The organism is Pseudomonas marvdashtae (genome assembly GCF_014268655.2).
GTDB classification, from domain to species: Bacteria; Pseudomonadota; Gammaproteobacteria; order Pseudomonadales; family Pseudomonadaceae; genus Aquipseudomonas; species Aquipseudomonas marvdashtae.
Window position 1 is genome coordinate 3,904,927 of sequence record NZ_JABWQX020000001.1, and the last position, 226,792, is coordinate 4,131,718.

At 59.3% G+C, this 226,792-nt stretch carries 232 protein-coding genes and 2 pseudogenes (2 of these 234 running past the window's edge); 68 read left to right on the forward strand and 166 right to left on the reverse strand.

Annotation, left to right across the window (positions count from 1 at the left end):
• Positions 1-2,875, forward strand: the 3' portion of a protein-coding gene (locus HU742_RS17515; RefSeq protein ID WP_186643120.1) for an HD domain-containing phosphohydrolase. 74 nt of this gene lie to the left of the window's left edge; the window shows 2,875 of its 2,949 coding nt (coding positions 75-2,949); the start codon falls outside the window, past its left edge; it ends in the stop codon at positions 2,873-2,875.
• On the opposite strand, the gene HU742_RS17520 is transcribed toward HU742_RS17515, so the two are convergent.
• Both HU742_RS17520 and HU742_RS17525 read right to left on the reverse strand, forming a co-directional pair.
• On the reverse strand, positions 2,876-3,358 hold the full coding sequence (locus tag HU742_RS17520; RefSeq protein ID WP_186636816.1) for a GAF domain-containing protein: 483 nt from the start codon (positions 3,356-3,358) through the stop codon (positions 2,876-2,878). It lies immediately after the preceding gene.
• Positions 3,355-4,245 carry an ATP-binding protein gene (locus HU742_RS17525; protein ID WP_186643119.1) on the reverse strand — a complete coding sequence of 297 codons (891 nt, stop codon included), beginning with the start codon at positions 4,243-4,245 and terminating at the stop codon, positions 3,355-3,357. Before HU742_RS17525 ends, HU742_RS17520 begins: the two co-directional genes overlap by 4 nt.
• Positions 4,246-4,407: 162 nt before the next feature.
• Between HU742_RS17525 and HU742_RS17530 the strand changes: the two genes are divergently transcribed.
• Positions 4,408-6,729, forward strand: coding sequence for a hybrid sensor histidine kinase/response regulator (locus HU742_RS17530; RefSeq protein WP_186636822.1), 2,322 nt, complete (start codon positions 4,408-4,410; stop codon positions 6,727-6,729).
• Here the strand turns inward: HU742_RS17530 and HU742_RS17535 are convergent.
• The 3 genes from HU742_RS17535 to msrB all read right to left on the reverse strand — a co-directional run bounded on the left by HU742_RS17535 (position 6,713) and on the right by msrB (position 8,165).
• A complete protein-coding gene (locus HU742_RS17535) occupies positions 6,713-7,174 on the reverse strand; it encodes a MarR family winged helix-turn-helix transcriptional regulator (protein WP_186643118.1) in 462 nt (153 codons plus the stop codon). The two genes, HU742_RS17530 and HU742_RS17535, sit on opposite strands and share 17 nt — an antisense overlap.
• Positions 7,171-7,656 carry a glutathione peroxidase gene (locus tag HU742_RS17540; RefSeq protein WP_186609931.1) on the reverse strand — a complete coding sequence of 162 codons (486 nt, stop codon included), beginning with the start codon at positions 7,654-7,656 and terminating at the stop codon, positions 7,171-7,173. The genes HU742_RS17535 and HU742_RS17540 overlap by 4 nt, the downstream gene beginning before the upstream one ends.
• A gap of 113 nt (positions 7,657-7,769) precedes the next feature.
• The gene (msrB, locus tag HU742_RS17545; RefSeq protein WP_186643117.1) at positions 7,770-8,165 is read right to left on the reverse strand and encodes a peptide-methionine (R)-S-oxide reductase MsrB; all 396 of its coding nucleotides are present in this window, start codon (positions 8,163-8,165) and stop codon (positions 7,770-7,772) included.
• A gap of 220 nt (positions 8,166-8,385) precedes the next feature.
• Between msrB and HU742_RS17550 the strand changes: the two genes are divergently transcribed.
• Both HU742_RS17550 and htpX read left to right on the forward strand, forming a co-directional pair.
• Complete coding sequence (locus HU742_RS17550) at positions 8,386-9,597, forward strand: pyridoxal phosphate-dependent aminotransferase (protein WP_018603142.1); 1,212 nt, start codon at positions 8,386-8,388, stop codon at positions 9,595-9,597.
• Positions 9,598-9,898: 301 nt separating this feature from the next.
• A complete protein-coding gene (gene htpX / locus HU742_RS17555; protein WP_186636836.1) occupies positions 9,899-10,786 on the forward strand; it encodes a protease HtpX in 888 nt (295 codons plus the stop codon).
• A gap of 81 nt (positions 10,787-10,867) precedes the next feature.
• Here htpX and HU742_RS17560 read toward each other — a convergent pair whose 3' ends face one another.
• On the reverse strand, positions 10,868-11,521 hold the full coding sequence (locus tag HU742_RS17560; protein WP_186643116.1) for a thiopurine S-methyltransferase: 654 nt from the start codon (positions 11,519-11,521) through the stop codon (positions 10,868-10,870).
• 103 nt (positions 11,522-11,624) lie between these two features.
• Between HU742_RS17560 and HU742_RS17565 the strand changes: the two genes are divergently transcribed.
• Entirely contained in the window at positions 11,625-12,392 is a 768-nt protein-coding gene (locus HU742_RS17565) for a DODA-type extradiol aromatic ring-opening family dioxygenase (protein ID WP_186643115.1), read from the forward strand.
• Positions 12,393-12,484: 92 nt separating this feature from the next.
• On the opposite strand, the gene HU742_RS17570 is transcribed toward HU742_RS17565, so the two are convergent.
• Positions 12,485-14,158, reverse strand: a complete 1,674-nt coding sequence (locus tag HU742_RS17570) for a DEAD/DEAH box helicase (RefSeq protein WP_186636863.1) — start codon at positions 14,156-14,158, stop codon at positions 12,485-12,487.
• Positions 14,159-14,646: 488 nt separating this feature from the next.
• Positions 14,647-15,402, reverse strand: a complete 756-nt coding sequence (locus tag HU742_RS17575; RefSeq protein WP_186643114.1) for a spermidine synthase — start codon at positions 15,400-15,402, stop codon at positions 14,647-14,649.
• Between the two features lie 141 nt (positions 15,403-15,543).
• Between HU742_RS17575 and HU742_RS17580 the strand changes: the two genes are divergently transcribed.
• Positions 15,544-16,890, forward strand: coding sequence for a class II 3-deoxy-7-phosphoheptulonate synthase (locus HU742_RS17580; protein ID WP_186610547.1), 1,347 nt, complete (start codon positions 15,544-15,546; stop codon positions 16,888-16,890).
• Between the two features lie 54 nt (positions 16,891-16,944).
• Here the strand turns inward: HU742_RS17580 and HU742_RS17585 are convergent, their stop codons facing one another.
• Complete coding sequence (locus HU742_RS17585) at positions 16,945-18,174, reverse strand: winged helix-turn-helix domain-containing protein (RefSeq protein WP_186643113.1); 1,230 nt, start codon at positions 18,172-18,174, stop codon at positions 16,945-16,947.
• Positions 18,175-18,238: 64 nt separating this feature from the next.
• Positions 18,239-18,460, reverse strand: coding sequence for a DUF1127 domain-containing protein (locus HU742_RS17590; RefSeq protein WP_186643112.1), 222 nt, complete (start codon positions 18,458-18,460; stop codon positions 18,239-18,241).
• A gap of 97 nt (positions 18,461-18,557) precedes the next feature.
• On the opposite strand from HU742_RS17590, the gene HU742_RS17595 reads away from it, so the two are divergent.
• On the forward strand, positions 18,558-19,412 hold the full coding sequence (locus tag HU742_RS17595) for a LysR substrate-binding domain-containing protein (RefSeq protein ID WP_030141879.1): 855 nt from the start codon (positions 18,558-18,560) through the stop codon (positions 19,410-19,412).
• Here HU742_RS17595 and HU742_RS17600 read toward each other — a convergent pair.
• Positions 19,402-20,151 carry a TSUP family transporter gene (locus tag HU742_RS17600; protein ID WP_186636871.1) on the reverse strand — a complete coding sequence of 250 codons (750 nt, stop codon included), beginning with the start codon at positions 20,149-20,151 and terminating at the stop codon, positions 19,402-19,404. The two genes, HU742_RS17595 and HU742_RS17600, sit on opposite strands and share 11 nt — an antisense overlap.
• 148 nt (positions 20,152-20,299) lie before the next feature.
• Here HU742_RS17600 and HU742_RS17605 point away from each other — a divergent pair, with 148 nt between their 5' ends.
• The 3 genes and pseudogenes from HU742_RS17605 (at position 20,300) to HU742_RS17615 (ending at position 22,149) form a co-directional block, all read left to right on the forward strand.
• Positions 20,300-20,761 (forward strand): MarR family winged helix-turn-helix transcriptional regulator, encoded by a 462-nt coding sequence (locus HU742_RS17605; RefSeq protein WP_186636872.1) that lies wholly within the window; start codon positions 20,300-20,302, stop codon positions 20,759-20,761.
• Positions 20,762-21,020: 259 nt separating this feature from the next.
• A pseudogene (locus HU742_RS17610) lies at positions 21,021-21,101 on the forward strand (organic hydroperoxide resistance protein); the annotation flags it as partial.
• Between the two features lie 34 nt (positions 21,102-21,135).
• On the forward strand, positions 21,136-22,149 hold the full coding sequence (locus tag HU742_RS17615) for an alpha/beta hydrolase (RefSeq protein ID WP_186636874.1): 1,014 nt from the start codon (positions 21,136-21,138) through the stop codon (positions 22,147-22,149).
• Positions 22,150-22,222: 73 nt separating this feature from the next.
• On the opposite strand, the gene HU742_RS17620 is transcribed toward HU742_RS17615, so the two are convergent.
• Positions 22,223-22,792 (reverse strand): elongation factor P, encoded by a 570-nt coding sequence (locus HU742_RS17620; RefSeq protein ID WP_003199385.1) that lies wholly within the window; start codon positions 22,790-22,792, stop codon positions 22,223-22,225.
• A gap of 48 nt (positions 22,793-22,840) precedes the next feature.
• The gene (gene earP / locus HU742_RS17625) at positions 22,841-23,974 is read right to left on the reverse strand and encodes an elongation factor P maturation arginine rhamnosyltransferase EarP (RefSeq protein ID WP_186643111.1); all 1,134 of its coding nucleotides are present in this window, start codon (positions 23,972-23,974) and stop codon (positions 22,841-22,843) included.
• 121 nt (positions 23,975-24,095) lie between these two features.
• Between earP and HU742_RS17630 the strand changes: the two genes are divergently transcribed.
• Both HU742_RS17630 and HU742_RS17635 read left to right on the forward strand, forming a co-directional pair.
• Positions 24,096-24,479, forward strand: a complete 384-nt coding sequence (locus HU742_RS17630; protein WP_186636882.1) for a hypothetical protein — start codon at positions 24,096-24,098, stop codon at positions 24,477-24,479.
• Positions 24,480-24,481: 2 nt separating this feature from the next.
• Positions 24,482-24,964 (forward strand): GreA/GreB family elongation factor, encoded by a 483-nt coding sequence (locus HU742_RS17635; RefSeq protein WP_186636893.1) that lies wholly within the window; start codon positions 24,482-24,484, stop codon positions 24,962-24,964.
• Between the two features lie 7 nt (positions 24,965-24,971).
• Here HU742_RS17635 and cysB read toward each other — a convergent pair whose 3' ends face one another.
• The 4 genes from cysB to HU742_RS17655 all read right to left on the reverse strand — a co-directional run bounded on the left by cysB (position 24,972) and on the right by HU742_RS17655 (position 28,528).
• The gene (cysB, locus tag HU742_RS17640) at positions 24,972-25,946 is read right to left on the reverse strand and encodes an HTH-type transcriptional regulator CysB (protein WP_090284966.1); all 975 of its coding nucleotides are present in this window, start codon (positions 25,944-25,946) and stop codon (positions 24,972-24,974) included.
• A 110-nt stretch (positions 25,947-26,056) separates the two neighbouring features.
• Positions 26,057-26,557, reverse strand: coding sequence for a universal stress protein (locus tag HU742_RS17645; RefSeq protein WP_186636894.1), 501 nt, complete (start codon positions 26,555-26,557; stop codon positions 26,057-26,059).
• 95 nt (positions 26,558-26,652) lie between these two features.
• A complete protein-coding gene (locus HU742_RS17650) occupies positions 26,653-27,558 on the reverse strand; it encodes a 5'-nucleotidase (RefSeq protein ID WP_186636895.1) in 906 nt (301 codons plus the stop codon).
• On the reverse strand, positions 27,548-28,528 hold the full coding sequence (locus HU742_RS17655) for a putative 2-dehydropantoate 2-reductase (RefSeq protein WP_186643329.1): 981 nt from the start codon (positions 28,526-28,528) through the stop codon (positions 27,548-27,550). Before HU742_RS17655 ends, HU742_RS17650 begins: the two co-directional genes overlap by 11 nt.
• A gap of 218 nt (positions 28,529-28,746) precedes the next feature.
• Here HU742_RS17655 and HU742_RS17660 point away from each other — a divergent pair, with 218 nt between their 5' ends.
• Complete coding sequence (locus tag HU742_RS17660; protein WP_186636896.1) at positions 28,747-29,823, forward strand: 3-deoxy-7-phosphoheptulonate synthase; 1,077 nt, start codon at positions 28,747-28,749, stop codon at positions 29,821-29,823.
• 70 nt (positions 29,824-29,893) lie between these two features.
• Here the strand turns inward: HU742_RS17660 and HU742_RS17665 are convergent, their stop codons facing one another.
• The gene (locus HU742_RS17665; RefSeq protein WP_186610534.1) at positions 29,894-30,175 is read right to left on the reverse strand and encodes a GNAT family N-acetyltransferase; all 282 of its coding nucleotides are present in this window, start codon (positions 30,173-30,175) and stop codon (positions 29,894-29,896) included.
• A 636-nt stretch (positions 30,176-30,811) separates the two neighbouring features.
• Between HU742_RS17665 and oprI the strand changes: the two genes are divergently transcribed.
• Positions 30,812-31,063 (forward strand): outer membrane lipoprotei OprI, encoded by a 252-nt coding sequence (oprI, locus tag HU742_RS17670; protein ID WP_003183784.1) that lies wholly within the window; start codon positions 30,812-30,814, stop codon positions 31,061-31,063.
• Positions 31,064-31,186: 123 nt separating this feature from the next.
• On the opposite strand, the gene HU742_RS17675 is transcribed toward oprI, so the two are convergent.
• The 3 genes from HU742_RS17675 to HU742_RS17685 all read right to left on the reverse strand — a co-directional run bounded on the left by HU742_RS17675 (position 31,187) and on the right by HU742_RS17685 (position 33,258).
• Positions 31,187-32,158 (reverse strand): L,D-transpeptidase family protein, encoded by a 972-nt coding sequence (locus tag HU742_RS17675; protein ID WP_186636897.1) that lies wholly within the window; start codon positions 32,156-32,158, stop codon positions 31,187-31,189.
• 144 nt (positions 32,159-32,302) lie between these two features.
• On the reverse strand, positions 32,303-32,596 hold the full coding sequence (locus HU742_RS17680; RefSeq protein WP_047226351.1) for a hypothetical protein: 294 nt from the start codon (positions 32,594-32,596) through the stop codon (positions 32,303-32,305).
• A gap of 56 nt (positions 32,597-32,652) precedes the next feature.
• Complete coding sequence (locus tag HU742_RS17685) at positions 32,653-33,258, reverse strand: arylesterase (RefSeq protein ID WP_186610532.1); 606 nt, start codon at positions 33,256-33,258, stop codon at positions 32,653-32,655.
• A 10-nt stretch (positions 33,259-33,268) separates the two neighbouring features.
• Between HU742_RS17685 and HU742_RS17690 the strand changes: the two genes are divergently transcribed.
• From HU742_RS17690 to HU742_RS17705, 4 genes are all read left to right on the forward strand, one after another.
• Positions 33,269-33,952 carry an ABC transporter ATP-binding protein gene (locus HU742_RS17690; RefSeq protein WP_186643110.1) on the forward strand — a complete coding sequence of 228 codons (684 nt, stop codon included), beginning with the start codon at positions 33,269-33,271 and terminating at the stop codon, positions 33,950-33,952.
• Positions 33,952-36,456: an ABC transporter permease gene (locus tag HU742_RS17695; RefSeq protein WP_186643109.1), complete on the forward strand. Its 2,505-nt coding sequence runs from the start codon at positions 33,952-33,954 to the stop codon at positions 36,454-36,456. The genes HU742_RS17690 and HU742_RS17695 overlap by 1 nt, the downstream gene beginning before the upstream one ends.
• A 34-nt stretch (positions 36,457-36,490) precedes the next feature.
• Positions 36,491-36,988, forward strand: a complete 498-nt coding sequence (gene greB, locus HU742_RS17700; RefSeq protein WP_186643108.1) for a transcription elongation factor GreB — start codon at positions 36,491-36,493, stop codon at positions 36,986-36,988.
• 148 nt (positions 36,989-37,136) lie between these two features.
• On the forward strand, positions 37,137-37,982 hold the full coding sequence (locus HU742_RS17705; protein ID WP_186643107.1) for a PI-PLC domain-containing protein: 846 nt from the start codon (positions 37,137-37,139) through the stop codon (positions 37,980-37,982).
• A gap of 6 nt (positions 37,983-37,988) precedes the next feature.
• On the opposite strand, the gene HU742_RS17710 is transcribed toward HU742_RS17705, so the two are convergent.
• The 3 genes from HU742_RS17710 to HU742_RS17720 all read right to left on the reverse strand — a co-directional run bounded on the left by HU742_RS17710 (position 37,989) and on the right by HU742_RS17720 (position 40,502).
• Complete coding sequence (locus HU742_RS17710; protein ID WP_186636910.1) at positions 37,989-38,297, reverse strand: class I SAM-dependent methyltransferase; 309 nt, start codon at positions 38,295-38,297, stop codon at positions 37,989-37,991.
• Between the two features lie 251 nt (positions 38,298-38,548).
• On the reverse strand, positions 38,549-38,983 hold the full coding sequence (locus HU742_RS17715) for a DoxX family protein (protein ID WP_186610526.1): 435 nt from the start codon (positions 38,981-38,983) through the stop codon (positions 38,549-38,551).
• A gap of 97 nt (positions 38,984-39,080) precedes the next feature.
• On the reverse strand, positions 39,081-40,502 hold the full coding sequence (locus tag HU742_RS17720; protein ID WP_186636918.1) for an MltF family protein: 1,422 nt from the start codon (positions 40,500-40,502) through the stop codon (positions 39,081-39,083).
• Between the two features lie 234 nt (positions 40,503-40,736).
• Between HU742_RS17720 and HU742_RS17725 the strand changes: the two genes are divergently transcribed.
• From HU742_RS17725 to HU742_RS17735, 3 genes are all read left to right on the forward strand, one after another.
• Positions 40,737-41,546 (forward strand): TatD family hydrolase, encoded by an 810-nt coding sequence (locus HU742_RS17725; RefSeq protein ID WP_186643106.1) that lies wholly within the window; start codon positions 40,737-40,739, stop codon positions 41,544-41,546.
• Positions 41,547-41,651: 105 nt separating this feature from the next.
• Entirely contained in the window at positions 41,652-42,869 is a 1,218-nt protein-coding gene (locus tag HU742_RS17730) for a methyl-accepting chemotaxis protein (RefSeq protein WP_186643105.1), read from the forward strand.
• Positions 42,870-43,159: 290 nt separating this feature from the next.
• The gene (locus tag HU742_RS17735) at positions 43,160-43,522 is read left to right on the forward strand and encodes an Mpo1-like protein (RefSeq protein ID WP_186643104.1); all 363 of its coding nucleotides are present in this window, start codon (positions 43,160-43,162) and stop codon (positions 43,520-43,522) included.
• Between the two features lie 14 nt (positions 43,523-43,536).
• Here the strand turns inward: HU742_RS17735 and HU742_RS17740 are convergent, their stop codons facing one another.
• From HU742_RS17740 to HU742_RS17750, 3 genes are all read right to left on the reverse strand, one after another.
• The gene (locus HU742_RS17740) at positions 43,537-44,334 is read right to left on the reverse strand and encodes an acyl-CoA thioesterase (RefSeq protein ID WP_186610521.1); all 798 of its coding nucleotides are present in this window, start codon (positions 44,332-44,334) and stop codon (positions 43,537-43,539) included.
• A 161-nt stretch (positions 44,335-44,495) separates the two neighbouring features.
• The gene (locus HU742_RS17745; RefSeq protein ID WP_186636931.1) at positions 44,496-45,257 is read right to left on the reverse strand and encodes a CHAD domain-containing protein; all 762 of its coding nucleotides are present in this window, start codon (positions 45,255-45,257) and stop codon (positions 44,496-44,498) included.
• 39 nt (positions 45,258-45,296) lie between these two features.
• A complete protein-coding gene (locus tag HU742_RS17750; RefSeq protein ID WP_186636932.1) occupies positions 45,297-45,587 on the reverse strand; it encodes a hypothetical protein in 291 nt (96 codons plus the stop codon).
• 209 nt (positions 45,588-45,796) lie between these two features.
• Between HU742_RS17750 and HU742_RS17755 the strand changes: the two genes are divergently transcribed.
• Positions 45,797-46,834 carry a patatin-like phospholipase family protein gene (locus tag HU742_RS17755; RefSeq protein ID WP_186636938.1) on the forward strand — a complete coding sequence of 346 codons (1,038 nt, stop codon included), beginning with the start codon at positions 45,797-45,799 and terminating at the stop codon, positions 46,832-46,834.
• A gap of 39 nt (positions 46,835-46,873) precedes the next feature.
• On the opposite strand, the gene HU742_RS17760 is transcribed toward HU742_RS17755, so the two are convergent.
• The 6 genes from HU742_RS17760 to kdpF all read right to left on the reverse strand — a co-directional run bounded on the left by HU742_RS17760 (position 46,874) and on the right by kdpF (position 54,913).
• Positions 46,874-47,572, reverse strand: a complete 699-nt coding sequence (locus HU742_RS17760; protein WP_186636943.1) for a response regulator — start codon at positions 47,570-47,572, stop codon at positions 46,874-46,876.
• 48 nt (positions 47,573-47,620) lie between these two features.
• Positions 47,621-50,272: a DUF4118 domain-containing protein gene (locus tag HU742_RS17765; RefSeq protein WP_186636946.1), complete on the reverse strand. Its 2,652-nt coding sequence runs from the start codon at positions 50,270-50,272 to the stop codon at positions 47,621-47,623.
• Positions 50,273-50,317: 45 nt separating this feature from the next.
• Positions 50,318-50,863 carry a potassium-transporting ATPase subunit KdpC gene (kdpC, locus tag HU742_RS17770; RefSeq protein ID WP_186636949.1) on the reverse strand — a complete coding sequence of 182 codons (546 nt, stop codon included), beginning with the start codon at positions 50,861-50,863 and terminating at the stop codon, positions 50,318-50,320.
• A gap of 192 nt (positions 50,864-51,055) precedes the next feature.
• Complete coding sequence (gene kdpB / locus HU742_RS17775) at positions 51,056-53,110, reverse strand: potassium-transporting ATPase subunit KdpB (protein WP_186643103.1); 2,055 nt, start codon at positions 53,108-53,110, stop codon at positions 51,056-51,058.
• A 10-nt stretch (positions 53,111-53,120) separates the two neighbouring features.
• Positions 53,121-54,815, reverse strand: coding sequence for a potassium-transporting ATPase subunit KdpA (gene kdpA, locus HU742_RS17780; protein ID WP_186643102.1), 1,695 nt, complete (start codon positions 54,813-54,815; stop codon positions 53,121-53,123).
• Between the two features lie 8 nt (positions 54,816-54,823).
• Positions 54,824-54,913, reverse strand: a complete 90-nt coding sequence (kdpF, locus tag HU742_RS17785) for a K(+)-transporting ATPase subunit F (RefSeq protein ID WP_053155116.1) — start codon at positions 54,911-54,913, stop codon at positions 54,824-54,826.
• A 280-nt stretch (positions 54,914-55,193) separates the two neighbouring features.
• Here kdpF and rfbB point away from each other — a divergent pair, with 280 nt between their 5' ends.
• The 4 genes from rfbB to HU742_RS17805 all read left to right on the forward strand — a co-directional run bounded on the left by rfbB (position 55,194) and on the right by HU742_RS17805 (position 59,202).
• Positions 55,194-56,276 carry a dTDP-glucose 4,6-dehydratase gene (rfbB, locus tag HU742_RS17790; RefSeq protein ID WP_186643101.1) on the forward strand — a complete coding sequence of 361 codons (1,083 nt, stop codon included), beginning with the start codon at positions 55,194-55,196 and terminating at the stop codon, positions 56,274-56,276.
• The gene (rfbA, locus tag HU742_RS17795) at positions 56,273-57,145 is read left to right on the forward strand and encodes a glucose-1-phosphate thymidylyltransferase RfbA (protein ID WP_186643328.1); all 873 of its coding nucleotides are present in this window, start codon (positions 56,273-56,275) and stop codon (positions 57,143-57,145) included. The genes rfbB and rfbA overlap by 4 nt, the downstream gene beginning before the upstream one ends.
• A gap of 406 nt (positions 57,146-57,551) precedes the next feature.
• Positions 57,552-58,916: an ethanolamine permease gene (gene eat, locus HU742_RS17800; protein ID WP_186636958.1), complete on the forward strand. Its 1,365-nt coding sequence runs from the start codon at positions 57,552-57,554 to the stop codon at positions 58,914-58,916.
• 118 nt (positions 58,917-59,034) lie between these two features.
• Positions 59,035-59,202, forward strand: a complete 168-nt coding sequence (locus HU742_RS17805) for a DUF2897 family protein (protein WP_014337248.1) — start codon at positions 59,035-59,037, stop codon at positions 59,200-59,202.
• A 127-nt stretch (positions 59,203-59,329) separates the two neighbouring features.
• Here HU742_RS17805 and HU742_RS17810 read toward each other — a convergent pair whose 3' ends face one another.
• The 29 genes from HU742_RS17810 to mtnA form a co-directional block, all read right to left on the reverse strand.
• Positions 59,330-60,181: an urea carboxylase-associated family protein gene (locus HU742_RS17810; protein WP_186643100.1), complete on the reverse strand. Its 852-nt coding sequence runs from the start codon at positions 60,179-60,181 to the stop codon at positions 59,330-59,332.
• Positions 60,182-60,198: 17 nt separating this feature from the next.
• Positions 60,199-60,852: a GntR family transcriptional regulator gene (locus HU742_RS17815; RefSeq protein WP_186643099.1), complete on the reverse strand. Its 654-nt coding sequence runs from the start codon at positions 60,850-60,852 to the stop codon at positions 60,199-60,201.
• A gap of 150 nt (positions 60,853-61,002) precedes the next feature.
• Positions 61,003-61,338 carry a ComEA family DNA-binding protein gene (locus HU742_RS17820; protein ID WP_186643098.1) on the reverse strand — a complete coding sequence of 112 codons (336 nt, stop codon included), beginning with the start codon at positions 61,336-61,338 and terminating at the stop codon, positions 61,003-61,005.
• Between the two features lie 115 nt (positions 61,339-61,453).
• The gene (locus HU742_RS17825) at positions 61,454-63,448 is read right to left on the reverse strand and encodes a polysaccharide biosynthesis protein (RefSeq protein ID WP_186643327.1); all 1,995 of its coding nucleotides are present in this window, start codon (positions 63,446-63,448) and stop codon (positions 61,454-61,456) included.
• A 112-nt stretch (positions 63,449-63,560) separates the two neighbouring features.
• On the reverse strand, positions 63,561-64,538 hold the full coding sequence (locus HU742_RS17830; RefSeq protein ID WP_186643326.1) for an MraY family glycosyltransferase: 978 nt from the start codon (positions 64,536-64,538) through the stop codon (positions 63,561-63,563).
• A gap of 98 nt (positions 64,539-64,636) precedes the next feature.
• Positions 64,637-65,581: a UDP-glucose 4-epimerase family protein gene (locus tag HU742_RS17835; protein WP_186643097.1), complete on the reverse strand. Its 945-nt coding sequence runs from the start codon at positions 65,579-65,581 to the stop codon at positions 64,637-64,639.
• A gap of 2 nt (positions 65,582-65,583) precedes the next feature.
• The gene (locus HU742_RS17840) at positions 65,584-66,714 is read right to left on the reverse strand and encodes a glycosyltransferase family 4 protein (protein ID WP_186643096.1); all 1,131 of its coding nucleotides are present in this window, start codon (positions 66,712-66,714) and stop codon (positions 65,584-65,586) included.
• A gap of 114 nt (positions 66,715-66,828) precedes the next feature.
• The gene (locus HU742_RS17845; RefSeq protein ID WP_186643095.1) at positions 66,829-67,929 is read right to left on the reverse strand and encodes a glycosyltransferase; all 1,101 of its coding nucleotides are present in this window, start codon (positions 67,927-67,929) and stop codon (positions 66,829-66,831) included.
• Positions 67,926-69,116, reverse strand: coding sequence for a hypothetical protein (locus HU742_RS17850; protein WP_186643094.1), 1,191 nt, complete (start codon positions 69,114-69,116; stop codon positions 67,926-67,928). Before HU742_RS17850 ends, HU742_RS17845 begins: the two co-directional genes overlap by 4 nt.
• A complete protein-coding gene (locus HU742_RS17855; RefSeq protein ID WP_186643093.1) occupies positions 69,109-70,032 on the reverse strand; it encodes a glycosyltransferase family 2 protein in 924 nt (307 codons plus the stop codon). The genes HU742_RS17850 and HU742_RS17855 overlap by 8 nt, the downstream gene beginning before the upstream one ends.
• The gene (locus tag HU742_RS17860; RefSeq protein ID WP_367616101.1) at positions 70,029-70,649 is read right to left on the reverse strand and encodes an acyltransferase; all 621 of its coding nucleotides are present in this window, start codon (positions 70,647-70,649) and stop codon (positions 70,029-70,031) included. The genes HU742_RS17855 and HU742_RS17860 overlap by 4 nt, the downstream gene beginning before the upstream one ends.
• Positions 70,646-71,890: an O-antigen translocase gene (locus tag HU742_RS17865; protein ID WP_186643092.1), complete on the reverse strand. Its 1,245-nt coding sequence runs from the start codon at positions 71,888-71,890 to the stop codon at positions 70,646-70,648. The genes HU742_RS17860 and HU742_RS17865 overlap by 4 nt, the downstream gene beginning before the upstream one ends.
• Before the next feature lies 1 nt (position 71,891).
• On the reverse strand, positions 71,892-73,016 hold the full coding sequence (locus HU742_RS17870; protein WP_186643091.1) for a DegT/DnrJ/EryC1/StrS family aminotransferase: 1,125 nt from the start codon (positions 73,014-73,016) through the stop codon (positions 71,892-71,894).
• Positions 73,006-73,476: an acyltransferase gene (locus tag HU742_RS17875; protein WP_186643090.1), complete on the reverse strand. Its 471-nt coding sequence runs from the start codon at positions 73,474-73,476 to the stop codon at positions 73,006-73,008. The genes HU742_RS17870 and HU742_RS17875 overlap by 11 nt, the downstream gene beginning before the upstream one ends.
• A complete protein-coding gene (locus HU742_RS17880; RefSeq protein WP_186643089.1) occupies positions 73,469-73,873 on the reverse strand; it encodes a sugar 3,4-ketoisomerase in 405 nt (134 codons plus the stop codon). Before HU742_RS17880 ends, HU742_RS17875 begins: the two co-directional genes overlap by 8 nt.
• Positions 73,874-73,876: 3 nt before the next feature.
• Positions 73,877-74,908, reverse strand: coding sequence for an NAD-dependent epimerase/dehydratase family protein (locus HU742_RS17885; protein WP_186643088.1), 1,032 nt, complete (start codon positions 74,906-74,908; stop codon positions 73,877-73,879).
• 33 nt (positions 74,909-74,941) lie between these two features.
• Positions 74,942-76,237, reverse strand: coding sequence for a Vi polysaccharide biosynthesis UDP-N-acetylglucosamine C-6 dehydrogenase TviB (gene tviB, locus HU742_RS17890; RefSeq protein WP_186643324.1), 1,296 nt, complete (start codon positions 76,235-76,237; stop codon positions 74,942-74,944).
• Between the two features lie 717 nt (positions 76,238-76,954).
• Entirely contained in the window at positions 76,955-78,001 is a 1,047-nt protein-coding gene (locus HU742_RS17895; protein ID WP_186643087.1) for an LPS O-antigen chain length determinant protein WzzB, read from the reverse strand.
• A gap of 191 nt (positions 78,002-78,192) precedes the next feature.
• Positions 78,193-78,417, reverse strand: coding sequence for a LapA family protein (locus tag HU742_RS17900; protein WP_186643323.1), 225 nt, complete (start codon positions 78,415-78,417; stop codon positions 78,193-78,195).
• A 25-nt stretch (positions 78,418-78,442) separates the two neighbouring features.
• Entirely contained in the window at positions 78,443-78,739 is a 297-nt protein-coding gene (ihfB, locus tag HU742_RS17905) for an integration host factor subunit beta (protein WP_003199243.1), read from the reverse strand.
• A gap of 144 nt (positions 78,740-78,883) precedes the next feature.
• On the reverse strand, positions 78,884-79,162 hold the full coding sequence (locus tag HU742_RS17910; RefSeq protein WP_186637047.1) for a hypothetical protein: 279 nt from the start codon (positions 79,160-79,162) through the stop codon (positions 78,884-78,886).
• 195 nt (positions 79,163-79,357) lie between these two features.
• Positions 79,358-81,043, reverse strand: coding sequence for a 30S ribosomal protein S1 (gene rpsA / locus HU742_RS17915; protein ID WP_016770920.1), 1,686 nt, complete (start codon positions 81,041-81,043; stop codon positions 79,358-79,360).
• A gap of 119 nt (positions 81,044-81,162) precedes the next feature.
• The gene (cmk, locus tag HU742_RS17920) at positions 81,163-81,852 is read right to left on the reverse strand and encodes a (d)CMP kinase (RefSeq protein WP_030141014.1); all 690 of its coding nucleotides are present in this window, start codon (positions 81,850-81,852) and stop codon (positions 81,163-81,165) included.
• A complete protein-coding gene (locus HU742_RS17925) occupies positions 81,849-84,056 on the reverse strand; it encodes a bifunctional prephenate dehydrogenase/3-phosphoshikimate 1-carboxyvinyltransferase (protein ID WP_186643322.1) in 2,208 nt (735 codons plus the stop codon). Before HU742_RS17925 ends, cmk begins: the two co-directional genes overlap by 4 nt.
• Positions 84,057-84,084: 28 nt before the next feature.
• The gene (hisC, locus tag HU742_RS17930; RefSeq protein ID WP_186643086.1) at positions 84,085-85,197 is read right to left on the reverse strand and encodes a histidinol-phosphate transaminase; all 1,113 of its coding nucleotides are present in this window, start codon (positions 85,195-85,197) and stop codon (positions 84,085-84,087) included.
• Between the two features lie 13 nt (positions 85,198-85,210).
• Positions 85,211-86,305, reverse strand: coding sequence for a prephenate dehydratase (gene pheA / locus HU742_RS17935; RefSeq protein WP_003199233.1), 1,095 nt, complete (start codon positions 86,303-86,305; stop codon positions 85,211-85,213).
• Positions 86,305-87,390 carry a 3-phosphoserine/phosphohydroxythreonine transaminase gene (gene serC, locus HU742_RS17940; protein WP_186637055.1) on the reverse strand — a complete coding sequence of 362 codons (1,086 nt, stop codon included), beginning with the start codon at positions 87,388-87,390 and terminating at the stop codon, positions 86,305-86,307. The genes pheA and serC overlap by 1 nt, the downstream gene beginning before the upstream one ends.
• 229 nt (positions 87,391-87,619) lie before the next feature.
• Positions 87,620-90,274, reverse strand: a complete 2,655-nt coding sequence (gene gyrA, locus HU742_RS17945; RefSeq protein WP_186637058.1) for a DNA gyrase subunit A — start codon at positions 90,272-90,274, stop codon at positions 87,620-87,622.
• 375 nt (positions 90,275-90,649) lie between these two features.
• Positions 90,650-91,726: an S-methyl-5-thioribose-1-phosphate isomerase gene (mtnA, locus tag HU742_RS17950; protein ID WP_186637060.1), complete on the reverse strand. Its 1,077-nt coding sequence runs from the start codon at positions 91,724-91,726 to the stop codon at positions 90,650-90,652.
• Positions 91,727-91,832: 106 nt separating this feature from the next.
• Here mtnA and HU742_RS17955 point away from each other — a divergent pair, with 106 nt between their 5' ends.
• The 5 genes from HU742_RS17955 (at position 91,833) to HU742_RS17975 (ending at position 96,799) form a co-directional block, all read left to right on the forward strand.
• Positions 91,833-93,164 (forward strand): TRZ/ATZ family hydrolase, encoded by a 1,332-nt coding sequence (locus HU742_RS17955; RefSeq protein WP_186643085.1) that lies wholly within the window; start codon positions 91,833-91,835, stop codon positions 93,162-93,164.
• Between the two features lie 58 nt (positions 93,165-93,222).
• Positions 93,223-93,921: a bifunctional 2-polyprenyl-6-hydroxyphenol methylase/3-demethylubiquinol 3-O-methyltransferase UbiG gene (gene ubiG / locus HU742_RS17960; RefSeq protein WP_186610487.1), complete on the forward strand. Its 699-nt coding sequence runs from the start codon at positions 93,223-93,225 to the stop codon at positions 93,919-93,921.
• Between the two features lie 4 nt (positions 93,922-93,925).
• Entirely contained in the window at positions 93,926-94,597 is a 672-nt protein-coding gene (mupP, locus tag HU742_RS17965; RefSeq protein WP_186637064.1) for an N-acetylmuramic acid 6-phosphate phosphatase MupP, read from the forward strand.
• A 177-nt stretch (positions 94,598-94,774) separates the two neighbouring features.
• On the forward strand, positions 94,775-95,515 hold the full coding sequence (locus HU742_RS17970; protein ID WP_186643084.1) for a YciK family oxidoreductase: 741 nt from the start codon (positions 94,775-94,777) through the stop codon (positions 95,513-95,515).
• A gap of 357 nt (positions 95,516-95,872) precedes the next feature.
• A complete protein-coding gene (locus HU742_RS17975) occupies positions 95,873-96,799 on the forward strand; it encodes a GGDEF domain-containing protein (RefSeq protein ID WP_186637068.1) in 927 nt (308 codons plus the stop codon).
• An 82-nt stretch (positions 96,800-96,881) separates the two neighbouring features.
• Here HU742_RS17975 and HU742_RS17980 read toward each other — a convergent pair whose 3' ends face one another.
• Positions 96,882-97,685, reverse strand: a complete 804-nt coding sequence (locus HU742_RS17980; protein WP_186637070.1) for an iron-containing redox enzyme family protein — start codon at positions 97,683-97,685, stop codon at positions 96,882-96,884.
• Between the two features lie 46 nt (positions 97,686-97,731).
• Positions 97,732-100,191 carry an EAL domain-containing protein gene (locus HU742_RS17985; RefSeq protein WP_186637072.1) on the reverse strand — a complete coding sequence of 820 codons (2,460 nt, stop codon included), beginning with the start codon at positions 100,189-100,191 and terminating at the stop codon, positions 97,732-97,734.
• A 285-nt stretch (positions 100,192-100,476) separates the two neighbouring features.
• Here HU742_RS17985 and HU742_RS17990 point away from each other — a divergent pair, with 285 nt between their 5' ends.
• Both HU742_RS17990 and HU742_RS17995 read left to right on the forward strand, forming a co-directional pair.
• Complete coding sequence (locus HU742_RS17990; RefSeq protein WP_186643083.1) at positions 100,477-103,698, forward strand: hypothetical protein; 3,222 nt, start codon at positions 100,477-100,479, stop codon at positions 103,696-103,698.
• Entirely contained in the window at positions 103,689-105,026 is a 1,338-nt protein-coding gene (locus HU742_RS17995; RefSeq protein WP_186643082.1) for a deaminase domain-containing protein, read from the forward strand. The genes HU742_RS17990 and HU742_RS17995 overlap by 10 nt, the downstream gene beginning before the upstream one ends.
• Positions 105,027-105,067: 41 nt before the next feature.
• Here HU742_RS17995 and HU742_RS18000 read toward each other — a convergent pair whose 3' ends face one another.
• The 5 genes from HU742_RS18000 to HU742_RS18020 form a co-directional block, all read right to left on the reverse strand.
• Positions 105,068-106,888, reverse strand: coding sequence for an ABC transporter ATP-binding protein (locus tag HU742_RS18000; RefSeq protein ID WP_186643081.1), 1,821 nt, complete (start codon positions 106,886-106,888; stop codon positions 105,068-105,070).
• Positions 106,881-107,483, reverse strand: coding sequence for a DsbA family protein (locus HU742_RS18005; protein ID WP_186637399.1), 603 nt, complete (start codon positions 107,481-107,483; stop codon positions 106,881-106,883). Before HU742_RS18005 ends, HU742_RS18000 begins: the two co-directional genes overlap by 8 nt.
• 36 nt (positions 107,484-107,519) lie before the next feature.
• On the reverse strand, positions 107,520-108,461 hold the full coding sequence (gene trhO / locus HU742_RS18010) for an oxygen-dependent tRNA uridine(34) hydroxylase TrhO (RefSeq protein WP_186637082.1): 942 nt from the start codon (positions 108,459-108,461) through the stop codon (positions 107,520-107,522).
• A 271-nt stretch (positions 108,462-108,732) separates the two neighbouring features.
• Entirely contained in the window at positions 108,733-109,032 is a 300-nt protein-coding gene (locus HU742_RS18015; protein WP_186637084.1) for a BolA family protein, read from the reverse strand.
• Positions 109,033-109,045: 13 nt separating this feature from the next.
• Positions 109,046-109,567 carry a DUF2059 domain-containing protein gene (locus HU742_RS18020; protein WP_030141033.1) on the reverse strand — a complete coding sequence of 174 codons (522 nt, stop codon included), beginning with the start codon at positions 109,565-109,567 and terminating at the stop codon, positions 109,046-109,048.
• Positions 109,568-109,758: 191 nt separating this feature from the next.
• Between HU742_RS18020 and HU742_RS18025 the strand changes: the two genes are divergently transcribed.
• Entirely contained in the window at positions 109,759-111,153 is a 1,395-nt protein-coding gene (locus HU742_RS18025) for a class II fumarate hydratase (protein ID WP_186637086.1), read from the forward strand.
• Positions 111,154-111,211: 58 nt separating this feature from the next.
• On the opposite strand, the gene HU742_RS18030 is transcribed toward HU742_RS18025, so the two are convergent.
• On the reverse strand, positions 111,212-112,174 hold the full coding sequence (locus HU742_RS18030) for a DMT family transporter (RefSeq protein ID WP_186610474.1): 963 nt from the start codon (positions 112,172-112,174) through the stop codon (positions 111,212-111,214).
• A 187-nt stretch (positions 112,175-112,361) separates the two neighbouring features.
• On the opposite strand from HU742_RS18030, the pseudogene HU742_RS18035 reads away from it, so the two are divergent.
• Positions 112,362-112,553, forward strand: a pseudogene (locus HU742_RS18035) (DUF6316 family protein); the annotation flags it as partial.
• Positions 112,554-112,702: 149 nt separating this feature from the next.
• Here HU742_RS18035 and HU742_RS18040 read toward each other — a convergent pair.
• Positions 112,703-113,887, reverse strand: coding sequence for a thiolase family protein (locus tag HU742_RS18040; protein ID WP_186643080.1), 1,185 nt, complete (start codon positions 113,885-113,887; stop codon positions 112,703-112,705).
• 104 nt (positions 113,888-113,991) lie between these two features.
• Positions 113,992-115,503: a polyphosphate:AMP phosphotransferase gene (gene pap / locus HU742_RS18045; protein ID WP_186637090.1), complete on the reverse strand. Its 1,512-nt coding sequence runs from the start codon at positions 115,501-115,503 to the stop codon at positions 113,992-113,994.
• Between the two features lie 142 nt (positions 115,504-115,645).
• On the opposite strand from pap, the gene mnmC reads away from it, so the two are divergent.
• On the forward strand, positions 115,646-117,628 hold the full coding sequence (gene mnmC / locus HU742_RS18050) for a bifunctional tRNA (5-methylaminomethyl-2-thiouridine)(34)-methyltransferase MnmC2/FAD-dependent 5-carboxymethylaminomethyl-2-thiouridine(34) oxidoreductase MnmC1 (RefSeq protein ID WP_186643079.1): 1,983 nt from the start codon (positions 115,646-115,648) through the stop codon (positions 117,626-117,628).
• Positions 117,629-117,968: 340 nt separating this feature from the next.
• Here mnmC and HU742_RS18055 read toward each other — a convergent pair whose 3' ends face one another.
• The 35 genes from HU742_RS18055 to HU742_RS18225 form a co-directional block, all read right to left on the reverse strand.
• The gene (locus tag HU742_RS18055) at positions 117,969-118,922 is read right to left on the reverse strand and encodes a hypothetical protein (RefSeq protein WP_186643078.1); all 954 of its coding nucleotides are present in this window, start codon (positions 118,920-118,922) and stop codon (positions 117,969-117,971) included.
• Between the two features lie 193 nt (positions 118,923-119,115).
• Positions 119,116-119,280 carry a hypothetical protein gene (locus tag HU742_RS18060; protein WP_186643077.1) on the reverse strand — a complete coding sequence of 55 codons (165 nt, stop codon included), beginning with the start codon at positions 119,278-119,280 and terminating at the stop codon, positions 119,116-119,118.
• 2 nt (positions 119,281-119,282) lie between these two features.
• On the reverse strand, positions 119,283-120,692 hold the full coding sequence (locus HU742_RS18065; RefSeq protein ID WP_186643076.1) for a hyaluronate lyase N-terminal domain-containing protein: 1,410 nt from the start codon (positions 120,690-120,692) through the stop codon (positions 119,283-119,285).
• Positions 120,692-121,252, reverse strand: coding sequence for a phage tailspike protein (locus HU742_RS18070; RefSeq protein WP_186643075.1), 561 nt, complete (start codon positions 121,250-121,252; stop codon positions 120,692-120,694). The genes HU742_RS18065 and HU742_RS18070 overlap by 1 nt, the downstream gene beginning before the upstream one ends.
• A 63-nt stretch (positions 121,253-121,315) precedes the next feature.
• Positions 121,316-123,427, reverse strand: coding sequence for a P22-gp16 family phage DNA ejection protein (locus HU742_RS18075; protein ID WP_186643074.1), 2,112 nt, complete (start codon positions 123,425-123,427; stop codon positions 121,316-121,318).
• Positions 123,427-124,707 (reverse strand): hypothetical protein, encoded by a 1,281-nt coding sequence (locus tag HU742_RS18080; RefSeq protein ID WP_186643073.1) that lies wholly within the window; start codon positions 124,705-124,707, stop codon positions 123,427-123,429. The genes HU742_RS18075 and HU742_RS18080 overlap by 1 nt, the downstream gene beginning before the upstream one ends.
• 4 nt (positions 124,708-124,711) lie before the next feature.
• On the reverse strand, positions 124,712-125,395 hold the full coding sequence (locus tag HU742_RS18085) for a hypothetical protein (protein ID WP_186643072.1): 684 nt from the start codon (positions 125,393-125,395) through the stop codon (positions 124,712-124,714).
• Positions 125,385-126,167, reverse strand: a complete 783-nt coding sequence (locus tag HU742_RS18090) for a tail fiber domain-containing protein (protein ID WP_186643071.1) — start codon at positions 126,165-126,167, stop codon at positions 125,385-125,387. Before HU742_RS18090 ends, HU742_RS18085 begins: the two co-directional genes overlap by 11 nt.
• A complete protein-coding gene (locus HU742_RS18095) occupies positions 126,167-126,502 on the reverse strand; it encodes a hypothetical protein (protein ID WP_186643070.1) in 336 nt (111 codons plus the stop codon). Before HU742_RS18095 ends, HU742_RS18090 begins: the two co-directional genes overlap by 1 nt.
• The gene (locus HU742_RS18100) at positions 126,499-126,690 is read right to left on the reverse strand and encodes a hypothetical protein (protein ID WP_186643069.1); all 192 of its coding nucleotides are present in this window, start codon (positions 126,688-126,690) and stop codon (positions 126,499-126,501) included. The genes HU742_RS18095 and HU742_RS18100 overlap by 4 nt, the downstream gene beginning before the upstream one ends.
• A 43-nt stretch (positions 126,691-126,733) precedes the next feature.
• Positions 126,734-128,146, reverse strand: a complete 1,413-nt coding sequence (locus HU742_RS18105) for a packaged DNA stabilization protein (RefSeq protein ID WP_186643068.1) — start codon at positions 128,144-128,146, stop codon at positions 126,734-126,736.
• 9 nt (positions 128,147-128,155) lie between these two features.
• On the reverse strand, positions 128,156-128,899 hold the full coding sequence (locus tag HU742_RS18110) for a packaged DNA stabilization gp4 family protein (RefSeq protein ID WP_186643067.1): 744 nt from the start codon (positions 128,897-128,899) through the stop codon (positions 128,156-128,158).
• Positions 128,900-129,379 (reverse strand): hypothetical protein, encoded by a 480-nt coding sequence (locus tag HU742_RS18115; protein ID WP_186643066.1) that lies wholly within the window; start codon positions 129,377-129,379, stop codon positions 128,900-128,902.
• Between the two features lie 54 nt (positions 129,380-129,433).
• On the reverse strand, positions 129,434-130,714 hold the full coding sequence (locus HU742_RS18120; RefSeq protein WP_186643065.1) for a P22 phage major capsid protein family protein: 1,281 nt from the start codon (positions 130,712-130,714) through the stop codon (positions 129,434-129,436).
• Between the two features lie 11 nt (positions 130,715-130,725).
• Positions 130,726-131,742: a hypothetical protein gene (locus tag HU742_RS18125; protein WP_186643064.1), complete on the reverse strand. Its 1,017-nt coding sequence runs from the start codon at positions 131,740-131,742 to the stop codon at positions 130,726-130,728.
• Positions 131,743-131,907: 165 nt separating this feature from the next.
• Positions 131,908-134,094 (reverse strand): portal protein, encoded by a 2,187-nt coding sequence (locus HU742_RS18130; protein ID WP_225923587.1) that lies wholly within the window; start codon positions 134,092-134,094, stop codon positions 131,908-131,910.
• Positions 134,094-135,557, reverse strand: a complete 1,464-nt coding sequence (locus tag HU742_RS18135; protein WP_225923588.1) for a phage terminase large subunit family protein — start codon at positions 135,555-135,557, stop codon at positions 134,094-134,096. Before HU742_RS18135 ends, HU742_RS18130 begins: the two co-directional genes overlap by 1 nt.
• Positions 135,520-136,137 (reverse strand): hypothetical protein, encoded by a 618-nt coding sequence (locus HU742_RS18140; RefSeq protein WP_186643062.1) that lies wholly within the window; start codon positions 136,135-136,137, stop codon positions 135,520-135,522. Before HU742_RS18140 ends, HU742_RS18135 begins: the two co-directional genes overlap by 38 nt.
• A gap of 1 nt (position 136,138) precedes the next feature.
• Positions 136,139-136,609, reverse strand: coding sequence for a lysis system i-spanin subunit Rz (locus HU742_RS18145; RefSeq protein WP_186643061.1), 471 nt, complete (start codon positions 136,607-136,609; stop codon positions 136,139-136,141).
• A complete protein-coding gene (locus HU742_RS18150; RefSeq protein WP_186643060.1) occupies positions 136,606-137,118 on the reverse strand; it encodes a glycoside hydrolase family protein in 513 nt (170 codons plus the stop codon). Before HU742_RS18150 ends, HU742_RS18145 begins: the two co-directional genes overlap by 4 nt.
• The gene (locus tag HU742_RS18155; protein WP_186643059.1) at positions 137,115-137,366 is read right to left on the reverse strand and encodes a phage holin family protein; all 252 of its coding nucleotides are present in this window, start codon (positions 137,364-137,366) and stop codon (positions 137,115-137,117) included. Before HU742_RS18155 ends, HU742_RS18150 begins: the two co-directional genes overlap by 4 nt.
• A gap of 174 nt (positions 137,367-137,540) precedes the next feature.
• Entirely contained in the window at positions 137,541-138,212 is a 672-nt protein-coding gene (locus HU742_RS18160; protein WP_186643058.1) for a hypothetical protein, read from the reverse strand.
• Positions 138,209-138,844, reverse strand: a complete 636-nt coding sequence (locus HU742_RS18165) for a recombination protein NinG (protein WP_186643057.1) — start codon at positions 138,842-138,844, stop codon at positions 138,209-138,211. The genes HU742_RS18160 and HU742_RS18165 overlap by 4 nt, the downstream gene beginning before the upstream one ends.
• A complete protein-coding gene (locus HU742_RS18170) occupies positions 138,841-139,308 on the reverse strand; it encodes a recombination protein NinB (protein WP_186643056.1) in 468 nt (155 codons plus the stop codon). Before HU742_RS18170 ends, HU742_RS18165 begins: the two co-directional genes overlap by 4 nt.
• Positions 139,305-139,508 carry a hypothetical protein gene (locus HU742_RS18175; RefSeq protein ID WP_186643055.1) on the reverse strand — a complete coding sequence of 68 codons (204 nt, stop codon included), beginning with the start codon at positions 139,506-139,508 and terminating at the stop codon, positions 139,305-139,307. The genes HU742_RS18170 and HU742_RS18175 overlap by 4 nt, the downstream gene beginning before the upstream one ends.
• Positions 139,505-140,251, reverse strand: coding sequence for a hypothetical protein (locus HU742_RS26820; protein WP_225923589.1), 747 nt, complete (start codon positions 140,249-140,251; stop codon positions 139,505-139,507). The genes HU742_RS18175 and HU742_RS26820 overlap by 4 nt, the downstream gene beginning before the upstream one ends.
• Positions 140,248-140,553, reverse strand: coding sequence for a phiTE_015 family protein (locus tag HU742_RS18185; protein ID WP_186643054.1), 306 nt, complete (start codon positions 140,551-140,553; stop codon positions 140,248-140,250). Before HU742_RS18185 ends, HU742_RS26820 begins: the two co-directional genes overlap by 4 nt.
• Before the next feature lie 4 nt (positions 140,554-140,557).
• A complete protein-coding gene (locus HU742_RS18190; RefSeq protein WP_186643053.1) occupies positions 140,558-140,809 on the reverse strand; it encodes a hypothetical protein in 252 nt (83 codons plus the stop codon).
• Complete coding sequence (locus tag HU742_RS18195) at positions 140,806-140,994, reverse strand: DUF1382 family protein (RefSeq protein WP_186643052.1); 189 nt, start codon at positions 140,992-140,994, stop codon at positions 140,806-140,808. The genes HU742_RS18190 and HU742_RS18195 overlap by 4 nt, the downstream gene beginning before the upstream one ends.
• Positions 140,991-141,767 (reverse strand): hypothetical protein, encoded by a 777-nt coding sequence (locus HU742_RS18200; RefSeq protein ID WP_186643051.1) that lies wholly within the window; start codon positions 141,765-141,767, stop codon positions 140,991-140,993. Before HU742_RS18200 ends, HU742_RS18195 begins: the two co-directional genes overlap by 4 nt.
• Positions 141,742-142,683 carry a hypothetical protein gene (locus tag HU742_RS18205; protein ID WP_186643050.1) on the reverse strand — a complete coding sequence of 314 codons (942 nt, stop codon included), beginning with the start codon at positions 142,681-142,683 and terminating at the stop codon, positions 141,742-141,744. Before HU742_RS18205 ends, HU742_RS18200 begins: the two co-directional genes overlap by 26 nt.
• The gene (locus HU742_RS18210) at positions 142,680-143,441 is read right to left on the reverse strand and encodes a Rha family transcriptional regulator (protein WP_367616102.1); all 762 of its coding nucleotides are present in this window, start codon (positions 143,439-143,441) and stop codon (positions 142,680-142,682) included. The genes HU742_RS18205 and HU742_RS18210 overlap by 4 nt, the downstream gene beginning before the upstream one ends.
• A gap of 196 nt (positions 143,442-143,637) precedes the next feature.
• Positions 143,638-143,826 carry a hypothetical protein gene (locus HU742_RS18215; RefSeq protein WP_186643048.1) on the reverse strand — a complete coding sequence of 63 codons (189 nt, stop codon included), beginning with the start codon at positions 143,824-143,826 and terminating at the stop codon, positions 143,638-143,640.
• A gap of 18 nt (positions 143,827-143,844) precedes the next feature.
• Positions 143,845-144,033 (reverse strand): hypothetical protein, encoded by a 189-nt coding sequence (locus HU742_RS18220; RefSeq protein WP_010568074.1) that lies wholly within the window; start codon positions 144,031-144,033, stop codon positions 143,845-143,847.
• Positions 144,034-144,063: 30 nt separating this feature from the next.
• Positions 144,064-144,273, reverse strand: a complete 210-nt coding sequence (locus HU742_RS18225) for a transcriptional regulator (RefSeq protein WP_186643047.1) — start codon at positions 144,271-144,273, stop codon at positions 144,064-144,066.
• 106 nt (positions 144,274-144,379) lie between these two features.
• Between HU742_RS18225 and HU742_RS18230 the strand changes: the two genes are divergently transcribed.
• The 29 genes from HU742_RS18230 (at position 144,380) to HU742_RS18370 (ending at position 164,292) form a co-directional block, all read left to right on the forward strand.
• A complete protein-coding gene (locus HU742_RS18230) occupies positions 144,380-145,099 on the forward strand; it encodes an XRE family transcriptional regulator (RefSeq protein WP_186643046.1) in 720 nt (239 codons plus the stop codon).
• Between the two features lie 347 nt (positions 145,100-145,446).
• The gene (locus HU742_RS18235; protein WP_186643045.1) at positions 145,447-145,728 is read left to right on the forward strand and encodes a hypothetical protein; all 282 of its coding nucleotides are present in this window, start codon (positions 145,447-145,449) and stop codon (positions 145,726-145,728) included.
• A 111-nt stretch (positions 145,729-145,839) separates the two neighbouring features.
• On the forward strand, positions 145,840-146,019 hold the full coding sequence (locus tag HU742_RS18240) for a hypothetical protein (RefSeq protein ID WP_186643044.1): 180 nt from the start codon (positions 145,840-145,842) through the stop codon (positions 146,017-146,019).
• Positions 146,020-146,418: 399 nt separating this feature from the next.
• The gene (locus HU742_RS18245) at positions 146,419-146,748 is read left to right on the forward strand and encodes a hypothetical protein (RefSeq protein ID WP_186643043.1); all 330 of its coding nucleotides are present in this window, start codon (positions 146,419-146,421) and stop codon (positions 146,746-146,748) included.
• 25 nt (positions 146,749-146,773) lie between these two features.
• Positions 146,774-147,082 (forward strand): XkdD/Y8K6 family phage-associated protein, encoded by a 309-nt coding sequence (locus tag HU742_RS18250; protein ID WP_186643042.1) that lies wholly within the window; start codon positions 146,774-146,776, stop codon positions 147,080-147,082.
• Between the two features lie 21 nt (positions 147,083-147,103).
• Complete coding sequence (locus tag HU742_RS18255; protein WP_186639140.1) at positions 147,104-147,316, forward strand: hypothetical protein; 213 nt, start codon at positions 147,104-147,106, stop codon at positions 147,314-147,316.
• A gap of 21 nt (positions 147,317-147,337) precedes the next feature.
• Entirely contained in the window at positions 147,338-147,760 is a 423-nt protein-coding gene (locus tag HU742_RS18260; protein WP_186643041.1) for a hypothetical protein, read from the forward strand.
• Positions 147,761-147,762: 2 nt separating this feature from the next.
• Positions 147,763-147,969: a hypothetical protein gene (locus HU742_RS18265; RefSeq protein ID WP_186643040.1), complete on the forward strand. Its 207-nt coding sequence runs from the start codon at positions 147,763-147,765 to the stop codon at positions 147,967-147,969.
• Positions 147,951-148,160, forward strand: a complete 210-nt coding sequence (locus tag HU742_RS18270; protein ID WP_186643039.1) for a hypothetical protein — start codon at positions 147,951-147,953, stop codon at positions 148,158-148,160. Before HU742_RS18265 ends, HU742_RS18270 begins: the two co-directional genes overlap by 19 nt.
• Before the next feature lie 277 nt (positions 148,161-148,437).
• The gene (locus HU742_RS18275; RefSeq protein WP_186643038.1) at positions 148,438-149,541 is read left to right on the forward strand and encodes a hypothetical protein; all 1,104 of its coding nucleotides are present in this window, start codon (positions 148,438-148,440) and stop codon (positions 149,539-149,541) included.
• 7 nt (positions 149,542-149,548) lie between these two features.
• Positions 149,549-150,295 carry an ERF family protein gene (locus tag HU742_RS18280; RefSeq protein ID WP_202884260.1) on the forward strand — a complete coding sequence of 249 codons (747 nt, stop codon included), beginning with the start codon at positions 149,549-149,551 and terminating at the stop codon, positions 150,293-150,295.
• A 2-nt stretch (positions 150,296-150,297) separates the two neighbouring features.
• The gene (locus HU742_RS18285; protein WP_186643037.1) at positions 150,298-150,915 is read left to right on the forward strand and encodes a lambda exonuclease family protein; all 618 of its coding nucleotides are present in this window, start codon (positions 150,298-150,300) and stop codon (positions 150,913-150,915) included.
• The gene (locus HU742_RS18290; RefSeq protein ID WP_186643036.1) at positions 150,912-151,547 is read left to right on the forward strand and encodes a hypothetical protein; all 636 of its coding nucleotides are present in this window, start codon (positions 150,912-150,914) and stop codon (positions 151,545-151,547) included. The genes HU742_RS18285 and HU742_RS18290 overlap by 4 nt, the downstream gene beginning before the upstream one ends.
• A gap of 3 nt (positions 151,548-151,550) precedes the next feature.
• Entirely contained in the window at positions 151,551-151,913 is a 363-nt protein-coding gene (locus HU742_RS18295) for a hypothetical protein (RefSeq protein WP_186643035.1), read from the forward strand.
• 58 nt (positions 151,914-151,971) lie between these two features.
• On the forward strand, positions 151,972-153,186 hold the full coding sequence (locus HU742_RS18300; RefSeq protein WP_186643034.1) for a DNA-methyltransferase: 1,215 nt from the start codon (positions 151,972-151,974) through the stop codon (positions 153,184-153,186).
• Between the two features lie 69 nt (positions 153,187-153,255).
• Positions 153,256-154,179 (forward strand): DNA cytosine methyltransferase, encoded by a 924-nt coding sequence (locus tag HU742_RS18305; protein ID WP_186643033.1) that lies wholly within the window; start codon positions 153,256-153,258, stop codon positions 154,177-154,179.
• A 260-nt stretch (positions 154,180-154,439) separates the two neighbouring features.
• Positions 154,440-154,859, forward strand: coding sequence for a hypothetical protein (locus tag HU742_RS26825; protein ID WP_189664297.1), 420 nt, complete (start codon positions 154,440-154,442; stop codon positions 154,857-154,859).
• On the forward strand, positions 154,852-155,055 hold the full coding sequence (locus HU742_RS18315; RefSeq protein WP_186643032.1) for a hypothetical protein: 204 nt from the start codon (positions 154,852-154,854) through the stop codon (positions 155,053-155,055). Before HU742_RS26825 ends, HU742_RS18315 begins: the two co-directional genes overlap by 8 nt.
• Positions 155,045-155,719 carry a hypothetical protein gene (locus tag HU742_RS18320; protein WP_186643031.1) on the forward strand — a complete coding sequence of 225 codons (675 nt, stop codon included), beginning with the start codon at positions 155,045-155,047 and terminating at the stop codon, positions 155,717-155,719. The genes HU742_RS18315 and HU742_RS18320 overlap by 11 nt, the downstream gene beginning before the upstream one ends.
• Positions 155,720-155,771: 52 nt before the next feature.
• On the forward strand, positions 155,772-156,203 hold the full coding sequence (locus tag HU742_RS18325) for a hypothetical protein (protein ID WP_186643030.1): 432 nt from the start codon (positions 155,772-155,774) through the stop codon (positions 156,201-156,203).
• Positions 156,204-156,260: 57 nt separating this feature from the next.
• On the forward strand, positions 156,261-156,596 hold the full coding sequence (locus HU742_RS18330) for a hypothetical protein (protein WP_186643029.1): 336 nt from the start codon (positions 156,261-156,263) through the stop codon (positions 156,594-156,596).
• Positions 156,593-157,054, forward strand: a complete 462-nt coding sequence (locus HU742_RS18335; protein ID WP_186643028.1) for a hypothetical protein — start codon at positions 156,593-156,595, stop codon at positions 157,052-157,054. Before HU742_RS18330 ends, HU742_RS18335 begins: the two co-directional genes overlap by 4 nt.
• A 49-nt stretch (positions 157,055-157,103) precedes the next feature.
• Positions 157,104-157,460, forward strand: a complete 357-nt coding sequence (locus tag HU742_RS18340; protein ID WP_186643027.1) for a DUF5406 family protein — start codon at positions 157,104-157,106, stop codon at positions 157,458-157,460.
• Positions 157,461-157,497: 37 nt separating this feature from the next.
• A complete protein-coding gene (locus HU742_RS18345; RefSeq protein ID WP_186643026.1) occupies positions 157,498-157,683 on the forward strand; it encodes a hypothetical protein in 186 nt (61 codons plus the stop codon).
• 181 nt (positions 157,684-157,864) lie between these two features.
• Complete coding sequence (locus HU742_RS18350) at positions 157,865-159,046, forward strand: tyrosine-type recombinase/integrase (protein WP_186643025.1); 1,182 nt, start codon at positions 157,865-157,867, stop codon at positions 159,044-159,046.
• Between the two features lie 38 nt (positions 159,047-159,084).
• The gene (locus HU742_RS18355; protein ID WP_186643024.1) at positions 159,085-160,857 is read left to right on the forward strand and encodes an N-acetylglutaminylglutamine amidotransferase; all 1,773 of its coding nucleotides are present in this window, start codon (positions 159,085-159,087) and stop codon (positions 160,855-160,857) included.
• Positions 160,858-160,861: 4 nt separating this feature from the next.
• The gene (gene ngg / locus HU742_RS18360) at positions 160,862-162,607 is read left to right on the forward strand and encodes an N-acetylglutaminylglutamine synthetase (protein ID WP_186643023.1); all 1,746 of its coding nucleotides are present in this window, start codon (positions 160,862-160,864) and stop codon (positions 162,605-162,607) included.
• Between the two features lie 155 nt (positions 162,608-162,762).
• Positions 162,763-163,953 carry an osmoprotectant NAGGN system M42 family peptidase gene (locus HU742_RS18365; RefSeq protein ID WP_189664296.1) on the forward strand — a complete coding sequence of 397 codons (1,191 nt, stop codon included), beginning with the start codon at positions 162,763-162,765 and terminating at the stop codon, positions 163,951-163,953.
• 111 nt (positions 163,954-164,064) lie between these two features.
• The gene (locus tag HU742_RS18370; RefSeq protein WP_047226285.1) at positions 164,065-164,292 is read left to right on the forward strand and encodes a YheU family protein; all 228 of its coding nucleotides are present in this window, start codon (positions 164,065-164,067) and stop codon (positions 164,290-164,292) included.
• On the opposite strand, the gene csrA is transcribed toward HU742_RS18370, so the two are convergent.
• From csrA to HU742_RS18385, 3 genes are all read right to left on the reverse strand, one after another.
• Positions 164,281-164,481, reverse strand: coding sequence for a carbon storage regulator CsrA (gene csrA, locus HU742_RS18375; protein WP_186610467.1), 201 nt, complete (start codon positions 164,479-164,481; stop codon positions 164,281-164,283). The two genes, HU742_RS18370 and csrA, sit on opposite strands and share 12 nt — an antisense overlap.
• A gap of 151 nt (positions 164,482-164,632) precedes the next feature.
• Positions 164,633-164,965, reverse strand: coding sequence for a YnfA family protein (locus tag HU742_RS18380; protein ID WP_186637099.1), 333 nt, complete (start codon positions 164,963-164,965; stop codon positions 164,633-164,635).
• Between the two features lie 57 nt (positions 164,966-165,022).
• Entirely contained in the window at positions 165,023-165,838 is an 816-nt protein-coding gene (locus HU742_RS18385) for an SDR family oxidoreductase (RefSeq protein ID WP_186643022.1), read from the reverse strand.
• A gap of 288 nt (positions 165,839-166,126) precedes the next feature.
• Here HU742_RS18385 and HU742_RS18390 point away from each other — a divergent pair, with 288 nt between their 5' ends.
• Positions 166,127-166,279, forward strand: a complete 153-nt coding sequence (locus HU742_RS18390; protein ID WP_003183939.1) for a DUF3309 family protein — start codon at positions 166,127-166,129, stop codon at positions 166,277-166,279.
• Positions 166,280-166,336: 57 nt separating this feature from the next.
• Here the strand turns inward: HU742_RS18390 and HU742_RS18395 are convergent, their stop codons facing one another.
• From HU742_RS18395 to ccmA, 12 genes are all read right to left on the reverse strand, one after another.
• Positions 166,337-168,430, reverse strand: a complete 2,094-nt coding sequence (locus HU742_RS18395) for an LTA synthase family protein (protein WP_186643021.1) — start codon at positions 168,428-168,430, stop codon at positions 166,337-166,339.
• Positions 168,431-168,715: 285 nt separating this feature from the next.
• Entirely contained in the window at positions 168,716-169,591 is an 876-nt protein-coding gene (gene speE, locus HU742_RS18400) for a polyamine aminopropyltransferase (RefSeq protein ID WP_186610463.1), read from the reverse strand.
• A gap of 231 nt (positions 169,592-169,822) precedes the next feature.
• Positions 169,823-170,230: a hypothetical protein gene (locus HU742_RS18405; RefSeq protein ID WP_186610462.1), complete on the reverse strand. Its 408-nt coding sequence runs from the start codon at positions 170,228-170,230 to the stop codon at positions 169,823-169,825.
• A 14-nt stretch (positions 170,231-170,244) separates the two neighbouring features.
• On the reverse strand, positions 170,245-171,447 hold the full coding sequence (ccmI, locus tag HU742_RS18410) for a c-type cytochrome biogenesis protein CcmI (protein WP_186643020.1): 1,203 nt from the start codon (positions 171,445-171,447) through the stop codon (positions 170,245-170,247).
• A complete protein-coding gene (locus tag HU742_RS18415; RefSeq protein ID WP_186637118.1) occupies positions 171,440-171,913 on the reverse strand; it encodes a cytochrome c-type biogenesis protein in 474 nt (157 codons plus the stop codon). Before HU742_RS18415 ends, ccmI begins: the two co-directional genes overlap by 8 nt.
• Positions 171,910-172,446 carry a DsbE family thiol:disulfide interchange protein gene (locus HU742_RS18420; protein WP_186643019.1) on the reverse strand — a complete coding sequence of 179 codons (537 nt, stop codon included), beginning with the start codon at positions 172,444-172,446 and terminating at the stop codon, positions 171,910-171,912. The genes HU742_RS18415 and HU742_RS18420 overlap by 4 nt, the downstream gene beginning before the upstream one ends.
• Positions 172,443-174,428 (reverse strand): heme lyase CcmF/NrfE family subunit, encoded by a 1,986-nt coding sequence (locus tag HU742_RS18425; protein WP_186637122.1) that lies wholly within the window; start codon positions 174,426-174,428, stop codon positions 172,443-172,445. The genes HU742_RS18420 and HU742_RS18425 overlap by 4 nt, the downstream gene beginning before the upstream one ends.
• A 3-nt stretch (positions 174,429-174,431) precedes the next feature.
• Positions 174,432-174,887 (reverse strand): cytochrome c maturation protein CcmE, encoded by a 456-nt coding sequence (gene ccmE, locus HU742_RS18430; protein ID WP_186637124.1) that lies wholly within the window; start codon positions 174,885-174,887, stop codon positions 174,432-174,434.
• Positions 174,884-175,060, reverse strand: a complete 177-nt coding sequence (gene ccmD, locus HU742_RS18435) for a heme exporter protein CcmD (protein ID WP_007939192.1) — start codon at positions 175,058-175,060, stop codon at positions 174,884-174,886. The genes ccmE and ccmD overlap by 4 nt, the downstream gene beginning before the upstream one ends.
• Positions 175,057-175,812, reverse strand: a complete 756-nt coding sequence (locus HU742_RS18440; RefSeq protein WP_186637126.1) for a heme ABC transporter permease — start codon at positions 175,810-175,812, stop codon at positions 175,057-175,059. Before HU742_RS18440 ends, ccmD begins: the two co-directional genes overlap by 4 nt.
• Before the next feature lie 95 nt (positions 175,813-175,907).
• Entirely contained in the window at positions 175,908-176,576 is a 669-nt protein-coding gene (gene ccmB, locus HU742_RS18445; protein WP_186637128.1) for a heme exporter protein CcmB, read from the reverse strand.
• Positions 176,573-177,208 (reverse strand): cytochrome c biogenesis heme-transporting ATPase CcmA, encoded by a 636-nt coding sequence (gene ccmA, locus HU742_RS18450; protein WP_186643018.1) that lies wholly within the window; start codon positions 177,206-177,208, stop codon positions 176,573-176,575. The genes ccmB and ccmA overlap by 4 nt, the downstream gene beginning before the upstream one ends.
• A gap of 197 nt (positions 177,209-177,405) precedes the next feature.
• On the opposite strand from ccmA, the gene fliK reads away from it, so the two are divergent.
• Both fliK and HU742_RS18460 read left to right on the forward strand, forming a co-directional pair.
• Positions 177,406-178,977: a flagellar hook-length control protein FliK gene (fliK, locus tag HU742_RS18455; RefSeq protein WP_186643017.1), complete on the forward strand. Its 1,572-nt coding sequence runs from the start codon at positions 177,406-177,408 to the stop codon at positions 178,975-178,977.
• Positions 178,974-179,303, forward strand: coding sequence for an EscU/YscU/HrcU family type III secretion system export apparatus switch protein (locus HU742_RS18460; protein ID WP_186610451.1), 330 nt, complete (start codon positions 178,974-178,976; stop codon positions 179,301-179,303). The genes fliK and HU742_RS18460 overlap by 4 nt, the downstream gene beginning before the upstream one ends.
• A 259-nt stretch (positions 179,304-179,562) precedes the next feature.
• Here the strand turns inward: HU742_RS18460 and HU742_RS18465 are convergent, their stop codons facing one another.
• The 44 genes from HU742_RS18465 to HU742_RS18680 all read right to left on the reverse strand — a co-directional run.
• Positions 179,563-179,958, reverse strand: a complete 396-nt coding sequence (locus tag HU742_RS18465) for a DUF2802 domain-containing protein (protein ID WP_186610450.1) — start codon at positions 179,956-179,958, stop codon at positions 179,563-179,565.
• Position 179,959: 1 nt separating this feature from the next.
• The gene (locus tag HU742_RS18470) at positions 179,960-180,445 is read right to left on the reverse strand and encodes a chemotaxis protein CheW (RefSeq protein WP_186637136.1); all 486 of its coding nucleotides are present in this window, start codon (positions 180,443-180,445) and stop codon (positions 179,960-179,962) included.
• 72 nt (positions 180,446-180,517) lie between these two features.
• Positions 180,518-181,396 carry a CheW domain-containing protein gene (locus HU742_RS18475; RefSeq protein WP_186643016.1) on the reverse strand — a complete coding sequence of 293 codons (879 nt, stop codon included), beginning with the start codon at positions 181,394-181,396 and terminating at the stop codon, positions 180,518-180,520.
• A gap of 96 nt (positions 181,397-181,492) precedes the next feature.
• Entirely contained in the window at positions 181,493-182,284 is a 792-nt protein-coding gene (locus HU742_RS18480; RefSeq protein WP_186637141.1) for a ParA family protein, read from the reverse strand.
• 49 nt (positions 182,285-182,333) lie between these two features.
• The gene (motD, locus tag HU742_RS18485) at positions 182,334-183,218 is read right to left on the reverse strand and encodes a flagellar motor protein MotD (protein WP_186610447.1); all 885 of its coding nucleotides are present in this window, start codon (positions 183,216-183,218) and stop codon (positions 182,334-182,336) included.
• A 15-nt stretch (positions 183,219-183,233) separates the two neighbouring features.
• Positions 183,234-183,974: a flagellar motor protein gene (locus HU742_RS18490; RefSeq protein WP_186610446.1), complete on the reverse strand. Its 741-nt coding sequence runs from the start codon at positions 183,972-183,974 to the stop codon at positions 183,234-183,236.
• Positions 183,974-185,107 carry a protein-glutamate methylesterase/protein-glutamine glutaminase gene (locus tag HU742_RS18495; RefSeq protein ID WP_186643015.1) on the reverse strand — a complete coding sequence of 378 codons (1,134 nt, stop codon included), beginning with the start codon at positions 185,105-185,107 and terminating at the stop codon, positions 183,974-183,976. Before HU742_RS18495 ends, HU742_RS18490 begins: the two co-directional genes overlap by 1 nt.
• A gap of 48 nt (positions 185,108-185,155) precedes the next feature.
• Entirely contained in the window at positions 185,156-187,399 is a 2,244-nt protein-coding gene (locus HU742_RS18500) for a chemotaxis protein CheA (RefSeq protein ID WP_186637150.1), read from the reverse strand.
• Positions 187,400-187,429: 30 nt separating this feature from the next.
• Positions 187,430-188,215, reverse strand: a complete 786-nt coding sequence (locus HU742_RS18505; RefSeq protein ID WP_186637153.1) for a protein phosphatase CheZ — start codon at positions 188,213-188,215, stop codon at positions 187,430-187,432.
• A gap of 18 nt (positions 188,216-188,233) precedes the next feature.
• Positions 188,234-188,605 (reverse strand): chemotaxis response regulator CheY, encoded by a 372-nt coding sequence (locus HU742_RS18510; protein ID WP_008006721.1) that lies wholly within the window; start codon positions 188,603-188,605, stop codon positions 188,234-188,236.
• Positions 188,606-188,776: 171 nt separating this feature from the next.
• Positions 188,777-189,520 (reverse strand): RNA polymerase sigma factor FliA, encoded by a 744-nt coding sequence (fliA, locus tag HU742_RS18515; RefSeq protein ID WP_014337177.1) that lies wholly within the window; start codon positions 189,518-189,520, stop codon positions 188,777-188,779.
• On the reverse strand, positions 189,517-190,347 hold the full coding sequence (fleN, locus tag HU742_RS18520; RefSeq protein ID WP_003184001.1) for a flagellar synthesis regulator FleN: 831 nt from the start codon (positions 190,345-190,347) through the stop codon (positions 189,517-189,519). Before fleN ends, fliA begins: the two co-directional genes overlap by 4 nt.
• Before the next feature lie 114 nt (positions 190,348-190,461).
• Entirely contained in the window at positions 190,462-191,811 is a 1,350-nt protein-coding gene (flhF, locus tag HU742_RS18525; RefSeq protein WP_186610442.1) for a flagellar biosynthesis GTPase FlhF, read from the reverse strand.
• A gap of 11 nt (positions 191,812-191,822) precedes the next feature.
• Positions 191,823-193,952: a flagellar biosynthesis protein FlhA gene (gene flhA, locus HU742_RS18530; RefSeq protein ID WP_186637156.1), complete on the reverse strand. Its 2,130-nt coding sequence runs from the start codon at positions 193,950-193,952 to the stop codon at positions 191,823-191,825.
• A gap of 126 nt (positions 193,953-194,078) precedes the next feature.
• Positions 194,079-195,215: a flagellar biosynthesis protein FlhB gene (gene flhB / locus HU742_RS18535; protein WP_186643014.1), complete on the reverse strand. Its 1,137-nt coding sequence runs from the start codon at positions 195,213-195,215 to the stop codon at positions 194,079-194,081.
• 3 nt (positions 195,216-195,218) lie between these two features.
• The gene (gene fliR, locus HU742_RS18540) at positions 195,219-196,001 is read right to left on the reverse strand and encodes a flagellar biosynthetic protein FliR (protein ID WP_186637160.1); all 783 of its coding nucleotides are present in this window, start codon (positions 195,999-196,001) and stop codon (positions 195,219-195,221) included.
• A gap of 4 nt (positions 196,002-196,005) precedes the next feature.
• Positions 196,006-196,275 carry a flagellar biosynthesis protein FliQ gene (gene fliQ, locus HU742_RS18545; protein ID WP_024618176.1) on the reverse strand — a complete coding sequence of 90 codons (270 nt, stop codon included), beginning with the start codon at positions 196,273-196,275 and terminating at the stop codon, positions 196,006-196,008.
• A 23-nt stretch (positions 196,276-196,298) separates the two neighbouring features.
• Complete coding sequence (gene fliP / locus HU742_RS18550; protein ID WP_186637167.1) at positions 196,299-197,048, reverse strand: flagellar type III secretion system pore protein FliP; 750 nt, start codon at positions 197,046-197,048, stop codon at positions 196,299-196,301.
• Entirely contained in the window at positions 197,048-197,485 is a 438-nt protein-coding gene (fliO, locus tag HU742_RS18555) for a flagellar biosynthetic protein FliO (protein ID WP_186637169.1), read from the reverse strand. Before fliO ends, fliP begins: the two co-directional genes overlap by 1 nt.
• Positions 197,486-197,941, reverse strand: coding sequence for a flagellar motor switch protein FliN (gene fliN, locus HU742_RS18560; protein ID WP_186637171.1), 456 nt, complete (start codon positions 197,939-197,941; stop codon positions 197,486-197,488).
• A 73-nt stretch (positions 197,942-198,014) separates the two neighbouring features.
• Positions 198,015-198,983: a flagellar motor switch protein FliM gene (fliM, locus tag HU742_RS18565; protein WP_186637173.1), complete on the reverse strand. Its 969-nt coding sequence runs from the start codon at positions 198,981-198,983 to the stop codon at positions 198,015-198,017.
• A 9-nt stretch (positions 198,984-198,992) separates the two neighbouring features.
• Entirely contained in the window at positions 198,993-199,496 is a 504-nt protein-coding gene (fliL, locus tag HU742_RS18570) for a flagellar basal body-associated protein FliL (RefSeq protein ID WP_186637176.1), read from the reverse strand.
• Positions 199,497-199,708: 212 nt separating this feature from the next.
• Positions 199,709-201,082, reverse strand: coding sequence for a flagellar hook-length control protein FliK (locus HU742_RS18575; protein ID WP_186643013.1), 1,374 nt, complete (start codon positions 201,080-201,082; stop codon positions 199,709-199,711).
• An 86-nt stretch (positions 201,083-201,168) separates the two neighbouring features.
• A complete protein-coding gene (locus HU742_RS18580) occupies positions 201,169-201,513 on the reverse strand; it encodes an Hpt domain-containing protein (RefSeq protein ID WP_186610432.1) in 345 nt (114 codons plus the stop codon).
• A gap of 31 nt (positions 201,514-201,544) precedes the next feature.
• Complete coding sequence (locus HU742_RS18585; protein ID WP_186637180.1) at positions 201,545-203,251, reverse strand: ATP-binding SpoIIE family protein phosphatase; 1,707 nt, start codon at positions 203,249-203,251, stop codon at positions 201,545-201,547.
• Positions 203,252-203,256: 5 nt separating this feature from the next.
• Positions 203,257-203,562 carry an STAS domain-containing protein gene (locus HU742_RS18590; RefSeq protein WP_186637183.1) on the reverse strand — a complete coding sequence of 102 codons (306 nt, stop codon included), beginning with the start codon at positions 203,560-203,562 and terminating at the stop codon, positions 203,257-203,259.
• A gap of 99 nt (positions 203,563-203,661) precedes the next feature.
• Positions 203,662-204,111, reverse strand: a complete 450-nt coding sequence (fliJ, locus tag HU742_RS18595) for a flagellar export protein FliJ (protein WP_003184033.1) — start codon at positions 204,109-204,111, stop codon at positions 203,662-203,664.
• Positions 204,112-204,117: 6 nt separating this feature from the next.
• Positions 204,118-205,476, reverse strand: a complete 1,359-nt coding sequence (gene fliI, locus HU742_RS18600) for a flagellar protein export ATPase FliI (protein ID WP_186610429.1) — start codon at positions 205,474-205,476, stop codon at positions 204,118-204,120.
• Complete coding sequence (fliH, locus tag HU742_RS18605) at positions 205,466-206,296, reverse strand: flagellar assembly protein FliH (protein WP_186637185.1); 831 nt, start codon at positions 206,294-206,296, stop codon at positions 205,466-205,468. The genes fliI and fliH overlap by 11 nt, the downstream gene beginning before the upstream one ends.
• A gap of 7 nt (positions 206,297-206,303) precedes the next feature.
• A complete protein-coding gene (gene fliG, locus HU742_RS18610) occupies positions 206,304-207,323 on the reverse strand; it encodes a flagellar motor switch protein FliG (protein ID WP_007958288.1) in 1,020 nt (339 codons plus the stop codon).
• Positions 207,316-209,100: a flagellar basal-body MS-ring/collar protein FliF gene (fliF, locus tag HU742_RS18615; protein WP_186637187.1), complete on the reverse strand. Its 1,785-nt coding sequence runs from the start codon at positions 209,098-209,100 to the stop codon at positions 207,316-207,318. The genes fliG and fliF overlap by 8 nt, the downstream gene beginning before the upstream one ends.
• Positions 209,101-209,115: 15 nt before the next feature.
• Positions 209,116-209,442: a flagellar hook-basal body complex protein FliE gene (fliE, locus tag HU742_RS18620; RefSeq protein ID WP_186637189.1), complete on the reverse strand. Its 327-nt coding sequence runs from the start codon at positions 209,440-209,442 to the stop codon at positions 209,116-209,118.
• Between the two features lie 192 nt (positions 209,443-209,634).
• Positions 209,635-211,023 (reverse strand): sigma-54-dependent response regulator transcription factor FleR, encoded by a 1,389-nt coding sequence (gene fleR, locus HU742_RS18625; RefSeq protein WP_186637191.1) that lies wholly within the window; start codon positions 211,021-211,023, stop codon positions 209,635-209,637.
• 5 nt (positions 211,024-211,028) lie between these two features.
• A complete protein-coding gene (locus HU742_RS18630; RefSeq protein WP_186637193.1) occupies positions 211,029-212,237 on the reverse strand; it encodes a sensor histidine kinase in 1,209 nt (402 codons plus the stop codon).
• A gap of 110 nt (positions 212,238-212,347) precedes the next feature.
• Positions 212,348-213,823, reverse strand: coding sequence for a sigma-54 dependent transcriptional regulator (locus HU742_RS18635; RefSeq protein WP_030141088.1), 1,476 nt, complete (start codon positions 213,821-213,823; stop codon positions 212,348-212,350).
• 173 nt (positions 213,824-213,996) lie between these two features.
• Positions 213,997-214,293: a flagellar protein FliT gene (fliT, locus tag HU742_RS18640; protein ID WP_186643012.1), complete on the reverse strand. Its 297-nt coding sequence runs from the start codon at positions 214,291-214,293 to the stop codon at positions 213,997-213,999.
• Between the two features lie 12 nt (positions 214,294-214,305).
• Entirely contained in the window at positions 214,306-214,701 is a 396-nt protein-coding gene (fliS, locus tag HU742_RS18645) for a flagellar export chaperone FliS (RefSeq protein WP_186643011.1), read from the reverse strand.
• A 132-nt stretch (positions 214,702-214,833) separates the two neighbouring features.
• Positions 214,834-216,264, reverse strand: coding sequence for a flagellar filament capping protein FliD (fliD, locus tag HU742_RS18650; RefSeq protein WP_186643010.1), 1,431 nt, complete (start codon positions 216,262-216,264; stop codon positions 214,834-214,836).
• An 82-nt stretch (positions 216,265-216,346) separates the two neighbouring features.
• Positions 216,347-216,712, reverse strand: a complete 366-nt coding sequence (locus HU742_RS18655) for a flagellar protein FlaG (RefSeq protein ID WP_027912743.1) — start codon at positions 216,710-216,712, stop codon at positions 216,347-216,349.
• A gap of 73 nt (positions 216,713-216,785) precedes the next feature.
• Positions 216,786-217,634, reverse strand: a complete 849-nt coding sequence (locus HU742_RS18660) for a flagellin domain-containing protein (RefSeq protein WP_186643009.1) — start codon at positions 217,632-217,634, stop codon at positions 216,786-216,788.
• Positions 217,635-217,912: 278 nt separating this feature from the next.
• Positions 217,913-218,839, reverse strand: a complete 927-nt coding sequence (locus tag HU742_RS18665; protein WP_186643008.1) for a ketoacyl-ACP synthase III — start codon at positions 218,837-218,839, stop codon at positions 217,913-217,915.
• Positions 218,840-219,172: 333 nt separating this feature from the next.
• Positions 219,173-222,067 carry a TIGR00180 family glycosyltransferase gene (locus HU742_RS18670; RefSeq protein ID WP_186643007.1) on the reverse strand — a complete coding sequence of 965 codons (2,895 nt, stop codon included), beginning with the start codon at positions 222,065-222,067 and terminating at the stop codon, positions 219,173-219,175.
• Positions 222,068-222,130: 63 nt separating this feature from the next.
• On the reverse strand, positions 222,131-225,712 hold the full coding sequence (locus tag HU742_RS18675) for a glycosyltransferase (protein ID WP_186643006.1): 3,582 nt from the start codon (positions 225,710-225,712) through the stop codon (positions 222,131-222,133).
• 110 nt (positions 225,713-225,822) lie between these two features.
• Positions 225,823-226,792 carry the 3' portion of a flagellar hook-associated protein 3 gene (locus tag HU742_RS18680; RefSeq protein ID WP_186643005.1) on the reverse strand. The gene runs 596 nt beyond the window's last position, so only the last 970 of its 1,566 coding nucleotides appear in the window; the start codon falls outside the window, past its right edge — the gene reads right to left on this strand; it ends in the stop codon at positions 225,823-225,825.

A 226,792-nucleotide genomic window follows, 5' to 3' on the forward strand; every position in this document is an offset into this window, starting at 1 on the left:
CCTGCTGCTGACCGGCGTGGTATTGGGCGTCTTCAATTATCGACAGACCACCCAGATCATCCTGTCCAGCAGTGAAAAGCTGTTCAATCGAATCGAACAGACGGTGCGCCTGGACCTGTACGACACTTACGAGCCGATCCGCCATTTGCTCGGCCTGCTGGCCGATTATCCAGCAACACGCATGCCCCAGATGTCGCAACGACTGGCCCTGCTCGGCCCTTTCAGCCAGGCTCTGCGGGACAATCCGAACCTGGCATCGCTCTATCTGGGCGATCGCGATGGCAATTTCCTGATGGTTCGATCTTTACGCACCGAAGCCTCTAAAAACGCCCTGAAGGCTCCGGCCGACGCGCTCTACGAGGTGTGGACCGTCGAGCGCGCAGACGACGCAGGTTCGGTTCACTCCCAGTCGGCGTTCTATGATCAGGCATTGACATTGATCGGCCGCCAGGATCACCTCGGTGAAGACTACGATCCGCGCAGCCGGGGCTGGTTTCGCAGCGCAATGGACACCACGGAGCAGATCACCACCGAACCCTACGTGTTTTTTTCCAGCCGTAATATCGGCACGACCCTCGCCCGACGCAGCGGCGAGCGAGCAGTCATCGGCGCTGACCTGACCCTGGCCGCGTTGTCCCAGACGCTGGCCAAGCACAAGGTAACGACCGGCACCGAGATCGCCCTGATCGACCCTCAAGGCAACGCCGTGGGCTACCCCGACAGCGAGCGACTGGTCACTGACAGCCAGTCGGCCCATCTGATCAAGGCGCGTGACTTGCACCCGGCCATCGCCGCCGCCCTCGACAATGACAGTGACATGCCACGCCTGGAGGCGGCCGGGCGCCAGTGGATTGTCTCCCGCAGCCACATTCAGGAGGGTGGGCCAGAGGGGCTGCAACTGGCTCTGCTGGTGCCGGAGGACGAGTTGCTGGCCGATGCCTATCGCCTGCGCTGGCAAGGCGCGCTGATTACCCTTGCCACCTTGCTGTTGTGCCTGCCTTTGGGCTGGCTGACATCGCGAATTCTGGTCAAGCCGTTGCGTGGGTTGGTAAGGGAAGCCGACGCCATCCGCAGCTTTAATTTCAGTTACCCGGTGTCCCGTCGCTCCCCTGTGCTGGAGGTGGATCAACTGGGCGTTTCGATGGCCCGCATGAAAGAAACCCTGGCGAGTTTTTTCGAGATCACCGCCAGCCTGCGCGCCGAAACCCGTTTCGCCCCACTGCTGGAGCGGATGCTGTTCGAGACTGTGAAAATCGCCCAGGCCCAGGCCGGCCTGATCTACCTGCGCGAAAACGACGGCGAGCAGATCAAGCCGTACGGACTGGTCATCAACGGAACGCCTCGGGATCTCCAGGCCTTCGCGCTACAAGGTTATGCACTGGACGCCTCGGACAGCCCGCAGTGGTTCCGGGAACTGGGCGCCACGCAAACCCTGGTGTCGTCCTTGGGCTTCGAGCAGGCCGCCGATTTGCGTAGTGTCCTGTTGGCACTGGACGCCCCCCGCGTGCACTTGATCGGCATACGCCTGTGCAACCGTCATCAGGAAACCGTCGGCGCGTTAGTGCTATTGATCACTGACACCGGCACCGAAGCCGACCTGGAAAAGCTCCAGCCAGACCGCATCGCTTTCTTGCAGGCGGTCTCGGGCACCGCAACGGTGAGCATCGAAAGCCAGCGCCTGCAAGCCAGGCAAAAGCAATTGCTGGACTCGTTCATCCAATTGCTCGCCGGTGCGATCGATGCCAAAAGCCCCTACACCGGCGGCCATTGCCAGCGAGTACCGGCCCTGACGCTCATGCTCGCCCAGGCGGCTGCCGCCAGCCAGGCACCTGCGTTCGAAGGCTACAAGCCGACGGAAGATGAATGGGAGGCGCTGCACATCGCAGCCTGGTTGCATGACTGTGGCAAGGTCACCACGCCCGAGTACGTGGTGGACAAAGCCACCAAGCTGGAAACCTTGAACGATCGTATCCACGAAATTCGCACCCGCTTCGAAGTCCTCAAGCGCGACGCCTGGGTCGACTATTGGCAGGCCCTGGCAACCGGTGGCGAAGCGGCGCTCCTGGCCCAACGACGTGACACCGCGCTAGCCGCCATCGATGATGACTTCGCCTTCGTTGCACGCTGCAACCTGGGCTCCGAAGCCATGGCGGACACCGACTTGCAACGCCTGCAACGCATCGCCAAACGCACCTGGACCCGAACCCTGGATGATCACCTGGGCGTGTCCTGGGAGGAAAATCGGCGCCAGGCCCGCGTGCCGGCGCCGACGCTGCCCGTCGCTGAACCGCTGCTGGCGGACAAGCCCGAACATCTGTTCGAACGGCATCCGGCCGAGCTGATTCCAGCCGACAATCCGTGGGGTTTCCAACTCGATGTGCCGACCTGGAAATACAACCGCGGCGAACTCTATAACCTCAGCATTACCCGCGGCACGCTGACTCGCGAGGAGCGCTACGTGATCAACCATCACATGGTCCAGACGATCCTGATGCTCAGCCAGTTGCCCTTCCCCAGCCACCTGGAAAATGTCGCGGAAATCGCCGGGGGGCACCACGAGAAGATGGACGGCACCGGCTATCCCAAGCGACTCAAGCGCGAGCAGATGAGCCTGCCGGCTCGAATGATGGCCATCGCCGATATTTTCGAAGCGCTGACGGCAGCCGATCGGCCCTACAAGAAAGCCAAGAAGCTGAGTGAAGCCTTGGGCATCATGGCCACGATGTGCCGCGATGCCCATATCGATCCCGAGCTGTTCGGGCTGTTCATCGACGAGCGGATCTACCTGCACTACGCCGAGGCATTTCTCGACCCGCGCCAGATCGATGAAATCGACCCGGACAATCTGTTGGCCAAGGCAGGATTGAAAGCGTGATCAGCAATCGGTCAAGCGCAGGAATATCGCGGCCAATTGTTCAATGCCGGCCTGGTCATGCTCGGTAAAGCGCGCCAGTTTCGGACTGTCCAGGTCCAGCACGCCGATCAGGCGCCCGTCCTTGACCAGCGGCACCACCAATTCGCTGTTCGATGCGCTGTCGCAGGCGATGTGCCCGGCGAATGCATGGACATCGTCCACGCGCTGGGTCTGGCGGGTCGCCGCGGCAGTACCGCACACGCCACGGCCAAACGGGATCCGCACGCAGGCAATCTGGCCCTGGAACGGGCCCAGCACCAATTCGTCATTACGATTGAGGTAAAAACCAGCCCAATTCAGATCGTCCAACTGACTGAACAGGAACGCCGAGAATTGCGCGGCATTGGCAATGAAATCGCGCTCATCCGCCAGCAGCGATTGCAATTGTGCCGATAACAGCCCGTAGCCTTCGAGGCCTTCCCCGGTGCTCGTCAAATCGATCATGCCTTGTGCTCCAGAAGCTTGAGGCCCACCCAATAGCGGGCAAACTGATAGGCGCAACGCCCGTTGCGGTTGCCGCGTCCGGTCGCCCAGCGCACCGCCTGTATATCCAGCGCTTCGTCACGTTGCCAGGCCAGCCCGGCCTTCGCGGCCAGCACACCGATCCAATGCTCCACCACGTCGAGAAAATGTTCCTGGGTAAACGGATAGAACGACAACCACAGCCCGAAACGGTCGGACAAAGCGATCTTGTCTTCCACGGCTTCGCTGGGGTGAAGCTCGCCGTCGACCCGCGTCCAGTTCTCGTTGTCGCTTTCCTTTTCAGGCACCAGATGGCGGCGGTTCGAAGTGGCATACAACAGGACGTTGTCCGGTGCCTGCTCGAGGGAACCGTCAAGCACGCTCTTGAGCACGCGGTATTCGCCCTCGCCGGATTCGAACGACAGGTCATCGCAGAACAACACGAAGCGCTGCGGCAGTTTCGCCACCTGCTCGACCACCCGGGGCAGATCGGCCAGGTGATCGCGCTCGATCTCGATCAAGCGCAGGCCATGCCCGGCATGTTCGGCCAGCAAGGCGCGCACCAGCGACGATTTGCCGGTGCCACGCGAACCCCAGAGCAACGCATGGTTGGCCGGCATGCCATCGATGAACTGTTGGGTGTTGCGGCCCAACTGCTCCACCTGGCGATCCACGCCGATCAGGTCCGACAAACGAATATCGAGACTGACTTCAAGCGGCAGCAGGAAACCGCTACGCCCGTCGCGTTGCCAGCGGGCAGCCAAAGTCCGGGACCAGTCGATGGCGGGTCGTGGAGCGGGCAACAGGGGCTCGATACGGGCCAGCACCGCATCGGCGCGCTCAAGAAAAGCATTCAATCGGGCGTCCACGTCTTCTCCTCGGACAAGTTCACGGTAATGATGACGCTTCAGCGACGAAACGACGACGCCAATGGCGGGTCTGTTCAAACACTACACACCGGCCACACCGACATTCAGAGATGATCAGCTATGCTTGACCGGCGAAGGGAAACGTAAGTGGTTCACCATTCAATGGACATCAGGTTCACCCAACGGCTGTCGTACAAGCAGGCCCGACTGACCGTCCTGGTGGGTTTCGTGCTGGGCACCTTGCTAAGCCTGGTGCAGATCGGCATCGATTATGCCAGCGAAGACGCGTCGATCAACCGGGAAATCCTCTCGTTGCTGGAAATCAGCCACAACCCGGCCTCGCGCATTGCCTATAACATCGATGCCGAACTCGCCCAGGAGCTGGCCCTGGGCCTGTTGCGCTCGCCGGCCATCATCGGCGCCGAACTGATCGATAACACCAACACCGTACTGGCAAGCGTCAAACGCCCCGAGTTGCAAAGCAGCTACCGGTTCATCAGCGACTTTCTGTTCGGCGCCCAACGCCAGTTCGAGGACCGGCTGTACTTGAGTCATTTGCCCAGCGAGTCCCTGGGTGTGTTGCGACTTGACGTCGACACCTATTCGTTCGGCGGTCGCTTCCTGCGCCGGGCCGAAATCACCTTGCTCAATGGTTTCGCCCGCAGCCTGATCCTGACCGGGCTGTTGCTGGCTCTGTTCTACGTCATGCTGACCAAGCCGCTGGTGCGGGTCATCCGCGAGCTGAGCAGCCGCGACCCCAGCAGCAGCGAACAGAGTCCGCTGGAGTGCCCTTCCGGCCACCAGTACGACGAGATCGGCGTACTGGTTTCAGTCGCCAACCAGCAGTTCGAAAACATCTCCACCGAAATCCAGCAGCGGCGCACGGCTGAAAACCGCCTCACCGACTACCTGGCGCAACTGGAAACCATTGTTTCGGCGCGCACCGCCGAACTCAAGGCCATCAATGCCCGCCTCAGCCAGTCCAACGAGGAACTGGAGGTTGCCCGGCGTACCGCCCTGGACATGGCCGACGCGCGCTCGGCGTTCCTGGCCAACATGAGCCACGAGATCCGCACGCCACTCAACGGCCTGCTGGGGATGATTGCCCTGTCCCTGGACGGCCCACTCACGGCCGAACAACAGCAACAGCTGTCGATTGCCCATGACTCGGGCAAGGTACTGGTGGAATTGCTCAACGACATCCTCGACCTGTCCAAATTCGACGCAGGCCAATTGGAGCTCGAGCGCATCCCGTTCGACCTGGGCGCCCTGGTCGAAGACACGGCCAACCTGCTTTCCCAAAATGCCGCCCCGAGCGTCGAGCTGGCGTGCCTGATCGAACCGCAGTTCCCCGCGCAAGTACTGGGTGACCCGACCCGCGTCCGCCAGATCGTCAGCAACCTGCTGTCCAACGCGTTGAAGTTCACTCGGTTCGGCCGGGTGGATGTGCGCTTGAGCCATTACGAAGGTGGCGTGCGGATTGAAATCTGCGACACGGGTATCGGCATTCCGCAGGAAGCCCAGGCTCGCATCCTGCAGCCGTTCACTCAGGCCGGAGCAGGCATTACCCGTCAATTTGGCGGCACCGGGCTGGGACTGGCACTGACCTACAACCTCTGCGAAGCCATGCAGGGCCGGTTGACGATCAGTTCCGAGACAGGCTTCGGCAGCCGGTTCTGCGCCGAGCTGCCGCTGCCCTGCCACATCCCTGCGACTCCCGTCGAATCGTTGCGTGGCAATGTCGTCGCGATTACTACCGCCAGCAGCGGCTTGGCCGAATTGTTGGGCATGCTATTGCCCGGCTGGGGCTTGGATTATGTACAGCGCACGGTGGATGACGGGCTGCTCGGCCTCAATCCGGACATTCTGATCACCGACTGCCCGGAATGCCTGTTCAACCTGCGGCCCACCTTCGACGCCCCTATCCTGCTGGTCACCGCCTACGGCAGCTTCATGCCCAGCGAAGAAGCGGCCGCCCTCGCCCCCTTGCTGCAGCAGGCCCGGCCTTTGGCGCGCCATGCGCTTTATCAGATTCTGCGCCGCTCCCTGCAAAGCGAGGCGACCACGATCAATGACGCACAAATCGAGGCACAGGCCCTCTCCCGGCGTGGACGAGTGCTTTTGGTGGAAGACAACCCCGTCAACCAGCTGGTGGCGAAGGGCATGCTGGTGAAGCTGGGGTGCGAAGTGGTCGTCGCGGCCCACGGCGCCGAAGGCCTGGACCAGCTCGAACAGCAGGACTTCGACCTGGTGTTGATGGACTGCAACATGCCGGTCATGGACGGCTACGAAGCCAGCCGGCAGATTCGCCGCAGCGGGCGCTGGCCGAACCTGCCGATTGTCGCCCTGACCGCCAATGCGATGCCTGAAGAACGCGAGCGCTGCCGGGCCGCGGGCATGAGCGATTATTTGTCCAAGCCGTTCCGTCGCGAAGAGTTGGCGGCACTGCTGGATCAGTGGGTGCCCACTACGTCAGCGCTTTGATCTGCGCCAGCAGATGATCCAGGCCCTCGCGCAGCTCACCCGCGCGAGCCAGGTCGATCCCGCTGTCGCACAGCAGACGGGCCTTGAGCGGACCGACCCGCTCGCGCAGGGCCTTTGCGCCTTCCGCCAGGCTCAGATGCATCTCCCGTTCATCACGGGCCGAGCGCTGGCGCTGGACCAGCTTCAACTGCTCCAAACGCTTGAGCAGCGGCGTCAGCGTACCGGAATCGAGCAGCAAACGTTCCCCCAACGCCTTGACCGTCGGTTGCTCCGGCGGGTGGTCCTGCCATTCCCACAGCACCAGCATCGCCAGGTACTGCGGGTAGGTCAGGCCGAGTTGGTCAAGCATCGGCTTGTAGCTTCGGATCACTGCCCGCGATGCGGCGTACAGTTTGAAGCACAACTGGTTGTCGAGCTTCAGCGAATCGACTGGCAGCGGGTTCATTTGAGCAGGGCTTCGATCTCAGCGGTAAGGTCCTGGGGCTTGGTGGTTGGGGCAAAGCGCTTGACCACCTGACCGTCCTTGCCAATCAGGAACTTGGTGAAATTCCACTTGATACCCTTGGACCCCAGCAGACCCGGCGCCCGCTGCTTGAGCTGGACGAACAGCGGATGGGCGTTGGCACCGTTGACTTCGACCTTCTTGAACAGCGGGAAACTAACGCCGAAGTTGAGCTCGCAAAATTCGGAAATCGCCCCCTCATTACCTGGTTCCTGCTTGCCGAATTGGTTGCAAGGAAAGCCCAGCACCACCAGCCCTTGGTCCTTGTAGGACTGCCACAACGTCTCAAGGCCCTTGTACTGCGGGGTGAAGCCGCACTGGCTGGCGGTATTGACCACCAGTACCGCCTTGCCGGCGAAATCGGCAAGGGTCTTTTGTTCGCCCTTGATGGTCGTGCAAGGGATGCTCAACAGGTTGTCGGTCATGGGGTGGCTCCAGATAGAAGTGGGAAGCAGGAAGATAGCGAGCAATTAAATTGTGTGCAATTTAATTGCTCCAATCCCTGCCAATGACCTCATGGCGAAGGATTGAGCCATTTTTACTCGCGTGGCACGAGATCCAGGCACACCGAGTTGATGCAGTAACGCAGGCCGGTCGGCGGCGGACCATCCGGAAAGACGTGGCCCAGGTGCGCATCGCACTTGGCGCAGACCACTTCGGTGCGGATCATGCCGTGGCTGACATCGCGCACCTCCACCACTGCGCTGCCTTCGAGCGGCGCGTAAAAGCTCGGCCAGCCGCAGCCGGAATCAAACTTGGTCTGCGAATCGAACAGCGGTTCCTTGCAGCAAATGCAGTGGTACACACCGTCGATCTTGGTGTCGTTGTATTTACCGGAGAACGGCCGCTCGGTGCCTTTCAACCGGCAGACGTTGTACTGCTCCGGGTCGAGCATCGCACGCCATTCTTCAAGGGTTTTTTCCAACTTTTCCATCGTCCTACCTCGGCAATTGAAAAAGCCCGATCCGACGCTTTTCCGCAGATCGGGCGGCACGTATGATTGCGCCTCGTCAGATGCCAGTCTGGCAGTCACGCCATGCGCATTCAAACGGATTGTGGCGCATCTATCGCGTCAGGCCTGGGCACAGACGCAGGATCCCCAGTACGGTAGTTCATACGCCGCCTGGATCGTTCATTTTCGGGAACACATCGCCATGCAGGTCAGCAAATCGAACAAGCTCGCCAACGTCTGCTACGACATTCGCGGCCCGGTGCTCAAGCACGCCAAGCGCCTGGAAGAGGAAGGCCACCGCATCCTCAAGCTGAACATCGGCAACCCGGCGCCCTTTGGTTTCGAAGCGCCCGATGAGATCCTCCAGGACGTCATCCGCAACCTGCCGACCGCCCAGGGCTACAGCGATTCCAAGGGCTTGTTCAGCGCGCGCAAGGCGGTGATGCAGTACTACCAGCAAAAGCAGGTCGAAGGCATCGGCATCGAGGATATCTACCTGGGCAACGGCGTATCCGAGCTGATCGTCATGTCCATGCAGGCCCTGCTCAACAACGGCGACGAAGTGCTGGTGCCCGCTCCGGACTACCCGTTGTGGACCGCCGCCGTGAGCCTGTCCGGCGGTAACCCGGTGCATTACCTGTGCGACGAGCAGGCGAACTGGTTCCCTGACCTGGCGGACATCAAGGCCAAGATCACGCCAAACACCAAGGCGCTGGTGATCATCAACCCGAACAACCCAACCGGCGCCGTGTATTCCCGAGAGGTGCTGCTGGGTATGCTCGAACTGGCCCGCCAGCACAACCTGGTGGTGTTCTCCGACGAGATCTACGACAAGATCCTGTACGACGACGCCGTGCACGTGTGCACCGCCTCCCTGGCGCCGGACCTGTTGTGCCTGACCTTCAACGGCTTGTCCAAGTCCTATCGCGTCGCCGGCTTCCGCTCCGGCTGGATCGCCATCTCCGGTCCCAAGCATCACGCCCAGAGCTACATCGAAGGCATCGACATGCTGGCCAACATGCGCTTGTGCGCCAACGTGCCGAGCCAGCACGCGATCCAGACGGCGCTGGGTGGCTACCAGAGCATCAACGACCTCGTCCTGCCCCAGGGCAGGTTGCTGGAACAGCGCAATCGCACCTGGGAATTGCTCAACGACATTCCTGGCGTCAGCTGCGTCAAGCCAATGGGCGCCTTGTATGCGTTCCCGCGGATCGACCCGAAGGTCTGTCCGATCCATAACGATGAAAAGTTCGTCCTCGACCTGCTGCTGTCCGAGAAGCTGCTGGTCGTTCAGGGTACGGCGTTCAACTGGCCATGGCCGGATCATTTCCGCGTCGTGACGCTGCCGCGGGTCGATGACCTGGACCAGGCCATTGGCCGCATCGGCAACTTCCTCAAGTCCTACCGCCAGTAACCCGGAGCGCGTGCGAGCGGCCTCGCTCGCACGCTGTTTGATTCAGCAACATATCCGTTCCGCCAGCTTCGGCAGCCCTTCTACACTGAGAGCTGCAGAACGGATGTTCGGCCAGGGCCAACGTTCACAGGGCAGCGGCGCCGCATTCCTTTTTCCGCAGTCACTTTCGGAAAAGTCTTTCAAACATTTAGGACGCCTGTAGGACACAGTTTGAAATAGTAGGCGAGTTGAATAGCCTGAGGCAGCACCTTATATACCCCGCATAACGCTACATCTTTAGCATGAGGAGATTTCCACCACCATGATGCGCATCCTGCTGTTCTTGGCCACTAACCTGGCGGTCGTGCTGATTGCCAGCATCACCCTGAGCCTTTTCGGCTTCAACGGGTTCATGGCGGCCAACGGGGTTGATCTCAACCTCAATCAGCTGCTGATCTTCTGTGCGGTGTTCGGTTTCGCCGGTTCCCTGTTCTCGCTGTTCATCTCCAAGTGGATGGCGAAGATGAGCACCAGCACCCAGATCATCAGCCAGCCGCGCACTCGCCACGAACAATGGCTGCTGCAAACCGTCGAGCAGCTGTCCCGTGAAGCCGGGATCAAGATGCCGGAAGTCGGGATCTTCCCAGCCTACGAGGCCAACGCCTTCGCCACCGGCTGGAACAAGAACGACGCACTGGTCGCCGTCAGCCAGGGCCTGCTCGAGCGGTTCTCGCCCGATGAAGTCAAGGCCGTGCTGGCCCACGAGATCGGCCACGTTGCCAACGGCGACATGGTGACCCTCGCGCTGATCCAGGGCGTGGTGAACACCTTCGTGATGTTCTTCGCCCGTATCATCGGCAACTTCGTCGACAAAGTGATCTTCAAGAACGAAGAAGGCCAGGGTATCGCCTACTACGTGGCGACCATCTTCGCCGAGCTGGTCCTGGGCATCCTCGCCAGCGCCATCGTCATGTGGTTCTCGCGCAAACGCGAATTCCGCGCCGACGACGCCGGTGCACGCCTGGCAGGCACCAGCGCCATGATTGGCGCCCTGCAGCGCCTGCGCGCCGAGCAAGGCCTGCCGGTGCACATGCCCGATACCCTGAATGCCTTTGGCATCAACGGTGGCGTCAAGCAGGGCCTGGCTCGCATGTTCATGAGCCACCCGCCGCTGGAAGAACGTATCGACGCGCTGCGTCGCCGCGGCTGACAGCCAGAGCCTCAAACGAAAGCCCGCAGCGATGCGGGCTTTTTTTTGCTGCTGGTCAGGCGTTGCGAGCAAAGGTCCTCATCAGAGACGGGATATGAGATACACCCGCTCCTCCAGACGTTTCACTCCCGCCTGCAAGAACTTCCAGCTCTCTCCCAGCACATCCTGTTCCTGCAAGATCTCCAATTGCCAAGCTGCACCCAGCAACCGCTGTACCTCGTCATGCCCAACGGAGAACGGCGGTCCAGGCATTTCGTCCTGGTTGTAATCGAGCGTAATCAACAGCCCGACGCAGTCCGGCAAGATGCCCTGCAGATGGGCCACGTACCGCTCGCGCATCGGCGCAGGCAAGGCGATCAACGCAGCGCGGTCATACAGCGTCGCGCAATCCGCCACATCCGCCGCCGTCAACGCAAAGAAATCCCCACAGCGAATTTCAATGTCTGCGGTTCGAAACACCTTGAACGCGCCCTCTTCAGTCACGCTCGGTTCAAGCTGCTGCTCGAGGAAAAAATCGCTGACGGCTTTTTCCGAAAGCTCCACGCCCAGCACCGAGCACCCTTGTTGCGCCAACCACAGCAAATCCAGGGTCTTGCCGCAAAGAGGCACCAGCACTCGAGTTCCCTGGGGCAATCCCAGTTGCGGCCAGAAACGCTGCAGATAAGGGTTCACTTGCGGCAGGTGAAAACCGATCTGGTTCGCAGCCCAACGCTTATGCCAAAACTCCGGCTCCATGGTATCGCTCCAAAATATCGATCAATACAGGTTAAAACTTATATTAGATCTGGGACATCGACCTGACCGAAGATGGCATATCTTAACGCTCAGGAGCTCGTCCATGCTGCCCAGCCTGTTTATCTCCCATGGCTCACCCATGCTTGCCCTGGAACCCGGTGAAAGCGGCCCGGCATTGGCTCGCCTGGCGGCGCAACTGCCCAGGCCCAAAGCGATTGTGATTGTCTCGGCGCATTGGGAAAGCGATGAACTGTTGGTGAACGCCAACCCGCAGCCGCGCACCTGGCATGATTTCGGTGGGTTTGCGCCAGCCTTGTACGCGGTGCAATATCCCGCGCCCGGAGACCCGGAACTGGCTGCGCGCGTCGCCGATCTGCTGGTTACCGCGCACTTGCCGGCGCGTCTCGACTCGGCGCGGCCATTCGATCACGGCGTCTGGGTGCCGCTCTCCTTGATGTACCCCGCGGCAGATATTCCGGTGATACAGATTTCCCTGCCCAGCCGCCAAGGTCCGATGTTACAGACGCAGGTTGGCCAGGCCCTGGCGAGCCTGCGCCAGGAAGGCATCCTGCTGATCGGCTCCGGGAGCATCACGCATAACCTGCGCGACCTGGACTGGAACGCCGGTCCTGACAGCGTCGAGCCGTGGGCCAAGGCCTTCCGCGATTGGGTGGTCGAACAACTGGCGGTCGACGACGAGCCGGCGCTGCACGACTACCGTCGCCAAGCGCCCAACGCAGTACGCAGCCACCCCAGCGACGAACACTTGCTGCCGCTGTATTTTGCCCGGGGGGCCGGTGGAAAGTTCAACGTCGCCCATGAGGGATTCACGATGGGAGCGCTGGGGATGGACATTTATCGGTTCGATTGACCAATAACCCTGAAGGAACACCAAACGACAGGCAAAAAAATCCCCGAACCAGTCGGGGATTTTTATGCTCGATCAATCAACCCGCAGGCTGATCAATCCTCGCGGTAACGGCGCAGTTTGAGCTGCTTGCCGGCCACACGAGTGTCCTTGAGCTTGGTCAACAACTTCTCCAAGCCATCTTCCGGCAATTCCACCAGGCTGAAGCTGTCACGCACCTGGATGCGACCGATGGCTTCGCGGGCCAGGCCACCTTCGTTGAGAATGGCGCCCAGCAGATTCTTGGCGGCAATGCCGTCACGAGCACCCAGCGCGGTGCGGCAGCGCGCACGACCTTCGGCCAGCGGGATCGGCGCGCGACGCTCGCGATCACCACGGTCGGGACGATCACCGGTACGCTCTGGACGATCGCCACGCGGTGCGTTGTTCGGCACCAGCGGACGTTCCTTCTCGATCGCGGCCAGGGTCAGCGCCTGACCGTTGGTGGCCTTGCGCAGCAGCGCAGCGGCCAGGGCACGTGGAGTGCAACCGATGTCGGCGGTCAGGCGATCGAGCAGATCACCGTGGGTCGACTCGGCGTCAGCCACCAGTGGCGACAGGCTGTTGGTCAGTTTCTTGATGCGGGCATCGAGAACGGCCTGGGCGTCCGGCAGGCGAACTTCAGCCACCTTCTGCCCGGTGACACGCTCGATCACTTGCAGCATGCGGCGTTCACGCGGGGTGACCAGCAGCAGCGCACGGCCTTCGCGACCCGCACGGCCGGTACGGCCGATACGGTGCACGTAGGATTCCGGATCGTACGGCATGTCCACGTTGAACACGTGGGTGATGCGCGGAACGTCCAGGCCACGGGCAGCAACGTCGGTCGCCACAACGATGTCCAGGCGGCCATCCTTGAGGGAGTCGATCACGCGCTCACGCTGGTTCTGGGCAATGTCGCCGTTCAGCGCAGCGGCTTTGTAGCCTTTGGCTTCCAGGGCGCTGGCCAGGTCCAGGGTCGCTTGCTTGGTGCGCACGAACATGATCAGGGCGTCGAAGTCTTCCACTTCCAGCAAGCTGAGAACGGCGGAAGTCTTCTGGTCAGCGTGAACCAGCAGGTGAGCCTGTTCGATCGCGGTGACGGTCTGGGTCTTGGTCTGGATCTTGACGTGTTGCGGATCGCGCAGGTGGCGCTCGGCAATGGCACGGATCGATTGCGGCAGGGTGGCCGAGAACAATACGGTCTGGCGAGTTGCCGGCAGGGACTTGAAGATGACTTCCAGGTCATCCATGAAGCCCAGCTTGAGCATTTCGTCGGCTTCGTCGAGAACCAGGTGGTTCACGGTAGCCAGGACTTTTTCATCACGACGCAGGTGGTCGCACAGGCGACCCGGGGTGGCGACAACGATCTGCGCGCCATTACGGATGGCTTTCAGTTGTGGGCCCATCGGGGCGCCGCCGTAAACGGCCACAACGGTAACGCCAGGCATTTGCTTGGAGTAGGTTTCGAAAGCGGTTGCTACTTGCAGCGCCAACTCACGGGTTGGCGCCAGGATCAGGGCTTGCGGCTCGCGCTTGGCAGGATCGATGCGATGCAGGATCGGCAGGGCGAACGCAGCGGTTTTACCCGTACCGGTTTGCGCCTGGCCAATCATGTCGTGGCCGGCCATGATGATCGGGATCGATTGCTGCTGAATCGCCGAAGGTTCTTCGTAGCCGGTCGCAATGACGGCTGCAAGAATGTTCGGGTTGAGATTAAAAGCGGCGAAGCCGCCGGTTTCCTGGGTCATGGGTCTGCCTCTAAGTGCATCCGCAAAGACCCATGCTCCAAAGCTGCGCATGCCGTGTTGAGACTCAAGAGTCGCCCTGGCTGCTTTGTCGGCGGGGATTTGCGAAAACGAATGAATGAATAAAGAACGTCTTGGAAGCATCCGTTGTGCGGACATGCAACCGAAGCTGACTTCGGAGAATTGCGCTACCTTGACGCGGCCCGGCTAAAGGCCGGCGCGCACTATACCGGAATTTGCCCAAAAAGGGAGCTTTTTTTATCGGCAAACCCCGTTATGGGGCTCTCTGCCAAAAGGCCTTGGGCCGCCAGCTAAAACGGTTCACCTCCAGACGGCTTCGCCCTTGTGGCGAGGGAGCTTGCTCCCGCTCGGCTGCGAAGCAGACGCTTGGGTTGATATCTGAAATCGAAGGGGGCCGCTTCGCGACCCAGCGGGAGCAAGCTCCCTCGCCACAGGGGAACTCACTCGTCATAAGGGTTTGGCTTCGCTGATCACGTCGCCGGGCGAATGGCCTTGATCAACGACTGCAACGAATAGCCCAATCGCGGCGCCAGCCCTTCGGCTCGGGATATCAGTGCGTCCCTATCCAGTTCCTGATCGAGATCCGCCGGCACGATCAGGATCACGTTGCCCTCCTTCACCGGCAACTCCCAATAGTGCCGATGGTACAGGCCGCGCAACAGCGCCGCGCCCAGGGGCTTGCCATCGTCGGTGGCCCATTGGTTGATCACCAGCCAGCCGCCCGGATTGAGGCGTTTTTGACAGTTTTCCAGGAAACCCCACGCCAGATGCCCGACACCGGGACCGACATCGGTATAAAGGTCGACGAAAATCAGGTCCGCCGACTCCGCCGTTTCAAGCAATTCCAAGGCATCGCCAACGCGAATGTACAATCGCGGATCGTCGTCCAGCCCCAGGTATTCGATAGCCAGGCGCGGCACATCGGGCCGCAGCTCGATGGCCTCGACGTCCTCCAATGGCAGGAACTTGAGGCACGCCTGGGTCAGCGTACCGGCGCCCAAGCCCAGGAACAGCGCACTCTCCGGCCGCTCGTGACACAACGCACCGATGAGCATGGCGCGGGTGTAGTCATATTCGAGCCAGCTCGGATCGGCCGTGAACACGCAGCTCTGCTCGATGGCGTCGCCAAATTCGAGAAACCGGTAGTCGGCCACCTCGAACACGCGAATCATGCCGAACTGGTCATGCACCTCGGCGAGCAAATGCTCGACGCGCTCCTCTGTCATTTCATCTCCTGTGGTTGCCGGGCCGGCTTGAACCCACGCATACGGGGCAAAGGCGCGATTGTCGGCGAAGCAACCGGAACAGGTCACGCACTAATTTGCTGATAACATGGCCGTCCGAGCGTAAATCACCTAGAGATCATGATGAGCCAACCCTGGAGCCCTGACAGCTGGCGCGCCCTGCCGATCCAGCAACAACCCCGCTACCCCGACGCCGCGCACCTGTTGCAGGTGGAGCAGACCCTGGCCAGTTATCCGCCACTGGTGTTTGCCGGTGAAGCCCGGGAGTTGCGCCGTCAGTTCGCCGAGGTGACCCAGGGCCGGGCGTTCCTGCTGCAAGGCGGCGACTGCGCCGAAAGCTTTGCCGAGTTCTCGGCGGCGAAGATCCGCGACACCTTCAAGGTGCTCTTGCAGATGGCGATCGTCATGACGTTTGCCGCCGGCTGTCCGGTGGTCAAGGTCGGGCGCATGGCCGGGCAATTCGCCAAGCCGCGCTCAGCCAACGATGAAACCATCGATGGCGTGACCCTGCCGGCCTACCGGGGCGACATCGTCAACGGTATCGGTTTCGACGAAAAAAGCCGCGTACCGGACCCGGAGCGGTTGCTGCAGTCCTACCACCAGTCCACCGCCACCTTGAACCTGCTGCGGGCCTTTGCCCAAGGCGGTTTTGCCGATCTGCACCAGGTGCACAAATGGAACCTGGACTTCATCGCCAACTCGGCCCTGGCGGAAAAATACAGCCACCTGGCCGACCGCATCGATGAAACCCTGGCGTTCATGCGCGCCTGCGGCATGGACAGTTCGCCGCAATTGCGCGAAACCAGTTTCTTCACCGCCCACGAAGCGCTGCTGCTGAATTACGAAGAAGCCTTCGTGCGCCGTGACAGCCTGACCAATGACTATTACGACTGCTCGGCCCATATGTTGTGGATCGGCGACCGTACCCGCCAATTGGACGGTGCCCACGTCGAATTCCTGCGCGGGGTGAACAACCCGATCGGCGTCAAGGTCGGCCCAAGCATGAACCCTGACGACCTGATCCGCCTGATCGATGTGCTCAACCCGGACAATGACCCCGGTCGGTTGAACCTCATCGCGCGGATGGGCGCCAACAAGGTGGGTGAGCACCTGCCACCGCTGTTGCGCGCCGTGCAGCGTGAGGGCAAGCAAGTGCTGTGGAGCTCCGACCCGATGCACGGCAACACCATCAAGGCCAGCAGCGGCTACAAGACCCGGGATTTCGCGCAGATTCTTGGCGAAGTGAAGCAGTTCTTCCAGGTCCATGAAGCCGAAGGCACCTATGCCGGCGGCATTCATATCGAGATGACGGGGCAGAACGTCACCGAATGCATCGGTGGCGCGCGACCGATCACCGAGGACGGCCTGTCGGACCGCTACCACACCCACTGCGATCCACGGATGAACGCCGACCAGTCGCTGGAGTTGGCCTTCCTGATCGCCGAGACGTTGAAGCAGGTCAAGCGCTAGGCGCTTCATTGCCTATCAAACCGCTATCGCGAGCACATTCGCGATAGCGCCCACTCAAGCGCTGCCGACCTGCGTCAAGGCTCTGGCCAATCGAACGCCCCCGTCCCGCCGGCAGTTGAGCTGGACCCGCTCCAACCCCAACCAATCGGCCATGCGCCGCAAATTCAGCGCCAGCGCCTGCATGCCCTCTTCGTCCAGCCCAGGCTCTTGCTCGTGCACGGCATGCACCGCCAGGCGACTCAGGGCCCGCTCCGCCCGCAGGTCCAGCCGAGCCGCGATCCGCTCGTTGTGCAGGAACGGCAGTACGTAATAGCCATACACTCGCTTGTGCTCCGGCGTGTAGATTTCCAGGCGATAACGGAAGTCGAACAAGCGCTCGGTGCGACTGCGCTCCCAGACCAACGAATCGAACGGCGAGAGCAGCGCACTGGCTGCCACTTTGCGAGGAACTGTCGCAGTCGGTCGACACCAGGCCGGCTGCTTCCATTCCTGGACTTGGCAGCGCACCAGCTCACCGGTCTCTTCCAGTTCGGCCAGCCGCGCACGGCTCTCGGCCGGACCGAGGCGGAAGTAGTCGCGCAGATCTTTTTCGGTGCCGATGCCCAGGGCATCCACCGCGTGCAGGAGCAAAGCGCGTTGGGCCTGGGCTTCGTCCGGCTGCGGCAACTGCAAAATCGAGTCCGGCAGCACCCGCTCCGGCAAGTCATACAGCCGCTCGAAGCCACGCCGCCCCGCCACTGTCACTTCGCCGGCCGCAAACAGCCACTCCAACGCGTGTTTCTCGGCGCTCCAATCCCACCAGGGACCAGCCTTTTCCTGGCGCGTGGACAAGCTCCCCGCGCCAATCGCACCTTGTTCACGAACCGACTGCAGCACCCGGCGAATCACGTCCTGGCGCTCCTGGCCGAAACGCGCCAGCTGCTGATAAACACCTTCGCCACGGGCCGCCCGATCCATGCGCCAGCGCATCAGCGGGTACATCGACATCGGCAGCAGCGACGCTTCGTGGCCCCAGTATTCAAATAGCGTGCGGCGGCGTCCCTGGCTCCAGGCGGCCTGGTCGAGCAAAACGCGTTGGTAGGGACCGAGACGTGAGAACAGCGGGAGGTAATGCGAGCGCACCAGTGCATTGACTGAATCGATTTGCAGCACGCCAAGACGTCCAATCAAGCGATTGACGTGGGAGGCTTGCACCGAAGCTGGCGGTAACCGCCCATTGAATCCTTGGGCGGCCAACGCCAGGCGCCGGGCCTGTTTGAGGGTAAAGGACAGAGTCGCGGGCATGGAGATCTCCTTGTCTGCTCGCAACCTACCTCACCATTGAGCGGTTTGTGTAGGGAAGGATGGCTCATTTGTGCATCGGGTCATCCCAGAATGGCCGAACCACTTCCTTTTCCACATCTGCACGGCTGATGCCGATGTCCTTGAGCGCCTCGTCGCTCATCGAAGCCAGCAATTCGCGCTCGTGGTGCAATTCGTACCAGCGGCTAAACTTGTGCAACAGCGCGCCGAGCGAAAAACCCTGGGATGAGAATTTATCGATCAGTAGATAACCTTTTTGACCTTTCATCGTGATGTCCTCCGTTGGGTATGGCTCTAGTCTCGCGCCGAGGCTAAGATCAATCCAACGAATGTTTCTTATGCAATACATCTCGGAGATTGATCAATTGTCGAGTTACCCGAGCATCGATACGGAAGTGCTGCGTACCTTCGTCGCCATCGCCGACCAGGGCGGCTTTACCCGCGCCGGCGAGCTGGTCAACCGCACGCAGTCCGCCGTCAGCATGCAGATGAAGCGCCTCGAGGAAGACGTGTTGCAGCGCCGCCTGTTCGAGCGCGACGGACGGCAGGTCAAGCTCACCGCTGAAGGCCAGGTCTTGTTGGGTTATGCCCGGCGGATCCTCAAGCTGCACAGCGAAGTGTTCAATACCCTGCGCGAACCGCACATGGTCGGTACCGTGCGCATCGGCACGCCGGACGATTATGTGATGCGCTTCCTGCCGGGAATCCTGCAGCGCTTCGCCCAGTTTTATCCGCTGATCGAAATCGAGGTGCACTGCGAGTCGTCCAAGCAGTTGTTGCTGCGCCAGGACCTGGACCTGTCCATCGTCACCCGCAAGCCAGGCGATGAAATTGGCCAGTTGCTGCGCAAGGAGCGTTTTGTCTGGGCCGAAGCCGCCTGTTTCAACGTCCATGAACAAACACCGCTGCCGCTGGCGATGTTCAACAGTGATTGTTTCTGTCGACAATGGGCCTGCAATGCGCTGGATGCCATGGGCCGCGATTATCGCGTGGCGTACAACAGCTCGAGCCTTTCAGCGCTCATGGCGGTGGTCGGCGCGGGCCTGGCGATCACCGCACAATTGGAAAGCCTGCTGACACCTGACATGCGCGTGCTCGGCGAGGCCGAGAACCTGCCGGAGCTGCCCGAAGCCAGCATCATGCTGATCCGCAACCTGCACAACCCGTCGCCAATCACTGAATGCCTGGCCGAGCACATCGTCGAAGGTTTCAAACTTTAAAGACGAGCAACACCGCGCACAGCACCAGGAAACCGCAGAACAGCCCACGCAGCAATCGCTCTGGCAAGGCGTGGGCGACCTTGACGCCCCAACTGATGCTCATCAACCCGCCGACCGCCAGCGGCAGCCCGATCCACCAGTCCACCTCATGGTGAAACGCATAGGTGGCGAGCGTCACGCCCGTGCTCGGCAGCGCCAGAGACAGGGACAGGCCTTGGGCGACCACTTGGCTTGTACCGAATACGCTGGTAAGAATCGGCGTGGCGACAACGGCCCCGCCAACGCCGAACAGCCCGCCCATTGTCCCCGACGCTGCTCCTAGCACACCGAGCCATGGCCAGCCATGACGCATCTGTGCCGAAGCCGGCGCCGTCGCGGCGAACATTCGGATAAGGTTGTAGGCCGCCAGAACAATCAGGAACACCACGAAGCCAATCCGCATGCTCTCTGCGTCAATGCCTACAGCCCAGATAGAGCCGAGCCACGCGAAACAGAACCCCATGGACGCCAACGGCAACACATGGCGCAACTCAATGCGATTGCGTTGGTGGTAACGCCACAGCGCCAGCATCACATTGGGAACCACCATCACCAATGCCGTGCCTTGGGCAATCTGCTGGTCCAGGCCAAACCATACGCCCAGCACCGGAATGGCGATCAGTCCACCGCCGATTCCGAACAATCCCCCCAACGTGCCCAGCGCGGCGCCCAACAGCAAATATTGCACGACCTCAATCACAGACGACTCCCCCCGTTTATCAGGGCGCCTATCCTACGCAGTTGGCGTTAACGAGGAAATGAAACGCCTGAGCAGGACATCAGAATTATCTGGTGCATTAAAGGTTCGTCCGCTAGATTCATAGCATCATTGATGAAAGGTTTCCGCCATGAACACCCAACGCGACACTCCCGACCCTTGCGAAGCCCTGTTATTGGATAATCAGGTTTGTTTCGCGCTGCATTCAACGTCACTGTTGATGACCAAGGTCTATAAGCCGCTGCTCCAGGCGCTGGGCCTGACCTACCCGCAATATTTGGCCATGATGGTGTTGTGGGAAAAAGATGGTTTGACCGTCGGTGAAATCAGCAACCGCCTGCTCACCGACCCGGGCTCGCTGACGCCGCTGCTCAAGCGCCTGGAGGCCGAAGGCCTGTTGAGCCGCACCCGTAGCCGCGAGGATGAGCGCGTGGTCATCGTCGAACTCACCGAACAAGGTCGCGCCCTGCAGAAGAAGGCCCTGGATATTCCGCAATGCATCCTCGCCGCCAGTGGCCAGACGCTGGAGCAATTGAAAAAGCTGCAACGTGACCTGCAAGAACTGCGCGGGCATCTGCAAGACAGCCTCTGATCAAAGGCACACCAGCCCTCCGCAGAGCGAGCATGCTTGCGGAGGCGCCTGCACCTTCCTTCCCGGATTCATGATCCGCCTGCTCAAACACCGCCTTCAAAAAAAATACAGCCTGCCTTAACCGCTCTAGATCAAGGCCTCCGAGCCTTTCCAGGTGGTGCATTCGGAATTGCCTCGAAAATATATCTTGCGCACAAACTATTTGCGCATTACATTCTTCTCACACCTGCTTAGCGCACAAACATTTAGCGCAAAACAGGTAGATGCGGTGCACCAGGTTTGCCCGTACTCCAACGCCACCCGCGGCAACGTTGATGTGCGCCTGCACGTCACCGTCTAACCCCGAACCCGGACCGAAATTCAAGGAGACTCACATGAACACCATCACCAAAGCCCTGACCGGCACCCTTCTCGCCCTGAGCGTCAGCAGCGCCTTCGCCGACGGCATCGTCGAACACAACACCCAGGCGTTTCTCGATGCGCTGAATGCCGGGACCGGCAAGCCATTGGAACAACTGTCGCCCAAGGACGCCCGCGCCGTACTGGTCGGCGCCCAGGCCGGGGTCAAATTGACCCTGCCCAAGGCCGACGTCAGCGAGAAAACCATCCAGGTCGATGGCCAGCCGATCAGCCTGACGATTGTTCGTCCGGCCGGGGTCAAGGGTGAGCTGCCGGTGTTCATGTTCTTCCACGGCGGTGGCTGGGTCTTGGGGGATTTCCCGACCCACGAACGGCTGGTTCGGGACCTGGTGGCGGGTTCGGGTGCCGTCGCGGTATTCGTCAACTACACGCCGTCGCCCGAGGCGCATTACCCGGTGGCGATCAACCAAGCCTACGCCGCAACCAAATGGGTGGCTGAGCACGGCAAGGAAATCAACGTCGATGGCAAGCGCCTGGCTGTAGCGGGTAACAGCGTCGGCGGCAACATGGCGGCAGTCGTGGCCCTGATGGCCAAGGACAAGGGCACGCCAGCGATTCGCTTCCAGGCCCTGTTGTGGCCGGTGACCGACGCCAACTTCGAGACGGCGTCCTACAACCAGTTCGCCGAAGGGCACTTCCTCAGCAAGAACATGATGAAGTGGTTCTGGGACAACTACACCACCGACGCCGGCCAGCGTAACGAGATCTATGCCTCACCGCTGCGAGCCACCACCGCGCAGCTCAAGGGCCTGCCGCCGGCGCTGGTACAGACCGCCGAAGCTGACGTGCTGCGCGACGAAGGCGAAGCCTACGCCCGCAAACTGGACGCGGCCGGCGTGCCGGTCACAGCCGTGCGCTACAACGGCATGATTCACGACTATGGTTTGCTCAACGTGGTGAGCCAGGTGCCAGCGGTGCGTTCGGCGATGTTGCAGGCATCCCAGGAGCTCAAGCAGCACCTGAAGTAACAGGAAGCAGGTGGAAAGCAGAAATAAAAAAGCCCGACTCAATGGTCGGGCTTTTTCGTACAAAAGACTTCGCTTACTTAGCGCGGCCTTTGTAGGAACCGCCTTCGCGGGTATCGATCTCGATCATGTCGCCGATTTCGATGAAGTCAGCAACCGACAGCTCGGTACCGTTCTTCAGTTTGGCAGGCTTCATCACCTTGCCGGAAGTGTCACCGCGAGCGGAGCCTTCGGTGTAGTCAACCTGACGCACGATGGTGGTCGGCAGTTCTACGGAAACCAGGCGCTCTTCGAAGAACACGGCTTCGCAGACGTCAGTCATGCCTTCTTCGATGAACGGCAGAACGCTTTCGATGTCTTCGGCGTTCAGCTCGTACATGGTGTAGTCAGTGGTGTCCATGAATGTGTAGGTGTCGCCGCTGATGAAGGACAGGGTCGCTTCTTTGCGGTCGAGGATCACATCGTCCAGTTTGTCGTCGGCGCTGTAGACGATCTCGGTCTTGTAACCGGTCAGCAGGTTCTTCAGCTTAGTCTTCATGATCGCGCTGTTACGACCCGACTTGGTGAACTCAGCTTTCTGAACCAGCCAAGGATCGTTTTCGAGACGGATCACGGTCCCGGGTTTCAGTTCTTTACCAGTTTTCATTGCGAATATCCGAATTTGGATGGGATTTACAAAAATCTAGGCCGCGTATCATATCCAATTTCGGTAAAACTTCACCAGCGCCGTGGCAAGATCGGCTCGCGAGGCTTGTTCCAGACACCACGCCTGGGCGTGTTCGGCCAGTTCCTGGCGTTGTTCGCATACCGATTTCCAATGTCCGGTCATATCCTGGCCGGCATTCCACGCCCGCCAGAGACCGCTGATCGCTTTTTCCGCAGGCCCGCAGAGCCCCTCGGTATATAACCGCAGAAACGCTTCGAGCTTTTCCAGATGGACGTCTTCTTCCTGCTGATAGATGTGCCAGAGCATTGGCCGGGCGGCCCATTGGGCGCGCACGAAAGAGTCTTCACCGCGCACGGCGTTGAAGTCGCAACACCATAACAACTGATCGTACTGATCCTGCCGGATGAACGGCAGAACCTGTACCGTCAGGGCTCCGCGCCGATGCACCGCACCAACCTCAACGCCCTCGTCACCCAGCCAGCGCCGGACATCCGCCAGCACCCGCCCTTCCGGGACCAGCACGTGAAACGCCTCGGGCCCGGCCGCCATCGTGTCGAACCAACTCGCCAGGCCTGTGTTTTCATAGGCAAACAACGAGATCAGGCGCGTATCCGCAGCCCGGTCGACGCCCAACCCTTGCAGGAAAATTCGCTGCGCCACGTCGTCCTGCTGAAATTGCCGGCGACGCTCCAGCAAGCCCTCCTCCCGCAGCAGGCCACCGGTGCCTGCCTGGAAGCCGGGGAAAAAGAAATATTTCTGCACGTGCTTGTACTTGACCGATGGCAGGCCATGACAACCGATCACCCAGTCCTCGGCGCTCAGATAATCGAGATTCATCCACAGCGGCGTTACCTCGCGCTCGGCCATCGCATCCATATAGGCGCTGGGCAACTGGCAGGCGAACGCGGCGATCACCACCTCGGCGGCCTCGGTATCGAGCCAGTCCTTGGGCCAATGGCGCACCTGCACGCCCTCCTGCCATTGCTCGGAAAGCGTGATATCAATGGCCGGGCACAGCCGCTCGAAGGCTCGCAAGTCATCGACCCATAGGCGCACCGCGCATCGGTGCTCAGCCACCAATTGCCGCGCCAGGCGCCAGGTGACGCCGATGTCGCCAAAGTTATCGACGACGGTGCAAAAAATATCCCAACGCACGGTCATTCCCGACTCCCTGTGGCAAAACCCGATTGTCCCGCATTGCAACGTCGATGCAGAAGAGCCGACGGCGATTAATCTTCATGCGACAATTGCCGCCTATCCCGTGTTCAGCCAGGAAGCAGACATGCCCGACCATTCCTCGTCGCGCCTTACCGCCTTGCAATTGACCGTCAGTATCGCCTTGGGCCTGTGGCTGGGCTTCCTTGCCATCGTGTTGACGGGATGGCTGTTGTCGAAGTTTCTATTCGATGAGCAACTCGCCCCGGTGGCGGCCGCTGTGCAGCAACTGGCGCAACCGCCGGCAGTTCAGCCGGCACCCGAGCCGCCTACGCCGATGTTCGAGCAATATCAGCAGAACCTGCAAAGGAACGAGCAACGCCAGGCGCTTGACCAGGTTCGAAGCAACCCTCGCAACCTGTCCAATCCCAAATGCCAGTTCTGGCTGCAACAGGACCAGAACGCGCCGAGCGAAAAAAGCCGCACCAACGTCCTGCAATTTTGCGAATGATCATGAACAAACCAACCGTCCACCAATTGATTCTCGACAAGCTCAAGATTGACCTCGACATCGCCGAGCGCGCCGCGCAAACCGCCTACGAAACCGCGACCCACGAAGAAAACATTGCCGAAAACAAGTACGACACCCTGGGCCTCGAAGCGTCTTATCTTGCCGCCGGCCAAGCCAGGCGCGTCGAGGAGATCCGCCAGTCGCTCAGCCTCTGCCAGAACCTGACGCTAAGGCCGTACGACGAACGACGCGGAATCGAGGTCGGCACATTGATCGGGTTGGAGGATGACGAGGGCCGCCAGCAATGGCTGTTCCTGGGACCTGACGCGGCGGGACTGAAGGTCTCGCTGGTGGGACAACCGATCACCGTCATCACCCCTCGCTCGCCGCTGGGGCGCAGCCTGCTGGGCAAATTCGAAGGGGATGAAGTGGAGATCGTCGTGGCGGGCGCCCGGCAACAGTTCGCTGTCACCGAGGCTATCTAGACGTCGGTCAATGCACTGGCAGTTCGACGCCGTCGAACAGCTCTTCAAGTTCCTGCTTGTTGTGGCACTGGATGGCCTTGGCCATGACTTCACGGGTCAGGTGCGGGGCGAACTTCTCGATGAAGTCGCACATGAACCCCCGCAGGAACGTGCCACGGCGGAAACCGATCTTGGTCACGCTGGATTCGAACAACTCGCTGGCATCCAATACCACCAGGTCATTGTCGAGTTTGGTGTCGACGGCCATTTTCGCCACGATGCCCACGCCCAGCCCGAGGCGCACATAGGTCTTGATCACGTCGGCGTCGGCGGCGGTAAACACCACTTTCGGCGTCAGGCCACGATGGCTGAAGGCTTCGTCGAGCTTGGAACGACCGGTGAAACCGAATACATACGTCACGATCGGGTATTCGGCCAAGGCCTCGAGGGTCAGCTTCGGCAGCTTGGTCAACGGATGCCCGTGGGGCACGACCACGCAGCGGTTCCAGCGATAGCACGGCATCATCACCAGATCGCCGAACAACTCCAGGGCCTCGGTCGCGATGGCGAAATCCACGGTGCCGTCGGCGGCCATTTCGGCGATCTGCATCGGCGACCCCTGGTGCATGTGCAGCGCCACGTCCGGGTATTGCTTGATGAAATTGCTGATTACCGGCGGCAGGGCATAACGAGCCTGGGTATGGGTGGTCGCGATCGACAGGGTGCCTTTTTTCTCGTTGGAGAATTCCTGGGCGATCTGCTTGATGCTTTCGACCTTGCGCAGGATCTCGCCAGCCGTGGTGATGATGCGCTCACCGGCCGGGGTCACGCGGGTCAGGTGCTTGCCGCTGCGGGCGAAGACTTCGACGCCCAGTTCGTCTTCCAACAGGCGGATCTGTTTGCTGATGCCAGGTTGCGACGTGTAGAGGCTTTGGGCGGTAGCGGAAACGTTGAGGTCGTGGTGCGCCACTTCCCAGATGTAGCGCAGTTGTTGAAGCTTCATATGTATCCCTCAAAGCAGTTGGATGCGACGGGCATCAGCGACGGCATATAACTATATGAATGGTTGCACAAAGAAATCTAGAACTTTTTATAAAAGGCCATCATTTAGCCTCAAGCATCTCCCTGACGCCGACGCTGCACCAGCGGCACCAGGTACACCGGCACACGGGACAACTGCAAAACCCGTGCGGCGGTCCTGCCCAAAGGGGTTTCGCCGCTTGCGCCCTGACAATGGCTGCCAACGATGAGCAAATCGACGGAGAGTTTTGCCGCCTGTTCGAGAATGACCTGGGAAGGATCACCCTGAAACACCCTGACCGATTTGATCAGCTTCAAGTCTTGCTGGCCCTCCCCCAGTTCTTCACGAAAACTGTCGAGCACCTGCTGCTCGATATTGGCCATCACCGTACTCAGACCCTGACGATGGAATTCGTTCAACGCCTGCTCGTCCAGATAGCTCTGCAACACCGACTCGGCGAACAGCCCCATCGGTTCCACCGCATGCACCACATACAACTCGGCTGCAAACGTCCGTGCCAACGCCAAGGCATGCTGCATCACATAAGGGGCATAAAGGCCCAGGTCCGTGGCGTACAGCATCGAACGAATCATGTGACCTCCTCGAGTGCCAGGATGGCGGAGATTGATTCAGCTTAGCAGCGCCCCGAGGAGTTCGACGTGCGACGTAACGCCCGGACAGCGGCCAGTCAGAGCTTCACTTCGTTACTGATGCCATGGGGCACGTGCCCAGTGGCGACCACTTCCCGGGCCAGTTCGCAATGACCGGTCTGGTCGTCGAAAAACACGTCGGCGGCAAAGGCTTCGAGGAACGCGGATTTGGTCAGCCCCCCGAGGAACAGCGACTCATCCAGGCGAATATCCCACTCACGCAAGGTACGGATCACCCGTTCGTGGGCCGGTGCGGAACGGGCCGTAACCAGCGCCGTGCGGATCGGGCAGGCGTCTTCGGGAAATTCGCGCTGCAACGCATTGAGCGCCGCCAGGAACCCCTTGAACGGTCCACCTCGCAGCGGCTCGCGCGCAGCCTGTCGTTCACTGGCCTGGAATGCCTCCAGGCCGCCAGCCTGATAGACGCGTTCCGACTCATCGGAGAACAGCACCGCATCGCCGTCGAAGGCGATGCGCAGTTCCTCGCTGGCCGCACGGCTGGCACCGCCCGACAGGATGGTCGCCGCCGCGAATCCGGCCTCGAGGGCGCTGCGCACGTCTTCGGCGTGAGTGGACAGGAACAGGTCGCAGCCGAACGCCTTCAGATAAGGGTAAGGGCTGCGACCGCCGACGAATGCTGCGCGGGAAATCGCCAGGCCATAGTGATGAATCGAATTGAACACACGCAGGCCAGTGTCGGCGCTGTTGCGCGAAACCAGGATGACTTCGACCCGGGCACGCCCGAGGTGCTGGTTGAGGTTGAGCAATTTCTGCACCAGGGCGAAAGCGTCACCAGGTGCCAGGACTTCGTCTTCATGCTCGATCTGGTATTGCCGATAGGCCTCGACACCACTCGCCAGGTAGACCTTGTGGCTTTCGCTCAAGTCGAACAAGGCCCGCGAGGAAATTGCCAGCACCAGCTTGTCATCAATGTTATTGGCCATGTTTCCCTCTTTCGCCATCAGCGTTGTGGCGATCCAAAAACGCCAGCGCCTGATACAAGGCTTCGATTTTCGGCAGTTCGCATCCTGCCGCCTTGGCCGCAGCCAATGGCCGGCCATAAATCGCATCCAACTCCAGCGGTCGCTTGTGGGAATAATCGTGATACATGCTCGGCCAGTAGTCGGGCATCTTCTCAGTCATGGTGAACAGGTATTCGGCGTAACCCGGCGCAATTTGATGACCACAGGCCCGCGCACCGCGTACCACCTCGTCCATCAGCGCCTGGATCAGCCCGCGGCTGTGGTCGTCAGCCATCAACGGCGTGGTGCTGGCGCCCAGCAGCACCGAAAGACCGTTGTACGGTACGTTCCACACCAACTTCTGCCAACGGGCCTGTTGCAGGTCGGCCATGGCCTGGGAGTCGATACCGGCGGTACGGAACAGCCCAGCGCCCTCTTCGACAATCGCCATGCGTTCGGCCTGATCCCGGCCAGGACCGCTGTGGTAACCGATGTTGACCGCGCCGAGGGCCTGGTGGGCGACGACGCCGGGGCCGACGCGATGGACGCAGACCAGGCACAGGCCGCCCAACAAGTGCAGCGAATCGGGCAATAGCGGTCGCAGTTCGTCCTCGACATCGAGGCCGTTCTGCAATAGCAGGACTTTTGCGCCAGCAGCGGCAGCCTGGATGATGGCCGGGGCCAGGTCGGCATTGCTGGTGGTCTTGGCACCGACCAGCAACCAGTCGCAAGGCGGCATATCGGCTGCCGAGCGATACGCCTGGACCGGGTCGAGGGTCAGCGCCCCATGAACTTCACTGGCGACCCGCAAACCGCGATCGGCCACGGCGGCAAATTCGCTGCGCAATAGAAAGTGCACGTCGTAGCCGGCCCGCGCCAGCATGACGCCATAGAACCCGCCAATCGCCCCGGTGCCGATCATGCCGATCCTGGTTGTTGCGCCTGCCTGCATCATGCAACTCCCCCGTTGAACAATCCCTGCGCATCATTACACAAGACCTGCCGCCCGTGGCCAGGGAGCTTGCTTGCCACAATTAAACCGGCCCCTGCCCATTGTCGAGCCACCTCCTAACGCGCTAAGGTTCGGCTCCCCGACGCGCTTAAATCCGCTGTGCACCGCCGCGCGGGGAATCGCTGGCGGCCGGCACCCGTGACCTGACGAGTAACACGATGGCTGATTTACCGATCAATGACCTTAACGTCGCCTCCAACGAGACCCTCATCACGCCTGACCAGCTCAAGCGTGATATCCCCCTGAGCGACGCTGCCCTGCGCACCGTGACCAAGGGCCGGGAAGTCATCCGCAACATTCTCGACGGCACCGACCACCGCCTGTTCGTCGTCATCGGGCCCTGCTCGATCCATGACATCAAGGCTGCCCACGAATATGCCGAGCGCCTGAAAGTGCTCGCGGCGGAAGTTTCCGACACCTTGTACCTGGTGATGCGCGTGTATTTCGAGAAGCCTCGGACTACCGTCGGCTGGAAAGGCCTGATCAACGACCCGTACCTGGACGACTCCTTCAAGATCCAGGACGGCCTGCACATTGGTCGCCAGTTGCTGCTGGACCTGGCCGAGATGGGCCTGCCCACCGCGACCGAGGCCCTCGACCCGATCTCGCCGCAATATTTGCAGGATTTGATCAGTTGGTCGGCCATTGGCGCGCGCACCACCGAATCCCAGACCCACCGCGAAATGGCCTCTGGCCTGTCGTCGGCCGTGGGCTTCAAGAACGGCACCGACGGCGGCCTCACCGTGGCGATCAACGCCTTGCAGTCGGTTTCCAGCCCGCATCGTTTCCTGGGTATCAACCAGGAAGGCGGCGTGTCGATCGTGACGACCAAGGGCAACGCCTACGGCCACGTGGTGCTGCGCGGCGGCAACGGCAAGCCGAACTATGATTCGGTCAGCGTCGCGTTGTGCGAACAGGCCCTGAACAAGGCGAAGATCAAGCCGAACATCATGGTCGATTGCAGCCACGCCAACTCCAACAAGGATCCGGCGCTGCAACCGCTGGTGATGGAGAACGTCGCCAACCAGATCCTGGAGGGCAACCAGTCGATCATCGGCCTGATGGTCGAAAGTCATCTGAACTGGGGCTGCCAGGCAATCCCGAAAGACCTCGCAGATTTGCAGTACGGCGTCTCCATCACCGATGCCTGCATCGACTGGAGCGCGACCGAGAAGACCTTGCGCGGCATGCACGCCAAGCTCAAGGACGTGCTGCCAAAGCGTCAGCGCAGCTGATCGGCGAATTGCACGCATAAAAAAACGCCGGGCTTTTCAGTCCGGCGTTTTTTTGTGCGATCCAAACGTTTCAGAGCTTCGCCGCGTGCCGCTGGTGTCGCTCCATGTAACGCTCCACATAGGAGCAGGACGGGATCACCGTGTAGCCCATTTCCTCGGCGTACTTGAGCGCCTCTTCGGTCAACTTCGCAGCAATCCCCCTGCCACGCAAGGCGTTGGGCACGAACGTGCGATAGATGTCCAGGGTCTGCTTGCCCAGGTCCATGTAGGTCAGATAGGCACGATGACCGTCCACAATGGTCTCGAACTGATGACCAGCCTGGTCATGGTGGATGGAAACCGCCTCGCTCATCACTACTCCTCGCGGGTCTGAATGCTGACCCCTACCTTACCGATGTTTTTCCGGCGAAGGAACATCTACGCCACCCCGTGCCTGTCTGGTCACCGAGCGCAAAAAAACCAATCGCTCAAACCCGAGCACGTCGTGAATAGTAGGCACCAATGACGCAAATGCTCAAGGCACGCCTGTCACTGAAGGGATAAACCCCGACGGGTTTATCGATTGAGCGTCACTTTCACGCGGTAGTCGGTCAAGGCGCAATAGCTGAACATCGCCAGTTGTTGAGTCTTGAGACGAGCGCCGGTTGTTAAAGTCACCGTCTGCAGCAATAAAAGATGCTTGGATGGCTGCGCAAAAAATGAGCAAAAGTCCAGGAGAATCAATAAGCAGCGACTTTAGTGTGCTCGGGGGAGTTAGCGCGTCAACGGAACTTTTCTTCAACCACGCGCTCCATTCTGGCGGTTGCGGCTGTGTGTTTTTTAAACAGCACTCAGAAAAGTTGCCTGAAAAACAATCACCGCCTACAATTTTTTTGCTTCTTGCGCTACGTCAGTTTACTTACTACAAGTAATGAGTAGTATGTACGCCGGCTAACTCCTCACTCTGGGGAGACAGTCACTAAATAGAAAGTCCTTGAAGGGGAACACGATGAACAACGTTCTGAAATTCTCTGCTCTGGCCCTGGCCGCAGTTCTGGCTACCGGTTGCAGCAGCGCATCGAAAGAAACCGAAGCACGTCTGACTGCTACCGAAGACGCAGCAGCTCGCTCCCAAGCTCGTGCAGACGAAGCTTACCGTAAAGCTGATGAAGCTCTGGCTGCTGCTCAAAAAGCACAACAGACTGCTGACGAAGCTAACGAGCGTGCTCTGCGCATGCTGGAAAAAGCTAGCCGCAAGTAATAGTCCTTCGGGATTGTTATCGAGCCGACCCATCACTGGGTCGGCTTTTTATTGCCCGGCGTTTTACCGGCGATAAAAAACCCGCCGACCTCGTGAGACGTCGGCGGGTTGCTTTCACACAGGCTATTGCGTGAGGTCGATCGGCGCGCTGGAAACCATCGGGGCCGAAGTATTCGGAACAGCGACCTCTACCGGCAAGCCGTCTTCGGCAGCCACTACGTCACGCACCACGTCCCAGTTCATGCGCTGGTTGCTGGTGATGTCTTCACGCTTGAGCATCGCGTTGATGACCGCCGTGTGCTTGTCCACCACGGACGGGTTGCCCTTGTCGTCCAGCGGCGTATGCGCTTCCAGATACACCTTGCCGCCGCTCACGCCCAACTTGTACGGGTCGTTGATGATTCGCACCGACGTACCCACCGGCACCATGCCGGCCATTTCCAGCACGTTGTTATTGAACATCCGGAAGCAGCCGTGGCTGGTGCGCATGCCAATGCCGAACTTCTTGTTCGAACCGTGGATCAGGTAGCCCGGCGTCCCCAGGGTGAACTTGAACGGGCCCAGCGGGTTATCGGGACCGGCCGGCACGACATTGGGCAACGGATCGCCATCGGCGGCATGTTCGGCCTTGATCGACGCCGGAGGAGTCCAGGTCGGGTTCGGCGTCTTGGCGATGATGCTGGTGTGGGCAATAGGCGAGCCCCAACCTTCACGACCGATCCCCAACGGGAAGGTGTAGACGACGTTCCGACCCTTGGGGAAATAGTAGAGGCGGTATTCGGCGAGGTTGATCACGATGCCTTCGCGCGGGCCCGGCGGCAGGATGAAACGGGTCGGCAAGACAATTTCAGTGCCAGCGCCCGGCAACCACGGATCGACCCCAGGGTTGGCGGCGACCATCTCGGTGTAGCCCAGGTCGTAGGTGGTACCCAGGTCCGCGAAGGTGTCTTCGTACTTGGCCTTGATGACTTGCACCTGGCCGACAATGTCTTCACCCGGCGGTGGCAGGGGCAACTCCAATGCGGCAACGGGCCCAGCCATACACAGGGCGGCAAGAGACAGGCAGCGGGCGACGGCAGGCAAGCGCGGCAACATCCGGGAAATCCTTCGCAGATCGAACAGAGGGTGTGAAGCGACGATTGTACACTGCCGCCCGTGAGTTCGGGGAGAGCGGCGCCGAGGCGTCCGATGCGCAGCAGGTCCGGGAACTGAAATCAGATCCTGTGGAAGCGAGGGGGGTTACAACTCGAACCGCAGCTCCGGCCAGATCGGCGAAGTGCCACGCTTCTGTGATTCGAGGATCGCCCGGCACAACGAACAGAGGCGATGGTCCTGGAATATCTTGCGATCGACCGCCGACCAGCGTGGCTGGGCCGGCAAAAGGCTGCCGCAAAGGGTCCGGTCGGCCGAGCCGCCAAGTTCCAACTGCCGGGTCACCAGATGAACCCGCACTTCCTGGCAGGCGAACAGGTCCAACTGCTCGTCAGGCTCGATCAGTTGGTAGGCAAACAGGGACCAGGCGGGACGCGGCATCGGGGGCTCCAAATCGGGGGCGCCACATTAGCCGAAACACCGCCTGTAGAAAAGCGTCAAAGCAGCGGTTTCAGCGCCGGCCAGACATTTTCCAGCAACTTGCCCTGGGCCGCGACGGACGGGTGCAATCCGTCCCCCTGCATCATCCCGGGTATACCCCCGACGTCCTTGAGAAAAAACGGCACCAGCGGCACGTTCTTCTCTTCGGCCAAGGTGCTGTAGACCCGGGCGAAGGCTTCGGTGTAGCGCCGTCCATAATTGGGGGGCAACTGCATGCCCAGCAAAAGCACCTTGGCACCGCTGGCACGGGAGCTGTCGATCATCGCTGCAAGGTTTTGTTGCAATTGTGTTGGCGGCTGTCCGCGCAGGCCATCGTTGCCCCCCAGTTCCAGGATCACCAGGTCCGGCTTATGGGCTGCAAGCAGCGTCGGCAGGCGCGCCAGGCCTCCCGCACTGGTGTCGCCACTGATAGACGCATTGACCACTTTATCGTCGAAACCCTCGGCCTTGAGCCGTTGGTCAAGCAACGACACCCAGCCTTGGCGGGTATCCAGGCCGAAAGCCGCGCTGATACTATCGCCAACGATCAGGACAGTACCCGCCGCTGCGTTCTGGACCATGCACATCAAGGCCAGGCCGGCACTCAAAAACCACACACGCATCGGATTCTCCATGGGCTCAAGCATTCTCATCGCGACGGACCTTAGCAAAGTGGTACCCAGCGCGGAAGGTGAACTGACCATCCTGCACGAACTCAGCCTGGAACTGAACCAGGGCGACAGCCTGGCCATCGTCGGCGCGTCCGGTTCCGGCAAATCCACGCTCCTTGGCCTGCTGGCCGGCCTCGACCTGCCCAGCAGCGGTGAAGTGATACTTGCCGGCCAGGCCCTCAGCGCACTGGACGAGGACCAGCGAGCCCGGGTCCGCGCTGAACATGTCGGGTTTGTCTTCCAGTCGTTCCAACTGCTCGACAGCCTCAATGCACTGGAAAACGTCATGCTCCCGCTGGAGCTGGACGGCCGCAAGGACGCCCGGGAACGCGCCACGCAACTGTTGCAACGAGTCGGCCTCGGCCAGCGGCTGACCCACTCGCCACGCCAGCTCTCCGGCGGCGAGCAACAGCGCGTCGCCATCGCCCGCGCCTTTGCCGCCGAACCCGACGTGCTGTTCGCCGACGAGCCGACCGGCAACCTCGACAGCCACACCGGCGAACGCATCAGCGACCTTCTGTTCGAGCTGAACAAGGAACGCGGCACGACGCTGGTTCTGGTGACCCACGACGAACGCCTGGCCCATCGCTGCCGGCGCCTGATCCGACTTGAAGCCGGCCAGATGGTCGCGCCCCTGGAGCCTTGATGGCACGCTTGCCCCTGTTGCGCCTGTTCAGTCTTGCCGTCCGCCAGTTGCTGCGCGATGCCCGCGCCGGCGAACTGCGCGTGCTGTTCTTCGCCCTGTTGGTGGCGGTGGCGGCGAGCACCGCCATCGGTTACTTCGGCGCCCGGCTCAACGGCGCGATGATGATGCGCGCCACTGAATTCCTCGGCGCCGACCTGCTGCTCGAAGGCAGTTCCCCTGCCCGCCCGGAACAGATCCGCAGCGGCATCGATCTAGGCCTGGAACACGCCCGGGTGGTGGAATTTTCCAGCGTTGTCGCCACCGACAACGGTATCCAGCTGTCCAGCGTCAAGGCAGCCGATGACATCTATCCGTTGCGTGGCGAACTGAAAAGCGCCCCGGCGCCCTTCGGCCAGGAAGAAACGGGCGGGCGCCCCGCTCCGGGGGAGGCCTGGGTCGAAGCTCGCCTGCTGACGGCGTTGGAGCTGAAGATCGGTGACAGCATCGATGTCGGCAACCAGACGCTTCGCTTGAGCCGGGTGCTGACTTACGAACCGGATCGCGCCGGCAACTTCTACAGCCTGACCCCCCGCGTGCTGATCAACCTCAAGGATCTGGATGCCACGGGCGTGGTGCAACCCGGCAGCCGCGTCAGCTATCGCGACCTGTGGCGAGGCCCGGCGCCGGCACTGCAAACCTATCGCGACCTGATCAAGCCTGGCCTTGAGCCCAACCAGCGCCTGCAAGATGCCCGCGACGGCAACCGCCAGATCGGCGGCGCCTTGGGCAAGGCCGAGCGCTACCTGAACATGGCCAGCCTGGTGGCCGTGTTGCTGTCCGGCGTGGCCGTCGCCCTCTCCGCCAACCGTTTCGCCACGCGACGCTTCGACGCCAGTGCGCTGCTGCGCTGCCTTGGCCTGTCCCGCCGCGAAACCATGGTGCTGTTCAGCCTGCAACTGACCGTGCTGGGCCTGCTGGCCAATATCAGCGGCGCCCTGCTCGGCTGGATCGCGCAGCTGGGGCTGTTCGCCTTGCTGCATGACCTGTTGCCCACCACCGTGCCGCCGGGCGGCCTGTTGCCGGCAATCGCCGGGATCGGCACCGGGCTGGTGGCATTGGCGGGTTTCGCCTTGCCACCGCTGGCCGCGCTGGGTCGGGTACCGCCGCTGCGGGTGCTGCGCCGGGACATGCTGCCGATCCCCTCGAGTACCTGGGTCGTCTACGGGGCCGCATTGGGTGCGCTCGGACTGATCATGTGGCGCTTGAGCCTGGACCTGGTGCTGACCTTCGCCCTGCTCGGCGGCGGCGTGATTGCGGCGCTGGTGCTTGGCGGGCTGCTGCTCTTGCTGCTGCAAAGCCTGCGCCGGATGTTGGCTCGCGCCTCATTGCCCTGGCGGCTGGGATTGGGCCAGTTGCTGCGTCATCCCTTGGCGGCGGCTGGCCAGGCCCTGGCGTTCGGCCTGATCCTGTTGTCGATGGCCCTGATCGCGCTGCTGCGCGGCGAGTTGCTGGATACCTGGCAGAACCAACTGCCGAAAAACGCCCCGAATTACTTCGCCTTGAACATCCTGCCCAACGACAAGCAGGCGTTCAGCGACAAGCTGATGGAATTGTCGGCGCAGTCGGCTCCACTGTACCCCGTGGTACCGGGACGGCTCATCAGCATCAATGGCGAGCCGGCCAAGGAATTCGTCACCAAGGACTCGGCCGGCGACCGCGCATTGCAGCGTGACCTGAGCCTGACCTGGGCGGCGGACCTGCCGGCGGGCAATGTCGTCACGGCTGGGAGCTGGTGGCCGCAGCAACCGCCGGACGATATCCCAGGTGTCTCGGTGGAAGGCAAGGTCGCCGACAATCTCAAGATCAAGTTGGGCGACCGCCTGGTGTTCAGTGTCGGTGGACTGAATCGGGAAGCGAAGGTCACCAGCCTGCGGGAGATCAACTGGGACAACTTCCAGCCAAACTTCTTCATGATTTTCCAGCCAGGAACGTTGAAGGACCTGCCCGCCACTTACCTCACCAGTTTCTATCTGGCGGCCGGCCACGACCAGCAGATCGTCGACCTGTCCCGGGCCTTCCCGGCCGTGACAATCCTGCAAGTCGAAGCCCTGCTCGAACAACTGCGCAGCATCCTCGCCCAGGTAACGCTGGCGGTGGAATATGTATTGCTGTTCGTACTGGCGGCGGGAATGGCCGTGCTGTTCTCGGGCTTGCAGGCCACTCTCGACGAGAGGATTCGCCAAGGCGCGCTGCTACGCGCCCTGGGTGCCGAGCGGAAGTTGCTGATCAAGGCCCGGCGCATCGAATTCGGCCTGCTCGGGGCGGTCAGCGGTTTGCTCGCGGCACTGGGGTCGGAACTGGTGAGCCTCGTGCTCTACCGGTATGCCTTCGATCTACCCTGGCATCCGCATCCGTGGCTGTTGATATTGCCACTGGTAGGCGCATTGCTGATCGGTGCGGCAGGCGTGTTCGGCACCCGCCGAGCGCTCAACGCCAGCCCCCTGACAGTGTTGCGCGAGGGTTGATAGACTGGCGGCTTTGCCCTGACAAGAAGTTGCCATGAGCCGCTATCGTCCTCCCCGCACCGCCGGCACCGCGCTGATTACCCCCGAAGGGGAAGCGCGGATGCGCGCTGAACTGCATGAGCTTTGGCATGTACGCCGCCCCCAGGTGACCCAGTCGGTCAGTGAAGCGGCGGCCCAAGGCGATCGTTCGGAAAATGCCGAATACACCTATGGCAAGAAAATGCTTCGGGAAATCGACAGTCGCGTGCGCTTTCTCACCAAGCGCCTCGAAGCGCTCAAGATCGTCAGCGAAAAGCCCAGCGACCCAAACAAGGTCTATTTTGGCGCCTGGGTTACGGTAGAGGATGAGGACGGCAACGAGTCCCGCTATCGCATCGTCGGCCCCGACGAGTTGGACTTGAAACAGAACCTGATCAGCATCGACTCACCCCTGGCACGGGCGTTGATTGGCAAGGCCCTGGATGCCGAGGTGACCGTTCAAACTCCTGCCGGGGCGCAACTGATATACATCACCCATATTGAATACTTATAACAACTCGACCTCTAAAGAAGTTCAAATTCTCCTGCTGACACAGACTGTCAACTTCTTCAATTTGACCACAGCGCTTTTTTTCTAGAACTTGAAAGTGCGCCAACACGGCGCACTTCAATTTCCGAATTAACATTCAAGGATGAATATCATGAGCACTCCCGATCGCTGGATGGGCAGCACGCCCGGCATTTACAAACTCCGTATAGATGAACTGATACTTCCCGGCACCCACGACTCCGGTTCCGACAAAGAAGCGCCGAAATTTTTACTGCCCAATGAAATCACCCAAGACGTACCGATACGCGATCAGATCAATCGGGGGTTCAGGGTGATCGATTTGCGGGTAGAATTGTTTCCCAGCCAGCCCGTCGGTCACCCACGACGTTTCCAGTTGTACCACCTGACCTCGTCTGGCCGAACCATTGCAGACGACGTGCTCGGGGTCCTGAACGCTTTTTACGCCGAGCCAGCCCGAAGGAACGAAATCATTATTTTGAATTTTCATCAATTCAAAAACTTTACTGATTCCTCGCATGAAGAACTGCAGCAATTGATCAATCAGATGATCGGTGCACGTCTCATCCCCTATGCCTTCAGACCTATGACACTGGCGGAACTTCGACAGGAAACTCCTGAGCGTACCGTGGTGATCTCTTACAACAGTAACCGCGGCGACGACGACTATTGGCCGGGTGTTGAGCAACAATGGATTGGCAAAGATTATATTTCAACGTCAACGTTGAAAGAGTTTATGGATGATGTCAGCGCCCAACCTAAAAGACCTTATGCGCTTCGCGCGATTCAATGCGCTAAATACACGGGCCTATTCGTTCCCGACGATTTCAGCGACAAAGTAGACGCCTGGTTCGAATCCAAGGATATCAACAGCTACATCCAACGTTTCCACATCATCAATACCGACTGGTCGACCCGCAGCAATATCGTGATCAATTGCGCGCATGCCAACCAGTTCAGGGCCATGGCCAAAGACTGAAAAACCTCAACGACGGGTGATCAACCCCTGCCGCGCCACACGGGTCAGGTGGCGGATCATTTCAGGAGCGTCCGCGGCACTGGGGGATTGGATGACGGCCAGGTCGAAGCTGTCATTGGCAAAACGCGCCAGCGACTCACCGTCTTCGACGAATTGGATCAGGAAGGCTGCGGGCCCATGACTGCGTCGCGGCCAGCCGTCCAGATAACGCAACAGCGTCGGCTGATGGCTGCCGCCCAGGAGAATTTTCGGATTGCGTTGGACAAGATTCGCCGTGATTGGCGCAAGACGTACGAGGGGGCTGGGTGCGTTCATTGTGTCGTGTCTCTGCCTCAAAAGTCTGCATGGCAGGTGAGAGGCAACACCGAACCAGCGCTTTAGCGGTATTTCGAAGCCTGGATTACGGCTTCTGACGGCAACTGCAATGAGTCACCTGGCGCCCCGCAAGTAGCTGTTTAAATCGGCGCATGAGCAGCATCCTAGAGAAGCTGACTGGCCAGTGTCAAGAATCAGCCTCCATCAAAAAGGCCCGTACAAGACGGGCCTTCGATGATTCAAGCAGGTAATCAGTGGGCGATGGCGTTATCGACGGACAGCTTGCCCGCACCCTCGATCAACACCGCGATGCTGCCGGCCAGCAAAGCCAAGGCAAACTCATAACCGTTGTTGGCCATGAACAAACCATTGCCGATGTGCACGGAGAAAATCGCCACCAGCGACAGAATCGCCAGACCCAGCGCCGCTGGACGCGTCAGCAGGCCGATGATCAGTGCAAGTCCGGCAAAGAATTCGGTGCCGCCCGCCAGTGTCGCCATCAGATACCCCGGCGTCAGGCCGATGCTTTCCATCCACTGTGCCGTACCCGCCAAGCCATAACCACCAAACAGGCCGAACAGTTTCTGCGAGCCGTGGGCGGCAAAGATGATCCCGACAACGATGCGCAGGACCGTCAGGCCGTAGCCAGCGCGGGAAAAGAGAACTTTGTTGACGAACGTGCTCATGGTGCATTCCTTGGTAAGGTGTGGTTGGACGCCATATTAATCAAATAAGCCAATGGAAAAAGCGCAAATATTCCGCCATAACAATCGGTTTATTTGATTATTTCCGCACGACCACCGCTTGGCCCTGGGGCTCCAGCGATTCCCGCTCGCGGTCAAAGGCCAGATAGTACTTGTTCACACTATTAACGTAGCTGACCGCGCCCATTCCCACCTGCTCCATGGCGATGCGCTCGACCTGGAAAAACCACTGGTTGGGGTTCAAGCCCCGCCGCCGAGCCTCGGCGCGCATACCCTGGACCCGCTCGGGCCCCATGTTGTAGGCAGCCAGGACAAACGCCATGCGTTCGCGCTCGTTGAGCTTGGGGCTGGCGAAAAACTTGCGGCGGATCATCGCCAGGTACTTGGCGCCGGCCTGCACATTGGCGTCGAGGTTCTGGATGTCATTGACCCCGACCCGCTGGGCCGCGGACGGCGTGATCTGCATCAGGCCCGTCGGGCCGCTGCCGCTGCGCGCATTGGGTTGCAGGGCCGACTCCTTGAACGCCAGCGCCGCCAGGTTGAGCCAGTCCATGCCCTGGGCCTGGGCATGCTTTTGCAGCACCGGGCGGAGTTTCTCCAGGCGCTGGCGATTGGCCCGGGCCAGCGGATAGTGAACTTGATACAAGCGGCGGTAGATACGCAGGAAGGCGGCATCCGGGTTGGACGGGGCTTTATAGCCGGCGAGGAATCGATCGATACTCGCCCGCAGCATCGCGGCGTCGCGGTGTACGAACCAATATTCGTCGCTTGGCTCGCCAATCAGCAGTTGCCGGTCGAAACGCAGCTTGGGAAGAATCTTGCCCCAGCGTTCGGCGATGGGCTGCTCGACGATGGTCAGGTGGAAAATCCCGCCCTGGACCATCTCCAATACATCCTCGACCGCCAGGGTGGGATCGACCCATTCGATCTTGACGGGCTGCAGCTTGAGCAGCGCCAGCTTCTGGTTGATCTGGCTGACGGCGTCGCCCGCCGCACTGCCGTTGGGCAGGGCCAATGTCTTGCCGGACAGTTGTTCCACGCGCGTGTAGCGCTTCTCACCCTTGATGCCCACTAACAGCAAGGGCACATCGGTGCGGATCGGATCACTGGCGCTCACCGCATGGCCAGGTTGCGGCTCAAGCAACTCGCCTGGCGCCACCAGGTCCCCTTCCCCACGCTGCAAGGCGCCAAGCAATTGATCCTTGGCCTTGGGAATGATCTTGAGGGTGATTTCCTGGCCATCCCGGGCATGCCCGTTGAGGTATTGTTCGAAAGCCCGCAACCGATGATATTCGACGCCGATGGGTTGGCCCTGGACTTCACCGGAACTGTTGCGGCTCTGGTTGACCAATACTTTCAAGACCCGGCTGCTGCGGATTTGCGCCAGGTCGCGCACCGTGCCCGGCGCCACCACCTGCACCGGACCGGGCAGCCGCGCCTCGGCCGGCATCGGCAACAGCAACGAACCACATAGCAAAAGCAACACCTGGGGACGTGTCATCCACTCTCCGAATGGGTATTGCCGAGCCATCCTGTGGAAAACCGAGGCTGGACCGGACAAAACAGAGCACCTTGGGCGCTGAAAAGTGCGAAAGACTGGCACAACGATGGCAGCGACACCACCCCGACCCGTCTCGTGGCCTCAACAGACAGCCGCAACTCATTGTAGTTCTTGGCTTTTCTTATAAATCTACAGCTCTGATATGCTGGGCGGCCTTTGGGCCGAGGTAGCACCATGCAACTCATCGATATCGGCGTCAACCTGACCAACCCCAGTTTCGCCGACAAACACCAGGCGGTGCTCGAGCGCGCCTATGAAGCCGGGGTCTGCCAACTGGTATTGATCGGCACCAGCATCGAGGGCAGCGAACAGGCCCTTGAACTCTGCCAGCAGCTTGACGCGCAAAGCGATCGGCTATTTTCCACGGCCGGCATTCATCCCCACAGCGCAAGCGATTGGACGGCCGACAGCGCCAGGCATTTGAAAGATCTGCTCAAGCACAATCGTGTCCGCGCGGTGGGTGAATGCGGGTTGGATTTCAATCGCGATTTCTCCCCCCGTCCGCAGCAGGAAAAAGTCCTGGAAGAACACCTCGCCCTCGCGGTGGAGTTGCAATTGCCGGTCTTTCTCCACGAGCGCGACGCCGACCAACGCTTGCTGGAGATACTCCGGGACTTTCGCGACCAGTTGCCTGCCGCCGTGGTGCATTGTTTTACCGGTGAGAAGAAAGCGCTGTTCAGCTATCTCGATCTGGACTTGCATATCGGTATCACCGGCTGGATTTGTGACGAACGCCGAGGCACGCACCTTCACCCATTGGTGCGGGAAATCCGCCGCGGCCGGCTCATGCTCGAAAGCGACGCCCCCTACCTGCTGCCGCGCACGCTGCGGCCCAAACCCAAGAACGGTCGCAATGAGCCTGCCTACCTGACGGAAGTCCTGCGGGAAGTGGCCCTGCACCGGGGCGAAACCCAGGAAGACCTGGCGGCCCACAGCACAGCTTGCGCCCGGGCGTTTTTCGGCTTGCCCGCCCTTAGCGAATAAACCGAATCCCTTGTCCGTTGACCCACATCAAAACCCCGGCACCTGGATAGCTGCACAATACTGGCACCTTGCCAATGCTGTTTCCGCTATCAGAGAAGACCTTCCATGGGTGCCTGGCTTAGCAATATCTCGCTGAAGTATAAATTCTGGGCGGTCAATGCGGTCGCCTTTGTCACAACGTTGCTGTTAGTGCTCTATGCCATGCACCTTGAACAGCAGGTCCGAAGCGTGAGCCTGGGCCAGGTGTTCGGCGAACGCTTCAGTCAATATGCAGTGGCGGTGTTTGTGCTGATGCTGGCGATGCTCGGTGCGTCGCAATTATTGATCCGCTTTCTGCTCAGTCAGCTCAACACCTTGAAAGACGTGATGCTGCATGTGGAGAAGACCGGCGACCTGTCCGCCCGCGTGCCTTTGGCCTGCCGGGACGAAGTGGGCCAGATGGCCGCCGCGTTCAACGCGATGCAGGCGGGTTACCAGCGCGTGGTCGACACCGTTGCCAGCACCGCTCGGCAACTGGACAGCGGCGCGGCGCGCCTGGCATCGAGCATGAACGACGTGCGCCAAGGCATGCTCGGCCAGCAGAGCGAGACCGACCAGGCCGCCACCGCGATCAATGAGATGTCCGCCACGGTTTATCACATCGCCCAGCACGCCGGCGCCACCCGCGACCTGTCGAAAACCACCGACACGCTGGCCGGCAACGGCCGCGAAGTCGTCAGCCGCGTACAGCAGTCAATTACCGGATTGTCCACCGGCGTGCAGCAGACCGCCGAGATGATCCAGCGGCTGGCCGAAGACAGCCAGAAGATCAACAGTGTGGTCAGCGTGATCCACAGCATCGCCGAGCAAACCAACCTGCTGGCCCTCAATGCCGCCATCGAAGCGGCGCGGGCCGGGGAAATGGGCCGGGGTTTTGCCGTGGTGGCCGATGAGGTCCGCAACCTGGCCAAGCGGGTCCAAGCCTCGACCGATGAAATCACCACGATGGTGTCGGCGTTGCAGGCAGGAACCCGCGACGCGGTGGATTTCATGCAAGAGAGTTCGCTCAAGGCCGACGATTGCGTACAACAGGCGTGCGAGGCTGGTGACGCGTTGGCGCAGATCACTGAAGCAGTGGCGCAAATGCGCGAGAGCAACACTCAGATTGCCGTCGCAGCCGAGCAGCAAAGCCATGTCGCCGAAGAAATGAACCGAGCGGTGGTGAGTATCCGCGACGTGACCGAAAACACCGTGCGCCAGACCGTGGACTCAGCCACCACCAGCCATGAACTGGCGACGCTGGCGGGGGCGTTGAACAGGGCGATTGGGCAACTCAAGCTTTAGACATTCTGCCTTTGTGGCGAGGGAGCTTGCTCCCGCTGGGCTGCACAGCAGCCCCTCAAGAGAATACTCATTTAGCCTGACACACCGCACCTGCTGTTTGGGTCCGCTTCGCGGCCCAGCAAGAGCAAGCTCCCTCGCCACAAGAGCAGTCAACATAACCACAAAAGCAGTCGTCGACATAAATACGCTATAGCCGCCTATCGTTGCGATAGTCAACCGCGATTCGCCGCCCTGCCCGGCCCAGCCTATTCTTGGGTTATTCGGACTTCACGGACTCAAGGAACAGCATCATGGGCAAACGTCACCCCAACCTTCCGGCCTGGCAATGGCGCGCCTACCCCGAGAATCATCGCCATCCGGCCAACCTGGTCCTGCACCTGATCGCGGTGCCGCTGTTCATCATTGCCTTTCTACTGATCGTATCGGGCGTCTTCAGCCTGAGCCTGGGTGATGTCGCCATCGGCGTGATCGGGCTGCTCGCCGCGCTGGGGTTGCAGCGCCACGGCCATAGCCTGGAAAAACAGGCATCCGAGCCGTTCAGCGACCGCAAGGACGCAATGTCGCGCCTGCTGGTGGAACAATTCCTGACCTTTCCTCGATTTTTCCTCAGCGGTGGCTGGTGGCGCGCCTGGCGGGAACGCCACCGTCACTGAATCGCCGAAACGCCTCAGCCGAAAATCGTTACTGTCTGCCGGCTCATGGCGATCAGACGACCGTCGGCACTCCAGAATTTCGCCGCGACATGGCCATAACCGTCCTGGGCATGTTCGATCTCGGCCAGGTACTGGCACCAATCCAGCGTAGTCAGCTCCAGCAGCGGCTGGACGAACTCGATGGTCCAGGTGAGCGTGCTACCGGGTGCCATTTGCGTGAGGTGCGGCAACAAGGCCGGCGGCCAGGCGTCCACCAGTGCCAGGATGTGGCCCTCGTCCAGCGGCTCTTCTTTCACATCACCGCGCAAACGCACCCAGCCGCCCATGCTGCGGGATTTATTGCCGGTGAAGGGTAATCCGCCGACACTCCAGCGCATCGCCAGGTGCCGCATGAACTCTGGGGTGGCGCCTTTGATATAGGGCAACTCCTGGCACTGTTCGACAGCCTTGAATTGCGGCGCGGGATCAGCCTGCACCGCCACGACCGAGGATCGTGACGCGCCAAAACTGCCCTGGATGATCGTCACCACCTGCCCGTCCTGCACGGCGCGCCCCAACACTTGGCTGACGGCCTTGCCTTCACGCAATACGTCGACTTGGAAACTCACCGGCACGTCGGGCGCGACCGGGCCGACAAAGGTAATCGCCAGCGAACGAACCGGGCGATCCGCCGGAACGCGCGCACGCATCGCCTCGTATTGCAGCGCCGCCACCAGGCCGCCAAAACTGGCACGTCCCTGGCCCCATTCAGGCGGGATCGTCACGGCATCTGGCTGATGGCGCACGGTGTCGATCAAATCGGAAAAGCGCATGGCTACCTCGAAGACAGGGAAAACGATGAAGGATCTTAACTATCCCGAGCGGGCAGTACAGCGCTCATTCCGGCCAAAGAGACTGACAGAAAAGCCGTAAACCTCGAATCCCACCATCAGTCCTTGCGCGAGCGAGCTCGCGCAGGGCTGTTTTTTTCGATTCAGGATTTATCGAAGCAACTGGCGATGAGTTTATCGAGCACCCGATCGGACTTGGCCTCGGCCTTCTCCATGGTGATCCGCCAGACGGGTACGCAGGATTGCAGGTCGTGTTCCTGCTCGGCCCGCGCCAGCCATTGCCAGCAATCGTGCCAGTCGCCCAGCGCACCTTGGGCGGACTTGAGTCGGGGCATGGCCGCTTTCGGCAAACGATCGAGTTCGGGATAGGCTTCGATGGCGTAGCGCACGCGCTTGATCAGCAGGCGCAGTCGGTGGCGGTCATGGGCCGGATCGCGCAAGGCCTCGCCGAGTTTCTTCCATTGCTTGTCGAGGCGTTTTTCGATGCGTTTGCGCAAGCCCGCGAGCAAGCCCTGGCGCTGGGCGGCGCGGATGAAGCGCGGGAACGCGTCGAGGATCATCAACAAATGCGCCAATTCCTGGCTGCTGGCTACGGCGGGATAGGCTTCGGCCATTTGCACCTGGCGCCGCTGCGCGGCCTCGACCTTGCCGTGCTGCTCAAGGTAGGCCGCCAGTACTTCGCGATCGCGCAACGGCGTGGTCAAGGTGCCGACCGCCGACGCGGCTGTTTCCAGCTGTTCAACACCGGGCAAACCGCGCAACGGGCGAAGCAGGCTGCGCAAACGCCGGACCGTGGTCCGCAGGTCGTGCAATGCTTCGCTGTCGGTTTGGGCATTCAAGCGGGCCTGACAGGCCAACAAGCGAACTTCCAGGCCCACTATCCGGGCCACCAGCCGATCAATCATGGGCCTGCTCCGTGCGCAGCTTCGCGTTGCAAGATGTCTTTACCGTCCCGCGCGGGACTCGCGGATGTAGAAGCGCGCCTTCTCGGCTTTATTGGCGCAGCCTTCGAACGCTTCGAATTGCTGCTGGGTCTTGGCGCCGGTCAGCAACGACAGGGCCTTGGAATAGCTGACGGTACCGGCAAAACCTTCGGCCTTGGCCAGGTCCAGTTCCCGCCAGGCGCTGTCGAGCTGGCTGCCGCAACTGTCGCGGTAAGCGGTCTTGCCGGCACAACCGGCCAAGGCCAGAACCATCAGGGATGCCACCAAGGGCAGGCAGATCCGGGCTTTCATCGATAACACCTCAAGTCAGGTCAAACAGTCGTGCTGGTAAGACGGTTTCGCCGGCAAAAAGTGCCTCGGCTCGACCGCTATATTCAAGTGTGGACGGAGCATACGCATATGCCGTCGCGGCGTGTCAAAAAACGACGTCCGCGCCACAACGATTGAGCCTGGCCCTCGATGCGTGCATTGTTGGTGTCTGTTCGACAAGAGGCCAGCTCATGACAAAACGTGTCGCATTGGTATTGGGCTCGGGCGGCGCCCGGGGCTATGCCCATATCGGAGTGATCGAGGAAATCGAGCGACGCGGCTACGATATTGCCTGCATCGCCGGTTGCTCCATGGGTGCCGTCGTGGGCGGGATCTACGCCGCCGGCAAGCTCAAGGATTATCGCGACTGGATCGAGAGCCTTGATTACCTGGACGTGCTCCGGTTGGTGGACGTCAGTTTCCGCCTCGGGGCAATTCGCGGTGAAAAAGTCTTCGGGCAAATCCGCAAGATTGTCGGCGAACTCAACATCGAAGACCTGCGCATTCCCTACACGGCGGTCGCCACCGACCTCACCAACCAGCAGGAAATCTGGTTCCAGGAAGGCTGCCTGCACCAGGCGATGCGGGCCTCGGCGGCGATTCCCAGCCTGTTCACCCCCGTCATGCAAGGCAATCGCATGCTGGTGGATGGCGGCCTGCTCAATCCGCTGCCGATCGTGCCGGTGGTGTCGAGCCATTGCGACCTGATCATTGCGGTCAACCTCAATGCCACCAACCAGAAACAATACAAGCTGCCGGTGATCCAGCGCCCCGCCGCGTTCCGGCGGCGCTTCGACACCCTTGTCAGCTCCCTGGGTTCACGGCTGCCGTTTCGCCGCAAACAAGCCGAGCAATTGTTGCTGTTGGAGCAGGAAGCCCTCAAGGCCGAGGCCGCCGACATCAACCCGTGGATCGAATCCGCCGAGCCCGAGGGCCAGCAACCGGCCGCCGCGCCGCAAACCGAAGGTGCGCCAAGATCCGCCACCGGCTCGTTCATCATCGATAACGTCGGGCCGGCCTCGTTGCTGGACTTGATCAACCAGAGCTTCGAGGTGATGCAGACTTCGCTGGCGCAATACAAGATTGCCGGTTATCCGCCGGATGTGCTGATCAACGTGCCAAAACGGGTGTGTCGGTTCTTCGAGTTCTACAAGGCGCCGGAGCTGATCGCGTTGGGGCGGGAGATTGCCAGCGATACCTTGGATCGGTATGAGCGTGAGCAGAACTAGAATTGAGCAGGCTTCCTGTGACTGACTCAAGCGCTTGGACTAAGCACCCGCCTCTTCCAACAACCGATACCCCACCCCCGGCTCTGTCACGATGAAGCGTGGCCGAGTCGGATCGTCGGCCAGTTTCTGGCGCAGGTGGCCGACAACGATGCGCAGGTAATGGCTGTCTTCGACGTGGGTCGGTCCCCAGATGTCCTTGAGCAGTTGCTGCTGGGTGATGACCCGTCCCGGATGCCGGGCCAGTTGCGCCAACACCGCGTATTCCTTGCGGGTCAGGGCCACTTCGGTGCCGTCCAGCAACACCCGGCGATAGGCCAGGTCCACGGTCAGCGCGCCGAACGTCAGCGCCGCTTCCTGGGCCTCGCCTGCCGGTGCCTGGCGCAACAGCGCGCGCACGCGGGCCAGGAACTCCTGGATGCCAAACGGCTTGGTCACGTAGTCATTCGCGCCGTTGTCCAGCGCCTCGACTTTCTGCGCCTCGCTGGCGCGCACCGAGAGCACCAGGACGGGCGCCGTCGACCATTGACGAAACTCGCGCAGCACTTGCTGGCCGTCCATGTCCGGCAGGCCCAGGTCGAGTACCAACAGGTCGGGCTTGTTCAGCGCCGCCTGGGCCAGGCCCGCGGCGCCGGTGTCGGCTTCGAGCACCTTATAGCCTTGTGAGGCCAGGCTGATGCGCAGGAATTTGCGGATCTGCGGTTCGTCATCGATGACCAAAAGGGTCGCGCTCTGGCTCATGGGGTCCGTTCATCACAGTCAAGTGGCGAGAGCATAACGCAGCGCCGTTCAGGCTTCATCGTCCATGCCCGGTTGTGCCTGCAAAGGCAAGTGCAAGGTGATGCAAGTGCCGCGACCGTCGAGGCCGTCAGCCACGCTGATCCGCCCGCCATGGGCACCGACCATGCCCTGGCAAATCGCCAAGCCCAGCCCGGTGCCCTGCCCGCCTCGATCACCGCGCGCAGCGGTGTAGAACATGTCGAAGATTTTCTCGCGCTCTGGCTCCGGAATGCCTGGACCTTCGTCGGCCACGGCAAAAAAAACTTCGTCCTCCTTCGCCCCAGCGGTGAGCAGCAGCCGTCCGTGAGCGGGGGAAAACCGCGCGGCATTTTCCAGCACATTGACCAGGGCCTGTTCGATCAGCGCCGCGTGGACATGCAGCAACGGCAAGTCGGCGGGCACTTCGATGCCGACCGCCAGCGGCGCCAGCACCGCCCGAAGCCGGTGCAAGGCACTGGCGACGATATCGGCCGGTGAAACCCAATCGCGGGCAAGTTTCAGTGCGCCATGGCCGAGGCGGGTCATGTCGAGCAGGTTCTGGATATAACGATCCAGGCGCTCGGCCTCGTCGCGGGTGCCTTCGAGCAGCTCGCGGCGATCCTCCAGCGGAATCGCTTCGCCCAGCGCCAACAGGCTGTCGATGCTGCCGCGCATGGACGTCAGCGGTGTGCGCAGGTCATGGGAGACGGAGGCCAGCAAGGCGCTGCGCAGCTGTTCGGTTTCGCCATGCAGGCGCGCCGCTTCCAGGTCTTGCGCCAATTGCGCCCGCGCCAGGGCCTGGGCGAGCGGCTGGCTGAGGGCCGCCAGCAAACGTCGGCGTTGACCACTCAACGGCTTGCCGTCCTTGGGGCAAATGCCCAACAGGCCCAGCGGGCCGCCTTCCGTCGACAACGGCCACCACCACCAACGCCCGGACGGCAACGTGGCGGTGCCGGCGCCGGCCGGTTGATCGTGTTGCCAGGACCAGTCGGCGGCGGCGCGCTCGGCCTCGGTGAACGTCAACGGTTCGGCGGTCTCGACGTTCCATCCGTGCTGGCCGTCGCGGTTGAGCAGGCACAGTTGCAGATCGTCCTCGCTGTTGAGGTGCAGCACGGCGGCGCTGATCACGGCTTGGCGATCGGTCGCGGCGGTCAGTTTGCGCGACAGGTCGAGCAACTCGCCAGTTTCCTGCTGGGTGTCGCGCAGGGCCTGCAATTGACGACGCTGACGAGCCGCGAGGTTACCGGTCAGGGCGGCCATCAGGAGGAAGAACACCAGCGTCAGCACGTCTTCTTCGCGTTGGATCGTCAGGGAGAAATTCGGCGGGATGAACAGGAAGTCATAGGCCAGGAACGACAGCGCCGCACAGGCCAACGCCGGGCCGAGGCTGCTGCGTACCGCCACCAGCAGCACCGCCATCAGAAACACCAAAGAGATGTTGGGCAGCGCCAGCCACCCGGAGACTCCCCAGGCCAGCGCGCTGGCAGTCGCCGTTGCCACCAGCGCCAGCGCGTAGTCGAATCCACTCTGGGCGGTGCTCGGGCGCAGGCGAGCGGGCGCAGGCGTTTCGTCGCTGTCCAGCACGTTGATTTCCAAGCCACGGGCATCGCGCAACAATCGCGAGGCCAGGCCGCCGCCAAACAGTCGCCTGCGCAAACGCCGCCGGGACTGGCCGACCAACACCAACGTCGCACGACGTTGTGCAGCGTGTTGGATCAAGGTCTTGGCGACCTCCCCGGCGCGCAGCGACACCACCTCGCCGCCGAGGCGTTCGGCCAGTTGCTGCGCGCTTTGCAGACGCTGGCGGGATGACTCGTCTTGGGCGTCGCCGTTGTCCACATGCACCACGCTCCAGGGCAAATGCCGACGCTGGGCGACGCGGCTGGCGTGGCGCACCAGCCGTTCGGCCTGAAGGTCGCCGTCCACGCCCACCAACAATCGGCCCCGCACCGCCGGAGCCGACTGGCCCAATTGCCGATAGCCCTGGGCCAAGTCGTTGTCCACTTGCGCGGCGGCGGTCTGCATGGCCAGTTCGCGCAACGCAGTGAGGTTGGTCTGGGTGAAAAACGCATCGATCGCGGCGCGGGCCTGCTCCGGCACGTAGACCTTGCCCTCGCGCAGACGCTCGAGCAGCTCGCGCGGCGGCAGGTCGATCAGCAACAACTCATCGGCCTCCTGCAAGACCCAGTCCGGCAGCGTTTCACGCACCTGCACGCCGGTGATGCCGCGCACCTGATCGTTGAGGCTTTCCAAGTGCTGGACGTTGACGGTGGTGTAGACATCGATGCCGGCGGCGAGCAACTCCTGGATGTCCTGCCAACGCTTGGCATGGCGACTGCCCGGTGCGTTGCTGTGGGCCAGTTCATCCACCAGGACCAGGCTCGGGTGGGCCGCGAGCAGGCCGTCGAGGTCCATTTCCTCAAGCATCACCCCGCGATATTCCGAACGCACCAGCGGCTGCTGCGCCAGGCCGTTCAACAGGGCTTCAGTCTCGGCACGCCCGTGGGTCTCGACGACACCGGCAACAACCTCCGTGCCCTGACGCAACCGGGCGTGGGCCGCTTGCAGCATGGCGTAGGTCTTGCCGACGCCCGGGGCGGCGCCGAGGAAAACCTTGAGGCGACCACGGTCGTGGCGCGGCAGGTTGGCTAACAGTGCATCGGCACGGCCGGAGTCGCTCATGCTGCGGGTCTCTTCCAGGTTTGATCAAAACACCCTGCCATCGGGTCAGAGTTTTTCCAGCGCCAGGTTCAGCGCCAGCACATTCACCACGGGCGGCCCGACCAGGGGCCGCTCGATGTGGCTATCGAGCAACTGCTGCAACGTCGAGACCGGCAGGTTCCTGGCCGCCGCGACACGCGCCAGTTGATAGGCAATCGCGGCCGGAGGCAAGTGCGGATCCAGCCCGCTGCCGGAGGTGGTGAGCAGCGCCAGCGGCACCGGTCCCTGGCCGGGCACTTGCAGCGCTTGGGCATCAGCGCTCACCCGCGCGGCCAATGCCGGATTGCTCGGCGAAAAGTTGCTCGCGCCGCTGGCCACCGTGGCGAAGGCGCCCGCCGAGGGACGCGGATGAAACCAGCCATCGCCGACAAAATCCTGGGCGATCAACCGAGAGCCGCGAACCTTGCCGTCGGCGTCATGGACCAGGCTGCCGTTGGCCTGGTCCGGGAAGGCGAGTTGCGCCACGCCGGTGACCAGCAAGGGGTAGGCGACGCCGGTGATAAGGGTCATCAGTAGTAACAGGCTCAGGGCCGGGCGGATCAGAGTAAACATCTAGAACTCCTCAATTGAAAACACATCTGTGAGTGGACACATCTGTGGCGAGGGGATTTATCCCCGCTGGGTTGCGGAGCAGCCCAAAACATCCTTCATCGTCGTGTCTGATTACCGCAGTAACAATCTTGGGTCTGCTGCGCAGACCAGCGGGGATAAATCCCCTCGCCACAAGGGCCAGCGTTTCTTCGCTCAAACCAACCCCAATCCCGTCAGCAGCAGGTCAATTGCCTTGATCCCCACGAACGGCACGGCGATTCCGCCCAGGCCATAGATCAACAGATTGCGTCGCAGCAACGCCGCCGCGCTCGCCGCTTGCACGCGCACGCCGCGCAGGGCCAGGGGAATCAGCACGACGATGATCAAGGCGTTGAAAACGATGGCCGAGAGGATTGCGCTCTGCGGGCTGGCCAGGTGCATGACGTTGAGCACGCCGAGCTGTGGATAAATCGAGGCGAACAGCGCCGGCAGGATCGCGAAATACTTGGCGATGTCGTTGGCAATGGAAAACGTCGTCAGCGCCCCACGCGTCACCAGCAACTCCTTGCCGATCTGCACCACGTCCAGCAGCTTGGTCGGATCGCTGTCGAGGTCGACCATGTTGGCCGCTTCGCGCGCCGCCTGGGTGCCGTCGTTCATTGCCATGCCGACATCGGCCTGGGCCAGGGCCGGGGCGTCGTTGGCGCCGTCGCCGCACATGGCGACCAGCCGGCCATCGTTCTGCTCAAGGCGAATGCGCGCCAGTTTTTTCTCCGGCGTGGCCTCGGCCAGCACGTCGTCGACACCCGCCTCGGCCGCGATGGCGGCGGCGGTCAGCGGGTTGTCGCCGGTGACCATGACGGTGCGGATCCCCAACTTGCGCAGCTCGGCAAAGCGTTCGCGGATGCCGGGCTTGACCACGTCCTTGAGATGGATGGCACCGAGCAGTTTGCCGTCCACGCAAACCAGCAAGGGAGTCCCGCCGCTCTGGGCGATCTTGTCGATTTCCCGCGCCAGAGCCGCCGGCAATTCAGCGCGAGGCAGACCGATGAAACTCAACAGTGAATCCACCGCACCCTTGCGATAGACACGGCCCTGGTAATCGACACCGGACAACCGAGTCTCGGCGCTGAACGGCACGGCAGTGAGCAACTGCGCCGCTGGCTCGGGCTGCGAATGCAAGCCGCGCAAGAACTCGACGATGGATTTGCCCTCCGCCGTGTCATCGGCCAACGAGGCGAATAGCGCGCCTTCGGCCAACTCCTTCGCGCTCACCCCTGGCGCTGCATAAACCGCCGAGCACCGACGGTTGCCAAACGTAATGGTGCCGGTCTTGTCCAGCATCAGCACGTGCACATCCCCCGCCGCCTCGACCGCGCGGCCGGACTTGGCGATGACGTTCAGGCGCACCAGCCGATCCATCCCGGCGATGCCGATGGCCGAGAGCAGGCCGCCTATGGTGGTCGGAATCAACGTCACCAACAGCGCCACGAGAAACACCAACGGCAAGCTGCCGTTGGCGAAATGCGCGAACGGTTGCAGCGTCACCACCACCAGCAGGAAGATCAGCGTCAAGCCGATCAGCAGGATATCCAGCGCCACTTCGTTGGGTGTCTTCTGACGCTTGGCGCCTTCGACCAGGGCGATCATGCGATCCAGGGTGGACTCGCCGGGGTTACTGGTGATGCGCACCAGGAGCCAGTCCGACACCAGCCGCGTATTGCCGGTGACGGCCGAGCGATCACCGCCGGATTCGCGGATGACCGGCGCCGACTCCCCGGTAATCGCTGCCTCATTGACCGCCGCGATGCCTTCGATCACTTCACCGTCGCCGGGAATCATCTCCCCCGCCGCGACGCGCACCACATCACCTTTGCGCAGGCGGGTGGCGGGTATCACTTCGAAACCCTGCGCAACCTGACGGCGAGCGCTCAAGCCTTCGCTGCCGGCCTTGAGGCTGTCGGCACGGGCCTTGCCGCGCCCTTCGGCCAAGGCTTCGGCGAAGTTGGCAAACAGCACGGTGAACCACAGCCACAGCGCGATTTGCGCGGCGACGAAGGTCGGCACGGCGTTGTCGGGAATAAAGCAGAGCACCGTGGTGAGGATCGCGGTCAGTTCCACCACCAGCATCACCGGCGCGCGGTGCAATTGGCGCGGGTCGAGCTTGACGAAGGCTTGCACCAACGCCGGACGCCATAGCGCCGACATATTGGTTTTTGGTTGCTCCGGCGTCTTGGCGACGACGGTCTTGCTCATCGGCATGTTCATCATCAATTCCTCAGAAACCCAGGCTCAGGTGTTCGGCAATCGGGCCCAGTGCCAGGGTCGGCAGGAAGGTCAGGCCGCCCACCAACAGGATGGTCACGGTCAGCAGGGTCACGAACAGCGGGCCGTGGGTGGGAAAGCTGTTCTGGCCGATGGGTGCGGCTTTCTTCATCGCCAGGCTGCCGGCCAACGCCAGCACCGGCAGGATGTAGCCGAACCGGCCGATCAACATGCCCAGGCCCAGCATCAAGTTATGAAACGGCGTGTTGGCGCCGAAACCGGCGAATGCCGAACCGTTGTTCGCCCCCGCCGAGGTGTAGGCGTAGAGCAACTGGCTGAAACCGTGGGCACTGGGATTGCTCACCGCGGCAGCCGGCCCCGGCAGGCTGGCAGCGATGGCGCCCAACACCAGCACGCTCACCGGCATCACCAGCAGCGTCACCACCAGCAACTGCACTTCCCGGGCACCGAGCTTCTTGCCCAGGTATTCCGGTGTGCGACCGATCATCAACCCAGCGAGGAACACCGCGATCAGCACGTTCAGCAGCATCCCGTAGAGCCCGGCGCCGACGCCGCCGAAGATCACTTCGCCGACCATCATGTTCATCAACGCCACCATGCCGCTCAACGGGTTGAGGCTGTCGTGCATGGCGTTGACCGAGCCATTGGACGCCGCCGTGGTGGTCACCGACCAGAGCACCGTGGCGGTGGTGCCGAAACGCGCTTCCTTTCCTTCCAGCGGTGCGGCTTGTTCAACGGCCGCGATGTCGAGGGTCGGATTAGGCTGCAACTCGGCCCATAGCGAAGTCGCACCGCCGATGAGGAACAGCGCGAGCATGCAGGCGATGATCGCCCGGCTCTGGCGCAGGTCCTTGACGTAATGCCCGAAGGTGAACACCAGCGCTGCCGGGATCAGGATGATCGAAGCCACTTCGAACAGATTGCTCCAGGCCGTCGGGTTCTCGAACGGGTGCGCCGAGTTGACGCCGAAGAAACCGCCGCCATTGGTGCCCAGTTGCTTGATCGCGATCTGACTGGCCGCCGGGCCGAGGGGAATCACCTGGTCCACGCCCTGCATCGTCACCCCGTGCACGTAATGCGCGAGGGTTTGCGGCACGCCCTGCCAGACCAAGAACAGCGCCAGCAACAGACACAGCGGCAGCAATCCGTAGAGCGTGGCGCGGGTCATGTCGACCCAGAAGTTGCCGAGGGTCGCGGCGGACTTGCGCCCGATTCCGCGACACAGCGCCACCAGCACGGCCAGGCCGGTGGCGGCGCTGACAAAATTCTGCACCGTCAGGCCGACCATCTGGCTCAAGTAACTGAGCGACGCTTCGCCGCTGTAGGACTGCCAATTGGTGTTGGTCATGAAACTGACGGCGGTGTTGAAGGCCTGGGTCCACTCCATGCCGGGCAACTGTTCGGTATTAAAGGGCAAATGTCCCTGCAGCAACAGGATCGCGAACAACAACACGAACCCCGCCAAGTTGAAGGCGAGCAAGGCCAAGGTGTATTTCTGCCAACTCTGCTCTGCGCTGGCATCGACGCCCGACACGCGATAACAACCGCGCTCCAGCGGGCCGAGGATCGGTGAAAGCCACGTGCGCTGGCCCTCCATCACGCGATAATAAAAGCGCCCCAGGAACGGTGCCGGAATCAGCACCAGCGCGAAAAAGCCAAGGATCAGGCCGAAGTCATAACCGTGCATAGCCGCTCCTAACTCCGGTCCGCGCGCAACAGCGCAACCAGTAGATAAATGAACAGCGCCACTGCCAGCAGCAGCGACACCCCGTCCAGAACACTCATGGGATTTCTCCGTGGTACGGCGTCTTGCCGCGTGTGGTGATTGTCGGCAGGAAGGGTGTAAAGGGACGAGATCGAGGAAGGGGTTGGGGGATAAAGAATGCGTAAAGAATGATGGTTGATCACGTGGGGCTCGCTAGAACTCCAACAGCGCCAGTTATATTCCCACGCGCTTGGCTTTACAGTTCCCGAGATGGATCGACACGTCTATTGCGCTACCCGGCTCATGCCGACAAGCTATAGCAAATGCAACATCCATTTTATTGAAGAGGGCTGGGGTCATATGCGTATCCTCATCACCGGCGGGGCCGGTTTCATAGGCTCTGCCCTGATTCGCGAGCTGATCGAGCATTCTGAGCATTCGGTCCTCAACCTTGACAAGCTGACCTACGCAGGCAATCTCGAATCGCTCGTCAGCGTTGCCTGCGACGCTCGCTATGAATTCGTTCAAGCCGATATTGTCGATCAGGCAACCATCAGCGCGGTGCTGGACAGTTTCCGACCGGAAGCGGTCATGCATCTCGCTGCAGAATCCCATGTTGATCGTTCGATTGACGGGCCATCAGACTTCATCCAAACGAACATCGTCGGCACGTACAGCTTGCTGGAAGCAACCCGCGCTTATTGGCAATCCCTCCCTGAGCCGGAGAAAACAGCGTTTCGTTTTCATCACATTTCTACTGATGAGGTGTATGGCGACCTGCACGGCGCTAATGATTTGTTCACGGAAACAACCTCCTATGCGCCCAGCTCGCCATACTCGGCCAGTAAAGCCGCTTCCGATCATCTGGTTCGCGCGTGGCATCGCACATACGGCCTGCCCGTCCTGCTAACCAACTGTTCAAATAATTATGGGCCGTTCCACTTCCCCGAGAAGCTCATTCCGCTTGTCATTCTAAATGCTTTGGCTGGCAAGCCATTACCGGTGTATGGGAACGGCATGCAGGTTCGTGACTGGCTGTTCGTTGAAGATCATGCCCGAGCGCTGATCAAGGTAGTTACTCAGGGCAAAATCGGAGAGACCTACAATATCGGTGGGCATAACGAGCAAAAGAACATCGATGTGGTCCGGGGAATCTGCCAATTGTTGGAAGAACTCGCACCGCAAAAGCCTGCAGGCAGCGCCAAGTATGCCGACCTGATAACCTACGTGCAGGACCGTCCTGGCCACGATTTGCGATACGCTATCGATGCGGGGAAAATCGAGCGTGAACTGGGCTGGGTACCGCAAGAAACGTTCGAGTCCGGGCTTCGTAAAACAGTCAAATGGTACCTGGACAATCTAGAATGGTGCCGTCGCGTTCAGGACGGCAGTTATCAAGGCGAACGCCTTGGTTTCTTAAATAGAAAGGAGCTACTCGCATAATGAAAGGTATCGTATTGGCGGGCGGCTCTGGCACGCGCCTGCATCCCATCACTCTAGGTGTGTCAAAACAGCTGTTGCCAGTTTATGACAAACCAATGATCTACTATCCAATATCGGTATTAATGCTGGCTGGCATCAAGGAAATATTGATCATTTCCACTCCGCATGATTTGCCGCAATACCAGAACTTATTGCACGACGGTAGCCAGTTCGGGGTTAAGTTAAGTTATGCGATCCAACCATCACCAGATGGCTTGGCCCAGGCCTTTCTAATTGGCGAAGAGTTTATCGGCACTGAGCCAGTGTGTCTGATTCTTGGAGACAATATTTTCCATGGGGCGTGTTTCGGTGCGCTGCTGCAACGAGCAGCCGAACGCCCTTCGGGGGCGACTGTGTTTGGGTATTGGGTAAAGGATCCCGAGCGCTTCGGAGTGGTCGATTTTGATAGCAATGGTTGCGCCTTATCGATCGAAGAAAAACCTCAAAAGCCAAAATCCAACTACGCGGTTACCGGCTTGTATTTTTACGATAACGACGTGATTGAAATTGCCAAGGCAGTCAAGCCCTCAGCACGTGGCGAGCTGGAAATCACTGACGTTAACAATGCCTATCTTCAGCGTGGCGATTTACAGGTAGAACGCTTGGGTCGGGGCTTTGCCTGGCTAGACACTGGCACCCATGACAGCTTGGTTGAGGCCTCGCAATACGTACAGACCATTGAGCATCGTCAAGGTCTTAAACTCGCCTGTCTGGAGGAAATTGGCTATGATCAAGGCTGGATTAGCCGAGAAAAATTGCTTGAGCGCGCACACTTTTTTGGCAAGATTGGATACGGACAATACCTAGCCAAGGTTGCGGGAAAAGAATGATGAAACTCTGATCAGCCAAGAGCATCCCTTAAGCCACGAGACCTTTTATTATTTTGCGGTCCAAGGCTGGGTATCCTGGCTTGGCTTCGCTAGGTTATCTGCGAGCTATAGGGCAACGTTATCGTCTGTTGCCCCTTTTTCCCCACGCGTATAACGGCGGGCTGCAAAGTTAGCTATTCCTTTTCAGGCCATACTCTTTGTTGCTGCCAGCAGCCTTATACGGGTGCGCAAGAAAACTGCATGCAATGAGCTAAAGCGCTGAACTGGGGCACGCGCGCCCTCCACCAAAGATGAAATATCTCCAATACGACCTGATTCCTCCCATTACGACCGCCCAAACCACACTGGCACGCCCACTGCACGGACCCTCCCCAGCGCTTTTGCTACTTATCGAGGGGAGCCACCGATGAACACACAACTCAAACCCACCCTGGGCACCCTGCACTTATGGGGCATCGCCGTCGGGCTGGTGATTTCCGGGGAATACTTCGGCTGGAGCTACGGCTGGGGCGTGGCCGGGACGCTGGGCTTCCTGGTGACGTCGTTCATGGTCGCGGCCATGTACACCTGTTTCATCTTCAGCTTCACCGAGCTGACCACCGCGATACCCCATGCCGGCGGGCCGTTCGCCTACAGCCGTCGGGCCTTTGGCGAAAAAGGTGGCTTGATTGCCGGGCTGGCAACCTTGATCGAATTTGTCTTCGCCCCACCAGCGATTGCACTGGCGATCGGCGCCTACTTGAACGTGCAATTCCCGGCGCTCGACCCGAAACACGCCGCCGTCGGTGCCTATATCGTGTTCATGGGCCTGAACATCCTCGGGGTGAAACTGGCGGCGACCTTCGAGCTGGTCGTCTGCGTGCTTGCGGTGGCCGAATTGCTGGTGTTCATGGGCGTCGTCGCGCCGGCGTTCAGCTTCAGCAGCTTCGCCCTGAACGGCTGGGCCGGTTCCGACGTGTTCGGCCCGCCGGCCATCGCCGGGATGTTCGCGGCGATCCCCTTCGCGATCTGGTTCTTCCTCGCCATCGAAGGCGCGGCCATGGCCGCCGAAGAAGCCAAGGACCCGAAACGCACGATCCCCAAGGCCTATATCAGCGGCATCCTGACTTTGGTATTCCTGGCCATGGGCGTAATGTTCTTTGCCGGCGGCGTCGGTGATTGGCGCACCCTTTCCAACATCAACGACCCGCTGCCGCAAGCCATGAAAACCGTGGTCGGCGAAAGCTCCGGCTGGTTGCACATGCTGGTGTGGATTGGCCTGTTCGGCCTGGTGGCGAGTTTCCACGGCATCATCCTCGGCTACTCGCGCCAGTTCTTCGCCTTGGCCCGCGCCGGCTACCTGCCCGCCTCCCTCGCCAAACTGTCACGCTTCCAGACCCCGCACCGCGCCATCATCGCCGGCGGCCTGATCGGCATCGCCGCCATCTACAGCGACGGTCTGATCAACCTCGGCGGCATGACCCTGACCGCGGCGATGATCACCATGGCCGTATTCGGGGCCATCGTCATGTACATCATGAGCATGCTCAGCCTGTTCAAGTTGCGCAAAACCGAACCCAACCTCGAGCGCACCTTCCGCGCCCCCGGCTACCCCATCGTGCCGGGCATCGCCCTGGTCCTCGCCGTGGTCTGCCTGGTAGCGATGGCCTGGTTCAACGCCCTGATCGGCCTGATTTTCCTCGGCTTCATGGCAGTCGGTTTCGTATACTTCGTCCTGACCGCCCAGCTGCGCGCAGACGCTCCGGCCGATGCAATGTTGACCGGGCTATAAGGTGAAATCGGCCTAACGGGCGTAGTATGGAACCACTGCGAACAGCCTTCGCTCATAAGTGGTAAGTGCAACGGTTAGCGAATGTTCGACTGACCGTTGCACTCTCAAGGAGAGCCCTATGCCCTGGTATGCCTGGTTAATCCTGATCGTCGCCATCGGCTCGATCGTGGGTGGTTTGATGATGCTGCGCGACACTGCCCACAAGGTGGAACTGACAGACGAACAGCGCAAACGCGTAGCCGAACGGAACGCGGAAATGGATGCGAAAGAGGCCAAGGATCGCTGACCTGCCTGCTGCGCGGCGCCCTTGTGGCGAGGGGATTTATCCCCGCTGGGCTGCGCAGCAGCCCCAACCCTGCTGACGCGGTGTGTCTGGCTAATCGTGCGTGGGTTATCAGAACCGCCGCCCGCTGTTACTTCTCCCAATCCGCCTTGGCAATGTGCAACCCATGCTGCCCCCTGTACGCCGCCCGCTCCGGCTGACTCCAGCCCTGCAGCAATGAATCCTCCAACCGATAAATCTCCACCCCCAGCGGACGACAAACGCTAAGCGGATCCTGCGCATCCGGCCCCCACATCGCCAACGACAAATCTCCGCCAGGGCAAGTCGATAACGCGCAGAGCAAATCAATCTCGGCAAAAAACTCCAGGTAATCGCCCTTCTGCGCCGGGCAAGCCTTCATGAAATACATGTCGTCATGATTCAACCCAGTGCACTGGAAGATATTCAGCACATCGTGCACATCAAACTCAGTCAAACCATGAGGTAACACCGCACGGGTCAGGTTCGAATGGCAGTGATGATGGAAATCCTCGCCGGTCAGCATCTTGTTCACATACGGATCACACCGCGTACCCAACAAATCATGCAAACGCCCGCCATGCTCATCGATCCCATAACCGGCCAAACTGTCATCGGTGATCGTCACCAACGGTCGCAGAAATGGCAGGTTCGACCACAGCCGATCATAAGTGCTGACATGCGCGCCCTGAAGCTGCCGCGTACGCGCCGCCCAAAGCCGCTCACGTGGATCGTGAGCGTTCCAGACATTGAAGTCCCCCACTTGCGGCCCCACCGGCGTGGTCACGCGAAAGACATGCCCTGCCGGTACATGCCAGGCGCGGCCAGTGCGGATGGGGACCTCGAACTGCTCGATCAGCGTGCGCTTGTCTTGAGCGGTGCGGATGCGGTCGTAGAAGGGTTTGTCCACTTGAAGGGCGGAACCTTTGCTGACCTGGTAGGCGGCTGGGTAGTCTTTGTACATGGCGGCGGGTCCTTTGATCAGTGGGCGTTAGCGGAAGTAAGCAAGTGCAAAAGCAACTGCTCGGAATCGTCGAGATAAAGGCTCATGCCCTCATGGGCCGCTAGCTTGTCGCCTTCGGCCAGCCAGTCGTGGATCTGCCGATCACGGGCCAGCCACGGCGCCTGGAAACGCGCCTCATCGGGAGCGGAACAAAACACCAAGCGTAGCTGCGCGACCACGTTGGTAAAAAACTCATCGAGCAAAGGACTGCGCATCAAACCAACGACATGCTGATGAAACGCCAAGCTATGGGTACCGACAGCACGCCAGTCCTCACGCTCCCGAGCCAAGTCGGCAGCTTCCAAGGCTTCGAGCATTCGGTCGGACTGGTACTCGCTCAGCGGCTTGCTGGTAAGAATGGCCTGTAGCTCCAACGTGCGACGGACCTTGAACAAATCCCGGACGTCAGCGACGCCCAACCTGCGAACCATCACCCCTTTGTTTCGAACGTAACGGGTGAGTCCTTCCTGACCCAGACGGTGCAATGCCTCACGGATGGTGTTGCGGGATGCGTTGTAGGCGGAGACCAGGTTGTTTTCGATCAGCGCCATGCCCGGGATGAGCCGACCGCCGATGATGTCGGCGCGGAGTTCGAGGGTGATTTGGTCGGCTAGGGAAAGGGGGTTGGTCATGGGGTGGGGCCTTGGATTGTTGAACAATCGGTTGGCGTTAGGTAATCAGTTTTTATGCCAACGCCAGCGGTCTTTGGTAATCCGAACAAAATTGCATCGACCAAACCCAAAAAGGCCAGTCTATTCGACCGGCCTCCTTCAATTACAAACTCAGTTTACTTCCAACTTGTCACGATTCCTGTCGAGAATCGCCTTGCCGATTCCCTTGACCTCCAGCAATTCGTCCACCGAAGAGAACGGCCCATTACTGTCACGATACGCAACAATCGCATCGGCTTTGCCCTTCCCTATTCCAGTTAGCTCGCGCTGCAGCGTCGCGGCATCCGCCCCGTTCAAATCCACTTTAGCGCCTTGCGTTTTGGCCGGTTGCTCCACTGCCTGTGGCGCAGCGACCGAGCCGGACTTTACCGCTGGGGCGGCGATAGCAGCGATCGAGGCGCTGGTGAGAAAGGCAAAAATCAGCGAATAGAAATAGCCTGTACGCATAAGGTGACGCTCCATGACATCGGTAAGAGAGAAGCAGCTTTTCCGAAGCTGCTTCTCAAATCTAGGTGATGGTGGGGAGCTGTCAAAAATGTGTACGTTACGAGGTGTGTAATAATCAGGGCTCGAGGTGGCGCTGCTGATAGATCCAATCGACAATTTCACCGTCCGGGGCATAACCGCTGACGGTATCGCGAAGCAACTGGCGAACGCGGGCGTAATCGTCTTCCTCGATGGCAACCAGCAAATCCGCCAGCCTGGCCTTGAGGACATCCCAAGGCAGGAAGTCTTCATTGGCGCTCATGATCATCGGGTGCTGGGTTGCGACGACGTTGTCACCAATCAGCAACTCCTCGTAAAGCTTCTCGCCAGGGCGCAGGCCTGTGAACTTGATCGAGATGTCACCCTGAGGATTCTTTTCAGAACGAATGCTCAAGCCTGACAAGTGAATCATCTTCTCCGCCAGCTCGACAATCTTCACTGGCTCGCCCATGTCCAGCACGAACACATCCCCACCCAAGCCCATGGAACCGGCCTGGATCACCAACTGAGCGGCTTCTGGGATGGTCATGAAGTATCGGGTGATCTTGGGATGGGTAACGGTAAGCGGCCCGCCAGATTTGATCTGCTTATGGAACAGCGGAATAACCGACCCGGAGGAACCCAGTACGTTACCGAAACGGACCATGGTGAAGCGGGTCTTGTTAACTCGTGAGACATTGGCCTGATCACCGAACAACACAGGCGCTAACTCACGACTTAAGGCCTGCAATGTCAGCTCAGCGAGCCGCTTTGTGCTACCCATGACATTTGTTGGACGCACGGCCTTGTCCGTAGAGATCAAGACGAAGTTCGATACGCCCGCCTGCAATGCAGCCTGTGCGGTATTCAACGTCCCTATTACATTGTTCAAGACGCCTTCGGCAATGTTGTGCTCAACCATCGGCACATGCTTATACGCCGCAGCGTGATAGACCGTATCGACGTTCCAGGTCTTCATCACATCAAGCAATTTCTCTTGATTGCGGACCGACCCTAGGATGGGCAGCAGGCGAACAGACAAAGACTCCCGGACAATTCGCGGCTCAAGTTCGGACAAAATACTGTAGAGATTGAATTCGCTATGCTCAAACAGCAGCAGCGTAGTGGGCTTCAGCGCGATGATTTGCCGACAAAGCTCTGAGCCGATCGAACCGCCAGCTCCTGTGACCAGAACCGACTGACCCGTGATGCAATGCTCAAGCAGATCCGGTTGCGCCGGCACTGCATCACGTCCTAAAAGGTCCGCGATATCCACTTCCTGGATGTCATCTACTTTGACTCGGCCACTGGCCAAATCCATGAAACCTGGCACGCTGCGTACGTGCAGCGGGAAACCTTCGAGTAGGGTCAGGATTTCTCGACGGCGACCGCGCGACGAAGAAGGAATGGCGAGGAGTATTTCCTGGGCGCCGGTCGCATCGATCATCTTTTGTATGTGGTTGGGTTGATAGACCTGAAGTCCGGCAATCACGCGATCGGCAATACTGGCGTCATCGTCTATGAAGGCAACAGGCCGCATCACCCGTCCCATGCGCAATGCGGCAACGAGTTGGTTGCCTGCGGCGCCAGCGCCATAGATTGCAACCTTGGGAAGACCGTCGTCACGATTGGTAAAGGGCACGTGCTGGGCCGCAGTGAACCAGTCGCCCAGGAAGTATTGGCGCATCATCAGGCGTAAACCGCCAATCATGATCAGGCTCAACCACCAATAATTGAAGATGATGGAGCGCGGTACCACGGTTTTATGGTTGCTGTACCAATACACCACCAAGGCCAGCAGTAAGGCGGAAAGGCTGACCGCTTTGCAGATGGTGATCAGTGCGTCGTTGCCGAAATAACGCATGACTGCGCGGTACATGCCGAAGCGGATGAAGATTGGAATGGCGACCAGTGGAGCGGATACGAAGAGCCAAATATGCGTTTCGATCGGGCTCGCGAATCCAACGACTCCTAGCCGAACTACGAAGGCTAGCCATAAGGCAAGCCAGACCAACACGACGTCTGCACCCACCTGTATCGTGCGCTTATGGCGTCTCGGTAGGCCGAGCAGGGCCGCCCTTAATTTGTCCATAAATTTTTCATGCACCTTGCCCAGCTCCCAAATAATTTAACACCGATCCCTGCTTCGCGTTGTCGCCTAATGAACCTTTAACATACCAAAACCTACGTATTTGAGCTTCAAATCAGACTTTTTCAAGCTCACCAGCATGAAACCTAACGGCCAAGAATACCAAGGGAGCATACGCCACCACTAACGCGAATAGGCCATCAACCTCCCACAACGCGACACCCGCCGCCACGGGCAACAACCAAAACAGATTAATCGCAGCAACAGCCAATGTAACAGGAAGGTGCCGACCGAACTGACGAGAGGCGAATTGGTAGGCATGGCTGCGATGAGCCTCATATACCTTATCTCCCCGCAGAAGGCGCCGAGCCAAAGTAACTGTGGCATCGACAATAAAAACGCCAAGCAGGATCAGCCACACCCAAAACAGTTTAGGTGAGAACCAAGCGGCTTGTATCGACAGCAACCCGAGGGTGATGCCGATAAAACCGCTCCCCGCATCGCCCATAAAAATCCTTGCAGGCGGGAAATTCCAATAGAGGAAACCAGCCACAGCCATCGCCAATAATACGGGAGCGAATAACAAGTTGTAAAAACCCGCCAGCCAGTACAACAGAGCGGCACCGAGGCATGCACCTATAGCCTCTATGCTTGCGATACCATCTATACCATCCATAAAATTGTATAAATTTAGCATCCATACGAGATAAAACGCTGCTAACACATGTCCCAACCAGCCGAGGCTCACAGTGGCCCCCACAACACTAACCGCTGGCATCCCGTTCAGCCAGAATAATGCCCAAGCAGCAGCAGAAAAATGCCCTAACAGACGCCATCGCGCAGGCACATGCCCATGATCATCAAGAAAACCGAGCACCGCTACTCCCGCTCCGGCTCCCATAAAAGCGACAACGAAATTCCACGCTAGTAGCTCACCACTCAAAAATGGAATCGTAATGAGGAAACTCAACACAATCGACACCCCCCCTCCTCGAGGGGTAGGTACGGAATGCGAACTCCTTGCATTTGGTATATCAATTAATTTTCGGCTAAGTGCGTAACGACGTAAGAGCCAGGTTAAGAACAAACTCATTATAGCCGCAGCCAAAACCAACCAAAGCAATAATTTCACCAAACCTCCTCAATTGAGCTGACCTTCAGCCAAAACTAAGCTACCTAACAAACATCAAATCAAAATTCTTTCGCGGTTTTGACCAATCCGTCATCTAGACTTTGTACGGGGCTCCAACCGAGCAATTCTCGAGTCTTAGTAATATCAACTTGCAGAGAGCTACTGAGTCGGCGAGCTACATCTCTACGTCCTAACATAAATGCCACTGCATTTATCACTAATGAAGGTATGGGTATTAATCGAGCAGGTTTACCCATGGCCTTTCCCATGCGAATCAAGAGCTCAGAGGTAGATACATCCTCACCGTCGCTGACTAAAAATGTCTGATTCGCCGCATGGGGATGATCCAGACAGGTAACGATCAAATCTACTAAATTATCAATTGACACCAAGCTTCTTTTATTATGTATGGCACCTAAAGGTAACGGGACCTTCCTATCCAACCACCTCATCATACTCCTAAAGTTCGCTTTCACCCCGGGCCCGTATACTAACACAGGCCTAATGATGACCACTTGCATTCCAAACTCTGCGGAAACAATCCTTAAACCCTGCTCAGCTTCCATTTTGGAAATGCCATAAGGATCAATGGGAGCTGGATGGTCGTCCGCATGAAAGGGACGACCCGGTGATGTTTCCTCACCATTTACTTTTATTGAACTGATAAAAACAAATCGCTTAACCCCAGCCTGAGCGGCACAACGTGCTAGATCCAAAGTGAATTTTACATTCACTTTGCGAAATTCAGCCAAAGATTCTTCGGAATTTTCATTCATTATATGGACACGTGCCGCACAATGAACAACTGCACTCACATTATCAAAGGAAATATCAGCAGCACTTGGGTTATCAGAGACTATCGCGGCGAGCACACCTTTAGGAAGACCGGCATTTTTTCGACGAACAAGCGCCACAACGTCCATGTCTTGATAAGTGGAAAGCCTTTGGACCACAGCAGAACCAACAAAACCTGTTGCTCCCGTGACGATAACTCTTTTTTTCATGATTATGTTCGCTCAAGCTTCGAATAAATATCAAGATGCCGCTGGACAACTTTATCCAAGCGAAACTCTCGTTCGGCTAATGAACGTCCCGCAGCGCCCATGCGCTTACGTAACGCAGGATCATCAATCAGCGACTGAAGAGCATCTGCTAGCGCAACTGCATCACGCGCGGGTACCAGCAAACCAGTGACATTAGGATCAATAGCATCACGGCAGCCGGGCACATCAGTTGTTACAACAGCGCGTCCGCAGGCAGCGGCTTCGATAAGAACCTTTGGAAGCCCTTCTCTATAGGAGGGTAATGTTACAATGTGCGCGTTCGCAAACAACGAAGCAACGTCGTTACGGTGCCCTAATACCTCAACTAGGCCCCTGTCCCGCCAAACCGCGATTTCTTCCTCGGTGACGCTAGCTGGATTACCGGAGTCAACACTACCAATTAACTGGAAGTCAGCCTTGACTCCTCGCTCTTTAAGAATAGCGGCGGCTTCAGCAAACTCAACTACACCTTTATCCCTTAGAAGACGAGCAGCGAGGCAGACTACGGGAACTGCACTTGGAGGTTCAGGGATATAGGGATAGACATCAAGATCCACACCGGACCCGCGGATAAGCACAGCCTTATCCACGTCAAGCAATCGCAGACCCGTGAACACTTTACGGTCATCTGGATTCTGGAATATGACACTAAGATTCTCCTTACCTAAAGCGATACGATAAAGGTAACTGACAACTCCACGTAGCAAAGCTGCCTTAAATCCAAAAGCTATAAAAACATATCCAAGACCCGATACCGCTGCAACGACTCCTTTTACAGGCGCTATTCGTGCGGCAATACCACCGTAAATGACTGGCTTTATAGTGACCAAATGCAATATATCCGGCCGTATGCGCCACAGTAAACGCCAAAGGAATAAAAAACCGAAAAACTCACTTAGCGGATTGCGTCCACTTCTAGATAAGGGTAAAACATGATGAATAAAACCCTTACTTTCAATCGCCCTCACAGCTTCGCCATCCATCGTCGCTACATGGACTTTATATCCAATTTTTCTAGCGCCCTCTGCTACAGCTAAGCGGTGCGAAAGAAAGAAAGCGGGATCGTTCACAACCATAAGAAGTGTGAGCGCCATTAATATACACCGAACCAAGCCTGATACATTAAGACCTCCTAAAAATTACGTACCCAAGCGACCCCGGCCTCACGCCTGGTCACTATAAACATCCGCTGGCAACAGTAGAAATATTTATTTTCCTGAAAGCACATCGGAATAGATTTTTAGCCAACTGGATACTATTTTATCTATACTATATTTACTATTAATTGTTGCCCGAGCTTTTTTACCTAAACACGCTGCAGCGTCTGAAGATAGAGATAAAGCAGCAATTAAAGCTTCAGACAAGGAGGAAGCGTCTCGTTTAGGAACTAGATAACCTAAAGAATCCATTACTTCCCTAACCCCTCCGCAATCCGTTGCTACTACAATTTTCTCGCTAGCCATCGCCTCAGCCACTACGAGGCCGAATCCCTCCCATGCAGATGATAGTACAAAAACATCGGAGGCATTCATCAGTGCGGGTATGTCATGGCGCACTCCAAGAAAAAAGACGGAACCTTCAAGATTAAGATGCTTAACATAGTTTTTGATGTCCGCCATCAATGGGCCATCTCCGGCAACGTAAAGCCTGGTATCCGTCATTACATTTTGAACACTTTTAAAAGCCTGGATCATAGTAAAATAATCTTTTGCTTCTACCAATCTCCCCACCGCAAGTATAACCTTCGCGCTTCCAACATTTAGATCTCTGCGCAAATCCTCTCGCAAAGTTAAATCACAAAAAAACTTGGAAGTATCGATTGGGTTATATACAACAAGAATACTATCGTGCGGCGCAGCTTTTTTATGCTCGTATTCCCTAGCGGCCTGGCTACTAACATTTGTAAAGACAGAGCACCTAAAGTGCGTCACTCTATAAATTAACATTCTTAATACCCCGCCTTCATTATTACTATGCGCGGTAGATACAACTGGCACTCTCCGAAACAAAGGTCCGCCACACACCCTAGCCAAAATATTTGCATGAAACATATGGCTATGGATCACATCGGGCTTAAACTTGTAAAGCTCACGTATGTAACGCGCTACTGAAGAAAACGTCGATAGCATGGAATCAAAACCCAGACACACTAAATCCACACCCGTATTTGATGGACTGACCAATGCTTTTCCGCGCATATAAAAAATTACAACTTTATTCCCTTTTGATGCTAGAGAATCAGCTAGCGTGCACACTACAGCCTCCGCTCCCCCCACCCCTAGACCCGAGATAACGAACGCGATCCTCATACTGGCTTCCTCTCAGGGGTATTCTCTATATAGACTTTGCTGCCTTTAGACATACGCACATAAAGGTAAATCGCGTAAAAAACAGACATACCTTGAGCATTATTATAGATGAACGCTCCTTTCGCATGAAATGCACAAATCAAAATTGCGCTCCCAATACATAAGATAGCTTTGTGCTTTCGTGCTTCAAGCAGGAGCAGCATAGGAAAAGTTAATAATAAAGTAACATAAGGGATCCCACCGAAGAACAGATTTCTCATATAGCCTACATCGCTTCCCCCATAATACACTTCCCCGCTAAGCCCATATTTTCCATCGCCAAAAACAAAGGTACTAAGATCCGGAATAAAATACATGTCTTGTAACAGCACGGCAAGCGTTGATGATTGGAGCCCATTCGAAAAAAACTCAAACAACCATGAGTTATATTTATCGAGCCCCGGGACACTCAGAAATATAACAACCGCACCGATCAAAACAAAACTAGACCTTACAAATATTTTGAAATTTCTGAGCAGCAACAATGGCGCAGAAAGTGCAAATCCGATCATGGAAACACGGGCGGCAACGAAGCCCGCTGCAAAAATTAAAAGTATTGATGCGACTGTCCTAAAATCAGAAATTCGCCTCTCTATCATAAACGTATAAATAATAAAAAAAGTCGCCAAACCATAGGCAGACCCAATCGAAAAAAAGCCTGAACCCGACAAAAACGAGTTTCTGTATGTAATAAAAGTTGTGGCGCTCGACTCGAATTGAAAATATCGAACAACGTCCAGAACAGGTGGAATTGATCCAGCGACAAAACAAATAAGAGCGTTGACTAAAAATATCGACTTTATCAGACTAGGAATAGCATTTACCGCCCGCTCAAACAATAAAAAAAACAGAGATATAGCCAAAAACACAGTCGCACTCTTAGCAACCGATAAAAGCACCTGAAACTCTTCCCCTTTATCATAAAGCAGCCTGACAACGACAAACAGTGCGATAGCTAAATGTAACAACAGCAAAGGAATTAACGCACAGAATACTTGGCCAGAAATCTTTAACTTACTTCTTAAGAAAGCTGTAGCTAAAAGCAAAACCAGCACTACCAATGAACTTCCATACCCATTAGGTAGAAAAGGCACCTGAAGGTCAAAGACGATTAAAAAAAAAATAAAAAACAAGAAAGGTTTATTCAACGTGCTCACCTTCAAAATACCGCTGCAATTTCTTCTTCGGCACCATCAGCTTTACAATAAACTTTACAAAACGCAGTTGAATTATAACCGATGGCGCTTTGCCTATTGCTTTGAGGGCAAGCTTAATAGCATATAATTTATTGTATATTTGGACATCAATAGCCGACATTAAAATTGCGTTACCCACCGCGGAACTGTACAAGGGATGCGCTTGATATGCACTTAGGATGTCGTAACGTCCCTGGGCCATTTTTTCAATTCTTCGCGAAAGGTTTCCGGCGTGACGTCGATACAGCGTAGTTTCAACTCCCAGATTATCAAGTGTTGATCCATCAGAGGCTAGAATTAACCACATGTACCAGTCTTCAATAATCAACCAAGACGGATACCCACCTGTTTTTTTTAATTTTTCACTTCTGATCATCTGCGTGGGAGCAGGAAGCGTGTGCTTATGTAAGAAAATATCATTAAAAATATAGCTTTTTTTTATTCGTTTTTTAGCGTTCACGACTTTTGATTCAGAGTTAATCGTAGTCACTTGGCCAAATACAGCGGCGCAATTTAGGTTTTCCTCTAGGTACTCAACCTGCATTTCGGTTTTTTCTGGCAACATTAAGTCATCGGAAGCTATGATCGAACAGTACTTCCCTCGGCACCACTCAATTGCCTCATTAAGAGTTGCGCACAAACCCTTGTTTGGGCGATGTCTTGCTTCAAACCTAACAAATCTCTCTGAACACAAGTCCGAAAGTTCAGCGATTACTAGCTCTGACTGATCCAGCGAACCGTCGTCTATGATAATTAATTCAATATTTTTATATGTCTGCTGGATAATGCTTTCAATACATTCCCTTATGTAAGCAGCATGATTATAGGAAGGAACAATAATTGATACCAATGGAGTCCGATCAATCATACATTAACCTCTAGCCTTTTTATAAATTTCGCGGGTACGCCAGCATATACGGAGCCAGGCTCAACGTCTTTCGTAACTACCGCACTATTCGCTATGACAGCCCCCTCACCAATCGTGACTCCTTTGAGGATCCGGACATCATTACCGATGAAAACGTTATTCGATATTGTTACTGAATCGCATAGGTAGTTACCGCTGCGGCGATTATCGAGTTCCAGCCCATGAAAATCAGAATCACTGATGTAGACATTTGTACCTATCAAACAATCTTTTCCTATCTCAACCGTTTTTTTATCCGCAATGATAACGAGCCCATTATTGATAGAAGTGCCTGCACCTATAACCACACGCGCACCATCCGATCTAGCTTCGACATAAGCGACACTATTAATAAAGCCAGGTGACGGCCAAACCCCAATGACTACTTTATCCATATATATCTGCCCAAGACCCACCAACTGTACTGGCTGCCTGAATAGTGTATCTATTAATATACCGTGATTAGTAGAATAAAAGTGCTTATAAACTGCAATGCGCACGAATTGAAGACATTTAATGACAACACGGGCGGTTAATCTTTTGGATTTCTTTTTTAACCCTATCAGCGAGTGCGTCACAAGATTCTCTCCTTCCGCAGTATAAAAAACATAGCGAATAAATGAATTGTATAGTTGACAACATGAGCTACCACGGCCCCTTTCAGACCCAAAGGGTGGAAAAGCATAACTAAAAGATAAAAAGAGAAGCTAAAGAAAATCTCAGTTATCACATATTGCTTCCAAAGTGCCTTAGCGGTAAGAACGAAACCCAAGATCCAGCTAACAACCTTTAATGTATCTCCAACAAGTTGCCAACCTAGCAAATTTTCCATAGGCAAAAAACTTGTCGAAAACAATAAGGTTATAATTAACCCCCTAAAAAAATAAAGTACGCCGCCCATCACTACAACTAATGGCAACACTATTTTCAGAATTCTAATTATTTCCCGCTTTATTTCCTCATTTGATTTTAACTCTGACAGTCGTGGAAGGTAATATAAAGCCAAAGTCGACGTAATGACCATCAAATAAGTTGAACTTAACCTCCATAGTGCTTCCCACATTCCGGCAGAAACTAAACCAAAATTAGAACCCAAAAAATTCCTAATCAGAATATGGGTAAGAGGAACGCATATGGCTGAAGTTAGGGCCATTACGGCAAATAGTCCCAAAGCCTTAAACGAACCAATATCTGCATTACCAATAAAATTGGTATAACTTAGCCAATGTGACTTGTAGCATAAAAAAACAGTTACGACGAAGGTCATCGACTGATAAGTAGCCAACGCAACAAAGGCACCATATATGCCAAACTTAACAACCAGAACAAAAGTTACTATTAGAGAAAATACACTCCCAGCTATAGAGCACGCTACATATCTAACAACTTCTTTCCTGCCATTCAAGATAGCTAGAAAGAAGTTATTTAATGCAAAGAGAACCAATGTTATCGATAGCCATATAAAAACCCCGGCATAGCTTTCATCATGAAGCAAGAAAATCGCCAGATGGTCACTGATCAACGCGACCACTACAGCTGTCATCACGGAAGCGATTAACGTAATGGTCATCCCTGCCCGCCAAAAAGATATTCTTTTCGACTCGTTATCATAATATTGAGATGTGTACTTTGTTATACCTGTATTTACCGCCCCGCCAGATATGGATAGCACCATTTGTATAAAGTTTTGAAATTGTCCAACTAGAGCGTAGCCGCCTGGCCCGACGTAAATAGCTAAAACCTTATTGAGGCCAAGCATCGCCAATATACGTACTACTACCGAAACCGCGCTTAACGCACTTGTTTTGAACAAATTCATATTAAGGCGCTGCTGAATATGTGTTACACGCGTGAATAACCAAGTCTATTTCCTCGTTTGTCATACAAGGGCCTATAGGAAGGCTCACTACCTCTTCATGAATGAGCTCAGTTATGGGCAATACCAGATGACTCATCTCTTCTAATGCTTGTTGTTTATGTGGAGGGATTGGGTAATGAATGAGCGTTTGCACACCGCAAGAAGAAAGGTAATCTTGGAAACTCTTTCTATTAGTGCATCTTACAACAAACACATGCCAGACATGGGCATCCCTTGATGTATCAGAGAACTGTTCGACAGGTAAACGGAGCAGATCATTTTTAATCTCATTTAGATACCTAGTCGCGACCGCTCGCCGGAATCTATTATGAGCATCAAGATATTTTAGTTTAATAGATAATACAGATGCTTGGATTTCATCTAACCGGCTATTAACTCCTTTCATCTCATTTTGATATTTGATCTCCGACCCGTAGTTTCTAAGACTAATTAATGTACTTGCAAGCGCTTCATCGTCGGTCGTGACCGCTCCTCCATCTCCCAAGGCCCCAAGGTTTTTCCCCGGATAAAAACTAAAGCCAGAGGCGTCGCCCCACGCGCCCGCTTTCTTACCTTGATAGTGGGCGCCATGCGCCTGTGCAGAGTCTTCTAATACAAGAAGCCCATACGCTTCGGCAAGTCGAGCTATCTCCGGCATATCGGCAAGCTGCCCATACAGATGGACAGGGATGATAGCGCGGGTCTTTTTTGTAATAGCTTCAGAGATCCGGTCGATCGCTATATTAAAAGTACGGTTGTCGGGTTCCACTAAAATAGGAACCAAATCATTTTCAGTTATCGCCAGTATAGTCGCTATATATGTGTTGGCCGGCACTATAACCTCATCGCCGCTTTTAAGCTTCCCAAGCACTTTCCAAGCACGAAGAGTTAAGGTCAACGCATCTAGGCCATTAGCAACGCCTATGCAATATTTTACGCCGCAATAATCCGCAAACTCTCGCTCAAACTTAGCAAGCTCGGCCCCATTAATATACCAGCCCGAATCGACAACCCTAGCGCAAGCCTGAACGAGCTCTTCGGAAATCGAAGCATTTATACGTTTTAAGTCTAGAAAATTAACTTTCATTCTTAAGGTACCTTGAAATTTTTCCCGGGTTGCCAATTATGACTGCGTAATCTGGTACGTCACGTGTAACTACTGCACCAGCTCCTATCATTGAGTAAGCTCCCACCCTAATACCAGGTAGCAGAGTAGCGTTAGCCCCTATACTCGCACCTTTACAAATGTATATGGCTTCAAAAGTATCGGGATATACCTTAGATCTAGGCATGGAATCATTTGTAAACGTAACATTAGGACCGATAAAAACGTCGTCTTCGATCCGAGCTCCGTCCCAGATAAAAACGCCAGATTTAACGGTCACTCTGTCACCTATAACAACGTCAGACTCGATGAGAGTATGCGCACATATATTGCAGTCATCCCCGATTACCGCATTTTCAAAAATCACACTGTACTGCCAAACCCTGGTATTTTTTCCGATATTTTTACTTTTTACATCTGAAAGAGGGTGAATTTCACTCATGTTTTACTCTCTTCAAGAAATCATCATAATTCCTAATATAATCTGACTCGTCATAATAGTCGCTCGCCAGTACCAACATTACGCAGTCATGCGTAAAATCATGCATTTCATGCCAGACCATTTTATCTATGCATATGGCCTTATTTGGTTCATCCAAAAGAACTTGGCTCCGTTGTACTCCGTCATCTAGAAGCATTTTACATTTTCCAGATACGCATACAGCTATTTGCTGCAGTTCTTTGTGCGCATGAAAACCGCGAGAAACACCTTCCAAAGTCCCTACTAAATAGTAAGCTCTTTTTACGTCAAAAGGGATATTGCGTCTGCCTTCCATTACATATAGTTGTCCGCGCTCATCGCCTAGCACAGGAAATTGTATGAATTTTACCAGGCTCATTTATCAACCTCTTCGAAGTTTTTTTAGATACCACGGCATGGCAATTTTCAAACCATCCGCAATTGAATTGCTAGGCGTATAACCTAAATTCTGCTTAATTTTTTCGACAGATGCTTGGGAATGCAAGACGTCACCTGCCCGAAACTCACTATATTTTGGCTCTTTACGATACTTTACCCCCAGCGCCGCGAGCTCTGTCTTCAGCATAACGTACAAATCATTCAAGCTTGTTCTAGCGCCCACCGCTACATTATAGACTTGGTTGGTAGCCCCATCTCGCTCTTCAGTAGCGGCCAATAAATTGGCCTGTATAACATTTTCTATGAAACAAAAGTCCCTACTTGTCGAACCGTCTCCATTTATTATAATTGTCTCATCTAAAATCATGGCGGCTGTCCACTTGGGAATTACCGCAGCATACGCACCATTTGGATCCTGTCTTTTTCCGAAGACGTTAAAATAGCGCAGGCCGGTTGCTTTAAACCCATAACATTTGCCGAACACGTCTGCATATAACTCATTAACGTACTTAGTCACTGCATATGGTGACAGCGGGTTTCCAATAGTCTCTTCAACCTTCGGTAGAGCTGGATGATCTCCATAGGTGGAGCTGCTAGCTGCGTATGTGAAACTCTTGACAGATGAGTCACGAGCGGCGACTAAAATATTTAGAAATCCATCTATATTTGTAGCATTGGTAGCAATAGGATCCCCTAGAGATCTCGGTACAGATCCAAGCGCCGCTTGATGCAGAACGTAGTCGACATCGGTGCACGCGGCACGACAATCTTGAATGTTTGTAATATCACCTTCTTTAAAAACAAAACGTGCCCACTGCGCGGGCGTTACATTATCCTTAACCTCATCAAGGTTGTGTTGATACCCGGTTGAAAAGTTATCTAATCCGACAACTTCCTGATCCAGCCTCAACAATTGCTCAAGAAGATTTGACCCTATAAAGCCAGCAACTCCAGTAACCAACCAGCGCTTCGGATTTTTAGGTAGACCTTCAATTAAATCCAGGTATCGCCCCATACGACCTCTCATGAATCATTTACAATACAAGTATCAGAGCCGAATATCAGATTCGTCACTACGCAGCAAATATTTCAGATCATATAGCACGTGGTTTATCTTGCCGAGCGAACGAATTAACCCTCCCCCCATTTCCTTAAACTGTGCATGTGCGACTGCTAGCACGATCGAGTCGTAAGAATTAGGGTTGGGTTTTTCTATCAAACTCAGCCCATACTCTTTTTGAGCTTCCTCTGGATCAGCCCACGGGTCAAATATATCGACTGCAATATTATATTCGGCCAACTCACGGATAATATCTACTACTCGTGTATTCCGTAAATCAGGGCAGTTCTCCTTAAAAGTAAGCCCCATTATCAATACTCTAGCGCCGTCCACTTGTATTTTTTTCTTTAACATGGCTTTTACAAGTTGTGATACCACATACACGCCCATCCCATCGTTCAGACGGCGTCCGGCCAATATGATTTCCGGATGATAGCCTATAGATTGCGCTTTATGAGTCAGATAGTATGGGTCCACGCCTATACAATGTCCCCCTACTAACCCAGGACGGAAGGGTAAGAAGTTCCATTTTGTGCCCGCAGCGACTAATACCGATTCAGTATCGATACCCAACTTATTGAATATAATTGCCAATTCGTTAATTAATGCGATATTAAGATCCCGCTGAGTATTTTCGATAACTTTGGCTGCTTCAGCAACTTTAATACTGCTTGCTTTGTGCGTTCCCGCGGTGATTATTTTTTTATATAAGTTATCTACGAACGTAGCCGCTTCCGGATTAGACCCCGATGTAACTTTCTTTATTGTCGTTACACGGTGTTCTTTGTCACCTGGATTGATTCGTTCTGGACTATAACCAACAAAAAAATCCTGATTAAATTTTAGTCCCGAAACGCGCTCCAAAACAGGAACGCACTCCTCTTCCGTTGCCCCGGGATAAACCGTTGATTCATATATAACTACGTCCCCACGCTTTAAAACTTCCCCTATAGCGGCGGATGCTTTTAACAGTGGCGTAAGATCGGGATTTTTATATTCATCGATGGGTGTTGGCACGGTTACTATAAATACGTTGCACCTAGCCAAATCAGCCGATCTGGAGGTAAACTCTAAATATTTAGCAGCTTCTAGCTCTGGCCGCTCAACTTCTAAGGTAATATCATTTCCTTGCTGTAACTCACTTATTCTGGATTGATTAATATCAAATCCCAGAACCGAACAGTGTTTTCCGAACTCCACAGCGAGAGGTAGCCCTACGTAGCCTAGGCCTATCACTCCAAGCTTCAAACCTTCATTATCTATGCTATTCAAATCGGCATCCATTAAGTTAGTTACCCTGAAGCTGCGGCCCATAGGTACCGCCAGGTACGCTCATCTTTCGATAAGGCTCTACGCCAGCACTGGCTATTATAGTCTGATGAAGATCGTAGGGTAAGGGTGCGCATGCCCCCCCCTGCCAAGCAGCATAGGCCTTCATAGACGCCCCGCCCCGCAGCTACCTATTTTCGCCTACGTTAGGGGGGAGTTATCTGATTTTCCTATAAATATTTGTCCGGCCCGCTTTCAGCGAGCATAGCAACCGAAGGTAAGCGAAGCTGCAATGAGCCATCATCTGGGGGGCTGAACTTAGATTTTATAAGCCATTGCTCAGCCAATTCCGCGCGACACAGTGGCGATTGGTGGTGGGTAGCTTCCGTAAAGCGGGCCGCATCAAAATGCAGCGTCAGGTTACGTTTCACAAGTTAACCATTTAGGCAGCATGCTCAACGACCCATCCATTTACAACTTTCGAAGCCCCGCTCACTTTAGCTTCCCGTCTGGAAGAAAATCATGACAGCTCAAGCTGATCGTTATTACTCGGATCACTCTAGCCAGCGACAGCCAATATTAGACAAACAAATAACAGGAATGTATCTTTTAGTTTCAAAGACTATAAAATGCAAATATCATATTTACGAAATGTTCCCGAGATTGAATACCAGACATAAGCCCTGCTATGCAGCGTCGTCATTCCTTGATCGACCGTTTGATAGCAAGAGCTTAATATTTGTACTCGTTACGATTGAATACAATTTTTACCAGCGCTGACAGCATACCCAATAAAGCTCCAGCGATAGTGCCTAGTAGCATTATCAAGCCCTTTCGCGGCTTAATCGGACTCTCCGGAACCTCAACACTACCATCCTGCCGATAAACGGAGATAAGCTCCGGATCAATATCCAACTTGCGATAAAAGCCATACCGCATCTGCAGTTTCCGCAAATCCTCTATAAACGCATCATCCGAAGCCCTGGACTCCAACGTCTGAATTTCAGCAGCCAATGCCTTACTGCCGCGCTGGTAATCCATCTTGCTGCCGGTATCAACAGTAATATCCACCGCAGCGGAAGAGTTGATTGTCGGCGTAGTCAAACCAATCGCCTCAGCGATTTTCAGTGCTTCACGCAGCTGTTGAATCCGGTCCTCGCGTATCCGCTGCGCAGTCTCACGCAAGCTGACGATACGCTGCTCCAGATTACGAGCTCTCACGGAAGCCTCGGTCGTGACGTTCTTGATCAGCTCCGACTCGGCCGCTTCACTGGCCCGCGCCACGTAGGCCTTGGCCCATTCGGTAGCCTTTACCGGGTCGCCGCTTTGAACCGTGACCGAGAAACGATCAGGGGTATCCTTGCCTGGCCCCTTGACTACGAGTTGTCGAGAGAACCGGTCGTACAGACGATCGAGAGCGCCCTTTCGTTGGGACTCATCGAGCGATGGGAGATAGATTTCATTGAAGAAGGTCTGGCGAAGGGATTCGCCTTGCAGGTTACGAGCAAACACCTCGTAAACATGTTTGATGGAATAAGTTTCGAGTTCGGTGCTTTTGCCACGGCCATAGTTCAACTCAGCAATACCGTTCTGAGTAGGCGGCATGATAAAAAGCTTTGCTTCATAGACAGGTTTGCTGAGGAACGCGTAGGCGGCTGCGCCAGCAGTGACCAAAAGGGTAATGGCGATGATCAACCACTTTTGCGCCCAAAGACCGCGCGCAAGGGCAATGAGGTCGATTTCATCGTCGTCGCGCACTGCAATACGATTATCTTGCATGGATAGCCTCGCTCCCTTTTTTCAGCTTTGCGCTTACAGACAGGCTGGACGCATTAAAAGGTAAGACGGGCAAGTCCCCGGCGGACACGACGGTCGTTTGTATAGGATTTATTAGATACAAAAACACACACCCATAGTCAGAAAATTGCGGCAGTGATCCTTACTCCGAGACTACTGGGCTCACACGTCCTTTACTTCAGTCGCCGACCTCTCCCGGCGAACCACGCCAACAGGGGGCCAATGATCATTCCAGAGAGGAGCGCCAGCAACAAAAAAACCGAAACAGGAAGTTGCGGTGCCGACCATCCCAGGAACAACAGCGCGACAGGCTGATTGTTTTCAAGTACGAACAGTACGATAGCTGAAGCCACGAGCACCGCAAGTACGACAAGCGCTACGCGTTTAAAGTTCCGCATGGACACCTGTTTCCTGGGGGTTGCGTCAGAGCTCATCACCCTCCTCCTCATTCACGCGATCGCGAAGCTCTTTGCCCGGTTTGAAATGCGGGACAAATTTGCCATCGAGGCTGACGGATTGGCCGGTTTTTGGGTTGCGGCCAACACGCGGGGCGCGGTAATGCAGGGAGAAGCTGCCGAACCCACGGATTTCGATACGATCTCCGGTTGCCAGGCATTGGGACATTTGTTCAAGCATGGTCTTGATGGCCAGCTCCACATCCTTGGACGAGAGCAGTCCTTGATGGGTGACAATTCGTTCGATCAACTCCGACTTCGTCATGTTTTTCCCTTCTTTTTCAAGCAGCTAGGAAAATCGCTTCAAAGGTTTTAGCATGCCCGGAGGAATTTGAACAGCCCAACTATTGACATATCTACCGCGCGCCCTGATGCCCCTTTTCTGTGCAGGCAGTAGAGATTCAGCCGACTAGCGGCACATGACCAGCATTGTGCGGGTGAGGTAACCCGCCGGATTGAAGCCGAAGGGATATTGGTCCTCGTCCTTTGCGTCATCGGACCGGGTTATCACCCTGTAGCCTGCGCCCTTGCACTCCTTGGCCGCGCGCTTGTGGCACTTCTCCCAACCGGAGCCCAACCCTGAGCAATCGATCTCGATGCCGCTGACGCCACGCACCGCGTGGGTCTTGGCGCTGGTTGCGCAGCCTGCCAGCATCAGGACAATCGCTGCTAGTAAGAGCTTATTCATTCAGATCCTTATAATGAGAGACAGATGCTGCCTCGAATGTTTTTGATCTGCTTCATAAAAGAGACAACCCGGCTGATCGGTTGGTTTCGCATCGCCTGGAAAGCCCAGCGAAAGTAGCTCACCTCGCAAAGCTTGAGAAATCGCAGCCACAAAAAAGGGCGACCGAAGTCGCCCTTTTTAATGATCAAGCAGAACTCAGTTCTGTTTGGCCATTGCTTGACGCAGCAGTGCCGCCATAGTGGTGTCAGCTGCTTCGCCTTCCGGAGCTGCTTTCAGGCTCTGGATGGCTTCTTTCTCTTCAGCATCGTCTTTCGACTTGATCGAGAGCTGGATTACGCGGCTCTTGCGATCAACGCTGATGATCTTGGCTTCAACTTCCTGGCCTTCTTTCAGAACGTTGCGCGCGTCTTCAACGCGGTCACGGCTGATTTCGGAGGCTTTCAGGGTAGCTTCGATGTCGTCGGCCAGAACGATGATGGCGCCTTTGGCGTCAACTTCTTTCACGGTACCGGTCACGATAGCGCCCTTGTCGTTAACCGAGACGTACTCGGAGAACGGATCGCTTTCCAGTTGCTTGATACCCAGGGAGATGCGCTCGCGCTCTGGGTCAACCGACAGGATAACGGTGTCCAGCTCGTCGCCCTTCTTGAAACGGCGTACGGCTTCTTCGCCCACTTCGTTCCAGGAGATGTCGGACAGGTGAACCAGGCCGTCGATGCCGCCGTCCAGACCAATGAAGATACCGAAATCGGTGATCGACTTGATGGTGCCGGAGATTTTATCGCCCTTGTTGAACTGGCCAGAGAAGTCTTCCCATGGGTTGGACTTGCACTGCTTGATGCCGAGGGAGATACGACGACGCTCTTCGTCGATGTCCAGAACCATGACTTCCACTTCGTCGCCGACTTGTACGACTTTCGAAGGGTGGATGTTCTTGTTGGTCCAGTCCATTTCGGAAACGTGTACCAGGCCTTCAACGCCTTCTTCCAGCTCAGCGAAGCAGCCGTAGTCGGTCAGGTTGGTAACACGAGCGGTGACGCGAGTGCCTTCTGGGTAACGGGCTTTGATAGCGACCCATGGATCTTCACCCAGTTGCTTGAGGCCCAGGGAAACACGATTGCGTTCGCGATCGTACTTCAGAACCTTGACATCGATCTCGTCGCCAACGTTGACGATTTCCGAAGGATGCTTGATACGCTTCCAGGCCATGTCGGTGATGTGCAGCAGGCCATCGACGCCACCCAGATCGACGAATGCGCCGTAATCGGTGAGGTTCTTGACGATACCCTTGACCTGCTGGCCTTCCTGCAGCGATTCCAGCAGAGCTTCACGCTCGGCGGAGTTCTCGGCTTCCAGGACACTGCGACGGGAAACGACAACGTTGTTGCGCTTCTGGTCCAGCTTGATGACCTTGAATTCCAGCTCTTTGCCTTCCAGGTGCGTGGTGTCGCGCACTGGACGGACGTCAACCAGGGAACCTGGCAGGAACGCACGGATGCCGTTAACGTCGACAGTGAAGCCGCCCTTAACCTTACCGTTGATAACGCCCTTGACCACTTCCTCAGCTGCGAAGGCCGCTTCCAGAACGATCCAGCACTCGGCACGCTTGGCTTTTTCACGGGACAGCTTGGTTTCACCAAAGCCGTCTTCAACCGAGTCCAGCGCCACGTGAACTTCGTCACCGACGTTGATGTTCAGTTCGCCAGCGTCGTTGTAGAACTGCTCAAGCGGGATCAGCGCTTCAGACTTCAGACCAGCGTGGACGGTTACCCAGCGAGCTTGGTAATCGATATCAACGATGACGCCGGTGATGATGGAGCCTGCCTGAAGGTTCAGGGTTTTCAAGCTTTCTTCAAAGAGTTCCGCAAAGCTTTCGCTCATTTTAATTCCTGTTGATTAGGGCGAAGTAAACGCCCATCTCCACACCCCAGACGATGTGGGTTAGTTTCATATAAAAGAAGCGCCGCAGGACTATGACTGGTCCCCTGCGGAGCTTCCTGTCACCCGGCGATATCGCGAAGCGCGATCTCGCTCATGATGCGTTGCAGCACCTGATCGATGGACAACTCCGTGGAATCCAGCTGTATCGCATCGGCCGCCGGCTTTAGCGGGGCTACTGCGCGCTGGGTATCACGCTCGTCGCGTGCACGGATCTCATCTAGCAGACTCGACAGACTAACATCCTCGCCTTTGCCCTTCAACTGCAAATAACGGCGGCGAGCCCGCTCCTCGGCACTGGCAGTGAGGAAGATCTTTAGCGGCGCATCGGTAAACACCACCGTGCCCATGTCCCGGCCATCAGCCACCAGGCCCGGCGGTTCCTGGAATGCCCGCTGGCGCTGCAGCAACGCTTCGCGCACCGCCGGCAGCGCGGCAACCTGGGAAGCCCCGGCGCCGACGCTTTCGGTGCGGATGACGTCGCTGACTTCATCACCTTCCAGGATGATCCGTTGCAACTGGCCATCAGTGGCCGCAATGAACTGCACGTCCAGGTGCGCGGCCAGTGCCTTGAGCAACTCCTCGTTGGTCAGGTCGACGCCATGGTTGGCGGCGGCGAAGGCCAGCAAACGGTACAGGGCACCGGAATCGAGCAGATTCCAGCCCAATTGCTTGGCCAGCATGCCGGCGATGGTGCCTTTGCCCGAGCCGCTTGGGCCATCGATAGTGATGACCGGTGCCTTGATGTTCACGACTGTGCCTCTTGTGCTACTCGAATACCAACCTGTGCGCAAAGCGCCAGGAAGTTCGGGAACGACGTGGCGACGTTGGCGCAATCATGGATGCGGATCGGCGCATTGGCGCGCAGGGACGCAACACTGAATGCCATGGCGATGCGATGGTCGCCGTGCCCATGTACTTCGCCGCCGCCAATCTGGCCGCCGTCGATGATGATGCCGTCCGGCGTCGGTTCACATTTGACGCCAAGCGCCAGCAGGCCGTCCGCCATCACCTGGATGCGATCCGATTCCTTGACCCGCAGCTCTTCGGCGCCAGTCAGTACGGTGCGGCCTTGCGCGCACGCAGCCGCCACGAACAGCACCGGGAATTCGTCGATTGCCAGCGGAACCAGCGCCTCGGGAATCTCGATACCCTTGAGTTTAGCCGCTCTTACGCGCAAGTCAGCCACCGGCTCACCGCCGACTTCCCGCTGGTTTTCCAGGGTGATGTCCGCCCCCATCAGGCGCAGGATGTCGATCACGCCGGTACGGGTCGGGTTGATGCCAACGTGTTCAAGTACCAGGTCGGAGCCTTCGGCAATCGACGCCGCCACCAGGAAGAACGCCGAGGATGAGATATCGCCCGGCACTTCGATGTGGGTCGCGGTCAGCTTATTACCTGACTCGACGGACGCTGTGGCGCCTTCGACCGTGACCGGATAACCAAAACCACGCAGCATGCGCTCGGTGTGGTCGCGGGTCGGGGCCGGCTCGGTGACAGTGGTCTTGCCCTCGGCATAGAGGCCGGCCAGCAGCAGGCAAGATTTCACTTGGGCACTGGCCATCGGCATGGTGTAGGTCAAGCCCTTGAGCTTGTTGCCACCGCGAATGGTCATCGGTGGACGACCTTCGGCGGCCGTCTCGATCACCGCGCCCATTTCCCGCAACGGGTTGGCAACGCGGTTCATCGGACGCTTGGACAGCGAGGCATCACCGGTCAAGGTGCTGTCGAAATCCTGGGCGGCCAGCAGGCCGGACAACAGGCGCATCGAGGTGCCGGAGTTGCCCAGGTAGATCGGGCCCGGCGCGGGTTTGAGGCCGTGCAGGCCGACACCATGAATCGTCACTCGACCGTGATGCGGTCCTTCGATGACCACGCCCATGTCGCGGAACGCTTGCAGCGTCGCCAGGGCATCTTCGCCCTCGAGGAAACCTTCCACCTCGGTCACGCCTTCAGCCAGGGAGCCGAGCATGATCGAGCGGTGGGAAATCGATTTATCGCCCGGTACACGAATCCGCCCACTCAAGGAGCCACCAGGTTGTGCCAGGAAAATCAGATCGTTGGAGTTCATAGCGTCCACATAGGCCCGACGGGCCAGGATTTTACTGAAATGCTCGCGGGCCACCCTGGCGCGTGTGAAAACGCCCAGCAATTGGTGCCCGTCCCCTGCATCGACCGCGTCGCGCAAGGCGTCGAGATCGCTGCGAAATGTATCGAGTGTGCGCAGGACAGCTTCGCGGTTGGCGAGGAAGATGTCGTGCCACATGACCGGGTCACTTCCCGCGATTCTCGTGAAATCGCGGAAACCGCCGGCAGCGTAACGGAAGATCTCAAGATTTTCATTGCGTTTGGCCAATGAATCCACCAGGCCGAACGCCAACAGGTGCGGCAAATGGCTGGTGGCGGCCAAGACTTCGTCGTGACGCTCGACCTGCATGTGCTCGACATCGGCACCCAGCTCGCGCCACAAGCGGTCCACCACCGCCAGCGCCGCCGGATCGGTCTGTTCCAGCGGCGTCAGTATGACTTTGTGACGACGAAACAGCTCGGCATTGGACGCTTCCACCCCGCTCTGCTCGGAACCGGCAATCGGATGACCGGGCACGAAACGCGCCGGCATGCCGCCAAATGCCTCGGTGGCCGCGCGCACGACATTGCCCTTGGCGCTGCCGACATCGGTGAGAATCGCCTGCCCCAGGTCCATGCTAGCCAAGCGCGCCAGCAGTTTCTCCATGGCCAGGATCGGCACCGCCAGCTGGATCACGTCCGCGCCTTGGCAAGCGCTCAGCAAATCGTCTTCACAGCGGTCGACCACACCCAACTCTACCGCCAACTTGCGCGAGTGCGGATCAAGGTCGACGCCGACGACTTCACGGCACAGCCCGCTTTCACGCAGGCCCTTGGCGAACGAACCGCCGATCAATCCCAGGCCGACCACCACCAGGCGACCGATCATAGGTCCCGCAGGTTGCAGCGAGGTGACATCAACCACGAGCCAGGACCTTGCTCAACGCCTCGAGGAAACGGCTGTTTTCCGCTGGCAGGCCAATGGTGATACGCAGGTGGTTCGGCATGCCGTAGTTGGCCACCGGACGCACAATCACGCCCTCGCGCAGTAAGCCTTGGAAGATTGGCGCCGCGACACGGCCCAGATCGACGCAGATGAAGTTGCCCTTGGAGGGGATCCAGCTCAGGCCCAGTTCGCGAAAACCGGCTTCCAGCTGCTGCATGCCGGCCTCGTTCAAGCGGCGACTTTCAGCCAGGTAGGCCTCGTCCTGCATTGCCGCACAAGCGGCGGCCAGGGCGAAGCTGTTGACGTTGAACGGTTGGCGCACGCGGTTCAGCACGTCGGCCACCACCGCCGTGGACAAGCCGTAGCCGACCCGCAGCGAGGCCAGGCCATAAGCCTTGGAAAAGGTGCGCGAGACCAGCAGGTTCGGGTAGGCCGCGAGGAAGTCCAGGCCATCGGGCAAGTCGCTGCCTTCGGCGTATTCGATGTAGGCCTCGTCCAGCACTACCAGCACGTGCTCGGGCACGTCCTGTAGAAAGTCATCCAGCGCCTGGGCATCGAACCAGGTGCCGGTCGGGTTGTTCGGGTTGGCGATGAAGACCACGCGGGTATTGGCGTCGATGGCCGCCAGCATGGCAGGCAGATCGTGTCCCCAATCCTTGGCCGGAACCACATGGGCGTCGGCACCGACAGCCTGGGTGGCGATCGGATAGACGGCAAATGCGTGCTCGCTGAACACGGCGTTGAGGCCCGGCGCCAGGTAGGCACGGGCGACCAACTCAAGAATATCGTTGGAACCGTTGCCCAGGGTTACCTGGTTCAGCTCGACGCCGCAGCGCTCGGCCAGCAGGCTTTTCAGCGCAAAACCGTTACCGTCGGGATAACGGGTCAGCTCGGCCAACTCGTCGCGGATCGCCGCGAGCGCCTTGGGGCTCGCGCCCAGCGGATTTTCGTTACTCGCCAACTTGACGATGCTGGCCGGGTCGAGGTCCAGCTCGCGGGCCAGTTCGTCCACAGGCTTGCCTGGAACGTAAGGCGAGAGTTGTTGCACGCCTGGCTGAGCCAGTGCGAGGAAGTTGCCACTCATTAGCTATCCGCCCTTAAAGAACTGCCTTGGGGTAGGAACCCAGCACCTTGAGTGCCACTGCTTCCTGACTGATTTTCTCCAGCACACCTTTTACCAGCGGATCGCGGTGGTGGCCGACGAAATCGATGAAGAACACGTAGGTCCATTTACCGCTGCGCGACGGACGGGTCTCGATCCGTGTCAGGTCGATGCCATTGTCGTGGAACGGCACCAGCAGCTCATGAAGCGCGCCAGGCTTGTTGCTCATGGAGACGATGATCGAAGTCTTGTCGTCGCCGGTTGGCGGTACTTCCTGGCTGCCGATCATCAGGAACCGCGTGGAGTTGTCCGGACGGTCCTCGATTTTCTCGGCCAGGCGCGTCAGCCCGTAGAGGCCGGCGGCCATGTCGCCGGCAATCGCCGCCGAGTTCCACTCGCCCTTGACCCGCTTGGCCGCTTCGGCGTTGCTCGAAACCGCCACGCGCTCGACGTTCGGGTAATGGGCGTCCAGCCACTTGCGGCACTGGGCCAGGGACTGGGCGTGGGAATAGATGCGGCTGATGCTGTCGGTCTTGGTGTTCTCGCCGACCAACAGGTGATGGTGGATGCGCAGCTCGACTTCGCCACAGATCACCATGTCGTGCTCAAGGAAGCTGTCCAGCGTGTGGTTGACCGCGCCTTCGGTGGAGTTTTCCACCGGCACCACGCCAAAATTCACCGCGCCAGCCGCCACTTCGCGGAAGACTTCGTCGATGGCGGCCATCGGCTTGCTGATCACCGCGTGGCCGAAGTGCTTCATGGCCGCTGCCTGGGTGAAGGTGCCTTCCGGGCCCAGGTAGGCGACTTTCAGCGGCTGCTCAAGGGCCAGGCACGAGGACATGATTTCGCGAAACAGCCGCGCCATCTCTTCGTTGCCCAGCGGTCCCTTGTTGCGTTCCATGACGCGCTTGAGCACTTGGGCCTCGCGCTCAGGGCGATAGAATACCGGCACTTCGCCTTCGGCCAACGAAGCCATTTTCACCCGGGCGACTTCCTGGGCGCAGCGTGCGCGCTCGCTGATCAGCTCCAGGACTTTCTCGTCCAGGGCGTCGATGCGCAGGCGCAGCGCCTTGAGTTCTTGCTCAGACATCAGCCATGTTCCTTCTCGAACTCTGCCATGTAGGCGATCAACGCATTGACGGCGTTGATGTCGACGGCGTTGTAGATGGAGGCGCGCATGCCACCGACCGAGCGGTGGCCCTTGAGATTCAGCAGGCCGCGCTCGTCGGCACCGGCCAGGAACGGCTTGTCGAGACGATCGTCAGCCAGGCGGAACGGCACGTTCATCCACGAACGGTCGGATTTGTTGATCGGGTTGCTGTAGAGGCCGCTGGCGTCAATGAAGTCATACAGCGTGCGCTGCTTCACTTCGTTGAGCTTGCCGATGGCTTCGACGCCGCCCTGCTCTTTCAGCCACTCGAACACCAGGCCCGAGAGGTACCAGGCCAGGGTCGGCGGGGTGTTGTACATCGAGCCGTTGTCGGCCGCGACCTTGTAGTTGAGCATGGTCGGGCACAGGGAGCGGGCGCGACCGAGCAGGTCTTCGCGGATGATGCTGACCAGGATGCCGCTTGGGCCGATGTTCTTCTGCGCGCCGGCGTAGATCATGCCGAAACGGGAGATATCCACAGGACGCGAGAGAATGTCCGAAGACATGTCGGCCACCAACGGCACGTCACCGGTTTCCGGGATCCAGTTGAATTCCAGGCCGCCAATGGTTTCGTTCGGCGCGTAGTGAACGTAGGCCGCGTCCTTGGACAAGCTCCACTCATTCTGGCCGGGGATGGCGAAATAATCGTAGGGTTTGGCGCTGGCGGCAACGTTGACATGGCCATAGCGCGAGGCTTCCTCGATAGCTTTCTGCGACCAGATGCCGGTGTCGATGTAGTCGGCCTTGCCGCTTTCCGGCAGCAGGTTCAACGGGATCTGCGCGAACTGCTGGCTGGCGCCGCCTTGCAGGAACAGCACTTTGTAGTTGGACGGGATGTTCAGCAGATCACGCAAGTCCTGCTCGGCCTTGGTGGCGATGGACACGAACTCATCGCTGCGATGGCTCATCTCCATGACGGACAGGCCCTTGCCATGCCAGTCGAGAAGTTCACCCTGGGCACGCTTCAGGACCGCTTCAGGAAGCGCCGCCGGGCCGGCACAGAAGTTATAGGCTCTCTTGCTCACATCCAATCTCGCTCTGATCTGGTGGTCACATCAATCTTTTGGTCTGCGGATGATCGTTCCCACGCTCTGCGTGGGAATGCATCCAAATGACGCTCTGCGTCATGGGACGCGGAGCGTCCCGAGCGGCATTCCCACGCAGAGCGTGGGAACGATCCTGTGCAGTGTCGCAAATTTTCAAACGGGACAAACAACAAGGGGGCGAATCTTCATCCGCCCCCTGCATGTCCGCTTAGTCCTGCGGTTCTTCTTCGTCTGCGGCAGCGTCGAGCGGTTGGTCGCCGGTCATGTCGTCAACGTCGGTAGCAAGAGTACCGTCGAACTCCTCGCCTTCCAGCGCTTCGCCTTCGACTTCCGACGGCTCCTGGACCCGCTCAAGCCCGACCAGCGTTTCGTCGCTGGCGAGTTTGATCAGCGTCACGCCCTGGGTGTTACGCCCCAGGCTCGACACTTCGGCCACACGGGTACGCACCAGGGTGCCCTGGTCGGAAATCAACATGATCTCCTCGCCATCGAGCACCTGGACCGCGCCGACCAATCGGCCGTTACGGTCGTTGCTGACCATTGCAATCACGCCTTGGCCGCCACGCTTGTACTCAGGGAACTCGCTGATGGCCGTGCGCTTGCCATAACCACGCGCCGAAGCGGTGAGGATCTGGCTGCCTTCTTCCGGGATCAGCATGGAAATCAGCTTCTGCCCTTCCGGCAGGCGCATGCCACGCACACCACGGGCGGTACGGCCCATGGCGCGGACATCGGATTCCTTGAAGCGCGTGACCTTGCCGCCGTCGGAGAACAACATGACTTCACGCTCGCCATCGGTGATGGCAGCGGAAATCAGCACGTCGCCTTCGTCCAGCTCCAGGGCGATCAGGCCAACACTGCGCTGGCGGCTGAAGGATTCCAGCGGGGTCTTCTTCACGGTGCCCTTGGCGGTGGCCATGAAGATGAAGTGACCTTCGGTGTATTCCTCCACTGGCAGCATGGTGGTGATGTATTCGTCACTGTCCAGCGGCAACAGGTTGACCAACGGACGACCGCGAGCCGCACGGGACGCCTCAGGGATTTCGTAGGTCTTGAGCCAGTACACCTTGCCCTTGCTGGAGAACAGCAGCAGCGTGGTGTGGCTGTTGGCGACCAGCAGGTGAGCGATGTAGTCCTCGTCCTTGACGCCGGTGGCCGACTTGCCTTTGCCGCCGCGACGCTGGGCCTGGTAGGCCGCCAGCGGTTGGGTCTTGGCGTAGCCGCCGTGGGAAATGGTCACCACGCGCTCTTCTTCCGGGATCATGTCACCCAGGGTCAAGTCCAGGCGCGCATCGAGGATTTCGGTGCGGCGCACGTCGCCGTATTCGGCGCGGATCACTTCCAGTTCTTCGCGGATCACTTCCATCAGGCGCGTGGCGCTGTTGAGGATGCGGATCAGCTCGCCGATCTGGTTGAGGATCTCCTGGTACTCGGCCAGCAGCTTCTCGTGCTCCAGGCCGGTCAAACGGTGCAGGCGCAATTCGAGAATGGCTTGCGCCTGTTCCGGCGACAGGAAGTACTTGCCTTCGCGCAGGCCGTATTGCGGATCGAGGTTCTCGGGACGGCACGAATCGGCGCCGGCACGTTCGACCATCGCCACCACTGCCGAGGACTCCCAAGGCGTGCTGATCAGCGCTTCCTTGGCTTCCGACGGGGTTGGCGAGGCCTTGATCAGGGCGATCACCGGGTCGATGTTCGACAGGGCAACGGCCTGGCCTTCGAGAATGTGGCCTCGCTCGCGGGCCTTGCGCAGCTCGAATACGGTACGACGGGTCACCACTTCGCGACGGTGACGCACGAAGGCTTCCAGCAGGTCCTTGAGGTTCAGGATCCGCGGACGGCCGTCGATCAGCGCGACGATGTTGATACCGAACACCGCTTGCAGCTGGGTCTGGGCGTAGAGGTTGTTGAGGATCACCTCCGGCACTTCGCCACGGCGCAGCTCGATCACGACGCGCATGCCGTCCTTGTCGGACTCGTCACGCAGCTCGGTGATGCCTTCGAGCTTCTTCTCTTTTACCAGCTCGGCGATCTTCTCGATCAGGCGGGCCTTGTTCAGCTGGTACGGCAGTTCGGTGATGACGATCTGCTGGCGGCCACCGACCTTGTCGATGTCCTCGATGGTCGAACGGGCGCGCATGTAGATGCGACCGCGACCGGTGCGATAAGCCTCGATGATGCCGGCGCGACCGTTGATGATCGCGGCCGTCGGGAAATCGGGGCCGGGGATGTATTGCATCAGCTCATCGATGGACAGCTCGGGATTGTCGATGAGGGCCAGGCAACCATCGATGACTTCACCGAGGTTGTGCGGCGGGATGTTGGTCGCCATGCCCACGGCGATACCGCTGGAGCCGTTGACGAGCAGGTTCGGGATACGCGTCGGCATGACCGCCGGGATCATCTCGGTGCCGTCGTAGTTCGGCACCCAGTCCACGGTTTCCTTGTGCAGGTCGGCAAGCAGCTCGTGGGCCAGCTTGGTCATGCGCACTTCGGTGTATCGCATGGCCGCGGCGTTGTCGCCGTCCACCGAACCGAAGTTGCCCTGGCCGTCGACCAGCAGGTAGCGCAGGGAGAACGGCTGCGCCATCCGGACGATGGTGTCGTACACGGCAGTGTCGCCGTGGGGGTGATACTTACCGATCACGTCGCCGACGACACGGGCGGATTTCTTGTACGGCTTGTTGAAGTCGTTGCCCAGCTCGCTCATCGCGAACAGCACGCGCCGGTGCACGGGCTTCAAGCCATCGCGCGCATCCGGCAGCGCCCGCCCGACGATTACGCTCATTGCGTAGTCGAGGTAGGACTGTTTCAGCTCGTCTTCGATATTGACCGGGAGGATTTCTTTGGCCAGTTCGCCCATGAGAAGCCTGATTCCTTTTTCTGGTGAAACCTCGTCACGTCCAGATGGGACGAACGAAGCTCGCCGCTGCAGGACAAGTGCCGTGCAGCGACTTACGACAAATCAACGAGTTATGCCATGGATCTGAGCAGTAAAGGCCACCTCGCGAGGCAGCCCTGGAAACCGCCGGATGTTATCACAAGAGCCGCCACGCACCTATCCCCCAGATGCGCATGGTGCGTAGTTAGTTGACCGATGACAGGCTGATATTGGACGAGAGAGGCTTAGAAGCGCTGCGAATGCAGTTTCGTGGCTCGATTCCACCTCATTTGCTGCCTTTGCGAGCACCCTCGCGAGCCTGCTCGCGACGATGCTCCGACGGGCAACGCAAATGCCTCAATGCAAGCGCTTGCGACACATGAGTTGTGCCATTTTCGCGGCGTCTGGCCGCTCGACGATGCCCTTCTCCGTCACGATCGCATCGATCAAGTCCGCCGGGGTCACGTCGAACACCGGATTGAAGGCATCGGCGTCCGCCCCGACCCGCTTGCCGCCGACTTCCAGCAGCTCGCGGCCGTCACGCTCTTCGATCGGGATATCGTCACCGCTGGCCAGGTTCATATCGATGGTCGAGCTCGGCGCCACCACCATGAAGCGCACGCCGTGGTGCATGGCGCAGACCGCCAACTGGTAGGTGCCGATCTTGTTCGCCACGTCGCCATTGGCGGTGATGCGGTCGGCACCGACGATGACCCAGGTCACGCCCTTGGTTTTCATGATGTGGGCGGCGGCGGAGTCGGCATTGAGCGTCACCGGAATGCCTTCGTTGGCCAGTTCCCACGCCGTGAGGCGCGAGCCTTGCAGCCACGGGCGGGTTTCGTCGGCGTAGACACGCTCGACCATGCCTTCGAGGAACGCACCGCGAATCACCCCGAGGGCGGTACCAAAGCCGCCGGTCGCCAGGGCGCCAGTGTTGCAATGGGTCAGGATGGCCTGGGCGTTGCCCTGGTGCTTGCGGATCAGGTCGACGCCCAGCTGCGCCATCGTCAGATTGGCCTCGCGGTCGCTTTCGTGGATTGCGATGGCTTCGGCTTCAAGGGCGGCCAGCGGTTCGGCGTGTTCTTTCAAACGCGCCAAGCGATCGCGCATCCGGTCCAGCGCCCAGAACAGGTTCACCGCCGTCGGCCGCGAGTCGGCCAGCAAGGCAAAGTCGATTTCCAGCGCCGCTTGCCAGTCGCCACCCTCGGCCACTCGCGCCCGTGCCGCCAACACCACGCCATAGGCGGCGCTGATGCCGATGGCCGGCGCGCCGCGCACCACCATCGAACGAATGGCCTCGGCCACGCCGGCGGCACTGGTGTAGGCGATCCAGTTTTCCTCGAACGGCAAAACACGCTGATCCAGCAGATAAAGAGCGCCATCACGCCAATCGATGGCCTTCACCTTCTCCGCAGCCAACAGTCGATCGCGCATCCTTCACCCCGCACTCATGAACAAAAGCCGCCGATTATAGCGATCCCTCCGCGAAGACGCTCGGGTATACTTCGCCATCCTTTATAACCCATGGAACCGTTCCACGATGCCCAAGCCTGCCGTTGCGCTCGACTTATTATTGCTGCCGACCTGGTTGGTGCCTGTCGAACCCGCCGGTATCGTGCTCAAGGATCACGGCTTGGGCATTCGCGACGGTTGCATCGTGTTCATCGGTCCACGGGCCGAAGCCCTGGAGTGCGCGGCCGCCGAAGTCCGCGAGCTGCCGGGCATGCTGCTTAGCCCAGGCCTGGTCAACGCCCATGGCCATGCGGCGATGACGCTGTTTCGCGGCTTGGCAGACGACCTGCCGCTGATGACCTGGCTCGAAAAACACATCTGGCCCGCCGAAGGCAAATGGGTCGACGAAGACTTCGTCCGCGACGGCACCGACTTGGCGATCGCCGAGCAGATCCAGGGCGGCATCACCTGTTTCTCCGACATGTACTTCTACCCCAAGGTCGCCAGCGAACGCGTGCATAACAGTGGCATCCGCGCGCAGATCGCCATCCCGATCCTCGACTTCCCGATCCCCGGCGCCGCCAGCGCCGACGAAGCCATTCGTCAGGGCATCGAGTTGTTTGGCGACCTCAAGCACCATCCGCGGATCAAAGTCGCATTCGGCCCTCACGCCCCTTATACCGTGGGCGACGAGAACCTGGAGAAAATCCGGGTGATCGCCGAGGAACTGGACGCGGCCATTCACATGCACGTTCACGAAACCGCCTTCGAAGTGCAGCAGGCTGTGGATAACACCGGCGAGCGGCCGATGGCTCGGTTGGCGCGACTGGGCCTGCTGGGACCGCGCTTCCAGGCGGTGCACATGACCCAGGTCAGCGACGAGGACCAGGCGCTGCTGGTAGAAAACAACTGCAGCGTGATCCATTGTCCGGAATCGAATCTGAAGCTGGCCAGCGGTTTCTGCCCGGTGGAACGCCTGTGGCAGGCTGGCGTCAACGTGGCGGTCGGCACTGACGGAGCGGCGAGCAACAATGACCTGGACCTGCTCGGTGAAACCCGCACCGCCGCGCTGCTGGCGAAAGCTGTCGCCGGTTCGGCCACGGCCCTGGACGCCCACCGGGCGCTGCGCATGGCCACGCTCAATGGCGCCCGGGCGCTGGGCATCGAAGCGACGGTCGGTTCGCTGGAAGTCGGCAAGGCCGCCGACCTGGTGGCCTTCGACCTGTCCGGCCTGGCCCAGCAACCGATCTATGACCCGGTTTCGCAGTTGATCTATGCCACGGGCCGCCATTGCGTAAAACACCTGTGGGTGGCCGGCAAGCAACTGCTGGAGGATGGCCGCCTGACGCGCATGGACGAGTCGCAGCTGATCGCCACGGCCCAGGCCTGGGGACGCCGCGTCAGTGGCCAGAAAGAATGACACACCCTTGAGCCAAGGCTCGGGTACCCGATTTTTCAAGTTTTTCGAGGATCTGCACATGAGCAACGTCGACCACGCTGAAATTGCCAAATTCGAAGCCCTGGCCCATCGCTGGTGGGACCGCGAGAGCGAATTCAAACCGCTGCACGACATCAACCCGCTGCGGGTCAACTGGATCGACGAGCGGGTCAGCCTGGCCGGCAAGAAAGTCCTCGACGTCGGCTGTGGTGGCGGCATCCTCAGCGAAGCCATGGCCTTGCGCGGCGCTACCGTGATGGGCATCGACATGGGCGAGGCGCCCCTGGCGGTTGCGCAACTGCATCAACTGGAATCCGGCGTCAGCGTGGAATACCGGCAGACCACCGCCGAAGCCCTCGCCGAAGAAATGCCCGGGCAATTCGACGTGGTCACGTGCCTGGAGATGCTCGAACACGTGCCAGACCCCTCCTCGGTGATCCGGGCCTGCTTCCAGATGGTCAAGCCCGGCGGCCAGGTATTCTTCTCCACCATCAACCGCAACCCGAAGGCGTACCTGTTCGCAATCATCGGCGCCGAATACATCATGAAGCTGCTGCCGCGCGGCACCCATGACTTCAAGAAATTCATCCGTCCTTCCGAACTGGGCGCCTGGAGCCGCATGGCCGGGCTGACCGTCAAGGACATCATCGGCCTGACTTACAACCCGCTGACCAAGCACTACAAGCTGGCCGCCGACGTTGATGTCAACTACATGATCCAGACCCTGCGCGAGGAATAACTCGATGCGTCTCAAAGCGGTTCTCTTCGACATGGACGGCACGCTGCTCGACACCGCGCCAGACTTCATCGCCATCTGCCAGGCCATGCGCGCCGACCGTGGCCTTCCCCCCATGAACACGCAGCACATCCGCGACGAGATTTCCGGCGGGGCCCGGGCGATGGTCGCGGTGACGTTTTCCATGGACCCGGAGTCGCCGGGCTTCGAGGAGCTGCGCCAGGAATTCCTCGACCGCTACCTCAAGGGATGCGCGGTCCATAGCCATCTGTTCGACGGCATGGCCGAGGTGCTCGCCGACATCGAAGCGGCCAACCTGATCTGGGGCGTGGTCACCAACAAGCCGGTGCGTTTCGCCGAACCGATCATGCAGCAACTGGGCTTGGCCGAGCGTTCGAAGGTGCTGGTCTGTCCCGACCATGTGAAAAACAGCAAGCCAGATCCCGAGCCGCTGATCCTGGCGTGCAAACTGCTCGACCTGGACCCGGCCAGCGTGCTGTTCGTCGGTGATGACCTGCGCGACATCGAGTCCGGTCGCAGCGCCGGCACCAAGACCTGTGCGGTGACCTACGGTTACATCCACCCGGACGACAACCCTAAGCACTGGGGCGCGGATGTAGTGATCGACCATCCTTTGGCGCTGCGCGAAGTGCTGGATAACGCGTTGTGCAGTTGCTGACCCGGTTCGACGAGGTGCTCTTGTGGCGAGGGAGCTTGCTCCCGCTGGACCGCGCAGCGGTCCCGAATCTGGCGACGACTTCGTCGCCGAGCGGGAGCAAGCTCCCTCGCCACGAAAGCTCACCTGCCATGACTACTCTGAGTGACAAGTACGTGCTGCCATCTCTTGAGGTTTTTTATGTTTGATTATTCCGCCCGTCCCGACCTGCTCGAAGGCCGGATTATCCTGGTCACCGGCGCCGGTCGCGGTATCGGGGCAGCTGCCGCCAAGGCTTACGCAGCCCACGGCGCTACCGTGCTGTTGCTGGGCAAGACCGAGGCCAACCTGACCCAGGTCTACGATGAAATCGAGGCGGCCGGTCATCCGCAGCCGGCGGTGATCCCCTTCAATCTCGAAACTGCCCTGCCCCATCAGTACGATGAACTGGCCGCGATGATCGAGACCGAATTCGGTCATCTGGACGGCCTGCTGCACAACGCCTCGATCATTGGCCCGCGCACGCCGCTGGAGCAGTTGTCCGGCGAGAATTTCATGCGGGTGATGCAAGTCAACGTCAACGCCATGTTCATGCTCACCAGCACCTTGCTGCCGTTGCTCAAGCTGTCCAAGGATGCGTCCGTGGTGTTCACCTCCAGCAGCGTCGGGCGCAAGGGCCGGGCCTATTGGGGCGCCTATGGCGTGTCCAAGTTTGCCACCGAGGGGCTGATGCAGACGCTGGCCGACGAAGTCGACACGGTCGCGCCGGTGCGCTCCAACAGCATCAACCCCGGCGCCACCCGCACCAGCATGCGCGCCCAGGCCTATCCCGGAGAGAATCCACTCAACAACCCGACGCCTGAGGACATCATGCCGGTGTACTTGTACCTGATGGGCCCGGACAGCCTCGGCGTCAACGGCCAGGCGTTCAACGCGCAATAACGGCCATTCCCGCGTCGCGGCGATTTACCGTCGCGACGCGCCCTCCTTCGAGGCGACACCCAGGCGAAACGCCAAGCCTCCGCCACGCCCCCCCCCCAGCGTCGGTTTTCGATCGCAAATTCTTGATTCGCCAGCGGTTTTTTAATAGATGAACCGAATGGCACGACTTTCGCTCTAATCCTTTCAAACACGCCATGTCCGGCGAGTAGTGGACATCGAGATGGGACACGCCCGCCAGGGAAAGCGGACTAAACTCAAATCAATGTCCTACGGGACTGACGGATCAGTACGACGCGCAGCTCAAAGCCGCTTCACCCCGCCGGCCAGGATCGATTCAGTTCAGGGGCCTCAAGCCATATGAAAACGCCCACACAGACCAAGGCGATCGACTTCGACAGCGCCAAGTTGCAGCGCCTGGGTTTTGCCCAGCCATCGCCGCTCGTGGCGCGACCCGTCAGCCCGTCCCAATTGCGCCAACAGTTGGGTCAACAGTTGCAGACAAGCCTGGAGCCACAAAGAATCCTCGGCCTGTTCTTCCGCGAAGTTCAACGGCTGGTGCCTCTGGATGCCTTGACCTACCAGCACAATCCCAGTGATCTGCGCCTGGAGTTCGGTCAGCGCGGGCATCACAAGCTCACCTATAACCTCAGCCATGAAGGCGAGCACTTGGGTGAACTGGTATTTCGCCGCAATCAACGCTTCGCCGAGTCGGAACAGAGCGAACTGGAGTCGATACTGTCGACGCTGTTCTTTCCGCTGCGCAACGCCTTGCTCTATCGCGCCGCCACCCAGAGCGCCCTGCGCGACCCGCTGACCGGTACGGGCAACCGCATCGCCATGGACCAGACGCTGGAACGCGAAATCGACATGGCCAGGCGTCACATGCAACCGCTGTCGCTGTTGATGCTGGACATCGACCATTTCAAGCGCGTCAACGACAGCCACGGGCATGGCGTCGGCGACGAAGTGCTCAAGGCCGTTGCCGACTCGATCAAGCATCAGTTGCGCAACGTGGACATGGTGTTCAGGTTTGGTGGCGAAGAGTTCTTGATCCTGCTGGCAAACACCAGCCGGGATGCCGCGGCCTTGGTCGGTGAACGGCTGCGTTTCGCGGCTCAGGCGCAGGATTACTTTGCTGCTGGCACGAGGATCGAATTGACGGTCAGCCTGGGATGCTCGACGTTGCTGCCGGCCGAGTCAGCCGAGAGTCTGTTGCGTCGGGCTGACAGTGCGTTGTATGTGGCAAAGCGTGAGGGGCGCAACCGTCTGGCTATGGCGGGCTGACAGCCGACCTGGTTTGATGGGAGCGCGTCTCCCCTGTGGTAGCGAGGTTGCTCGCTTCCACAGGGGTGACGCTATCGGGGGATCAGCTTCCGGCTAACGCCAGACGCTCACGAGCGGCCGAAGGTTTTCCGGCAGCTTCCGATTGCTCCAGCTGCATGCATCGCTCCAGGAACAGGTACATGTAGTCGTAGCTTTTGCACACGGCCTGGCGCAGTTCCATTTGCAGCGCCTTGCTCGGGTTCATGCCCGCCAGCGTGCAGATGATTTCCAACGCTTCCCACGGATGAGCGTCGTCATATTGGGCGTGCATCTTCAGCCACTTCATGGCTCGCTTGCGGTCTTCCTCGGCGAATGCCGACGCATAGACTCCGTTGGAACACACCAGCGCCGACCACTCCCCGGTCGCGCCCTCGATGGCATAGTTGGTCGCAGCGATGGCCACGATCAGCGAGTCCGCCGAGCTGGTGTGCCAGCACCAATGACTCAGTGCGTGCAGTTCGGGCGGCACCTGCTGTGCTTGCAGGTCCTCGAGCGTCACGCCATGGGCCGCGCTCCAGTTCACCCAGTAGTCGGCGTGATTGAGTTCGACACGAATGTTGCGCATCAGCCAGCGACGCGCCATGTCCTCGCCGGGATGGCGGGCGAAGCGTGTCTTGGTGAGGTTCTGTGCCATGTATAAAGCGAACTGTTCAACGACCGGCCAACCACCGATAAGGTAGTGGCGCATGGTCTTGGCGCTGAGCTTGTTATCGCGCATGCGTTGATACAGCTCGTGTTCGACAACCCGGCGCTTGCTCTCGCTGCAATCGGCAATGAGCTGTTGTGCCCATTTTGGATAGCTTTCAGCGTCCATGAGCGGGCCTGTTCGGTTGAATGTCTCGATCACTGTCGGGCTCCTTTTGATTGTGATTTTCTGCGGACCAACGAGAGTTTCAGCGGAACGTGCCGGGGGCCTTGAATAACAACGGTTGAGGCCTGGCCGGCCGGCATTGCAAGGTGTCACAGGTAAACATCTGTGGCCGCTCGATGACATACCCCTGAGCGAAATCCACCCCGATCTCCAACAGCGCCTGTTCGATCTGTGCCGTTTCTACAAACTCGGCAATCGTACGCTTACCCATGACGTGGCCGATGTGATTGATCACTTCGACCATTGCCCGGTTAATCGGGTCGTCCAGCATATCCTTTACGAAACTCCCATCGATCTTCAAGAAGTCTACAGGTAAATGTTTCAAGTAAGCGAACGAAGACATTCCGGCGCAAAAGTCATCCAGCGAAAAATAACAGCCCAAACCTTTGAGTTCATTGATAAATCGAATCGCGCTGCCCAAATTTGAAATTGCGCTGGTCTCGGTAATTTCAAAACAAATCATTTCTGGGGGGATGGAGTATGCCGCAAACTGTTTACGCAGGAAGTCCAGGAACGCCTGATCTCCTATAGTTGTGCCTGACAGATTAATCGCACACATGGCCAACGGCCCCTGTCGCGGTTCATTCAGGCATTGGCGAATGATCTTGAAGACATTCTCCACCACCCAACGGTCCAGCGAAGTCATCAGTCCATAACGCTCCGCGGCTGGAATGAAACTGTCCGGCAGGATCATCCGGCCCGCCTCGTCATGCAGGCGCAGCAGGATCTCGATGTGTCCGCCGCCATGGTCACCCGGGCCCAGCGCGGCAATTTCCTGGGCGTAGAGACAGAAGCGATTTTCCTCCAACGCCATGTGCAGGCGTTGGACCCAAGCCATTTCGCCGAACCGCAGGGACAGTTCCGAATCGTCGGCATGGTAGACCTGGACCCGGTTCCGGCCCTTCTCCTTGGCCATGTAGCACGCCATGTCCGCAGCGCGCAGGGATGCTTCCAGCGTCGTCGGGCTCTGGGATATGTGCACCAGACCGATGCTGACGGTGGTTACGAATGGCCGGCCTTTCCAGACAAAATGCAGGTTCTGCACGGTCTGGCGCAGGCCTTCCGCGATTTTTTCCGCAGCCTCCGGCGCGCAGTTTTCCAACAAAATGCCGAACTCATCGCCACCCAGTCGGGCCAACGTGTCGTTTTCCCTCAGCCCCGATTGCAGCAAGGCACAAATATGCCGCAACAGTTCATCACCCGCCGCGTGGCCACAGGTGTCGTTGACCAACTTGAACTGGTCCAGGTCGAGGAACATCAAGGCGTGGCGCCCGATTTGGCGCGTCAGGTTATGCAGGGCCTGTTCGAGGCGGTATTCGAATTCGCGGCGGTTTGCCAGGCCGGTCAGGGCATCGTGCGTGGCCTGCCATGACAGGTTGGCGATGTACTGGCGCTCCTGGGTCATGTCGTGCAGCACCAGCACCGCGCCGCTGACCTTGCCGGCATGGCGGATCGGCGCCCCCACCAGCGTGACCGAGACGGTGCTGCCGTCGAGCCTCTGGATCAGCTTGGAATGTTCGCTACCGCCGCCAAGTCGCCCGCTGAGGATGTGTTCGATCAGCGTCAGCCCCTCGGTCTGGGCGTTGTCGTCGAGCAAATTGAACAGCGCCGCCAGGGGCAGCCCCGCCGCATGCTCGGCTTTCCAATGGGTCATCGCTTCGGCAGCGGGGTTCATGTAGGCGATGGCGCCGTCGACGTCCGTGGTGATCACACCGTCGCCGATCGATTGCAGGGTGATTTGCGCCCGCTCCTTCTCCAATTGCAGCGCATTGGCGAAGACTTGTCGCTGGGCCAACAACTTATGCGTGCGCAGCAGTGCCAGGACGATCAGCCCCAAGGCCGTGGCGAAATTGGTCACCAGCAACAGGCGCAGGATGAAACGCGACCCTTCGCCCAACGCATCGCTGAACGCCTTGGCAGCCGGCGTGACGGAATCGTTGATCGCGAAAATCTGCGCTTTCCAGCCGCGGACATCGGCGTCCGAGACCTCTCCCGCCGTGATGCTGCGATGCATCTGCCGGGCGACATTATCCAGTTCGGTCAGGTAGCCATCGCCAACCGTCCATAAATCGATGGCTTCTTCCAGGTAACTGAAATGGCGAAAATTGAGGTACAGCCAGATCAGGCTGGACACGTCGTCCGGATGGTTGCCACCTTGAAGAATCCCGGTCCGTGCCGCTTCGAGATCCGGCGGATCGCGGTCCAGGGCAACGCGCAAATCATGTCCGCCCTCGGGTACGGCGATGGCTTGTTGATACTTGCGAAAAATCGCCTCGTCACGGCTGTCGGCGTAGAGATTGAGATAATAGATGGCGTCTTTCTGGCCCTTGGACCAAAGGCTCTCCCCCGCCACGTAACCGCGAACCGCAGACAATACGTAAAGGCTGACCCCCCCAAGCAATGCTTGAAATAGCACAACAGCAATAAAGGGCCAGACGATGCCCAACAACCGTGGCGTTCCGAGCGTCCGCTTTTGCTTCATGAGGTCCCTTGCACAGATAGCAGCGATCGGCGTTGACGCCGGTCATCCCAGCAAGACTAGGAGGCGCAGCGGTTCCCCGCAAGAGGCGGCACATTTATTTGCTGCCCTGCAACCCCACGGACCTGGCGCAAGAGAAGGATCAGCAGCGCCTTTGGACACTCGCGCCCCGATAGTTTTGCCGCGATATACATATGTACCACAACCATTTTTTTCGGAGTGCTTTGATACTTCCCCCTGACATTGCGAATGATCGCTAACGGGGGCCCGTATTAACCACCGAGAACCATGGATATGTCATCACTACTCACTCTCGACCCGCCAATGGCCTCATCACTGAGCCCGGTCCCGTCCCCTGACGAAAAATATCAAGGCTTGTTGGGCGACTACGATTCTTTGCTTTCGCTGATCCGAAACACATCCCCCGAGAAGCTTGCCAATACCTTGATAAAACCAAAGCGTTGTTCTCCGATGTACTTGGAGGACGAGACCGGACAGCGCTCGCTACAAGCGTTGGCGCAAAATGAAGACTACCGGGCATCGTGCAAAACAGTAGGAGCCTCACCGCACCGTTTAACCGTCACGTTGAAAGACGGAAAAGCCGTCTACGAAACACAGTCGAGCGACAGCGAAGTCACCATTGCAATTCCGCTTGGCAAGAATCCCGTATGGGACGGGTGGCTTTCCAGTATTGAAAAAGCCGTTCTAAAACTTGGAGGCCAGATTCGTCAGAATGGCGAGGTTACGTTCGCAAGAATGGCCTGGTTCTACGGGATCCCGCTCCCCGATCCGCTGGATGATCAACAATGCGAAGCCGCGATCCAGGCACTGGAAGAAAAGCGCGCCCGTCATTCACTGGGACTGGGCGATGCATTCCGTCTCGACGGACTGGGTCACGGCTGCGCCGTCGAGGACAAGTCCGTCGACGATCTGATCATGGAAACGATGCGTGAACGCCTTCCCCAACTTCGCACATCATTACTGGCCCACCTCAGTTCGATAGACATAGCCAGCCTGACGATCCAGGACCTACGAGCGAAACCATCGTTTTATCTCGAAAAAATCCTGTTGTCAGAAGAAGCTGAGGCGTTGACGGAAGCCCTGTTGCGAGCCTTGGAATGGTACGGCGGTAATCACGGCGAAGACAGTGCTCCAAGCGTGCGAATCAAATTGCTGGTCAAAGCCATTGATCTTTGGTTGCGGGCAGGGAAACCCGAGCAAGATGGCGCTATCGCCGGCTATCAATGGCAGGCACCCTCCAATTGGGGCAAGAGCTACGAAGCGATATGGCTGGCGTTCGAGTCGCATCTACTTACTTCGAAACGCGCTTCATCGGTGAATGAATCCGTCCTGCTGGCCTGTTTGTATCGCTCATCGTTTCCCCTGGACTTCCAGATCCCCGACATTCCCTCGGAACTGCCCTACCGGAGCTCGACTGTCTGGGTCAACTTTGTCCATGGCGTCCAGCTTGCCAACACCCTTGATCCAACGCTGCTGCAACGATTGAGCGTTCAGCAACTGATTGACCTGCCCGCCGAATACATGGATGAAGGCAACGCCGAAGATCTAAAACTTGCCTCCCTGACCAGACTTCAACCCGCTCTGGACTGGGCGATCACCAATGGCTTCGTTCCTGAACGTACCGATGCAGACTACTCGGTGCAGACCCTCGAAAAGGTGATGCAAAAACTCGATGAGGCTATTACTCAATTGAGTAGTGCTATCACCGATCTCGACAAACGTCCGCCCGACAGACTGGAGATCGCGACACTTGAGCTGACCAAGCTACTTGGACATAGCCGTTTCTTGACGGAATGGAAACTGGAGAAAGAGGCCTCCGCATTCTCTACCGGGAGTGGTACATGGAAAAGCGGACCGCCAATCGACCACTATTATTCGCTTGTTGATATCTATGCCTCTGGAGAGTTGAGCAAGGCAAAATGGTACATCAATCCGCCATCTTCGGCGTGGTTAACCCTGTCCGAAGCCGGCATAGTAAATACCAATCTTTTCGGTCGTGGGCTCAAAGGAAAAGCACTGCCAAATATAAAAAACATATTCGACACCCGCTTCAAGGATTACATCAAGCTAATTAGCGGCGCCTACCAGCGATTGATCATTCACCAACTCGCGTCGCTTCCTTTGATTGATCGACGGGCATTGGAGTACGGCATCGTCAAGCTATACAGCCTCAGACAGCCCACGGGTGATATCGGCGGCGTGATTGGAGTCGCAGAGGAAACGTTACCCCTGCGCGCTCGCTGCGGCTTTATTTTAGAAGCAACTTACGACGGCAAGGCAAGGTACTACGAACTTGTGCCGCGAGCGGGTGTCATTCGTCCCCGGCTGGATATCATGCCGCACCATATCGGCGTCACTACAACGTTTGCAGTGCAGATGAACCTTGCCGAACAAATTCGTCCCGGCTTTTTTGGGTCGTTCCAAGATAAAAATACAGAGCTACCTTTTGATTGGAACGCTCACGTCAACGGAACAGTTCCCGAAAAAGATATGCAATGCCAAGCTATCATGGACCAAATGGGTGGCACGCTGGGTAGATTAATGAACAGTGATCTCCCCCACATTACACCTACCACCTTGGAATCAACGTCCATTCAGTCGATCGTCAAACATATTGCCGACCGCCTCCTTTTTATTGACGAAACGGAGTTGCGCCGCACCTGTTACGGCCAAACCAAATTTGAACGCCAACAGGCGAATCTTGACGGGGTAATAAGCGTAATAAAATCATTCATTCCATTCTGGGACAGCATAGAGAACCTGAGTTCAGGCAAACGAAAGAAAGTAAATGAAGGTTTATTGGGTTTAACCTTAGACCTCGCAGCCTTCGTATTTCCGTTTGGGAAATTTGCGTCCGGTTCCATGAAGATAATCAGAGCAGGGGGCAAACTTACCCTCACAAGAAAACTGCCTTCGCTTGCACAAAAAGTAGGCGTTCTCCTCAATTCCACCTTGAATCCACTCGATGGTATTCCCTCGCTGCTCAAGGGGGGCGGCCTGGGCCTGTTCAGACTCAGTAAAAAAGGCTATCTCAGCCTCAAGAAATTAAGCGGCCGAGCAGGTCAATACGACCTTTTGAAAGGCGTGCCTCAAGCGACCGATCCGGGACGATGGCGTCCTCTGTCGACAAAAGATCGACTGGCCACGGTCTATGAAATTGAAGATGCCCCGGTGCGCAATATCGCCTCCCACGGCAAATCCGACTTTCGCTTTGTCGACCCTCTGTCCACCAAACCCTACGGACCTGCCCTGACGGCTGAACGTTCCGGATTGTCGTTTGGCCCCTCCCGATACGACCTGCTGGGCAGAACCGAAACCGATAGCCTCTTCAAGATTCCTGACAATACCCAGGTGAAAGAAGTGCTGGAAGTCGACGGTAGCCGGACATTCTATCTGGATGACGTTCCTTATCGATTGGAAGATGGCGCCCTGCGCAGGGTCGACACCCTGGACATCACTAAAAACTTTAGGAAATTACCATGCCGCTAGATAAAACTTGCAGTTCCTACTCACTGACCGGCGATATTGTCGAGCGCCCTGCCCTGGGAACGGTCAGTTCAGAAAAGAGCTGGGCACCCTGGTTTGGCGACGTTCTCGTCGAACCAGCGAGCATTGGAGAGAGAGCCATATTCAGTTATCAAGGAAAGATATACGAATTCAAAAATGGCACGCACATCAGATATACAGGTAAACCAGAATTGATCTACCTGCCTACCAGAACCCCCAAACCTAAGCTAACAATAGACGTAACGATAGAATTTCAGACGGGTATATATGCCGGCATCAGGGTCACCGGCGCCGCAGAGGGTATCAACGACGCCCATCGAATCGGGGCAATCATCGTGCCCTCTCTCGATGAGAAATTCAATTACATCTTCACCCGGCTAAATGACAACTACTACGCATTTAGACTCTCCGCCATGAATGACACCAAAACATTGAAACTACTAAAACAGGAGCCCAGTGCGTGGGAAGAAGGATACGGAGCGGAGTTGAAGCGAATCTATGACGGCTCACTCAATGCAAACAATACTGCACGGGTACACGGCATACAAAAAGTTGAACAAGCGCTGAAAAACATGGATGAGGTCTCGATCCCTATCGGCGTCACCCCAGACCCGCCCAAAAATATGAAATGGATAAAAGTCGACACCTCCCCTGCCGAAGCACTTCTATTTGATAATCGCACGAGAATGATTGCAGTCGAACTACCCAACGGCACCGCCTTATGGAGACCCGCCACATCCGTCCCATGGCAGGTAACGAACATGACCACTTCCGTTTTTGGCGCACTCTTTAAAAAAGAATCCCTTTCTATAAACGAGGCCATGACAGCGCTGCAGAATATACTTCCAAGGCATAAAAAAAATATAGCATTCGCCCACCTTGCCCTTGCTTCAGGAAAAACCGAAGTCTATGTCAGCGTCTCCGGCGTCAAGGATTTCACTCGGCGTTTGCCCTTGTTCGATTCCAACCCTAGACAAGTAGAAGTCAATGGAACCAACTACTTTAACGTGGACGATATTGCGGGCCCCATTGTGCCCACGTCCCTTTCAATCGGCCAAGATAACAGGGTGTTATCGATACCACACTCGAGTCGCTCGGACATACTGGGTCAAGTGACCTCTGCTGACAGCGAAAGCAAGCTGGTCGGTTTCGTCCGTGAAAAATATCCCAATAACGCAGATATCCGTTCAATGACCATTGCCACGACGCTACCTCCGTGCGATTCCTGTGCAATCGTCATGAAGGAATTCGGCCATTCGCGTGGAGCAGATTCGTTGAACGTTACATGGGGTAAACGCCGCCAACCTTGAGAGCTGAAGCACGCGCTTCAACCGGCTCACATTCCAGGCAATCAGTGCCGCTGCAAATGCCCATAAAGCCTGGCGTACAAACCACCATCGGCAATCAGCTGCTGGTGGTCGCCGTCTTCGGCGATTTGTCCGCCGTCGAACACCAACACGCGGTCAGCCTGTTTCACCGCGGATAACCGGTGCGCAATGATCAACGTCGTGCGTCCACTCAGGAACCGTGCCAGTGCCTGATGAAGGTTGTATTCCGTGGCGGCGTCCAACGCCGATGTGGCTTCGTCGAGGATCACCACTCGCGGCTCGGCCAAGACCATGCGGGCGATGGCCAGTCGTTGCCGCTGCCCGCCCGACAGCCTGACGCCGGAACGCCCGACAATACTTTCCAAGCCCTGCGGCAGCGCACGCACCGTCTCTTCGAGCTGAGCGATTCCCAGTGCTCGCCAACAAGCCTCGTCGCTGCAATCGCGGCCCATGGACAGATTGGCGCGCACCGTGTCGTTGAACAGCGCAGGATGCTGCAACACCACCGCGACATTTTCCCGGATGGTTTCCAGGCCGATTTCCTCCTGGGTCGCGCCGCCGAACCGGATGCTGCCAGCCTGCGGCGTGTACAGGCCCAGCAACAGTTGCACCAAGGTGCTCTTGCCGCCGCCACTGGCGCCGACGATCGCGACCTTCTCCCCCGGCGAAATGGACAGGTTCAGTTGATTGAGCACCATTTCCTCGCCATAGCCGAACCTGAGCCCTTGGATGTCGATGCCGACGGTGTCGCGCCCCTTGAACGGGTTGACGCCGCCGCGGTACTGCGGCTCGTCGGCCCGGGCCAGCAGTTCATTGATGCGGTTCAAGGCGCCTGAAGCCGCGTAGTAGGCATATTGCAGGTTCAGCAGTTGTTCCACCGGACCGATCATGAACCACAGGTAACTGAACACCGCGAGCATCTGGCCGACGGACAGGTCGGAAAACAGCACGGTGAGCATGGCCGCGGCGCGGAAAATATCGATACCAAACTGGAACAGCAAACCGCTGGCACGGTTCGAGGCATCGGTTTTCCACTGCGAATTCACCGCGTAGTCGCGCACTTCCCGGGCGCGCATGCCCAGTCGGCCGAGGAAGAATCCCTGGCGGTTGCCGGCCCGCACTTCCTGGATAGCGTCCAGGGTTTCGGTCAGGGCCTGGGTGAAGCGCGAGGTGCTGTCATTTTCCAGTTTCTTCAGGTGCTTGACCCGTTTGCCCAGCTGCACCGTGGCGTAGATCACCAAGGGATTGAACAACAGGATCAGCAGCGCCAGCTTCCAATGCATCCACATCAGGATGCCGGCGGTGCCCACCAGCGTGAGCATGGCAACCAGGAACCGACTGAGGGTTTCGCCGACGAACTTGTCGAGGGTGTCCAGGTCGGTGACCAGGTGCGTGGTCACCGTACCGCTGCCCAGGCTTTCATATTCACCGAGGGAAATACGCTTGAGACGCTCGATCAGCCGAATGCGGATGCGATAGACAATGTCCTTGGCCAGACTGGCGAACAACCGGGCCTGCAAGACGTTGAAGAGCAGCGCGCCGCACCGCAGCATCAACGTCACCAGCAGCATCAGCCCGATGTAACCGGCCGCGCTTTGCCACGCTGTCGGCAGCGCATTGTTCATGATTTTCAATGCCGCATCGCCATGGCCCAGCAGCACTTCGTCGACCAGCAGCGGTAACAGCAGCGGGATCGGTACGCTGCACAACGTCGCCAGCACGGCGACGCCGTTGGCGATCCACAGGGCTTTCTTGTGCGTGAGGGACAGACGACGAATTTCCGCCCAGCTCAAGCGATCGATGCGGCGCGTGGCCGGTGCGCCATCATCGGGCAGGTCAGGCACAGGCCGCGCGCTCCAGCCAACGCCCGAGCAACGGCGACAATTGGTCCAGGGGTTGGTAGCCGTTGGTCAGCAAGGCCAACTGGCCGTCGCGCTCGGCCAGCAGCGTGGGAAACCCGGCAATGCCCAAATCTTGTACCCAGGTGAAATCGGCGGCCGTGGCTGCATGTTGTTCGGCGCGGTCGAATGCCGCGGCGAACTCAATGCGGGGCAAACCGGCCTGCTCGGCCAGTTCCACCAGGACGCTGGCGTGGGTCACGTCACGGCCTTGCTCATAAAAGGCCTGCTGGATCAGCTTCAACAGCTTCCAGGCCAGGTCCGGCGCCAGGCTGCGCGCCGTCACCAGCGCCCGACACGCGGGTTCGGTGTCGTAGACGAAGCCGTCCGGCAGCGCGCCCTCAAGCTTGAACGGCTGGCCGGTGGCCTCGGTGACCGCCTGCCAATGTTCAAGAATATAGCGCCGGGTCGTCGGCTCCAGGGCCGAACCGCTGCCGGTGCGCAAGCCGCCCACGACCAAGTGCAATTCCACGCCTGCGGCCTGGGCCTGCTCGGCCAGCGCCTCGGCCACTGGCGCGAAGCCCCAGCACCACGAACACATCGGGTCCATTACATACAGCAGGCGCGACGCCATGGCTCAAGCCTCGGAAGATGATTGCTTGTAGTTGTAGCCGATCGGATGGGGCATGTTGCGTGCCTTGGCCAATTCGATCTGCTTTTGCCGGTCGATGGCGCTGCGACGGGTCTTCTCGCTCAACTTATCCCAGCAATGCGGGCAGCTGATGCCCGGCACATAGTGTTGCGACTCGCGATCCTCCACGCTCACCGGGGTCCGGCAGGCATGGCATTGATCGTAGTCGCCTTCGCTGAGGTCATGACGCACGGTTACGCGGTTGTCGAACACAAAGCAGTCACCGCGCCATTTGGTTTCTTCCTGAGGCACCTCTTCGAGGTATTTCAGGATGCCGCCCTTGAGATGATAGACCTCGTCGAATCCTTGGCCAAGCATGTAGCTCGAAGCCTTCTCGCAACGAATGCCCCCGGTGCAGAACATGGCGACTTTCTTGTGCTTGGCCGGGTCGAAGTTGGCTTTGATGTACTCGGGGAATTCGCGGAAGCTGGTGGTCTTCGGATCGACGGCACCTTCAAAGGTGCCGATCGCCACTTCGTAATCGTTGCGGGTGTCGATCAGCAAGACTTCCGGATCATTGATCAGCGCGTTCCAGTCCTGCGGCTCGACATAGGTGCCGACCCGCTTGTTCGGGTCCACGCCTTCCACGCCGAGGGTGACGATTTCTTTCTTGAGCTTGACCTTGGTGCGGTAGAACGGCTGCTCGTCGCAGTACGACTCTTTGTGGTCGATGTCGTCCATGCGCGGATCGTTCTTGAGCCAGGCCATCAACCCGTCGATCCCCTCGCGGGTGCCGGAAACCGTGCCGTTGATGCCTTCCTCGGCAATCAGCAGGGTGCCTTTGATGCCGTTGTCGAGCATCGCCTTGAGCAGGGGCTCGCGCAGCTCGACGTAATCTTCCAGGGTGACGAACTTATACAGTGCCGCCACGACAATCGGTGGTGTCATGGGTATTTCTCCAGGTGGCTACCCTCGTAAGGGGTGAACCGGATGCGAAAAAAAACGCGCCGGGTGAGCGGCGCGTTGCGGATTCTAGCAAAAACATGCTGGCTTTAGGAGCGAGAGCCTTTGTGGCGAGGGAGCTTGCTCCCGCTGGGGTGCGCAGCAGCCCCAAAAAGCTGATTGGATCAGCCTGAAACACCGCGCTGATTGGCTTGGGGCCGCTTCGCGACCCAGCGGGAGCAAGCTCCCTCGCCACAAAAGCTTTTTCGCCCTGCAATCAGTGCTTGCTGCCACCCGCACAGGTCGGCGAAGCCGGGGCTGCGTCGATTTGCGCCCACTCTTCAGGCGTGTAGGTGTGCAGCGCCAAGGCATGGAATTCACCCATCAGCTCGCCGAGCGTGCCGTAGACCTTCTGGTGACGCTTGACCCGGTTGAGCCCTTCGAACTGCTGGCTGACCACCACGGCCTTGAAGTGGGTTTCTTGCCCACGGCTGTGCATGTGGCTTTCGTCCAGCACTTGCAGGTGCTCGGGCTGCAGCAGCCCGAGGGTCGATTCGATGCGTTGTTGCATGCTCATGCCAGGGCTCCGCTTATGGCTTTTTCTTGGCCGGGGCGGCGGCTTTTGGCTCGAGCTCGGCGGTCATGTCCGCCAGCAGCTTGTTGACCACCGGCACCGCGCTTTCCAACTTGGCCTGGGTCAGTTGTGCCGATTGCTGAGTCAGCTGGGGCATCTTCTCCAGGACTTTCTTGCCCAGGGGCGACTGGTAGAACGACACCAGGTCCTTGAGCTCGGACTCGCTGAAATTGCTGGTGTAGAGCTTGACCATGTCCGGCTTGAGCTTGTTCCAGCCGATGGCCTGGTCCAGCGCGGCGTTGGCCTTGGCCTGGTAAGTCTCGAGGGTGGCTTTTTTCGACTCAGGGGCCTTGGTCTGTTCAAAGCGCTGGGCGAACATCTGCTGGACTTGCATGTAGACCGGGGTACCCAGCTTGTCGGCGTGCGCCAGGGTCAGGAACGCTTCGGCACTGGCGTTGTGGCTGGCGGTATCGGCAAGAACAGGGCCGCTGGCACACACCAGAGCAACTGCGGTACAGATGGCACGAAGACGGGTCATCGAGTTTCCTTATCTAACAGGCGAGGCAAAACCCCAAGGGCGACCATTCTGCGCCTAAAAAACGCCGGGGCTCAACCCCGTTCCTCGGAGGGCCCGATTGACGGACCGAACCGTCCCTTCCTAGATTGAGGGAACCCATGTCGCCCGTCTGGGCCTAAACTGCGCATTCAGACCAACAGGAGTTTGACCCGATGAGCCGTATCGAAACCGACAGCCTTGGCCAGGTTGAAGTCCCGGATGAAGCCTACTGGGGCGCCCAGACACAGCGCTCCATGATCAATTTTGCCATCGGCGATGAACGCATGCCGCTGTCGGTGCTGCATGCCTTGGCGCTGGTCAAGAAAGCCGCCGCCAGGGTCAACGACCGCAATGGCGACCTGCCCGCCGACATCGCCCGTTTGATCGAACAGGCAGCCGACGAGGTGTTGGCCGGCCAGCATGACGATCAGTTCCCGCTGGTGGTCTGGCAGACCGGCAGCGGGACCCAGAGCAACATGAACGTCAACGAGGTGATCGCCGGGCGCGCCAACGAGCTGGCGGGCAATCCGCGCGGCGGCAAGAGCCCGGTGCACCCCAACGACCACGTCAACCGCTCGCAGAGCTCCAACGATTGTTTCCCCACCGCCATGCACATCGCCGCTGCCCAGGCAGTGCACCAGCAGTTGTTGCCGGCCATCAGTGAATTGTCTGGCGGCCTCGCGGAATTGGCGGCGCGTCATATGAAGCTGGTCAAGACCGGTCGCACCCACATGATGGATGCCACGCCAATCACCTTCGGCCAGGAACTGTCCGCGTTCATTGCCCAGCTCGACTACGCCGAACGGGCGATCCGCGCGGCCTTGCCGGCGGTCTGCGAACTGGCCCAGGGCGGCACCGCGGTGGGCACCGGGCTCAATTCGCCCCATGGCTTCGGCGAAGCGATTGCCGCTGAATTGGCGGCGTTGTCAGGCTTGCCGTTCGTCACCGCGCCGAACAAGTTCGCCGCGCTGGCCGGCCATGAGCCGCTGACCACGCTGTCCGGCGCGCTGAAAACCCTGGCCGTGACCTTGATGAAAATCGCCAACGACCTGCGCCTGCTGGGCTCCGGGCCTCGCGCCGGTTTTGCCGAAGTGAAGCTGCCGGCCAACGAACCCGGCAGTTCGATCATGCCCGGCAAGGTCAACCCGACTCAGTGCGAAGCCTTGTCAATGCTGGCTTGCCAGGTACTGGGCAACGACGTGACGATCGGTTTCGCCGCCAGCCAGGGTCACTTGCAGTTGAACGTGTTCAAACCGGTGATCATCCACAACCTGCTGCAATCGATCCGCCTGCTGGCTGACGGCTGCAGCAACTTCCAGCAGCACTGCATCGCCGGCCTCGAACCGGATGCCGAGCAGATGGCGGCGCACCTGGAGCGTGGATTGATGCTGGTGACGGCACTGAACCCGCACATCGGCTACGACAAATCCGCCGAAATCGCCAAGAAAGCCTACGGCGAAGGGCTGACCCTACGTGAAGCTGCGTTGCAGCTGGGGTATCTGACCGATGAAGAATTCGATGCCTGGGTCAGGCCGGAGAACATGCTGGAGGCCGGTAGCCAGGGCTGAGTCTTGCTGGTTAATGAGTTCGTTCCCGCGCCCTGCGCGGGAACGATCATCAGGCGTTCTATCGTCCTGCAACCATCCGCTCGCGCCGGGCCCTGAGCCCGGCGACCAGCGACGGACCCAGCGCAACCAGCGCCGAGCCCAGCACCACCAATACCGCCCCGCCATACCCCAGCAGATTGATCTGCTCGGCATGCACATAGTCCGGCCACCACCAGGCAGCCATTGCCACGGCGGCGAACGTCACCAGCGGCGTAATCGCCAGGGTCGCGCTGACTCGCGAGGCCTCCCAATGGGCCAGCGCCTCGGCAAACGCGCCATAAGCGATCAGGGTGTTGAGGCAACAAGCGAGCAACAGCCAGCCTTGCAAGGGGCTCAGTTGCAACGCCTCCAACGGGTGCACCCAGGGCGTGAGCAACAGCGCGCAGAACAGGTAGATCACCATCATCACCTGCAACGAATTCCATACCGTCAACAGCTGCTTCTGGCCGAGGGCATAGAACGTCCACACGGTCGAGGCCAGCAGCACCAGCAAGACGCCGGCGGTGTAGTCGCTCAAGGACGTCAACAGCTCGACAAGGCGCTGGTTAAAGAACAGCGCGAAACCGATCAGCAGCACCAGCAAGCCGATGCCCTGCCCCACGCTGAAACGCTCCTTGAACACAAACAGGCTGGCGACCAGCAGCATGATCGGGCCCATTTGCACCACCAGTTGCGCGGTGCCGGGGCTCAAGCGGTTCAGGCCCATCAGGTACAGGACGTAGTTACCCACCAACCCCAACACCGCCATCGCCACCAGCCAACCGCCACGCGGACCGAGCACTTTGCGGCTGGGCAAGCGTCGGGTCGCCGCCAGATAGATGAACAACAGGCCCCCAGACACCGACAGCCGAAACCAGGTGACCGTGACCGGATCCATCACTTGCAGCACTTGCTTGAGCTTGATCGGCAGGATTCCCCACAGCAGGGCGGTCAGCAAGGCGAGAAAAAGCCCGTAGACCCAGCGACCGGACGATATGTGCATGCAACCCTCGAAGCCAAGACATGAACGCCCATTCTAGGCTCGGATCGCTCGGCGACACAGGGACAATTAGGTCTTCGCCGTGGACGGGATTGTACGGGTCGCAGCCGTCGATCGGCTGGGCAGGCGCGAATCGAGGACTCCACATATGCTCAACTGAAACGACTACGCAGCACCTATGGAGACCGAAATGCCTGGAACGCGCGCGCAGGATACCGACGCCCCGAAGACGATTTTCCGCAGTGACCGGATCTGTCGGATTAATGGCGAGTTTTACTTCAGTACCCGCGAAGGCACCCAGGAGGGCCCGTTCGAAAGCCGCGAAGCTGCGGAACAGGAAATAGCGGCTTATATCCAGCGAATGATGCAACTGGCCAAGGTCACTGAAAATCCCGTGGCGAGGGAGCTTGCTCCCGCCGGGCCGCAAAACGGCCCGGCGGTTGTCCAGCAGCACCTATCGACCAATTGACGGCTGCTTCGCAGCCGAGCGGGAGCGAGCTCCCTCGCCACAAGAGCCGTTGGAAGCAGCGGCTATCTAACCGCCTCGAACAACCCCGTCGCCCCCATCCCGCCGCCCACGCACATGGTCACGACGCCGTAGCGCAGGTTGCGCCGTTGCAGCTCACGCACCAGATGCCCGACTTGCCGCGAGCCGGTCATGCCGAACGGGTGGCCAATGGAGATTGAGCCGCCGTTGACGTTGTATTTCTCGTTGTCGATTTCCAACCGGTTACGGCTGTAGAGGCACTGGGATGCAAACGCCTCGTTGAGTTCCCACAGGTCGATGTCGCCGATCTGCAAACCCTTGGCCTTGAGCAACTTGGGTACCGAAAATACCGGGCCGATGCCCATCTCGTCCGGCTCGCAACCGGCCACGGTAAAGCCACGGAAAAACGCCTTCGGCTTGAGGCCCAGCGCCAGGGCTTTTTCCAGGCTCATCACCAACGTCATCGAGGCGCCGTCGGACAATTGCGAAGAGTTGCCCGCAGTGACCGAGCCGTCCTCGGCGAACACCGGTTTCAAACCCGCCAGGCTTTCATAGGTGGTATCGGGGCGGTTGCAGTCATCACGATCAACCACGCCATCGAGTATTTGCACCGCTCCGGTGTTCTTGTCCTCGACTCGGTACTTCACCGTCATCGGCACGATTTCGTCACCGAACAGCCCCTGCGCCTGTGCCCTGGCCGTGCGTTGCTGGCTCTGCAAGGCGTAGCGGTCCTGCTGTTCGCGGCTGACCTGATAGCGACGCGCAACGATTTCGGCGGTCTGGCCCATGGGGAAATAAATGCCCGGCACCTGCTCCTTGAGCAATGGATTGACCAGGTTGTCGGTATTGACGCTCTTCATCGTCAGGCTGATGGATTCGACCCCACCGGCGACGATGATCTCGCTGCAGCCGGACGCAATCTGGTTGGCCGCAATCGCAATGGCCTGCAGGCCTGAGGAACAGAAACGGTTGAGGGTCATTCCGGCCGTGCCGGTGCCCAATTGTGAGAGCACCGCCACGTTACGGCCGATGTTGAAGCCCTGGGCGCCTTCGTTGGAACCGGCGCCGACGATGCAGTCCTCGACGCTGGCCGGGTCGATGCCGTTACGCGCCAGCAGCGCATTGACACAATGCGCCGCCATGTCGTCCGGGCGGGTCATGTTGAATTTGCCGCGAAAGGACTTGGCCAGACCGGTCCGTACACTGTCGACGATCACCACTTCACGCATGGCGGCACCTCATTGTTGTTATCGGTTAAGAGTGGATTCGAGAATAGATCCACTGCATAACCGAACGCGACAATCATTCACCCCGCGTATGCGTGCCCATCGGGCTATTTCTTTTTGCGCGCCTGTTTGGCCGAGCGCTCGAACGCGGCCTCCAGCGCCTCGTTGAGGGTGCGCAAGACTTTGACCCGAGCCCAACGCTTGTCGTTGGCTTCCACCAGGGTCCACGGCGAAATTTCAGTGCTGGTGCGATCGACCATGTCGCAGACCGCCGAGCGATAGGCATCCCACTTGTCGCGGTTGCGCCAGTCGTCCTCGGTGATCTTGAAGCGCTTGAAGGGGATTTCCTCGCGCTCCTGGAAACGCTCCAACTGCGTCTCCTTGTCGATGGCCAACCAGAACTTGACCACCACCACGCCAGCGTCGGCCAGTTGTTCCTCGAAATCGTTGATCTCACCGTAGGCCCGCAACCAATCGGCGCGGCTGCAGAAGCCCTCGACCCGCTCCACCAGCACCCGCCCGTACCACGAGCGGTCGAACATGGTGAACTTGCCCCGCGCCGGAATGTGCCGCCAAAAGCGCCACATGTAGGGGTGGGCCCTTTCTTCCTCGGTGGGCGCGGCAATCGGCACGATGCTGTACTGGCGCGGATCGAGCGCCGCCGCGACCCGGCGAATCGCGCCGCCCTTGCCCGCCGCGTCGTTGCCCTCGAACACTGCCACCAGCGCATGCCGGCGCATGCGTTTGTCGCGCAGCAAACCGGCGAACCGCGCCTGCTCGGTGATCAATTGTTCTTCGTAATCGGGTTTATCCAGGCGCAGCGTCATGTCCAGGCTGTCAATCAACGTCACCTGGCCGTCCAGCGCCGGCAGCGGCGCCACGTTGACCTTTTCCGGCTTGATCTTCGACCGGTCCAGCGCCTGGCGCAGCCCTTCGAGCAGGATGCGACCGACCGCGAGGCTGCGGTAACAAGCATCGGCGCCGGCGATCACATGCCATGGCGCGTAATCGCGACTGGTACGGCGCAGCACTCGCTCACCGTATTTGACGAACTTGTCGTAGGTCTGTGACTGCTGCCAGTCCAATGGGCTGATGCGCCAACTGTGCAGCGGGTCGTCCTTGAGGCTTTTCAGGCGGGCCTTCATCTGTTTCTTGGACAGGTGGAACCAGAACTTGAAGATCAGCGCCCCTTCGTCGCAGAGCATTTTCTCCAGGCGTTCGGCGCCGTTGATCGCCTGGTCGAGTCGCGGGTCCTTGAACTCGCCGTGCACCCGCCCTTGCAGCATCTGGCTGTACCAATTGCCGAAGAAAATCCCCATGCGCCCCTTGGCCGGTAGCATCCGCCAGTAGCGCCAGGCCGGTGGCCGCGCCAGTTCTTCGTCAGTCTGCTGGTCGAAGGTACGCACTTCGATCAGGCGGGGGTCCATCCACTCGTTGAGCAACTTCACCGTCTCGCCCTTGCCCGCGCCTTCGATGCCGTTGATCAGGACGATGACCGGAAAGCGGCCCTGTTGGTGCAGTTCGAACTGCGCTTCGAGCAGCGCCTCGCGCAGCGCCGGCTCTTCGGCCTCAAAGGTTTCTTTATCAACGACGTGACCGATTTCAGCGGACTCGAACATGGGCAGCTCCTTCCAGGAATGGGGGCAAGACTAGCGGATTGGATACGTACCTGCGCTGCAGATTCCTTCCAGACAGCGATCGACACGCAGATGACGCGATCCGATCGGCTAGAATGGCGCCTTCGTTTTCACCGAGCCTGTCATGACGCCTATCCAGCACCACGCACAACTCGACTGGGACAATCAGGGGCTCCCCCGTTCCCGGGTCTTCGACGACGTGTATTTCTCCGACCGGTCGGGCCTGGAAGAAACCCGCTACGTGTTCCTTGCGCAGAACAACCTGGCCGAGCGCTTTACCGCGCTGCCAGAAGACGGGCGACTGGTGATTGGCGAAACAGGATTCGGCACTGGGCTGAATTTTCTTTGTGCCTGGCAGCTGTTCGAACAATGCGCACCGGCCGGGGCGCGGCTGCATTTTGTCAGCGTCGAGAAATTCCCCTTGAGGCCCGAGGACCTGCGTCGGGCCCTGGCTTTATGGCCAGAGCTCAAGCGCCAGGCTGACCAGTTGCTTGGGCAGTACGTCGCGATTCACCAGGGTTTCCAACGCATGACCCTGGCGAACGGTCGGGTGACGCTGACCTTGTTGGTTGGCGATGCCCTGGAACAACTGCCGCAACTGGACGGGCCAATCGATGCCTGGTTCCTCGACGGTTTCGCGCCAGCGAAAAACCCCGAGATGTGGACCGCCGAGCTGTTCGCCGAACTGGCGCGGCTGGCGGCACCCGGAGCGACCCTCAGCACCTTTACAAGCACCGGTTGGGTACGGCGCCGGCTGAACGCGGCGGGCTTCAAGATGAAGCGCACGCCGGGCATCGGTCATAAATGGGAGATTCTTCGCGGCGTGTTCCTCGGTTGGCCGGAGCAAGTACCGGCGCCAGCGCTGGCCAAACCCTGGTACGCCCGCCCCGCTCCCCATGCCGGCGAGCGCCGGGCCTTGGTGATTGGCGGCGGCCTGGCCGGTTGCGCCAGCGCGGCGAGTCTCGCGGCCCGTGGCTGGCAGGTGACCTTGCTGGAACGCCACGCCGGGTTGGCCGAGGAAGCGTCCGGCAATCCCCAGGGCGTGTTGTACCTCAAGCTGTCGGCCCACGGCACGGCGTTGTCGCAGATGATCCTCAGCGGTTTCGGCTACACCCGTCGCTTGCTGGAACACTTGCAGCGAGGCGTTGACTGGGACAGTTGCGGCGTCCTGCAATTGGCCTTCAACGACAAGGAAGCCGAGCGCCAGGCGCAACTGGCCGACGCGTTCCCAACCGACCTGCTGAAGATCCTCGATCGCACCGAGGCGCAGGCGCAGTCCGGTATCGGCCTGGCCTGTGGCGGCCTGTTTTATCCCGAGGGCGGCTGGGTTCATCCGCCAGCCTTGTGTCGCTGGCAAGCCGCGGACTCGGCGATTGCCTTGCTTGCACACCATGAGGTACTGGAACTGCGGCGTGTCGACGACCAGTGGCAGGCCTGGGATGGGCAACGTTGCGTCGCCAGCGCCCCGGTGGTAATCCTCGCCAGCGCCGCCGAAATCAAACGCTTCGCACCGGCCGCCGAACTGCCCCTCAAGCGCATTCGCGGACAAATCACCCGCCTGCCCCAAACCACCCGCAGTCAAAGCCTGGCGACGGTGGTCTGCGCCGAAGGTTACGTGGCCCCGCCGCGCATGGGCGAGCATACCCTGGGCGCCAGCTTCGACTTCAAGAATGACGACCTGATCCCCACCGCCGCCGAGCACGCCGGCAATCTGCAAATGCTCGAAGAGATCTCCCTCGACCTGATGGATCGCCTGGACGCCAGCGCCTTGGATCCTGAACACCTCGAAGGCCGTGCGGCGTTTCGCTGCACCAGTCCGGACTACCTGCCGATTGTCGGGCCGCTGGCCGATCTCGGGGCGTTCACCGAAACGTATTGCGCCCTGGCCAAGGATGCCCGCCAAGTGCCGGACCATCCATGCCCTTGGCTCGATGGCCTGTACGTCAACAGCGGCCACGGCTCACGGGGCTTGGTCAGCGCACCGCTGTCGGGCGAACTGATCGCCGCCTGGCTGGACAACGAACCGCTGCCACTGCCACGAAGCGTGGCCGAAGCCTGCCATCCGAACCGATTTGCGCTACGGGCGTTGATTCGGGGCAAGGCCTGACACAACCCCGCCCCATCCGTCGGCTTATAACGCATCGATATAAAACTCACAGCAATCCCACCGGTCAGTTTCAGAGTACCCGCCCTTCTGGCGTGTACGGCTTGACCCCTCCCCAACGGAAAAACCGGTAAGGACTTATGTGCGGATTAGCTGGAGTATTCTGAAGGCGCTAGACAAGGGGTTTCAGCGCCTTCTGAGGCCCCGCAGAGTCCCTCAAGGGAACATCAGTTGGTACAGAAACTGGTACGAGATCGAATCCCCTCCTCCGGCGTCCTGCCGACCGAACACAATCCAATCATTCAACGTGTCTCCACCAAATGCATTCCGAGCTGTTGACCTATCAAATCGAAGACAGCACGAAGGCAAGTAACTGCTCATAGCGAACGCCCGGACCCTGCGCCGTCTTCTCAACTATCGAGTAGTCATCCGCATTCAGGCCCTGCGCGGCGAACGCCGAACGGATGTCAGCAAGTGGAATGCCCAGCCCGATCTTGCCAGTGGTCTTGCTGCGCGAAGCCTTGATCATGCCCTTGAGCTGCTTGGCTACAAAGCGTTCCGCCTCGGAAAGGTCGCGTGGTGCATCAACTTGCCGCTGATCCTCGAGCATGACCGGGCCATTACCAACGCCAAACACCATATTAGATCGGTGATAGCTCGGGGCTGCACCAGACGAATAGATCGAATGGCCGGTCGATTGAGCCAGGGTGATCGCTGAATTGTTGCTTCCTGCACGCAGGTCTCGAATGTATAGGCCAATGTTTTGACCGACCTTCCCGCCATTGGTTATCTGGATATCGGCAATATCCACTGCTGCGCGGAACCGTACCTCTCCTGTTCCGGCGTGCACGGTCCTGGATAGGAATCCGGCCATATTTAGAAGGGCATTGCTACCGCTGTACTTGGCGCGATCCTGAAAAGTGAAGAGGTGGTTTTGCTGATTATTCCCGCGCAACTCGACGGTGGAGTCGAAAGAGCCGTAACCGCCATAGTCCGTCACCTCGTCAATGACGGTTTTATCTGAATATCCGTGGTTGTCAGTAAGCCCGCGAACCATTCGTGAAACTATGAAAGCGTCTCGAATAGCTGGTGCCGTTACCAGAATTTCGCCTACTTGAAGGCGCGTTAACGCAGTGGAATCTGCCGCGAATGATGGCGTTGAAAAAAGCATACCAGCCGCGACAAATACTAATGAACTAAAGGCGTGATAAATATAACGATGAAACGAGCTAATCATATTATTTTCCATCTGAAAGGCTATACGCCAATGATACATACTTAACCCGATGGCGCCCATGGCCAGGCTGTCCCTAGCGCCAAAAAGCACTGGTTACTCATCGACACCAACATGGAGTTGCGCGGGGTCGCCTTTTTTATCAGCGACAAGCGATGGAGTGCAGCGGTGTCACCGGATTCGCTACACATACCAACCATAGAATAGAAAAGCCGGGTAGCCTCCCCCGGCTATTTTTTGCCAAATATCACGTAGATTACTGAGATTCATCCTCTGCATTCGGATCAAATTCGGCATATCCGTCAGGATGAATTTCATCGGCGTCCAGCACAATAACCGAATCGCCCAAGCGGTATGCTCTCTGCTCGATCTCCGCTCGACTCCCGGTCATAACGTTCACTTCAACTCTGAACAATTTCATTCTCAAAGCTCCCAATTGATGCTGGCTGTACCGCCATCGAATGTATCCGTGCCGCCGGCCGTCGTAATGCGAATTCGATCCAGGGTTCCGGATAACGCTTTGGCTCCGCTGAAAATGAACCCGCGCCCCGTGTTAGAAAGCGCAGCGGTGCCGCTTATCGTCCATGTATTCGCCGAAATCCTTGTGAAGATTATTGAGCCGTGCATGACCGATGTTGCGGCAGTAGCGTTGTCACAGGTGATTCCAGTTGTATATTGAACAACCCCGGGCAGCGTACTGTGCTGCGTGATCGTCGTGACCCCAACATACCCAGCCGAATCTACGGAGCCGGCCCCAAGCTGAAACGTGACAGTGTTTGTTCCGCTCGTTGAAAGGCTGCTGAAGTTGATAGACATCCTGTTTACGCCAGAAGGAATACCAGTGAAATCAATTGCAGTCCCCGATGTTGTGTTCTGCACGGCGCTCATGAAGAGGCGGTTCTTTTGATCGAAGATCGCCTGCCCGCCTTGCCCTTGGACTTTTGTCGGGGTCGCCGACCAAGTGCCGGCAGCCGCCTGCGTGGACTGGACCATGCCAACTACTCGATAGGGGACGCCCACGCGCGCGTTCTGCGAATAGAACGTAGTGGCCGATGTTGCTCCGGCAGAGATCGCCGTGGTGTTGATCAGCGCAGTTTCATCCAGCGTAACGCCGCCCGCCTGATTGATAACAGCCAATTCGACCGCGCCACCGTTGTCGATCGCCACGATTACAATCGTACTCAGAACGCCGCTCACTGTCCCCAGTGTTGCGCCAGCAGGCACGATAAGCGACGTGTTGGCGGTCAGAGTCCTGCTATTCACTGCGCCGTTTGATCCGGTTGGAGATCTGAAATCAACCGTTGTAGGAGTCAGCGTGACAGTCAGCGCATTACCAGACACAGAGCCTAGGATTGAGCGGACTTGCGACAGCGGAGTGCCCGGCTTGCGCTGCAATTCAAGCCAGTCGGCTGTCTCATCATAAATAACTGTGATCCGACCAAAGATATCGCCTGCAGCCGGGTCGGTTCCGTCACGGTACTTTATGTTTTTGACACCGAGCCCTTGAAAATTTGCTGTTGATGCCCCGGTGTTGACATTCCCAGTGGTAAACCCGAGAACGATTCCGTTCATATACGAGTTTGGCTGGTTAGTATTGGCCTGCGGAACAAGGATGTAGGCGTTCGCCGCTGAGCCGCCAGCCGTGTCATCCACGTAGAAATATGTGCTGTCGGCCACCTGCCCCTCTGACGCCAGGGTAAAGCCGCCTGGCGTAACCCCGTCATGCACCACTAGGGTGTTCTTGTCAGTGTCCACGGTAACTTCGCGCTGGGCGCCGGTGAACAACAGATTTTCGGCGGTGGTCCCGCCGCGCAGTTGCATTTGAGTGGACATTACAATACCCCTAGGTCAATGGTCGCGGTGCTTTCGTCTGCCAGGTCAAACCGACTGGCAGGAATATTTTCAAAGTTAAATGGCGCGACTCCGAGCAGACCGAAGTCCATAACCGTCGGATTGGCATTGTAATAGTCGATGGCCTGGATATTGGGATCGAAGAGGTTCTTGTTGATGAACCGGTTCGGCAGCGTGAAGGTCAGCGGTATGGCCTGGGTCCGCACGATGGTCGTGGGACGAACACCTCCAACCAGGCTAGGCGCGTAATAGACCTGGGCTCCAGCCGAATCAAGGATCTTGATTGAATATTCGCCATCGACAACCAGCTGAACTGGCGAGCCGTTGAGCATTGGCACGCCGCCAGCACCGGTTCGAATTGGCTGCGCGATAGCCACGGTTGCACCGGACTCCTGCACGGCGCGGACCACAAGCCGATTGCTCGGGATCTCCGGGTCAGTGTCCGGATCGCCTACATAGATGAACCCGTTGAACACCGGGCGCCCTCTTGTTGGGTCCGCATAGTAGGTATACGGTGGCTTTACTTCATTGGTGTCTGCCATGCTCTCCACCATCTTGGTTTGATTTGAGGTGATTTATGATTCATCTAGCTGTTTCAGTTTTTCTTACCGTTGCGGTTCTTCAATTTCTTGAGCGCGTGCTGATTGAGCACCGGCGTTCAGTTGCCGAGCGAGCTGCAGCGCCAGGCGCTTCGACGCTTCAGACTTCGGCGCAGAGCCGATCCTGATCATCGCGTTGCGGACCACTGGGCTTTCATAGGCGCGCGCCATCGCGCCGACCGAGGCGCCAGCGGCCAAGGTTGCACCGAAGTCACCAATCAATGACCCCGCCGCCGCAGCGCCAAGCGGCGCATAAAGCTGCTGCCCTGTGGCCGTTTGAACGCCCGCTTCCCCCGCCCGCTTGGTGGCCGCAAGAACCAACTTCAACCCTTCCAGCTGCTTGCGTTGCTCACCCTTGAACAGAATCCCCGTCTGCGACTCCATGCGCCGAAGCTCGGCGATGAATTTCTCGGGCGATGGGTTATCCAGGCCGCCGGCCTTTGTCAGTGCTCGCTGGATGACAGTCGCCCGGGCCGCATCGCGACCGCTGCTGTCGAGCGATTCGTACAGGCTTTTCACTTCGCTGCGCTTGTTGCTGAACAGAAGGTTTTCCGCCACTTCCGGCGTCAAATCGCCTTTGTCGAGCACAGTTTTGAGCCTGGTCCTGGTCATCTTTTCGGCCTGGCCGCGGTAGATCGAGTCCGCAGACTTCAGTCGGGCCAAATCCCGAGGACTAAGCGCCGCGGTGGCGGCCTCTTCCATGTCGCCGCTCAGCGCCGAGTAGACCCGGTTCATGAGAGCCTTCGCGCGAGTCGGTAGCTGGCTGCGGCCCTGGTTGTCGTAGGAGCTAACCACCTCACGCAGAGCTGTGCGGTTCTCCTTGAGCGTGCTGTATGTCTGGTTTGCTGCTCCAAGCGTGTCTTTGAACTGCTGGAGTTCCTGGACCGCCTCCTTGCTCGACACAACGCCAGGCTTGGAAAGCTCTGAGATGGCGTCATCGATCGCCTGAACAGTCTTCGGATAAGGCGCGGGGCCGAGACTGTCGACCATCGGCAGCAGCTCCTCATAACGTTTGCCGGCGGCCTGCATGACTTTGGACTTCTGAGCTTTCAGGCCTTCTATTACCTGGTCAGGCTTAGGCGTGGGGTATCGGTCGCCAAGCTCCTGGATTGCGCGCTGGCGCGCTTCCTGCTGCGTGGCCCGCAAACCGCCGGTACCTGCAAGCGGGATACGCTCACCGACAGCCTGCGCTGATTTGCCTATGAACGTACCCGGCGGCGCGACATCGCTGGTCATCAACGGGATCTTGGCTGCTTTTGCGGCCTGAACGATCTCCGATTGTGCCGCCGGCGCGCCGCGCAACACTTGAACGCCGCGCTTGGCTGCGTCCATCACCGCGCCGCCGGCGCCCATGGCCAGGGGCAGTGCAGCACCGGTCGCACCCGAAAGCGCCACCTCGTTCTGGTCGAAGTTTCCGCCAGCCGCCGCCTGTCCGCCTTCGATCAGGGCCTGGGTTGCAGCTGATGTGCCTCCGAGTACTGCGGCCTGCTTGAGCGCACCACCGCCGATTGCCGATGCCGCGCGCCCTGTGGGAGCGAACGCAGCGCCGATGCCGGTGGCCTGCAACGCATCCATGCCGGTGAAGCCCGGCTTGTTGATCATCGCCCGGGCGCCCGTTGCGTTGTTGGCCGCGATCAGGTTGCCTTTTTCGTCCTGCTGGATTCCTATCTCTGGCGATAGCGCCTTCAGAGTTTGGGCAATCTCTTGCGGGTCGGTCATCGTGACCAGGGCGGCGGTGACAGCAGCGGCTTTACCCGCGGGGATATCCAGGCCAGCCAGCAGTCCGGAGTTTTGCAGCTCTGGCAGCTCCTGGGTCGCCCGTGACTGCCTGTCGTTGCCAGTGATCATGTTGCCGATTGAGTCGAGCAGCCCGGGTTCCTCTGGCGCTGCCGACGCTTCTGGCTCTACATCCGCGGGAGGAGGCGCCGAATCTGCAGACGCTTCCGGCATCATGGCTTGGCCTTCTGGCGCTGAAGCAGCCTCCGGCGCTGGGGCCTGCCGTTGAGCATAGAGCTTCTTGGCCTGGGCAATGACTTGCTCCTGGCTTGCTCCGGCCGGCCCGCGCAGGGTGATGACCTGGCCGTCTGGCGACTTCACTTTGTACTCTTGAGTGGCCATTATTCAACGATCTCCCAGCCATCAGACGACGCTGCCGCTGGCGCAGCCTTGGCCTTGGCACCCCCTTTGGTTTGCTCCTTCCACGCCTGGAGCATGCCGCGCTCGCTGCCGTTGTCGGTGATCCAGTCGGATTTGAAGTTGTTGTACTCGGCCGAGCGCTGTTCAAGCTTGGCCAGGCCACGAAGGAATCCGGAAATCTGCTGTTTGTTCGCCTTGTCGGTCGGGAATCCAGACAGGGCCAGCTTGATGTCCATGTCGGATGCGGCACCTGGTGGAAGGTTGCTGACTACCTGGGATGCCTTGATGGCGTTGAAACGCTGGCGCAGGTTGGATACAGCATCTTGGTCACCGGTCGTCTCCTTGAGCGTTTCCTGCCAGTTGCCCAGCAAGCCGCCGCGGATATTCGATTGATCGACCTGGCTGGCCAGCTCGCCGTAGCGCGCGGCATTGCCTTCGGATTGCAGCGCCTGGTCGCCGGCGTCGGACAGGCGCTTCTGCATGTTCACAGAAAGCTCCTGACCTTCCTTGCTGACGAACCCGCGCTGACGGCCGAACTCCAGCGCCCCTTCCGGGTTGTCGCGCTTGAGTTGCTGGTAGAACTGGTAGTCCTGCATTCCGGCGGTGGGCTTGGTCATTCCGCCGGCGCCTTCGCGAGCGGCCCGGGCCGCTGCGCGCTGATTGCGGCCAGCCTCGGCACGCTCAAAGCGCATGTCTTCGCGCTCCATCTTCTGCTGTTCAAGTGCTGCACGCTGCTTGGCTTTGTGCTCGTTGGCGATGACTGTGTAGCCCTTCGGATCGACGGCGGCCCACACGGTTTCCATGGCCTGAAGCTCGCCGTTCGGGTTCTTCTGGTAATCCTGATAGGAGCGAAGAGTATTCGAAGGGTCGCGCCCCTGCTCCTGCAACGAGTTGATTCGCTCCTCATAGATAGAGGCGCGCTGCTCGGGCGTAGCCGTCAGCAGTCGGCGGGCGAACTCGCCAGCCTCCTTGTTCTTGCGCTCATCGTCCAAGCCAATGGTTTTGCGCAGGTTGTCTCCAATCTCAGGATACTGCAGCGAGACCTGCGCCATCTCTTCAGGGTCGCCGTTCTTGAAGGCCTGCTGAGCAGCGGAGGTAGCGGCGGCCATGCGTTCCTTCTGCGCCTCTTCGGCGGCGATCTGGCGCTGGCGCTCAGCCTCAACGACTCGACCCTGGCGGACGTTTGCCAGCGTGGCGCTGAGTCCGGACAGGCCGGGGGAGAGGTCGTTTCCGGCATCTACAGCAAATGGGTTCATAGCCATGGTGTTAAGTCCAGAGTCCAGTCCAGCGACCTACGTCGCGCGCGGCCAACCCGCCTGTCAATTCGCTTTGAAGAATGCCTTTCGGCGAGGTCATCATTGCCCGGTTACCGTGCTGCCACTGGTAGCTTTCGTTCCCCAACGCTGCGCCGACGATGGCGCCGACTGGGCCGCCAGCCGAGAACCCTTGAGCCGCGCCCGTGCCTGCCGCCGCTGCGGAGCCCATCATGGTCCCCTCGTCTCGGCCTTCTTGGCCTTGCGGTGTTTGCATGCCCTGGAACACGCCATAGGCGTCCTTCGCCATGCCGGCATACCCCAGCCCTTGGCCCAAGCCGCCTGAGCCAGCCGATCCAGCGGACCCGGCCTGTGTGCCGCCAGCAACCGCGCCAGATCCAGCACCACCAGCAGCAGAGCCGCCGGCGTAGGTCGCGCTCCCCGCCTCACCCGCCACCAACGAATTACCCAGGCCATAACCGGTACCACCAGCCGAAGCCGCGCCGCTTGCCGCATTGGCGCCGTTGATGCTCTTATAGATGACGCCCAGGCCTTTCATGGCCTTGGCCAGTTGCATGGCGTTTGGGTTTGAAGCCGAACCGCCAGCGTTCGGAACCTGGCGGCTCTGGAATGGCCGGTACTGATCCTGCTGGCGCTGGGCGTTCTGCGCCGTCAGTGGCGTGTATTCATAGGCCATGGGCTTCTACTCCGATCATGTCGTAGTTGACGCACTTGTATCCGCGGCGCTCCGAGACTGCGTGCGGGTGCGTCTTCTCGACTTCCTGGGCGATGACGCCAGCAGAGCGGCCAACGAGACCGAGCGCGGCGGCAGCGGCGTTCCATGCCCACCTGTAGACGTTGTGTCCGTTGCGCTGCCCGAGCAGCACCACTTCATCCTTAAGGCGCTCATCGGAGAACGTTTCATAGCCCTGCATGGCCAGCGCGCCGGCGCCCATGGCGTTATTGAAGTTGTTCTGGCCTTGCTGGGCGCCGAAATTGGCCTGCGCTGTCATGCCCTGCGCGGTCGTCTGTCCGATTCCAGCCATGGAGCTGGCGATGTTGTTGGCGTTGGATGGGAGCTGGGCCATGCCCTGGAGGCCGGAAAGCTGGTTGGCATAGGAGGCCATCAAGGCGTTCTGATTGACGGAGGCCAGGGCCTCGTTGGTGTTGCCAGAGCGAAGGCCGCCGGTCGCCGAAGCATTGCGCAGAACCCCCTCTTCGCCCCGCTGCACCATGGTCTGATAGAAAGGACTGTCCTCGGCGCGCTGGATGATGCTCTTGCCATCGGAAGCAAACTTGCCGTCAGCTCCAAGCGTCAGGCCATATTCCGAACCAAGGCCGGTCAGCGCGCCTTCGCGCAGGGCCTGGGGCAGTCGTTCGGTCTGCTTCAGGTAGTTGAGGGCTTCGCGCTGGGCCTGGGCCTGAACTTCTGCCGCGTCTTCTGCACCGCTATCGGATGAACCACCCATTATCTGTACCTCGCATAAATTTTCAGGTCTTTGTGGTCAATCACATGGACGAACCCGCATTTCTTCACAAGCCGAACCACGCTGTCGCGCCTGATGCAGCCCATGACCATCGAGCACCATGGCAGAAGCTCGAAAGCCAGGTCGCAGAAGTCGTTTATTGCTTCTTTCATGTGCCGAACGGCTTCCTTGTCGGCGGAAAAGTGGGCGAACACCGCATCGTCCTCGCGCGTCACTGACGCATAGACGCGGCCCTTGCTCCATCGCCACACCTGATACTTGGGCTCCCAGTACAGACCGCCCATTTCCTCGCAGAGAAAGGCGGGCCTGAAGGTCATACGACCAGCACCCAGCCGGTGCGAGATCCAATCGCCGAGTTGATGTACAGCTTCTGGTCATCGGTCGACCAGAATTGCCGCGTGCGGTTGGACGGCACGACGCCCTCGGGGCTGCCTAGGCCGGTCAGCATGTAGTCGGAGGTGCGCGACACGTAGTCGTTGGCCATAGCCTCAGGCCAGCCTGTCATGCTCATGACTTCCGAGGCCGATAGCCCCAGTGAAAGATCGTCGTTAGCCAACTTCGATATACCCCCGTCCGAATGACATCTTGGCGCGGGATGCGCCGCGCAGCTTGAAGCCGACCCAGTTCCTGACATAACCCATCCGATACACGATGTACCGCTGGTTGTAGTTGCCCGGAGAGCCGTAAAGCGCTGTGGTCTCTTTCCCGTAGGTCACGCCGTCATAGGTCATGGACACGAACAGCGTGGCGTCATCGCTTACTGAGTGCCCCGGCATGATGTCGATGTTCAGGCTGTCAACCGAGAGGCCTTCCAGGTACAGGAAGGGGGTGTAAAGCACCCACTCGGACATCTCGCCGTACTGGTCAACCGACACCGGGTCCAAAACCCCCAGGCGCAAGTCAATCTTGTCGCCGAATACCCACTTGCCCAGGCGCGGGTCGAACACGCCATTGATGCCGCGCCACGGCAGCGAGCCGGTGCCGCGCTTGAGGATCGACCAGGCATTGTCGATACCCGAACTGGACGCCGCCGTCTCGTTGAACAGAAGCGTTTCATTCGGCAGGTGGATGTAGATAAATGCCAGCCCGTCAACCTCGACTGCCTCCATGGACAGATCGGAGAGTTGTGGCTCGGTGTACTGGGCCAGGATGCGGTCAATGGCCCGGGTGCTGATCTGTTGGCTCGATCCCACGCCCAGCACATGAACGCCAAGGTCGGACTCCTTTCGGCTGCCGACGAAGTACCAGGACTGCTTCAGCTCGCACTTTGCATGCGTGGCCACGATGCCGATCTTCAGCGCTCGAGCCTGAATCCGACTGAACGCGAAGTTCGTGGTGGCGACGTTGGCGAAAAACTCAGTGGTGTAACGCCCGAACACGATCACTTTGTCGTCGGCCGTCTTGCCCACGCCCAGCGTAGGGTCAGGCGAGAACTCGGCCGTGGCGAACGCCAGCGGATCAAAGACCGATTCGTCCACCAGCGTGGTGTGATAGAGATATTGCCCGTCGGTCAGGAAGTAGTAGCCGTCAATCCAGGTGCCATCGATTGGCGTCTTGATATCCGGGTCCAGTATCTGGCGGAAGCCGTTCACCGGATCGTAAAGCCAGAACGCTCCACCGCCGATCACCGCCTGGGTGTTGAACGAGTAAGGCATAGACACCTGCTCAGACCCGGGGATATTGCCGAATCGCTGATTCGTTCCATCCTCGTTCACGATCATGAACTGGGTGTAGGACACCCGGAAATGCTGCTGCAAGCGCTCATTCCACACGCCGCCACGGTCAGGGCCTGAGCCCGTCCCGTACTCGGTCAAGCCAGAGTGCTGCATCATGAAGCCGGCAGCGCCCATGATCGGCTTAGGCACCGCGTACATGTTCTCGGGGAGCACGTCCAGATAGTCGGTCTGGTCGCTGATCTTGTCGCCCTTGATCAGCGTAATCGGGATCTTTTGCGATGGCATGGGACCCCCTTAATTGCCGACGGCCACGGATGGCGCGACCTCGAAGTTAATAATGCGGATGTCTACGCGGCTTTCCGTTGTCGTTACCATGATCTTGACTTGCTGCCAGGCGCCGGCGGTCAGCTCGATCGGAGCATTCAGCCGATACTTCACCACGCCATCCAGGAACGAACTGGAGACCACCATCAGGCCGCTGTCGCACTTGACCTCGATCGTCTCGATGTACTCGTCTGTGCTCAGGTACGCGGCAAAGGACTCCTCGTAGTCGTTGGTTTCGCCCTGCATGATGTAGAGCGTGCCTGGCGCGTTAGGAGGAAGCCTTGGCATGTCGGAATAGAAGCGCTGCCAGCGGGCACACAGACGGTTCCCGCTGCCAACCGGCTGGCGGGATGGGTATGCGACTTGGCGGATGCGATTGCGTGCACAGACGCCTGAGGCCTGGGATAGGGACTGCACGGCCTGAGCCATGAGCAGAGCCGATGCGTCCTTGCCGAAGTCCGCCGCCAGGCGCGTGGCCAGGTTGGTGGAGATCATGTTCCAGAATTCTTGCGTGACGTTCAGATCGCTGTTTGGATCCGGCGTCTCCTCGAAGTTGTAGCCTATCTCGATACCGCGCGATGCGAACTCGGCCATCATGTTCTCAAGCTCGCCCAGGGCCAGCTCAAGGTCTGAAGGGTTTGGGATTACCGTAAGCCCGGAGATCCGCAGCTTTGAGTAAGCCGCAGTGATTCTGTCGACCTTGAGCTGATTCATTTACGACTCCAACGCCTTTTCCAGGGTTGCGATGCGCTTGGTGTCCCAGCCTTCGATGCCGGCTTCCTTGGCTGCCAGACGCACGGGGTTCAGGTTCGAAGTGTCTTCTTCGGCTTCCTGATCGGGCTCAGCGGCGTAATCAATGCCGTGCTCAGTAAGCATGGATTTCAGGTGCTCGATGGTGGCGTTCAGGTTCTTTTCGATTTCGCCCTGAATCTCCAGAAGCCCGCTCAACTGCTCGACCTCGCCAGTCAGGCGATCGACTTCAGGCTGCAGGGAATTGCCAAGTCCTTCGGCGCTGCCGCTGTCGACTTCGCTCTCTTCCATTGCGACCGGCTCCGGCGGCTCATAGCCTGGCGGGTTCAACTGCCAGCCGCTAGCCAGCATGGAGTCCAGGCTGTGAACGTCGCATACGGTGGATTCGCATTCGATGCCGTGCTCGACGGTGCCGCGGCCTTCTCGATAAAGGATGCAAGCCATTTTTTTATTCCTCAAAAAGAAAGGGGCCTTTCGGCCCCAAAATTGCTCATCGTTTTAGAAGGTGACGGCAACACCGCAGCGCGACGGGTCCTTGATGGTGACGCCCCACCAGGTGAACAAGCGGTAACGGAACTGCATGTTGATCATGTTGGCGTCGTAGATCATGTACATCTTGAGACCGTTCTTCATGGTCTGGTTGATGACCTTGAGGCCGTCGAACGATTGGAACAGGTTCGCCGGGATGGTGCCGCCCAGGACTTCGACCGCATCCTTGTCGTAGAAGAGGTTGGTCTTCTTCGACGCGTCGATGTTCAGGCGGTTGACGGTGGCGGTGTTCAGGATGCGCGTATCGATGTTTGCATACGCTTTTTCCAGCGTGCTCAGCGCTGGGTCATCCAGGGCGATTGGCTTCGGGAACACCGTGATGGACGTGCCCGAAGGCTTGCCCACGATGGTGAAGGTCATCGCCACACCGGTGTTGGACTTGTCAGCCAGGCCGACAGCCTTCACGGTTACTGCTGCGTTGGCGAAAGTCACCTTGTCGCCGACGTTGTAGCCTGCCGACGCCGTAACCGGAATGGTCGCGGTGCGGTAGTCCACGTTGGTCACGGTCTTCAGCACTGGGTCGACGGTGCCAGCGGTCGGTGCGAAGGATTGGTTGGCGGTCACGGTGGTGGCCGGGTCAGCGCCGCCGATCAGGTTCGGCAAGAAGGACGCGGTGTAGACGTCGAACTCGGCGATGTTCTGCCCGATCTGGCCGGTGGCCCAGGTGGTTTCAGGGCGACCCTGGACGGTCTGGCGTGCGGCCAAGTCCTTGCCGAACTTCAGGTTGTCGCGGTCGTTGAGCAGGAAGTAGCGGTCGGTCTTGGCACCCTGACGCTCGTTCATCAGCGCCTGAGCTTCAGCGATGACGTCGTAGCCACTGGCGGCGTTGGAGCGGTAGAACATGGAGCCCTGAGTGGCGATGGCCGAAGCGATCTGCTTGTTCAGGTTGGTGGCCTGTTGACGGCCAGCTTCAGCGCCGCGCTTCTGCCAGAAACGCATGTCGCGCATGTCGTCCGCGCGCTGGCTTACCAGGTCGTTGGTTGGGGTGCCGAGGACGGCCGGGTAGGTCTCCTCGATGATGCCGGTTTCCAGGCCGGTCAGATCCCAGCCGTCGATGATCGGAGCGTGCTGCTGGACTGGGCGCCAGATGATGTTGCCCGAGTTCTGCATATCGCCCGCGTCGGGCTCAAGGAAACTGGTGGTTGGGAGGAGCATGTCCTGCGGCTCGTAGGTATCCAGAGCCTGTTCGAACATGACCTCGGCGATCTTGCCTGCGGTTAAAGTAGCCATCGTTTAATTCCTTACCAAGAGTTGACGTTGATATTCGATTGTTTCGCTTCGCGCCGGATGTTGAACGCGGCCTGGTTGTCGCCACGCTTATGGGCTTCGAGGTACTTGCGGTGCAGGGCTTTGCCTGCGTCGGTCGTGCTCGCGTCCCCTTTCACCGTGGTAGCCGGTGCCGGTGCATTGCTTGTTTTGCGTGCTGGTGCAGTCAGCTCGGCAGACAGGCGCCCCAAATAGATGGAGGCCTGAATGCCGCTCGGGTCTTCGGCAAGCTTGGAGGTCAGTTCAGCAAGGCGCTTCGGGCTTACCCCGAGGTGGTAGAACACCTTCTCCGAGCCTTCGCCCAGGCTTGCGATCAGCGCGTTCGTGACGACTTCGCCACCTCCGCCAGGGAAAACACCCTCGACGGCGCTTCGAACGCGATAATCGGCGGACTGGTACAGCTCGGGACTGATCCCGCTTGCTGCTGCCAGGCGCGCGGCCCGCTCGTAGTGCTGATCTACGTTGGTGCTGATCTTCTGCTGCGCTTCCAGTTGCTTGCGCTGCTGTTCGTAGCCCTGGGTCTCGGCGTGCTGTTTGGCGAGGGTGTCTTTCAACTTCCAGTCGGCCAGGGCTTCGGTATAAGCGTCGTCCGGGTCGTCATGCTCGTAGAAGTCCTCACGCTTCGGGCGCGCCGAGGGTTGCGGTGCTACGTTCTTGCTGCGCAGCTCTTCCAGTTGCTGCTTCAGGGTGTCCAGCTCCGACTGGTGCTGTTTCTCCAACTTGGCACGGAGGCCGGCCTTTGCCGCCCCAATGTCCTTGTCGGTGAACTTCTTCTCTGCACCATGCGACTCCTGGTCGTCGCCCTTCATCCATGCCTCAGGCTCTGCCGCTTGGCTTTCGTCACCGTCTTGATCATCCGCATGATCTTGATCGTCTTCTTGGCCGGTGGCCGCCACATCATCAACGTCAGTCGCTCCGGTTTGCGGATCCTCGGCTGCTGCCGTCTGTGCTGCTGCGTTTTCTGCCCGTAACTCTTCCAGGGATTGGTCCATTTTCTACTCGCTTGGTAACGATGGCCCGGTGTACTCCCGCCGGTAGGATTGCGTTTGACCTGTTCGCCTCAGTAGGTGGAACTCTTTCGTTCTGGTCGTCATCAGCTGGATGGCGGCCGGATTGCAGGCAAAAGAAAACCCGCCGAAGCGGGCCTTGATCTGCTGCTACTGTCTCGGTTGAACCTGTGCCCTGAAGGGACTGACCAGGCGCTGCACGTTCTCCATCATCTTGCCGGCGGTCTGCGCCTGCTTGAATTGGATGTCGGCGCCGGCTTTCTCGGCATCGACTTGGACGGCGGCGCGGTCCGTCTGGGCGCGGAACGCATCGATCTGCGTCTTGGCTGCGTTGTTCTGTGCATTCGCTTGGTCCTTCAGGGTCTCGCGCTGGGCGTTCATCTGCGCAGCTTTGGCCTTTTCCATCTCGGCCTGAGCCAGGACCATGTTGGCGTCAGGAGGCGGTTGTTGGGACCTGGCCTCCCGAACCATGGCTTCCTCTTCCTCGGTCTCAGGCTCGAAGATGTCCGCCAGGATCAATTGCTTGCGGGCGTACTTGCGGACGGGCTCCATGTCCACACCATTGATGAGGGTCAGCGTCTGGAGCATGAGCATCTTCGACATCATCGGGTCAACCTGGGCCAGCGATGAAGCCATGGCCGTCAACTGCTCAATGGTCTGCTCCTTCTTGCTTGCGTAGCTCGGACCGATGTCGGCGTATACCTCGTACTCGGTATTGGTCAGGTCGTTGAGCGCTGTCATCTCTCCGGTCTCGCGATCCTGGACCATCTCCATGATCCGGGCCTTCTTGGTCGAGCCGTCCTGTGATGTGAGGGTGACTTCCCGGGGCGCGTCGTACACCTCGACCGCCATGGATGCGTAGATCTCGGCATCCCGGCGCTTGGCGTGCTTTAGGTTCTGCTGATAGACGATCGACTGCTGATCCAGGCGATTGGTCAGGGCGTTGACGGCCTTGCCCGACAGGTCCGGGTCTGCAATGTCCTGCGGCAGGCCCGGGTTGGCCACGTCCTCAACAGCCTGACGGGACAGCTCGATACTGGCCATCAGCGCTTGCGGGATGGTTTGCTCGGGCATCACGCTGATGGCGCCGAGTGGCAGCGGCTGCCCGTTCGCATCCAGGCGGTTCTGCAGCAGGTACGGGTAGTTGTTGTCTGCCCCGTTTTCCTCGTACATGAACTCGAAGCCCTGGATCTGCTCCGGGTGGAAGATCGGCTTCGGCCTTGGGCTGCGGCTCACGATGTCGGCCAGGTAGGACAACTGGAAGTTGCGAAGGCGCTGTGGATCCTTCGCCAGGCGGGTGATGCCCTCGTAGTGCTCCTCGCCTTCGATGAACGCCCGCTCGCCGTAGGTTGGCACGACTGGCAGGTTTTCCCCGGCAATCACCTCGCCTTCACGCTCGCCGTCCTTGCCCATCTTGCCGTTGAGGATGCATTCACCCGATGCAATGTACTTGCGCACCTCCCACCGCTGGATCTCGCGCTCGCTGGCAATGACATAGCCGTCGTCGATCAGCTCATCCATGACCGACTCAAGGTCAGACTCGCGCAGGGTCAGCGGCTGGCCGGTGGGATCGGTGAAGGTGATGACCTTATCCTTGATCTTGCGGCGGTGATAGAAGCTCACGACGTAGATCAAGTCGTTGCCGCTGCCCATCCATGGGAAGGTGTACGACTGCTCAGGCGCAGCGAAGGATGAAGGGCGGCGCACCTCTTCTTTCTCTCGCTTCTTGCGCTCCTGGCGGGTCTCCTTCACACCGTCTTCACTGGCCTCGTCGCACAGCTCTTTCACCAGATCCTTGTATCCATCCGACGAATAGGCCTCGAGGATCGACACGTAGTTGGCGTCTGACTTGTCCAGCAGCTTGGCGTTCGGGTCCCAGAAGCAGTTGTTGTTCGCCTCGTAGATTGGCCGACGGCGGATGATCTGGTGGTCGATGCCGGCCCGGTTGCTGGCGTATTCGGTGTACAGCTCCCAGGCGCCCACGCCACAGACCACGGCTTCACCGGTGGCATTGTCGTAAGCCTCAAGCGACGTGTTCGCGCGGTCGTCCGTCAGATACAGCCCATCGAGGATGTCGGCGCCGTCGTCGCGGGATTCGCTCTTGGGTACGAAGTTGACCTGAACCGGGTTGGACCGAAGGTCGGCCACGATCTGGCGCCCGGCCTTGCGCAACACGTTGAACTCACCGCGGTACTGCAGCGACGATTCGCCAAGCGTCGAGTCGTCCCACTGCGTTACCCAGTAGAACATCATGTCGTCAGCGGCACGCATGCGCGTTTCCTGGCCGTGGCAATACGCTTTGTCGTGGAGCTCATGGAGCTGCTGAAGTGTGAGCATTATTTCCTACCCATTGGCCGCATTGGACGCGGAATGTGAGCAACCACTGCCCCTGTGCTTATGTCTTTCCGCTGCTTGGCAAAGCGCCGCATCATGTAGGCGTAGCGCGTGGCCGATAGCAGGTCGTCGTTAATTTTGACGATGTTGCCGTTCTCGTCTCGGTGGTAGCTCAGCTTCTCGTCGAACCAGTCAGTGAGGTGCGAGAAGACCTTTAGGCGCCCGGTAGTCATGCGCTCATAGAGCTCTACTAGACCTGCCTCTACGCCATTGCCTCCTCCCTGCCACGTTGCGTGCTCAGGCATCATTAGCCAGCCAGCATCCTGGTACGCCTGCTTCTGCTGCGCCCCGCTCCCTTTTTCCGTTTGCAGGCCATCATGAGGCCATGCGGTTGGAACGCCGCGAGACCAGACTTTCACCGAGCCCCAAGCTGTAGAGGGGGTCACTCGACTCTTTCTCCAAGCATGGGCTACGTAAATCACATCGTCGTCTTTGTCTATCCACAGCTGGATATGGGCCTGTGGGTGATCCCACCCGAAGTCCATGCCATTCACTACCCACCAATGGCTCGGGCATTCAAACGGCTGACAACGAATTTCCTCATCGCTGAAGTCGAATATCAGACCTGTACCCAGCAACGGAAGCCCCTTGGAGCGCATATCTCGCTGCCACTCGGGGTACATACCAAGCAACTTTCGCTGCGTGTCGGCGGTTAAGTGCGGCGCATCAGCCCAAGTTGCACGCTGGATGTATTGGCCCTCGGCCGGGCAGTCCATGAACTGAACTACCAGCTCGGTGCGCCCGTTCTCCGGTGTAAATGTCAGAATCCCACGGCCACCCATTCCGCCGTCACCAGTAGCGGTGCGGGTCAGGACCTGCGGGTAAATCGACTTGTCGCGCGGCTCTTCGTCGATGTGATACCAATCAACGCTGTCGCCCATGATTGCGTGCTGGCCCTGGCTGTAGGACCAGAACTGCACTGTTGATTGGCTACCTGACTTGTGCCGGACAGTGATCTGCCGCATAGCCCCGGATGTGCCGGTGGCGGACAGATGCGCAATGATTCGGTCCGTAGGGATCAGGCCGCCAGTCCACTTGCCGCCTTCCAGCGTGCCGAACAGTGGTGTCTGAAGCAGGTCTCGCGTCTTCTCCATCGAGAAGCCCAACAACCAGCACATCGGCGCATGGTCGAATACGTGGCCTTCCCATCCCTCCGGGTAATCGCCCAGCAAGTGCATAGCGTCGATCGTTAAGCCAGTGCGAGTCTTGCCCACCCGGTTTGCGGCCATGAGCATGCATGACGTGTGGTCAGCCGTGGCCTTTAGGAACTTGCGTTGCCATTCGTAAAGTGTTTCAAACTGAAGCAGGTGTCGCCTCTGAGCATCGCGGCGCGCCTTTTCTTCAAGAAGCGCCAATAGCTCAAGCTTGTCAGCCAAGGCCTGCGAGTTTGGCGATTCTGCGATCAAGTTCTTCTTCCGTCAGTTGACTGCGGTCATCGCCTGGTTTCTCGGTGCCCACGTCATATGCCTGGCGCTCAAGGGCAATTAGGTTCTTCAATGTCTCGCCCAGCTCTTTGAGCGTCTTGGTACGGGATGGCAAACCGATGACCTTGTGATAGGCATCACTCAACCGAGTGTCGTCGGGGTTGTGCAGGATATCGCCAAGCTCTTCGAACAACTCGCGGTTATCGGTTACACCTTCGAGCTCATCCAGCAGCTTGTTGGCCAGCTTGCGATAACGACCAATGTCGGTTCGGTGGCCAATGCGGATACTGGCAATGACTTGAGCATTCGCTTCAACGATTCCACGCTCAGTTGCCAGCGTCTCCGTGGAAACTTGTGTGGAAACCTCGGCTTTGGAAACCAGCGAATCGGCCTTGGCCTGGATCTTCGCCTTAAGGTCTCTCTCCCAACCGCCAACCCTGGCCCGCTTATTGATCGCGGTATGGGATACACCGCACGCTGCGGCTATCTCGCGCACCGAGAGCAACCCAGCCCGGTAGAGCTGTTCGATGCGCTCCCAGTCAGGGGCAGCCTTCTCTGTCACCTCAGTTCCCCTTCAAGCAGACGTTGGCGATGTAGGCCTGTGCCATCTGCAAAGCGATCAGTCCTTGGTCGCCGTCGTCGGTGATGGCGACAATTCGTTGAGCATCCGATGGGTCAAGTTCGGCTCGCGCTTCTGCATCACCCAGGCCGGTGGTGGAGGAGGCGGCTCGCACAGCGGGAGCGGGGCAACGGGCTTTGACTGACAGCCGTTGACTGCCATCCCCGATACGAGCAAGCAGCTCAGCATTACTGGTTTGAGCATCGGTCAGGGCCTTTGTGTGTTCAGCGTCGAGTTGGGCCAACAGCTTCTGTGTGTTGCGGCGGGACTGCGCGGCAGCCTCAAGCGTGTTGATCGTGTCCACCTGGTCGCTGATGACGGTCTTGGCCCTGTCCAGGCTGTTGCTGACGTGATCGAGGCGCCACCCAGCGAGGATTAGCGCAACGGCCAAGCCGGCGATGAGATAGCGAGTCATTGTTGAGCCTCCATGCACTTGGCATGACGCTGGAGCTGGCGAGTCCATACGCCTGGGCAACGCTTGTTGCCTGGTGTGGAGCAGTCGAAGCCTGCGGCGAAGCGGTACTTGAGCAGCGAGGCGCACGCCTGGGCGTACTGGCCGGTCTGCAACTTTGTGCGCATCGAGGACTTGCGCCAGGTGCCGATGCCGTACTGGCCAACGAAGTCCATGTACAGATCGAACTCGGCTTGATTCAGCTTCACGCCCTGCATGGACGCGGCAAACAGCTTCTCGTCCTGGCTGATCAGGTTGCGGGCAAGCACGTCAGCGCGCTGCGGGGTGATGGTGTCGCCCATGCGAACTGGTGTGCCGTCTTCGTAGCGGGTTGAGCCGTGACCGATTGTCGGGACATCGCCCTTGGTGGGGATGACCGCGTGATCGGTGAAGCCCTCGTTCGCTTTCCAGGCGCCGATGCCGGCCAGACTCATGGTGAGCAGGCCCACGGCAATGCGCTGACGGTTGTTCATGGACGGCACTGGTCGCGCAAAGCTTGGATGCGGGCGGCGCTCTCGGCGTGTTCACGGCGATCCCGGCGGATCTGAAAAAAGGTGCTGATGAACAAACCCAGCACTGCAACGACCACACCAGCGATCCCGATCCAGTTGACCTGGGACAACCAGCCGACCATACCTGCAGCTCCACCAACCAGCATGCCCTTATTGGCCACTGACGCACCCACCACCTCTACGATGCTCTCGGGCGTCGGGTTGGCCATGTTCGAACTCCGGCTTGAGGCTGCCATTAGGGCCTCCAGAAACGAAAAAACCCCGCACAGTGGCGAGGCTCGGGTTTAATTTCGGATACAAAAAAGCCCGACTCAATGGCCGGGCTTGTCTTGAAGCGGTAAAACCGCAAGATGGCGAAATAATGCCAAACACTACTCAAAACGTCAAGCGGCACTCTCCTCTTCGCACATCTCTGCAACCACTGCCGCAACTGGCTTCAAGGCCTTTGCATCAAGCTTGTCGATGTGGCTGGCCAGCGTGTTCCAGATTATTGCCCAGTCACGCACCCAGTTATGTGGGTCCATCGCATTGCCGGTGCGGTCCTCAACGAACATGCACACCTCGCCAGGCCCCATTTCATCACGGCCCTGCACCATGCGCTTGTGGGACTGCAAGGCGGCGAGCGCCATCCAGTACGCCCGTTCACGCTTACGCTCTGGCAGGGAATCAAGACCCGATCCAAGCCATGCAAGCCCGTGCGCGATAGACAGATCATGACCTGTTGCCAGCGGCGAATAGAGAAAGTGCCCAAGATGCCTGATGGATTTCGGCAAGGTATCGATCGCCTGCATGATCAAGCCGGCGATCATCATGTGCGCGCAACGCGATTCCGTCAGCCTACGCCCTGGGCGCGTCTCTTGAACGCCGGCACGGCGCACTGCATACGAGCGAGCAGTTTCCTTGCCGTGTTCGTTCTCCAGCATCACAACGATTTTCTCGTCACCGCCGCCGGACTTCTTCCCGAGTCTTGCCTGTTCGGCAGCGACCGCCATCACGGAGGTTCGGCTTTCGTGGAGAGCGTCGTGCCATGCTTGTCTTGCGCTGATCAGTCTCATGCGGCATCTCCTTTCTTCAGTTCGCGGGTCATGGCCCGGTAGTCAGCCTTGATGGCCTTGATCTCTTCCACGGTGTACTTGCGGGCCTGATGAGGCCCTTCCAGCCAGGCCACTTTGTCGGAACCGATGCGCAGCACTAGGCGGATGCGGTACTCGACCGCGTTGCCGGAAAGGTTGCGGTTGCACTTCACGCACTGGCGGTGGATGTTCAGCGGCTCGAAGCGCAGCTCCGGACAGGCGCCGACGGATCGGTAATGGCCGGCGTCCCAACGGCTGCCGGTCATTAGGTCGTTGTCGTTGGGCTGTGAGTCGCAACTGATGCAGGGCAGGTGCGCATCACGCAGGCGGACGTACTCGTTCACCGCGGCCTGGGCTTCCCGGAGGTGGTCCGCCCTGCTCTTCAGCTTCTCCTTGCGAACCTTGATCTCCCGGCGCTCGACCTGGGCCAGGGACTTGCGGGCGGTTTCTTGGCCTTTCTCCGACTGCGCGTGAGCAATGGCGCAGGCGATCTCCCCACACACGGCTTGCGATTCTCGGGCTGGCGCGTACATCACTCGGCATTCCGGGCAGCGCTTGCGGCGTGGGCCGCCGGACTTGAGCGGGTTTTTCCGCTGTAGTGGGGCGCGCTTCATGCTGCCGCCTCCCACTGCTCTGGCATCTGCCCTTTCGGCTCGCTCCAGGTGACGCCCTTGTCGGCGCCGAAGGCGTACATGCACTCGATCACGTCGCCCAGCTCGGCCACGGTCATGCGCTTGGTGCTCTCGCCCAGCATCACAACCCCACCGTTGATGCCCTGGGCCATTCGGATCTCCTGGCGGGCGGCGGCGGTCATGAGCGCCTTCCAGTCCTCGCTGTCGAGCTTCTGCATCACTCCATTCACCGGCCATTCAACTTGGCGGGATATGTCTCCCAGCATTGCCCACAGCTTGGCGTTCTGCTCCAGGGTGCGACGGGACTTCACCGGGCGGACGATGATCTCTACGGCGCCGGCGGCCGACAGCTCGGTTGCGAACAGGTAGGCCAGGCGGAAGACGTCGCGGATGCGGTTCGAGCCGGCGGCCCAGTAGTGGCGGGGTTTGTGGATCACGTTGCTCATGGCTTTTTCCTCCACGGAAGGAAGGCCGCCTGGGCAAGCAATTTCATTTCGGAAAAGTCACTGCGGTTTTGCCACAAGATCGCGGCGGCATAGACGAATGGCGCGATCGGCAGCATCACCAGACAGAACAGCCGCGCCGCGAGGCGGTACTTGATCATCCACGGACGGACGCCTCTTGGATTGAAGGTTGGGATGATCATGACTGAGCCCCCTTTCCCATGGCGGCGTCGTAGTCGATGCCCAGCGATTCAGCCCGGCGCCGTGCGCTGTTGCCGTTACCCGGCGTGAAATCCGGGATGTCGTCGAACTCCGGGTATTCGGGGCGAGCCGGCGGATAGGCGGGAGCCTTCATCGCCTGATCGATGGCGGCGCGAAGGTTCTCGTTGTAATCCTCGCCAAGCACGCGCTCCCGAGGCTGATCCATGAAACTGCCGACAATCTCCACGCTGGTGCTGTTGTCGCCGGCATCACCGATTGGTGTGCTTACGTATCGGACATCCCAGAAATTGCCCTCAAGGGCGTCCAGTCGATCCTTGTCGAGGCGCAACGCCTCGTTCTCAGCCTTCAGCTCAGCATTCACCAGCTCGTAGGCTTGGTAGCCGGTCTTGAGGCCGGCGACTTCGGCCTTGAGATGGTCGCGCTCTTCTGCAACGCTGCAGTAGTTGGCGTGGTGGCGTGCCTGCCACTCCTTGAATTGCGCTGCCTGGCGCTCGTTCTCGTCGATCAGCGCCCGAACGACGGCAGGCGTAACAGCACAGAGAAACTTTGCCTTGGCTTCTCGCTCAGGGCATGGGCCGGCATGCTTGGCGCTCTTGGTGCGCATTGTGGCGATGTAGGCGTGGTCATCACGGATCGCCCACTCGCACCAATTCTCTTGGATGGCGCGCCAGTTCAAATCGCCGCAAGCCTCGGCCAGCCGCTTCAGTTCAGTGTTATCGCTCATGGCTTCACCTTCAGGCCAGCGGCTTCGATGGCTTTGCGGCAGTCGCGAAGAATGAAATTGCATTCAGCGGCGCAGTGCTGCTCAAAGCTCGGTCGACCATCGCCGCAATCCCCAGGGCCGGTGCCAAGTGGGTTTTCGGCCGGCAGCTCAATCACCAGCGCTTCCCGGGATGCCTGCCAGGCGCTCCAGCAGTGGGCCAGTGTGAAGCCGCAGTATTCGCCGTCATTGAACTGACCCAGATCTGTTTCAGGCCATTTCGAAATGACCCACGCTTCAAACTCATCCCGCATCTTGTCGGTCACGGCATTAGAACTTTTCATTGCCTTCCTCCATGGCGCGCAGCTTGTCGCGATTAATGATGTCGGTGCATTGCTGGAGGCCGTGCTCGCACTTGTCAGGCATGCCATCGTTGAACGTGTAGCAGCAGTCAGAGCAGATCCAGGCGCATTCGCCGCGGGCCGCTTCATCGGTCCACTCCCGGGTTGCTCGGTCCATTTCTGATATATGAGCTGGGAGGTCGACGGCCTTGATTAGCGTTACTTTTACGAGATCGCTCATGTCCGCTTCTCCTGCGCTTCCGCGATATACGCCAACCGCTCCAACCGCTGGGCAGCCTGGCCGGCAAGGTTCATGGCGTCCGCCTCGTCGATCACCGGAACGCAAACGAAACGAACGCCGGCCCTTACGAGACCGTTCGCTACCTCAAGGGATTGGCGTAGCTGTACTGGGGATGCTCGTTTCATGTCCGTTGCTCCAATTCCTGGGCCTGCTTGATCAGCAGCGCGCGGCGATCCGCCAATTCGTTAGCAGCATCAATCCGCATTTCGTCTTTTTTCTCAGCGCTGGCGGCGCGCATTTCCAGCATCGAGGACTTCACCAAATGCAGTTTTTCGCGCAGGGCTGGGGCCGGCCGGGTGATGGCGCCAGTGAGTAATCCCGCGATGGCCCGCCCGTCTTCGGTGATAGGCACGACGCTCAGGTCAGCCAGATACTTCTGGGCATGTTCCTGGGGGATTCGTTTCAGCTCCATGGCCTTGGTAACAGCCTGGATTCGGCGATTGGCGTCAAAGCCCACAGAGACGTGCCAGTTCACTGGCCTGGCGTCATCCCTTGCCTGACCCACGAAACGCTCGTACGCGCTGATGAAGGCCATCCGTGCGCCGATTTTGTCGCCAGCGTCGAGCACAGGCTTGGCAGCGGCCAGGGCCAACTGGATTTCATCGGTCAGCACCACGGTTTCGAACTCGTCGTTGGTGGTCATGGCGATGGCCCAGGCCTCGTCCTTGCCCGGACGGCCGTCGGCGGCCTGGACGCGCTGTAGGATGGCGGCCAGGGTCAGCTTGCCAGTGACTTCCCGGCGGCACGCCCACAGTGCGTTGGCGATCACATCCATCGGGTGATCGGCCAGATCCTCAGCCATCAGCTTGGCGGCTGGTGCGCTCAGGGTTTGCCCAAGGGTTTCAGCAGTGGCGCAGATCGCCATACTCAGCTCAGCGGTTTCGGCGAAGGAAAGCATTGGCTTGACCTCCTTCGAGAATGCTGCGACTGGCCTCCTGGGCGGCGCTGATATTCGCCTGGGTGTTCTCCATCTGGCGGGCGGTCACGGCGTTGACCTGGCGGCCGGTGAGCCACTGGGTGCGGATTCCCTCGGCCCGCGCAACCAGCAAACCCAGTTCGTGAGAGCTGCGGATGAAGAACGAGTCGTTGATGGTCACGTAGAACATCGCGACCTGCGGCGCCTCTTCAGCCCCGAGGCGCTGAACGAGCTGGGCGACCTGGGCGTTCACCTTCGCGTTTCGAACAGGCTCGACCCCGTAGCGATCGAGATAAGCGATCGTGTAGGCATCCCAGGTGTTGGTGTTGGCGATCTGCGCTTCAGTCTTCTGCCGTGGCGCTTTTGGCTTCAGCACCTGAATGTTCGTCGGCGCGGCCGGAGCTTCAGCGACTGGCAAGGGTTTTTGATCTTCGATCGGCAGATCAAGAGAGAGGGAATCAGGAATCAGGAATCCGGAATCAAGAGAGAGGGAATCAGCCGGGAAAGAACTGTTCTTGTCTGGTGCTTGCATGGTGCTAGCACCAGTCTTTACCGGGCAAGGCTCTACTGCGGGCTTTTCCGGGATAGTGCTCTTGGCTTCCTTGAGGTGTGGATTCTGGTGCTTGGCCCAGTTCACCACCTGGATGTAGTTGCGGCCATCAACGCTGTATCGGTCGATGAACTCCAGCTCATGGAGGCTATAGAGCATCGCATCGATATCAACATTGTCGGCCGGGAACAAGGCCATTTTCAGGCGGCGCGGGCGATCTTCCAGGCGCCCTTCCCTATCAGCCTCGGTCCACATGCCAATGAAGAGTAAGCGGGTGGCAAAATCCACCTCGGCAAGGTGTTCGTTCGAGAAGAACCCCGGCTTGATGTTTCTGGATCGGGCCATCATGGACGTCCTTTGCCAATAAGCTTGGCAAGCTCGAGGAAGCGATCGACGTACCAATGGGGCTGCGTCTCGCGTGGGGATTGAGGGCTGGTGAGGTTCTTGCCGTACTGGAGACCCTTTTCAGTCACCGACCAGAACAGAACCATTTCGCCCTTGGAGTTTTTGCGCTGGAGCTGCTTCAAGAAGCCACGGGAAGCCAGGGCGGTGTTGAAGGCGGCCGGCGAGCAACGGATATCGTTGTCCTTCAGCAGCGCCGTGGCCGACTTGGTGGGCATCGAGGAGCCGCCAGTGGCATCGGGGGCGGCGTCGATTGCGTAGCCAGGGAGGAATTTGGCGTCGAGGCCGTTGTTGGTGGCGATCTGGGCGAGCATCATCATTTTGCTAGACGGCGCCGGCTTCAGTAGGCGGTCGAAGCATTCCAGGATCGCCAGCTCCCCGATGATCTTTGGATTGGATGGGATAGCGCGGGCGCGCTCCCGATCTTCCAGGGCTGTCATGCGGTCGAACACCAGGGCCTGAAGCTCGTAGCTGTAGGACATGGCGATCAGGCATGCCTCCCGTTTGGGGAAGATGAAACACTTCTGGGATCGGCTTCTGCTGTCCATGTAATCGGCTGAAAATTTAGCCGATTGGTCAGCGCCCAGCACACGCGGGACCTTCGCCATCAAGTTCTTGTGAGTCAGGACCGGCTGACCCTGCTCGCGCTTCGAGTTGATGAACTCCACCAGCTCGATACTGGACATGGAAACGGTGCGCGACACGTTTTCAGATCCGGCGAAACGTGTCGCGACATTGGCCGGGGTATTGCCGGTATTGATTGAACTGTGCATAATCAGCTCCAGAACGTTTTGTTATGTGCTGCACGAAAAGCCACCCTTGCCCGGTGGCTTTTTTGTGCGTCCGATTTACTGCTTGGTTGTTTCATTGGCAGATCCTCAATAGTCCCTGGGGGACTTATCAGCCCTTGCGTCCTATGGAAGCGACGTTGCTGCGGCTTTTTGGCGGGCGCGTCATTCGATCAAGCGCCCGATTCATGATTGATGCGGCCATTTCTTCTGGCGTTAACCCGTTTCGTCTGGCCAGCAGCTCCAGATCAGCGAGTCCCTGCCAGTCGAGCTGGATTTCCAGCGGCTTTCTTTCAGGCACAGGGCCTCCTCGGCTACTTCAGGCCACGTCTGTTTTCGCGTTAAGCTCTTCCATCATCTGGTTCAGTCCACGCTCAAGAATCTCGCGGGCGAGCACGGCCTTCTGGGTCCGCTGGAACCGGGCCATGGCGGTCAGCAGATCGTCGGCCACCTCATCCAGGCGGACCTTTGTGGGTTTGTCGTGCATGTGGCTTGGGTCGAAGTGCATCGTTTGGCTCCTTTGAGCATGCAAGGTGGGTTAGGCGACTGATTCAATCGGGTACAGGTCAGGGCGAAGCTCATGGCGAGAAACGCCGGTGGCTTTCTCGATCGCTAAAACGCGGCCTGCCGGTACGTTGCCGGAGGCGCACATGCTCTGAACTGCTTGGGGGGTGCAGCCGAGAATCCGGGCAAGTGCCGATTGGCCTCCCGCTTCCTTCGCTGCTCGAACTGCTGCGTTTTCGTTCATAAAGGCCTCTGCCTGTTAATTTACAAGCAGAGATTACAATGCTGCATTGCAATCTACAAGTGGATATTGCAGTGCTGGCTACAAGCAGTCTTTGTATATTGGCGCCATGGAAAATATCGCTACCAGAATTGCCCGCGCCCGAGAGGCCAAGGGTTTAAGCCAGTCCCAGCTCGCAAGAGACATGGGGATTTCGCCGCAGGCTGTCCAAAACTGGGAGGCGGGAAAGGCAAATCCTAAGGGCGACCGACTATCTTCTCTTGCAATGATTCTCGGGGTTTCCGTGGATCACCTCATAACTGGCGCGCCTATGAAGGCCTGGCCGTCAGAAGTGGACGCGACGTCACCCGACGCGCTGTCACACCCAGGCCTTCAAGGAATCAGCGTATGGGATGACCAAACACCGCTGGACGATGATGAGATCGAGGTGCCTTTCTTAAAGGAGGTTGAACTTTCGGCAGGATCGGGGAAATTTGCAGTGGAAAGTAATTCCAGGGCAAAACTGCGATTTGGCAAGTACACATTCATGAGGCTAGGGATTCAGCCAAGCAACGTGGTGTGCATGCCGGTGAAAGGCAACAGCATGGAGCCGCTTCTGTCAGACGGATCTACTGTTGCTATTGACACGGGCGCTACCGCAGTCGTTGACGGGAAGATGTATGGCATCCTCTATGAGGACATGCTCCGGGTAAAAATTCTGTACCGCATCGCAGGGAGCAAGCTGCGCATTCGCTCGTTCAACCGTGACGAGTATGAAGATGAGGAGGTAGACGCCGCCAATGTTCGCATCATTGGGCGGGTCTTCCAGAGCTCCACAATCTTTTCTTGATGCACCACCACCGACAAGAGCCCGCTTAGCGCGGGCTTTTTAACGCCCGCTTGTAATGGGTGAGGAATTATTTTGTGATTTTTTACAATCTGCACTTGCACGCTACAAGAACTACTTGTAGATTTACTCCATCGAGACGCCACAGCGACTCGCCAGGGCCTCAACAGGCCCGCCGCTCTTTAGCTCCACCCCTTGCCGGATTACCACCGGCCCAGATTCAAAGGCAGCGATGAACCGGCCTAAACGGTTCAGAGGGTTGGCAACTGACCCGGGCGTGCAGCGTAAAGCGCCAAGAACAGTTATCCAGCGGGAGAACAAGCCGAAAGGCCCGCGGCTGGAGGAACAACTTGATTGAGCCGGTGACCGACGCCAGTAGCGGGTCACGGCGTACGGTTGATTTCTTGATTCGCTTCAGTGAGGCGGTCACGGAAATCGATTGGATTTTCTCGGTGACCTTGGCAACAGGGTCATCCGGAAAATCAACGGAGGACAAGACAATGCAAATCATGATCAAAAGCCGTTTCGCAGGCACCGTTTACGTTCAAGGCTGGACAGTTGCTACCGGCCAGGCGCAGGCCTTTGTATGTGAGGAAGGTTACGACGGTCCTTGCTGCATCGTTTTCTTTTGAGTGCGGACATTTTCACAGATGGCCCCCTGCTGTTTCAGGTCGGCCATCTGGCTTTACAAATGCCTCTCACACCCCGGGAGGTATTTGAAAGCCAAACAACGGAGCAAGACCATGACACGTGAAGAGCATCAAGAACTTGAAAACACCGCACTGGCGGCAATGGTTGGCCTGCTTTCCGGGAACCCAGACGTCTGTCCGGTAGCGCTGGCTAAAGGGTCGTTTGACATTGCGGAAGCCTTTCAAAAAGAGCGCCAGGCCCGCATAGGCGACATTCCTCCATACGACGTCTAAGGCATCACCTCTGCCCATTCAGTGAGTGGGCAGACGGATGCGGATGAACGCCCAGGCTGATGGGCAAGTGTAAGACCTGAGGGATCGCGGGAATCGTGGCCGGTAGAGTGAGTAAGCGCCCAGATGGCCGCGGCGAGTCCAAGAATAAGCGGCTGAAACCTTCGCCCCGGTGAAACTCCGGTGTCACTAAGGCCGCTAATAGTCATGCCGGGATCAGCTCCGGTCATCTGCATCAAGTATGGGTTGGGGGTTCCCGGCCGGGCGTTCGGTGCCATTAACCGACGGCGTGGGAAGCGTCGATAACTCAATCTCTGACAGCCGGGAAAGACCGGCACCATCCCCCGACCAATCCCGCATGCACATGACCCCGCGCCCCACGGCAACCAGCGGAAGGATCGTGTGCAGCCGGAATTTGTTGGATCAACCACTGAGGAAACCAGCATGTGCAATTGCGCAACCGAAGTTGAGGCAGCCGCAAAAGAAAAAATTCGCGCCAAGCTGCCCGAAGGCTCCCGCGACTTCTCCGTAGAGCTGCAAGGGTTCGCCTTTCTCCTGGGTGGCACCGTAAGCATGAAGAACAAGCTGAACCTGCACATTGAGTACGAGGTGCCAAAGAAGAAAGGCGACGGGTTCCAGCGCAAGAAGCAGGACATGTCGATGCTCGGCACCTACTGCATGTTCTGCGGCGAAAAGTACGACAAGGACGAGCCGGCAGTTGCCGCCGCCTAACCGGATCAACCAGATGGAGAGAGTCATGGAAACGAAGCACACGCCTGGGCCTTGGGTCGTCGACCCTGATTCACCTACTGATATCTCGCCAGCCGATTATCTGAGCCTGGGTATCGCATCTATCAGTCATGCCGACAAGGCCGGCGGACGATGGGAATTCGGAGAGCAATCTAAGGCCAACGCCAAGCTGATCGCTGCCGCGCCAAAAATGCTGGCGGCGCTGATCAAGCTGCACGATTCACTCAAGCAGCTCAACGATTGCGGCGATGTAGGCCAGATGGTTGCGGACTACGTAGATATCGCCCAAGCCGCCATCGCCGAAGCCACCGCCTAACCCCAAACACTGGAGGTCGCCATGAGCGATTGGAAACCGATAGAAGAGCTTCCGCCGCAGGCCGGCGACTACCTGGTGCTGCTGGGCGATGGACAGATGGCTGTCGGGTATTTCGATGCTTGGAAGACCTGGGGTTGCAGCGGTGTTCATCAAACCTATGACGGCTGTGGAGGCGTTGCCTTCGATGCGGCGCCTAGCCACTGGATGCCACTCCCACCGATTCCCATCGACTGACCCGCCACCCTGGAGGCAACGATGAACTCAGCACTGAAGATTTGTCAGGCCATGCACGACGCGCAGTTGCCTCCGATGGTGAGCGAGAGCCCTCGGGAGGTTGCGCGGGTTGAGTGGCTGCACAACGCGACTGAGGACCTGTTGCGCGGTGTGGATGTGAAGGTCCAGCGCCGGTGGCATCAAGCGCGAGTCGTCACGGTAGCGGACCTGGCCCTGGCCGTTGATGAGCACGTGAACAACCGCCTGGCGGACTGCAAGGTCCACACCCCGGCACTGGGCTGGCTGCTGCTGTCGGCAGATGGCCGGGCCGACAAGAACGCCGTTGCCGAACTCCTCGGCCCCAGCGACCACCCCTTCGGCAAGCTCGGCGAAATCGCACAGGCCCTACTTGAGCCCTTGGTCGATGACGCGCTGATCGCCCAGGCAGAGGACGACTCATTGTGACCATGAGCGCGCATGTCCTCATCGGCGAGGAGCTGGAGACCCTTGAGGATCCAGAAACACCGGCCTGTTGGTCGGTGATGATCCAGAAAACAATCAACGAAATGATGCTCGACAACCGCATCACCATCGAAGAATTCAACCACTACTGCGGGCGCCTCAACAAGATCGTTGACCGGCGCAAGGAGTCGTCATGTCCACCCCAATCGTGAAATCCCTGATCGACGAACAAATCGAAGAGCTGCCCGCCGACCGCATGATCCTGGCCTTCACCCACACCAAGTGGTTGGGCGCCCTATCGCTGGCTCATGACGCTGGCATCCCGAACGTGCATGCCTGGAGTGGCCGGGCCTGCCTGTGTGGTGAATGGACTGTCGCTTATGCCGTGAAGGTGACTCCATGAAAGCCATAACCTGGATCCTCGCCGCCTCAATCCTCTCGGCCATGCTTGCCTACACCGTTGTCCAGGATCGCCCAGCAGCCTGCCAGGCGCCTCAACTGTCTCAGGTGCTGAGGTGACTGCCCGTCAGCATCAACGTCGCCGCCTCATCTGGCGCGGCGCCACACAAGCCCTACTCGGCTGGTCTGGCTGGCTGTTTCTGATAGCCCTGGCCGATCTGATCGCGCCGAGATAACCCCTACACCTTCAAGCGCTGCGCACGTCGCGGCAAGGAATCCCCGTGTCCGCACAACAGCAAGTCATCACCATCGACGATATCAGCGAAGAGAACGCTCCAGCCATCTATGTCGCCGGCGGCCTGTTGCCCTTCTTCGAAAAAGTACGGGCCGAGGTCAGCAGCGAAGTGCCCGACCTCAAGACTGCCAAGGGCCGGGCCCGCATCGCCAGCCTGGCAGCCACGGTGAGCAAGTCGAAGACGGCCGTTGAAAAACCGGGCCGCGATTACCTCAAGCGCCTGAAGGAAATGCCGAAGGTTGTCGAGGCTGAGCTTCGGGAATTCGTCAACAAGATGGACGCTCTTCGCGATGCCACCCGCCAGCCGCTCACAGAGTGGGAAGAGATCGAGCAGGCCCGCAAGGATCGACACGTCGATAACATCCAGGCGATCAAGGATCTGGAGGTGTTTGGCGCAACGCCGACCGCCGCCGCCGTGTCACAAACCATTGCCCAGTTGGAAGCGATTGAGCTGGGCGACTCTTGGGAAGAATTCCTGCCAGAAGCCGCGCAAGCGAAAGACCGTACCCTCTCGCTGTTGCGTGCAATACACGCTGAGCGCACCCAATACGAAGCCGACCAGGCCGAGCTGGCGCAGCGCCGCGCCGAAGACGAAGCACGCGAGAAGAAAGAGCGCGAAGACCGTATCGCCCGCGAGGCCGCCGAACGCGCCACCCGCGAAGCAGAGGAAAAGGCTCAACGTGAGCGTGATGCCGCTGCCCAGCGCGCGAAAGACGAGCAGGCAGCCGCTGAGAAGCGGGAGAACGACCTGAAGCTGGCCGCCGCCGAATCCGAGCGCAGAGCAGAGCAGGCCAAGCGGGAGAAGATCGAATCCGATCAAAAGGCCGAGCGGGACCGTCTAAAAGCGATCGAGGACCAGAAGCAAGCAGTCGAGAACGCCCGTCTCGACGAGGTCGCCCGCCAGAAAGCAGCTGCAGACGAGATCATTCGCCAGCAGGAAGCCCGCGAAGCAGACCTGGAACACAAGAAATCAATCAACCGCGCCGCCCTGGAAGCATTCGTCGCCGGCGGCATGACCGAGGAATGCGCCAAGCAGGCAATCACCCTGATCGCCCAGCGCAAGATCCCCTCAATCTCTATCTCATACTGAGGTTTCCATGAGCACTGACATCATCATGCCGGAAGAACGGCACCAGTCCATTGCACTCCACCAGCAGGGCCAAGAGATCAGCATGTTGTCCACAATCAGCAGGCTCGCCCTCGACCCCCGCTGCGATATGGACAAGCTGGAGCGACTGATCTCGCTTCAGGATCGAATGGAAGCGAAGAGCGCGCTGGAGGCATTCAACGCCGCTTTTGCGGAGATGCAGTGCGAAATGCCTTCTGTAGAGAAGCGCACCGAGAACACGCACACGAAGAAAATGTACGCCGACCTCGACGACATCAACTACGCGGTGCGTCCGGTCATGGCTAAGTTCGGCTTTGGCGTGTCCTTCAAGATCGTGAACCAGGCCAATGGCGTGAGCATTACCGGCATCCTGATGCACAAGGCCGGGCACCGCGAAGAAACGACCATGATTTTGCCTCTCGATGCCGGCGCGGGGCGCAGCGCTGTTCAGTCGGTTGGCTCGACCACCACCTACGGCAAGCGCTACGTAATGTGCGCCCTGCTGAACATCACCAGCGGTGACGACGTCGACAACGATGGCTACAAGGAGCCGACCGATCCGCTTGTCACCCCAGTGCAAGCTCGTCAGGTTCAAGCTCTTCTGGACAAGTGCAGTGAAACAGCTAAAGGCAAGTTCGCCGATCTGTACGGCGAGCCGGCAAACGTCACAAAAGCAAACTTTGACAGCGTGCTTGCCGCACTTACCAAGTCGGCAAACAACAATCAGCAGGTGTAATCATGCAAATCATCACTGAAGTTGAGCAGGGTTCGCCGGAATGGCTAGCCCTGCGCCTCGGGATCGTCACTTGTTCTGAGTTGGATTGCCTGCTGGTCAACGGCAAGGGCGAGGCTGGGTTCGGCGCTGGCGCGTTCACCTACATGAACACGCTGATCGGTGAGCGCATCACTGGCGAGGCGGCCGATCCCTTCCAAGGCAACCGCCACACCGAGCGCGGCCACGAACTGGAGGGTGTTGCGCGCAAACTCTACGAGCAACGTAAAGAAGTAAAAACCACTCAGGTGGCAATAGTCCTCAATCACGGCGCCGGTTACTCGCCTGACTCGTTCGTCGATGCCAACGGCCTGACGGAGATCAAAACCAAGTTGCCTAAGTTTCAGGTGGAAGTGATTTTGTCCGGCGAAATACCGAAGGAACACGTCGCCCAATGCCAGGGCGGCCTGTGGGTTTCGGAGCGCGAGTGGATCGACTTCGTCTGCTACTGGCCGGGAATGCCACTGTTCATCAAGCGCGCCTACCGCGACGAAGCAATGATTCGAAAGCTCTCGGAGCGGGTGAAGACCTTCTACGAAATCCTCGATGACCGCATGAACCAAGTACTGGGGATCGCAGCATGATCAGCACCGAGCTCAGCATGATCCATATGCTCAACCCGCACCGGCACAAACTGGCACTGCTCCAAGAGGCATTCTTGAGCAAGGGCGGGACCATTGAGGTGCTGGAGGGGCCAGCATTCAAGCCTCCACCACCAAGGCATGAACCGCCGCCGACTGTGAAGAAGGCCAAGCCTAAGAAGGTCGAGCCGCCCCGGCAGAAGTGGATAGACAAGATGGCCCAGCGGGATATCGAGCGAGAGGAGCGCGCACTCAAGCGCGAACAGGACCGAGCCGACAAACTGGAATACGTCCGCCACCTCGCCCAGACCATGACCTATGCCCAGGCCGTATTGCGCACCGGGTTCCCGCTTCGAGAGCTCACCAGGCTCGCCGCGAAGGGAGGGTTCAAATTCCAGCCAGCGAAGGCCCAGGCCAATAAGGGTGGGAAAATCTTCGATGAAGAGCGAGACGCCCGAAACGCGGAAATGATCCGAGACTTCAAGGCTCGTGGATTCACGCGGAACCAGGCCAGGGAAAGCATCCAGTCCACGTACAAGAACTTCGACCGTCTGCTGGAAAAGTTCGGTATCGACTATCCGAAAAGCGGGAAAGGGCCTGAACCGGCCTGCTTCGACAAGAAAAAGCTGGGGTGAACCATGGCCGAAACACAGGAGCCGACGGCGGAAGCGCTCAAGCAGCGCCGCAAGCGCGAGAAGGCAGCAGAGACAGCTGCAAAGCTGGGCATCGAGAAGTTCACGGTTGAGGTCGCTGGCATCTTCAAGAAGGACCTTCAGCGGGTCATGAAGGCCCACGGTATCAACAACCAGCAGGACGTACACCAGCGACTGCTGATGAACCTGATCGCGGCGGACTTCGAGGCTCAGGTCAAGATGCTGAAGATCAAAACGACACCTTTCGTTGTTACTGAAAAGGTGTCGCGACTCATTGAGGCTGCCGGGCTGAAGTCGCTCGCCGACGATCCGCCGGAGCCTGACGACGAAATCGACATTCCGAAATAACCCCTACCCCACGCTGCGCATCCGGTCACGGAGGGCGGCGCCTGACTGGAAATCAACTATGACTCCCTCCCACCAGATACTGGTCGGCGACTGCCTGGAGCTGTTGCGGCAGATGCCAGACAACAGCGTCGACAGCATCGTGACTGACCCGCCATATGGCCTGTCTTTCATGGGCAAGAAGTGGGACTACGACGTCCCGGCGGTTTGGGTATGGGTTGAGTGCCTGCGCGTGCTCAAGCCTGGCGGGCACCTGCTGGCGTTCGCCGGAACCCGCACCCAGCATCGCATGGCATGCCGCATTGAGGACGCCGGGTTCGAGATCCGCGACATGATCGGCTGGGTCTACGGGTCGGGGTTCCCCAAGTCGCACAACCTTGCCGGCGAGCATGCAGGATGGGGAACGGCTCTCAAGCCTGCGTTGGAGCCAATCACAGTGGCCCGCAAGCCATTTGCGGGCACCGTCGCGGCCAACGTTGCCGCGCATGGCACTGGAGCGCTGAACATTGACGCCTGTCGGATCCACAGCGCCGACGCGCAGGCCAGCGAGTACACCCAAAAGCGGATGGCTCCCGGCCATGTGGTCAACGCAACCGGCGCCTGGAAACAGGACGCGCAGTTTACCGGCATGCTGAAGGCTGGCCGCTGGCCCGCAAACATTATTCACGACGGAAGCGCCGAGGTCGTCGAGGCATTCCCTGACGCACCGGGCCAGCTCGCGGCCGCCAGCACCAGCAACACCCAGCGCGCCGGCCAAAATGTTTACGGCAACATGAAGCGCGGCCGCGGTACCGAGGCCAGTGCCAACCGCGAAAACGCGGGCGTCGTCGGCTTTCAAATGAAGCCCGGCGCCCGGCGGCTGGATTCTGGCAGCGCTGCGCGATTCTTCTACTGTGCCAAGACCAGTCGCAAGGACCGCAACGAAGGCCTGCTCTGCTCGAGTACTCCCGCCGTAACCACGGACGCAACGATGCGTGATTGCGAAACCGCCGAATGGAGTACTCGCAACGGTAACAGCCACCCGACGGTGAAGCCTACCGACTTGATGGCGTACCTACTGCGCCTGGTCACACCGCCAGGCGGCGTGGCGCTTGACCCGTTCATGGGCTCAGGGAGCACAGGCAAGGCGGCGATGCGCGAAGGTTTCCAGTTCATCGGCTGCGAGATTGACGAGCAGTACGCGGCGATCGCCAGGGCACGCATCGAACACGAAGTCACCCGCCAGCAAGAGCAGCAAGCCGAATCCGATCAACTGGATCTGTTCGGCACCGCCTAATCCGGCCTCATGCCGGGCCATCAACCAATAGCCCACAAACTCGAATCACGCCAACCGGCGAGGATCCTCATGCTCACAGCAATCGATTTGTTCGCCGGGCTCGGCGGATGGTCTACCGGCGCCCGGAATGCGGGCGTCAATGTTTTATGGGCTGCCAACCACTGGCCCGTTGCGGTCGAGTGGCATAGTCGCAATCATCCTGATGCAATCCACATCTGTCAGGACTTGCACCAAGCTGATTGGTCCCAGGTTCCAGCGCACGACATACTGCTTGCATCGCCGTGCTGCCAAGGCCATTCGAAAGCACGAGGCAAGAAGGCCGGGAACACCAAGCACGACGCATCTCGCTCCACGGCATGGGCGGTCGTGTCGGCGGCTGAGTTCCATAGGTCCGAGGTCGTGCTCTTAGAGAACGTCAAGGAATTCATGGACTGGGAACTGTATCCGGCCTGGGCGTTGGCGATGGCGGCTCTTGGCTACATGATCGCCCCTCACATCGTTGACTGCGCCGATCTTGGCGTGCCCCAGCATCGGGTTCGCCTGTTCCTGGTCTGCACCCGCAGCAAGGCGCCACTCAATCTACAACTTCAGCAGCGCCAACATGTGCCAGCCTCATCGTTCATCGACTTCGCTGCCGGTAAGTGGGGCAAGATCGAAAAGCCCGGTCGAGCCGAATCGACCCTACTGCGCGTAAAGAATGGGCGGGAGCGCTTCGGCGAGCGCTTCATCATGCCTTACTACGGATCCGGCTCGGGCCTTACCGGCCGCAGCCTGGACCGTCCAATCGGCACAATCACCACGCTTGACCGCTGGGCCCTGGTGCGCGGTGACGAAATGCGCATGCTGTCGGCTGACGAGGCTCTGGCGGCCCAATCCTTCAAACCAGACACCAAGCGCCCGGACAACCACCGGCTGACCATGCACATGACCGGCAACGCGGTGCCGCCGCTGGCCGGACAGATCGTCATCGAAGAGCTCCAGCGAGCCGCATAGCTCCCCCACTCCACCGCCAGGGCATGCCCCGGCAAGGCAAATCATCGTGATCCGCAAATACCGATTCAGCGAGCTCATGGCCCGCCTGACCAATGAAGAGTGGACGGTCGTTAAATACGGCAAGGACAGCTATGTCTTTATGCCGACTGCCTACAAGGCTCGGAGGTCGTGATGGATTGGTTACTCGCTGGCTGGATCCTCTTCAACATCTTGGTAGCCGCTGCGCTGCCTGTGATCAGCGTTAAGCCCCAGGAGGGCGTATGGAAAGCGTGAAGCGTTATTGCATTTCGCAAATTGGGAGCGGCATGGAAGAAATGGAACAGGGGCCGTGGGTTGGAGCCGATGACTTCGACCGCGTGTCCGCCGAGAACCTGGCCCTACAGCAGCGCCTCACAGTGCAGGATCAGCGGGAGGACGACCAGAACCAGCGAATCGCCTCAATCGTCGGCAAGACAACCCAGTGCAAGGCGTGTGGCAGCGACAACCTTTTCTGGTTCGCGCACAACAAGAACCACAGCGTCGTTCAGAACAACCGTCTGAACACTAACGACGTGACCTGCTTGCTCGTGCTTGGCTGCGCGGACTGCTCCGAAACTCTTATGTCGGTAAGCGCGGACAGACTCGCCGAGCGCATGACCGCCGCCCTCAAACCGAACGCCGAGGCTGAAAGCCATGAGTGAGCACCGTCTAGACCTGATGGACTTGTTCCGCCGTGACATGGGGAGCTTGGAAGTCACAACGGCGCATCATGACGACAACTCTCACCCGTCGTTCAAGCGCGACCCGCTAACCTTCAAGTATGAGCACTCGACCTACCTCTTCAAGGTATGGATGGCCGGGCGCAACAGTGCAGGAATCCACAAACATGACCAATAAAACAATCACCCTGTCGCGGGAACTGGCCGAGCAAATCCTCAAGGAATTGACGTCCGGGGCAGTATCCATTGGCACGGGTGCGAAGCTGCGCGCCGCACTCGCGGACCCTGTGCCCCCTGTTGGCGGGGAGCCGGAAGTGTTGGGGTATCTTGACCACGCATCGACCTACTACCCAGGCCTTGAGTCCGTAGAACAGTACGGGCAAGGGCGAAACATGCGAGAACTGGTAGACCGAGCCCACGTTACCCGGCTACAGGCTGAGGTGTTCGAATTACGCACAGCCCTACAGGTGGCGAACAAGAACACTAAGCAGGTCATGGCGCAGCGTGACACGATCAGCGTCCAACTCTTCAAGGCCAACGATGACGCGCTTGAATACATGACCAAAATGAAACGGGCTCAGGCTGAGGTGGAAGAATGGAAGCTCCGCTGCCAGTACAACGCCGACACCGCACATGACCTGCAATCCGAACTGACCAAGGCGCGGGAGGTTGAGCACGACCTTCGCGACCGGAAAAACTCAATCGTTGCATTACGGCGGGAGCTGTCCAAGGCCCGCGAATGGCTCGGCGATGGCAAGAACGCCGACGGCCTGGCCCGTGAGCACTGGACGCCTGAATACGCCGCACTGATCGATCGCATCGACACAACTCTCAGCAAGTAACCCCTCCCCCTTCAAAGTCAGCCGCTATAGCGGCAAAGGACAGGTATTGCCCATGGAAATCCCAAAGGCTGGCCCGGACCACTTCCGCTACGTCGACACCATCGGGCCGGACGGCCTGACCGTGACGATGCAGACCTGGGTGGCATACGCCGAAACCCCAATGTGCTGGTATCTGCTGAGCGAGCAAGACCACGACCGCTTAACGCGCGGCTGGCTGAGTGAAGCAGGGGCAAAGAAAGCGCGGAAACGAGTGCTGAAGCACCAGTATTTCTCCTCAAGGTGCTTTGCCTACCCAGACAAAGAGCGAGCGTTGAACTCGTACAAGTGCCGCAAGGAGTGGCAGATCCGGCATGCCACGCTCTCACTGGAGCGCGCCAAGGCCGCCATCGGGTACTTCGGAGACTCGACTGTCACGGCGACGGATCCACCCAGCGAGGCCGTTATCCCGAGCGATTACATCCAAAACTCATTTGCTTGGGAATGACGCCATGATCCTCCCCCTGCTCTACATGGCCCACCTGATATATCGGGGGCCTAGGCCATGAACGCGCAAAACACGAAAGAATTTTACTCTGCCGACCAAGCTGCTGAGCATGCAGCCGAGTGGTGCAAGCGCAATCCAGCATGGCGCCGGATATGTGATATCCCGAATCACTCCGTGTTTTATAAAACCTACGACGAGATCCCGAAACGCGAGCGTGCCTACTGGGACGAGAACGGCGGCGAAGAATGCTGGCGTGAATTCGGAACCGCAGGAAGCAAGGTGCCTACCGGGTTCATCTCTGGAAAGGGCGAGTTTTTTGACCACGTGCTTAAAGTGCCCCTTCATCACAACATGATGATGGTGTTTCGCGTGGGCAGGAGATGGAGGCCATGAGTGATGCCCCTATCGAGCCGCAGGATTACATCTACGGCGTGAAGGTCGTGCAGATCGAAGACCTGCGCGTGGCCCGAGGATTAACACGGCGACCGGCATCCTCCTGCCGACACAAACAGCTGGTTTATGACCAAGGAGAGCGGCGCGTCTGGTGCCAAGACTGTGAAGCCGAGGTTGAGGCTTTTGATGCCTTCGTTGGAATAGTCGAGGTTTTCAGCGCCGGCATGAGCAAGCTGAATACTCGCCGACGGGAGCTGGCAGAAGCTGAACAGTTCCAGATCCGCAGCCGCGCCGCAAAGGTGATGGACGAAGCCTGGCGCAGCACGAAGATGGCGCCCCTCTGCCCTCACTGCATGACCGCAATCCTGCCCGAAGACGTCGCCGGCGGCGTAGCTAAAACCTCGAAGTCACTGGTTGTAGCAGCTCGCAAGCGCAAGCAGACCAATCCCACCTCCTAACCCCAATCCACCTACAGCCTGCCGGTGAACGGCGGGCGGAGGAATTCGTATGCCTGAAATTATGGATTACGACCCAAACCTAACCTGCTCAGGAAACATGGCCGTCCAGCGGGTTCGCCTGATCTTTGGCCTCTGGAAGTATCGCGCAGTGATCGAGGTTGATGTCGGCGGCAACTGCACCGGCCTGGACGTCATTGACTGCGCAGTCGGTAATGCCTACGAAACGCTTGAGCAGCGAGGCATCTACTGCAGCGAAGAAACCTACGCCGTGATGATGATGCCTGCGCTGGATGACCCGGAGTCGATCCTTGAATGCGGCGAGGAAGATCCCGAAGGTCGGAAGGGCGAGGACTGGCTGAAGGCAATGCTTATCTCGGCGGAAATAATCTCGATCACACCACGATAACCACCTTCTGCCGCCACGCGCGGCATGGAGCACACACATGGCAACTGCAGAACTGCACGGCCAGAAGATCAACCCGTTCGAGCAGGGTTACGCGGCGTTCCTCAAAGGAACCGACATCAAGCAGAACCCGTTCGAAACGGAAAACGACACGTCGCCCGCCTCCAAGCAGAAATGGACGGCCGGCTGGAACAAGGCGCAGCGCGACAAGGGGCAATCATCATGACGGCAGCCGAAAAGCTGGGCGATGAGTCCGGCCACGACAAGGTAACCGAGAAGCGAATGGCCGAACTGCTGGGCACCACACCGAAAGCACTGCAGCGCAAGCGAGAACGTAACATTATCCCCGCCAGCGTCTGGTCGAAGATTGACGGACGAATCATGTACAGCAAATGGAGGTATGACGAATGGCTAGAGAGCCAATGGAGCTGCCCACCGGAGTTGAGCTTGTCGGAAAGTCGATCCGGATCAGGTTCTCCTGGAACAAGAAGCGGCACTGCGAAACGCTCGCTCTCCCGCAAACCCCAAAGGGAATCGCAGCAGCCGAGGCTCTACGTGCTCAAGTGACGCAGCTGGCGAAGCTGGGCGCGCTGACACCGGAGAAATACCGAGAGCTGTTTCCTAACAGCCGAAGCGACTCGAATGGGCATATGCCGATCTTCTTCGACTATGCCCAGGACTGGCTGGACAGCCTTCAGATCGAGGACAGCACGCGGAAGAACTACCGTGGCACCATGCAAAACTACTGGGTCCCCTACCTGGCCCAGTATCCGCTCGACAAAATCACGCCGGTTCTGATGCGAAAGGTCGTCAACGCGATCACTTGGACATCGCCGATTCGCAGAAAAGGTGCGATCAGGCTTGTCACTGGGATGCTATCCCAGGCGGTGAAGGACGAACTGATCCTCAGGAACCCGGCCAACTCTATCCCACCAACCAGGGTCATCAAGCGAGAAATCGACCCATTCAGTCGTGAGGAAGCGGATGACTTGATCGCCAAGCTGTACGAAGTGACGAGCGGCTTGCAATCGATTTATGCGTGTTTTTTTGAGTTTTCTTTCTATACAGGAATGCGTCCAGGCGAGGCGATGGCCCTGCGCTGGAGCGAGGTTGATACGCGCTCGAAGCGCGCCAAGGTGTGCCGTATCAGGCTGTACGGCAAGATCAAGGAGAGGACCAAGACGAAGGTGTCGCGGGAAGTTTTATTGAACGATCGAGCGTTACAAGCACTCGAAAAAGCCAGACCTCTTACGGCGGCGCGCTCTGATTACGTTTTCGCGCCGGAAGGTTCGGGTGAAAGATCAGAGCTGTACATCCGTTCCGAAACAGGGGCTAAGCGCTATTGGTTGGCAGCGCTGCGCAAGTCGGGCATTCGATATCGCCGGATGTACGACACCAGGCACACCTACGCAACGATGTGCCTGATGTCAGGAATGAACCCGGCGTTCATCGCTGCTCAGCTCGGACACAGCGTCCAGGTGTTGCTTTCAACCTATGCCAAGTGGATCAGTTCCTCGAGTGATTTCGCGGAGCTTGAAAAGCTGGATTTGCCGAAAAACGGTACAAATTTGGTACTTGATTCGAGGTAGATGCGCCTAGACCCAGCAAACACAAGGCCTTTTGGAATATGTGCGGATTAGCTGGAGAGTTACGTTTCGATCAACAACCTGCGGACCTTGCGGCCGTAGAGCGAATCACCCATCACTTGGCCCCTCGCGGCCCCGACGCGTGGGGGTTCCATAGCCAGGGACCGATTGCCCTCGGCCATCGTCGCCTGAAGATCATGGACCTCTCCGACGGCTCGGCGCAGCCGATGATCGACAATCAATCGGGCCTGTCACTGGCATTCAACGGTGCGATCTACAACTACCCGGAACTGCGCGCCGAACTCGAAGGCCTGGGCTACACCTTCCATTCCGGCGGCGACACCGAAGTGCTGCTCAAGGGTTATCACGCCTGGGGCGAAGCCCTGCTGCCCAAGCTCAACGGCATGTTTGCCTTCGCCATCTGGGAACGCGACGCCAAGCGGCTGTTCATCGCCCGCGACCGTCTCGGCGTGAAGCCGCTGTACCTGTCGCGTAACGGCCAACGCCTGCGCTTTGCCTCGGCTTTGCCAGCGCTGCTCAAGGGCGGTGACATCAATCCGGTGCTCGACCCGGTAGCCCTCAATCATTATCTGAATTTCCATGCCGTCGTCCCGGCGCCGCGCACCCTGTTGGCGGGCATCGAGAAACTGCCGCCCGCGACGTGGATGCGCATCGAAGCGGATGGCACCACGGAGCAGAAAACCTGGTGGACGCTGCCCTACGGCCCACGCGCCGACGAGCAGAATCTGAAGCTGGAAGACTGGATCGAGCGCGTGCTCGACAGCACCCGCGAAGCCGTTGCCATTCGCCAGCGCGCCGCCGTCGATGTCGGTGTGTTGCTCTCCGGCGGCGTGGATTCGAGCATGCTTGTGGGCTTGTTGCGCGAAGTGGGCGTCGAAGACCTGTCCACATTCTCCATCGGCTTCCAGGACGCCGGCGGCGAGCGCGGTGACGAGTTCCAGTATTCGGATTTGATCGCCAAGCACTACGGCACCCGGCACCACCAGTTGCGCATCGATGAAAAAGAAATCATCGAACAACTGCCCGCGGCATTCCGCGCCATGAGCGAGCCGATGGTCAGCCACGATTGCATCGCCTTCTACCTGCTGTCGCGGGAAGTGGCCAAGCATTGCAAAGTGGTGCAAAGCGGCCAGGGCGCCGACGAACTGTTCGCCGGTTATCACTGGTATCCCCAAGTGGACGGCGCCAGCGACCCGTATGCCGCCTATCGCGCGGCCTTCTTCGACCGCAGCTACGAAGAGTACGCCGCTACCGTGCAGCCCAAATGGCTGATGGCCAACGACGCGGCCGGTGACTTCGTCAAGGAACATTTCGCCCAACCGGGCGCCGATGCCGCAGTCGACAAGGCCCTGCGCCTGGACAGCACCGTGATGCTGGTGGACGACCCGGTCAAACGCGTGGACAACATGACCATGGCCTGGGGCCTGGAAGCGCGCACGCCGTTCCTCGACTACCGGCTGGTGGAGCTTTCAGCCCGAGTGCCAGCTGAATTCAAGCTGCCCGATGGCGGCAAGCATGTGCTCAAGGAAGCAGCTCGCCGGGTGATTCCGAGCGAGGTCATCGACCGCAAGAAAGGCTATTTTCCGGTGCCGGGCCTCAAGCATCTGGAAGGCAACACGCTGGCCTGGGTTCGTGAGTTGCTGCTGGATCCGAGCCAGGATCGTGGCTTGTTCAACCCGACCATGCTCGACCGTTTGTTGACCGACCCCAATGGCCAGCTGACGCCCCTGCGCGGTTCGAGGCTGTGGCAATTGGCGGCGCTGAACCTGTGGCTCAGCGAGCAAGGAATCTGAAATCATGAAACCCCACCCGACCCTTCACAACCAACGACTGTTGCGCGGCCAGCCACCGTCCTATGAACGCCTGCAAGCACGCCTGGCCGAAGACGGCAGCGAGCTGGGCGCCGACCCGATCGCGGTGCACTGTGGCTGGGGCCGATTGCTGATCGGCCATACCTTCCCGGACCCGGCGAGCCTGGCCCGGGAACTGCTCAACGAACAACCCGGCGAACGCGACATTGCCTTGTACGTCGCCGCGCCCCAGCAAGTGCTCGGGCTGGAACCGGCGCATCTGTTCCTCGATCCGTCGGACACCCTGCGCCTGTGGTTCAGTGACTACCGACAAGCCACGCGGGTGTTTCGCGGTTTTCGGATTCGCCGGGCCCAGGGCGATTCCGACTGGCAAGCCATCAACCAGCTTTACCAGGCCCGCGCTATGCTGCCCATTGATCCCCAGCGATTGACCCCGCGCCATCAGGGCGGCCCGGTGTACTGGCTGGCCGAAGACGACGACAGCGGCGCGGTGATCGGCAGCGTCATGGGCCTCAATCACCAGAAGGCCTTCAATGACCCGGAAAACGGCAGCAGCCTCTGGTGCCTGGCGGTGGACCCGCAGTGCTCGCGCCCCGGTGTTGGCGAAGTGCTGGTGCGTCATCTTATCGAGCACTTCATGAGCCGAGGCTTGAGCTACCTCGACCTGTCAGTGCTACACAACAATCGCTTGGCGAAGAACCTCTACGCCAAACTTGGCTTTCGCAACCTCTCGACCTTCGCCATCAAGCGCAAGAACGGCATCAACCAGCCGCTGTTCCTCGGGCCTGGTCCCGAGGCGGAATTCAATCCATACGCGCGAATCATTGTCGATGAGGCGCACCGTCGCGGCATCGAAGTTCAGGTGGATGATGCCGAGGCCGGGCTGTTCACCCTGGTGCATGGCAGCCGACGGATCCGCTGCCGGGAATCGCTGAGCGACTTGACCAGCGCCATCAGCATGACCTTGTGCCAGAACAAGAGCCTGACCCATAAAGTGTTGAAGAACGCTGGCCTGAATTTGCCGGCCCAACAGCTGGCAGGCAATGCCGACGACAACCTGGCGTTTCTCGATGAGCACGAGCGCGTGGTGGTCAAGCCGCTGGACGGTGAACAAGGCCAGGGCGTGGCGGTGGACCTTCGGACTATCGAAGAGGTACAGGACGCCATCGAAGCGGCGCGCAAATTCGACAGCCGCGTGCTGCTGGAAAGCTTCCATGAGGGCCTGGACCTGCGAATCGTGGTGATCGGCTTTGAAGTGGTGGCAGCGGCCATCCGACGACCGGCGGAAGTGATCGGTGACGGCCAACACAGCATCGGCGCGCTGATCGAAGCCCAGAGCCGCCGACGCCAGGCTGCCACAGGAGGCGAAAGCAAGATTCCGATGGACGCCGAGACCGAACGCACGTTGCGTGCGGCCGGCTACGACTATGACAGCGTGTTGCCCGCGGGCGAGCATCTGTTCGTGCGTCGTACTGCGAACCTTCACACCGGCGGCGTGCTGGAAGACGTGACCGGCATTCTTCATCCGACCCTGAACGATGCCGCCGTACGAGCCGCGCGGGCGCTGGACATTCCCATGGTCGGTCTGGACCTGCTCGTGCCTGCGGCCGATCAGCCGGAGTACGTGTTCATCGAAGCCAACGAGCGCGCCGGCCTGGCCAACCACGAACCGCAACCTACCGCCGAACGCTTTGTGGATATGTTGTTTCCCCATAGCCAGGCGGCGGTCTGAAATATCTCTCTGACAGATCGTTCCCACGCTCCGCGTGGGGATGCCTCAAGGGACGCTCCGCGTCCAGGTGACGCAGAGCGCCACGGGCTGCATTCCCACGCTGAGCGTAGGAACGATCATGCGTCATCCAACTTAACGTTCCGTGAGGAGTTTCCATGATCAGTAAAATTCCCGAACCGGATCTCGAATACCTGCAAAAAGTCCTGCTGGAAATGCTCGCCATTCCCAGCCCCACCGGTTTCACCGACACCATCGTGCGGTATGTCGCCGAGCGACTCGAAGAGCTGGGCATCCCGTTCGAAATGACCCGGCGCGGGACGATTCGCGCCACTCTCAAGGGCCGCCAGAACAGCCCTGACCGGGCCGTGTCGGCGCACCTGGACACCATTGGTGCCTCGGTTCGAGCCATCAAGGACAACGGCCGCCTGACGCTGGCCCCGGTAGGTTGCTGGTCCAGTCGGTTTGCCGAGGGCAGCCGGGTCAGCCTGTTTACCGACACAGGCGTCATCCGCGGCAGTGTGTTGCCGTTGATGGCGTCCGGGCACGCGTTCAACACTGCGGTGGATGAAATGCCCATCAGTTGGGACCACATCGAACTGCGCCTGGACGCCTACTGCACCACCCGCGCCGATTGCGAAACACTGGGGGTCGGTATCGGCGATTACGTCGCCTTCGACCCGTTGCCGGAATTCACCGAAAGTGGCCATATCAGCGCCCGACACCTGGATGACAAGGCTGGGGTTGCCGCGTTGCTGGCAGCGCTCAAGGCCATTGTCGACAGCGGCGAAGAGTTGCTGATCGACTGTCACCCACTCTTCACCATCACCGAGGAAACCGGCAGCGGCGCGGCGGCGGCATTGCCCTGGGACGTCAGTGAGTTCGTCGGGATCGACATCGCTCCGGTCGCACCCGGTCAGCACTCCAGCGAACATGCGGTGAGCGTGGCGATGCAGGATTCCGGAGGCCCCTACGACTATCATCTGTCGCGCCACCTGTTGAAGTTGGCCCGCGAGAACGAGTTGCCGGCGCGCCGCGACCTGTTCCGCTACTACTTCAGCGACGCCCACTCGGCCATCACCGCCGGCCACGACATCCGCACCGCCCTGCTCGCTTTCGGCTGCGACGCCACCCATGGCTATGAGCGCACCCACATCGACAGCCTGGCCGCACTGAGCCGCTTGCTGGGCGCGTATATCCTCAGTCCACCGGTGTTTGCCAGCGACGCGCAACCCGCCCAGGGATCGCTGGACCGCTTCAGCCACCAGATCGAACACGATGCGCAGATGGAAAGCGATACCCGCGTGCCGTCAGTCGACAGCCTGATCGGGCAGCGTTCGGATCAGTGATCCGGCTTCAAGCATTAAGGGATATCACTGGAACAGCCGTCGCGAAGCCCAGGCTAGCCGCGACGGCCTATCCACCGTAGCATCCGCCTCATTGTTTAGCGGAGCCCTACAATGCTGATCCCTTACGACCAACTCGAAGTCGACACGCTCACCCGCCTGATCGAGGATTTCGTCACCCGCGATGGGACTGACAATGGCGACGATACGCCTTTGGAGACGCGAGTCCTGCGGGTCAGGCAGGCCCTGACCAAAGGCCAGGCCATGATTGTCTTCGACCCCGAGAGCGAACAGTGCCAACTGATGCTCAAGCATGACGTGCCCAAGCACCTATTCGACTGAACAGGCCTTGCGTGCGGCCTGGGCCTTTTTTCTCTGGATCTTGTCGTAGATTTCCGAGCGATGGACGTCGACGTGCCGAGGCGCCTCCACGCCGAAACGCACGGTGCTGCCGCTGATCGACAGCACACGGACGGAAATGTCGTCACCTATGGAAATCAATTCACCTACAGCGCGGCTTAGTACGAGCATGGCTCTTGTCCTTAAGAATGTCTGGACCTAGACCATGCCCGGCCTGTTTTCTGTGCACAAGGTACCGGCGGGAATTCAGTAACCCCCTACAAACAAAACTCCGGTGGCTGAAGGAAACGTCCTGCAAAACCCGGTCAGGCACCGGGTCAATTCAAGGACCGGAGAACCGCGGCCCGAACAGAATCACACCCGCGCCCAACACGCAGAGCGCCACGCCAATCCAGTCGGAACCCAGCGGCCGGGCACGCTCCACGACGGCCAGCCAGCCAATGGAAGCGATGATATAAATTCCCCCGTAGGCGGCATACGCACGACCGGCGTACGTCGCTTCGATGCGGGTCAGCAAGAGGGCGAACAGCGTCAGGCTGAGCAGCGCCGGCCCGATCCACCAGGCGCTCTTGCCTTGGCGCAACCACATCCAGAAGGCGTAGCAGCCAGCGATTTCAAAGAGTGCGGCGAGAAAAAACCACAAATAGTTGAGCATGGAGCAGTCCATCAGGAAGGCACGAGCGCGCCATCCTGAGGACATTGGAGCATGGGGTCAACCCTGGTTCTGACGGGCTTTGGCGCGCATCTTGTCAGCCATGGCCGTCATTTCGTCATACAGCAGTTTGGGATTCTTTTGCTTGGTGGCCCACGCCATGCGCCCCTGCTCATGGGGCAGGATCATGAACTCGCCTTGGGCGACGTGCTGGTAGATGTAATCGGCGATGTCGGCGGCGCTGATGGGCGAGCTTTCCAGCAATTTGCCGACTTGGGCTTTCATGGCCGGGGTCGGGCCGCGGAACGAGTCCAGCAGGTTGGTCTGGAAGAATGACGGGCAGACCACATGCACGCCAATCTCCTGCTGCGCCAGCTCGATCAGCAGGCTCTCCGACAGCGCCACCACACCGGCCTTGGCCACGTTGTAGTTGCTCATGGCGGGGCCCTGCATCAGCGCAGCCATGGAAGCGATGTTGATGATCTTCCCACGGCTTTTTTCCAGCAGCGGCAGGAACGCCTTGCAGCCCTTGACCACGCCCATCAGGTTGATCGCGATTTGCCAGTCCCAATCCTCCAGGGACAGTTCGCTGAAGAACCCGCCTGAAGCTACGCCGGCATTGTTGACGATGATGTCGATGCCGCCGAGTTTTTCCTCGCAGGCCTGGGCAAACGCCGTGAGCTGGCTGTAGTCGCGCACATCGCAGCGCTGGACAAAGCCGTCGCCGCCTGCGGCGCGCACCAGCTTGAGGGTTTCCAGCAGGCCAGGCTCGCTGACATCGGACAAGGCCAGGCGCCAGCCTTCGCGGGCCCAGCGCAGCGCGATTTCGCGACCCAGGCCAGAGCCGGCACCAGTGATCATCATGCGATTTTGCATAGGGAAACAGCCTTGTTGTTCCGGGAGAGATGGGCCGAGTGTAGCGAAGGCGCCGGCCGGACCCACGCTCCATCAGATTGCTGAATGGCGGGGGCAAACCGCAGGCGGTTTAGAGGTCTTGACCTGAAACCTGCGGGCGCCAAAGTGATGCGTTATGGCAACAACAAAAAACATTGAATTTTTTACAGGACGTTACGGTCGGACTTATTAAGCCGCCCGGATTTAATGCATGCGCGCTGGCAGTTAAAAGTTACATCACTCCAGAACTGACCAATAAGGAAATCAACAATGGGCACTATTCTAATCATCATCCTGATCCTCCTGCTGATCGGTGGCCTGCCGGTCTTCCCGCACTCCAGAAGTTGGGGTTATGGCCCGTCCGGTATCATCGGCGTAGTACTGGTGGTGCTGTTGGTCCTGCTGTTACTCGGCAAGATATAAATACCAGGCGCAAAAAAAGAGGCCCTTTCGGGCCTCTTTTTTTATGGGTCGCCGATATCAGTCCGGCTTGCCGTCTATAACGCCTGCGGTGTTATCCATCAGGCTCTTGGTCGCGGTTTGCAGGAACGATTCGAGCTTGAGTTTCATCTCGGCCGTTTCCGGTGCATCCGGAATGACTTCTGCACGCGGAGTGGCGCCCAGTTCGTAGCGATACATCTTCGGCGCCATTTCCTTCTCCCTTGGCAGCACGAGGATCTTGTCGTCGCGGATGATCGCCGTGGTCTGCTCGCTGCCCGACGGCTTGATCACGCCAAACCCGGTATCGCCCGCCGGCAAGTTCAACAGGTCGCGGCCCCAGCACTGGTTGCGTACCTGGCCACCGAGCCGCCCCATGATGGTCGGAACGATATCGACCTGGGTGCCCACGGTGTGGTTGCGCTGGCCGAACTTCTCCTGTATGCCCGGCCCGATCAGCAGCATAGGCACGTTGAAACGACCCAAGTCCATTTCGGTGATCTGGCGCTCGTTGCCAAAGCCATGGTCACCGACCACGACGAACAGGGTTTCCTTGAAGTAAGGCTCCTTGCGCGCCTTCTCGAAGAACTGGCCCAGCGCCCAATCGGAGTAACGCATGGCGGTCAGGTGTTCGTTCAAGCTGCCACGGTCAGTGACCGGCTCGACTGGCAACGGTGTCGGCAGCGCGTACGGCGTGTGGTTGGACAGGGTTTGCAGCAAGGCATAGAACGGCTTGCCGTTTTCCCGCGCCTTGAGCTCGATCAGGCCACGATCGAACATGTCCTGGTCGGACACACCCCAGGTCGGGTCGGAGAACACCGGGTTCACATAGTCATTGCGCCCGATGAAGTTGGTCATGCCCTGGCTGCTGAAGAAGCCTGACTGGTTGTCCCAGGCAAAATCGCCGTTGTAGACATACACGTCGTCGTATTCACGCGCGCTGAGCAACTGTGGCAGGCCCGACAGCTTGTGGCTGCCTTCCGGCGTCTGCATCAGGTATTCGAAGCCCGGCAGGTTCGGGAAACACGCCATGGTGGCGAACATGCCCTGGTGAGTGTGGGTGCCGTTGGAGAAGAAGCGGTCGAACAGCAAGCCTTCCTTGGACAGTTTGTCCAGGTAAGGCGTGATGTTGCCCGGCGCGCCCAAGGCGCCCACCGAGTGACCGGCCATGCTTTCCATGAGGATCACCACCACGTTCTTGATCGGCAGCGTCTTGTCGGCCGGCGGCGTGTAGTCGCGGCGCACGGCGGCCGTCTCGGTATCCACCAGTTTGTCGTCGGGCATCACCAGCATGTCGCGAACGGTCTGTTGTGCCAGCGGTTGCTCGAGGGTGGCTTTCCAGATGTTGTCGCGGTCTTCGGACATCCGGCTCTTGGCCGCCGCCACCAGCGACAACGTGCCGTTGAGGCCCAATTGGTTGGCGAAGTTCGAATCCGTGGTGTAGACGTCGCCCCAACGCAGCGGCGGGCCTTGGCGCAGGGTGCCACGCGCAGCGGCCACCGCCACCACCAAGCAGATCATGAACACCGCGACACGTCCGTACCACGGGGCGATCTGGCGTGTGCCGATGCTGCCTCCGCTGAAAGGCCCACGCGGCCGGGTGGCGCGATCGGCGCCCTTGAACGCCAGGCTCATGAGCAGGGTGCCGCCGACCCAGGCCAGCAGGTAACGCACTACCGGGAAACCGTACCAAAGCATGCTCGCCACGGTTTTCGGGTCTTCCTTCACATACTGGAAGACCAGGCCGTTGAGGCGCTGGTGGAACTCACGGTAGAAGTCCATTTCCATCAGGCCGAGGAACAGCGCGATGCTGGAGGTGACGGTCAGCCAGAAACGAAAGAATCCACGCGCCGCCATCGCCCGCGCGCTGAACAAAGCCAGCAGCAGCGGAATGCAGAGATAGACCACCAGGCGCAAGTCGAAACGCAGGCCGTTGGCAAATGCTTCAACGAAGGTGGAGGCTGGGGTGTCGAGGATCATTTCGCGGTTATAGACCAGCAGCGCAACGCGCAGCAGGCTCAGCATGACCATCATCACCAAGGCACAGAGCAACGTATAGGCCAGGTGCGATTTGACGGTCGGTTGCAGCAGGCGATGCGTGGTGCGCTGCTGACTCAGGGCGTCCGGGATTGCCATGTCGTTTAGGGACCTATTGGAATTGGAGGAACAGAAAAGAACAACGGCGCGCCCTCTGTTGGCCAATGACAGGCCCGGGGCTTTCGCGAAAGCGCAAATCTTGCACCAACGGCCATGGCATTGCCATTAAATAACCGCGGCGCTAAAAGCGCGTGGGATTGTCCGCAAGGTTTCGTGAAAATTTCGTTCAATGAATATCTGGAAACACAAAAGCGCCCGTTCTCTGGAGTCGAGCATCGTTGTGGCAAGGGGATTTATCCCCTCGCCACAGCGATTTTCATTGAATCAGTCGTTGCTCGGCTTATTGATCGACTGCAACACATATTGCGGCATGGCAAAGGCGCCGATATGGATCTCGGGGTTGTAGTAGCGGGTGACGATGCCGCTGCCGATGAAACGCTCGCGCAGGGTTTCACGCGACAACTTGCGATAGGCAGGATCAGTCGCGCCCCAAGCAAAGGTCATGGCGCCGCCAATGTAGGTCGGCACGGCCGCCTGGTAGAAATGCCAGTCGGCGAACAAACCGTGCAGGCGTCCGGCGGTGGTCTGCACTTCGCCCAGCTGCATGAATGGCGTGCCGTTCTGGGTCACCAGGATGCCACCTTCGTTCAGGCAGCGATGGCACGCCTGGTAGAAGTTTTCCGAAAACAGCACCTCGCCAGGACCGATCGGATCGGTGGAGTCGGAAATGATGACGTCGAATTTTTCCTGGGTGGTGGCGACAAAACGCATGCCGTCGTCGATCACCAGGTTCAGGCGTGGGTCGTCGTAGGCCCCCTTGGAGTGGTTGGGCAGGAACTCCTTGCACATGTCCACCACCGTGCCGTCGATCTCGACCATGGTGATGTGCTCGATGCCGATGTGCTTGGTCACTTCGCGCAGCATGCCGCCGTCGCCACCACCGATGATCAGCACGCGCTTGACCGCGCCATGGGCCAGGATAGGCACGTGGGTCAGCATCTCGTGGTAGATGAATTCATCGGCTTCGGTGGTCTGGATCACACCGTCCAGGGCCATGACCCGGCCCATGCGCGGGTTTTCAAAGATCACCAGGTGCTGGTGCTCGGTGCGCACCTCATGCAGCAGCTTGTCCATGCGAAAACGCTGGCCGTAGCCTTCGTAGAGGGTTTCCAGGTAATCGCCGGTCGGGGTGGTCGTCATGGTCAGGTGCTCCGATAAATACGCGGTTGGCCAATGAGGCTCGCAAAGGCGCGCATTCTACGACGCTGGGGATGACAGGTCGAACCTTCTACTGTCTGACGCCGCAACGCAGCGTTACCGATCGTTCCCACGCTCTGCGTGGGAATGCATCCAGTGACGCTCTGCGTCACAGAGGACGCGGAGCGTCCCGGGGCGGCATTCCCACGCGGAGCGTGGGAATGATCGCAGTCGTCAGTTGAATTTGCGTCCGAGCCCCGCCGGCACACCCTCGATGGTGGTCTCTTCCCATGGCCCGTTCGGGCTGACGGAGCGGCTCCAGCCGTTGTTCCAGCGGTAATAGGTGCGCTGGCGGTAGAAGGTGTTGGTCTGGTTATCCAGGACATAAACCCCGAGCTTGGCATCCCAGTGGCTGTTGCCACCCGGTGGCGGGGCGAAGCTGGCGGAGGTGCGCGGCACTGGTTTGGCCGGTTTGTTCGGGGTTACAGGTTTGCCAGGCGCGGTCGACGGCACCGGCTTGGTGGTCGGTGTCGACGGCGGAATGGGCGGTAACGGCGTCGAAGGCTCCGGTGGGCGCTGAACCGCACAAGCGCTCAGGCCCAGGACGAGCGTAAGCAGGGTCATACGAGCGATGGCGGTCATGGTGCGAGTTCCTGTCATTGGTCCGGACTGTCGATGGTCAATTGTTGCAGCGCGGTGGTACTGCTCGCCAAGGGTTGGCTGCGACCGATCCACTCGCCGGCGGTCGGTTGACCGGCCCGGGAGATGCGCGCCACCAGTTGGACTTCGGGGAAGTTGGACAGTTTCAGTTGCGGCATCATCGCATCGGCGTCGCCCAGCTCGACGTTGGCCGGCAGGTCGGCGACGGTCAGGCGCTTGGCCGCCAGCGGCGCCGGCGGACCGGAAACGGCGCGGGCGAAGATGAACACGCTGTCGCCCGGTTGCACCTTGGCCTTGAGGGCCGGATCCAGGTCGACACGCACCTTGAGCAGCGCCGCAGCCTTGGTCGCTGGCGCCTGAGCGACCTTGCCGCCACTGGCCTTGAGCTTCTCGCTGGCGCGGGTAATGCCGCCCTGCAATGCTTCACGGGACTTGTCGCCTTCAGGCAATTGCGCCAGCAGGCGCCCCCAATAATCGATCGCTTCCTGATAGCGCTCGCCTTCGAACGCGGCAATCCCCAACAGCCCGAGGCTGGTGACTTCCTTCGGATCGAGCTTCAGCGCTTCGTCGGTCAGGGCCTGGACCTTGTCCGACCATTTCTTGCCGTCGGCGAAATACTGCGCCTGGGCCCACTGGCCCAGCAGCTCGGGTTGACGACCGGCCACCGCCACGGTGCGCTCGAAGATCTTCGCCGCGTCCGCCGGCCGGTCCTGCGCCATGTAAGTCCGACCGAGGAAATACAGGCCCTCGGCGGAGTCCGGTTGTGCCGCCACGGCGCGCTCCAGGCGCAAGGTCATTTCTTCCATCGACTGCGGCGCCTGGGCGAACTCACGGGTCAGCTCGACCTTGTCGCTGGCGCCAAAATGCAGGTACAGCGCCAGGCCCAATATCGGCACCAGCACAGCAGCGAGCAGTGGCAACGGCTTGCCCAAGCGGGATTCACGCGGCGCATCGGCGCCTTCGGTGTCGGCGAGCAGTTCCCGCGCGGCCTCGGCGCGGCCAGTGTCCAGTTGCGCGGCGTTGAGCACGCCCTCCTCCCGCTCGGCCTGCAGTTCGGCGACGCGCTCTTGGTACAGCGCCACGTTCAGCGCGGTGCGGTCTTCTTCCAACTGGGCGCGGCGACCGCGCAACACAGGAATCAACAGGAAACTCAGGGCAACCAGGAGGAGCAGACCTGCGGCGAGCCAGAAATCAATCATGCTTGGTTTTTTCCAACAGTTGGTCGAGGCGCTGGCGCTCTTCGACAGAAAGCGTGTCCGGGTCGGCGCTGCGCTGGACCCGGCGGCGACGCACGATCACCGCAATGACGACCAAACCACCCAGCAGCAGCCCGGCCGGGCCGAACCAGAGCAGCGCGGTCTTGGAGGACAGGGCCGGGTTGTAGCGCACGAACTCACCGTAGCGATCAACCATGAAATCGATGATCTGCTGGTTGTCCTTGCCCTCGCCGAGCATGCGGAAGATTTCCCTGCGCAGGTCGGTGGCAATTGGAGCATTGGAGTCGGCGATGTCCTGGTTCTGGCATTTGGGGCAGCGCAGTTCCTTGGTCAGTTCGCGAAACCGCTCGCGTTCACCCTCGTTAGCGAACTCATAGGTGTCGATGGCGGCGTGAGCCACGCCGGCCAGGCTCAAGCCAAGAACGACGGCAGCTAACCAGCGCTTCATGGCTTGGCCTCATCCACCAGGGCCTGATACTTGGCCGCCAGTTTCTCGCGCCAGACCTGTTCGTCGATCACGCCGACAAACTTGTCGCGAATGATGCCCTTGGCGTCGATGAAGAACGTTTCCGGCGCGCCATAGACGCCCAGGTTCAGGCCGAGGGTGCCTTCTTCGTCGCGGATGTCCAATTGATAAGGGTTGTGGAACTCGGCCAGCCACTTGAGGGCATCGGCGTTGACGTCCTTGTAGTTGACGCCGTAGATCACCACGCCGTTCTGGGCCAGTTTGTTCAGCACCGGGTGCTCGACCCGGCAGGAAATGCACCAGGTGCCCCAGACATTGACCAGCGCCGGCTTGCCCAGCAGGTCGGCGCGGGTCAGGGTCTTGTCACCTTGCACGGAGGGCAAGGAAAACTCCGGGAACGGCTTGCCGATCATCGCCGAGGGCAACTCGCTCGGATTCAGATACAGCCCACGGTACAAAAACACCGCCATCAACAGGAACAGCGCCAGCGGCAACACCATCAACCAACGTTTCATGCAGTGGCTCCATTCACACCCAGGGCTTCACGCACCCGAGCTTTCACCTTGACTCGATAACGCCGGTCCAGCGCCGCCAGCACCCCACCCAAGCCGGTGAGCAAGCCACCGAACCAGATCCAGCGCACGAACGGCTTGACGTGGACCCGCACCGCCCACGCGCCATCACCCAGGGATTCGCCCAGCGCCACGTAAAGATCGCGGGTGAAACCGGCATCGATCCCGGCTTCGGTCATGACCGAGTTCTGCACGGTGTAGAGGCGTTTTTCCGGATGCAGCACGGTGATTTCCTGGCCGTTGCGAATGACCCGCACGGTGGCTTTGTCGGAGGTGAAGTTCGGGCCTTCGAAGTGTTTGGCGCCCTCGAAGACGAACTGATAACCGCCCAGGTCCATGGACTCGCCCGGCGCCAGGCGCAGGTCGCGCTCGGCGCTGTTCTGGCTGGACAACACCACGCCCAAGGCACAGACGGCGATGCCCAAGTGAGCGATCTGCATGCCCCAATAACTGCGGGTCAGCGTCGGCAGGCCCTTGATCAGGCCTTTGTGGCGGGTCTTGTCGAAGATGTCCCGCACACCGGCCAGCAACACCCAGGCCGCCAGCGCAAACGTTGCCAGCACCGCCCAGTTGAAGTCGCCATAGGCAACGCCAGCCACCACGGCCAGGGCAGCCGTGCCCAGCAGCACCGGTGTCAACATGCCTACCAGCCATTTCACCGGCGTGTCTTTCCAGCGCACCAGCATGCCGACCGCCATCACCACCATCAGGATCGCCATCAGCGGGATGAACAACGCGTTGAAGTACGGCGGGCCGACCGACAGCTTGGCCCCGGACAATGCGTCGAGCACCAGCGGGTACAACGTCCCCAGCAGGATCATCGACGCCGCCACCACCAACACCAGGTTGTTGCCCAGCAGCAGGGTTTCCCGTGACCAGAGGTTAAAGCCAACCTGACTCTTCACCACCGGGGCACGCAGGGCGAACAGGGTCAGCGAACCACCGACCACGAACAGCAGGAACATCAGGATGAACACACCGCGCTCAGGGTCCGAGGCAAAGGCATGCACCGACGTCAGCACGCCGGAACGCACCAGGAACGTGCCCAACAGGCTCAAGGAGAAGGCCGCGATGGCCAGCAACACGGTCCAGCTCTTGAATACGCCGCGCTTTTCGGTAACGGCCAAGGAGTGGATCAACGCCGTACCGACCAGCCATGGCATGAACGAGGCGTTTTCCACCGGGTCCCAGAACCACCAGCCGCCCCAACCGAGCTCGTAGTAGGCCCACCACGAACCGAGGGTGATGCCGATGCCGAGGAAGGCCCAGGCAACGATGGTCCACGGGCGCGACCAGCGAGCCCAGGCCGCATCGAGGCGACCCCCGAGCAACGCGGCGATGGCGAAGGCGAAGGCCACGGAGAATCCGACGTAGCCCATGTAGAGCATCGGTGGATGGACAATCAGGCCGATGTCCTGGAGCAACGGATTGAGGTCGCGACCGTCCATTGGCACTTGCGGCAGGATGCGCTCGAACGGGTTGGAGGTGACGATCAGGAACAGCAGGAAACCGATGCTGATCATGCCCATGATCGCCAGCACGCGGGCGAGCATCACTTGCGGCAATTGCCGGGAGAACACCGAGACCGCAAAGGTCCAGCCGGCGAGAATCAACGCCCAGAGCAACAGCGACCCTTCGTGAGCGCCCCACACCGCGCTGAACTTGTAGTACCAGGGCAAGGCACTGTTGGAGTTGCTGGCGACATAGGCCACGGAAAAATCATCGGCCATGAACGCGTAGGTCAGGCAACCGAAGGAAAACAGCATGAACGCGAACTGCCCCCATGCCGCCGGCTGGGCCAGGCTCATCCACAAACGGTCGCCACGCCAGGCACCGAGCAACGGCACCACTGCCTGCACCACGGAAAAACACAAGGCCAGGATCATCGCCAGGTGGCCCAACTCGGGAATAAAGAGACCGGTCATCGATCAACCCTCCTTCACGGGAGCGGGCGCCGACTGGCCGCTGTCTTTCAAGGCCTTGGTCACTTCCGGCGGCATGTATTTCTCGTCGTGCTTGGCCAGCACTTCATCGGCCACTACCACGCCGTCGGCGTTGATCTTGCCCAGGGCGACGATGCCTTGCCCTTCGCGGAACAGGTCCGGCAGGATCCCGCGATAGGTGATGGTCACGGTCTTGTTGAAGTCGGTGACGTTGAACTTCACGTCCAGTGAATCGCCAGAGCGCACCAACGAGCCCTGTTCCACCATGCCGCCGGCGCGGATGCGGGTGTCCTCGGGCGCTTCGCCGTTGGCAATCTGGGTCGGCGTGTAGAACAGGTTGATGTTTTGCTGCAAAGCGCTCAGGGCCAGGCCGACCGCAGCGCCGACCCCGACGAGGATCGCAAGGATGATGACAAGACGTTTTTTGCGCAGCGGATTCACTGACCGTTCTCCCGGCGCAGACGACGCGCCTCTTGTTGCAGATACCGCTTGCGGGCCAGGATCGGCGCCGCCACGTTGAGGGCCAGCACCGCCAGGCAAATGCCATAGGCTGACCAGACATACAGGCCATGATGGCCCATGGCGAGGAAATCGCCGAATGACGCGAAACTCATCGAGCGGCCTCCAGGCTGTTCTGTACTTCGGCCTTCACCCAGCTGGCCCGGGCTTCGCGCTTGAGCACTTCGAGGCGCATGCGCAGCAACAGCACCGCGCCGAAGAAACAGTAGAAACCCAGCGCTGTCAGCAACAGCGGCAGCCACATCTCCACCGGCATCGCCGGTTTTTCCGTGAGGGTGAACGTCGCGCCCTGGTGCAAGGTGTTCCACCATTGCACCGAGTATTTGATGATCGGGATGTTGATCACGCCGACAATCGCCAGCACCGCGCAGGCCTTGGCGGCGCTATCACGATTGCTGATGGCGTTGCCCAGCGCAATAAGACCGAAGTACAGGAACAGCAGGATCAGCATCGACGTCAGTCGTGCATCCCAGACCCACCACGAGCCCCAGGTCGGCTTGCCCCAGATCGCCCCGGTGACCAGCGCCACGGCAGTCATCCAGGCGCCGATGGGCGCGGCGCATTGCAAGGCGACGTCGGCCAGTTTCATCTTCCACACCAGCCCGACCACACCGCATACCGCCAGCATTACGTAGATGGACTGGGCCAGCATCGCCGTCGGAACATGGATGTAAATGATCCGAAAGCTGTTGCCTTGCTGGTAGTCCGGCGGCGCGAAGGCCAGGCCCCAGACCAGGCCGATGCCGATCAGCAACAGGGCGGCGACGCTCAGCCAAGGCAGCATTTTGCCGCTGATGCCGTAGAACCATTTGGGTGAGCCGAGCTTATGAAACCAGGTCCAGTTCATTGCAGTTTCCATCACGGTCGCGGCTCGCCATCACGAGTCGCCAGGTCGGCCTTTACTTCAAGAAGAAGTGGTCAGTTTTTGACCAGGCCTCATTATTATTCGCCGACGCTGATCTTCAGGCCAGCGGCTATTGCAAAGGGTGTCAGGGTTATCGCCAGGGCGGTCAGGCTCCCAAGCCACAGCAGGTAACCAGTCGCCGGCATGCCTTGCAACGCCGCCTGCAAGGCGCCGCTGCCCAGGATCAACACCGGGATGTACAACGGCAGGATCAGCAAGGCCAGCAACAGGCCGCCGCGCTTGAGCCCCACTGTCAACGCCGCGCCCACCGCGCCGAGCAGGCTCAGCACCGGCGTACCCAGCAGCAGCGACAACAGCAACACCGGCATGCATTCAGCGGGCAACCCCAGCATCATCGCCAGCAGTGGTGAAAGCAACACCAACGCCAGGCCGGAAAAAACCCAGTGTGCCAGTACCTTGGCCAAAACCAGAAGGGCCAGGGGGTGCGACGAAAGGACCCACTGTTCCAAGGAACCGTCTTCGAAATCGCTGCGGAAAAGCCCGTCCAGCGAGAGCAGGACCGATAAAAGCGCTGCCACCCAGACCAGCCCAGGCGACAAGGTTTGCAACAATTGAGTCCCTGGACCGACCGCCAACGGGAACAGCGCGATGACAATCGCAAAGAACACCAACGGGTTGGCCAGTTCGGCCGGACGGCGAAACAGCAGGCGCCCCTCACGGGCAAGCAACAGGCCAAACACACTCATACCGCCCAGTTCCCCAGATCGATGTTGCGATAACCGGACGGCATCCGGGCCAATGTGTGGTGAGTAGTCAAGATCACCATCCCACCGTTCTCGCAATGCCGGGCCAGATGTTCTTCAAGTTGCGCGACGCCCTGCTTGTCCAGGGCGGTGTAAGGTTCGTCGAGAATCCACAGCGGCGGGCTGTCGAGGTACAACCGGGCCAGGGCCACGCGGCGTTGCTGCCCGGCGGACAAGGTGTGGCTCGGCACATCTTCGAAGCCACGCAAACCTACCGCCGCCAAGGCCTGCCAGATCGCCTCGCGCCCGGCCGGCCGATGCAGCGCGCAGAGCCAACTGAGGTTTTCTTCAGGGGTCAGCAGATCCTTGATACCGGCGGCATGGCCGATCCATAGCAGGTTGCGGGCCAGCTCGCTGCGCTGGCTGTGCAAAGGATGGCCATTGAGCAACACCTCGCCGGCGGTGGGCTGCATCAACCCGGCCAGCAGGCGCAACAGGCTGGTCTTGCCGCTGCCGTTGGGCCCACTGATCTGCACCATATCGCCACGGGAGAGTCTCAATTCGAGATTTTCGAAAAGCAGTCGCAGGTCTCGCTCACAGGCGAGGCCAACGGTTTGCAAGAGAGGACTGGTCAAGGGATCACGGGCCTTATACGGTTCAAGTCGGCAATGCAGCGGCCGTTAAAGTGGTGCAGCATAGATGCATTGATGGCCTGTTCCACAGAGCTGCGTCAACAAAAGCGAGGTTTTTGCCACTCCCTGGAAGGCGGGCGGCATTATACATGTGAAGCCCTACTCCCAAGAGGGCTTATTTCCCCAAGGTAAGACCGCAGATGACAGGCGACATGAACATCCCGCCGCTGCCTCAGCCAACGGCAACCACGCGCATGCCAGCGGTGACTGGCGAGCTGCTCAAGCTGCTGGCGCCGGCTGAAGGCCTGATCGGGCCCGGCCAGACCGCCAAGGCCGAGGTGCTGTCGCTCAAACAGGCGGACCAGGCGTTTCAACTGCTGCTCAAGGTCACGTTGGAAAGCGGTCGCCAGGCCACGGTGCAGGCCACCAGCACCCAACCATTGCCGCAAGGCACCAGCCTGGCCGTGACCCAACCGTCCGCCAGCAACCTGGCGATTACCGTGCAGCAGGCCCTGGCCTCCAGCGTTGCCACCTTGACCCGAATCGACACGACGCAACTGCCCGTGGGTACGCTGCTGCAGGGCAAAGTGCTGACCAGCCAGGCGTTGCCGCAATTGCCCGGGCAACCGGCGGTGTATCGCTCGCTGGTGAGCCTGCTCAACACCGTCCAGGCCGGCAGTACGCTGGACATCGACAGCCCCCAGCCATTGCGCATCGGCACGCTGTTGAGTGCCCAGGTGCAAGATGCCCAGACGTTGAAATTCGTTCCCCTGAGCAATCGCCAGGAGCAATTGGCGGTGAGCCAGCAACTGGTGACGCAAGTGAGCCGCCAGGGTTCGCTGGACGGCTTGCTCACCGCCCTGCAAAACCTTCCCGCTAGCGACGACGCCGGGCCCGAGCTGCGCGCCGCCGTCACACGGCTGTTGGCCAATCTGCCCGACATGCAGCAACTGAGCAGCCCCAAGGGCCTGGCCCAGGCCATGGTCGCCAGTGGCGTGTTCCTGGAAAGCAAACTGCTGGCCGGTCAACCGCCGAGCCTGGCGCCGGACATGAAAGGCGACCTATTGAAGCTGATCGCCCAACTGACACCGGCCCTGCCCGCCTCCACCAACCTTACCGCGGTCATCGCCGCCAATACTTTGGCCCAGGCACTGCCCAGCTTCGTGCGCAGCGCCCTGGGCATGCTCGGCCAAGTCAGCGCCAAGCCGCAACCGACAGTCTTCCCCCTGCCGTCGCGACTGCTCAAAGGCCAAGACGAAGAAGGCGATCTGGAACATCTGTTGCGCCTGGCGGCTGCCGCCGTGTCGCGCCTGCAAAGCCATCAATTGTCGAGCCTGGAGCAAACCGGGCTGACCGACGACGGTCGGCTGATGAGCACTTGGCAGTTGGAGATACCGATGCGCAACCTGCAGGACATCGTGCCGTTGCAGGTCAAGTTCCAACGCGAGGAAACCCCGCCCCGGGAACAGCCCGATGAACGCCGGGAACAACACGAACCGAAACAGCAGCTCTGGCGAGTAGAGCTGGCGTTCGATATGGAGCCGCTGGGGCCGCTGCAGATCCAGGCGCAGTTGCTCAGCGGCAGCCTGTCCAGCCAGTTATGGGCGCAAAGGCCGTACACCGCGAGCCTGATCGAAAGCAACCTGGCCGCGTTGCGTGAACGCCTGGTGACGTGCGGGCTGAACGTCGGCGAACTGGACTGCCACGTCGGCACTCCGCCTCAAGGCCCGAAGACTCGCCTGGAACAACGCTGGGTGGATGAAACCGCATGACAACCCACACCGAACCCCGCCAGGCCATCGCCCTCAAGTACGACGGCCACCACGCCCCGACCCTCACCGCCAAGGGCGACGAAGCCCTGGCCGAGGAAATCCTGCGCATCGCCCGGGAAAGCGAAGTGCCGATCTACGAAAATGCCGAGTTGGTGAAGCTTCTGGCACGGATGGAGTTGGGCGACAGCATCCCGGAAGAGCTGTACCGCACGATTGCCGAGATCATTGCGTTTGCCTGGAACCTGAAGGGCAAGTTTCCCCAAGGGTTTGACCCGCATGCGCAGCCTGTCGAGAAGGATGTGACGGATCGGGGGGATGATTACTGACCAGAGACGACGCTGCTCCCGTGGCGAGGGAGCTTGCTCCCGCTGGGTGGCGCAGCCGCCCCAAGTATGCAGCGACCGCCAAAAACTTAGGGCCGCTACGCGCCCCAGCGGGAGCAAGCTCCCTCGCCACGGGGAATGCGTTTCAAAGGCTACGGGTTGAAAAAAAAATCGCAACCTCCGGCAGGTCTTATAGAGGTATTTGAACCTCTATAGGCACCGCCAAAGGCTGCGATCTCTTGCAGCTTGCCGCTCAAAGCAATCAACCGCCCTTGTGCAACTTGCTCATCAACTCCGCCTCGGCCTGGGTCAGGCCGCAGGCTTGGGTCAGTTCGTCGACGCTGGCGCCCATGCCGACCAGTCGGGCGGCTTGGGCGAAGGACAGGCTGGAGGGGTCGCGTTGTTCCAGTTGCGCCAACTTGTCCGGCAACGGCGCGACGACGGCACGCAGCTCATGGAGCGCTTCGCCCATGCGCACGGTGCCGTTCTGGTAATCGTCGACGCGCTTGGCCAGGTCGCGGATGCGCTGGTCGCGCAGCGCATCGCCCTGGGCCTGCTCAGCGGCGATCTGCCGCTGGGCGCGGATGTACGCCACGAACATCGCCAGCGTGCCTGCCCAGAAAAGGAACAGGACAATGACTGCTACCTCAAGAATCAAATCAGATACTCTCCAGTTCCGACCACTCTTCTTCGCTCATCATCTTGTCCAGTTCAACCAGGATCAGCAACTCGTTGTTCTTGTTGCACACGCCCTGGATGAACTTGGCGGACTCTTCGTTACCCACGTTCGGCGCCGTCTCGATTTCTGACTGACGCAGGTAAACCACTTCGGCAACGCTGTCGACCATGATGCCAACCACTTGCTTGTCGGCTTCGATGATGACGATCCGGGTATTGTCGCTGATCTCGGCGTTTTGCAGGCCGAAGCGCTGACGGGTATCGATCACCGTGACCACGTTGCCACGCAGGTTGATGATCCCCAGTACATAACTTGGCGCACCTGGAACCGGGGCGATCTCGGTATAGCGCAGCACTTCCTGAACGCGCATCACGTTGATGCCGTACGTTTCGTTATCGAGCTTGAAGGTCACCCATTGCAGAATCGGATCTTCAGAACCCTTTTGAGACGACGCTTTATCATTCATACCCTGACCCCTCGAAAAACCGCCTGTGGCGGTGTGTGTTCTGTCCGGCGGCGCCCTGCGCCACCGGTTGTCTTATATTGGTTTGCGGACCGGCTTGGCGCCGTCCAGGTGTTTTGCCCCGCCGCTGGCGATCAGCTCCGCCAGTTCGGAAACGTCCAGCAAGGCGCACATGTGTTCGATCACCGTACCGGCCAGCCATGGCCGTTGCCCTCGATGGCTGCGCCATTTGATTTCGTTCGGGTCCAGGCGCAGCGAACGGCTGACCTGGTGCACCGCCAAACCCCACTCGTAACCCTGCACTGAAATCACGTACTGCAGGCCCTGGCGAAAATCATCGCGATAACGGTCCGGCATGACCCAACGCGCGGTATCCAGCACTTTCAAGTTGCCGGCCTGGCTCGGCAGGATCCCGAGGAACCACTCCGGCTGGCCGAACAACGGTGTCAATTCCTGGCCAGCCAGGGAATAAATCGATCCCAGGCAGACCAACGGCACCGCCAGGGTCAACCCGGCGACATCGAACAACAGGCACTCGAACGGCTCGGCAGCCCACGCCGGACGGTCATCGCCCGGCACCGGCGGCGGCGGACTGCTCGGCGGCAGGTAGATTTCCACCACCGGCGTCGCCAGGCCTTGCAACAACGGTGCGACGGTCGAAACCGGCGCCAGGATCGGCGCAGGCGCTTGCATCACCGCCACCTGCGGCTTGCTGGTCGGCGCCTCGAGCACTGCGGCAGCCACTGGCGGCCGTGCATCACGGGCCTGCTCTTCGAGCACCGCCGCCTGGAACTCATCCAGCACCGCTTCAGGCTCGGCTTCGACCGGCCCGGGCAACGCCTCGGCCGCAGTCGGCTGCGCCGGTAATTCTTCAGTCGCTTCCTGCAATAGCCCGTCCAGATAGGACTGCAAGGCCATTTGCGGACGCGAGGTTGTCTTGATCGGGCGGTTCATAGGAACTGTGCGCCACTTGAAAAGGTTATCGGCATGGATACGGCAGGACTTGAGCGCCCGCAAGCGAACACAACGTCAATGGAGAACCTCATCACCTCAAGCCACCTGCTGCGGAACGAGCTGCTGGGCCAGCAGGTGCTTGAGAAGCGCACGGTAGGCCAGTATGCCACGGCTCTTGCCGTCGAATTGCGACGGCGTGACGCCTGCGCGGCTGGCGTCGCGCAGGCGGGTATCAACCGGGATATAGCCTTGCCAGATGTCGTCCGGGTACATGTCCCGCAGCACACGCAGGGTGCCGAGGGACGCTTGGGTGCGGCGGTCGAACAAGGTCGGCACGATGCTGAAGGCCAGCGATTGCTTGCGCGAGCGGTTGACCATCGCCAGGGTGTTGACCATGCGTTCCAAGCCTTTCACGGCCAAATGTTCGGTCTGCACCGGAATCACCAACTGCTGGCTCGCCGCCAAGGCATTGACCATCAACAGCCCGAGCAACGGCGGGCTGTCGATGATTGCGTAATCGAAATCCTGCCACAGCTGCGCCAGACTCTTGGCGATCACCAGCCCCAGGCCGCTCTGACCAGGCGATTGGCGCTCCAGGGTGGCCAAGGCCGTGCTCGACGGTAACAGGGAAATCCGCTCGTCGCTGGTGGACAACAGCAACTGTCCCGGCAAGCCCTCGGGCACGCTACCCTTGTGCAGGAACAGGTCGTAGTTGCTGTGCTCCAGGCTGTCGGGATCGTAGCCAAAGTAACTGGTCATCGAGCCGTGGGGATCCAGATCGACGATGACCACGCGCTTGCCCGCCTCGGCCAGCAAACCGGCTAGAGCGATGGAAGATGTGGTTTTGCCCACACCACCTTTTTGATTGGCGACTGCCCAGACTCTCATTCGGATCGTTCCTCCCGATCGAGACGCGCTCGACCGAGAAATAGCTCGGTTATAAAGCCGGTGACGGAGAATTGACGGCGTTCTGTCTTACCGGCGACTTGACCGGGGGCGGTGCAGTTTGTGTGCCAGCCCGCTTCAATGCCGCATCCGGTTTTGCGTTCGCCGTGCCAGTGCCGGTCAGGCTGCGACGGACATCGAGGTTGCGCGAGACCACCAGCACCACCCGCCGATTGCGCGCACGGCCTTCGGCGGTGGCGTTGTTCGCCACCGGCTGGAACTCGCCATAGCCCACCGATGCCAGCCGACCGGGATTGACGCCCTGCATGGCCAGCATGCGCACGATGCTCGCCGAACGGGCCGAGGACAGTTCCCAGTTGGTCGGGTACTGCGCAGTGCGGATCGGCTGGTCATCGGTGAAGCCTTCGACGTGGATCGGGTTGTCGAACGGTTTCAGGATTGTCGCGACCTTATCGATGATGGTGAACGCCATGTCGCTGGGCATCGCGTCGCCACTGCCAAACAACAGGCTGGAATTGAGTTCGATCTCGACCCACAACTCATTGCCGCGCACGGTCATCTGGTTGGAACTGATCAGGTCGCCGAACGCCGCGCTGATGTCATCGGCGATGCTCTTCAGCGGGTCGCTGCCACCGGCAATGCCGGCGTCGACCTGCTCGGCGTCCCTGACCAGAGGCTTGGCCGGTGTCGTTGTCTTCGGACGCTCGTCACCGATGGGAATGGGCTTGAGGGCGCGGTCGGAGTCGGTAAAGACCCCGATCAACGCCTCGGAGATCACTTTGTACTTGCCTTCGTTGACCGACGAGATCGAATACATGACCACGAAAAAAGCGAACAGCAGCGTGATGAAGTCGGCGTAGGAAACCAGCCAGCGTTCATGGTTGACGTGTTCTTCACGATGCCTGCGACGGGCCATTTTCCATATCCTCCATCAGTCCATGAAGCCCTGGAGCTTCAACTCAATGGAGCGCGGGTTCTCGCCTTCGGCGATCGACAGGATGCCTTCCAGCAACATTTCGCGGTAGCGCGACTGGCGCAATGCAATGGACTTGAGCTTGGCGGCAATCGGCAGCAACACCAGGTTGGCACTCGCCACGCCGTAGATCGTGGCAACGAAGGCCACGGCGATACCGCTGCCCAGTTGCGACGGATCGGCCAGGTTGCCCATCACGTGGATCAGGCCCATGACCGCGCCGATGATGCCGATGGTCGGCGCGTAGCCGCCCATGCTTTCGAAGACTTTGGCCGCTTCGATGTCGCGGCTTTCCTGGGTGTAGAAATCCACTTCCAGGATGCTGCGGATCGCTTCCGGTTCGGCGCCGTCCACCAGCAATTGCAGGCCTTTGCGCGAGTAGTTGTCGGGTTCGGCATCGGCCACCCCTTCCAGACCCAGCAAGCCTTCCTTGCGAGCGGTGAGGCTCCAGTTGACGACGCGGTCGATGCCTCCGGCCAGATCGACCCGAGGCGGGAACAAAATCCAGACCAGTACCTGCATGGCGCGCTTGAACGCGCTCATCGGCGATTGCAACAACGCAGCGCCGACGGTGCCACCGATCACGATCAGTGCGGCCGGGCCGTTGGCCAGCGCGCCCAGGTGACCGCCTTCCAGATAATTGCCACCAATGATGGCGACAAACGCCATGATGATGCCGATCAGGCTGAGCACATCCATTACAGGCACGCCTCGACCAGGTGTCTACCGATGTCGTCCAGGCTGTAGACCGCATCGGCCAGGTCCGCCTTGACGATCGCCATCGGCATGCCATAGATCACGCAACTGGCTTCATCCTGGGCCCAGATCGCACTGCCGCCCTGCTTGAGCAAGCGCGCGCCTTCGCGACCGTCGGCGCCCATGCCGGTGAGCACCACCGCCAGAACTTTGTCGCCGTAGGATTTCGCGGCGGAACCGAAGGTAATGTCGACGCATGGTTTGTAATTCAAACGCTCATCGCCCGGCAGGATTTTCACCGCGCCACGGCCGTCGATCATCATCTGCTTGCCACCCGGCGCCAGCAGCGCCAGCCCTGGACGCAGGATGTCGCCATCCTCGGCTTCCTTGACGCTGATGTTGCACAGCTTGTCCAGGCGCTCGGCGAAAGCCTTGGTGAACGCGGCAGGCATATGCTGGATCAGCACGATGGGGGCCGGAAAATTGGCCGGCAACTGGGTCAGGACCCGCTGCAGCGCGACCGGGCCGCCCGTGGACGTGCCGATGGCGACGAGCTTGTAAGCCTTGCGCTTGGGCGCCGACGACGAAGCGCTGGCAGGCGCCGAACGAGCGGGAGCGGGTGCCGGAGCACTGCGAACCGGTGCCAGGTTGAAACCGCTGGACGACGCTGGCGTTGGCGCAGGCGTCGGCGCGGCCGTAGGCACAGGCGCAGGTGCGCTGTAGGCACTGACGCGTCGGTTGCTGCGGGAGATGCTATGGACTTTCTCGCACAACATCTGCCGGACCTTGTCCGGGTTGCGCGAAATGTCTTCGAAATTCTTTGGCAGGAAATCCACGGCCCCGGCGTCCAGCGCATCGAGGGTGACGCGAGCGCCTTCGTGGGTCAGGGAGGAAAACATCAATACCGGGGTCGGGCAGCGCTGCATGATATGCCGCACCGCCGTGATGCCATCCATCATCGGCATCTCGTAGTCCATGGTGATCACGTCCGGCTTGAGTGCCAGGGCTTGATCGATCGCCTCTTTACCATTGGTCGCCGTGCCGACGACCTGAATGCTCGTGTCCGCTGAAAGAATTTCCGAGACGCGGCGGCGGAAGAACCCCGAATCGTCCACCACCAGGACTTTAACTACCATAAACACTCCGTTAGACGAGGCGCGGCGCTGGGCCACGCCCCTCCAGAATCAAATACGCCGAGCGGCGTAGCGCTTGAGCATGCTAGGCACATCGAGAATCAACGCGATGCGGCCGTCGCCGGTGATGGTGGCGCCGGACATGCCCGGGGTGCCCTGGAGCATCTTGCCCAATGGCTTGATGACCACTTCTTCCTGGCCAACTAATTGATCGACAACGAAGCCGATCCGCTGGGTGCCCACCGAAAGGATCACCACATGGCCTTCGCCCTGCTCGACATGAGCGGCGGAGCTGACCAGCCAGCGCTTGAGGTAGAACAGCGGCAAGGCCTTGTCCCGCACGATCACCACTTCCTGGCCGTCCACCACGTTGGTGCGCGACAGGTCGAGGTGGAAGATCTCGTTGACGTTGACCAGCGGGAAGGCGAAGGCCTGGTTGCCCAGCATCACCATCAGGGTCGGCATGATCGCCAGGGTCAACGGGACCTTGATGACAATCTTGGAGCCCTGGCCCTTGGTCGAGTAGATGTTGATCGAGCCGTTGAGCTGGGAAATCTTGGTTTTCACCACGTCCATGCCCACGCCACGACCCGACACGTCGGAAATCTCGGTCTTGGTCGAGAAACCCGGGGCGAAGATCAGGTTGTAGCACTCGGATTCGCTCAGGCGATCGGCCGCATCCTTGTCCATCACGCCGCGTTTCACCGCGATGGCGCGCAGCACGTTCGGGTCCATGCCCTTGCCGTCGTCGGAGATCGACAGCAGGATGTGGTCACCCTCCTGCTCGGCGGCCAGGATCACCTTGCCGCCGCGGACCTTGCCCGAGGCTTCGCGCTCTTCCGGCGACTCGATGCCGTGGTCGACCGCGTTGCGCACCAAGTGGACCAGCGGGTCGGCCAGGGCCTCGACAAGGTTCTTGTCGAGGTCGGTCTCTTCACCCACCAGTTCCAGGATGATTTCTTTCTTGAGCTGGCGAGCCAGGTCACGAACCAGGCGCGGGAAGCGCCCGAAGACTTTCTTGATCGGCTGCATCCGGGTCTTCATGACCGCGGTCTGCAAGTCGGCCGTGACCACGTCGAGGTTGGACACGGCCTTGGACATGGCTTCGTCCTGGCTGTTGAGGCCCAGGCGCACCAGGCGGTTACGCACCAGCACCAGTTCGCCGACCATGTTCATGATCTCGTCCAGGCGCGCGGTGTCGACCCGAACGGTAGTCTCGGCTTCGCTGGCCGGTTTTTCGGCGGGCGGGGCAGCCGGCGCACGGGCAGGCGCCGGTGCAGCAGCGGCGGGCTTGGGTGTCTCGGCCTTGGGCTCGGGTGCCTTGGCGGCCGGTTTTGGCGCGGCCTTGGCGACAGGCGCAGCGGTAGCCGTCGGCGCGGCAGAGGCCGTACCGACTTCGCTGAACTTGCCCTTGCCGTGCAACTCGTCGAGCAGTGATTCGAATTCGTGATCGCTGATCAGGTCGCTGCCAGCTGCCGCGGCGGCTGGCTTGGCCGGGGTCGGCGCGGAAGCGATGGCCGAATCCAGCGCATCGACGGCAAAGGTTCCCTTGCCATGCAGCTGATCGAGCAACGCCTCGAACTCATCATCGGTAATGTCGGAATTATCGCCAGCCGCCTTTGGCGCGGCCGGGGCCGGGGCCGCCGGGGCTGCGACGGCATCGGCAGCAAACTGACCCTTGCCGTGAAGCTGGTCGAGCAGCGACTCGAACTCAGCGTCGGTAATTTCGTCGCTGGCAGCTGCGCCGGTGGCTGGCGCAGCAGGCGCGGCCGGAGCCTCAGCCTGTGCCTTGACGGCGTTCAGCGAGTCCAGCAGCGATTCGAATTCATGATCGGTGATGTCACCCGATGCCTCGGCAACCGGCTCTTCAGCCACAGGTTCGGCAGGCGCGGCTTCGTCAGCCGATTGCGGCTCGGCCAGGCGTGCCAGCGCGGCGAGCAACTCAGGGGTGGCAGCGGTGACCGGCGAGCGCTCGCGCACTTCGCTGAACATGCTGTTGACCGCATCCAGCGCTTCGAGCACCACGTCCATCAGTTCCGAATCAACGCGACGCTCACCCTTGCGCAGGATGTCGAACACGTTCTCGGCAATGTGGCAGCACTCCACCAGCTCGTTGAGTTGGAGGAAGCCGGCGCCTCCTTTTACAGTGTGGAAACCGCGAAAAATTGCATTGAGCAGGTCCGCATCATCAGGTCGGCTTTCCAGCTCGACCAGTTGTTCGGAAAGTTGCTCTAGAATCTCGCCGGCCTCAACCAGGAAATCCTGAAGGATCTCTTCATCGGCGCCGAAGCTCATTAATGGCTGCTCCTAAAATAGGGCTAAAACTCAAAATCCAAGGCTGGACAGCAAATCGTCCACATCGTCCTGACCGGACACAACGTCTTCTCTTTTATCGGCATGAATCTGCGGACCTTCACCCTGAGAGAGATGTTTTTGTGGATCTTTTTCAGCAAGCATCGCTTCACGGTCGTGCTCGATGCCGGCAAAGCGGTCGACTTGGCTGGCCATCAACACCAGCTTGAGCAAATTGCTTTCCACTTCGGTGACCAGTTGGGTCACGCGCTTGATCACCTGACCGGTCAGGTCCTGGTAATCCTGGGCCAGCAGAATGTCGTTGAGGTTGCTCGCCACGGCACGGTTCTCGGTGCTGCTTCGCGTCAGGAAACCGTCGACCCGACGGGCCAGCTCCCGAAACTCCTCGGCGCCGACTTCGCGACGCATGAACCGACCCCAATCGGTGCTCAACGCCTGGGCTTCATCGCTCAGGCCGTTGACCAGGGGTGTTGCGCTTTCCACCAGGTCCATGGTGCGGTTGGCGGCGGCTTCGGTCAGCTTGACCACATAACCCAAGCGCTCGGTGGCGTCGGTGATCTGCGAGACTTCCTCGGCCTGTGGCATGTTCGGGTCGATCTGGAAATTGACGATCGCACTGTGCAGTTCACGGGTGAGCTTGCCGACTTCCTGGTACAGACCTCGGTCACGGGTCTGGTTGAGCTCATGAATCATTTGAACCGCATCACCGAAGCGGCCCTTTTCAAGGCTGTCGACCAGTTCGCGGGCATGTTTTTTCAGGGTCGATTCGAAATCACCCATTGAAGATTCGTTGTCCATAGCTCCCCCGTGGCGCCGTTAACCGATGCGTTCGAAGATTTTTTCGATCTTCTCTTTCAACGCCTGGGCCGTGAAGGGTTTGACCACATAGCCGTTTACACCGGCCTGGGCCGCTTCGATGATCTGCTCGCGCTTGGCTTCGGCAGTCACCATCAGCACCGGAAGGTGCTTGAGTTTTTCGTCGGCGCGCACGTGGCGCAGCAAGTCGATACCGGTCATGCCAGGCATGTTCCAGTCAGTCACCAGAAAGTCGATGCTCCCGCTGTTGAGGACGGGAATGGCAGTGATGCCATCGTCGGCCTCGACCGTGTTGGTGAACCCGAGGTCACGCAACAGGTTTTTTATGATCCGCCGCATCGTTGAGAAGTCATCAACGATGAGGATTTTCATGTTCTTGTCCAATTCGACCTCCAAGCAGTCTTAAACGCGCCCAGCACCTGGACGCGCCATTTCAATCAATTCCGGCATAACACTCGACAACGGTCTGGAGCACAACGGATGAGACTGGCCCGGCACACACATGCCGTGCCAGCCCCGCTCGCAGCGTCCCCACACTGCCCGTCAGCGCGCTCGCCACTCCCCCAAACGCCCCCGCAAGCGGGCCGCGCACTGGCTGTGTAACTGGCTGACCCGCGATTCGCTGACCCCCAGGACCTCACCGATTTCCTTGAGGTTCAGCTCTTCGTCGTAGTACAGCGCCAAGACCAGTCGCTCACGTTCCGGCAGATTGGCAATCGCATCCGCCAGCGCGCTCTGGAAACGTTCATCTTCCAGGTCACGCGACGGCTCCATGTGAGCACTCGCGTTATCCTCGTGCAGCCCTTCGTGTTCGCCGTCCTGCAAAAGGTCGTCGAAACTGAACAGGCGACTGCCCAAGGTATCGTTCAAAATCCCGTAATAATCATCGAGACTCAACTGGAGTTCGGCCGCAACCTCGTGATCTTTAGCGTCACGTCCGGTTTTAGCTTCGATAGCGCGAATCGCGTCACTGACCATACGCGTATTGCGATGCACCGAACGCGGCGCCCAGTCGCCCTTGCGGACTTCATCGAGCATCGCCCCGCGAATGCGGATACCGGCATAGGTCTCGAAACTGGCGCCCTTGCTCGCGTCGTATTTGTTCGACACTTCGAGCAAGCCGATCATGCCCGCCTGGATCAAGTCTTCGACCTGGACGCTGGCCGGCAGGCGCGCCAGCAAGTGATAGGCGATGCGCTTGACCAGGGGCGCGTAACGCTCGATCAATTCGTACTGGGCGTCCCGTGCCGATTTTTTGTAGAGATGGTTGTAACCGCTGGCTGTCATAACACGGGCCCTGCTGTTTGTTGCACGAGACGCTCGACGAAAAATTCCAGATGCCCGCGTGGGTTGGCCGGCAGTGGCCAGGTATCGACCTTCTGGGCGATCGCCTTGAACGCCAGCGCGCATTTGGAACGTGGAAAGGCTTCATAAACGGCACGTTGCTTCTGGACAGCCTTGCGTACGCTTTCGTCGTAAGGCACTGCGCCGACGTATTGTAGGGCGACGTCCAGGAAGCGATCCGTGACCTTTGTCAACTTGGCGAACAGGTTCCGGCCTTCCTGCGGGCTCTGGGCCATGTTGGCCAGGACGCGGAAGCGGTTCATGCCATAGTCGCGGTTAAGCAATTTGATCAGGGCGTAGGCATCGGTGATGGACGTCGGCTCGTCGCACACCACCAGCAGGACCTCCTGGGCGGCGCGCACGAAACTGACAACCGAGTCGCCGATGCCGGCGGCCGTGTCGATCACCAGCACATCGAGGTTGTCACCGATGTCGCTGAAAGCCTGGATCAGGCCCGCGTGCTGGGCTGGGGTCAGGTGAACCATGCTCTGGGTGCCGGAGGCAGCCGGCACGATGCGAATCCCGCCCGGCCCCTGCAGGAGCACGTCACGCAGTTCACAGCGACCTTCGATCACGTCCGCCAGCGTGCGCTTGGGGGTAAGCCCCAGTAACACGTCGACGTTTGCCAGGCCCAGGTCGGCGTCCAGCAGCATGACCCGTCGGCCAAGCTCTGCCAGAGCCAGGGACAAGTTCACTGACACGTTAGTCTTCCCGACGCCACCTTTGCCGCCGGTCACCGCGATCACCTGTACGGGATGCATGCTGCCCATGTTCGTTCTTTACCTTGTCTTACTTAGACGGAGGCCACATTACTGGCTGCGCGTTCACTCGGAACAATGCATGGCAGACCATCGATGTAGGTACAAAAAATATTCATGATTACCTCAGCCAACCTGCTTGGTCGGGCTGTGGTAGATATCAGCGAACATGTCAGCCATGGCTTCTTCGCTGGGTTCTTCCTGCATTTGCACACTCACGGCACGACTGACCAGTTGATGACGGCGCGGCAGATGCAAATCATCCGGGATCCGCGGCCCGTCGGTCAGGTAGGCCACCGGTAGTTCATGACCGATTGCCAGGCTCAACACCTCGCCCAGGCTTGCCGTTTCGTCCAGTTTAGTCAGGATGCAGCCGGCCAGCCCGCAGCGTTTGTAGCTGTGGTATGCGGCGGTTAGAACCTGTTTCTGGCTGGTGGTTGCCAACACGAGATAATTTTTTGACTTGATGCCACGCCCGGCCAGGCTTTCGAGCTGCATGCGCAGGGCCGGATCGCTGGCTTGCAGGCCGGCGGTGTCGATCAGCACGACACGCTTGCGCATCAAAGGCTCCAGCGCCTGGGCCAGGGATTGGCCCGGATCCACATGGGTCACCGACACATTGAGGATCCGACCCAGGGTCTTGAGTTGTTCCTGGGCGCCGATGCGGAAACTGTCCATGCTCACCAGCGCGATGCTCTGAGCGCCGTACTTGAGTACATAACGAGCCGCAAGCTTGGCCAGGGTGGTGGTCTTGCCCATGCCGGCAGGGCCGACCATGGCGATGACGCCGCCCTCCTCCAATGGCTCGACTTCCGGCGTGGCGATCATCCGCGCCAGGTGTGCAAGCAACATGCGCCAGGCCTGGCGAGGCTCTTCGATGCCGTTGATCAGCGCCAGCAGGTCGCGCGACAACGGGCCGGACAGGCCAATGCGTTGCAGGCGACGCCACAGGTTGGCCTGGGCCGGACGGCTGCCTTGCAGTTGGTTCCAGGCCAGCGAGCCAAGCTGGACTTCCATCAGCTCGCGCAAACTGTTGAGTTCGAAACGCATCGAGTCCAGGGCACGTGGGTCAACACCCGCCGCTGGCGCTGCCTGCACCGGTGCCGGACGACGCGGCTCGGCCAGGGCTGGCTCGATCAGCGGTTCGGCAGCGGTCAGCGGCAGGCCGGCCGTCAATGGCTGACCGGCGAACAATTGGCGATTGGTGCCCGCGCTGCCCTCGCCTTCGCTGCTGCGCAGGCTCAGCTCGGCCTGGGCGCTGGCGATGCGCGACTGGGTCTTGCGCAGCTCGTCCTCGAGTTCCATGTTCGGAACCCGCGGGGCCAGCGCCGACAATTTGTAATCCAGAGCCGCCGTCAGCTCGACACCGCCGGCGATACGACGGTTGCCGATGATGGCTGCTTCAGCGCCCAGCTCGTCACGAACCAGTTTCATGGCCTGACGCATATCGGCGGCGAAAAAACGCTTCACTTGCATAAACCACTACCTCAGCCGTTGGGCCCTACTGTCGCAACGATGGTCACTTGCTTGTTGTCCGGTATTTCCTGGTACGCCAGCACATGCAGCCCCGGGACCGCGAGGCGCCCGAATCGCGAGAGCATCGCGCGAATCGGACCGGCCACCAGCAGGATCACCGGTTGGCCTTGCATCTCTTGCCGTTGGGCCGCATCGATCAACGAACGTTGCAGCTTCTCGGCCATGCTTGGCTCCAGCAGAACACCCTCTTCCGAGCCTTGTCCTGCCTTCTGCAGACTATTGAGCAATATCTGTTCCAACCTTGGCTCCAGAGTGATCACAGGCAGCTCAGACTCAGTGCCTACAATGCTTTGGACGATTGCACGGGATACGCCGACCCGCACCGCAGCGACCAAGGCGGCGGTATCTTGACTCTTCGAAGCGTTGTTGGCGATCGCTTCGGCGATGCTGCGAATGTCGCGCACCGGGACTTGTTCGGCCAACAGCGCTTGCAATACCTTGAGCAATTGCGACAGCGAAACCACGCCCGGCACCAATTCTTCCGCCAACTTCGGTGAGCCTTTGGCCAGTACTTGCAGCAGTTGCTGGACTTCCTCGTGGCCGATCAGCTCGCTGGAGTGCTTGTACAAAATCTGGTTCAAGTGAGTCGCGACCACGGTGCTGGCGTCCACCACGGTATAACCGAGGGACTGGGCCTGGGCTCGCTGGCTGATTTCGATCCACACCGCTTCCAGGCCGAAAGCCGGATCCTTGGCGGTAATGCCGTTGAGCGAACCGTAGACCTGCCCCGGGTTGATCGCCAGCTCGCGGTCCGGGTAGATCTCGGCTTCGGCCAGGATCACGCCCATGAGCGTCAGGCGATAGGCGCTCGGCGCCAGGTCGAGGTTGTCGCGGATGTGCACGGTGGGCATCAGGAAGCCCAGGTCCTGGGACAGCTTCTTGCGCACGCCCTTGATCCGCGCCAGCAACTGACCACCCTGGTTGCGGTCGACCAATGGAATCAGGCGATAGCCGACTTCCAGGCCGATCATGTCGATCGGCGTCACGTCGTCCCAGCCCAGTTCCTTGGTTTCCATGGCGCGGGCCGGCGACGGCAGCAGTTCCTGCTGGCGCTTGACCTCTTCCAACGCCTGGACCTTTTGCACATTCTGCTTCTTCCAGAACAGGTAGGCGCCACCCGCCGCCATCGCAGCCATGGACAGGAAGGAGAAGTGCGGCATGCCCGGCACGATCCCCATGACTGCCATCAGGCCCGCGGCCACGGCCAGGGCCTTGGGCGAAGCGAACATCTGGCGGCCGATCTGCTTGCCCATGTCTTCGGAGCCCGAAGCACGGGTCACCATGATCGCGGCGGCTGTGGATAACAACAGTGATGGCAATTGCGCCACCAAACCGTCACCGATGGTCAGCAAGGCGTAAACCTTGCCGGCGTCACCGAAGGTCATGCCATGTTGGAAAATACCCACGGCCATGCCGCCGATCAGATTGATGAACAGAATCAACAGACCGGCAATGGCGTCGCCGCGCACAAATTTACTGGCACCGTCCATGGAACCGTAGAACTCGGCTTCCTGAGCCACGTCAAGACGACGGGCCTTGGCCTGGTTCTGGTCGATCAGGCCGGCGTTGAGGTCGGCGTCGATCGCCATTTGCTTGCCGGGCATCGCATCGAGGGTAAAACGCGCACTCACCTCGGAAATCCGCCCGGCACCCTTGGTCACCACGACGAAGTTGATGATCATCAGGATCGCGAAAACCACGATACCGACCACGTAGTTACCGCCGATTACCACCTCGCCAAAAGCCTGGATCACCTTACCAGCGGCTTCGTGACCTTCGTGGCCGTGGATCATGACAACCCGCGTCGACGCTACGTTCAGCGCCAGCCGCATCAGCGTGGCCACCAGCAGAATGGTCGGGAAGACGGCGAAATCCAGCGGCCGCAAAGCGTATACGCACACCAGCAGCACGACGATCGACAAAGCGATGTTGAACGTAAAGAACACGTCCAGCAGGAACGGCGGGACCGGCAGCATCATCATGGCGAGCATGACCAGCAGCAACAGCGGCACGCCCAGATTACCCCGGCTGAGGTCTGCTACGTTGCTGCGCGCATTGCTGAGTAACTGAGAGCGATCCACCAAAATTCCCCGTTCCTGTGAAGCAAACTTTTGACGCCCGGAAGGGGCGCAGGCGGGGTATTGCAAGAAGCCTTCCAACTTTTGCCGGAGGTTGAAATAGATAGGTTTGGAGGGGTGCCTACCGCCTCAGGAATCACGCCGCAGATCCGGCGGAATCGGCAGGTCCTTGAGCGGTTCGGGGCGCTTGCCCTTGCCCGCACGGTGCTGGCGAATCTGGTAGACGTAGGCCAGCACCTGGGCCACGGCCAGATACAGGCCACCCGGGATTTCCTGCTCGAGCTCAGTGGAGTAGTAGATCGACCGCGCCAACGCCGGAGATTCGAGCAGCATCACTTCGTTGGCCACGGCGATCTCACGGATCTTCAGCGCCAGGAAATCGCTGCCCTTGGCCAGCAACACCGGTGCGTTGCCTTTTTCGGGGTCGTACTTGAGCGCCACGGCGAAATGGGTCGGGTTGGTGATGACCACGTCGGCGTCGGGGATGGCCGCCATCATTCGCCGCTGGGACACTTCGCGCTGCAACTGACGGATCCGTTGCTTGACCTCGGGCTTGCCCTCCGAGTCCTTGTACTCGTCGCGCACCTCCTGCTTGGTCATCATCAGCTTCTGCTTGCTTTGATAAAGCTGGATCGGCACGTCGATGGCGGCGATCAGAATCAACCCGCAGGCCATCCACAAGGTGCTCCAGCCCACTAGCTGCACGCTGTGGATAATCGCTTGTTCCAGCGGCTCATGGGCGATACGCAGCAGGTCGTCGATGTCGGCCTGCAATACCGTCAGCGCGACGAACAGGATCAGCAGAAACTTCCCAAGCGCCTTCAGCAGCTCCATCACAGCCGTGGTGGAGAACATGCGTTTGAGGCCCGCCGCAGGGTTCATCCGGCTGAATTTCGGGGCCATGGTCTTGCCGGAAAACAGCCACCCCCCCAAGGAAATCGGCCCCAGAAAAGCCGCCAGCAGCAAGAAAATCAGAATCGGCTGCATCGAAATGATTGCGATCTTGCCCGAATGCAACAGGTACTGCGTCATCGCGCCAGGACTCAGTAGCACTTCTCGGGGCAGAGAGAAGTTCAGGCGCATGATTTCCAGCAAATCCAAAGCCAGCCCACCGCCATAAATCAGCAAGCCGCCAGCGCCGGCGAGCATGATCGCAAGTGTGTTGAGCTCCTTGGAACGCGCGACCTCGCCTTTGTCCCTGGACTCTTTCTTGCGTTTCTCCGTGGGGTCTTCTGTCTTGTCCTGGCCACTCTCGCTTTCAGCCATGGTTCAGCGCGCCTGTGCCATATCACGTAGCAGCTGCAAGGCCTGGGTGGCCAGCGGCTGATACTGGTTGAGAATATCCCCCAGGGTGACCCAGAAAATCACCATGCCCAGCACGAGGGTCAGCGGAAAACCGATGGAAAAGATGTTCAATTGCGGTGCCGCCCGGGTCATTACGCCAAAGGCAATGTTGACCACCAGCAGCGCGGTGATCGCCGGCAATACCAGCAGCATCGCCGCACCGAGGACCCAGCCGAGTTTGCCGGCAATGTCCCAGAAATGATTGACCAGCATCGCGCTACCCACCGGCATCGTCGTGAAGCTCTCGGTCAGCACTTCGAACACCACCAGATGTCCGTTCATGGCGAGGAACAACAGCGTCACCAGCATCGTCAGGAACTGCCCTATGACCGCGGTGTTTACGCCGTTGGTAGGATCGATCATGGAGGCGAACGCCATGCCCATCTGGATCGAGATGATTTGTCCGGCGACCACGAATGCCTGGAAGAACAGCTGCAACGAGAAGCCCATCAAGGCACCGATGAGAATCTGTTCGGCCACCAGCATCAGCGCACTGAGGTCCAGGGCGTTGACGGGCGGCATCGGCGGTAGTCCCGGGGCAATGACCACCGTGATCGCCAAGGCCAGATACAAGCGCACCCGAGTCGGGACCAGGGTCGTGCCGAAGACCGGCATGCTCATCAGCACCGCGGCGACGCGAAACAGCGGCAGGATGAACGACGCCACCCAGGTACTGATCTGGGTGTCCGTCAGCTCGAGCATCGACATCGGCTCAGCCGATCAACTGCGGAATACTGCCGTACAACTGCAGGATGTATTCCATGAAGGTTTGCACCAGCCAAGGGCCCGCGACAATCAGCGTCACCAGCATCACCAGCAGGCGCGGCAGGAAGCTCAGGGTCTGTTCGTTGATCTGCGTGGCGGCCTGGAACATCGCCACCAGCAAACCCACCAGCAGGCTGGGAATCACCAGGATGGCAACCATCACCGTGGTCAGCCAGAGCGCTTCGCGGAACAGGTCTACCGCTACTTCAGGTGTCATATTGTCCTACCTGCGCAATTGGTCTAAACACCGCCGAAACTGCCCGCCAGGGTGCCGATGATCAAGGCCCAGCCATCCACCAGCACGAACAGCATGATCTTGAACGGTAGGGAAATGATCAGTGGGGACAGCATCATCATACCCATGGCCATCAGGATACTGGCGACCACCAGGTCGATGATCAGGAACGGGATGAAAATCATGAAGCCGATCTGGAACGCCGTCTTCAGTTCGGACGTGACGAACGCCGGCACCAGGATTGTGAGCGGCGCCTGGTCGGGACTGAGGATGTCGGTGCGCTTGGACAGGCGCATGAACAGCTCCAGGTCGCTGCTGCGAGTCTGGGCGAGCATGAAGTCCTTGATCGGCACTTGAGCCCTGGACACGGCGTCCTGGGCACTGAGCGTTTCCGCCAGGTAGGGTTGCAGCGCGTCCTTGTTCACCCGGTCGAACACCGGCGCCATGATGAACATGGTCAGGAACAACGCCATGCCGGTGAGGATCTGGTTCGACGGCGTCTGCTGCAGGCCCAGGGCCTGACGCAGGATCGAGAAGACAATGATGATCCGGGTGAAACTGGTCATCAGCATGACGAACGCCGGGATGAAACTCAGCGCGGTCATGATCAGCAGGATCTGCAGGCTGACCGAATATTCCTGTGCCCCTTCGGCGTTGGTGCCCAAGGTAATCGCCGGGATCGACAGCGGGTCGGCGGCAAACGCCAACGGCGCGGCCAGCATCAGGGCCAACGCCAACAGAATGCGCAACGGCATTACTTTTTATCCTTCTGGTCTTTACCCAGCAATTCCATGAGCCGCTGGGCAAATTCGGGGGTAGCCTGCTCAGTGGCGGGCACCTGCACCGGCTCCTTGAGGACATGCAAGGCGGTAATCGTGCCGGGGCTCAGGCCGAGCAGGATCTGCTCGTTGCCAACCTGCACCAGCACCAGTCGATCCCGCGGGCCGAGCGCGCGGGAGCTGATGATGTCGATCACCTGCCCTTTGCCGGCTGGCCCTGCCTGTTGCACGCGCCGCAGCATCCAGGCCAGGAAGAAAATCAATCCGAGCACCAGTAGCAGGCCCAACACCAATTGCGCCAATTGTCCGGCGATACCACTGCCACCCGCTGGCGCAGCGGCCACCGTGGCCACCGGTTCGGCCGCCAGCACGCTGAACGGCAGCATCAAGGCTGCGGCGAGAAAGCCTTTCATTCAGCGCAGCTTCTTGATGCGTTCGCTCGGGCTGATCACGTCCGTCAGGCGAATGCCAAACTTCTCGTTGACCACCACCACTTCGCCATGGGCGATGAGCGTCCCATTGACCAGCACGTCCAACGGCTCACCGGCCAGGCGGTCCAGCTCGATCACCGAGCCCTGGTTGAGCTGCAACAGGTTGCGAATGTTGATATCGGTGCTGCCCACTTCCATGGAAATCGACACCGGAATGTCGAGGATGACGTCCAGGTTCGGCCCGTCGAGGGTCACTTGCTCGTTGCTTTTTGGCACGCTGCCAAACTCTTCCATCTGCAGACGGTTGGAAGCGTTACCGGTATCGGCGGCCAGCAGCGCGTCAATATCGGCCTGCCCGGCGTCGCCGGTTTCTTCCAGGGCGGCAGCCCATTCGTCGGCCAGCGCCTGGTCATCCTGGGTATTCATATCGTCAGCCATCATGTGTCCTCGGCGGGCAAAAATCGGTTAGAAACCTGAAAAGTCGTTACAAACTTAAAGCGGTTGACACCGCTCAGCGGCGTTCGATCGGCTCGATCACCTGCAACGCGAGGTTGCCTTTGTGAGAGCCCATCTTGACCTTGAAGGCCGGTACGCCATTGGCGCGCATGATCATCTCTTCCGGCATCTCGACGGGAATGATGTCCCCCGGCTGCATGTGCAGGATGTCTCGCAGGCGCAGCTGGCGCCGGGCAACGGTCGCGCCGATTGGCACGTCGACGTCCAGCACGTCCTGGCGCAAGGCGTTGATCCAGCGCTCGTCCTGGTCATCGAGATCCGATTGGAAACCGGCATCGAGCATTTCACGCACCGGCTCGATCATCGAATACGGCATGGTCACGTGCAGGTCGCCGCCACCGCCGTCGAGTTCAATGTGGAAAGTCGAGACGACAATCGCTTCGCTTGGCCCGACGATGTTGGCCATGGCCGGGTTCACTTCCGAGTTGATGTACTCGAAGTTCACTTCCATGATCGCCTGCCAGGCTTCCTTCAAATCGATGAAGGCCTGCTCCAGGACCATGCGCACCACGCGCAACTCGGTCGGAGTGAACTCACGACCTTCGATCTTCGCGTGACGACCGTCACCGCCGAAGAAGTTATCCACCAGCTTGAACACCAGCTTGGCGTCGAGGATGAACAGCGCAGTACCGCGCAGCGGCTTGATCTTGACCAGGTTGAGGCTGGTGGGCACGTACAGCGAGTGCACGTATTCACCAAACTTCATCACCTGCACGCCCCCAACGGCCACGTCGGCCGAACGGCGCAGCATGTTGAACATGCTGATGCGGGTGTATCGGGCAAAACGCTCGTTGATCATTTCCAGGGTCGGCATGCGTCCGCGAACGATGCGATCCTGGCTGGTCAGGTCGTAGCTTTTGACGCTGCCCGGTTCAGCAGCGTTTTCGGTCTGCACCAGGCCGTCGTCGACACCATGCAACAGCGCATCGATTTCGTCCTGGGACAACAGGTCCTGCACGGCCATGTCGTGTTCCTACTGCAATACGAAGTTAGTGAAAAGCAACTGTTCGATCACCACTTTGCCGAGCTCTTTCTGAGCCACCTCCTGAACGCTGGCCGTGGCTTTCTGACGCAGCATTTCCTGGCCGACCGGAGTGGCCAGGGTGTCGAAACTCTGTCCTGAAAATAGCATGACCAGATTATTGCGAATCAGTGGCATGTGTACCCGCAACGCTTCCAGGTCAGCCTGGTTGCGTCCCAACAGGGTAATGCTCACCTGCATGTAGCGTTGGCGACCGTTCTGGGTGTAGTTGGCCACGAAGGCCGGGGCCATGGGCTCGAAAATCGCCGGCTGCTTGCCTACTGGAGCGGCTTCGACTGCCGGCGCCGGCTTGCTCTGAGCGCTGTGCATGAAATACCAGGTCGCCCCAACGGAAACACCCACCGCCAGGAGCAAGCCCACAACGATCATGATGATCATCTTGAGTTTGCCTTTGGTTGCAGGGTCTTTTACTGCTGCTGCTTCGCTCTTCGCCATGCCAATAATCCGTCACTAATCGGGGGTTTCACTGTTGCACGGCTAGGCAGGAGCAAGTGTTATGCCAGAAGTGTGCAGCTCAGGTGGTTTGCGCCGCCCACAAACAAAGCGGGAGCGGGCCTGCTCGCGATAGGGTTGATTCCCGCCAGGACAACGCTGGCTGACATCCACTATCGCGAGCAAACGCGCTCCCGCGGGTTTACTGCATTGAATCAGGCGTAGTAATCGACCGCACTGGTGCCAATCACGCTGACGGTGCTGGCCGCCACCTCGGCCACGCTGGCCGGCAAAACTTCATCCACCGAATCCACTCGACCACCGGAGGCAGTCGTGCGTCCCGCCTGGGCTTGCTGCTGCGCTTGCTGATCCTGGCCCTGCGAGCCACGCGACTGATCTGATACGTTGACGTCGACCTGCCCCATGCCTTGCTGGGCAAAACTGTCGCGCAGGCGATGCATCTGGCCTTCGAGGGCTTCGCGAACGCCTGGGTGTGCGCTCATGAACGTGATCTGGGTCTGCTGGTCCGGAACCATGTTCACCCGGATATCCAGGCGACCGAGTTCAGCCGGTTGCAATTGGATGTCGGCCGCCTTGAGATTGGCGCTCGACAAGTACATCACCCGATTGACCACTTCTTCAGTCCAGCCGCTCTGGTTCATGGCGATAGGCTGGTTGACCGGCACCGCGTTGGCGGTTTTTGGCGTGGCCGCCTGGGTCAGCGCTGCCAGGCGGTTGGCGAAATCGTCCACGCGGGTATCGCTGGACGCCGCGGTCAGGTCCTTGAGGCCTTCGCTGATCAGGCCGCTGAACGCCTTGTCGCCGCCCTGGCTACCCGCGCCGGTACTGTCCTGGTCGGCTTGCACGGTGAGCATGCTCGCCATCCCCGCCGCGAAGGTCTGGGCCGACGTCGGTTCGCCGTCTAGGGACGCCGGTGCCGCTGCCTTGGGCTGTGCCTGGCTGGAAGCGGACACATGACCGCCCTGCTCCATCGCCAGGCGCAGGGCTGGAAGCGCATCGAGTGGATCGGCCTGCGGGTCGAACTCCGGATCGATCACTGGGTCCGTTGCCTTGGTTGGCGTGGTTAAGGCAACGACGGGAGTTGCAACCACCGCACTGACTGGAGCCTCGGCCGGGGTGACGACAGGCGTAGGCTGAGCCTCGACGGCGGCCACCAGAGCAACGGCGTCCGGCAGCAAGGCCGGATCAAGCGTCGGATCGGAAGGTGCTGCATCCACTACCGGAGCTTCAGCCGTATCGGCGGGAGCATCTTGCGTTGTCTTGCCGTCGGCAGTCGCCGGCTTGTCGGCAGGCAAGGGCTTGCCGCTATCGGCAACCACCGGTTCCGGCGCGGCAGTCGTATCGCTGTCGACGTCCTTCTTGACGGTATTATCGGCGGCCTTGTCGCGCAGCGGTTTTGTCGATGGCTCAGGTACCGCCGGTGATTTGACGGGCGCCTGTTTGGCGAAGACCTGGGCGAAGCTGGAGGCTTTATTCCCGGCGTCCGGGCCTGCTGCCAGCGGATTGACAGCGGCCTGCGGCTTGGCCTGGGCAGTGGCCTGGATGAGTGTATTAGGCGTAACGGGCATAAAATGGTCTCCGCTGCACTGGAATCATAGATGCAGTCGAGACAGTGCAATGCAAGGGACGGGCCAACGTGTGAACGGCGCTGATTTCAGCAATGGAAGCCTTCGCGCTCCTCTCGGCAGAGAATACGCACTCGGGCAAATTCGCTGTCGATTTCGCTGACGAGTTTTTCGATACCGCCCAGCGACGGCTGTTTGGCACGCTGCTCCAGTTCGCCACACAGCTCGGCCAGGCGCAGGGCACCCATGTTGCTGCTGCTGCCCTTGAAACTGTGGGCCGTGGCGCTGAGCTTTTCAGCGTCCCGCGCTTCATGCAGCACGCGCAAGCGCGCTTCGGAATCATTGAGAAAGGTATCCAGCAATTCCGGGTACCCCTCCTCCATGACTTCCCGCAACGTGCTGAGCACGTCGCGATCCAGATGAATTTCGCTCACTTGTTCGCTCCTTGATCAAGAATGGCCCTGATTATGCCAGAGCCTCCCAGAAAAACTCCACGCGCGCACTACGACCATCGTCGGACCACGCGGCCTGATGGCATAGCTGGCGAACCAAGCTCACGCCACGGCCCGATAATCGATCCTTGTCCAGCGGTCGCGCCAGCACCTTGGCAACATCAAAGCCTTTGCCGCTGTCGTCGACCTCGATGACCAAGCGGCCACCGTCGCCATGGGGCGTGACATGCAAATGCACCCGCACGTGACCGTCACTCAACTCATCCAGGCGCACGCTACGCTCCTGATAATAGCGGGCAAAGCCGACCGCATCACGCTTGAGGCTCGAATCGAGCCCCAGCACGCCATGCTCAAGCGCATTGGAGTAAAGCTCCGACAATACGCTGTACAAGGCGCCGCTCTGCCCTCTCAACCCATGAACCTCCAGCAACAACTGCAACAGGTACGGCATCGGGTTGAAGCGCTTGAGCGTCTGCGCCCGGAACTCGAAGCTCACCGACCAGTCCAGCGGGCTGGACTGGCCGCTATCGGAATAGACCGGCGGCGGTGGATTGAGTTGCGTCGGCGCGACCAGACGCACTTCGACCATGCTGAAGTCGTCACGGGCTTCGCCGCGAAAATCCTGCAGGGCTTGTTGGATATCTTCGAAGAGAGAGTCGGGCTCGCGGTTGGCCGAGAACACTTGCTGCAACCGCTCCACGCCAAACGGCTGGTCATCGCGGTCACTGGTCTCGATCACACCATCGGACAACAGGAAAACCCGATCCCCCACCGACAAGGGATGAACTTCAGTTCGGTCATCGAATAGCTGCGGCGTCAGCACGCCCAGTGGCAAATGCCGGGCCGGCAACGGCGTGCGCGCGCCACTCAGGCTGTCATGCAGGTAGCCATCGGGCATGCCGCCGTTCCAGACTTCCACGGTGCAGCGCTGGAAACTCAGGCACAACAGCGTCGCGCAGCAGAACATGTCCACCGGCAGGATGCGCTTGAGCTTGGCATTCATCTCCCGCAGGATCTGCGCAAGGCCGTAGCCTTTGGCGGTCATTCCGTAGAACACCTCCGCCAACGGCATGGCGCCGACCGCCGCCGGCAAGCCATGCCCAGTGAAGTCCCCCAAGAGGATATGCATGTCGCCAGCCGGGTTGAACGCGGCCAGCAGCAAGTCACCGTTGAACAAGGCATAGGGCGACTGCAGATAACGAATGTTCGGCGCGCTGAGGCAACCCGAGTGGGCGATCTTGTCGAATACGGCCTTGGCGACCCGTTGCTCGTTGAGCAGGTAATCGTGGTGCCGGGCGATCTGGTCGCGCTGCTCCACCACCGTAGCCTGCAGCCGTCGCAAGCGGTCCATGGCCTTGATCTTCGCGGCCAGGATCACCTGGTTATAGGGTTTGGCCAGGAAGTCATCGCCCCCGGCCTCCAAGCAACGGGCCAAGGCTTCGCTTTCAGTCAATGAAGTGAGGAAGATGATCGGGACCAGCTGGTCCCCGGCCAGTTGCTTGATCCTCTGCGCAGCTTCGAAGCCGTCCATGACCGGCATCATTGCGTCCATCAGCACCAGGTGCGGACGCTGCTGCAGATAAACCTCGACCGCCTCGGCGCCATCGGCAGCCGTGAGCACGTGGTGGCCCTGGCGGCGGACAATGGTCGACAACAGTAGTCGATCAGCGGCACTGTCTTCGGCAATCAGGACCGTCAGTGGCTCCGACGACGATTGCATGGCGATCAACTGATGTCGAACAGCTTGTCGAAATTGGAGATCGCGAGGATTTTCTTGACGTCGCTGCTGCTGTTGACGACCCGGATGTCCGACTCGTCGCCACCGGCATGGTCGCGCAGCAGCAGGAGCATGCCCAAGGCAGAACTGTCGAGATAAGTGGCCTCTTTCAAATCCACCACGATGGATTCGGGCTTTTTGTCGAGCCGCTCATAAGACTCGCGAAACTCCTGATGCCGGCCAAAATCGAATCGACCTTTGATCGAGATCGTCAGCTTTTGCCCATCTGGGGATACTTCAGTTACGACAGACATATTCACTTCCTTGTCGTGGACATACGTGTACAAGGTTTAGCACTTGGTAGAGGTTCGGGCAAGGTTTCACAGCGCTTCCCGACAAAACTCTATCCACCATCAATACGGGTCTTGCCGGGGAAGGCGCTGGGACAACTCATCCAGCAGTTTCTGCTCGCGCTTGTCCTCCAATTGCCGTGCCTCGTCGATATAGCGCTGTACCAGCTTGCGCAGCCCTTCGACACGGGCAAAGGCTTCCTGCCAGCTCTGGCGGGCCTTTTCCAGGTTGTTCTGGTGCCAGACGAGGCTTTGACGCTGCTGATCGATGGCCGTACCCAGCTGTGCCAGGAACCCTTGATAACCCAACAGCCATTGCCCGGAAACCCCGTGGCTTCCACGGGCGATCCATTGTTCCTGGTATTCGAGGCGAAAATTCTCGAGGTCCGCCAGCTTGCTCTCGGCGACGGCCACTTGCCCTTGGAAATACGCCAGTCGCTGGACGGCGGTCTTCTCGGCTTTTTCCGCCATGTCCACCACTGGCGCCAGGCGTGCAGCACGACTCGTGGCCATGACCGGTTACGCGCCAGCGACGGGGGTGAAGATGGTCTGCAGGTGCGCTTCGCTGGCGCCCATGCCGATGTTGTCGTTCAGGCTCTGGCGTAGATAAACCGCCATGGCCGGATAGAGATTGATGGCCATGTCCGTCTCGCGATCACCACCCGGCACGTAGGCACCGACGCTGATAAGGTCGCGGCTCTGCTGATAGCGCGACCAGTACTGCTTGAATTGCTGGGCGCGTTTCATGTGCTCGGCACTGATGACCGACGGCATGACCCGACTGATCGAGGCTTCGATGTCGATGGCCGGGTAGTGCCCTTCTTCGGCCAAGCGCCGAGACAAGACAATGTGGCCATCGAGCACACCCCGCGCCGAGTCGGCGATCGGATCTTGCTGATCATCGCCTTCGGACAACACGGTATAAAACGCGGTGATCGAACCGCCACCCTTCTCGGCGTTACCGGCTCGCTCTACCAACTTGGGCAGCTTGGCAAATACTGAAGGCGGATAACCTTTGGTGGCCGGGGGCTCGCCGATGGCCAGGGCGATTTCCCGCTGAGCCTGAGCGAAACGAGTGAGCGAGTCCATCAGCAACAGGACATTCTTGCCCTTGTCGCGAAAATATTCGGCGATCCGCGTGCAGTACATAGCGGCGCGCAAGCGCATCAGCGGCGCATCGTCCGCTGGCGAAGCCACCACCACGGAACGCTTGAGCCCTTCTTCGCCGAGGATGTGCTCGATGAATTCCTTTACCTCGCGGCCCCGCTCACCGATCAGCCCCACGACGATGATGTCGGCTTCAGTGAAGCGGGTCATCATGCCCAGCAGCACACTCTTGCCCACGCCGGTACCAGCGAACAGGCCCAAACGCTGGCCGCGTCCCACCGTCAATAATCCGTTGATGCAGCGAATGCCCACGTCAAGCGGCACGCTGATCGGGTCACGCTTGAGGGGGTTGATTGTCGGGCCGTCCATCGGCACCCAGTCTTCGGCCTTCATGCCGCCCTTGCCGTCGAGGGCACGCCCGGCTCCGTCCAGCACTCGTCCGAGCATGCTCATGCCCATGGGCAACCGACCGGTATCGGCCAGGGGCACCACGCGGGCGCCGGGGGCGATGCCGGCGACACTGCCCACCGGCATCAAAAATACCTTGCTGCCGGAAAAGCCCATGACCTCGGCTTCGACTTGCACCGGATGATAACTGTCGTCGTTGATCACCATGCACCGGCTGCCCATGGCGGCGCGCAAGCCTTCAGCTTCGAGGGTCAGGCCGACCATGCGCAGCAGGCGGCCTTCCAGGATCGGCTGGCCGGCCAGTTCGGTGGCTTCGGCGTAGCTGCCCAGGCGCTTGCCGAAGCTGGTTCGATCAAGGCGCATCGCGACCGTCCAGTTCAGGGGCTATCAGCTCGGCACCGTCCGGATCGACGATGACGGCGGCCTTGGGTTCGTCCGGCAACTCCAGGCTCAGGTCAGCGGGAGCCGGGTGCAGGGCCTGTTCGTGCAGTTGGTCAAACAGCTTGGCCATGATCTGGCTGATGCGCGTTTCGACCGTCGCATCGATACGGCTGTGCTCGGTTTCGACCCGGCACCCGCCCGGCAGCAAGGTTTCGTCTTCGACAATCCGCCAGGTTTCTTCATGGCGCTCGCGCAGCGCCTTGACCAGCTCGAAGTCCTGCGGGTTGATGTACAACCGCACGTTGCCCACGCCCAGCGGCAACAGCTTGAGGGCTTCGCGCATGACGTGTTCGATCTGGCTCGAATCGATCGCCAGCTCGCGCTGGATTACCTGCCGGGTGATGTGTTGCACCAGCCCGACCAACGATTTTTCGATCTGAGTGTCTTGTTCGGCGATGGGCTCGAACAAATTGAGCATCAGCGATTCCAGCGCGCGCAGCTTGGCCGTCAGCGCCACGTCGGCTTCCTGGCGGACCTTGAGCGTGGTGCTGTGGAAACCTTCTTTTTCGCCGATGGCGAAGCCTTCGTTATAGGCTTCCTGGCGAATGCTCTCGACTTCTTCGAGGGTCAGCGGCTGCACTTCCTCCAGCGGTACCTCTTCCATCTCCGGCAGTTCTTCCACCGGTGCAGGCTCAGGCTCAGGCACGTGGGGATCGAAGCTGGGCAGCGACCAGACGTCGAAGCCACCGACGTCCCGGGCGCGGATCAGGTCGCTGGGTGAATCATCACTCTTGGCAGACATAACGACCTTAGATCATCTCTTCGCCGCCCTTGCCACCGAGGACGATTTCTCCGGCTTCGGCCATACGGCGGGCGATGGTGAGGATTTCCTTCTGTGCGGTTTCCACGTCGCTGACGCGCACCGGGCCTTTGGCCTCGAGGTCGTCGCGCAACAGTTCGGCCGCTCGTTTGGACATGTTCTTGAAGATCTTCTCCTTGACGCCTTCGTCCGAACCCTTGAGGGCCAGAACCAGCACATCGGAGGACACTTCGCGCAACAGTGCCTGGATGCCACGGTCGTCGACATCGGCCAGGTTGTTGAACACGAACATGAGGTCTTCGATCTGACCGGACAGGTCTTCGTCGACTTCGCGGATCGAGTCCATCAGTTGGCCTTCGATCGAGCTATCGAGGAAGTTCATGATATCCGCCGCGCGCTTGATACCGCCCAGGGTGGTGCGCGAAGCATTGGAGTTGCCCGAGAACTGCTTCTCGAGAATCTGGTTCAATTCTTTCAGGGCCGCCGGCTGCACTGTGTTCAACGACGATACCCGCAGGATGATGTCGAGACGCACTTTATGGTCGAAGTTGCCCAGCACCTCACCAGCCTGGTCCGGGTCGAGATACGCCACGACGATCGCCTGGATCTGCGGGTGCTCGTAACGGATCACGTCGGCCACCGCGCGCGGTTCCATCCACTTGAGGCTGTCCAGGCCGCTGGTGTTGCCACCCAGCAGGATCCGGTCGATCAGGCCGTTGGCCTTGTCCTCGCCCAGGGCCTGGGTGAGCATCTTGCGCACGTAGTCGTCGGAACCGACGCCCAGGCTGGTCTGATCGCCGACGATGTCGACGAACTCACTCATGACCTGCTCGACCTGTTCCCGGTGCACGTTGCCCATCTGCGCCATGGCCACGCCAACGCGCTGGACTTCTTTCGGACCCATGTGGCGCAGCACTTGGGCGGCGTCGGTCGAACCCAGGGACAGCAGCAGGATCGCGGCTTTGTCGACCCGGGACAATTTGGCAACAGCGGCTCGATTATCACTCATCTGCGTTAATCCACTCTTTCACGACCTGGGCCACACGACCCGGATCCTCTGCCACCAGACTCTTGATGGCGTTCAACTGAGCGTCATAGCCTTCGCTCGGGCTCGGCAGCAGAATGCTCTGCGGTCCGCCGAGGCTGACGCGATCGTTGGCCAATTCGCCATCCAGGCCGCCCATGCCTCCCAGCTCTACATCGCCCAAGCCTGCCAGCTGCTTGTTCTTGCCACCACCGGTGATGTTGTTGAGCACCGGACGCAGCACGCCGAACACCAGTATCAGGATGAACAGCACACCCAATACTTGCTTGACCACATCCCAGAACCAGGGTTGCGAATAAAACGGAATGTCGGCAATTTCTTCACCGCGCTCCAGGGAGAACGGCACGTTGATAACGCTGACGCTGTCGCCACGGCTGGCGTCGAAACCGACGGCGTCCTGCACCAGACGAGTGAAGCGCGCCAATTCGTCGGCGGTCCATGGCGCACGGCTGGTTTCGCCGTTGGCCGCGTTGATCTTGACTTGATCGTCCACGACCACGGCAACCGACAGGCGATTCAAACGGCCCTGCTGCTGCTTGGTGTGGCTGATGGAACGGTCGAGCTCGAAGTTCTTGGTCGATTGCTGACGCTTGTCGGCCGGGTACGGCGCGAGCATCGGCTGGCCGGTGGCCGGGTCCATGATCTGCTGGCCGTTGGCGTCGATCAGGGGCTGGCCTGGCTGCACCATGCCTGCCGCAGCGGTAGCGCCACCGGTGGTTTGCGGCGCGCTGGCTGCCGATGGCGGCTGGTTGCTCAGGGCACCTGGCACACCTTGCGGGCCGTTGCTGGCAGTACGCTGCTCGTTCACCGACTGCTCGCTGCGCAACGCCGGTTGATCCGGGTTGAACTGTTCGGACGTCGACTCCACGGCGCTGAAATCTACATCAGCCGAGACTTCGGCTTTATAGCGACCGTTGCCCAATATAGGTTGCAGGATGTTGTGCACACGCTGGGTCAGCATGCCTTCCATGCGACGGCTGTAGTCGAATTGCTTGCCGGCCATGGTCAGTTCGGAGTTTTCCGCCTGGTCGGACAACAGGTTGCCCTTCTGGTCGACCACGGTGATCTGCGACTTGCTCAGCTCGGGAACGCTGGTTGCCACCAGATTGATAATGGCAACGACTTGGCCTGGCTCAAGCGAGCGGCCGGAATACAGTTCAACCAGGACCGAAGCACTCGGCTTGCGCTCATCGCGCACAAATACCGAGCTTTTCGGAATCGCCAGGTGCACGCGTGCACCCTTGACGTTGTTGAGGCTGGAAATGGTCCGCGCCAGTTCGCCTTCCAGGCCGCGACGATAACGCGTCGCTTCCATGAACTGGCTGGTGCCCAGGCCCTGGTCCTTGTCGAGAATCTCGAAGCCGATGTTGCCATCGGTCGGCGTTACGCCAGCCGCGGCGAGCTTGAGGCGCGCACGCGCCACATCGTCGGCCTTGACCAACAAGGCGCCGGAATTAGGTTCAACGGTGTAAGGAATGTCGGCAGAAGCCAGGGTTTCCATGACTTGCTTGGCATCCATGCCTTCCAGGCTGCCGTACAAAGGACGGTAGTCTGGCTGCTGGGACCACAACACCACGGCGAAACCAATCGCCACGCTGGCAGCCAGGCCGACCAACAGGCCAACCTGACGCAGCATGGTCATCTCGGAGAGGTTTTCCAGGAAAGACAGACCGAACAACGGCGGCTTGCCGTCTACCGGTGTGGTCTTGGCTGGAACGTTATCAACGGCTGCTTCTGCCATGACTCAATAATTTCCTTAGACCGGCATCTGCATGATGTCTTGGTAGGCTTGAACCAGTTTGTTGCGTACCTGGGTCAACGCCTGAAACGAGACACTGGCTTTCTGCGAAGAGATCATTACGTCCGTCAGGTCGACGCCACTTTTGCCAATCTCGAAAGCACTGGCCAACTGGTTCGAAGCCTGCTGGGTATCGTTCACTTTATTGACGGCCTGACCGAGCAAGTCGGAAAAACTGCTGCCGGCCGCTTGCGGCACCGCGACCGATTTAGGCTGGGCCATGGCGTCCATCTGCATGGATCGCATGTCCAACATCAACCGATTAAATTCAATACCTTGGCTCATGATCTATTCTCTCTGGCGGCCCGCATTTTTTTGACACTTACTCAGCGGGTATACAGGTGTTAGCAACAAGGGTGCCAGCTCCATGGCCGTCAGAAACAAATGCGCGCGCGAGCGCATCCGGCGCTACACGGTTCAACCGTGACATGCATGAGCGCTTCGCACTCATGCTTGGCCAGCCCCTGGCGACAGGCATCAACTGGCGAAGAGATAAGCCTCCACGTCCATCCCGGCATCGCGCATCTGCGCCAGCTTGTAGCGCAAGGTACGCGGGCTGATGCCCAGCCGTTCAGCCGCCTCCTTGCGACGGCCGCGCTCGGCGCGCAGGGTGTCGATGATCATCTGGAATTCGCGACGACGCAGGTCGTCTTCCAGGGCTCCAGCCGATTCCCCCGTCACTTCGACCGGCTGAACCTGCGTTGGCACAGGCTTGAGCGCCGGCAATGGCGCGCAGGCCACCGGGCCCGCCAGGCAAAAATCCTCGGGCTGGATCAAGCCGCCCTGCTGAAGAATCAAGGCTCGCTGAATAGCATTGTCCAGCTCGCGGACATTACCGGGCCAGGGATACGCGATCAGGCAAGCCTGCGCCTCGGCAGACAGCCGGGCCGTTGCGTGCTTCATTTTATTGACGTGTTTGGCCAGCAGGCGCTCGGCCAGCGGCAGGATATCGGCGGTGCGCTCGCGTAATGGACGCCAGGCCAGGGGGAAAACCGACAGTCGGTAATAAAGGTCTTCACGAAAGCGCCCCGCCGCCACTTCGCCGGCCAGGTCGCGGTTGGTCGTTGCCACCACGCGAATGTCCAGGCTGATGGGCTTGCGCGCGCCGACCCGCTCCACTTCCCGTTCCTGCAATACACGCAGCAACTTGGCCTGCAGGCCCAGCGGCATTTCGGAAATCTCATCGAGGAGGATCGTCCCGCCGTCGGCCTGCTCGAACTTGCCGGGCTGGGCCGCGATAGCGCCAGTAAACGAGCCCTTTTCATGCCCGAACAATGTTGCCTCGAGCATGTTGTCGGGAATCGCCGCACAATTGATGGCGATGAACGGTTCGCTGGCGCGCCGGGATTGCTGGTGGATATAGCGAGCCAACACTTCCTTGCCCGTGCCGGACTCGCCGGAAATCAACACCGTCGAATCGCTGCGGGCTACCCGCGCGGCCAATTCCAGCAATTGCGCGCTGGCCGGCTCAAGCGCCACCGGCCCCTCACCCTCGACAGCGAGGCTGCCCAAGGCATGCCGCGCGACCAGATCCAGGAGCGCCTTGGGCTCGAACGGCTTGACCAGATAATCCGCGGCGCCCTGGCGCATGGCATCCACCGCACGCTCGACGGCGCCGTGGGCGGTCATCAGCAAGACGGGCAATTGCGGCTGGCGCGCCCGCAGCAAACCAAGCAACTGATGGCCGTCCATGCCCGGCATGTTGACGTCGCTGACCACCAGGCTGAACGGTTCACGGGCCACGGCGAGCAAAGCGTCTTCTGCCGAACCGACGGCTGCATAATCATGCCCGGCCAACAACAGCGTATCGGCCAGCGCTTCGCGCAGGGCGCGGTCGTCCTCGACCAGCAGAACCTTGATCGCCATAACCCTCACTCCACCCCTGGCGTACTGGAAAACAGCGGCAAGAGCACCAGCGCGCATGTGCCGCGCCCCGGCCGCGAGCGCAACTGCAATTCTCCCTGATGGGCACGGACCACCGCCTTGACCACGGTCAGGCCGAGGCCCGTCCCGGTGGTCTTGGTGGTAAAGAATGGCTCGCCCAGACGCGTCAACACGGCCGACTCGATACCGCTGCCGCTGTCACTGACGCACAGGCGCAAGGTGTTGTCGCGCGTGTACAGATGGACCTTGAGCCGCACCTCGCCATCGCTGGCCTGGATCGCATTTTCAATAAGATTCAACACCGCCCCCACCAGCGTGTCGCGGTTGCACAGCACCTCGCCGACATGGCTGTCGCACTGCCAGCGGATCGGCAAGCCCTGCACGTGAGTCAGCGCCGCAGCCTGCAAGGATTGCAGCAGCGCCTTGGGCGTTACACGGTCGGTCAGGGGCAGCTCGCCACGGGCGAACACCAGCATGTCGCGCACCTGGTGTTCGAGTTCGTGGAGGCGCTCTTTCAGGCGACCGGCAAAGCGTTGCTGGGTCTCCATCGGCAATTGCTGCTCGGTCAAATGACTGGCGTACAGCAACGCAGCGGACAGCGGGGTACGGATCTGGTGAGCCAGCGACGCTACCATCCGCCCAAGGGAGGACAAGCGTTCGTGGCGGGCCAGTTGATCTTGCAGGTGACGGGTTTCAGTCAGGTCGTTGAGCAGCACCAGCTGACCGGGCTCGGCGTCCAGCGACCGAGTCGAGATGGACAGGCGACGGCCGTCCTTGAGGGAGACTTCGTGACCGTCATCCTCACGCGGGGCGAAGCAACGGGCGATGACGTGTCGCCACAACTCGCCTTCCAGCGGCAAACCCAGCAGCTCGCAGGCCGCCGGGTTGGCTTCGCGAACGAAGCCGTGGGCATCGATGACAATGACGCCGCCAGGCAAGAGGTCGAGGAGGTTTTGCAGTCGATTGGCCAGGCGTTCTTTTTCCGCCAGCTCCTGCATGCGCTGGGCGCTGACCACCGCCAGCTCACCCTTGAGCTCGGTGACCCGGGCCTCAAGCAGGCTGTAGGAGTCGGTCAGCTGGCTGGACATCTGGTTAAACAGCGAAAACGCCTGCTCAAGTCCAAGACGACTAGCCTGTTCGGCGGACGGCATGTGTCCCGACTCTGGGACAGGAGACATCAGGGCGGCTTGGGTCATCGTGCTCTCTCGCTTGGCTGACCGTCAGTTAAACGGAACGTTGCGAGAGCTTTAGCAATACCCGTGCCGAAAAAAAACCGCCTGAAAATCAGGCGGTTGCAAAACAGGCGTCAATCATCCGCCTGTTCATCTCCTTCGCGACGGCTCATGCCGTACTTACGCATCTTTTCTACCAGGGTGGTACGACGGATGCGCAGGCGTTCTGCGGCGCGGGCCACGATGCCGTTGGCGTCGTCCAAGGCTTGCTGGATAAGGCCTTGCTCCAGGCCGCCCAAGTAGTCCTTGAGGTCCAGGCCTTCCGGCGGCAGCAAGGCGTTGCTGGTGAAATCCGGCGTATGGCCGTTGATCGCCACGCGCTCTTCCAGGTCGCTGCGCAGGCTGTCGACCATTTGCTCGTCTTCATCGTCGACGTAGCGGAATTTCTTTGGCAACTCGGCGACACCGATCACACCGTAGGGGTGCATGATCGCCATGCGCTCCACCAGGTTGGCCAATTCCCGGACGTTGCCCGGCCAGCCATGGCGGCACAGGGACATGATCGCAGCCGAGTTGAAGCGAATCGAACCGCGCTTTTCATGCTCCATGCGCGAGATCAGTTCGTTCATCAGCAACGGAATGTCTTCGACCCGCTCACGCAGCGGTGCCATTTCGATAGGGAACACATTGAGACGGTAATAGAGGTCTTCGCGGAAACTGCCGACCTCGATCATGCTCTCGAGATTCTTGTGGGTCGCGGCGATGATTCGCACGTCGACACTCTGAGTCTTGTTGCTGCCCACGCGCTCGAACGTACGCTCCTGCAAGACGCGCAGCAGCTTGACCTGCATCGGCAACGGCATGTCGCCGATTTCGTCGAGGAACAGCGTGCCGCCGTTGGCCAATTCGAAACGCCCGGCGCGACTGGTGATTGCACCGGTGAAGGCGCCCTTCTCGTGGCCGAACAATTCACTTTCCAACAGCTCGGCGGGTATCGCCCCACAGTTGACCGGCACGAACGGCGCTTCGCGGCGTTTGGAATGGTAATGCAGGTTGCGCGCAACCACTTCCTTGCCGGTGCCGGACTCACCCAGGATCAGCACGCTGGCGTCAGTGTCGGCCACTTGCTGCATCATCTGGCGCACGTGCTGGATCGCACGGCTAGTGCCGACGAGGCTGCGGAAAAGATTGGGTTCGCGATGCCGACCGCGCTCACGAGCTTGGTCGTACATTTCACGGTAAACCTGGGCGCGGTGCAGCGAATCAAGCAATTTGCTGTAGCTGGGCGGCATTTCCAGGGTGGAAAGTACTCGGCGGCGCTGGTCTTCAGGCAAGTCGAGAGAAGAATTTTCACCCATTAACAACACTGGAAGGAACTCATCCCAGGTTGAGAGTGTCTTTAGCAAGCCCAAAAGCGACGCGGGGGCATTTACGGTCCCAATAAGGACGCAAATGACTTCACGACTGGAGGACAGAGAGCCGACAGCCTGCTGCCAATCATGGCTACCGCAGGGCAAATTTTCTTCGCCAAGAAAATTGAGGATCACCGCCAGGTCACGGCGGCGGACGCTATCGTCATCGATCAGGAGAATTTTGGTTTCACGCCACATGCAATAGCAACTTCCCTAGTCAACTCAGTGCCCGAATTTGGGGGCAAGCTAGACGCTTGCAGACTTGTCATGCCTGTAGACGCCTGAAATCTGTAAACAGCCACTAGTTAAGTCAAAAAATCGTGCACAGTCAAATTTATGGCGCACTTTGTTCGGGTTAATTGAAAATTAAATCAGCCGAACAGGTGATAAACCTTCGCCGCGTTCTGTGCCTGATGAATCTGCGACATCTCGTTCACGATTGCCTGACGCTCTCCGGTCGCCGCTTCCAGCAAATTGCGGTAGACCCCTAGTAACTCTTCCAGATTACTACGCAACGCCGCCTCGTCCACCTCGGACTCGCTCATGACGTCTTCCATGCAGGTACGGCACGCCAGGTCCAATTGACCAATGGCTTCCCAATTTCGCTCGGCCAGGGCATCAACCAGGGCTTCACGGGTTTGTTCGATTCGCTGCAGGGCAAGACTCATGGGGAGCACTCCTTAGAATTGCGGACCAGGCGTGGCAATGGCATCCCAGCCTTCCTTGACCGTGCGAAGCAGATCAGTGACTTCGTCGAGGATCTTCGGATCGGCCTTGACGTTGGCTTCGGCCAGGCGTTTCATCATGTAAGCGTAGAGAGCATCCAGTTCCGCGACCGACTCGGCCCGATTTTCCAGGTCCAGGCCCTCACGCAAGCCACCGACGATGCCGATGGCCTTGCTGATTAGAATGCCTCTGTTTGCAATATCCTTGCGCTCCATCGCGCCCTTGGCCTGGGCGATACGGTCCAACCCGCCTTCCATGAGCATCTGCACCAGACGATGGGGACTTGCTTCGGAGGTTTGCGCTTGGGCGCCAATCTTCTGGTATTGGCGAAGGGCCAACATCGGATTCATGTTCTACCTCATCAAAAAACTTCGGTTCGTATAAACAGCGTATCGACGCCGCGTCAAAAAACTTTAGACCGAAAAGCCAAAAGCCCGGAACGTTGTCAAAACGTTGCCGGGCTTTTTTGCATCGGTGAAAAATCAGCTGTTTCTCTGTTGCGCCGTCATCGCCTCAAACATCGAGGTGATGTTGCTCGCAGTGGCCTTCAGCTTGCCGACCAAGGTGTCCATATCGTTGTACTTCTTGGTCAGCACGGCGGTCAGGGTCTCGACCCGACGATCCAGCGCCTCCTGATCGTTTTTCAAGCGAGTCTGGGTCCTGGTCAGCGCCGTGTTCCGCTGATCGAGGATGCCACCCGTCTGGCTGAAGGGTTCGATCGCCTTGCCCATGCGCTCCAGCAGACCGTTGGTGCCCGTGAACAACGTTTGGACTTCACCGCTGAGCTTTTTATCGTTCATCGCTTCGGTGAATTTGACGCTATTGAAATTCAACGCACCCGTCTTCTGATCGGTGGTAATACCCAACTGGGCCAGCGACGTCAGCGCGTCGCCAGCGCCGGTTTCCGACAAGGGCGTTCGAATCGCCGCCAGCAGCGAACGAGGCAATGCGTCACCGGTCAATTTTGCCGGCACCGTCAGCTTCCCATCAGCGTCGAGCGACGGCTTGGTCAGTGCGGTGATGCTATTGGCGATTGCGTTATAGGCATCGACGAATTTCTGGATCGAGGCTTTCAGGCCATCGTTGTTCGGCGCCACGGTAACGGTTGAAGTGCCGCCGTCCGCTACTCCGAGCAAATTCAACGTCAATCCGGAAATCGCTGTGCTCACCGTATTGCTCTTGCTGGTCAGCACCATGCCATCGACGGTGAAGTTGGCATCCTGGGCCAGGGCACCAATGGCGCCCGCGGACGTAGCCGTCAGCGCGGTATTGTTGGCGCCCACAACGTTCGTCCCATCGATCTCCAGCCCCGCGATGCCGCTCACCGAGATATCGGAACCTGCGCCGGTCGTGGTTGAACCCAGTACCAGACGCGAACCGAAAGAATCGGTAATGATGTTCGCACTGACACCGGCTGCCTTGAGCGAAGAGTCGGCGTTGATCGCGTCGCGAACCGATTGCAGGGTGGAACCATCCGGCACATTGAGGTTGTAGTTAACCCCCTTCTGCGAGATGGTCATCGCGCCCGAGGGGATCGCACTGGTCGTCCCACCAGCGAAGGCCGCCGACGTGACCTTGGAAGCAGTCGCCAGGTTGGTGACTTTGATCGCGTAAGTGCCATTCACCGCCGAGTTGCTGGCGGTAGCCGTGAGAACACCGGGAGCTGAAGATGTCGCAGCAAAACCCGAGAATTGCGGGGTCGTTGTGCTGGACAAGTCCTTCATGGCGGTATTGAAAGCTGCCAACAACGACTTCAGGGTTCCCACCCCGGAGATGCTATTGGTAGTCGTCGTCGTCGCTCGGGTGATCTGACCTTGCTTGGCCGCCTTGTCGGAATCGACCAGAGCCTTGACGATTGCGCCGGTATCAAGGCCAGAGCCTAGACCCAAGCCAGGTAGAATTGGACTTGCCATGTGGGACTCCCTTCAGTGTGTCGCCGGCCTTTTGACCTTTACAACGCCCAAAAGAACATAACAACAAAATTCGTGCCGGTTGTCAGGCTTCAGCGCTGAACAACAAGCTGTTTGCATCATTCAAACTGTTGGCCAGTTTCAGAACTTCTTCGTTCGGGATCTGGCGAATCACTTCACCGGAACCACTGGCAATCACTTTGACCACCACTTTGCCTGAAGGCTCATCAATAGAGAACTCCAGGTTGCGCTTGACCGACTGAACGAACTTCTCGATTTCCTGAACGGCTTTCTTGAGTTTGTCCTGCTCGGCGGCAGCGTCTTTAGGCGCTTCCTTGACCGGGGTCACGGTAGCAACCTCGGCTTGAGGCTTCTCCACGGGCTTGTCGGCCACTGTAGGTGCCGGCTTCGCCGCTGGATAAGACAAGTTCAGCTTCACGCTCATATCCATGTCCATCACCTCTTGAACGGAAAAAGCGAGAGAGCACGCAAGCGCACTCCCCCGCTAAAACTCATCCGGCTAATTACTGAAGCAGCTTCAGTACAGCGGACGGCAGTTGGTTGGCCTGGGCCAGAACCGAAGTAGACGCTTGCTGCAGAGTCTGCTGTTTGGTCAGTTGTGCAGTTTCAGCAGCGAAGTCGGTATCTTGTACGCGACCCAGTGCAGCACTGGCGTTTTCGTTGATGTTCTGCAGGTTGGAGATGGTGCTGGAGAAACGGTTTTGTGCAGCACCGAGGTCGGCACGGGCACTGTTGATGGTGTCGATCGCGCTGGTGATCGCGTCCATGGCTGCCGAGAAGGCGGTTTCAGCAGCGGCGCTGTCGGAACCAAGGATGGTGACTGCCGAACCAACACCCAGGCTCGTAGCGTCGAAGCTGGCGCTCAGGGTCAAGGAGATCTGGTTGTCAGCACCGGTGTTCGAGCCGACCTGGAAGGTCATGGTGCTGGCGGTACCGTCAAGCAGGTTCTTGCCGTTCAGGTTGGTGCTGTTGGCGATACGGGTCAGTTCGTCGCTCATCTGCGAGAACTCTTTGTTCAGAGCGATACGGTCATCTGCGCTGTTGCTATCGTTACGGGACTGGATGGCCAGTTCACGCATACGCTGCAGAATGTTGGTCTGCTCTTGCATCGCGCCTTCAGCGGTCTGCGCCATGGAGATACCGTCGTTGGCGTTTTTGATCGCCATGGTCTGACCGCGGATTTGCGAGGTCATACGGGTAGCGATCTGCAGGCCGGCGGCGTCGTCTTTGGCGCTGTTGATTTTCAGGCCGGAAGACAAGCGAGTCATCGAAGTGGAGAGAGCGTCGGAAGCCCGGTTGAGGTTCTTCTGAACGTTCAGCGATGTGGTGTTGGTGTTTACTGTTAAAGCCATGACGAATTCCTCGTTGGTTGGGTACTGCGGCTTCCGGCCCTTGGCAACCGCCGGGGTGTGGCCTAGAGAACCTTCGTAATAGTTATCGTCGGATTAGGAACTTGCTTGAGGGCTTTTTTCAAAATATTTGCTAGCAGACTGCCACCCCTTGTGAAACAAGGGTTTAGCGGCTGGCAAAGGCCCGAAAAATGGCGCCAGGAAACCGCAGGACAGGGTCACGGACAAAAAAATAGCGCTTCAGGCGAACCAGAAGCGCTATTGGAAGAACAGGGGTCGAATCAGTCGCGATAGAGAATCGCCGAGCCCCATGACAGGCCAACACCGAAACCGCTGATCGCAACGCGCTTCCAGTCGGCATCCAAGACGTGCTTTTCCAGCAGCAGCGGAATGCTCGACGACACGGTGTTGCCGGTCTCGACCATGTCCTTGATGAATTTCTCTGGCTCGCCCTCGAAGCGCCGGGCCACGGCATCGACAATCGCCGCACTGCCCTGGTGGATGCAGAATGCATCGATGTCGCTGGCTTGCAATGAGGATTCATTCAACAGTTCATGCAAATGAGCCGGTACTTTCAGCAAGGCGAAGTTGAACACCTGGCGACCGTTCATGAAAAACACGCCGTCGCTGACCTTCAGGTGCGGCGCGCCGGATCCGTCGGTGCCGAACTTGGCCTTGCCCAACTGCCAGCTCGCGCCTTCGGCCATCCAGGTGGCGGTGGCGGCATCGCCGAACAACATCGTGGTGTTGCGGTCTTCAGGGTCAACGATTTTCGAATACGGGTCAGCGGTGACCAACAGTCCGTTCTTCAATCCCGTGGCCTCCATGAAGCCTTTCAGGGCGTAGATGCCGTAGACGTAGCCCGAGCAACCCAACGAGATATCGAACGCCGCCACATGGGTCGGCAACCCAAGCTTGTCCTGCACGATGGCAGCCGTGTGCGGCAGCCCCTCTTCGTCACCGTTCTGGGTGACAACGATCAACGCGTCGATTGATTCGCGCGAAAGCTGCGGATTGTTGGCGAACAGTGCATTCACAGCTTCGACACACAGGTCCGACGTTTCCTGGTCGACGTCTTTGCGCGGCAGGAATGCCGAACCAATCTTGCCAAGGATGAACTCTTCATCCTTCTCGAATTTGGCACCCTGAGCGTAGTTATCCACACCAGCGGTCGGCACATAACTCGCTATGCTTTTTATGCCAATCATCATGGCTTCCCGATCATGTACTGCGACTAGGTTCACCCCCAAAAGCTCAGGGGCGCTTTAAAAATGGTTGATTTCCGAGGGGCGGACGCCTTGTCCGGCGAACGAACAGGCCTCCACTCCGGGGAATACAATACAGTGAAGATGCACTTTGTGACCTATGCGTCACGCCGTTTTGTTCTGGAAAGGCATTTTTTCATGACAAACGAAGCTCCCGCGATGGCACGGGACGCCGAAAACAAATTCGGGATGGCGGCGTGATTCGCAAAAGATGCCAGCAGGTTCTTGCCTGCCGACATCTATGGAAAGCCCCGCAAGGCGGGGCTATGGGGCAGGTCAGTTGAGCAAGTCGGTCCAGGGTACGTTGCGCACCGGGCCGAGGGCGAAACCCTCGCCTTCCAGCGCCAGGTTGCCGTTGTAGAACCGATCCTGGGCAAACGCCCCGAACCACTTCTCGCGCAACGCCGCAAGAGCCTGCGGCGTACTTGCCAGCACTCCGGACTGGATAACCTGCACATGGGGCGTCCATACCGTTAGATAACCAGCCTGACCGACCCTCAGGCACAAGTCCACGTCACCCAAGGCATCGTCGAACAGCCCGCTGTCAACGCCATCAGCCGCTTCGAATAACTGCTTGGAAATCATCAGGCAGGCAAAGGACACCGCCGAACAATTCTGCTCGACCACCAACCGGTTCATATAACCTTTGGCGGTCTTCGGCTCGCCGACGAATGCCGAGCCAACGCCGTCATTCAAACCCAGGATCAGGCCGGCCTGGGTGATACTGCCATCACGCTCGACCAGCTTGGCGCCGACCACGCCAACTTCCGGGCGCAACACTTGGTTGAGCAGCGATTCAATCCAATTGACGTTGACCACTTCGCTGTCGGCCGCCAGTGTCACCAGATAATCGCCCTTGGCTTCCTGGCTCGCAGCGTTGATCAGCGTCCCCGCCGCGACGCCCGCGTCGATATCCAACAGCCGAACGCGACTGGCCAGGTGTCCCTGGCCATCGAGCCAGGTGCGCAGCACGGAATGGTTTGCGGCCTCGGTGGGAACCAGTACTTCGTAACGCTGATATCGGGTGCGCTGCAGTACGCTGAGCAGGCAACGTTGTAGCGCCGTAAGATCGCCGATGCCATGGACGATAATCGACACCAGGGGGCGCTCGGCAAAGCGGTAGTCGATTTTATGCGTACCCGGCACGACCGCGCTCACGTCGGCTTGATAACCGCGAACCGCCAGGTGACGCAGCAAGGTCTTGCGCTCATCGGCGTTGTCTTCCACCGCCAGCGCCTGGCAAGTCAGCAGCGGCTCATCCAAATGGGCAAGCCCGTCCAGGCCGTCTTGCTCGATCAAACGCAACAGCAGATCGAACTCCATCGCATTCTTGAACTCGCGCGAATAACCGCCGAGCCTTACCAACGTCTCGCGGCGTACCAGCCAATGACGGGCCATCAAGGCCGGGGCGCTTTGCAGCAAGTCAAGGTTGAACCCTGGCCGAAAGACATCGACCAGCGTCCCGTCAGGCTGGCGCTGGAACTCGTCCATTGCCACGGCTTGGCATTGTGGTGCGGCCAGTAATTCCACACCCGCGCGGAACAGGCCGCCCGGCGTCAATTCATCACCGGCCTCGGCCATGACCATCCAATCGCAATCGCTCTGGTTGACGACCTGATTGATTTTGTCGACGTAATTGCTTTCGTTGACTCTCACGAAATGCAGGACGTTCTGTGGCGTCGTCTCGGCCGGCAGGGCACCGGTGGTAAACACGACGATCTTGAACGCCCGGCAATAGCCATTGATGATGCTGTCGAAGGTTGCCTGCATCTTAAAGACGTCGGCTTCCAAATCCAGGATCAAAATACCGAACGTGGGGCCACCGTTACGAGCGGCCAAGTATTTGGATACTTGATGGGTTTCCCTGGCGCTGGGTTCACGCGCCTCGAGCCAGCGCAGCAATTGACCTGAGCGCGTGGTGTCGAACAGCCTCGCGGTATTTTCAAATGCTGCCGCCTTGAGCCGTTGCACCCAGGCCTGGAGCACTTGCACGTAACGCTTGTCACCCTTGGCCTGCATAACCTCGAGCAGGTGCTTCACCAGATCCTGGTTGAAGGCATAGCTCAGGAAAGCCCTCGCCAGCTGTTCATCAAGCGGCTCGGCGCTGGTGTTGCGCTGGAGGCGAGACAGCTCCTTCTGCTTGAGCATGACGGCTTCCAGCTCCTTCAACTGCACCTGCCCGCTTGGCGCCGCATGAAGCAGGAATTCCAGCGACGTGAGCACGTCGAAAAAAGCCTGGTTGTAAAAGGGCAACTCAACGTATTGCGTCGGCTCGAAACGCCGAACCGGTTCGCCGCGCCGCGAATCCCAAGTCGACTCGAACAGTTTTTCTGTTTGCGGTACCGAACGCTCGCCCAGCTTCTTGACAATGATCTTGGCCTGTTCCCGCGCCGTGGCATCCGTGCCGAAGGCACTGGCCAAGGCCGTGGCAAAACGCTCCTGTTCAGCGACCGCACGCATGTCCACGGAGCCAGGCGCCGTGGTGACCGAGCCCTGTGGCTTCACCACGCGGCTGCGCTCCTGCACCCCATAGGGAATGTCCAGCAAGCGGACCCTTGCCTGGGCCACCACTCCATAGGAATGGCCGGCCTGCTGCAATCGCGAATCAAAACCGGCGGGCAACGAAGCGTAACTGCGCCGCAGGGTTTCAGTGCGCGTAAGTGCGCTCACCAACGATGGGCAATCCTCGGCGAACACGGCCAGCCGGGCTTCGGCCGATGCGCCGGAATAATCCTCACAACCCTTGCGATCGAGCAAGTAATAGTCGACACGGTCGGCATGGGCCTCGAACGCCAGGCTGTAGCCTTGGCAGGCACCGTACTCGGCGTGTGCTTCGAGGAACATCAACGATTGTTCGAGCGCTTGGGGCAGCAGGAAACTCTCGGCATCGGCAATCGCCAGGTAAGGCGTAGACACCCGCTCGACGGCCTGGCGAACCTTGTCACCGAACCCACCCGCCGTGGGCGCGTGCAGGTATTGCACGCTGGGGAATGCTGCCGCGATCCCAGCGTCAATCAGGCTGGATGAGTCGATCACCAGCACGGCGAACGAACTGTCGCGATAGTGGCGCAACGCCCGCCGCAGGGCAGTCGACTGGTCGTGGGCGAGCAGCACCAGGGTAAACCGTTCATTCAACGGCGCAGTCGATCCTGTTGGGACATTGCTTTGCATATTCATTCCTTAACAAGTGGGTGGCCGCACCAGCGACACCGGGAGTTTCGTGGTTGAAACTCATCAATCCGGTAGCCAACCATTGGCCCAGTACTGCAGGTTATCGCCGCGCAAGACAAAGTCGCGCAGCACCACTTCACGTAATTCGTCGCCCATCCGGTAACTGGCAATCGGATCCGCCAGGTGCATGCGGATGGCCTCCAGCCATTCTTCGGTGCTGTTGGTGAGGACCCGGGTACAAGGCAGGTGCCCCCGGTAAGCCTCGGTATCCGAACAAATGACCGGATAGCCACACGCACCGTATTCCAGCAGGCGAAGGTTACTTTTGCAGTCGTTGAAAATATGAAATTCCAGCGGCGCCAAGGCCAAGTCCAGATTCAGGCTGGCAAGTTTTGCCGGATAAAGCGACAGGCTCACGCCAGGATGAAACTCATGGATATAGGGCTTGAGCAAGTCGGGGCACATGCCAAAGAACACCCATTCAACTTCGTCAGCCAATTCCCGAACGACATCGGCGATGAGTTCCAGGTCGCCACGGTGGCTGGTGCCGCCGCCCCAACCGATACGCGGCTTGCTGGAGGTTGCACGCTGGCTCCTGAGCTGATTCCACAGGCCGGCCGCCAGCATGTTCGGCACCACGCGGATGTCGTGGTGCATGCTGGACAAGACGTCCGCCAGCGGATGGGTGGACACCACGACCCGATCACACAGGCCGACTCCTCGGCGCAGCAGGTCCTCGAGATTGTCCGGCATATTACGCCTGTGCTCGTTTTTCTCCGGGATCCTGGCCACATAGTCATCCAGCTCGTAGATGCGCAGGGCCTTGGAGTAATTCTTGACCTGAGTGATGTCCTTGAATTTACCGGTGTTATAGCGGCCTTGAAGCACGATCACATCCGGTGATTGACGCTCGATGTCGATGATCGAAGGCATGTCGTAGGCAACACGTCCCACAATTCGACCCGCCGCTTCCAGTTCGAACAGCGGTTGGCTGACCCGGTAATGCCCCACCGCCGAGGTGTTGAGCGCCAGCCCCAGGATCGAAGGTACGTTGCGGGCGATCAACGGATTCCATCCGGTGCGTGGGCCGGGCTCAAGACTGAAGCTTTTCCCGACCAGGGTCAGGTTACGGTTGTAGGCAGGATCGTTGGCGATCCTCGGCAACCAGCGCTGATAGAACACCTCTTGCTCATGCTCTAGCCGCTGCTTCCACGAAGGATCACGAGTCGCTTCCACGCCGGACGCCAGCACGACATTGCTGTAAGGTGTAGTGACGATCAAGTAACCATTTTTTCCGACCTGCTGGCACAACTCCAGAGAGTTGATGCCCTGTGTTGTGATCGTCTCGTCAAACCCGCCCACCTCCCCCAGCACCTGCTTGCGCACCAACAGACAATGATCGCCGACGGCGCTCCAGTTCTGCACCACCTGCAAGCGTTGCATGTAGCCGCCAGACGTCACCGGTTCGTTGACAAAGGCCCTACCCGCCAAGCCACCCAGCCCCATGATCAAGCCGGAGTCGATGACCCGGCCTTGCAGGTTGAGTGTGCGAGGGCCGACGATACCGACTTCAGGACGCTGCCCATGATTGAGCAGTTCATCCAGCCAGGCCGCTTCACAAACGACGCAATTGGGGTTGAGCAACAACAGGTACTCGCCGCGGGCCTGTTGCGCGGCGAAGTTACGGACCACCGCCTCGCTGGCACTTTCGGAGTGCACGAAGATTCGCAACTTCTCGCTGCCCAGCTCGGCCATGGCCTGCAGCCAGTGCTGCAACTCGGCGTTTTCACTGGCGTTATCGACAATGATGATTTCATAGTGCGGATACGCGGTTGTACTGATCAGGCTGTTGACGCAACGCTCCAGCGCGCTCAGATCATCCTTGACGCTGATGATGATCGACACCAGTGGACACTCGGCGAACAGGTACTCGATGCGTGGGATCAACGCCAGGAGCGACCCTGGGTGAAGCCGGTGCGGCACGCCGATACGCTGTAGATGAGCGCCGATCAGCCCGACGTTTTGCTGGATGACTTCCCGCAGGGATAGCCATTGGGCGAACGAAAACGTCGACTCGACCTGGACTTCTGGAATATGACCAATGACCTGCGGTCCATCCGTTTCCACCAGCCGCCAGATCAAGTCATGGGGCGCCAGTTCGCCCAGGCTCGAATCAAACCCACCCGAGGTCAGGAACCGCGCGCGCTCGAAAGCCAATGTCCGACCGACATAGGGATAACCGCGCATCAGGTCGAGATTGAAGTCGGGCTTGAAGATCGGCTCCGCCGACTTGTCATCCACCAGCGCACCTTCATCACTGTAGATACAGGCAGCACTTGGTGAACTGACAATCCGGTCGGCCATGATCAGCAGCGCGGACTCAGTCAAGCGATCGCCGGCACGCAGCAGGTAGAACCAATCGGCGCCGTCCAGTTGAGGCAACAGCCCATTGAGCTGCTGCGCCCAGTCCGTTTGCAGACCAAGGCGCAGGACATGGTTGTCCATCGTCTGGCGACCGTTGGACAACAGCAGCACCGATTCGCAGGCATAGGCTTGGGCAGCGATGCTCTGCAGGGTAATGCTCAACGCATAAGGATCGTCATGCTCGTCGATAATGACGGGGACGATCATCGGACGATAGGCCCAGCGGGCGATCTGCCGGGACAAGACTTGCTTGCGCAACGAACTGAAACGCCGACACGCCAACCACTGGGCATAAAGGTCTGCATAGCTTTCGGTGTCCGTACCGACTTGCGAACCGATAACGCCCTGACGAGTTGCAAGGATCGAGTAGACGTTGATTTCTTCCCACTCGGGCGCCCCTGGCTCCTTGGCCTGCCCCAGCGCCTGGTAACGTACCCAGCCACTGGCTGGCGCCGGCTCGCCGCTGCGCTGAGTCAGCATTTCCTTGAGCCATGTCAGCTCAAGCGTAGCCGCCGTAATCATCTTGGGCTGACGACTCAAGCGTTCCGGATACAACCGCTGGACGCTGCCCACGGAGCAAAGCTCGACCAGATTACCGCGGCGCAACAGGCAGATGAACAACGCGAAGTCGAGTACAGCTTCAAAGCCTTCACCGACCTGCGCCAGCGCTGGCAACAAGGTCTCGACATCCAGACGGCGCATCAGCGCACCACTGAAACCACCGAGGATGTTACGCGGTGATTTTTCAAAATACGCTAACAGGTCGTCGCCTTTGAACATCGCATCGAATAGCGTGATGCCGGTGTTTTCCAAGCGGACCGGTAAGGCATAGCTGTCGGCATCGACCAAATGATGCTTGTTGATCACCAGCGAGACTTGCGCATGCTCCTGGAGGATGGCCGCCTGTTGACTGACGCAGTACGCCAGCAACTGGTCGTCGTCGCAGAGGAACTTTATGAACTCGCCCCGGGCCTCCTCAAGACAGCGCAACAGGTTCTGCTGGAACCCAAGCCGAGTCGGGTTACGCAGGTAGCGCACTGAAACATTGGAGCCTGTGCCAAGTTCTTGAACGATCTGCTCGATTTCATCGGTGCGACAATCGTCGCAGATGACAATCTCAAGATTTTCGTAGGTCTGGTCGAGCGCACTTTGCAAGGCAAGATTGAAAAAGCATGGATTGAACGCGGGGATGGCAATGCTGACAAGAGGAGCTGATTTCACACGCTTGGCTCTCAACCGGTGGGCGCCAACTCAGGCGAGAGCAGGACGTCCTGAATCGTATAAAGGAACGGGTCAGGGACCGCTTATAACGTCACGGTCCCTGCCCTGGATCACATTTTGTTGAACAAGCCCAATTGAGCGATCTTGCTAAACGCCAACTGCGACGCTTGAAGCATAGTCTGCTGCAAGGTCAGGCGCGTCATCACTTCCGCCGGGTCGGAATCACGGATGGCCGACTGGGTTTGCGAGTTCGCCAGGACAAAGCTCTGGTTGGTATCGCTCTGGGTATCGAGCGACTGGCCGCGCCCGCCGACCGAACTCAATGCACTGGTCAACTGGTCGGTGCCGCTGGCCAGGTTACCAATACCCGACGCCAGTGCCGCATTGAGTTTCTGGATAGCAATGTTGTTACCGTCGGCCGGCGTGTTCAAAGCGGTCCGCAACTGGTTCACGGTGTCCAGGACGTTCTGCGTCTCGTGGGTATTGACCGCGATGCTGAACTGATCGTTGGTCGCCGGGGCTCCATTGAGTGTGAAACTCACGCCGGATGCGGTGGCGACGTTACCCGCCAGGGTGCCGCTGGACACCGGCTTGCTGTCGGCGGTCAGTGGCGCGGCGTACAGGTCGAAATCCGTGGCGCTGGTGAATTTCAGCACCGCCGACCCCGTCGGGAAGCTGGCGTGGTAGGCCGCCGGATCGGTGATTGCGCTGCCGGTGATCTGGGTCGCGGTGGTATTGCCCGGGCTGCGGGCCGGCGTGAACGAATCGGGTTTGGCGGCCAAGGTGAAGGTATGGCCGGGCAACACCGTGCCGGCAACGTCGCCCGCTTGAAGGTTGACGTTCAAGGTCAGGTCGACACCGCGAAAGCTCACCGTCTGCCCGATCTGGTTACTAGGCTCGATAACCCCGCCCTTGCTGGCTTCGGCGGTCACATCGTTGCCGCCCGAGTCGGTGATCTTCAACTGGGTGCCGCTGACAAATTCCACCGTGTACGGCTCGCCGCCGCGGAACTGGCTGTTGTAGCTCACGCTGGACGACACTTGGCCGTTGGTCAACACGACGCGCCCATCATCCACCGCC

Bases quoted from the DNA above. Each gene is read 5' to 3' on its own strand.
- HU742_RS18395 (WP_186643021.1), bottom strand. From the start codon at position 168,430: ATGGCAATCCCGGACGCCCTGAGTCAGCAGCGCACCACGCATCGCCTG.
- HU742_RS18350 (WP_186643025.1), top strand. From the start codon at position 157,865: ATGGCTAGAGAGCCAATGGAGCTGCCCACCGGAGTTGAGCTTGTCGGA.
- HU742_RS18635 (WP_030141088.1), bottom strand. From the start codon at position 213,823: ATGTGGCGTGAAACCAAAATTCTCCTGATCGATGACGATAGCGTCCGC.
- csrA (WP_186610467.1), bottom strand. From the start codon at position 164,481: ATGCTCGTACTAAGCCGCGCTGTAGGTGAATTGATTTCCATAGGTGAC.
- HU742_RS18655 (WP_027912743.1), bottom strand. From the start codon at position 216,712: ATGGATATGAGCGTGAAGCTGAACTTGTCTTATCCAGCGGCGAAGCCG.
- HU742_RS18385 (WP_186643022.1), bottom strand. From the start codon at position 165,838: ATGCAAAATCGCATGATGATCACTGGTGCCGGCTCTGGCCTGGGTCGC.
- HU742_RS18660 (WP_186643009.1), bottom strand. From the start codon at position 217,634: ATGGCTTTAACAGTAAACACCAACACCACATCGCTGAACGTTCAGAAG.
- fliF (WP_186637187.1), bottom strand. From the start codon at position 209,100: ATGGCAGAAGCAGCCGTTGATAACGTTCCAGCCAAGACCACACCGGTA.
- HU742_RS18475 (WP_186643016.1), bottom strand. From the start codon at position 181,396: ATGAACCGCCCGATCAAGACAACCTCGCGTCCGCAAATGGCCTTGCAG.
- HU742_RS18365 (WP_189664296.1), top strand. From the start codon at position 162,763: ATGATCAGTAAAATTCCCGAACCGGATCTCGAATACCTGCAAAAAGTC.
- fleR (WP_186637191.1), bottom strand. From the start codon at position 211,023: ATGGCGATCAAGGTTCTGCTGGTCGAGGACGACCGCGCCCTGCGCGAA.
- HU742_RS18315 (WP_186643032.1), top strand. From the start codon at position 154,852: ATGAGTGAGCACCGTCTAGACCTGATGGACTTGTTCCGCCGTGACATG.
- HU742_RS17535 (WP_186643118.1), bottom strand. From the start codon at position 7,174: ATGAACCCGCTGCCAGTCGATTCGCTGAAGCTCGACAACCAGTTGTGC.
- HU742_RS17520 (WP_186636816.1), bottom strand. From the start codon at position 3,358: ATGATCGATTTGACGAGCACCGGGGAAGGCCTCGAAGGCTACGGGCTG.
- HU742_RS26825 (WP_189664297.1), top strand. From the start codon at position 154,440: ATGGAAAGCGTGAAGCGTTATTGCATTTCGCAAATTGGGAGCGGCATG.
- HU742_RS18205 (WP_186643050.1), bottom strand. From the start codon at position 142,683: ATGATGGCCCGATCCAGAAACATCAAGCCGGGGTTCTTCTCGAACGAA.
- kdpB (WP_186643103.1), bottom strand. From the start codon at position 53,110: ATGAACATGCCGATGAGCAAGACCGTCGTCGCCAAGACGCCGGAGCAA.
- HU742_RS18080 (WP_186643073.1), bottom strand. From the start codon at position 124,707: ATGGCTATGAACCCATTTGCTGTAGATGCCGGAAACGACCTCTCCCCC.
- HU742_RS18195 (WP_186643052.1), bottom strand. From the start codon at position 140,994: ATGAAACGAGCATCCCCAGTACAGCTACGCCAATCCCTTGAGGTAGCG.
- HU742_RS17585 (WP_186643113.1), bottom strand. From the start codon at position 18,174: ATGCCCGCGACTCTGTCCTTTACCCTCAAACAGGCCCGGCGCCTGGCG.
- HU742_RS17870 (WP_186643091.1), bottom strand. From the start codon at position 73,016: ATGAAAGTTAATTTTCTAGACTTAAAACGTATAAATGCTTCGATTTCC.
- HU742_RS18230 (WP_186643046.1), top strand. From the start codon at position 144,380: ATGGAAAATATCGCTACCAGAATTGCCCGCGCCCGAGAGGCCAAGGGT.
- cysB (WP_090284966.1), bottom strand. From the start codon at position 25,946: ATGAAGCTTCAACAACTGCGCTACATCTGGGAAGTGGCGCACCACGAC.
- HU742_RS17740 (WP_186610521.1), bottom strand. From the start codon at position 44,334: ATGCGCTTTTCCGATTTGATCGACACCGTGCGCCATCAGCCAGATGCC.
- pheA (WP_003199233.1), bottom strand. From the start codon at position 86,305: ATGTCTGAGCAAGAACTCAAGGCGCTGCGCCTGCGCATCGACGCCCTG.
- HU742_RS18120 (WP_186643065.1), bottom strand. From the start codon at position 130,714: ATGGCTACTTTAACCGCAGGCAAGATCGCCGAGGTCATGTTCGAACAG.
- HU742_RS18420 (WP_186643019.1), bottom strand. From the start codon at position 172,446: ATGAAACGTTGGTTGATGGTGTTGCCGCTGGCGCTGTTCCTGTTGATG.
- HU742_RS17590 (WP_186643112.1), bottom strand. From the start codon at position 18,460: ATGAAAGGTCAAAAAGGTTATCTACTGATCGATAAATTCTCATCCCAG.
- HU742_RS17815 (WP_186643099.1), bottom strand. From the start codon at position 60,852: ATGACCAACCCCCTTTCCCTAGCCGACCAAATCACCCTCGAACTCCGC.
- HU742_RS18340 (WP_186643027.1), top strand. From the start codon at position 157,104: ATGCCTGAAATTATGGATTACGACCCAAACCTAACCTGCTCAGGAAAC.
- HU742_RS18405 (WP_186610462.1), bottom strand. From the start codon at position 170,230: ATGACCGCCATCGCTCGTATGACCCTGCTTACGCTCGTCCTGGGCCTG.
- HU742_RS17645 (WP_186636894.1), bottom strand. From the start codon at position 26,557: ATGATTCGTTCGATGCTGTACGCCACGGACCTGGGCCTTTATGCCCCT.
- HU742_RS18335 (WP_186643028.1), top strand. From the start codon at position 156,593: ATGAGTGATGCCCCTATCGAGCCGCAGGATTACATCTACGGCGTGAAG.
- HU742_RS18040 (WP_186643080.1), bottom strand. From the start codon at position 113,887: ATGCGTGAAGTGGTGATCGTCGACAGTGTACGGACCGGTCTGGCCAAG.
- HU742_RS18130 (WP_225923587.1), bottom strand. From the start codon at position 134,094: ATGCTCACACTTCAGCAGCTCCATGAGCTCCACGACAAAGCGTATTGC.
- HU742_RS17830 (WP_186643326.1), bottom strand. From the start codon at position 64,538: ATGAGTTTGTTCTTAACCTGGCTCTTACGTCGTTACGCACTTAGCCGA.
- HU742_RS18065 (WP_186643076.1), bottom strand. From the start codon at position 120,692: ATGTCCACTCAAATGCAACTGCGCGGCGGGACCACCGCCGAAAATCTG.
- HU742_RS18320 (WP_186643031.1), top strand. From the start codon at position 155,045: ATGACCAATAAAACAATCACCCTGTCGCGGGAACTGGCCGAGCAAATC.
- HU742_RS18170 (WP_186643056.1), bottom strand. From the start codon at position 139,308: ATGAGCAACGTGATCCACAAACCCCGCCACTACTGGGCCGCCGGCTCG.
- HU742_RS18345 (WP_186643026.1), top strand. From the start codon at position 157,498: ATGGCAACTGCAGAACTGCACGGCCAGAAGATCAACCCGTTCGAGCAG.
- HU742_RS17745 (WP_186636931.1), bottom strand. From the start codon at position 45,257: ATGATTGATCGGCTGGTGGCCCGGATAGTGGGCCTGGAAGTTCGCTTG.
- HU742_RS18110 (WP_186643067.1), bottom strand. From the start codon at position 128,899: ATGAATCAGCTCAAGGTCGACAGAATCACTGCGGCTTACTCAAAGCTG.
- HU742_RS18295 (WP_186643035.1), top strand. From the start codon at position 151,551: ATGGCCGAAACACAGGAGCCGACGGCGGAAGCGCTCAAGCAGCGCCGC.
- HU742_RS17880 (WP_186643089.1), bottom strand. From the start codon at position 73,873: ATGAGCCTGGTAAAATTCATACAATTTCCTGTGCTAGGCGATGAGCGC.
- HU742_RS17660 (WP_186636896.1), top strand. From the start codon at position 28,747: ATGGCTGATTTACCGATCAATGACCTTAACGTCGCCTCCAACGAGACC.
- HU742_RS17735 (WP_186643104.1), top strand. From the start codon at position 43,160: ATGGGCAAACGTCACCCCAACCTTCCGGCCTGGCAATGGCGCGCCTAC.
- HU742_RS18590 (WP_186637183.1), bottom strand. From the start codon at position 203,562: ATGTCTGTCGTAACTGAAGTATCCCCAGATGGGCAAAAGCTGACGATC.
- HU742_RS17655 (WP_186643329.1), bottom strand. From the start codon at position 28,528: ATGCAGGCAGGCGCAACAACCAGGATCGGCATGATCGGCACCGGGGCG.
- HU742_RS18585 (WP_186637180.1), bottom strand. From the start codon at position 203,251: ATGCAATCGTCGTCGGAGCCACTGACGGTCCTGATTGCCGAAGACAGT.
- HU742_RS17990 (WP_186643083.1), top strand. From the start codon at position 100,477: ATGGATATGTCATCACTACTCACTCTCGACCCGCCAATGGCCTCATCA.
- HU742_RS17650 (WP_186636895.1), bottom strand. From the start codon at position 27,558: ATGGCCAATAACATTGATGACAAGCTGGTGCTGGCAATTTCCTCGCGG.
- HU742_RS17840 (WP_186643096.1), bottom strand. From the start codon at position 66,714: ATGGCGCTCACACTTCTTATGGTTGTGAACGATCCCGCTTTCTTTCTT.
- HU742_RS18190 (WP_186643053.1), bottom strand. From the start codon at position 140,809: ATGAGCGATCTCGTAAAAGTAACGCTAATCAAGGCCGTCGACCTCCCA.
- kdpA (WP_186643102.1), bottom strand. From the start codon at position 54,815: ATGCACGGTTATGACTTCGGCCTGATCCTTGGCTTTTTCGCGCTGGTG.
- HU742_RS17805 (WP_014337248.1), top strand. From the start codon at position 59,035: ATGCCCTGGTATGCCTGGTTAATCCTGATCGTCGCCATCGGCTCGATC.
- HU742_RS18250 (WP_186643042.1), top strand. From the start codon at position 146,774: ATGGAAACGAAGCACACGCCTGGGCCTTGGGTCGTCGACCCTGATTCA.
- HU742_RS17875 (WP_186643090.1), bottom strand. From the start codon at position 73,476: ATGAGTGAAATTCACCCTCTTTCAGATGTAAAAAGTAAAAATATCGGA.
- HU742_RS18305 (WP_186643033.1), top strand. From the start codon at position 153,256: ATGCTCACAGCAATCGATTTGTTCGCCGGGCTCGGCGGATGGTCTACC.
- HU742_RS18460 (WP_186610451.1), top strand. From the start codon at position 178,974: ATGACAACCCACACCGAACCCCGCCAGGCCATCGCCCTCAAGTACGAC.
- trhO (WP_186637082.1), bottom strand. From the start codon at position 108,461: ATGACACCACCGATTGTCGTGGCGGCACTGTATAAGTTCGTCACCCTG.
- HU742_RS18060 (WP_186643077.1), bottom strand. From the start codon at position 119,280: ATGAAATTGTTCAGAGTTGAAGTGAACGTTATGACCGGGAGTCGAGCG.
- fliL (WP_186637176.1), bottom strand. From the start codon at position 199,496: ATGGCGAAGAGCGAAGCAGCAGCAGTAAAAGACCCTGCAACCAAAGGC.
- HU742_RS18165 (WP_186643057.1), bottom strand. From the start codon at position 138,844: ATGAAGCGCGCCCCACTACAGCGGAAAAACCCGCTCAAGTCCGGCGGC.
- HU742_RS17825 (WP_186643327.1), bottom strand. From the start codon at position 63,448: ATGGACAAATTAAGGGCGGCCCTGCTCGGCCTACCGAGACGCCATAAG.
- HU742_RS18380 (WP_186637099.1), bottom strand. From the start codon at position 164,965: ATGCTCAACTATTTGTGGTTTTTTCTCGCCGCACTCTTTGAAATCGCT.
- ngg (WP_186643023.1), top strand. From the start codon at position 160,862: ATGAAACCCCACCCGACCCTTCACAACCAACGACTGTTGCGCGGCCAG.
- HU742_RS18085 (WP_186643072.1), bottom strand. From the start codon at position 125,395: ATGGCCTATGAATACACGCCACTGACGGCGCAGAACGCCCAGCGCCAG.
- fliG (WP_007958288.1), bottom strand. From the start codon at position 207,323: ATGAGTGATAATCGAGCCGCTGTTGCCAAATTGTCCCGGGTCGACAAA.
- fliO (WP_186637169.1), bottom strand. From the start codon at position 197,485: ATGAAAGGCTTTCTCGCCGCAGCCTTGATGCTGCCGTTCAGCGTGCTG.
- HU742_RS18370 (WP_047226285.1), top strand. From the start codon at position 164,065: ATGCTGATCCCTTACGACCAACTCGAAGTCGACACGCTCACCCGCCTG.
- fliP (WP_186637167.1), bottom strand. From the start codon at position 197,048: ATGCCGTTGCGCATTCTGTTGGCGTTGGCCCTGATGCTGGCCGCGCCG.
- earP (WP_186643111.1), bottom strand. From the start codon at position 23,974: ATGACCGTGCGTTGGGATATTTTTTGCACCGTCGTCGATAACTTTGGC.
- HU742_RS18425 (WP_186637122.1), bottom strand. From the start codon at position 174,428: ATGACCGGTCTCTTTATTCCCGAGTTGGGCCACCTGGCGATGATCCTG.
- HU742_RS18005 (WP_186637399.1), bottom strand. From the start codon at position 107,483: ATGTGTTCGTGGTGCTGGGGCTTCGCGCCAGTGGCCGAGGCGCTGGCC.
- HU742_RS18300 (WP_186643034.1), top strand. From the start codon at position 151,972: ATGACTCCCTCCCACCAGATACTGGTCGGCGACTGCCTGGAGCTGTTG.
- fliA (WP_014337177.1), bottom strand. From the start codon at position 189,520: ATGACAGCCAGCGGTTACAACCATCTCTACAAAAAATCGGCACGGGAC.
- fliJ (WP_003184033.1), bottom strand. From the start codon at position 204,111: ATGGCCACGAGTCGTGCTGCACGCCTGGCGCCAGTGGTGGACATGGCG.
- HU742_RS18225 (WP_186643047.1), bottom strand. From the start codon at position 144,273: ATGAACGAAAACGCAGCAGTTCGAGCAGCGAAGGAAGCGGGAGGCCAA.
- mnmC (WP_186643079.1), top strand. From the start codon at position 115,646: ATGACGCCTATCCAGCACCACGCACAACTCGACTGGGACAATCAGGGG.
- HU742_RS18285 (WP_186643037.1), top strand. From the start codon at position 150,298: ATGCAAATCATCACTGAAGTTGAGCAGGGTTCGCCGGAATGGCTAGCC.
- HU742_RS17755 (WP_186636938.1), top strand. From the start codon at position 45,797: ATGACAAAACGTGTCGCATTGGTATTGGGCTCGGGCGGCGCCCGGGGC.
- HU742_RS18220 (WP_010568074.1), bottom strand. From the start codon at position 144,033: ATGCACTTCGACCCAAGCCACATGCACGACAAACCCACAAAGGTCCGC.
- HU742_RS18500 (WP_186637150.1), bottom strand. From the start codon at position 187,399: ATGAGCTTCGGCGCCGATGAAGAGATCCTTCAGGATTTCCTGGTTGAG.
- HU742_RS17865 (WP_186643092.1), bottom strand. From the start codon at position 71,890: ATGAATTTGTTCAAAACAAGTGCGTTAAGCGCGGTTTCGGTAGTAGTA.
- HU742_RS17885 (WP_186643088.1), bottom strand. From the start codon at position 74,908: ATGGGGCGATACCTGGATTTAATTGAAGGTCTACCTAAAAATCCGAAG.
- fliI (WP_186610429.1), bottom strand. From the start codon at position 205,476: ATGCGCCTTGATCGAACCAGCTTCGGCAAGCGCCTGGGCAGCTACGCC.
- kdpC (WP_186636949.1), bottom strand. From the start codon at position 50,863: ATGTTTACTCTGATCCGCCCGGCCCTGAGCCTGTTACTACTGATGACC.
- fleN (WP_003184001.1), bottom strand. From the start codon at position 190,347: ATGGGCAGCATGCATCCCGTACAGGTGATCGCGGTGACCGGCGGCAAA.
- HU742_RS17855 (WP_186643093.1), bottom strand. From the start codon at position 70,032: ATGATTGATCGGACTCCATTGGTATCAATTATTGTTCCTTCCTATAAT.
- HU742_RS18115 (WP_186643066.1), bottom strand. From the start codon at position 129,379: ATGGCTTGCATCCTTTATCGAGAAGGCCGCGGCACCGTCGAGCACGGC.
- HU742_RS18415 (WP_186637118.1), bottom strand. From the start codon at position 171,913: ATGAAGCGCTGGTTAGCTGCCGTCGTTCTTGGCTTGAGCCTGGCCGGC.
- ccmB (WP_186637128.1), bottom strand. From the start codon at position 176,576: ATGAGTGTGTTTGGCCTGTTGCTTGCCCGTGAGGGGCGCCTGCTGTTT.
- HU742_RS18015 (WP_186637084.1), bottom strand. From the start codon at position 109,032: ATGAGCATGCAACAACGCATCGAATCGACCCTCGGGCTGCTGCAGCCC.
- HU742_RS18255 (WP_186639140.1), top strand. From the start codon at position 147,104: ATGAGCGATTGGAAACCGATAGAAGAGCTTCCGCCGCAGGCCGGCGAC.
- HU742_RS17580 (WP_186610547.1), top strand. From the start codon at position 15,544: ATGAGCCAACCCTGGAGCCCTGACAGCTGGCGCGCCCTGCCGATCCAG.
- HU742_RS17705 (WP_186643107.1), top strand. From the start codon at position 37,137: ATGAGCACTCCCGATCGCTGGATGGGCAGCACGCCCGGCATTTACAAA.
- HU742_RS17575 (WP_186643114.1), bottom strand. From the start codon at position 15,402: ATGACAGAGGAGCGCGTCGAGCATTTGCTCGCCGAGGTGCATGACCAG.
- HU742_RS18145 (WP_186643061.1), bottom strand. From the start codon at position 136,609: ATGACTCGCTATCTCATCGCCGGCTTGGCCGTTGCGCTAATCCTCGCT.
- HU742_RS18055 (WP_186643078.1), bottom strand. From the start codon at position 118,922: ATGGGCGCCATCGGGTTAAGTATGTATCATTGGCGTATAGCCTTTCAG.
- HU742_RS17530 (WP_186636822.1), top strand. From the start codon at position 4,408: ATGGACATCAGGTTCACCCAACGGCTGTCGTACAAGCAGGCCCGACTG.
- fliM (WP_186637173.1), bottom strand. From the start codon at position 198,983: ATGGCCGTGCAGGACCTGTTGTCCCAGGACGAAATCGATGCGCTGTTG.
- flhF (WP_186610442.1), bottom strand. From the start codon at position 191,811: ATGCAAGTGAAGCGTTTTTTCGCCGCCGATATGCGTCAGGCCATGAAA.
- HU742_RS17605 (WP_186636872.1), top strand. From the start codon at position 20,300: ATGAACACCCAACGCGACACTCCCGACCCTTGCGAAGCCCTGTTATTG.
- HU742_RS17750 (WP_186636932.1), bottom strand. From the start codon at position 45,587: ATGAAAGCCCGGATCTGCCTGCCCTTGGTGGCATCCCTGATGGTTCTG.
- HU742_RS18240 (WP_186643044.1), top strand. From the start codon at position 145,840: ATGACACGTGAAGAGCATCAAGAACTTGAAAACACCGCACTGGCGGCA.
- fliN (WP_186637171.1), bottom strand. From the start codon at position 197,941: ATGGCTGACGATATGAATACCCAGGATGACCAGGCGCTGGCCGACGAA.
- HU742_RS17720 (WP_186636918.1), bottom strand. From the start codon at position 40,502: ATGACACGTCCCCAGGTGTTGCTTTTGCTATGTGGTTCGTTGCTGTTG.
- gyrA (WP_186637058.1), bottom strand. From the start codon at position 90,274: ATGGGCGAACTGGCCAAAGAAATCCTCCCGGTCAATATCGAAGACGAG.
- HU742_RS18280 (WP_202884260.1), top strand. From the start codon at position 149,549: ATGAGCACTGACATCATCATGCCGGAAGAACGGCACCAGTCCATTGCA.
- HU742_RS18260 (WP_186643041.1), top strand. From the start codon at position 147,338: ATGAACTCAGCACTGAAGATTTGTCAGGCCATGCACGACGCGCAGTTG.
- HU742_RS17550 (WP_018603142.1), top strand. From the start codon at position 8,386: ATGCAGGTCAGCAAATCGAACAAGCTCGCCAACGTCTGCTACGACATT.
- HU742_RS18030 (WP_186610474.1), bottom strand. From the start codon at position 112,174: ATGCACATATCGTCCGGTCGCTGGGTCTACGGGCTTTTTCTCGCCTTG.
- HU742_RS17715 (WP_186610526.1), bottom strand. From the start codon at position 38,983: ATGAGCACGTTCGTCAACAAAGTTCTCTTTTCCCGCGCTGGCTACGGC.
- HU742_RS17835 (WP_186643097.1), bottom strand. From the start codon at position 65,581: ATGAAAAAAAGAGTTATCGTCACGGGAGCAACAGGTTTTGTTGGTTCT.
- HU742_RS17730 (WP_186643105.1), top strand. From the start codon at position 41,652: ATGGGTGCCTGGCTTAGCAATATCTCGCTGAAGTATAAATTCTGGGCG.
- HU742_RS18175 (WP_186643055.1), bottom strand. From the start codon at position 139,508: ATGATCATCCCAACCTTCAATCCAAGAGGCGTCCGTCCGTGGATGATC.
- fliD (WP_186643010.1), bottom strand. From the start codon at position 216,264: ATGGCAAGTCCAATTCTACCTGGCTTGGGTCTAGGCTCTGGCCTTGAT.
- HU742_RS17900 (WP_186643323.1), bottom strand. From the start codon at position 78,417: ATGCGGAACTTTAAACGCGTAGCGCTTGTCGTACTTGCGGTGCTCGTG.
- mtnA (WP_186637060.1), bottom strand. From the start codon at position 91,726: ATGCGCGATCGACTGTTGGCTGCGGAGAAGGTGAAGGCCATCGATTGG.
- motD (WP_186610447.1), bottom strand. From the start codon at position 183,218: ATGGCCCGTCGCAGGCATCGTGAAGAACACGTCAACCATGAACGCTGG.
- HU742_RS18090 (WP_186643071.1), bottom strand. From the start codon at position 126,167: ATGGGTGGTTCATCCGATAGCGGTGCAGAAGACGCGGCAGAAGTTCAG.
- eat (WP_186636958.1), top strand. From the start codon at position 57,552: ATGAACACACAACTCAAACCCACCCTGGGCACCCTGCACTTATGGGGC.
- fliE (WP_186637189.1), bottom strand. From the start codon at position 209,442: ATGAGCCAAGGTATTGAATTTAATCGGTTGATGTTGGACATGCGATCC.
- HU742_RS18105 (WP_186643068.1), bottom strand. From the start codon at position 128,146: ATGCCATCGCAAAAGATCCCGATTACGCTGATCAAGGGCGACAAGATC.
- HU742_RS18265 (WP_186643040.1), top strand. From the start codon at position 147,763: ATGAGCGCGCATGTCCTCATCGGCGAGGAGCTGGAGACCCTTGAGGAT.
- htpX (WP_186636836.1), top strand. From the start codon at position 9,899: ATGATGCGCATCCTGCTGTTCTTGGCCACTAACCTGGCGGTCGTGCTG.
- HU742_RS17565 (WP_186643115.1), top strand. From the start codon at position 11,625: ATGCTGCCCAGCCTGTTTATCTCCCATGGCTCACCCATGCTTGCCCTG.
- HU742_RS17765 (WP_186636946.1), bottom strand. From the start codon at position 50,272: ATGAGCGACTCCGGCCGTGCCGATGCACTGTTAGCCAACCTGCCGCGC.
- HU742_RS17845 (WP_186643095.1), bottom strand. From the start codon at position 67,929: ATGAGGATCGCGTTCGTTATCTCGGGTCTAGGGGTGGGGGGAGCGGAG.
- HU742_RS18100 (WP_186643069.1), bottom strand. From the start codon at position 126,690: ATGACAGGCTGGCCTGAGGCTATGGCCAACGACTACGTGTCGCGCACC.
- HU742_RS18095 (WP_186643070.1), bottom strand. From the start codon at position 126,502: ATGACCTTCAGGCCCGCCTTTCTCTGCGAGGAAATGGGCGGTCTGTAC.
- HU742_RS18505 (WP_186637153.1), bottom strand. From the start codon at position 188,215: ATGGACAACGAATCTTCAATGGGTGATTTCGAATCGACCCTGAAAAAA.
- HU742_RS18025 (WP_186637086.1), top strand. From the start codon at position 109,759: ATGAGCCGTATCGAAACCGACAGCCTTGGCCAGGTTGAAGTCCCGGAT.
- HU742_RS17620 (WP_003199385.1), bottom strand. From the start codon at position 22,792: ATGAAAACTGGTAAAGAACTGAAACCCGGGACCGTGATCCGTCTCGAA.
- HU742_RS17540 (WP_186609931.1), bottom strand. From the start codon at position 7,656: ATGACCGACAACCTGTTGAGCATCCCTTGCACGACCATCAAGGGCGAA.
- speE (WP_186610463.1), bottom strand. From the start codon at position 169,591: ATGACGACCACCCCGACCGGCGATTACCTGGAAACCCTCTACGAAGGC.
- HU742_RS18200 (WP_186643051.1), bottom strand. From the start codon at position 141,767: ATGCTTTCCTTCGCCGAAACCGCTGAGCTGAGTATGGCGATCTGCGCC.
- HU742_RS18150 (WP_186643060.1), bottom strand. From the start codon at position 137,118: ATGAACAACCGTCAGCGCATTGCCGTGGGCCTGCTCACCATGAGTCTG.
- HU742_RS18495 (WP_186643015.1), bottom strand. From the start codon at position 185,107: ATGGTAGTTAAAGTCCTGGTGGTGGACGATTCGGGGTTCTTCCGCCGC.
- HU742_RS18480 (WP_186637141.1), bottom strand. From the start codon at position 182,284: ATGAGAGTCTGGGCAGTCGCCAATCAAAAAGGTGGTGTGGGCAAAACC.
- msrB (WP_186643117.1), bottom strand. From the start codon at position 8,165: ATGGAAAAGTTGGAAAAAACCCTTGAAGAATGGCGTGCGATGCTCGAC.
- HU742_RS18070 (WP_186643075.1), bottom strand. From the start codon at position 121,252: ATGGCAGACACCAATGAAGTAAAGCCACCGTATACCTACTATGCGGAC.
- HU742_RS17895 (WP_186643087.1), bottom strand. From the start codon at position 78,001: ATGCAAGATAATCGTATTGCAGTGCGCGACGACGATGAAATCGACCTC.
- HU742_RS18665 (WP_186643008.1), bottom strand. From the start codon at position 218,839: ATGATTGGCATAAAAAGCATAGCGAGTTATGTGCCGACCGCTGGTGTG.
- HU742_RS17725 (WP_186643106.1), top strand. From the start codon at position 40,737: ATGCAACTCATCGATATCGGCGTCAACCTGACCAACCCCAGTTTCGCC.
- HU742_RS26820 (WP_225923589.1), bottom strand. From the start codon at position 140,251: ATGAGCGATAACACTGAACTGAAGCGGCTGGCCGAGGCTTGCGGCGAT.
- HU742_RS17665 (WP_186610534.1), bottom strand. From the start codon at position 30,175: ATGAGCGAGGCGGTTTCCATCCACCATGACCAGGCTGGTCATCAGTTC.
- HU742_RS18160 (WP_186643058.1), bottom strand. From the start codon at position 138,212: ATGAGACTGATCAGCGCAAGACAAGCATGGCACGACGCTCTCCACGAA.
- flhB (WP_186643014.1), bottom strand. From the start codon at position 195,215: ATGGCTGAAAGCGAGAGTGGCCAGGACAAGACAGAAGACCCCACGGAG.
- HU742_RS18325 (WP_186643030.1), top strand. From the start codon at position 155,772: ATGGAAATCCCAAAGGCTGGCCCGGACCACTTCCGCTACGTCGACACC.
- HU742_RS18490 (WP_186610446.1), bottom strand. From the start codon at position 183,974: ATGGATGTGCTCAGCCTGATCGGCATCATCATGGCGTTTGTCGCCATC.
- HU742_RS18575 (WP_186643013.1), bottom strand. From the start codon at position 201,082: ATGCCCGTTACGCCTAATACACTCATCCAGGCCACTGCCCAGGCCAAG.
- HU742_RS18155 (WP_186643059.1), bottom strand. From the start codon at position 137,366: ATGGCCAACCCGACGCCCGAGAGCATCGTAGAGGTGGTGGGTGCGTCA.
- HU742_RS18290 (WP_186643036.1), top strand. From the start codon at position 150,912: ATGATCAGCACCGAGCTCAGCATGATCCATATGCTCAACCCGCACCGG.
- oprI (WP_003183784.1), top strand. From the start codon at position 30,812: ATGAACAACGTTCTGAAATTCTCTGCTCTGGCCCTGGCCGCAGTTCTG.
- HU742_RS18355 (WP_186643024.1), top strand. From the start codon at position 159,085: ATGTGCGGATTAGCTGGAGAGTTACGTTTCGATCAACAACCTGCGGAC.
- HU742_RS17970 (WP_186643084.1), top strand. From the start codon at position 94,775: ATGTTTGATTATTCCGCCCGTCCCGACCTGCTCGAAGGCCGGATTATC.
- HU742_RS17955 (WP_186643085.1), top strand. From the start codon at position 91,833: ATGCCCAAGCCTGCCGTTGCGCTCGACTTATTATTGCTGCCGACCTGG.
- HU742_RS18510 (WP_008006721.1), bottom strand. From the start codon at position 188,605: ATGAAAATCCTCATCGTTGATGACTTCTCAACGATGCGGCGGATCATA.
- HU742_RS17975 (WP_186637068.1), top strand. From the start codon at position 95,873: ATGAAAACGCCCACACAGACCAAGGCGATCGACTTCGACAGCGCCAAG.
- HU742_RS17690 (WP_186643110.1), top strand. From the start codon at position 33,269: ATGGGCTCAAGCATTCTCATCGCGACGGACCTTAGCAAAGTGGTACCC.
- hisC (WP_186643086.1), bottom strand. From the start codon at position 85,197: ATGAGTGGCAACTTCCTCGCACTGGCTCAGCCAGGCGTGCAACAACTC.
- fliH (WP_186637185.1), bottom strand. From the start codon at position 206,296: ATGTCTGCCAAGAGTGATGATTCACCCAGCGACCTGATCCGCGCCCGG.
- HU742_RS17910 (WP_186637047.1), bottom strand. From the start codon at position 79,162: ATGAATAAGCTCTTACTAGCAGCGATTGTCCTGATGCTGGCAGGCTGC.
- ubiG (WP_186610487.1), top strand. From the start codon at position 93,223: ATGAGCAACGTCGACCACGCTGAAATTGCCAAATTCGAAGCCCTGGCC.
- HU742_RS18630 (WP_186637193.1), bottom strand. From the start codon at position 212,237: ATGACCCAAGCCGCCCTGATGTCTCCTGTCCCAGAGTCGGGACACATG.
- ihfB (WP_003199243.1), bottom strand. From the start codon at position 78,739: ATGACGAAGTCGGAGTTGATCGAACGAATTGTCACCCATCAAGGACTG.
- rfbB (WP_186643101.1), top strand. From the start codon at position 55,194: ATGCGTATCCTCATCACCGGCGGGGCCGGTTTCATAGGCTCTGCCCTG.
- HU742_RS17680 (WP_047226351.1), bottom strand. From the start codon at position 32,596: ATGCCGCGTCCCGCCTGGTCCCTGTTTGCCTACCAACTGATCGAGCCT.
- fliT (WP_186643012.1), bottom strand. From the start codon at position 214,293: ATGAGTCTTGCCCTGCAGCGAATCGAACAAACCCGTGAAGCCCTGGTT.
- HU742_RS17630 (WP_186636882.1), top strand. From the start codon at position 24,096: ATGCCCGACCATTCCTCGTCGCGCCTTACCGCCTTGCAATTGACCGTC.
- greB (WP_186643108.1), top strand. From the start codon at position 36,491: ATGAGCCGCTATCGTCCTCCCCGCACCGCCGGCACCGCGCTGATTACC.
- HU742_RS18390 (WP_003183939.1), top strand. From the start codon at position 166,127: ATGGGCACTATTCTAATCATCATCCTGATCCTCCTGCTGATCGGTGGC.
- HU742_RS17760 (WP_186636943.1), bottom strand. From the start codon at position 47,572: ATGAGCCAGAGCGCGACCCTTTTGGTCATCGATGACGAACCGCAGATC.
- HU742_RS17615 (WP_186636874.1), top strand. From the start codon at position 21,136: ATGAACACCATCACCAAAGCCCTGACCGGCACCCTTCTCGCCCTGAGC.
- HU742_RS18440 (WP_186637126.1), bottom strand. From the start codon at position 175,812: ATGAACTGGACCTGGTTTCATAAGCTCGGCTCACCCAAATGGTTCTAC.
- HU742_RS17995 (WP_186643082.1), top strand. From the start codon at position 103,689: ATGCCGCTAGATAAAACTTGCAGTTCCTACTCACTGACCGGCGATATT.
- rpsA (WP_016770920.1), bottom strand. From the start codon at position 81,043: ATGAGCGAAAGCTTTGCGGAACTCTTTGAAGAAAGCTTGAAAACCCTG.
- fliQ (WP_024618176.1), bottom strand. From the start codon at position 196,275: ATGACACCTGAAGTAGCGGTAGACCTGTTCCGCGAAGCGCTCTGGCTG.
- ccmI (WP_186643020.1), bottom strand. From the start codon at position 171,447: ATGATTGATTTCTGGCTCGCCGCAGGTCTGCTCCTCCTGGTTGCCCTG.
- pap (WP_186637090.1), bottom strand. From the start codon at position 115,503: ATGTTCGAGTCCGCTGAAATCGGTCACGTCGTTGATAAAGAAACCTTT.
- HU742_RS18470 (WP_186637136.1), bottom strand. From the start codon at position 180,445: ATGAATGATAAAGCGTCGTCTCAAAAGGGTTCTGAAGATCCGATTCTG.
- HU742_RS18330 (WP_186643029.1), top strand. From the start codon at position 156,261: ATGAACGCGCAAAACACGAAAGAATTTTACTCTGCCGACCAAGCTGCT.
- HU742_RS18270 (WP_186643039.1), top strand. From the start codon at position 147,951: ATGTCCACCCCAATCGTGAAATCCCTGATCGACGAACAAATCGAAGAG.
- HU742_RS18670 (WP_186643007.1), bottom strand. From the start codon at position 222,067: ATGCAAAGCAATGTCCCAACAGGATCGACTGCGCCGTTGAATGAACGG.
- HU742_RS17675 (WP_186636897.1), bottom strand. From the start codon at position 32,158: ATGTTGCCGCGCTTGCCTGCCGTCGCCCGCTGCCTGTCTCTTGCCGCC.
- HU742_RS17635 (WP_186636893.1), top strand. From the start codon at position 24,482: ATGAACAAACCAACCGTCCACCAATTGATTCTCGACAAGCTCAAGATT.
- HU742_RS17985 (WP_186637072.1), bottom strand. From the start codon at position 100,191: ATGAAGCAAAAGCGGACGCTCGGAACGCCACGGTTGTTGGGCATCGTC.
- fliS (WP_186643011.1), bottom strand. From the start codon at position 214,701: ATGAATCCGATGTTGGCCCTTCGCCAATACCAGAAGATTGGCGCCCAA.
- fliK (WP_186643017.1), top strand. From the start codon at position 177,406: ATGACAGGCGACATGAACATCCCGCCGCTGCCTCAGCCAACGGCAACC.
- HU742_RS17560 (WP_186643116.1), bottom strand. From the start codon at position 11,521: ATGGAGCCGGAGTTTTGGCATAAGCGTTGGGCTGCGAACCAGATCGGT.
- ccmD (WP_007939192.1), bottom strand. From the start codon at position 175,060: ATGAGTTTCGCGTCATTCGGCGATTTCCTCGCCATGGGCCATCATGGC.
- HU742_RS17810 (WP_186643100.1), bottom strand. From the start codon at position 60,181: ATGTACAAAGACTACCCAGCCGCCTACCAGGTCAGCAAAGGTTCCGCC.
- HU742_RS18125 (WP_186643064.1), bottom strand. From the start codon at position 131,742: ATGGACCAATCCCTGGAAGAGTTACGGGCAGAAAACGCAGCAGCACAG.
- HU742_RS17685 (WP_186610532.1), bottom strand. From the start codon at position 33,258: ATGCGTGTGTGGTTTTTGAGTGCCGGCCTGGCCTTGATGTGCATGGTC.
- HU742_RS17695 (WP_186643109.1), top strand. From the start codon at position 33,952: ATGGCACGCTTGCCCCTGTTGCGCCTGTTCAGTCTTGCCGTCCGCCAG.
- kdpF (WP_053155116.1), bottom strand. From the start codon at position 54,913: ATGAGTGTTCTGGACGGGGTGTCGCTGCTGCTGGCAGTGGCGCTGTTC.
- mupP (WP_186637064.1), top strand. From the start codon at position 93,926: ATGCGTCTCAAAGCGGTTCTCTTCGACATGGACGGCACGCTGCTCGAC.
- HU742_RS17570 (WP_186636863.1), bottom strand. From the start codon at position 14,158: ATGACCCAGGAAACCGGCGGCTTCGCCGCTTTTAATCTCAACCCGAAC.
- HU742_RS17925 (WP_186643322.1), bottom strand. From the start codon at position 84,056: ATGATCGGTCGCCTGGTGGTGGTCGGCCTGGGATTGATCGGCGGTTCG.
- HU742_RS17710 (WP_186636910.1), bottom strand. From the start codon at position 38,297: ATGAACGCACCCAGCCCCCTCGTACGTCTTGCGCCAATCACGGCGAAT.
- fliR (WP_186637160.1), bottom strand. From the start codon at position 196,001: ATGTCGATGCTCGAGCTGACGGACACCCAGATCAGTACCTGGGTGGCG.
- HU742_RS18020 (WP_030141033.1), bottom strand. From the start codon at position 109,567: ATGACCCGTCTTCGTGCCATCTGTACCGCAGTTGCTCTGGTGTGTGCC.
- tviB (WP_186643324.1), bottom strand. From the start codon at position 76,237: ATGGATGCCGATTTGAATAGCATAGATAATGAAGGTTTGAAGCTTGGA.
- HU742_RS18075 (WP_186643074.1), bottom strand. From the start codon at position 123,427: ATGGCCACTCAAGAGTACAAAGTGAAGTCGCCAGACGGCCAGGTCATC.
- HU742_RS17820 (WP_186643098.1), bottom strand. From the start codon at position 61,338: ATGCGTACAGGCTATTTCTATTCGCTGATTTTTGCCTTTCTCACCAGC.